The following is a 230,686-nucleotide window of genomic DNA, read 5'->3' on the forward strand; positions in this document are numbered from 1 at the left end:
AAACGGTCAAGCTGCATTCCTATTCTTATTAACATCGGCACTTGCCCCGTTAATTAGACTGTCTTACGGCCGCATGGTTATCATGGCTTTGCCATATACTATCGTACTGGCTCTTGTTGGCCTTGCTGGTATCGTGTTCTTCGTCGAGCCGATGACCGCTTGGTTCTACGATGCAGGTTGGATCATTCAGCGTACTGGTGAGGTTGTCGCTCCAGTGATTTCTGGTGGTCACTAATCCGATTTTGTGTTGCGAAACACAATAAGTGTATCTAACTAATCAAAAATATTAGTTGATTAGGAAACTTATCCAAGATAAAAAGCTCTGAGTATTCAGAGCTTTTTTATTTTATAGACGGGATTAAATTCGTGAACTTTTTTGCAATGCTCAAAGACTTCTCTAAGGGACGTTTATCTTGGCTTTTACTACTGGCTTTTATTGTCTTTTTTGAGGCATGCGCTCTCTTCTTTCAACACGTGATGATGCTTGGCCCTTGCGTGATGTGCATCTATGAGCGCGTTGCTATGCTTGCTATCGGTGTCGCTGCAATGATTGGTGCTATTGCTCCGAATAACCCGATATCACGTTGGTTAGGCCTTGCTGGTTGGGGATTTGGCGCCTACAAAGGTTTGACGTTGGCTTTAGAGCACGTCGATTACCAGTTTAATCCGTCTCCTTTCGCAACCTGTGATTTATTCGTTACTTTCCCTAGCTGGGCACCTTTAAACCAATGGGCTCCGTGGATGTTTGAAGCTTACGGTGACTGTAGCAAGGTGGTATGGCAGTTCTTAGAGCTTTCAATGCCTCAATGGCTAGTGATTATCTTTGCGGGTAACTTGGTTGCTTTCGGTTTTGTGGTTATATCTCAATTTGTAAAATCGAAAAACGATTAACACTAGATCATCCAAATTAGAACAACAAAAAAGTCGACCACAAGGTCGACTTTTTTATCGCTTAAGATTTTTATCACTTAAAGAAAGTCTGTTACTCAAGCTGATTTACTCAACAAGCCGTGATTAGCTGTTTTTGCCACAGCATTGTTTAAACTTTTTGCCGCTTTCACAAGGGCAAGGGTCGTTTCGACCGATATCTTTAAATGGGTTCACACTCTGTGACTTATTACCCAGCATCGCCTCATCAGCCGCCATTGCAACCTCTGAAATCATCAGATCTATCTGATCGATTAAATCGGCAAGCGCTGGTGGATTTTCGAGCCCGGCCGCAACCATTTGTTGCTGAGTTTGTTCTTCATCAATCCCAAGCATCAAGGTTGTTAGGAGTGCTTGCAGCATACGCAGAGTACCATCCGCGACAGTCACACTTTGCCACTGCTTTTCCACTGTTGGCCAAACCATCATAAAGCCTTCAGCGAAATCTGCGAATTGCTCGTTAAAGTTGCCTTCAACAAGTACGTCTGTCAGTAAGTATTCACTACGCTGAATCAGGTTGTGCTGGCGATTAATCTGTTCCGTCACGATTGTTACAAGCTCTTTACCTGTTTCAGGTGCAACGATAGCTAACCATTCTTCAGGATCGAGTGGTTTGGTCGCTAAGTTGGAAGCAAGGATTGAACCTTCAATGAACTGTGGAGTAATGTCAGTGATTGATTCCGGTAGGCTTAATAATTGATATGTCATGAAAGCTCTGAATATTGGGGCATTTTCGATATTATAACGCCATACTCCCAAAGATGTCGCCAACCACTTTCCTCTGTTTTCCCGTCAATAACCATACGCAAACCATTGCTATTCAAATATCGTCGATATTTCGCTTTGATAATCAGAATATTGGGTGTAAAACGCTCACTGAAACATTCAGTTACATATAGGCGTATTCATCATGAAATCAAGGTCCCAAGGTTTTACATTACTCGAGCTTATCGTGGTGGTCGTTATTTTAGGTGTATTAGCGGTAACCGCGGCGCCTCGTTTTCTTGGTGTTCAGCGAGACGCTCATGAAGCGTTAGCGCAAGGTGCGTTTTCAGCATTTAGAAACAGCATAGATATGTACCACTCGCAATGGCTTGTCGATGGTGAGCCTGCTTTTGATCAAGTGGTGAATTATGGTGAAGGTGATGTATATCCGTCGGAAACTGGTTTTCCAATTTCGGTTCGAGAACAACCGCCTACAGGAGGTCCGCAAGTAGAAGGTGACCAATGTGTGGCACTTTGGAACTCTTTAATTGATTCTGATTTAGTCGCTCGTTCTCAATATGACACTGGCTTTATCCTTCCTTCTGATGAAGCGATTGTTAGTTGGTATACAGGAACACCCGAGTGCTATTACTATTACACTCCAAGCTTTACAACTTCTGAACGTTTACCCATTCTCTATTATTCACCGATTACCGGAGAAGTGAGAGTAACCCGAGAAATGGCGAACACCGCTCCTTAGTGACAATCTAACTAACAAACCGTACAATCACGCCTCGAATTTTTCGGTTCACTTAGTTTCGGTAAAGCAGCATGCGAGTAATACTTGGCCCTATGGAGGGCGTACTAGACCACCTAATGCGTGAGATTCTTACAGAGATCAATGATTACGATCTCTGTGTGACAGAGTTTGTGCGCGTCGTTGATCAACTTCTTCCTCCGCATGTGTTCCACCGTATTTGCCCAGAGCTGCATCAAGGCTCTCAAACCATGGCTGGTGTGCCAATCCATCTGCAACTTCTAGGGCAACACCCGAACTGGATGGCCGAAAATGCTTTTCAAGCGGCAAACTTAGGCGCTAAAGGCATTGATCTTAATTTTGGGTGCCCGGCAAAAGCGGTAAACAAAAGTAATGGTGGGGCTTCACTGCTAAAAGAGCCAGAACTCATCTATCAAGTGGTGAACGCCTGTCGAGAAGCAGTCCCTGCGCATATTCCCGTGTCCGCAAAAATCCGATTGGGTTGGGAGCACCCGGAAGAGTGCTTTGAAATTGTCGACGCTATCGAGCAAGCAAAAGCTGACGAACTCACTGTGCATGCAAGAACCAAAGTTGGCGGCTATAAAGCCAGTGAAATCAAATGGGATTACATCAATCAAATAAGAGAGAAAACCTCTCTGCCGTTGATTGCCAATGGGGAAATCTGGAACTACCAAGATGGTCAAGATTGCATAGAAGCTACAGGCGTCGACTCATTAATGGTCTGCCGCGGCGCTTTTAATATTCCCAATCTTGGCAACGTTGTTAAGCACAACCACCAGAAAATGCCATGGGACAAAGTAATCGCACTTTTACTGCGCTATTCCGAGTTTCAAATTAAAGGGGATAAAGGCATGTACTACCCCAATAGAGTGAAACAATGGTTTGTCTATTTAAGTAAAGGCTACCCTGAAGCGAACGAACTGTTTAAAGAGATTCGTACTTTCAAAAAGGCGCCCCCCATTGTAGAGCGCCTTCAACGTTATCAAGAAGAATACCACCAACCCGTTTGAGTTAGTTCCCCCCTATCGCGATATTGAACCTCATAGCGTGGCTAAAATACGATCCGGTCTTTACCCGTCGTCTTAGCCACGTACAGTTTTTCATCGGCGTATTTAAATATCTCTTCAAAGTTAAGCTTGTTTTTCTCTGTTTCAACGATACAAACACCGCCAGATACCGTAAATCCATTAGGAACAATGTCGGCCGAGTTCGCGCAGACCGCATTTTTTACACGTTCTAGTGTCCTTATCAGCGTCTCACGATCATCGCCTTTCATATAAACGACAAACTCTTCTCCGCCAAACCGTGCTGCCACATCACTACTTCGAACACTGTTACTAATTTGACGTGACATATAACGAATCACATCATCACCTTTATCGTGGCCATGAGTATCATTAATTGACTTAAAATCGTCGATATCAAATACCGTTAAGGCAAACAGTTGATCGTGCTCTACGCTGCGCCAAAACGCTTCTAAGCCTCGTCGATTCAATAACCCGGTCATTGGGTCTTTAGCTGCTAGTTCTTTGAAGTAACCACGTTCAATATTGGAGTTAACATAAAAGAAAATCGTAACCGAGAACAGGTACACGATAATAGCGACGATTAGGCTGTCTTTTTCATAAACGAAAAAGTGCTCCACTTCGCTAGCAAGATCCAACTCGTAGTACATCGCATGATGAGACGCGACCCCTTCTAGCTTAATCTCGTGATAGAACGTGGCCGTATCAATCGGGTTAGCTAAAGTCGTATCAATAATATCGATCCGACCCGCTAGGTGCTCATTAGAGCTCGCGAGTAACCTGTCAGCATCAATATCTACTGAGAGCATCCCTTGGTGCACTCCTTGATGGAACACGGGAATCGTCATACTAATAATTCGATCAAGGGAGTCAAACCGATATGCAGGGCCAGATAAAGTCAGTAGATCTGGGTTGTTAGCGGTTCTTTGCCAATATGGACGGCTTTTGATGGTCGAAAGTAATTCCTTTCCTAACTCTTTAGCAAAATCTTCCGGTGACGAAATAACGTATCCGCGTTTATCAATAAAATGCACACCATTGTGGAATTCATCAAGTTGAGAGAGAAATGAAAGAATAGGTGCTAGGGCTATTTTCTCGGAAGCACTTTTATAGGTACCGCTGGTTTCTGTACACAAAGATTTTTCACCGACCAGCATATAATCAATATCAACGGAAGGAATGTCGGTAGTTTTGCCATCGGCAAGAAGCAGGCTATCGATAGGCCAAATACGGCAAAGACCATCAACCACTTGCTTGTTGTGGTCGAGGAAAAGAGGATTACCGGATTTGTAGTAATTTGAGAAACTGTAGTCTAAGGCGGTGACAACTTTAGTGGTTCCTTTGAACACATCTTCAATACGGTTGAATTCGCTGCTGATGTCTTTTTCTACCGCGTCAAAGTGGTTCTTTCCTATTAGGCCAAGTAGCATCGCGGCGATCACTGCGGGAAACCCGAAGACAAAGGTAAGGCTAAAGTGCCTGTTTACTTTCATATAATGTGCTCTTAGCGATCAGCTGTTTTCATTTACTTCATTAATATTATTACATTAATGGACATTTTCCTCGAGGTAAAAGAGTGTAAGTTGATATGAATCAGGCCGTATCATTGAACAATCGACTCCTTTAAAAAACTACCCCTGCATTAAGCAGGGTTAGCGGATACTGTCTTAGTCAGTTTAAATTCAACGATTTACCACGTCATAAATCTTAGCTTTCATCGCTGTGACCACAAGATCAACGACACCATTAACAATTGACTCGCCCTTCACTTTACCTTGTAACTCAACTAACTCATCTTGTAAGTCAATCAACTCACCTTGTAATTCAATCAACTTCCCTTGTTCTTGTCCAAGCATCCACACAGGTAAAGACAACACTTTTTCATCTTGAGATAGGTTGAGCACAACCAGTGTCTTTTCACCCCTAAGGCAACGAGTAAACACTAACGTCTCTGCATCACAATATAACTCTAGGTAAGCACCACTTCGTAAGCTGCGGCGTTCTGTTCTTAGTTTTATCAACGCTTGATGGAAAGGGAACCAATGTGAAGTATCTTCTTTATCCCACGGGAAGCATCTGCGATTGTCTGGGTCTTGACCACCTTCTAATCCCACTTCTGTCCCATAGTACAAACATGGAGTTCCGACATAAGTAAACAGTAACGTCAGCGCCAGTTTTTGCTTAGCTTGGTCACCATTTAGAAGCGTTAGCAGTCGAGCCGTATCATGACTGTCCAGTTGATTTAGCTGCGATAATTGATTCAACCAAGGAACTTTAGCTCTCGCTTCAGCTAACCAATCAGAAAAAGCCAACATATCAATATCAATCGGCTCGTACGCGATGTCTTGCTTGGCCAGTAGCGCACGAACTGGGTGAGCAAATCCATAATAGTTCATCGACCCGTCTTCTTGCTCTCCCTGTAACCATGATGTGGCCTCGAAGAAGTGCTCTCCCAAGATGTAGGCTTCGGGGTTCTCTGCTTTTGCTGAGTCACGGAATGCTTTCACATAATGTGCGTTGTTATAGGCTCCCTCCCCTTCACCTAACATATGAATCACATCGAAGCGCCAGCCATCGATGTTATAAGGTGCTTTTAACCAGTGCTTAATCACAGAGTCTTGTGACTGGTATATATGTTCTCGCACGGAAACATTGGAGAAGTTTAAGACTGGAAGTGAGCTAATATTTTTCCAACTAACATATTGCTGAGTGTTTTCGGAGTCGAAAAAATAATAGTCATGAAATGCCGAACCTGGGTTGTCATATGCACCGGAGTCAGTGGCTTTCAGTTTATCAAACCAAGGGTGCTCAACCGAAGTGTGATTAAATACCGCATCCAGAACGATTCTCATATCACGCGTGTGAATGTCTTTTGAAAGTGCAGAGAACTCATCATTGGTCCCGAAATGGGTGTCGACATTGTAGTAATCGGTTGTGTCGTATTTATGGTTGCTCGGTGACTGAAAAATGGGGTTGAGGTACAACGCGGTGATGCCTAGATCTTGCAGGTAATCTAACTTGCTATGAATACCCGCTAGGTCACCACCAAAGAACTCTGCAGCACCCGTTCCATTGTGTCCTTCGACAGACTCGCCCCATTCTTTCACTACAACATCTAAGGTATCTTCTTTTAAGCGATACTCGCCCGCTTTGACACTGATGCTCGGATTTCCGTTGCAAAATCGTTCAGGGAAGATTTGATAAAATACCTGCTCCGACACCCATGATGGTGGGCGATGTTGGGTATTAAACTTAAAGTGAAACTCACGACTCGCAACGCGGCTATGGACGCCCTTAGCATCAAGCCAATACTGTCCTTTTGAATCGACAAGCTTGAACGCATAGTGAGTAACGTTTCTGTCTGTATTCGCAGGGAAAGAGGCTTGCCACAGCGTCAACCGCCCTTCAGTACCAACTTGCACCATGTCGAGTAGATACTCTTCGTTATCTGGCTCATGCCTCAACTGAACCTTATTCCAGTCAGTGCGTTCAGACACTAATGTTACGGTTAGCACACCCTCTTTTTCGTGGAAGTAATCGGAGGTTTGAGCATGAAAGATAAAAGGTTTCATAGCGGTTCTCGAGCAATATTTAATTTGCTTAAGATATGAAAAATTTCTTTGACCACAACGAGAAAAATAACATCAGTCAAAGTAGATCACGTTTTGTAGATCCACTTTGTTTACAGTAAGTCGATTTCTCTCAAAATGATCAAATGAATCGACCATTTTTCAAGAGGAGGGCCAATTTTCAATTACTCCATCAACGGCTAACTATCGCACGATCAATCACAGACTGAGGCAATGTGACACCAAGCTCACGAGCAGCATCCAAATTCACAACCAGTTGCGAACTCTGTGCAGTTTTAACACTCAGCTTACTCGGTTTTTCTCCGTTCAGAATAGCAGCCACATAATCGGCGGTTTGCACCCCAACGTCATAATAATCTAGACCTAAGCCAGCTATCGCCCCCTTACCCACGTAAGACGTCGCTCCGGCAACCACTGGCGTTCCAGCCCGGTTCGCAGCTTCTATAAGCCCTTCGATACCACTTGCAACAGTGTTATCTGTCAATGCGTAAATAACATCCGACTTCTTAGCAATGGATTCGGTTTTTGATTCTACATCATCGATGGTTAGCGCTTTTTCAGTGTGCAGAGTAAAACCAAAATCTCGTGCCGACTTCTTTAATAGCCCAACTAACGCGACAGCATTTGCCTCGGCGGGGTTATAAACCACCCCGATTGAATCCGCATTAGGGAGTAATTCTTTAATAAGAGATACGTGTTGGGAAATAGGTGATAAGTCAGAAAGGCCCGTGACATTTCGTCCCGGTTTATCCAATTGCTTAACAAGCCTTGCACCGATAGGGTCCGTAACCGCGGTAAATACAATCGGTATTGAGCGAGTCGCAGAAACCAAAGCTTGCGAAGTCGGTGTCGCGATGCCCACTAAGACATGAGGGTTTTCGCTGACTAGTTCTCTGGCAATTTTTGCTGCCTGAGCGGGGTTACCATCAGCCATTTCATAGGAGAATTCTAAATTTTTTCCCGGTTCGTAACCTTTGGCTCTTAACCCTTCAAGAAGCCCTAGACGCGTCGCATTCAGATCTGGATGGTCGACAACTTGTGAAACCGACACTTTGGCGACGTTCGCCATTACATTGCCAGTCCATAGCAACAACAGACAGCTTAAAACCGCTGCCAATACCTTTCTTACAGAACTCATTATCGCTCCCTAAATCAAGCTCTACTCGTTATTACTCGCTCGAAGAGAACAACATCAAAAATCACTATTGACATTATTACCAGTAACCATTGATAACTTGAAGTGATATTTAACAAAAATACAACAAGGTTCGAATTATGCGGGGATAAGCGGGTTTGTTTAATTCAAAAGGTAAGAAACTCAATGAATACAAGATAAGCACGGCAAATAAAGGCAAGGCTATGTGGATCAAGGGAGGCTAAGCGAATAAAAGGCAAGTGAAGCGATTAGAAGAGAGGAGCAAATCTGAGAACGAGTTATCGATGATGTATGACTGTTCTCAGACTAGAGGGAGAGATAAGACGACCTGCTAGAACCAACGTTCCATTGAAGATTTGTCTAGCTGACGAAATGCGCGATTCAAAATGATCGCCAACTCTTTGTAACGAGGGCGTGGTTTCATTGGTTCCAATGCAAAACCTGTTTCGCTGATCTTCTCGTGCAACTCTCGATACCAAGAAACCAATGCTGGCGGTAATTGAGTGTTCGAACGGTTACCTAACCACCACATGCCTTGAAGCGGCAAGCTGATCGCAAACAACGCCATAACCACAGCTTGCGGCATCGCATGATAATTGTTGAAGACCATTTGTGTCAGAATACTAATAGCAGCTATCGCTGGCATCACTTTCACACCAAAACGCGTGGCTTTAATGATGCGCTGTTCAGGGAAGATAGCGTTTAACTCTTTTCGAACAGGCCAGAGATCCATGTACTTTTGGCCATCTTTTAAACTGCTCGCTAAACCAACTCTATTACTCATATGAGTCTCCCATTAAAAAAAAGTTGAAATCATCAACTAAAAACACAAAAATTTGACGAAAAATAATATTCTTTCAAATTTTTTTGTTATATTTGCACAATATCGCTATTATTTGCAGACCTCAATCTCATTGTTGCCCTTATTTACAATTTAAGCAACTTTGAGACGACTTCTGCAAGGAATGCAAAAGCCTCTTTTTCTGAAAAAGTGCGCTTTCACTTTAATACGGAAATTAACGTTTTTTTGACCAAGGTTAGTACGCAAGCCTATGTGCTTCGACTATTCTTGAGATTAATTTTCATCCTTAACTGATTTCGATCAGAAAAATAAACAGGTAGTCATTAATGTCTAAGCTAGTTTTAGTTTTAAACTGTGGTAGTTCTTCTCTTAAATTTGCTGTTGTTGATGCAGAAACAGGTGCTGAGCACCTAACTGGTCTTGCTGAGTGTCTTGGTCTTCCAGAAGCTCGTATGAAGTGGAAACTTGACGGCAAGCATGAAGCACAACTAGGCGCGGGCGCAGCTCACGTAGAAGCACTATCTTTCATGGTAGAAACTATTCTTGCTTCTAAGCCTGAGCTTAAAGCTAACCTTGGCGCTATCGGTCACCGTATCGTACACGGTGGCGAGCAGTTCACTTCTTCTGCACTTATCACTGATGAAGTTCTTAAGGGTATTCAAGACGCTGCGACTTTCGCACCTCTTCATAACCCAGCTCACCTTATCGGTATCGAAGCGGCTCAACAGAACTTCCCTGGTCTACAAAACGTTGCTGTATTTGACACTGCGTTCCACCAAACAATGCCTTCTGAGTCTTACCTATACGCTCTACCGTACAACCTGTACAAAGAGCACGGCATCCGTCGTTACGGCATGCACGGTACTTCTCACCTGTTCATTACTCGTGAAGTTGCTGGTCTACTAAACAAGCCAGTTGAAGAAGTTAACATCATCAACTGTCACCTAGGTAACGGCGCATCTGTATGTGCTATCAAGAACGGTCAATCTGTAGATACTTCTATGGGCCTTACTCCTCTTGAAGGTCTAGTAATGGGTACTCGTTGTGGTGACCTAGATCCTGCGATCATCTTCCACCTACACGACGCTCTTGGTTACTCTGTTGAAGAAATCAACAACATGCTAACTAAAGAATCTGGTCTTGCTGGTCTAACTGAAGTGACTTCTGACTGTCGTTTCGTTGAAGACAACTACGGTGAGAAAGAAGAAGCAACTCGTGCAATGGACGTGTTCTGTCACCGTCTAGCTAAGTACGTTGCTGGTTACACTGCAACTCTAGAAGGTCGTCTAGACGCAATCACTTTCACTGGCGGCATCGGCGAGAACTCTGGCCCAATCCGTGAAATGGTTCTTAACCGCCTAGGCATCTTCGGCATCGAAGTTGACAGCGAAGCTAACCTTAAAGCACGTTTCGGCGGCGAAGGTACTATCACTACAGCTAACAGCCGTATCCCTGCAATGGTTATCTCTACTAATGAAGAGCTAGTAATTGCTGAAGACACTGCGAAACTAGCAGGTCTTTAATTGATTTTCCTGACTAGCTTCACTCGAAGCTAGTCAGTTTTTCATATCAAGAAAATGGGGCTCAACTTCTATTCCTACCCCAATTTAAATATCGGTGGGAATAGCAGTTGAGCTTTTTTTATTTCCAATAGTCAAAGGTGTTCGTCAATGTCCCGTACTATTATGCTTATCCCTACAAGCGCTGGTGTTGGTCTTACTAGTGTTAGCATGGGTGTTCTTCGCGCTATGGAGCGTAAGGGCGTAAGTGTTTCTTTCTACAAGCCAATCGCTCAACCTCGCAGCGGTGGTAACCAACCTGATTTAACGTCTACTATCATCAGCGCAAACAGCGACATTAAGATTGGTGAGCCAATCGCAATGACTAAAGCTGAAGCTTTGATCGGTAGCGAAAAAATGGACGAGCTTCTAGAGTCTGTTGTTGAGCAATACAACAAGATCAACAAAGACGCAGAAGTAACGCTTATCGAAGGTCTAGTACCTACTCGTAAGCACCCATTTGCTAACCAAGTGAATGCGGAAATCGCTAAAACACTAGGCGCAGAGATCGTATTCGTTGCGACTCCGGGTACATACAACCCTATTCAGCTTAAAGAGCACATCGAAGTAGCATGTTCTAACTTCGGCGGCACTAAAAACAAGAACATCTCAGGCGTTATTATTAACAAACTGAATGCACCTGTTGATGAAGCTGGCCGTACTCGCCCTGACCTTTCTGAAATCTTCGATGATGCAGATAGCGCTCAACAAGCGAACCTTGAAGTAATGCAAATCTTCAACTCTAGCCCTATCCGTGTTCTTGGCTGTGTGCCATGGAGCATCGACCTAATCGCAACTCGCGCGGTTGATATGGCTAAGCACCTTAACGCTGAAATCGTTAACGAAGGTGAAATCTCAACTCGTCGTATTAAGAGCATCACTTTCTGTGCACGTTCTCTACCGCACATGATTGAGCACTTCAAACCAGGTTCACTGCTAGTAACTTCTGCAGACCGTCCTGACGTTATCGTTGCTGCGGCTCTTGCTGCGAAAAACGGTGTTGAGATTGGCGCAATCCTACTGACTGGCGGTTACGACATTCCAGAAAGCATTGCTAACCTTTGTGCACCAGCATTCGCGTCAGGTCTACCGATCTTCAAGGCTCAAGGTAACACTTGGCAGACGTCTCTAAACCTACAGAGCTTCAACCTAGAAGTGCCTGCAGACGATAAAGAGCGTATCGAGTTCGTTAACGATCACGTTGCAAGCCACATTGATGGCCCTTGGATTGATTCTCTATCTGAAGGTACTCAAGGCATCCGTCGTCTAAGCCCACCAGCATTCCGTTACCAGTTAACTGAATTCGCTCGTAAAGCGGCTAAGCGTATCGTTCTTCCTGAAGGTGATGAGCCACGTACTGTTAAAGCAGCTTCTATCTGTGCTGAACGCGGTATCGCAACTTGTGTGCTTCTTGGTAACCCAGACGAAATCCGTCGCGTTGCTGCACAACAAGGTGTTGAGCTAGGCGCTGGCGTTGAGATCATCGATTCTGCATCAGTTCGCGAAAACTACGTAGCTCGTCTAGTAGAACTTCGTGGCGCTAAAGGTATGACTGAAGTAGTCGCTCGTGAGAAGCTAGACGATTCAGTATTCCTTGGCACTATGATGCTTGAAGCTGGTGAAGTTGACGGCCTAGTTTCTGGTGCTGTTCACACAACGGCGAACACAATCGTTCCTCCGTTCCAGATCATCAAGACAGCTCCTGATGCTTCTATCGTATCTTCAATCTTCTTCATGCTTCTGCCTGATCAAGTGCTTGTATACGGTGACTGTGCGATCAACCCAGATCCAACAGCTGAACAGCTTGCTGAAATCGCTATCCAATCTGCAGATTCTGCTGCGGCATTTGGTATCGACCCACGCGTTGCTATGATCTCTTACTCTACTGGTGAATCTGGTAAAGGTGCAGACGTAGATAAAGTACGTGAAGCAACCAAACTTGCTCAAGCGAAACGTCCTGATCTAGTGATCGACGGTCCTCTTCAGTACGACGCAGCAATCATGGAAAACGTAGCCGCTTCTAAAGCGCCTAACTCTCCAGTTGCAGGTAAAGCTACAGTATTCGTATTCCCAGACCTAAACACGGGTAACACGACTTACAAAGCTGTACAGCGTTCAGCAGACCTAGTGTCTATCGGTCCAATGCTTCAAGGTATGCGCAAGCCAGTAAATGACTTGTCTCGTGGCGCTCTAGTAGACGATATCGTTTACACTGTAGCTCTAACGGCTATCCAAGCAGATCAAGCAGCTCAAGCTGAAGAAAAAGTAATTAACTAATTTTTCTTTTGTAGAAAGCAAAAACCCTAGATTCTTATCTAGGGTTTTTTTATGTCTAATGCTTAAGGTTATTTGATGATCTTAAGATTAATCTAACCTCGCCCGTGGGCTGATTCTAAATCTAGCGTTGGTCCTTTTGGCACAACTTGAGTTGGGTTGATACCTGTATGGCTGTAATAGTAGTGACGCTTGATGTGATAAAAGTCGGTCGTCTCTTTGATGCCTTCGATCTGGTAGAGCTCTTTTAAGTAACCCTGAATATGGACGTAGTCTGAAATTCGCTGCTTGTTACACTTAAAGTGACCAACATACACTGCATCGAATCGAACCAGAGTGGTAAACAACCTCCAGTCTGCTTCTGTGATGTCATTACCCGCTAGATAACGATGTTCACCAAGATGTGCATCTACTTTGTCTAACGCCTCAAATAACGCGTCATACGCTTCTTCATAAGCTTCTTGTGTCGTTGCAAAGCCAGTACGATAAACGCCGTTGTTGATGTTCGGATAGATATACTCGTTCCACTCATCAACCTTCTTGGCTAGCTCCCACGGATAGTAATCATCCGTGTTGCCTGTTAACTCATTAAATTCTGAGTTGAACATGCGAATAATTTCAGACGACTCGTTACTCACGATGGTATTGGTTTTCTTGTCCCATAGCACTGGAACCGTTACTCGGCCTGAGTAGTCAGGTTTGGCTTGAGTGTAAATTTGGTGCATACGAGTATGGCCGAATAGAGGTTCAGGTAGCCCCATTTGCCACCCTTCACTCATCATGTCTGGGCAGACGACCGTCACGTCAATATGATCGGTTAGCTCTTTAAGTTCACGGAAGATTAAAGTTCGGTGCGCCCAAGGGCAAGCCAATGATACGTATAAGTGATAACGACCGCTTTCTGGCTGAAATTGTGCACCGGCTTTGTTCTCTATCCAATGACGAAAGCCTGCATCTTCGCGAACAAACTTGCCACCGCTTTCTTTGGTGTCATACCAAACGTCATGCCAAACACCTTCAACTAACTTACCCATATCCAAACCTCTGTCATCCAAACTTTTCTCTAGTATAAAAAAAGCCAACTTTTTCAAAACTAGAAGAAGTTGGCTTAGTTGTTCAAATAATTTGATGAAGGTGAAGGTGCTCGAATACGTAAGCATAAAAAAAGCGCAACCTATAAAAAGTTGCGCTTAAGCCTGTCACAGGCTGAACCGTTTTAAATGGGTTCTAGACTTGTACGTGCAAGCAAGATACTGCGTGTACGTCATCGCCTTGAATGGTTGGCTTGGTTTGCGCGCAGGCCTCGGTTGCTTCAGGGCAACGAGTACGGAACACACAACCCGATGGTGGGTTGATTGGCGATGGTAAATCACCTTCCAACATCTGAATCGTTTTGCTGCGCTCTAAGCGAGGGTCTGGAATTGGAACTGCAGACATTAATGCTTTGGTATATGGGTGCTTAGGATCTGAGAACAAGGCATCTGATTCACCTAGTTCAACAGCATTACCTAAGTACATCACCAATACACGGTCAGAAATGTGTTTAACAACCGACAAATCGTGCGCGATGAATACCAAAGACAAACCTAACTCTTTCTGTAGTTCCATAAGAAGGTTTACTACTTGAGCTTGGATAGAGACATCCAGAGCAGAAACCGGCTCATCACAGATGATCATCTTAGGCTTCAAGATAAGTGCACGCGCGATACCGATACGTTGACACTGACCACCAGAGAATTCATGTGGGTAACGGTTGATTACGTTAGGTAGTAGACCAACCTTTGCCATCATCTCTTTAACTCTGTCCTTCACTTCCTGTTTAGAAAGCTCAGGATAGAAAGTTTGTAGAGGCTCAGCAATAATGTCTCCAACTGACATACGTGGGTTAAGCGATGCTAGTGGGTCTTGGAAGATCATCTGAATCTCTTTACGAGTCTCTCGACGCTTAACTTCCTGCATCTTAGTCAGGTCTTGACCTAACCACATAACTTCGCCTTCAGTTGCCTCAACTAAGCCAATAATTGCGCGTGCAAATGTTGACTTACCACAGCCAGACTCCCCTACTACACCCAGAGTCTCACCTTCGTAAAGGTGAACATCCACACCATCAACCGCTTTAAGGTTTGATGGTTTCGCCCAAGGCCAAGCAGACTTAGCCGCAATGCTAAAGTGAACCTTAAGGTTTTTAATATCTAATAGTAATTCTTTACTCATTTTGTCCAAGTCTCCCAGTCAGAAAAACAAGCACGCTGACGATCTTTCGCAAATGGCTGCAAAATTGGTGCTTCTTGCTTACAACGGTCCATTACACGGTGACAACGGTCTTGATAAGGACAACCGGTTGGTAGGCGAAGTAAGTTAGGTGGGTTACCTGGAATCGTCGGCAGAATTTCACCTTCGGTATCCAAACGAGGAATTGCTTTAAGCAGGCCTTCCGCATAAGGGTGGCTAGGCTCATAGAAGATTTCATCTACTGTGCCGTATTCCATGGTACGGCCAGCGTACATCACTAGAACTTTGTCACAAGAACCGGCAACTACACCCAAATCATGGGTGATCATGATGATTGCTGTATTGAACTCATCTTTAAGCTCGTTCAGCAATTCCATGATTTGCGCTTGAATGGTTACATCCAACGCCGTTGTTGGTTCATCAGCAATCAGTAGTTTTGGACGACATAGCAAAGCCATTGCAATCATCACACGTTGACGCATACCGCCAGAAAATTCGTGTGGATACATGGTAATACGCTTACGTGCCTCAGGAATTTTCACCGCTTCCAGCATACGTACTGATTCTTCGAACGCTTCCGCTTTGCCCATGCCTTTATGCAGCATAAGAACTTCCATCAACTGATCACATACTTTCATGTAAGGATTCAGTGACGTCATTGGATCTTGGAAGATCATCGCGATCTGTTCAGCGCGAACTTTGTTCAGTGCTTTCTCAGGTAGATTGAGAATCTCATTACCTTCAAACTTTGCACTGCCAGAGATGATGCCGTTCTTAGCCAGCAGTCCCATCAGTGCAAATACCGTTTGAGATTTACCCGAACCCGACTCACCAACAATACCCAGCGTTTCGCCTTGATTGAGTGAGAAGTTCAGGTCGTTTACTGCGGTTACGATACCATCTTGCGTGGTAAATTCGACGCGCAGATCTTTGACATCTAATAAGCTCATTATTGCTTCCTTAATCTTTTATAGCTTTTAATTGCTATTTCTTTATCTGTCTTTTGGATCAAGCGCGTCGCGCAGACCATCACCTACGTAGTTAAAGCAGAACAGCGTAACTACCATGAATGCCGCTGGGAATGCCAGTTGCCAAATAGCAACTTCCATTGTTTGCGAGCCTTCTTGTAACAGCGCGCCCCAACTTGTCATAGGCTCTTGAACACCAAGACCAAGGAAAGATAAGAATGATTCAGTAAGGATCATGCTTGGAATAAGTAGCGTTGAGTAAACCGCAACAATACCCAATACGTTCGGTACGATATGACGTGTAATGATTTTCCATTTGCTGACACCACATACGTGCGCAGCCTCAATGAATTCTTTACTACGTAAACTCAACGTTTGGCCACGTACGATTCGCGCCATATCGAGCCAAGCAATCGCGCCGATAGCAACAAAAATAAGTACGATATTACGACCAAAGAACGTCACCAGTACGATAACTAGGAACATGAATGGCACGGCGTATAGAATCTCCAGGATACGCATCATCACTCGGTCAGTGCGACCGCCAATGAAGCCTGAAGCTGCACCGTAAAGCGTACCTATCAGTACCGCTACGAATGCGCCCATCACACCAACCATAAGAGAAATACGGCCACCAATCATCGTACGAACGTATAGGTCACGGCCTAAACTGTCGGTACCAAACCAGTGATCAGCATTTGGGCCTACGTGCATTGCGTACCAGTCAGTATCATCGTAAGCATGCTGTGCCAACATAGGTAAGAAGATTACCGATAGCACCATAACAATTAGAATGAACAGACTGATCATTGCGGCTTTGTTGCGCATAAAACGAATACGCGCGTCCTGCCACAAGCTACGACCTTCAATTTCCAAACTCTCAGAGAATTTTTCGATCGCTTCTAAGTTTTCTTTTTTCTTCAACATAACCATGCGTCCCTGCTAGTAGCGAATTTTCGGGTCAATAAGCGCTAGTAAAATATCAACGATTGCGTTGAACAAGATGAATAGGAAACCAATCAAAATGGTTACACCCATTACTAACGAATAATCACGGTTAAACGCGGCATTAACAAACAGCTTACCAATACCCGGTAGGCCGAAGATGGTTTCAACAACAACTGAACCTGTAATGATACCTACAAACGCAGGCCCCATGTATGAAACAACAGGTAGCATTGCTGGCTTAAGTGCATGTTTAAGAACGATATAACGGTAACTTAGACCTTTAGCTCGAGCTGTACGGATAAAGTTACTGTTTAGGGTTTCAATCATGCTACCGCGAGTGATACGAGCAAAGGTTGCTACGTATAACAGAGACATCGCGATAACGGGTAGGACGATGTACATGTACGTACCACCGTGCCAACCACCTGCTGGAAATATATGCCAGTGTAGAGAGAATAGGTAGATAAGCGCTGGAGCCAACACGAAGGATGGCATGACCACCCCGAGCATGGCGGTCGACATTATGGTGTAGTCGATCCAGGTGTTGTGCTTCAAGGCGGCAATGGTTCCGACCGTTACCCCCATCAATAATGTGAAGATAAAGGCAACAAAACCTACCTTCGCAGATACTGGAAGCGCAACAGCAATCAGCTCATTTACTGTGTAATCTTGGTATTTAAAAGATGGACCAAAGTCACCCTGAAGGATGTTGGTCAAGTACGTGGTGTACTGTTCAAATACAGGTTTATCTAAGCCGTATTTAGCTTCGATGTTAGCCATAACTTCTGGCGGTAATGGACGTTCGCTTGAAAACGGGTTACCCGGTGCGAAACGCATGAGAAAGAAAGATATAGTGATCAACACCAACATGGTTGGAATCGCTTCAAATATCCTTTTCATAATGAATTTAAGCATAAACTCACTCTTTCAGTCTGTGACAATTAAAATTAGAAAGACGCTACATGCGCGCTCTGCGCATGTAGTGTCTGTATCGTTATAGTTATATTAACTTTTTAGAATCGAAGCTTATTATTGAGCTTTGATGTATAAGTCTTTCGAGAAGATCTTATCTTCCGCGTTGTTGATAGGGAAACCACCAACGTGCGGATTTAGTAGACGTGATTTCACGTATTGGTAGATAGGTGCGATAGGCATGTCTTTAGCCATTAACGCCTCAGCTTCTAGGTAAAGTGCTTCACGCTCTTCTGCTGATGTAGAGTTAAGTGCTTTATCAATGATTTGGTCGTACTCAGCGCTATCGTAGTGAACACCACCGGTAGTGTTGTTACTCTTCATTAGCGTTAGGAATGACGACGCTTCGTTGTAGTCACCACACCAACCAGCACGTGCTACTTCGAAATCACCTGAATCTTTAGAAGATAGGTAAGTTTTCCACTCTTGGTTTTCAAGCGTTACTTTAAGACCCAGTGTTTTCTTCCACATAGAACCTAGCGCTACAGCAATCTTCTTGTGGTTTTCAGAAGTATTGTAAAGTAGGTTGAAGTTTAGTGGGTTGTCTTTGCCGTAACCCGCTTCTTCAAGAAGGCGTGCAGCTTCTTCATTACGTTCTTTTTGAGACATCTTGCCGTAAGCAGGAAGTTCAGGGTTAAAGCCAGCTGTGATTTCAGGCGTTAGGAAGTAAGCTGGTTTTTGACCTTGTGCTAGGATTGCGTCACTTACGATATTACGGTCAATTGCGTAAGAGATTGCTTTACGTACACGAACATCATCAAATGGTGCTTTCTTAGTGTTAAAGATGTAGTAGTAAGTACATAGGTTACCCGCTACAGATACATCTTCCGCATACTCTTTCTTAAGGCGCTTGAAGTGCTCAGTTGGAAGTTCATTTGTAAAGTCGATTTCACCAGATAGGAAACGGTTCATTTCCGCAACTTGGTTTTCGATTGGTAGGAACGTTACTTTATTCAGAACAGTTTTATCATTGTTCCAGTATTGATCGTTACGCTTTAGTACTAGGCGTTCATTAACAACCCATTTATCGACAGAAAACGCGCCGTTACCTACAAAGTTACCCGGCTTAGTCCATTGGTCACCGAATTTTTCAACAGTCGCCTGATGTACTGGCTTCATTGTTGTGTGGCCCATCATCATTACGAAATATGGTACCGCTGTATCTAGTTCAACAACAAGCGTGTTTGCATCTACAGCTTTAACACCTAGCTCACTCTTGTCTTTCTTACCCGCTACGATGTCTTTCGCATTCACCATCTTGGTATATTCCATGTACCAAGCATATGGAGAAGCAGTGGCAGGATCGACTGCACGTTGCCAGCTGTAAACGAAATCTTCAGCAGTTACAGGATCGCCGTTAGACCATTTTGCATCTTTACGTAGGTGGAAAGTGAATGTTTTGTTGTCCGTCGTTTCCCAGCTTTCGGCTACACCTGGGATTGTATTACCTTCGCCATCTTGGTTCACTAGACCTTCTAGAAGATCACGAATTACGTGAGATTCTGGTACACCTTGAGATTTGTGTGGGTCGATAGTCGCAACTTCAGTACCGTTACCGCGAACAAGTTCCTGAACTTTTGCTAGTTCTGTGCCTGCTGGAACTTCAGCAGCGATAGAAAGAGTAGAAGTGGCAGCCACTGCCAAACCAGCACCTAGAAGAAGGGCCTGAGTGATTTTATTCTTGTACATTTAATAAACTCCAAGTTTTACGTATTGCATCCATGACTTCTTTGCTAAGTTCACTGAACGGCAGTGATTTAGATTTATTTAGCTCAAAATTTAAGCATAAAAATCTAAAACCTTACAAAGATTGAGGCACACACTATCAACCATTGAAGTAATTTGCCATAAACAAGTCGCAAAAAATCGGATAATTCTCCGAATTACTCAAGGTCACAGTGTAAATCTCTAATAAAAACCTAATGAATAGTTAATTACACATAGGAATTAATTAAAAAACAGCCTTTAGTGTTGATGTATCTGAATTGATACTTTTATTTAGCATCTTATGCTAGAACACTGTCGGCAAATTAACATTAATGCCACATGAAATCTAATTGCACATCACATATCCCCTAAATAGACTGCACTATTTGTGAGGATTATCACTTTATACAAAACAGCATAAAGCACTGCACCAAAACAGATTTGGAAATGCACCAAGACAGACTAAATCACGCGTTGAATTCATATGCAACTTGACTGCTTAACCATTTATTAAAGAACCTTTTATTTATAAATCACTTTGTAGCACGCACAAAAAAACCGACGTCAAACGTCGGCTTTCTTACTATCTACGTCCCAACCTGAAATACACTTTCACGTTAAGATCGAAACACGCTATGGAGTGGATTACTTCTTCCAACGCTCCGCTGCTTTCGCGTCGGAGTCTCGAGAGTCAACCCAACGAGTCGCCTCAGTAGTACGTTCTTTTTTCCAAAACGGCGCTTTGGTTTTCAGAAAATCCATAACAAACTCACACGCTTCGAAGGCAGCGCCACGATGTGCACTGGATACACCAACGTAAACAATCTGGTCACCGATATCTAGGTCACCAACGCGGTGAATCACTCGCATCTTCTGAATAGGCCAGCGCGCTTCAGCTTGATCACAGATCTCGCTCAACGACTTCTCTGTCATACCCGGATAATGCTCCAGAGACAAACCAATCACGTTATCGCCAAGGTTCATGTCGCGAACTTTACCAACAAACGTCACAACCGCTCCCGCAGCCGTACCTTGAGCTAGATAATCGTATTCGCCACCCACAGAAAAGTCTTCAGCAGTAACCAATACTCTTGGATCAATAACTCGAGAGTCATTCATGGTTAACCTCCAGTAACTGGTGGGAAGAAAGCCACTTCGTCGCCGTCTTTCACTTCAGTCGTCAAAGGTACGATTGATTGGTTGAGTGCTGCCAGCAGCTTGCCCTCTTCCAATGCGATATCCCATTTCCCTTCTTGTGTTACAAGGTGGCTGCGAATCGCTTCAATAGTATTGTATTGCGCATCGATCTCTAGGCTGTCAACACCGACAAGTTCACGAGTTTGAGCAAAGAAAAGTACAGTAATCATGATTCCACCTTAAAGTGTCCTGATTTACCACCTGTCTTCTCTAACAGGCGCACATTCTCGATAACAATGTCTTTCTGAACAGCTTTACACATATCGTAAATCGTTAGCGCGGCAACAGAAGCGGCCGTTAGCGCTTCCATTTCTACGCCTGTCTTACCTGCAAGCTTACATACCGATTCGATACGAACCTTGTTTTCAGACTCAATGGCTTCAAGTTGTACTTCTACTTTAGTGAGTAGCAAAGGGTGACACAGTGGAATCAAGTCCCACGTCTTCTTCGCTGCTTGGATACCAGCAATACGTGCCGTTGCGAAAACATCACCTTTATGGTGGCTGCCAGAAACAATCAGCTCTAGCGTTTCTGCTGACATTTGAACGAAAGCCTCTGCTCTCGCCTCACGTACTGTCTCTGCTTTAGCCGATACATCGACCATGTTCGCTTCGCCAGACGCGTTAATATGTGTAAATTGGCTCATGCTCAATCCACCTTATACAGAAAGATGTGGCATGAAGTTACAAGGACGGTGACTCGCATCCATCTGTTGCTTGATGATCTTAGTCCAACCTGTGCGGCAAGCACCTGTAGAACCTGGCATCGCAAAGATTACTGTGTGGTTAGCAAAACCCGCAATCGCACGAGATTGAATCGTCGATGTACCAATCTCTTCGTAAGACACTTGGCGGAAAAGCTCACCAAAGCCTTCTACTTCTTTGTCGAATAGTGGTTTAAGTGCTTCAGGTGTACTGTCACGAGATGTAAAACCCGTACCGCCAGTGATCATAATCGCTTGAACGCTTTCGTCAGCAATCCACTGAGATACGATCGCACGGATCTTGTACATGTCATCGATAACGATTTGCTTATCGACCACGTTGTGGCCTGCTTCTTTAGCATGCTCAGCTAGGTAACCACCTGACGTGTCATTTTCTTCTGTACGAGTATCTGAAACGGTTAGTACTGCGATGTTTGCTGCTTGAAATTTGCTTTCTGCGTGACCCATTTGTTCACCTATATAAATTTTTCAATGATTAGACTGATTCGCCCAGCTTAAAGAAGCTGAGCGATAAAATGCTTTAGAGTATATAGCGGGTTAACCGCCGATTGACGCCAAGTTTGGAGTCATGCCGCTGTTGCCATCATGCAAGAAGTGGCTAACGGACTTGGTTTGAAGCTGAGCCTGAATTCGATCAATGAGCTCTTGCTCTTGTTGATCTTCTTGAATTAGATCTCTCAGTTCAACACCATGGTCGCCAAACAGACATAAGTGAAGTTTACCGGTCGCAGAAACACGCAGTCGGTTACAACTCTCACAAAAGTCTTTCTCGTAAGGCATGATCAAACCGATTTCACCCTTGTAGTCTGGGTGGACAAACACTTGCGCGGGGCCATCATTAACGGCTTTGACTTTTAACAGCCAACCATTAGCAATAAGCTGGTTGCGGATCGCAACGCCAGACACATGGTGTTTATCGAACAACTCGTCCATCTCGCCGGTTTTCATCAGCTCGATAAAACGTAATTGAATGGGTTTGTCTTTGATCCAATTAAGGAAGGCTGGTAATTCCTGACTATTGAGGTCTTTCATCAATACGACGTTGACTTTGACTTGTTCAAAGCCAACCTCAAACGCTTTATCAATGCCTCGCATAACCTCTGTAAACTTATTCTCACCAGTGATCTGATGGAACATGCGCGAATCTAAGCTATCCACGCTCACGTTTATATGGGTTAAACCAGCATCACGCCATTGCCCTACTTGTTTCTCCATGCGGTAGCCATTCGTTGTCGTGGCTACTTTTTCGATGCCTGGAGTAGAAGCAACAGTATGTATGATTTCAGGAAAGTCTTTACGCAGGCTCGGCTCTCCGCCTGTAATGCGGATCTTTGAGGTACCACAATCTGCAAACGCTTTAACAATACGTTTGATCTCGGGAACACTTAAAAAAGACGAGTTTTTTTGCCCTGACGGTTTATAACCATCTGGCAAGCAGTAAGTACATTTAAAGTTACAGACGTCTGTAACCGACAAGCGCAAGTAATAAAACTTGCGATGGAATCTATCTTCGAATTGTTGCGCCACGGAACACCTTTCCAAACACGGGAGGCATAATCATTTCCAATTAAGCCCTTGTGACAACATGTCACTGGCTCTTGATGCGTATCGGTACAGCAAATACCACTGTGCGACTTAGCATGCGAGAGCTCGGAGTTATGGCAACTGCACGTTATATTCACACGCGCAGTAGCTGAGTAATAAAATACTTAATATTTGTACGTGAATCTAGCTCTGATGACAAAAAACGGGTCACATCGGCAAAAAAAACGTATCAAACCCTCAAAATAACTCTTGTTGAGTATCTGACGAGAAGCATTTAACCTAAATTATAGTTGGTAATAATCTAACAAGAACAAAAAATGAATATTTACTCTTCAAAAAAAGTCGTAGCAATCGGTGGGGGCCATGGCTTAGGTCGCATGCTAGCTGCATTAAAAGACTTTGGTAACAACGCAACTGGCATTGTTGCAACGACAGATAATGGTGGTTCCACCGGAAGAATTCGAGACTGCCAAGGTGGTATTGCTTGGGGAGATACTCGTAACTGTATCAACCAATTAATCACAGAACCTTCGATCAGTTCGATGATGTTTGAATATCGCTTTCGCGGTCAGGGTGAACTCGATGGTCACAACTTAGGTAACCTAATGCTAACGGCGCTAGACAACCTTTCCGTTCGCCCATTGGAAGCAATTAACCTAATTCGAAATATGCTCAAAGTCGATGTCAATATCGTCCCGATGACCGAGCACCCTTCTGATCTCACGGCGCTATCAATGGACGGTCGTTGGGTAACTGGCGAAACTAACGTTGATGACATGACAGAAAAGCTGCGCATGATGGACTTATCTCCAGAAGTACCGGCAACCAAAGAAGCTGTTGCTGCAGTTGAGCAAGCAGACTGCATTGTCCTTGGACCAGGAAGCTTTTTAACCAGTGTGATGCCCCCGCTGCTACTGCCAGAAATTGGCAAAGCAATCGCGGAAAATACCAAGGCAAAAGTTATCTTTGTTGAAAACCTTTCGCCAGAACACGGCCCTGCAGGAAAAATGACGCTTCAAGAACAATTGGAGTGGTGTGAACGTACCTGTAAGGCAAGAAAAATAGACATTGTACTGGGCAATGAACCACACCCTGAATTAGAAGGGCAATGGAATTGTGTGACCACTGATCTTGCCTCTCCTAACCGAGATTGGCGACACGACCGTTTAAAACTCCAACAAGCGATTAGGGATCAACTGGCTTAATGCTTGTAGCTTAGGCTAAACGACAGAGACCAGTAAAAACAAAAAAGGAGCATCATGCTCCTTTTTTAGTCTCTTTAATAACTCGCCGCTTTAGAGATCCGTCATCAACTGCTGATATTCAGTGTACGTTGATAACAGGAGCTCTTGCATATCTTGGAAATCAATATCGGTTACAGGCAATGCTTGCTTCACTTTTGCGTCTAAGCTAATCGCAAAACTACACAAAGAATCTGCGCCAAAACTCGCAGCGCTACTCTTAAGTGCATGGCTTATATCAGCCAAGTACTTAGATGTATCCGACGCTTTATTTATCTCTAGATGTTCGTAGTAGCCTTTCAACTCACCTAAGAAGATTTCCAGCAAAACTGGTACATTCTCTTGCCCTATTTCACCGGCAAGCTCATCAACTTTTTGCTGATTTAATACTTTCGTCATTATGATTTTCTTATTGTTTGGTGATTACTGCTTCGCATTCCACGTTTGCAACTTACGGTATATCGTCGATGGACTGACATCTAAGAAACCGGCCGCGCGGGGAATGTTGCCGTCACACGCTTTTATGGCCTGTTCGATAGCCGTCTTCTCAGTGATCCACAATGGGAAAATATCTTTTACCGTGATGTCTTCGTTCTGCTTCTCTTTCAAGCGCAAGCTGTTTTCAATCGGTTGGTTCAATGGTGGTGGAAGCATGTTGAGAGTAATCTCTTTGCCGTTATTCAATACCACCACGTTCCGTAATACGTTTTGTAGCTGACGAACGTTACCCGGCCACTCATATTGATTAAAGCGATCAAGCACTTCCTGAGCAAAACGCACAAACGCCTTACCTTCCTCAACCGACATGTAACCTAGTAACGAGTACGCAATCTCGATGACATCTTCACCGCGCTCGCGCAATGGCGGCAGGTGCAATGGAATCACGTATAAACGATAGTATAAATCTTCTCTAAAGCGACCTTCTTGTACTTCTTTCCAAGGGTCACGGTTGGTTGCACATACGAAACGAACATCGACACTCTTCATCTTCGAAGAGCCAACTTTTTGAAAAGTACCGGTTTGGATAAAGCGCAGCAGCTTGGTTTGCAGCTCTAAGTCCATTTCGCACAATTCATCAAGGAATAGTGTTCCGCCATCAGCAAGTTCAGCGGCACCTTGACGATCAGTTGCAGCACCGGTAAAGGCGCCTTTAACGTGGCCAAATAGCTCACTTTCAATTAGATCTTTAGGGATAGCCGCACAGTTAATCGCAATGAAAGGCTTGTCACCACGCTTGCTCGCCGCATGAATAGCTTCTGCACATACCTCTTTACCCGTACCACTTTCACCCGTGATGAAAATACTGGCTTTACTCGATGCTGCAGAGTCGATAGTTCGGTAAACCTGCTGCATGGTTTGGCTACTGCCAATGAAACCTTGATAGTTTTGGTTTCCCGGATGTTCCGAGCTGTTTTTAAGTTTGGTGGCTTTGCGGATCGCGTTGTTCACCGTAATACGGAGTCGGTCGGCTTCACACGGTTTGATAAGGAAATCTTGAGAACCATGACGCATAGCTTCTACGGCGGTATCGATAGAACCGTGAGCCGTCATGAAGATAACCGGAACTTCAGGGTACTTTTGTTTTACAGCAAATAGCACGTCCATACCGGTCATGTCAGGCAGACGTAGATCTAATAAAATAAGGTCTGGGATTCGATGATTCAAACTCTCGATTGCATCGCGGCCAGTGCCGACAATGTTGATATCAATTTCGAGCGGTGTAAGATACGAGCGATATAAAGCTGCTACCGAAGCGGTATCCTCTACCATCAACAAATACTTCGATTTGTTATCTAGCGTTTTTGATTGCATATCCTAGCCATTTATAATTTGCATTTCTTATTATAGTCGCATTCCGCTTTGCATTATGCAAATTAGCCACAATATTTGTAGTGTGTTTTTTTACTTACTTCAAACAATCAATGTTTTATCTATCTGGCACGAACGATGCAACGGTATAAATGACCTTCGGGTCACCTAGCCAACTGACGTTGTTAGTGGACCGAGTGTTCACAAACGTAAGCCAGTAGAACATTTACTACTGGCTGTTTTTTTGCCTGAAACACTCTCAATTCTTGTCTTGAGGGGATCAACTTCTTAAGTGAAAAGTGAGATTAGCTGTTGGTAATAAACTGCTTTCTTAGTTGCTCAATTTCATCACGCTTCTGTGCTGCCAATTCAAATTCTAGGTTCTGAGCATGCTGATACATCGCAGCTTCTAGCTTGCTGATCTCTTTATCAAGCTGTTGCGGTGTAAGTACTGCATAACTTTCAGAAGGCTCTGCAACCTTAGATAGAGGAACTTGCTTCGATTGGCGCTGCTGCTTCGACTTGGTTAGATCACCCAGCTCCATAATATCTTTGATATTACGTTTAAGCGCTTGTGGCGTGATACCTTGCTCTTCGTTATAGGCTTGCTGTTTCTCACGACGACGATCAGTTTCATCAATCGCTTTTCTCATTGATTTGGTAATCGAGTCACCATACAAGATAGCTCGACCTTCCAAGTTACGAGCTGCACGACCAATGGTTTGAATCAGAGAACGCTCAGAACGTAAGAAACCCTCTTTATCAGCATCAAGAATCGCCACCAGCGATACTTCCGGCATATCCAAACCTTCACGAAGTAAGTTAATACCCACTAACACGTCGAACTCGCCCAAACGTAGGTCTCGAATGATCTCTACACGCTCAACGGTATCGATATCTGAGTGCAAGTAACGAACCTTAACACCATGCTCACTAAGGTATTCGGTTAAGTCTTCTGCCATTCGTTTAGTCAACGTAGTGACCAATACGCGCTCTTCTTTCACTGAACGGATTCTGATTTCAGACAGCAAGTCATCCACCTGAGTCGCGACAGGTCTTACTTCGATGATTGGGTCTAACAGACCAGTAGGACGCACCACTTGATCAGCAATCTCACCATCTGATTTCTCAATCTCATAATTACCCGGCGTGGCCGACACAAAAATGGTTTGTGGCGCGATCGATTCGAACTCTTCAAATTTCATCGGACGGTTATCCAATGCAGAAGGCAGTCTAAAGCCAAACTCGACCAAGGTTTCTTTACGAGAACGGTCACCTTTATACATCGCACCAATTTGCGGCACGGTTACGTGTGACTCATCGATGATCAGCAAACCATCATCAGGCAGATAATCGAATAACGTTGGCGGCGCTTCCCCTTCCGCACGGCCGCTCAAGTATCGTGAATAGTTTTCGATACCGGAACAGAAACCCAGCTCAGTCATCATCTCGATATCAAACTGAGTTCTTTGAGAAATACGCTGTTCTTCTAACAGTTTGTTGTTGTCTTTTAAATATTGAGCCCTATCGCGCAACTCATCCTTAATCTTCTCAATCGCCTCAAGGATCTTCTCTCTTGGGGTGACATAGTGAGTTTTTGGATAAACGGTAAAACGCGGTAAGTCTCTTTGTTTCACCGCACCAGTCAGAGGATCAAAAATACTAATGCAGTCCACTTCGTCATCGAACATTTCAATTCGAACCGCATCTTGGTCAGATTCAGCGGGAAAGATATCAATAACTTCACCACGAACACGGAACTGCCCACGCTCAAACGCGACATCGTTTCTTGAATATTGCAGCTCAGCCAAGCGGCGTAGAATGTCTCGCTGATCCATCACCTCACCACGACTCAAATGAAGCATCATCTTCAAATAAGACTTAGGATCACCAAGACCGTAGATAGCCGATACAGACGCAACAATAATGGCATCTTTTCTTTCTAACAAAGCTTTGGTCGCTGAAAGTCTCATTTGCTCAATATGAGCATTTATCGACGCATCTTTCTCGATAAAGGTATCCGTGGTTGGAACGTAGGCTTCCGGTTGGTAATAATCGTAGTAAGAAACAAAGTACTCAACGGAGTTATTCGGAAAGAAAGATTTCATCTCGCCATAAAGTTGAGCTGCCAACGTTTTGTTAGGCGCTAACAAGATTGCTGGTCTTTGAGATTGAGAAATGACGTTGGCAAGAGTAAAGGTTTTACCAGAGCCCGTTACCCCTAATAGAGTTTGATGTGCCAAACCAGAATCTAATCCATCTAGTAATCTGGTTATCGCTGTCGGCTGGTCACCGGACGGGCTATAGTCCGATACCAAGTCAAAGAGTTTACTCATAGGTCGCCATTTCCATACTGTTTTTATAATCAGGTCATTGTCACTCTAGGAGGAGTGTAGTTGCAACTATTATCTAGAGAAATGCTTCTTAAGATTAGATATCAGTGATAGCTTTTACTTTTAGAACTTGGTATTATCCGTGCCCTTGCAAGATCTCTTCAGCTAAATCACTCAATTTTTAATCCACTACTTTTCCCCAAAAAATCTAAAAATAGCACTTGTTTTACTGTATATTTTATAATCGTCAAAAGTTATACAATCGTGATATTTTGATACAAATCTTTTAAATACATTACCTTACCTCAGATTTTTATATTCTCAGATTTATCCCAATTATTGTTGTTAAAGTTTCACACACACACTTATCCACAATTTTGGTGGATAACTAAAGAAAAGCTAAATCCGGTAAGGCGTCCAAGAAAGTAAAGTTTTTTATATTATTTTTTTCTGCTATTTTTTATTGACAGAAATTCGGACTATTATTAGAATTCGCGTCGCTAACAAGCAATTCCCCTTTAGTTCAGTTGGTAGAACGGCGGACTGTTAATCCGTATGTCGCAAGTTCAAGTCTTGCAAGGGGAGCCAAATTCAGAAAAAAGCTCAATCGAAAGATTGGGCTTTTTTCGTATATAACTGCGACTAACTTGTTCCAAGTTAATGTCACAAACCTAGCCGCCCGCGTTCAAGTCTCGACAAGGGGTGTCTCGTCCTAAAATACGTTGACGATTTTAGTAAGCCAGTAACGCAAGTTGCTGGCTTTTTTCATGCATCTTATTTGGCGTATTCATACCTAAGCTGAGATGCGGCCTCATTTCGTTGTACGTATATATCGACTCCTCAACAAGCGTTTTCAACTCACGAAGATCTTTGCACTGAGTAAGCAAGAATTCTTGCTTGAGGATACCATTGACACGCTCAGCTAACGCGTTTTGATAACAGTCATAACCATCCGTCATTGACGGTGTTATGCCATGCTTTTTAAGCTTCTCTTGATAAAGACTAGAACAATACTGAAGCCCTCTATCTGAGTGATGGATTGTCGCATGACGATAACATCGAGTTTTTACCGTCATATCTAGGGCCTTCACAACATCGCTCGCTTTCATTTCATTGCTGACTTCATAACCCATGATTTTACGACTGAAGGCATCGGTAACCAATGACAAGTAATGAACGCCCTCGTTCGATTGAACATAAGTGATGTCGCTCACCAGAACTTCTTCTGGTTTGGACGGAACGACTTCTTTTAGCAAGTTCGGATGTTTTTTCATCCAGTGCCTACTGTTCGTTGTTTTGGTGTAACTTCGTCTCGGCTTAACGAGTAAGCGCTCTTCTCTGAGGTAATTAAACAAAGCATCACGGCCAAGTTTTATTCCCTTAGCTATCAACTTCGGCTTCAGTAAGAAATAGAGCTTACGAGCTCCCAGCCGAGGCATGAACCGTCTTAGTTCAAGCACCATCTCTTTCACAGGAGCAAGCTCAGCCTGACGAGTGGTCTCACGCTTTTCTCTCTGATAGACACACTGACGAGATATATTGAGCAATGAGCAAGCTTTATTTAAGCTTACTTTTTTCTCTTTTTGAAGGCTTCTTGCTCCTTCGCTATATACTTTTTTCTTAGCGACATCCCGTGCTCAGCATCAAGAATATCAACAACCCTATTAAGAAGAAGGCATCTGAGACGTTCATCTTCGAGCTCTTGTTCAAGTCGTTTTATTTTTTGGGCAGGCGTTTCATTCGCTCTCGGTGATTTAGGCATCGTGCTCTTCCTTGGATTGGTAGTCCAATCCATTTTGCCATGCTTTCTTAACCAAGTAAGAACAGTCGAACGACCTTGTATGCCGTAAATTGATTGGGCTTGTTTATAGGTCATGTCGCCTTTTTCGATGGCGTCTACAACCTGCAATTTAAAGCCTAGTGTGTAATCACGCTGAGTGCGCTTAACGTAGTGTTTATTTGGAATGGTCATCATTAATCCTCAATGTGTAAACACATTTCAGGACGGGACAGGGGCCAAATTTAAAGAAGCCGCATCACTCGATGCGGCTTTTTGCGTTTTAGTGCTTTGGGCTCGTATTTTACTCGCCTCTTTCACGCCTCTTTTTGATAGTTCTGAGCACAAAAAGCCACAAATATGACCCTATTCGTAGGAAGCAGATCGAGTTCAATTCAAGAATGATCTTATGAAAGATCCAGTTTAACTACTCCTATAAACTGTCTCACGAAGTAAAAATTGGCCGTCTATACTTACGGTAACTTTAATAATCAATCGATTACCTGATGTTTTTTTCACCAAGCATCTAAATCCCTAGTGATCCTTGGTTGTTATTAGGTGAGCAAAGCAGGATAATATCGGGATCGGAATCTCAAGAATTAATCCATTATGACCGAATACCTTTTGTTGTTGGTTGGCACAGTGCTGGTCAATAACTTTGTGCTAGTGAAGTTTTTAGGACTATGTCCATTTATGGGAGTCTCCAAGAAACTGGAGACTGCGATTGGCATGGGCCTCGCGACGACTTTCGTTCTGACGTTAGCGTCGGTCTCTGCATACCTAGTAGAAACCTACATCCTTACCCCTCTGGGTATTGAATACCTGCGTACTATGAGTTTCATCTTGGTTATCGCAGTGGTTGTTCAATTTACGGAAATGGTCGTTCACAAAACCAGCCCAACGCTATATCGCCTATTGGGTATCTTTCTGCCTCTTATCACCACCAACTGTGCGGTATTAGGTGTGGCACTTCTGAACATCAATGAAAACCACAACTTCATTCAGTCGATCATCTATGGCTTCGGCGCTGCGGTTGGTTTCTCGCTTGTATTGATCCTATTTGCTGCAATGCGTGAGCGTATTGCGGTTGCTGATGTTCCAATGCCCTTCAAAGGCGCATCGATTGCGATGATCACAGCAGGCCTAATGTCTCTGGCATTTATGGGCTTTACTGGGTTGGTGAAGTAAGCATGAGTACCATCTTAATTGCAATCATTGCACTCGCCGTTTTAGCCGCCGTTTTTGGCGCTATCTTAGGCTTTGCTTCTATCCGCTTTAAAGTGGAAGCCGATCCGATCGTTGATCAAATCGACACCATATTGCCGCAAACTCAGTGTGGTCAGTGTGGCTACCCAGGTTGTCGTCCATACGCAGAGGCGATCGCTAACGGAGACAAGATCAACAAATGTCCTCCGGGCGGCCAAGCTACGATTGAGAAGCTTGCAGATTTAATGGGCGTAGAAGTTGAAGACTCCGCTCATGATTTAGATAACAAAGTAAAAACCGTTGCCTTCATTCATGAAGATATGTGTATTGGCTGTACCAAATGCATTCAAGCCTGCCCTGTCGACGCCATTGTTGGTGGCACCAAGGCACTTCACACAGTAATCAAAGATGAATGTACAGGTTGTGATCTATGTGTCGCACCGTGCCCTACTGACTGTATCGAAATGATTCCAGTGGCAACAACGACTGAAAATTGGAAATGGCAGATGAACATCATTCCTGTTACTGATATCACTAACCAAGCAACTGATGCGACCGCGTCAGAGCCTAAAGCATAGGGTTAGTATGATCTCTTTAATTGAACAAATTCGCACGGGCTCTATTTGGAACTTCCCAGGCGGTGTGCACCCTGCTGAAAACAAGAAACAGTCGAATACTACTGATATCGTGCATGCAAGGCTTCCTGAAGAAATCGTTCTTCCGGTGAAACAGCACATCGGTAAGCCTGGTAACTTGTTGGTTGCTGTCGGTGATGCCGTACTCAAAGGTCAACAACTGACGGCCTTAGAGACTGGTTTCACTTTGCCAGTACATGCACCAACATCGGGTGTGATTACCGCTATCGAACCACGAACCACCGCTCACCCTTCAGGCTTGAGCGAAATGTGCGTGGTTATTAAACCTGATGGCTTAGACACTTGGATTGAAAAAAACCCAGTTGCAGATTTCTCGACAAAGACTTCTGACGAACTGCTTGATGTGATTCGCCAAGCTGGCATTTCAGGCATGGGCGGCGCAGGCTTCCCTACGGCTAAGAAGCTTCAATCCGGCTTAGGTCGTACCGACATTTTGATCGTCAATGCTGCGGAATGTGAACCTTACATCACCTCTGATGACAAGTTGCTTCAAGAACATGCCGACGAAGTATTAAAAGGCATCGAAGTGGTTGAACACATTCTTCAACCAAAGCTGACGGTTATCGGCATTGAAGACAACAAACCAGACGCGATAAAAGCACTGGAGATTGCAGCAAAAGACAAAGATATCGTCATTCGTGTTATCCCAACTAAATACCCTTCTGGTGGTGAGAAGCAACTTATCAAGATCCTCACCAACAAAGAGGTTCCAGCTGGCGGCATCCCTGCAGACATTGGTGTTTTGGTTCAGAACGTCGGTTCTCTTTACTCGATTAAGCGAGCGGTAATTGACGGCGAACCTGTGGTTAACCGCGTTGTGACATTAACCGGTAAAACCTTTAAGCAACCTCGTAACGTTTGGGCGCTATTAGGCACACCAGTACATGAGTTACTTGAAGAGTTTGGCTACAAAGCAGATAAAAAACTCCCGCGTTTAATTTTGGGCGGCCCGATGATGGGTTTTACCTTGCCGCATGCCAATGTGCCAATCACCAAAACGTCGAACTGTATTTTAGCGCCAACGCGTCGTGAGATCTCACCAAGCACTTACGAGATGGAATGTATTCGTTGCAGCGCGTGTGCTGAAGCTTGTCCTGCGTCTCTACTTCCTCAACAACTGCAATGGCATGCGAAAGCCAACGAGTTGGATAAGTGTGAAGAGCTGAATATTAAAGACTGTATTGAATGTGGTGCTTGTGCGTTTGTCTGCCCAAGTGAAATCCCTCTTGTTCAGTACTATCGCCAAGCGAAAGCCGAAATCAAAACAAGAAAAGACGAAGCGACAGCTGCAGAGCGCGCCAAGATTCGTTTCGAAGAGAAAAACGCTCGTATGGAGCGTGACAAAGCTGAACGTGAAAATCGCTTCAAGAAAGCCGCTGATAACCGTCGTAAAGACATGAAATCAGCCGATGGTGATGATGCGATTGCAGCTGCGATTGCTCGCGTTAAAGCTCAAAAAACAGCAGCAGACCAAACACCTAATGCAGAACCAGCAGTGAAACCTGCGGTAGCCGCTGCGATTGCTAAGGCAAAAGCGAAACAAGCTGCAGCTCAAAAAGCAAACGACGCCGGACCTGATAACTCTGAAATGTCTAAGTTACGAGAAGAGCGTAAGAGACAAGCTAGAGAACGTAAGGCACAACAAGCTGCAACGGATAATCCAGCAGAGAACTCTGGCGATACTAAGAAAGATGCTGTCGCTGCGGCTATTGCTCGCGCTAAAGCCAAGAAAGCTCAACAAGCGGAATCAGCGTCTGAAGCTTCAGCTGAAAGCTCTGGCGACGCTAAGAAAGATGCAGTCGCTGCAGCCATTGCTCGTGCTAAAGCCAAGAAGGCTCAGCAGGCAGAATCTGCTTCTGAAGCTCCGGTTGAAAAATCAGGTGACGCTAAGAAAGATGCTGTCGCTGCGGCTATTGCTCGCGCTAAAGCCAAGAAAGCTCAACAAGCAGGTTCAGCTTCCGAGGCTCCGGCTGAAAGTACTGGTGATGCTAAAAAAGATGCTGTTGCTGCAGCTATCGCTCGCGCTAAAGCGAAGAAGGCTCAACAAGCAGAATCAGCTGCTCAAACCGAAAGTGAAGCTCCGGCTGAAAGCTCTGGCGACGCTAAGAAAGATGCTGTTGCTGCAGCTATCGCTCGAGCTAAAGCGAAGAAAGCTCAACAAGCAGAGTCAGCTACTCTAACCGAAAGTGAAGCTCCGGTTGAAAGCTCTGGCGACGCTAAGAAAGATGCTGTTGCTGCAGCTATCGCTCGTGCTAAAGCCAAGAAATCTCAACAAGCAGAATCAGCTGCTCTAACCGAAAGTGAAGCGCCGGTTAAAAGTTCTGGCGACGCTAAGAAAGACGCAGTCGCTGCAGCAATTGCTCGCGCTAAAGCCAAGAAAGCACAGCAAGCTAAGCAAGACCAAACAGCAGAAACTCCTGAGCCAGTGATTGAAGTTGAAGCTGAAATTCAATCAGAGCCCGTCGATCCAAAAAAAGCTGCCGTTGCCGCTGCAATAGCTCGTGCTAAAGCGAAGAAAGCACAGCAAGCTAAGCAGGTCGAAGCAGAAGCAACCGCTCCTGAAGCTGTAGTTGAAATTGAAGTGGAAGCTGAGATTCGATCAGAACCAGTCGACCCTAAAAAAGCAGCAGTTGCTGCAGCGATTGCTCGTGCTAAAGCAAGAAAGGCGCAGCAAGAGCAAGACAAAAAGAATAATGAGGAGAAAGAGTAGTGGCCTTCTTTATCGCCAGCTCACCGCACGCGCACAATCGTAGAAGCACCCCCGATCTCATGAAATGGGTCGCTATTTGTGCATTGCCAGGTCTACTAGCTCAAACCTACTTCTTTGGATGGGGCACGCTCATCCAGTTAGTATTTGCTATTGCACTTGCTGTTACCTTTGAAGCCGCTGTAATGCTGCTAAGAAAACGTCCGCCAGTGATGGCATTACGTGATTACAGCGCTGTTGTGACCGCTTGGCTACTCAGTGTCGCGATTCCCCCACACTCTCCGTGGTGGATTCTAGTGATAGGTATGTTCTTCGCTATTGTCATCGCTAAGCACCTATATGGCGGCCTTGGACAAAATCCATTTAATCCAGCGATGGTTGCTTACGTTGTTTTGCTGATCTCATTCCCAGTTCAAATGACGAGTTGGAATGCGCCGACCAGTTTAACGGCTGAAGCTACGAGCTTTGTTGACTCATTTTTGATGATCTTTACTGGCTTCAATAATGAAGGTTTATCTCTGCAACAAGCGCGTCTAGGTATTGATGGCACCACGATGGCAACGCCACTCGATGCCTTCAAAACCGCATTAACGGCAGGTAACACAGCGTCTGAAGCTCTGTCTCAACCGCAATTCAGCTGGCTAGCTGGCGTAGGTTGGGAATGGGTGAACCTTGCTTACCTAGTTGGTGGCTTGGTACTTATCAAGCAACGCGTGATTCAATGGCATATTCCGGTAGCTTTCATCGGCAGCCTTGCGCTGTTTAGCCTGGTATTCTTAATCTTAACGCCAGGTGAAACCGCTTCGCCAACCATTCACCTATTGTCTGGCGCGACTATGCTTGGTGCATTCTTCATTGCAACCGATCCGGTTTCCGCCTCGACGACAGTGAAAGGTCGCTTGGTATTTGGCGCTCTGATTGGCGGGTTAGTCTTTATTATCCGCAGTTGGGGTGGCTTCCCTGATGGTGTGGCGTTTGCTGTATTGTTAGCCAACATGTGTGTTCCACTGATTGACTACTACACCAAACCTCGTACATACGGCCACTAAGGAAGCAGATACTATGCTAAATGCAATTAAGAAAAACGGTCTTGTACTTGCGATTTTTGCCTGCGCTTCGACAGGTTTGGTGGCCGTTACTCACTACCTGACCAAAGATCAGATCAAACAGCAAGAACAGGCTCAGTTACTATCTGTGCTTAACCAAGTGATCCCGCACGATCTTCATGACAACGAGCTGTTTTCAGCTTGTACTTTGGTGGAAGCTGAGGAGCTTGGAACAGAACAAGCAATGCCGGCTTATATTGCTACACTCAACGGTGAACCTAGCGCGATTGCGATCGAAGCCATTGCTCCTGATGGCTACAATGGTGCAATAAAAGTAATTGTTGGGATGAAAATTGACGGTACCATTTTGGGTACACGTGTGCTTTCCCACAGGGAAACTCCAGGGTTAGGCGATAAGATTGACCTTCGAGTGAGTGATTGGATACTCTCTTTTGCAGGTAAACAAGTAACCGAGTCGAATCTTGATCGCTGGAAAGTTCGCAAAGATGGTGGTGACTTTGACCAGTTTACTGGCGCGACCATCACACCAAGAGCTGTCGTGAAGTCCGTCAAACAGGCGGTTCAATACGTTAACCAAAACAACCAAGCATTGCTTGCTCAACCTCTAAATTGTGGTGGTGAATAATGAGTGACCATAAAACACTGATTAAAAATGGCATGTGGGCCAACAACCCAGCTCTAGTTCAGCTTCTTGGGTTGTGTCCGTTGTTGGCTGTCTCTTCGACAGTGACGAACGCACTTGGCTTAGGTATTGCTACCTTGCTTGTATTGGTCGGTTCGAACGTTTCTGTCTCTATGGTTCGAAACCATGTGCCAAAAGAAGTGCGTATTCCAGTATTCGTGATGATCATTGCATCACTGGTAACCTGCGTTCAACTACTGATGAATGCCTACGCATACGGGCTTTACCTATCTTTGGGTATCTTCATCCCACTGATCGTAACCAACTGTATCATCATTGGCAGGGCTGAAGCCTTCGCTTCTAAAAACGAAGTTTTACCTGCTGCTCAAGATGGTTTCTGGATGGGCCTTGGCATGACATCGGTACTGGTTGTATTGGGTGCGATGCGTGAGGTTATTGGTAACGGAACCCTATTTGATGGCGCAGACTTGCTCCTTGGTGATTGGGCTTCGGTATTGCGCATCCAGATATTCCAATTTGATAACAGCTTCTTGTTAGCCCTGCTACCACCAGGTGCCTTTATTGGTGTTGGTTTCTTGATTGCTTTGAAAAATATCATCGACAACCAAGCTAAAGCTAGACAGCCCAAACAAGAAAAACCAGCTATTGAACGCGCTCGCGTTACCAATGCCTGATAAGTTACAGTAGCTTAAACCCTGCTGAGTAGCTCAACCGCTCAGCAGGTAAATAGATTGACCAAGTACACATAATAATGACGCTCATAAGAGCGCGTAACCGATGATAAAGCCTGAACCATTGCGGAACTTGTTATTTTAAAACGAGTAAGTTTGAAAGAACTTCGCCGGAACTCAAGCCCTAACTATTTGAAAGTAATGTCGCTATGAACAATGTAAAACGAGTAGAAATACTTGAGCGTTTAAGAGAAAACAATCCAAAGCCAGAAACTGAGCTTAACTGGAACAGCCCTTTCGAGTTGCTGATCGCCGTGCTCTTATCTGCGCAGGCAACCGATGTCAGCGTCAACAAAGCCACTGATAAGCTTTATCCAGTTGCTAATACACCACAGGCTATTTTTGACCTAGGTGTCGATGGCCTAAAAGAGTACATCAAGACCATCGGTCTGTTTAATTCGAAAGCAGAAAACACCATCAAGACGTGTCGTATGCTGCTTGACCTACACAATGGTGAAGTACCGGAAGATCGCGCTGCATTAGAAGCCCTTCCAGGCGTTGGTCGTAAAACAGCAAACGTAGTGTTAAATACTGCATTCGGTTGGCCAACCATTGCCGTTGATACTCACATCTATCGCGTATCAAACCGCACTAAGCTCGCCATGGGTAAAACCGTCGATGATGTCGAAGCAAAGCTGCTCAAAGTTATCCCAAAAGAATTCAAACTGGATGTCCACCATTGGCTCATTCTTCATGGACGTTACACCTGTGTTGCGCGTAAACCACGCTGTGGCAGCTGTATCATAGAAGATTTGTGCGAGTTCAAGGAAAAAACAGACGTCTAAGCCCAAAGCTCTAAGCTCTAAGCTAAGAAGCTAAGAAGCTAAGAAGCTAAGAAGTAAAAGCTAAACATCGCCGCGGTTTTTAAGCGGTATAAGACAAGAATTACAAAAACGTACACATAGTTAATGCTAGGAGCAAATCATGTCAAACGGTCGTCTTTTACACACCATGCTACGAGTTGGTGATCTAGATAAATCTATTGAGTTCTACACCAACGTAATGGGCATGCAGCTGTTACGTAAGAACGAAAATAAAGAGTACGAATACACACTGGCTTTCGTTGGCTTTGGTGACGAATCTCAAGGTGCAGTTATTGAGCTGACTTACAACTGGGGTACGACTGAATATGACCTTGGCTCAGCTTTTGGCCACGTCGCTATCGGCGTCGACGATATCTACACAACGTGTGACGCGATTAAAGCCGCTGGCGGTAACGTGACTCGTGAGGCTGGCCCAGTAAAAGGCGGTTCAACTCATATCGCATTCGTAAAAGACCCTGACGGCTACATGATTGAACTTATTCAGAACAAGCAAGCAAGTGCAGGACTAGAAGGTTAATTGCTAACCACTACAATGTTAGGCTTTTAAAGCAAAAGCCAAACCAATTAACAAAAGAAGCGAGCACTATGCTCGCTTCTTTTTTATGTTTCCACGCATGAACAATACTCCTCACCAATTATTATTAACAATCTCACCAATGAAACTTTACATGATAATGATTATCATTTAAATTAACCACCTATTGATTAGTGAGGTAATACAATGATTAGCGAATGGGAAAAACACACGTTACTTGCCGATACTGCATTGCAGCTCGACGATCCTGTACGAAGTATTCTTCACTATCAGCAAGCGTTGAACTTAAGCGAAGAAATTACTGAACGCACCGACATTCAGGCCGATGAACGCTTACTGATTTCGGTTATCTCTTGCCACAACCTTGCCCAATTCTGGCGATGGGCTGGTGATACAGACTACGAACTCAAGTACCTTCAGCTTGCTTCAGAAAAAGTACTGACACTGATTCCGCAATGCCCTAATACACAGTGCTCTAGCTTTATAGATTCTATTGGTTGCTGCAAGAAAGCGCTTATCGATTTCATGAAACGCCATCCCAATCCTAAAATTGCTTCTATGGTAGAAAAGATCGATACCGCGACCAACTGTGAAATGATCGCTCGTTTCCGCTTGAACTAAACGAGTTACGTTTAGACAATAGCTCCAAATTTTAAAGACAAAAAAGCCCGTCATTACGACGGGCTATCTGATTTCAAAACAAGCAATTATTCTGCTTAAACCTGTGTACGACCTAAAGAGATAACAACGCGTCGGTTCTTGTCTTTACCAATTGGCGAATTGTTGTCTGCAATCGGGCGACGTTTACCATAGCCCTGAACTTGGATACGATCTTCTGGCAAGCCTAAAGATTTGAAGTACTCTCTTAACGATTCCGCTCTGCGCTCTGAAAGGTTTTGGCTAATACCTTTGCTGTCGACAGAATCAGTGTACGTTGCCACCAGCACAAGATCGATGTCTTGGTTATAGCGAACGTAATCGGCGATCTGGCTCAGCCTTTTGCGCGACGACTTGTTCAGCTGATCACTATTACGGTCGTAGTGCAAAATAGTGAAAGAGATATCTTCAAAGCTGTAAGGCAACAGGTTAGCAACACAGTCACTGAACACATTGTATTTTTCTTGGAATAACACCGACGACAGCGACACTTCGATTCGCTGATCTCGGCTCTGCCACTCTTGGTAACTGAATGTCGGGTAGCGCCCTTTCTCCAACTCACTCAAGATTCCCCACGCCGTTTGACCGCCAACGTAGCCATCAAATTGTTGGAAGAACTTAATGGTTGTCATGCGATCAGCACTTTCACCCGGACGCCAAGGTGGCGGCATCGAAATCAAGCTGACATTACGCGTAGCACCCATTGGGCGGCGCATTTTAAGCTCAAAGTCCAAAATGATTTTTTTACTCGCGCGAGATGAGAACTCAGCGTCACCAAAATTTGGGATAGGGTGAACCAAGCGGCATTCGAGTGGCGTGTTAGCCACCATCTCCCACGTTGACTGTTGAGGAGATGCTCCGTAACGCTTTTCTTGTGCCATTACTGGTGACGACATAAGTAGCGAAAATAGCATTGAACCTGTTATGAGTTGTTTATTCATAAAGTGGAGTATCTCTTAAGCAATTCGTTTAACAATGCAGCCAATTGCCGCATTTTTCTCTCACGTTTAAATATGCAATTATCAAGCCGCAATGGATTAGGTAATTTATGATTTATTGCCCTTACCTAGTTTTTATCACTGCTATTATCTGCAATAATGCAGCCTTAATCACACTTATTTGGGCTAACATGACTGTAGAAAACGAAGCTCTGACCCTAAAAAAACGCTTTCGTGGCTATTTTCCAGTGGTCATCGACGTGGAAACCGCAGGGTTTAACGCTGAAACCGATGCATTATTAGAAATCTGTGCCATTACGTTAAAAATGGATGAGAACGGAGATCTTCACCCTGCATCAACGCTTCATTTTCACATTGAGCCTTTTGAAGGCGCAAATATAGAGCAGGCAGCATTAGACTTTAACGGAATTAAAGACCCATTTAGCCCATTACGTGGTGCTGTGTCGGAACAAGAAGCCCTTAAAGAAATCTACAAGCTAGTGAGAAAAGAACAAAAAGCTTCAGATTGCAGTCGCGCAATCATGGTTGCTCACAACGCTACATTCGATTTGAACTTCGTTAATGCAGCAAGTGAGCGCTGTAAGCTTAAACGCGTCCCTTTCCATCCATTTGCTACTTTTGACACTGCAGCTCTTAGTGGTCTTGCCTACGGTCAAACCGTTTTGGCTAAAGCTTGCCGCACTGCAGGGATGGAATTTGACAACAAAGAAGCACACTCTGCTTTGTATGATACGCAAAAAACCACAGAGTTATTTTGCGGCATTGTAAACAAATGGAAAGCCCTTGGTGGTTGGCCTCTTGTTGACGAAGAATAAAAAATAGAGTCGGTAAACGTTCACTCGTATTGCCTTCATAAAAAACACAACATCCCGAGAATAATATGAATCCTGTTGTAATTTCAGTTTGCATCATGCTTGTTTTAGCTTTGATGCGCGTAAACGTAGTCGTTGCTCTCACGTTCAGCGCAATTATCGGTGGCGTAGCCTCTGGTATGGGCTTGAACGACGCAGTCGCGGCTTTCGAAAGTGGATTAGGTGGCGGTGCAACTATCGCACTTAGCTACGCTATGCTTGGTACATTCGCTGTTGCTATCTCACGTTCTGGTATCACAGACCTGCTTGCTCAAAGCGTCATTAAGCGTATTCACGGTAAAGAGAACAGTGCAGCATCTAATGGTCTAAAATATGGCATCCTAGCGTCTTTGATCCTAGTGACAATGTCTTCGCAAAATGTAATCCCTGTACATATCGCCTTTATCCCAATCTTAATCCCACCTCTATTAGGCGTATTCGCAAAAATGAACCTAGACCGTCGTCTGGTTGCGTGTGTGCTGACTTTTGGTCTGATTACACCTTACATGGTGTTACCGATTGGTTTTGGTGGCATCTTCCTAAACAACATCCTGCTAAAAAACCTTCACGACAACGGTCTTGAAAACGTAGTAGCAAGCCAAGTACCAATGGCGATGTTGTTACCGGCTGCAGGCATGATCTTTGGCCTTCTTACGGCCGTGTTCTTTACTTACCGTAAGCCACGTCAATACAAAGAAACGTCTCATACTGTTGTTTCAACCGAAGTGAAAGAGATCAACAAGAAGCACATCCTAGTGGCTGCTGCTGGTATTGTTGCTGCGCTAACGGTTCAACTATCGACAGGTTCTATGATCATCGGTGCTTTGGCTGGTTTCATGGTATTCACCTTCGGTGGTGTAATCGCTTGGAAAGAGACACACGATGTCTTCACTAAAGGCGTTCACATGATGGCAATGATCGGTTTCATCATGATCGCAGCGGCAGGTTTTGCGGCAGTTATGAAGCAAACAGGTGGCGTTGAATCTCTGGTTGAAGCACTTTCAACCAGCATTGGTGACAACAAACCTCTAGCGGCACTGCTTATGCTAATCGTTGGCCTATTGGTAACAATGGGTATCGGCTCTTCGTTCTCTACGATTCCAATCCTTGCGACTATCTACGTTCCTCTAGCGGCAGCATTTGGTTTCTCACCAATGGCAACGATCGCTTTAGTAGGTACAGCTGCAGCGCTAGGTGATGCGGGCTCTCCTGCTTCTGACTCAACATTAGGTCCAACATCGGGTCTTAATGCTGATGGACAGCATGAGCACGTTTGGGAAACCGTTGTACCGACATTCTTACACTACAACATCCCACTGATCGTATTCGGTTGGGTTGCGGCTATGGTTCTGTAATTGGGTTCTTTAGCTAAGAATCAATACGCAATAAACCGTAAGTAGTAAGCTGTAAGCTGTAAGCTAAAGAAAGACATTATAAAGACCGCCTTGTGCGGTCTTTTTTGTTCCTGGGATTCATTCCACTCTTCCTTCCCCCTCACTCTCAATGAACCAGCGACGCCAAACAAAAAAAGCTTACTCTGATGAGTAAGCCTTGGACATAATTTACGTTAATACAGACAACTCTCGCAGAATTATGCCGCGGGAGCGTTATTCACCAATACTTCGCGAATAGACTTAAGCGTCGCTTCCGTTGAATGGTAATCTAACTCAACTTCACTAAAGATACCGTTCACTTCCAGCATTAAGGTCGGGTAAGAATGTACGCCCATCGCTTCTTTAAAGCCTAACTGATCATCTAGTTCGCTTTCCAATAACTTACTAGAAAGATCATTTTCAAACTGTTGTACATTCATCCCTAGCTCTTCAGCTAACTGCAAATGCGTTTCTTGGCTGTGTGGCAACATCGCACGAAGATAGTAAGCGTGTTGGATTGCTTCAAGCATCGCTTCGTAATGGTCTTGAAAACCAGCAGCGATCACGGCACGACAAGCAGGGTAAGTGCTGCGAACTGGTTGGCATTCAGTCCAAAATTCGTGGTTGAACTCAGTACCCAACTTAGCTTCAATCTGCTTCCAGATAGCTTGCAGCTTACCTTTCATCTCTTCTGACATTGGATCTTCAGAATCAGGGGCCAAACCACCGACTACGTAGTTAAACTCAATACTCGCAGGTAGCTGCTGTTTTAAGAGTTCTAATGTTGGCTTATAACCCCAGCACCAACTGCACATTGGGTCATGTACATAATGAAGTTTTACGTCCATTGTTCATTCCTTATCGAGTCTTTCAAACCATTCAAACCATTCAAACAAAAAAGGAGCCTCATTAAGGGCCCCTTCCATTCAATATTTAAGCGCAAAGGCTTAAAGCTTACTCAGCGTCGTCGCCAGCTACTTTAGCAGCCGCTTCTTTAACGATTGGCTGAAGTTCGCCTTTTTGGAACATCTCAAGAATGATGTCACAACCACCGATCAGCTCACCGTCAACCCAAAGTTGTGGGAACGTTGGCCATTGTGCGTAAGCTGGAAGCTCTGCACGGATGTCAGGGTTTTGTAGGATATCTACGTAAGCAAATTTTTCACCACATGCCATTAGAGCTTGAGATGCTTGAGAAGAAAAACCACAGCTTGGCAGCTTAGGAGAACCTTTCATGTAAAGTAGAATGGTGTTTTCTTCAATTTGCTGTTTGATTTTATCGATAGTTTCCATTGCTTCCTCGTTAATGGATTACGGCTTTTATTGCCTTTATTCTACCCCAAACCAAAAGAATAAAAACCATATAAAAAAAGCGGTTTACGAGCTAAGCTAACAATTCACACAAAAGTGATGAATTAAGCTTTTAATAAAGTAAAAACTTGCTAAACTATATCGCAAGTCAGCAAATTGACCATGGTTGGCTGTAAAGCGAACCATGAATAATAATATCACTGGAAGCAATCGAAAGAGTTAACTCTTTCATATCAATGGAGAATTGAGCAATGGCATTTGAACTACCGGCTCTTCCTTACGCGAAAGACGCGCTAGAACCACACATCTCAGCAGAAACGCTAGATTTCCACCACGGTAAGCACCACAACACTTACGTTGTTAAGCTAAACGGTCTTATCCCAGGTACTGAGTTTGAAGGCAAAACACTAGAAGAGATCGTTAAGACTTCTACTGGTGGTGTTTTCAATAACGCTGCTCAAATCTGGAACCACACGTTCTACTGGCACTGTCTTGCTCCTAAAGCAGGCGGCGAACCAACTGGCGCTGTTGCAGAAGCTATCAACGCTGCATTCGGTTCTTTCGAAGAATTCAAAGCGAAATTCACTGATTCAGCAATCAACAACTTCGGTTCTTCTTGGACTTGGTTAGTTAAGAAAGCTGACGGTTCTCTAGACATCGTTAACACTTCTAACGCTGCTACTCCTCTAACAGAAGAAGGTGTTACTCCACTTCTAACTGTTGACCTATGGGAACACGCTTACTACATCGATTTCCGCAATGTTCGCCCTGACTACATGGCTGCATTCTGGAACCTAGTAAACTGGTCTTTCGTAGAAGAGAACCTAGCTAAGTAATTATTACTTACGCTGCGCTATTTATAGCGAGTTATCTATTGAAAGCTCATGCCTCGGCGTGAGCTTTTTTGTATCTGTCGTATTCCACAAAATCTAGGCCTTTCTTAGCCTATTAACCTATTAACCAGTTAGCCAGTTAGCCAGTTAGCCAGTTAGCCAGTTAGCCAGTAGAGCTTACTTCTCGACCAATTCCTAGCACTCTTCCCCGCCCTGAATAAATTCTCTATTTGCCTGTAATTAAACACTAAAGTTTGCCGACTCCATGCCGTTAAAGGTGTATCCAATGAGAGGCAGCATGCAAATACATACTTTAGACAAAGCAGGAATCATCAACGAACTGAAGTTCGGCATCGGGATCAGCCAAGCGGTTGAGCAAGGTCGCCGTGCAGATTTCGCGTTGCTGTTGTCTATGTTTTCTAATGACGTTCGTGATTGCACGCCGATTGACACCATTGAAGTCACAGAGACAACTGAAGATCGCCTGCGTAAACACTTCGGCGTTGCAGAACCGCAGCAGCTGCGTTCGAACCAATCTTCGTATGAGATTTCAGCTCAGCAATCTAATCATTTTCATCAAGCTAGCCTTGCCAGCGCAAAACTCAGCCATTACTTGAAACCGGAAGCGCTTGCCTTCATGCCTGAAGATACAGCCGACTTACCCGAAGAGGTTTACCAAAACCTTTCTGGTCATGACCGACGTAAATTGGCAAACAAACAGGTTCCTGATTTGCCACTTGCTACGCTCTACAATGAACTATCAACTGCTCAGCGTCAGTACCAAATTCAAGCTCAAGTATAGCTGTCACTTACCTTTCCTCTTTTTCGTTCTCTATCCACTGCTATTCTTGATTAGTTCGCGCATTTCAAATCATTCACATGCGTGATATGAACCACCAGCCTTGGGTGAACATGAAATACGAGTTGTCGATTACTACTTGAAGTTACTGCGAAATGTGAGCTGCCACTAAGTTCATAAAAACTTATCAATTGGCACGCCTTAGTTTGAACCTCTTCACACCCATTGTATGAAATTTAACCCATCCTTATCCGACATGGACGATTTATTTAGGTGCTGGGATGGAAATAAAAAGCTCAATCATATTGGTGACATCTGCAGGCTCGCAACTCGGAGGGACGATTGCGAACCACTTTGTTAACCTTGGAGCCACAGTCATCCTTTGTGATAAAGACACGGAAGCACTTCAAGCGACCTATTTACAATGTGCTCGTTTTTCTGACTCGGTTTACCACTACACGCTCAAAAGTAATGACAACCAAGCAATTCTCAGCGTGTTTGATTTTATTCAAACCACCTTCAACACTACGCCCGATGTACTGGTCAATAATTGGATAAGCTCCCCGATGCCAAGCCTAATTGGCGATCAACCTGTCAGTAGCTTTATCAATGATCTTTCTTCTATGGCTACGACTCTTTTCGCATTTGGGCAAATCAGTGCCGAGAGATTACGAGAGGAGGATAAAGAAGGCGTTATTGTGAATGTGATCTCTCACGATGACTTCCATGACGTGTCCGGCTTAGAGAGTGCGAACTCAATGATTACTGGCTTTACCCATAGCTGGGCCAAAGAACTGACTCCATTTGGTATTCGAGTCGGCGGTGTTGTCCCGGCAATCCATAACTCCGATGGCAAGCTCAACCGATGCCACTGGGCTCAGCTGCAAGATGAGCTGACCAGAACAACGGAATACATCGTCTCTAATGATTACTTTAGTGGGCGAGTGGTCGCTGCTGAGGTTTAGTTCTTCCCCGATGCCAAGCACATTTGAGCCATTCATTTCTAATCGAGTGACATTTCTCTAGCCTTTCAAGCCGCGTAGATCAGGCAACAAACATAAAAAAAGCCCCAGTCTCTCGACTGGGGCTTTGATCTTTTCCCGATAGATAAGGTTCGTGCTAGCGAAAACTTATCTCAAAACTAATGCTTACTTATTACGCGTTAGCTTTTTCTTTTTTAGCTTTTGGCGCTTTCGCGTCAGCTGGCTTTTGGTCAGCTTTCTTAAGAATCACTGTAGTGCCTTCGAAAGTTTCACCTTCAACGTAAGGAGTACCGAAGTAAGACGTTGTTAGTACTTCTTTTAGCTCAGTGATTAGTGGGTAACGTGGGTTAGCACCGGTACACTGGTCATCGAACGCTTCAACAGCTAGCTCGTCTAGTTTAGCAATGAAGTCAGACTCGTTAACACCCGCAGCTTGGATTGATAGTGGGATGTCTAGGTCGTTCTTAAGCTCTTCTAACCAAGTTAGTAGACGTTCAATCTTCTGAGCAGTACGGTCACCAGCTTGGCTTAGGCCTAGGTGGTCAGCAACTTCAGCGTAACGACGACGTGCTTGTGGGCGGTCGTACTGAGAGAATGCAGTTTGCTTCGTTGGGTTATCGTTCGCGTTGTAACGTACAACGTTTGAGATAAGTAGTGCGTTAGCAAGACCGTGTGGTAGGTGGAACTCAGCACCAATTTTGTGAGCCATTGAGTGACACACACCTAGGAATGCGTTCGCAAAGGCAATACCAGCAATCGTTGCAGCGTTGTGTACTTTCTCACGAGCGATTGGGTCTGCTGAACCGTTTTTGTAGCTTGATGGTAGGTATTCTTTAAGCATCTTAAGAGCTTGTAGAGCTTGACCATCAGAGTATTCGTTCGCAAGAACTGATACGTAAGCTTCAAGAGCGTGAGTTACGGCATCGTAACCACCGAACGCTGTTAGAGACTTAGGCATGTTCATTACTAGGTTAGCATCAACAACAGCCATGTTTGGCGTGATTTCGTAATCCGCTAGTGGGTATTTAGCACCAGTCTTGTCGTCAGTAACAACGGCGAAAGGCGTAACTTCTGAACCCGTACCTGAAGTTGTAGTGATACATACAAGCTCAGCTTTTTTACCCATTTTAGGGAACTTGTAGATACGTTTACGGATATCCATAAAGCGCATTGCAAGTTCTTCGAAGTGAGTTTCTGGGTGCTCGTACATAACCCACATGATCTTAGCAGCATCCATTGGAGAACCGCCACCTAGAGCAAGGATTACGTCAGGCTGGAAGCTCTTCATTGCTTCAGCGCCTTTCTCAACAACAGACAATGTTGGATCCGCTTCTACATCGAAGAATACTTGAACTTCAATACCTTGCGCTTTCAGGATTTGTACTACGTCATCTGCGTAACCGTTGTTGAATAGGAAACGGTCAGTTACTAGGAATGCGCGTTTCTTACCTTCTAGGTCGCTCATTGCGATTGGAAGGCTACCACGACGGAAGTAGATAGACTTAGGTAGTTTGTGCCACAACATATTTTCAGCTCGCTTCGCTACAGTTTTCTTGTTGATAAGGTGCTTAGGACCTACGTTCTCAGAGATAGAGTTACCACCCCATGAACCACAACCAAGAGTTAGAGAAGGTGCAACGTTGAAGTTGTACAGGTCACCGATACCACCGTGAGTAGTAGGGATGTTGATTAGGATACGAGCCGTCTTCATCTTGTCACCGAAGTAACGAATACGATCTGCGTTTACGTCTTGGTTAGTGTAAAGACCAGACGTGTGACCGATACCACCGATTTCAACCATCGTTACCGCTTGAGCAACAGCGTCTTCGAAATCGTCTGCGCGGAATAGACCTAGAGTTGGAGACAGTTTCTCGTGAGCGAATTCGTCATCGTAAGAAACTTTACCAAGACCTTCACCTACAAGAACTTTAGTATCAGCAGGAACTTTAACACCCGCCATTTCAGCGATTGCTGGAGCAGGTTGACCTACGATTTTAGCGTTTAGGTTGCCGTCGATAAGAAGAACTTTACGTACTTTATCTGCGTCAGTTTTAGATAGAACGTGAGCTTTGTGAGAAGCAAAACGCTCTTTAACTTCGTCATATACTTCGCTAACTACGATTGCAGCTTGCTCAGAAGCACATACTACGCCGTTATCGAATGTTTTAGACATAAGAATAGATGCTACAGCACGTTTGATGTCAGCTGTTTCATCGATAACAACAGGAACGTTACCAGCGCCAACACCGATAGCAGGCTTACCAGAAGAGTATGCTGCTTTAACCATGCCTGGACCACCAGTAGCTAGGATAAGCGCGATACCGTCGTGCTTCATAAGCGCGTTAGAAAGCTCTACAGATGGTTGGTCGATCCAACCGATGATGTCTTTTGGTGCGCCCGCTTTAACAGCCGCATCTAAAACAAGTTTAGCAGCGTCGTTAGTAGAGTTCTTTGCACGTGGGTGTGGCGAGAAGATGATGCCGTTACGTGTCTTAAGAGAGATTAGAGATTTGAAGATTGCTGTAGAAGTTGGGTTCGTTGTTGGAACGATACCACAGATGATACCTACAGGCTCAGCGATAGTCATTGTGCCTAGGCTGTCATCTTCTTCTAAGATGCCACATGTTTTTTCGTCTTTGTATTTGTTGTAGATAAATTCAGATGCAAAGTGGTTTTTGATAACCTTATCTTCAACAATACCCATTCCAGATTCAGCAACTGCTTGTTGTGCAAGTGGGATACGAGCGTGGTTAGCAGCAAGAGAAGCTGCACGGAAGATTGCGTCTACTTTCTCTTGAGAGAATGTTGCAAATTCTTCTTGTGCTGCTTTAACGCGAGCTACTAGAGCATCAAGTTCCGCTAAGTTAGTTACAGGCATGGTGGATCTCCTAAAATAATAAATATTAAAAACTTTTTATTAAATTCGCTGCTTGCTTTTAACCTTAAACATCAGCGTTCTTAGTAAATTGCTTTCAGGACTGAGTATATTATTTCACTGTGTGAAAAAAATTGACCCAGATCAGTTACCCAAAAAGAATTAACCAGAAAGTAGTAAGGCAATCGCAAAAATCAACTTAAGAGCATGATTTACATAGATTAAAATCACACTTTTCGTTAGCGCAAAAAACAAGCAAACAGACAACTTTTTTCTACATAGCGTCATAAACTGTAAAAAAGTTTCATTTTTAGTCCGTTAAATTACATGTATACAGCTATATTCGTGCTACTGAGAGTATATCCATACCGTTGCAGCGGCTAGATTCTGACATAATTTTTATTAAATTCGTGCGATGGTTAACAGTTACTCAATAACAAGTTACAAAATGAAACACTAACAACTAGCTTTCAACAAGGCGAATACAAAAGTGAGATTCAATTAGTTTTTCTAAAAAAAATCCCCTATTTCAGGTTAGTTTTTTTCATTCGTGCAAAATCAGTTTGTCCCTTACATTACGCGTTCTGACTATTCACAGATCAACACTTCTACTTTAAGTACGCTAACTGGAGACCGCTCTCATGCAAGGCTTAGAACTCGCAATTTTTATGCAATTCTTCCTTGGGCTTGTTGCTGCCGTAAACCCTATCGGCATCATGCCTGTTTTTGTTTCTCTTACTGCTCATATGCCGCCAGAAGAGAGGAACAGGACAGCCTTACAAGCAAACATTGCTGTTGCCGTTATCCTGATTGTGTCGCTTGTTGCGGGGCAAATGCTGCTTGATATGTTCAGCATCTCGCTAGATTCATTTCGTGTTGCAGGTGGTTTGTTATTGCTGAGCATCGCATTTTCGATGATGAGCGGTAAGCTCGGTGAAGATAAACAGAACAAACAAGAGAAATCTGAATACATCAGCAAAGAGCAAATCGGAGTTGTTCCACTGGCTATGCCGCTAATGGCGGGTCCGGGTGCAATCAGCTCGACCATTGTTTATGGGTCTCGCTATCCAGCAGCCATTGATACCGTAGGCATCGGCATTAGTATCATCGCGTTTGCAACATGCTCTTGGCTTCTGTTCCGTTCAGCGCCGGTTATCGTTCGCTTTTTAGGTCAAACGGGTATCAACGTGATCACTCGTATCATGGGCTTGATTCTTGGTGCATTGGGCATCGAGTTCATCGCCAATGGTCTACGTAACCTGTTCCCAGGTTTGGCATAACATTTAACGGCATTTCAGTTGCTCTAAAAGGGCAACCACTACTGAACGGTAGATGAGGCGAGTAAAGCAATTGGGCTTTCACTCGCCTCGTTATTATGAAGCTTGTATAATGATTGTTAATGCATTTAACAGAAGATGAATCTTTCCTTATGTCACGCAAGCCACTAAAGCATCATTTGTACGTCATTATCTTTGGTACTCACACGCCAGCCGGACGCGCATTTGATATCTCTCTGATCGTTGCAATCTTGGCTTCGCTGTTGGTTCTGATCTTAGAGTCCATCCCTAATGTGATGAGCGAATGGTCACAGCAGCTGCGTTATATCGAATACACCTTTACAGCCCTCTTTACCCTCGAATATTTGCTGAGACTTTATTGCTCTCCAAAACCCAAATCCTACGCCACCAGCTTTTATGGTGTCGTTGACCTATTGGCGATTCTTCCAACCTACCTAGCGATCATCTTCCCTGGCGCTTCATTTATGGGGGTGGTGAGACTGCTGCGTGTCATGCGTATCTTCCGAATCCTAAAACTGGTTCGCTACCTGCAAGATTCCAATATCTTGTTGCGCTCACTATTGATGGCACGACGAAAGATACTGATCTTCTTCAGTACAGTGGGTATTTTGGTCGTTATCTTCGGCGCTCTGATCTTTGTTATTGAAGGACCAGAAAACGGCTTCACCAGTATTCCCCACAGTATTTATTGGGCAATCGTAACCATCACCACGGTTGGCTACGGTGACATGATCCCTCAAACCGCGTTAGGTAAAGCGATCGCTTCGCTTACCATGCTATTGGGTTACTCTATCCTAGCCGTCCCAACGGGTATCATTACCGCAGAACTCAGTAATGAAATGAACTCACACAAAGAGTTGGTTAAGTGCCCGAACTGCAACCGAGCCGGCCATGATTCGGATGCCATGTATTGCAAACACTGTGCGAGTGAATTGGCAGACCCAGACAAGCGTGTCGTCACCGACGAGGAATAAAAGCAGATGCGAGATGCGAAGAGATTTAAGGACAGTTTCGAGGGCCGAATAACGAGATATCAATAAACTAAAAAGGGTTGACGTTTATCGTCAACCCTTTCGGTTTATCAGCTAATAGAATTTAAGCAATCTTGCCTATTACGCTTTCTCAGCAAGGATAATGCGCAAAGTACGACGTAGTGGTTCTGCAGCACCCCAAAGTAATTGGTCACCGACAGTGAACGCGTTCAGGAAGTCGTTACCCATAGACATCTTACGCAGACGACCTACTGGTACAGACATAGTGCCTGTTACTTTCGCTGGTGTTAGCTCCTGTGCCGTGATGTCACGGTCATTAGGAACCACTTTAACCCAATCATTGTGCGTCGCGATGATCTCTTCGATCTCGTCCATTGGCACGTCTTGCTTAAGCTTGATTGTTAGTGCTTGAGCATGACAACGCATTGCACCGATTCGTACACAAGTACCATCAATCGGGATTGGCTGACCATCTAGGCCAAGAATCTTGTTCGCTTCAACACCTGCTTTCCATTCTTCTTTGCTTTGACCATTTTCACGCTTCACATCGATCCAAGGGATTAGTGAGCCCGCAAGCGGAGCACCAAATTGGTCTGTTGGGAATGAAGATGAACGAATGGTATCAGCGACTTTTTTATCAATATCAAGGATGGAACTTGAAGGGTTTGCTAGTTCTGAACTTACGCTATCGTTGATCACACCCATTTGTGAGATCAGTTCACGCATGTTCTTAGCACCTGCACCAGAAGCCGCTTGGTAAGTCATGGCACTCATCCACTCGACCATACCTTTCTCGTAAAGGCCACCCAAAGCCATAAGCATTAAGCTCACAGTACAGTTACCACCAACGAAAGTGTTAGTACCGCCGTGAATGCCTTGCTGGATTTGAGCCAAGTTAACAGGATCAAGAGTGATGATTGAATCAGCGTCCATACGTAAGGTAGAAGCCGCATCAATCCAGTAACCTTTCCAACCTGCTTGACGCAATGCTGGGTATACTTTTGATGTGTAATCGCCGCCTTGACAGGTAATCACAGCATCAAGCTGTTTTAGGCTATCAATATCAAAAGCGTCTTGAAGTAGACCCGCATCTTTACCACCTAGAACAGGGGCAGGAATACCAATCTGAGATGTGCTGTAATAAACAGGCTCAATCAAGTCGAAGTCTTTCTCTTCAACCATACGTTGCATTAGTACAGAACCAACCATACCGCGCCAACCAACTAGACCTACTCTCATCGCTCACTCTCCATGTATAAATTAAAAATTGCTCTCCCCCATCTATAAGTTTTTCAGAAACAGAACTCAAGCGCTTTTTGTCAAAAAGTGTAACTTTTTCGTTTCTTTTAAGTGAACGTAATGAATCGTGCAGTTATCTCTGTATCGACATTCAATGTCTACACCATTGTTAAAGCACCCATTATCGTCAAATTCAAACATTTACATCGCCAAAACCGCTTGAATTGACACCCATCACAAACAGTAAATACCTCTTTTAAACCAAGGTTAATCAGAATTATATTTTACAAAACGAAAACAACGTACGACAAACCTCAACATGTAACAATCATGAATTTAACAAAATTTCAGATTATGAAACCACAATTGATTGAGTTAATAGTCAAATATCACAACTTGGGCGTATTTTTTCGATATAATAAACTAATTACTGTAGTGTCCGTTTTGCACCACACACTATAACGAAGCACTATAAATGCTCGAATTAACAAGAGGCTTTTATGAAGCAGAGTAAAACTCGCCTACCGAACCTATTACAGGTATTCATCGCGTTAGGACTATTTCTATCCCTTGCTTTTTCCTTTACAGCAAAGCTTGACCTTCCAATTCAACTTGCCTTGTATATTGGTTGGTTCATTATCATGGTTCTTGGTATTCGTCTTGGCCACGAATACAAAGACTTAGAAAAAGCAGCACTCAAAGGAATATCCAATGGCTTAGGCGCGGTTTTAATACTTTTAGCCGTTGGCGCTCTTGTTGGTACTTGGATCTCAGGCGGGATCGTACCTACTATCATTTACTATGGTCTGAAAGCTATCCACCCTTCTATCTTCCTTTTAGCGACCATGATCATCTGTTCTCTAACCGCATTGGCGACCGGTACGTCTTGGGGTGCTGCGGGTACTGCAGGCATCGCGATGATGGGTATTGGCCAAGGCTTAGGTGTTCCAGCACCAATTACAGCGGGTGCGGTGCTATCAGGTTGTTACTTCGGTGACAAGATGTCTCCACTTTCTGATTCAGTGATTCTGGCTTCTTCAATGTCTGGTGTCGAAGTGGTTGAACACATCAAAGGCATGCTGCCTGTTGCGCTAATCAGCTACATTATTACTGGCATCATGTTTACTGCGTTTGGTTTCCACTACGCAGGTAATGTTGACATGAGCCAAGTAGATTCTGTCATCAAAGCAATGGAAGTTCAGTTCTACATCACGCCTTACTCATTCGTTCCAGTACTGATCGTGCTTGGCCTGTTGGCTTTCCGTATGCCTTCATTCCCAGTAATCAGCTTTGGTTCTCTGCTTGGTATTATCTGGGCAGTCATGATCCAAGAGATCGACTTCCTAACGGCATTCAACACTGCTTGGGCACCGTTCTCTATCTCATCTGGCGTAGAATTCATTGATTCAATTCTTAACCGTGGCGGCATGTCTTCAATGCTTGGTTCGGTTGCGGTTATCGTATTTGGTCTAGGTTTTGGTGGCTTACTGGATAAAGTGGGCGTACTAGAGACAATTGCTAAAGTGTTCGAGCGCCGTGTAAACAGCGCAGGTTCTCTAGCAACGAGCACAATTGGTACGGCTTTCATGGGTAACGTGTTCGGTTCTGCGATGTACGTATCGTTAATCCTTACGCCAAAAATCTGTGCGAAGAACTACGACCGTTTGGGCTACAAACGTAAGAACCTATCTCGTAATGCTGAGTTTGGTGGCACGTTAACGTCAGGTATGGTTCCTTGGAGTGATAACGGTATCTACATGGCGAGTATTCTAGGCGTTGCAACGCTATCTTACGCACCGTTCATGTGGCTAAGCTTCATCTGTATCATCGTGACTATCGTTACCTCTTACATGGGTTGGTTCGTTGATAAGTGTGAACCAACAGCACCAGCCGTTGAAACTGAAGAAGCGGCAGAGCTTACTAAACAGCAAGCATAAGTTAATGCCTCAGAGCTTTAGAAAGTAAGTACAAAAACGTTAATGATATAAATGCAAAAAGAGCGCCCTAGAGCGCTCTTTTTTTAATCTACTGGTTCATCTATTTACTATTTATCTATTTATCTATTTATCTATTTATCTATTTATGGTTCGCTTACCCAACCAGTAACCGATGCCTAACGGTGCAAAGAACACCACTAAAATAAACAGGATGAAGTAGATAATCACACTTTTGATTAACTCCATCAGCTTATCAATCGCCAGTACCACCACCTCTTGAGATACGCGGTCAAGGTCTTGTGTAAACAACTCCCTTTCTGAAGTCACGATACCTGCAATCTCAATGCGCTCTTTCGCAATCATCTCTACCAGAGCTTCTCTCTCACGTGTCACCATTTTTTCTAACGCCACACGCTCTTCAGTGAGCATCGCTAATTTCTGGTCTGTCTTGTCGCTAAGATCGTTGAGCAATGGCTGCATTTCTGTCGACATAATAGAAGCCAATGTTTGCATGTACTCAGGGTTATTCTCAATGAAGTCCTGCATACTTGCTGATGTTTGACGAAGGCTTTCCAGCGTCATCGATAAGTCTTCACCCGTTAGCGAGCTGTTTAACGCAACCAGCTCCGCCTTCCACGACATCAGTTTAGGCGTCTGGTCAGCCATCAAACTTAAACGATCGGATGCGTCACTCATAGCTTCTGGCATAGTGCCTAAGCTCTGGACAATTTGCGACTCGTCTTTACCTAGGTAACTCAGCCATTCACGGTAAGCGGGTGTGCTTCTGAATGTGAGGTCTTTAAATGGGTGGCTAGCAGCAAACTGCGCAACGAACACTTTGCTGTTCTTGAAATCACTGGAGCTCAATACACCCTTTGCCAGTTTTTCTGCTTCTTGATCAAGAAAACGAGCAGTCTCTACCGCATCATCCGTCGCGAACAGATCCGCGCCATCGCCTTGGCGATAAAACTGATTCATTTGGGCTGTGAACACCCACGAGTCGATTAAGGCAGACATCGGTGAAGTTTGATAAGCCGCTTGCTGTAAGCCCTGCTCCGCATGGATCTTCCAAAGCAAGACGTAAGATTGATGTAAGGTGTCATCAGCAGGATAAGATTGAGCAATGAGATCGGCTGAGTCTTCTACTCGCATAAAAAACATCTTGGCGTATTCACGCGTCATGATTCGAGCATTTAGCTCTTGTTGAGTGAGAGGCGTCGTCTGAGTATCTAACTTAACTTCTAATAGAGAACAACCACTTAGCACAATACTAAGCACCAACACCATCCAACGTCGACTCGAAAATCGTAACATGTAAACCTCTGACAAAGACTAAGGGCGCGGATTGTATGAGCACTTCGTCAGAGTATTGTCAAAATTCCTACAAAAGTTAACGCTGCTTATCTAAATATTCAAACGCAGCATCTATAGAGGCTTTTATTGCCGCCTCTAGTTCTTCTAAATCGTGTTCACTGATCGCTCTAGACTGTTTCATTGTCATTTCAATGGTAGCTGCAATGATCGCTAATCGAGATGCTTTGATACTGCCAGCCACACCTTTTAAGCTATGTACAATACGAGCAGCAGAGGTTTCATCTTTAGTGAGAAGAGATTTGAACTTCGTGTAATCATCAGCGTGATCTTGTACAAAAACACCAAGTAGCAATTCAACAGACTCAGCATCACCATCAAGCGTTTCTAGCATGTCTTCAATATCAATCGCAGGCTTTGAATCAGTGACACTTGCGATGTGTTTCTCTGCCACTGGAGCTTCCTCAGTGTTCTGCTGAACAATTTTCTGGCTTGTTATGTTAACGCCCTCTTGAGGTTGAAGGTCGGAATGTTTGCTCGTTGGCATAATCTCCAATACGGAAGAGTCATTAGTTGGTTGTTTCACCGCAGAGAGAGCGTTTTCCTTACTTGAATCGGTTACTGGTTCAGGGCTCAGTTCTTTGTCTGCTTGTTGAATCAATTTTCTCGCTCTAACGCCCCACAACACTAATGTGATCATCGTTACCAAGCTTAAACCTAGCATCACAAGCAATAGGTTAAACTGACGGTCATGGAACTCAGCTTCAAGTTTAATGATCTGTTCGTTCACCGAGTTTTTCTTGATTTTATCGACCAAATAATTGAGCTGAGCGTAATCACTCAACAACGCTGAGGCATCAGCTAATAACTGTTGCAGTGCGTCTTGCTCTTCAGTTTTTAATGAATATGATTTTTCTAGAATGGAATCAAACGCACGATAAGTCGCTGACGAGCTTTGATTGTCAGAATACATCGCTTCAAAGACAACAACGCCGAATTCATTGAGTAGCGGTTTTAGTTTAGGGGAAAGCTCTTTATCAGCGCGCAGTATTTTAATATTGTCAACGATGTCTTGAACCTGACTTTCTATCGGGATGAACTCATCAAACTTTTCTAGGAACTGATCGGCTACGTAAAGCAGTTGATTCACATCAGGGCGAAACAAGGCGTGTTGAAAATCAGATTCAATCTGCAGTCGGATCGAATAAACCAACTGAGCATCAAGTGCTAACTCATTGATACGAGAGACTCGCAGCGGCTCAGAGAAATAAAGCGATTGCCTCAATTCATTGACACGAATACCGAGTTCTTCAATTTGAGCAAGAGAATTGGTGTAAGAACGGCTTAGATTAAGGAGAGCCAATGAAGGAAGTAGCCACAGAGCCAAGAGCACAACCAAGAAAGTGGCCGGTTTTTTAAAGCGTTTGGGCTTTGCTACTGATTGTTCCATCTATATTCCTTGTGCGTGTTAACTTGAAGCCATGACACTTGCTAAAAGACTAAGCACAAAACAAGCGACAACATCTTGCTGCCGCTTTTACTCATTAACTTCGAACTATGACTTGTTGCGAGTCAGTTGGTCACGTAAGTTCGGTGGAGTGCCTTTAATCGTTAGCGTGTCTGTCTCCGGATCGTAAAAGATACGTTCGCCTAGAAGCAGACTATCAAAACTAACATTCAAACCGCCACCAGCACCAACAAATTTTGTTAGTTTACGCATAGTTGCGCGATCAGCAGGGAAACTGTCTTCTAACTCGTAGCCTTGCTCACTAGTATAGTCAAAGAAGCTTGTACCATCTGTGCTTGCTGGCAGTTCTCCAGAAAGTTCACGAACTTGAACTTCATCGCCCGCTTTTAGCTGTTCGTTACAGTAATCCGCAACCTGCTTTTTATAGCTGATCGCTTCTTCTTTTTCTAACTTAGAGTCTGAAACGAAATCTTCTACCGCTTGCATCAGTACTTGGTTTTGCTGTTTCGCATCCAAACCGACTTCAGCTTGTAAGAAATCTAAGAAGAAATCCGCGACTTTACGGCCAACACGTCCTTTAATGTAAGTTAAGTAACGATTTGACTCTTTGTCTGTGTCGTATGTTGAAAGATCAAGGCGCGCCACAATATCCATCTTTGAGATATCAAGGTAATCAGTCGCACTGATGTCTAGCCCTTCAGTCACTTTCAAACTTTGGTTCGAAGGCAGTAAACCAATGAAAAGGTAGTCTGTCGCCAGTGATTGGTATTCAGCGAGTACCAAAGTGCCTTCGTCAGCAAATGGGTACTTCGATAACTCATCTTTTAGACGTAGCGCACTTTTTTGAGAGAAATCATAGAAACTTTGCTCTCCCGCTCGAAATTCATGCAACGACTGCTGGAATTCGCTGTCGGATTTGAAAGAACCAAACCCTTTGCCTGCTTTTGAATTAAAAACACGGTGAAGTTCAGCAACTAGGCTTTCAGATGAAGCATCGTTCTCTAGAGATTCAGCACGATAGTTAACAATCAGTTCATCCTGATCGTTCTTGCTCAGCTGGTGTAAAATTACGTTGGAAAGGTGAAGGCTCATAGTGAAAATATTACCGTTCAGGTTTCAGTTGTCGTGCATAGTAGGTTATCATAAGCCGCTTTTACTATCATTATTAGAGTCCTTATGCCGATTATATCTAAATACACAGATGATCAAGTTGAAAAAATCCTAGCTGAAGTAGGTGCTGTACTCACTAAGCACAAAGCTTCACCAGAACTTTCACTGATGATCGCTGGAAATATCGCAACCAATGTCTTAAATCAGAATGTTGCTGCTTCACAACGCAAAGGAATTGCTGAAAAATTTGCCGAAGCTTTAATCTCTTCTCTTGAAGATAAAAAGTCTCACTAAATTTGATTGACGGATAAAAGAATTATAAATGGTAGACAGCGCAAACTCATATAGCGATCGCGTATCTCGACTTGTTGGTTGGGGTCACTGGTTTGCATTTTTCAACATCATTGCTGCGATGTTGATTGGTACTCGTTATATTACTCAATCTGCTTGGCCAGAAACCCTATTGGGTCAATTTTATTTGGCTGCATCTTGGGTTGGTCATTTCGGATTTTTAGTATTCGCGCTTTATCTATTAGTGCTGTTTCCGCTCACTTTTATTCTTCCGTCGAGGAAGTTATTACGTTTGGTTGCCGTTTGCTTTGCAACCATAGGTTTAACTGTCCTACTGATTGATACCCAAACGTATCAAAATATAAACCTCCACCTGACACCTGTCGTGTGGGAGGTTTTATTCAGTGGAGAGGAGTCTGCATTCACATCTGATTTGCAACACCTCTTCATTGTGATGCCACTTATCTTCTTATTACAGCTAGGTCTGTCTGAGTGGGTTTGGCGTAAGCAACGTAAACTGTCTCATAAACACATTGGCCGTCCGATTACTGCCGTCTTCTTCTTGTGTTTTATCAGCAGCCACTTGACCTACATGTGGGCTGATGCGTATTTCTACAACCCAATTACTAGCCAGAAAGCGAACTTCCCACTGTCATACCCAATGACAGCGAAAAGCTTTATGGAAAAACATGGTCTGTTAGACCGTGAAGAGTATCTACAGCGTTTAGAAGCAAACAAAGAGAACGTAAACTTAGTTAGCTACCCGCTCGAAAAAATTCAATACAACCGCCGCAGTGATGATCTTAATATCCTGATGGTGAGTGTAAACAACCTTCGCTCTGATGCACTCAATGCCACAGCGATGCCAAACAGCTACGCATACTCACAACAATCGATCAACTTCACCAATCACTACAGTTCAAGTAACGACATGTTTGGTATCTTCGGTTTGTTCTATGGCCTTCCAAGCAGCTATGCAAGCAGCATCGAAGCTCAAGGTTCAAGTGCAGTACTATTGGACGTTTTAGATAATCACAATTATAAGTTTGCGGCTTTCAGTGGCGACAACTTTGACGATGCACTTTACTCGGAAATCATCTTCCGAGGCCGTGATGTTATGCCAGAGCAAGCAACTTATGATGACAAAAGCGCGATACAAGCTTGGTCTAACTGGATTCAATCACCACAAGCTAAACGTCCTTGGTTTAACTTCATTGAGCTGACCACGCTGGATAACTTCTCTAGCTACGATTCAAGTTCAGAGTCAGACTCAACGTTAACGACAGCAGAACGTTTTGCTGCAGACTATCAAAAGTCTGCTCAAGCAGCCGATGCTCAGCTAGCAACAATCTACGCTGAACTGGAACGCTTAGAGCTAACCGACAACACGGTGGTTATCATTACTTCTAATCACGGTAGCGAGTTTAACGAAACTAAGACCAACAGCTGGGGCGCAAACTCCAACTACAGTCGTTATCAATTACAAGTGCCACTGTTTATCAGCTGGCCTGGTAAGTCTGCTTCTGAATACACTCACCGTTCTAGTCATTTAGACGTGTCCGTAACGTTGATGCAAGAGCTATTGGGCGTATCTTCAAACCCAACAGATTTCAGTAGCGGTCGCAGCCTGTTTAATGAGCGTAAAAGAAAGTGGATTCTCGCGGGTGACTCACGTGAACTTGCCCTTGTTACCGACCAGCAAACCACTGTGTTAGATAAATTTGGTAACTACAAATTGTACGATCAGAATTACAAGCGCCTGAAAAACGTAAGCCCTCGCTTACCGGTATTGATGCAAGGCCTGACTGAGCTACAGCGTTTCTACACAAAAAATGACTAAATAGTCATCAAACAGAAAAGGGAAGCTAATGGCTTCCCTTTTTTATTGCCGCTAATGACTAGAAAACAAGCAACCAAACAAGATTATGATAATTAAGGGTTTACAAGGCAGTCTCCCCCTTATATTATTCACGCCAATGGAGGGATGGCTGAGTGGTCGAAAGCACCGGTCTTGAAAACCGGCAACCGTTAATAGCGGTTCTAGGGTTCAAATCCCTATCCCTCCACCACTTTAAAGAAAGCCGCTGAGAAATCAGCGGCTTTTTTGCGTCTAGCGTAAAGTAAATCGAATCTAAAGTTTAAGATTCAACTATTCCCCAAAGACAGATTGTTTGGTTACTTGATTGAAATCATTCTGAACAGTTTAAAGCCCTGTTACGACTCTATAGCTGTTTGAATATCACTGGCTAGCTCAATTTATATTCTCTCCGTACTCCAGTCATCTATACATACCTTAGACCAAACTTATCTGCACAGCGCGTTCATTCAATATGACTAGACTGGTGGTGCATGCCAATTGGCTACAGTTATTCGCTAGAGAGTCAGAATTCACTGCAGGCTCGAATAGTGTTTAGGCTTGTTTCAGGCACTCATCATAAATCCATAAAAATAAAAAAATCCAGAGGCTTCATCTAAGTCTCTGGATTTCTAAATTTGGCTTGAGCGCTACTTTAATTAAGCGTTTTCTTGCTTAGTTTCTTGCTGCTCTGCTTGCTTCTTTTGTTCAGCTTCTTTTGCTTTTTCTTCGTGGTTTGAACCACCACATCCGCCACAACAGCTCATAATCATTCTCTCTTTGATTGTATTTAAGTCATTCACTGCAGACATAATATTAAAGATGCATTTTAAATGCAACTTTAAAGTCGTCAATATTGAACATTCGCAACTTGTAGTAATTTAAGCTTTTGGTTTTATTAAAATTGGTAAGTACAACACAACGAAACAACTGTACGCGACAACCCACAGAGCACTGGATAAGGTGATGATAGAGACAATATCATGGGTAAAGTATCCACCAAACACTCGAACAATAAAGGCAAAAACAATGGCGATTAACGCCGCAGTCATTATTTTACCAATCGCAATAGTTCGACCTGTATGTCCTAAAGACACACGTGAGATCATTGATAAGATCATCACTCCCATTCCACCAACGGTTAATGCATGAATCGCTTGTGATTGTGTGACCAATGACGAAATGATCGAAACGCCATACAAGACCAACCCTAACGAAATGGCCCAGTAGCTTAAGTGTAGAGACCACACAAGAGGAGTCTTAAAAGCAACCCATATTTTCCACCTTACCGCCCTAACCGCATTTGCCAAGCCACTGACAATGAACACGAAAGCAACGAGACTTTGTGGAACTGGAAGTATCTGAAAGCTCAACACAACGGCGAAAATCGTGCTCACAATGCTCAGCTTTTCAAGCCATGGTAATGCAGGGGTTCGTGGTGTCTGTGTGCCATTAGCGGTAAACATAGGAAAAACTCGTCCACCCATAATGCACATGACTAGGGTCACCAACAGCACCATGCTTGTGCTAGCTTGTGAAATTAAGACTGGCTGCTGAAATAAAACGCCATAGTGCATTGCGGCATTGGCAAAAGTCATTAGCAATAAAATGGGGACGAACAACAGGTTTCGCCAAAGCTTCACACTGACAATATTGTGAGCAAGATAAATTACAGCGATAGGTAAAAACAGTAAATCGAGTCCAGCCACCAGCCAAGGGCTTAGAACTTCAGGCAGGAACATGGCTATTCTTGCACACAACCAGATAGCCAGAAGTATCATTAACCCGCGTCCGTTAATACTGCGGACACCCGTCCAATTTTGTACGGCCGTCAGTAAAAAACCAACCACGACAGTGGCTGCAAAGCCAAACAACATTTCATGAATATGCCACCACATTGCACCGCCATAAACATTTAAGGTTGCGCTGCCATTCCAAAAAGCAGCCCAACCAACTAATGCTGCAATACTAAAAAGTGATGCAAACAAAAAAAATGGTCGAAACGCGAGTTCGAAAAATGCCGCCATTGAAACGCCATTGTTGGGGGTTTGATTTAAATCTTTCATCATCGTAAACCTAGTGAGTAGACAAAATTAAATAACTTCAACCGCCAAAAGTTGCCCTAACTTGTAGCTGTGCCCTTCGCCAAGGAGATCTTGCAAGCTATAAGCGTCTAAGCTTTTGTAAAAACACTCTTGAGCTTCAGCAAAGATAGTTTTCAATTGGCAATTTGGTGTAATGACACAGCTATTATCCTCGCCAAAACATTCAACCAAGTTACGTTTGTCTTCTAACTCTCGAACTAACGTACCTATATTGATCTGACTTGGATGGCAACTGAGTTTCAAACCACCATTTTTTCCTCTTGTGGCGATCAGATGTCCTTTGAGGTTGAGTTGCTGAACGATCTTCATTAAATGGTTTTTAGAAATACCATAACTGTTAGCAATGTCGCCGATGGTGCTAAGAGATTGGTTGTTGATCGCTAAATAGATCAGCACTCGTAGGGAATAATCAGTGTAACGTGTGATATGCATGGTGGGATATTTCACTCTATAAGATGCATTCATTATGAATCTTATAGACAGTAAAGGCAAGTTAACCCTAATGAGGAATGGTGGCTACACACCAAAAGCTAAGGCTTCAGTCCTAATTACGTTCCTCACATCAGTTGTATTCGATCCTTTCTCCATTTTCCTTCCTCAAACGATACCTAATCCCTTAAGTCGAAACGATCAGGAACATTTTTCGATGTATTTTCACTCTAACCATATAAAAATGCACAAACTTGTTCATAAAAAAAGCAGTCAGTTGATAAGGGTATTTACAAGCCAAAGCCACCCTTATATTATACGCGCCATTGGAGGGATGGCTGAGTGGTCGAAAGCACCGGTCTTGAAAACCGGCAACCGTTAATAGCGGTTCTAGGGTTCAAATCCCTATCCCTCCACCACATTAAAGAAAGCCGCTGAGAAATCAGCGGCTTTTTTGTATCTGGAGATCACACAAGCTCACCGCTCAACTGCTAACAGCAAATGCGGCCTTCAATAACTGCATGTGAATCGGTACCAGATCTTGATGTTGAGTGCGGTACCCGCCACCGACTACGCATGCCATCGGAATAGACTCTGATTTCGCTAATTCAATCATGAAACAGTCGCGTTCAAATATCCCTTTTGTCGAAACATTCAAGTAACCCAGTTCATCATCTTGATGGATATCGATCCCCGCATCATAAATAATCAGATCAGGTTGATGGTGAGCAATCGCTAACTTAGTGACTTGTTCAAAACAACGCAAAAACTCTTCATCCTCTGTTTCACGACTTAACGGCACATCTAAATCAGATAGCGGTTTTCGTGCAGGGAAGTTTTTGTCGCAGTGGAACGACAAAGTAATGATGTCGTCATTCTCTTGGCAAAGAGTCGCTGTGCCATCGCCATGATGAACATCGCTGTCGACGATAAGCACTTTATCGATATGTTCAAAGGTCAGCGCATGTTTTGCCGCTAACACCAGATCGTTCAACAAACAAAAGCCACTACCAAAATCATGATGCGCGTGATGATAACCACCACTCAAATGAATCGCTAAACCACTCTCTATTGCCATTTCAGCGGCCAAGCAGGTTCCACCACTTGAGTAGAATGTTCTCTCAATAAGTTGTTCACTCCACGGGAAACCGATGCGTCTCATTTTCGCCGCGGGCAAATTACCTGAAACAAGCAAATCCACATACTCACTATCGTGAACCTGTTTTACCTGTTCAACCGAAACCGGCGTTGGTTGGAAGATTTCAAACTGACTCTTCCATAGAGGATCGCTATCCATTAATGCTTCAACAGCACTGTGTAACAACTGATATTTGTTAATCGGGTAACGGTGACCTTCTGGTAAAGGTAACTGCGAATAGATTGGGTGGTAAATTAAAGGAATCATAATCAGGTTAATTGCGTATCTTTCTCAAAATCATAACAGTCTCAGCCTAGGCGACAACCTTAATTAATGATAATAGTTATCATTAACTTGATTTTCAAAAAGAGACAGCAATGAAAAACCTAATACTCATCTTTGGGGTGATCTGCGGCTCAATGGCAGCAGTAATGATTTTTATAGGAATGCTAATGGCCAGTTGGTGGAGCGTTGATTTTCTCGTGTTAAGCCATCAAACTTAACTAATTGAACTGAAAAGGAATCACCATGAGCGTAATTTTTATTACTGGAGCGAACCGCGGCATTGGCTTAAGCCTGACTCAGCAATACTTGAAAGGTAATCACAAGGTGTACGCGACTTATCGTGATGCCAATTCAGCAAAAGAACTGCTCTCGCTCGCAGGCCACAACACCAACCTAACCTGCATTCAATTAGAGATAACCGATTACCAAGCAGCGAACCAACTTCCTTCGAAAATAGAATCGATTGATATCTTGATCAACAACGCTGGTTACTATGGTCCTAAAGGCTATGGACTGGGTAATACCGATGTCGAAGAGTGGCGTCGTGTATTCGAAGTCAACACTATTGCTCCACTGAAGCTTGTCGAGACTCTATTACCTCTTATACAAAGTAGTGACGTCAAAAAGATAGCCTGTCTGTCTTCCAGAGTGGGGAGCATGTCCGAGAACACCTCAGGCGGAGGCTACATCTATCGCTCCTCCAAAGCCGCTCTAAACTCAGTAGTGAAGAGCCTAAGCAACGACTTAACCGAGAGTGGCTTTACGGTGTTAGCACTGCATCCAGGTTGGGTACAGACTGAAATGGGCGGCCCTAATGCTCTGATCGACACCGACACTTCAGCTTCCGGCCTTATTAAAGTCATCGAGTCCGCGAATACTGAAGTAAGTGGTCACTTCTTCAATTTCGATGGCAGTGAAATAGACTGGTAATCCTCAGATGAAAGTAGGCCCTCTCTCAAACCTAGTTAAGCACTCAACACTGTTTTGTCTGACGGTGATGCTAGCTGGCTGTTTCAGTGATGGCCCCGGAGACTTGTTCGACGACTACCAAACCAAGATAGCCAGAGTACAAGATGCTGACGAGATAAAAGAGGAATTGGAATTTGAAAGCCTACCGAGAAAAAGAGAACTGCTGCTTGACGTGCCCTCGCTTTCTATCGGTTTAATCGACAGTTACCAGCTTCGTCAGTGTGGATTGTTCAATCTGATTGCAGAAAGAAATTCGGTTCTTGGGAAAGTCGCGGATGAGTTTCGTAATTACGATTATCAAGTCGCCCTACTTGCAGGTGTCGGGAGATGCTTATCCGGTAGCGAATTAGACCCTGAGGTCGTAGAACTACTCAGAGAAATCGAGCAGCAGAAACTCACACAGTTTCCGCGGCACCAGTGGAATCTAATCTATGCCAGCGATGCGATGCAGTCTCAGATGCGTGGTAGCCAGTGGTTACACGCTGATATCGGCGATCAGATACGACAAACCAGTAATGCCTTAGAACATATCAATCAAACATTAAACGCGCCGCTCGTTTCCGGCAGGACCACTGAAGTTCAAGAAGTATTAGATAAAAGTTCAACCCTTGGGGACTTATACTACTCGCTCACGCGAGCTTCGGCCGAACTTGATACCATCACCAAACAGCTGACAACTTTTGATGACAATATCATCTGTGGTAAACAACGAGACACGACTAAGTTTCGCTATATCAACAATGTGTTCGAGCAGCAATATATAGGCAAAGTTCAGCCGTACATGGCGCAATTGGATGGCTACTATCAGCAGTTAGCCCCGCAACTTGGTATGTTTGACGCGCAACCTGACCTACACAGTTATTACTTTCCCATCAAAGATGCGCATCACGCCTTTCGATCATCGACTCGCCGCCATGTCGATTATTGGCAGCAGCTGTTTAAACGTTGTGGGCGCAAGGTCGGTCGTTAATATTGATTCCCAATATCAATAATGGGTGTTGTTAGCTTTCAGTTTCTAACTGATTAACTTTTAGCGCCTTTCTTCGCGTAAGTCTTCTTCCTTGTCCCACCACCTTTACGGCGCTTGAATGCTGGTCTTTCCACTTTAGGAAGATGACGCAGGGATTCAGGAACTTCGCCTGTTTTTACCTTACCCATTAAGCCATCGATCTTACTTTCTAGCGCTTGCATGAAGGGTTGATACGCTTGGTTTCGTTCAGCCATTCCTTGCAACTGATGTTCCCAGTGAGCGGTCATATCTGGAAAGGTTGAGTCCTCAGGTAAGGCGTTAATCAAACCTCTGCCTGCAGGGCTACTATGGATGCTTTTACCTTGTCGCGTTAACAGCTGTCTCTTGAACAAAGTATCTAGAATACCCGCTCGGGTTGCTTCCGTTCCAAGGCCATCGGTCTCTTTCAAAATGGCTTTAAGGTCTTTGTTCGCGACAAAGCGCGCGATACCTGTCATCGCTTGTAGCAAGGTAGCTTCCGTGAAGTGCTTTGGTGGTTCGGTTTTCTTATCACCAATAATGCCTTCACGACACGTCAACACGGTTCCTTTATCCAATGGAGGCACCGTATCCGTGCCATCACCTTTTTCTTCAGTGTCCGTTTTCCCCATCAACACTTTCCAACCCGGGTTGATAAGCTGACGCCCTTTTGCGATGAACACACCACCAGCAATATCAAAGACTAACTTGGCATCGGCAAAAATAGCAGGTGGGTAGAATTGCATTAGATACTGGCGAGCGATTTGCTGATAGATCTTCATCTCGTTGGCAGACAGGCCGTTCACCGATGACTTTTTCGGAGTAGGAATTATCGCGTGGTGAGCATCGACCTTACTGTCGTTCCATGCTTTGGATTTAAGAGAAAGATCCGCACCTTGAGCACCACTTTGCAGCTCTTTCGCATTGTTAGCGATAGCATCCACGACCGACTCTCTTTGCGAGTAATGATCTTTAGGTAGGTAGCGGCTATCAGAACGCGGGTAAGTGATGAGTTTGTGTTTCTCGTACAACGACTGACAAGTGTCGAGAACCTGCTGAGCACTCATACCAAAACGCTTCGACGCATCAATTTGCAAAGCTGACAGCGAGTAAGGCAGTGGCGCAGCTTGTTTACTTTGTTTTTGCTCTGATTCCGTTACCGTCGCGGGTTGATTCGCAATTCGGTTAGCCACGTTCTCAACCAGCTTTCGATTGAGCACTCGGCCTTCTTCATCTTGCCATGGGTTACATGCTTCGCTTGGTTTCCAACGCGCTCGAATATCAAAGCTCTGGCCGTTATTTTGATAAGGGATCAACGCATGCAGAGTAAAGTAATTTTTCGGAATGAAGTTTTCGATTTCTTCATCACGTCTCACCACCAAACCAAGTACAGGGGTTTGCACTCGCCCTACTGACAACACGCCTTGGTAACCGGCTTTTTGACCAAGCAAGGTGTAAGCACGAGTCATGTTCATACCATACAGCCAATCAGCTCTAGAGCGTGCTAAAGCGGAAATAGACAGTGGGATAAAATCGCGATTGCTGCGCATTTGAGAGAGCGCACGCTTCACGGCTGGTAAGTTCAAGTCACTGATCAGCAGCCTGTCCATCGACTCTTTCTTGGCCTTGGAAACCTTGCAGTAATCAATCACTTCGTCAACTAGCAACTGCCCTTCTCTATCCGGGTCACCCGCATGGACAATTTGTGTCGCGTCCTTCAATAGCTTTCGGATCACTGTGAGCTGTTTGCTTGACGTCTTACGAGGCCTTAGCTGCCATTGCTCTGGCACAATAGGAAGATCGGCTAAATTCCACTTCTTATAACGGTCGTCATAAGCGTCCGGCTCAACCTGCTCCAATAAGTGTCCAATACACCAAGTCACCACATCCCCATTGCCACATTTGATAAACCCTTGGTCTTTCTTTTGTGGATTCGGTAGTGCAGCGGCGATCGCGCGGCCGAGGCTTGGTTTTTCAGCAATGATAAGACGAGACATGTTTTTCCAGATGCTACAAACAATTAGGGCCACATTATCTAATGTGGCCCCTAGAAATCAAGGAAAACTGGTTGTTTATACAGTTAGCATTCCACTATTCAAGCTTCAGCTTTCTTTACAAGAACTCGACGAACTTTGAGAAGTCACGTTCTGGCGCTTTCATTGGCGTACAGCCCGGTGTACCCAAATATAGGAAACCAACGATTTCGTCGTCGCCTTCTAGGCCGAAAGCTTGGTGAACTTCAGGGTGGAACATCCACTTACCTGAGCGCCAAAAACCTTGGAAACCTTGAGCAACAGCAGCCATTTGCATCGCCTGTGCAGCGCAACCCGCAGATAGGTGTTGTTCGAACGCGGGCACTTTTTCGTGCTCAGTTACCTTTGCGATGATAGTGATCACCATCGGTGCTCGAAACGGCGCTTTTTTAACTTTCTCAATGACCGCTTCTTCGCTCTCGTCAGCTTGTGCCGCACGAACCAAAATATCAGAGAGCTTCTGTAACCCTGAGCCTTGTGCGATAACAAAGCGCCATGGTGTCAATGCGCCGTGGTCTGGAGCACGTAAGCCCGCTTTAATGATATTTTCTAACGCCACACCTTCAGGTGCCGGATCAGAGAGTTTTGCGATTGAGCGTCTGTTGAGCAATAGATCCAAAGCATCCATTTGAAGTCCTTACTAATTTTTATTGTTTGTATAATTGAACTGTAGCACAGAACACAAACGATAATAAATCTCAACGGCTGTCTATTTGAAGCAATATTTTAAACGACACTAGAAACAACAAAGGCCCCTAAATCTATGACTTAGGAGCCTTATTTATCTGTCTAGTCCAAGCTTAGTTACCCGTCTAGTTCAGCTTATTGAACTTTCTGATTCAAACTTATCAAACGAGAACATTCTGTTTGTTGTTAAAGCTTAATAGCTAACTCAACACCTTGGCGAATCGCACGCACGGCATCCAGTTCACCCGCGTAATCGGCACCGCCTATCACGTGTAGTTTGCCACCAAACTCTTGCCACATGTCTTCGAATGGACGAACTGAAACCTGACCCGCACACACGATAACGGAATCGGCATCGAGTACCTGATCTTTCTTACCAACGCTGATATGCAGACCTTGGTCGTCAATCTTGTTGTAGCTCACGCCACCAAGTAAGTTCACACCACGTTTTTCTAATGTGCGTTTATGAATCCAACCTGTAGTCTTACCCGGGCCTTTACCGACACGACCCGCTTTACGCTGCATCACCCAAACCGTTTTGTCACTGAACGAATCAGGGTAAGGATAAAGTCCACCTGGGTGTTCCATATTTTTATCAATGCCCCACTCATGCAGCCAGTCATCCAAGCTGTGAGAAGTCGGCTCTGTCAGCATAGTTGCCACATCAATACCAATACCACCGGCACCAACAATCGCGACTTTTTCGCCTACGGGTGTCTTTTCACGAATCAAGGTTTGATAATCGATTACGTTTTCTTGGTCAATCCCTTCAATATCAAGCTTTCTTGGCTCAACACCGGCAGCCATCACGACTTCATCGTACTTCAACAACATCTCAAACGTCGCTTCAGTATCCAGTTTTAAGTTCACGCCTGATGCATCTATTTGATTAGCAAAGTAACGAATGGTTTCTCTGAACTCTTCTTTACCAGGAATCTGCATTGCCAATCTAAATTGTCCACCGATACGGTCATTTTTCTCAATCAGATCAACATTATGACCACGCTGTGCCAACGTCGTCGCGCAGGCTAAACCAGCAGGCCCAGCCCCAACCACGGCAATAGTTTTGGTCGCTTCGGCAGGCTGAACAACAATTTCAGTCTCGTAACAAGCTCGAGGGTTAACCAAACAACTCGCTCTTTTGCCTTTGAATACGTTATCAAGACAAGCTTGGTTACAACCGATACAGGTGTTAATGAACTGCGCTTGGTCTTGAGCGGCTTTATTAACAAAGTCAGGGTCTGCCAAGAATGGACGAGCCATTGATACCATGTCGGCCTGTCCTGAACTGAGGATACGTTCAGCCTCTTCTGGCGTGTTGATACGGTTACATGTCACCACTGGGATCGACACGTATGGTTTCACTTTTTCCGTCACCCAAGAGAATGCTCCTCTTGGAACTTGTGTCGCGATAGTCGGAACACGAGCTTCATGCCAACCAATGCCGGTATTAATAATGGTCACGCCCGCTTCTTCTAGCTTCTGAGCCAGAAGTACAACATCTTCGAACGTGCTGCCTTGCTCAACCAAATCCAGCATCGATAAGCGGAAAATAATGATGAAATCTTTACCCACCGCTTCGCGAATCGATTTAACAATCTCTAATGGGAAACGCATGCGCTTCTCATAAGAACCGCCCCATTCGTCATAACGCATGTTGGTACGTTTACAGATGAATTGGTTAATCAAGTAGCCTTCAGAGCCCATAATCTCAATGCCGTCATAACCAGCAACCTGAGCTAGCTCTGCACTGTTGGCAAAGGCACCGATGGTCTTTTTAATTTGACGAGGGCTCATCTCACTCGGTGCAAACTTAGCGATTGGCGCTTTGATACCCGAAGCACTTTGCGCGAATGGGTGCATGGCATAGCGGCCAGCATGTAGCAATTGAAGGGCAATTTTACCGCCATGCTTATGCACGGCCTCGGTAACAACTTGGTGAGCTTTTGCGTGCTTAACTTTACTGAACTCAGCACTAAATGGGGTCAATCTGCCACGTAAATTAGGAGAGAAACCACCGGTAACAATAAGGCCAACGCCTCCTTTTGCTCGCTCTTCATAAAACGCGGCAAGCTTGTGGAGGCCTTCTTTATTTTCTTCTAAACCCGTGTGCATTGATCCCATCAATACACGGTTACGTAACTGAGTAAATCCAAGATCGAGTGGTTCGAGTAAATGTGGGTACATGGCAGACATCACTTCTATTATTATATCCTTGTGGTCTGACCACAATATAACTCAATCACCAAAAGTTCAAACAACCGTTTACATTTTTGTAACACTGATCATAATGCTGAAGGTATTAATCGTTCAGAAACCCTTAATTTGTCTACACTTAATGAGAATATATATCGATTAACAATTCTTGGTGTAGTTTGAGCTAGGGAATTATCGTAGGATACTAAGCAGTTCATATTATTGAGATTAATAGTACTGTTGCTTGTTAAAGCCACGTGATCTCACTGCGGAGACATAATGAAAAAGATATTCAAATTTATAGGTATGATCTTTAAAGGGATTTGGAAGCTCATCACGTTTGTGCGTCTTGCGCTCGTTAACCTCTTCTTTTTACTCAGTATCGCCATCATCTACTTTGTATACTTCCACTCAGACACAGCTCAGCCCACTGTTCCACAGGAGTCGGCTTTAGTGCTTAACCTGTCTGGTCCTATCGTGGAGCAAAGTCGCTATATCAATCCGATGGATTCAGTCACGGGTTCACTGCTTGGCAAAGACCTTCCAAAAGAGAACGTCCTGTTTGATATTGTTGAAACGATTCGCTACGCCAAAGACGATGACAACGTTACTGGTATCGTTTTAGCACTCAAAGAACTGCCAGAAACCAATCTGACCAAGCTTCGCTACATTGCTAAAGCACTCAACGAGTTCAAAGCAACAGGCAAACCAATTTATGCGGTGGGTGACTTTTACAACCAAAGCCAATACTACCTAGCCAGTTACGCAACTAAAGTCTTCCTATCACCAGATGGTGGGGTTCTTCTTAAAGGTTACAGCGCCTATTCGCTTTACTACAAAACGTTATTAGAGAAGCTAGACGTCAACACGCACGTGTTCCGTGTTGGTACCTATAAGTCAGCTATCGAGCCTTTCATTCGTGACGACATGTCAGATGCAGCGAAAGAATCTGCTTCTCGTTGGTTAGGCCAACTATGGGGCGCATACGTTGATGACGTAAGCAACAACCGTCAGATCGATGCTAAAACCTTGAACCCAAGCATGGACTCTTTCTTAAAAGACCTTGAATCGGTTGATGGCGACATCGCAAAACTGGCAGAGAAGCTTGGTTTAGTTGACGAACTGGCAACTCGCCAGCAAGTACGACTAGAGCTTGCTGACGTCTTCGGCAGTGATGGTCAAGACAGCTATAACGCGTTTGGGTACTACGAGTACCGTACAACCATGCTTCCAGACCTAACCAGTGAATCGCACGATGTTGCTGTGATTGTTGCTAGCGGCGCAATTATGGATGGTAAGCAGCCACGTGGCACCGTTGGTGGTGACACCACAGCAGCACTACTTCGCCAAGCGCGCAACGACGACAAAGTAAAAGCCGTTGTACTTCGTGTAGACAGCCCGGGCGGCAGTGCCTTTGCTTCAGAAGTGATTCGCAATGAAATTGAAGCGATCAAGCAAGCGGGCAAGCCGGTTGTTGTGTCGATGTCTAGTCTTGCCGCTTCAGGTGGTTACTGGATCTCGATGGGTGCGGACAAGATCTTGGCTCAACCAACGACCTTAACTGGTTCGATTGGTATCTTTAGTGTTATCACAACTTTCGAAAAAGGGTTGAACGATATTGGTGTTTACACTGATGGCGTTGGTACGTCACCTTTCTCTGGTCTTGGTATTACGACTGGGCTTAGCGACGGCGCGAAAGATGCGTTCCAAATGGGCATTGAAAACGGTTACCGCCGATTCATCAGCCTAGTTGGAGAGAATCGCGGCATGGAAGTCGATGCTGTCGACAAGATCGCTCAAGGCCGAGTATGGACAGGTCAAGATGCAATCCAAAAAGGTCTAGTCGATGAAATTGGTGATTTTGATGATGCGATTGCAGCAGCGGCTTCACTTGCAGAGCTTGAAACCTACAACATCTACTGGGTAGAAGAACCACTTTCAACGACTGAACAATTTATTCAAGAATTTATGAATCAAGTTCAGATGTCGATAGGCTTTGATATTCAATCAATGATTCCAAGCAGTTTACAGCCGGTTACTCAGCAGTTAGCTCAAGATAGCCAGCTGTTAGGCAACTTTAACGACCCACAAGGCCGATACGCTTTTTGCTTAAACTGCCAAGTTCAATAAGATAAGCTCAACGCTTTGTTATCAAGAGGCGCCTCTGTGTGAGGCGCCTCTTTTTATTGCATGATAATTCGCTATAATCGCCCCCCTGTTCCCTATATCACACTAAGTATTAATCGCCATGGAAAGAAAACACATCTATATCGCGTATACCGGCGGCACAATTGGCATGCAAAAGTCTTTGGACCACGGCTATGTCCCAGTCGCAGGTTTTATGGATAAGCAGCTAGCTGGCATGCCTGAATTCCATCGCCCAGAAATGCCTGAGTACACCATTCATGAATACTCTCCATTAATGGACTCTTCAGATATGACGCCACTTGATTGGCAGACTATCGCTGATGATATTCGCGCGAACTACGATAAGTACGATGGTTTCGTTATCCTACACGGTACAGACACAATGGCTTACACCGCCTCTGCTCTGTCTTTCATGCTGGAAAACCTCGGCAAACCTGTGATTGTTACGGGCTCTCAGATCCCATTGGCAGAGTTACGTTCAGACGGACAAGCAAACCTGCTGAACGCTCTGCACATTGCAGCGAACTACCCGATCAACGAAGTGACACTGTTCTTCAACAACAAGTTGATGCGCGGTAACCGCAGCACAAAATCACACGCAGATGGCTTCAATGCGTTTACCTCTCCAAACCTAACCCCATTGCTAGAAGCGGGTATCAATATCCAGATCAGCAATAACGTTAAGGTAAACGAGCAACCTGAAGGTGCTTTCAAGGTTCATAACATTACTCCGCAACCCATCGGTGTAATCACTATGTATCCAGGCATCTCACATGAGGTGATTCGCAACACGCTACTACAGCCTGTTAACGCAATGATTTTGCTTACTTTTGGTGTTGGTAACGCACCACAAAATCAAGAGTTACTTCAGCACTTAAAAGATGCATCAGAACGAGGTGTGATTGTAGTGAACCTAACTCAGTGTTTGGCCGGTAAAGTCAATATGGGTGGCTACGCGACGGGTTGTGCACTAGCAGAATCTGGAGTTATCAGTGGTTACGATATGACACCAGAAGCGGCACTGGCGAAGTTACATTACCTGTTGAGCCAAAACTTAAGCTACGAACAAGTGAAGGATCAAATGCAACAAGTGTTGCGCGGTGAGATGAGTTTATAAGCTTGTTCAGCTATAGGTTTAGAGGTTTAGAGCTATAGGTTCAGAGGTTTAGCTATGGGGTTAGCTATACGTTTAACCAAAACCTTCGCATTAACCCAGTCGTTTCATGGGTATCGCAGGCGTTTAACGTGAACTAAATCGTTTTATTGCTTATAAATAAACGGCTTAACAGCTAAAGGGGTGGCACAGTGCCACCCCTTTGTTGTAATTTAAGCCTAATGATTCGGATTAACCCTAACAATATCTTCTTGGTCTGACTTAAATTGCTTCTTAAGCTCAGATTTAGATTTAAAGCTAATATCACCACCAGCTGCAATTGTCATATGTTGAGCTTCGGAGTTATGTTTAGATTGATATAACATAACTGCTTGCATACACGAGTCGCGCTGTTCTTTAGAGAGCGCCGTACCTTCTGGCCATTTACCCGTCTCAACGGCGTAAGTTAAACGTTCGTAGACCTCGGGTGTCATTGCGCTAAGAAGTTGTTCTGCATCCATGATAAAGCCTTAGTTTTAACAATTTTCACCAGAAAATAACCCGTAACAGAATTGAGTCAAGAACCTGACCGATAATAAGTGCATTCGATCACAAGTGAAGGAATATGAAAATGATGAAACGGTTGGCGATTAGCCTATTACCTTTCACTCTGGTTGGGTGTCTTGAAGGAAATAAAAATACCGATCAACTCTGTCAAAGTAATCCGGGGCTGCAGTGTGAGGAATTGAACATGAACGATGGGCAATGTCGCGTCGCACGTACCGACCTCATCTGGCATCGATTTGAAGTTCAGAAGCAACCCTCCGAAGCCAATAAGATTAAAGAGTTCAAGTTAGTCACTGCGTACAAAAAGTGCCTAGAGCTTGCGGCGCAGATCGAGACGATTGACCAATCTAAGCTGCAAGAGCGTCGCTTTACCTCTTTAATGCACAGCATCGAAGAGTCTGAGCGTATTGTAGATGAACTATCGCAATCCAATACACCTGAAACGCTTTACTTCTTGTGGTCACAAACCGGGGACACCAACGCCAGACGCAGTTTCCTACAACTAGAAGGGAAAGAAGCGTTAAATACGGCAGAAATGCAATATGCCTTAGCCACCTTCTATACCACCCGCGATCATGCAAAAACGCTTAAACTACTCAATAATGCGTTAACGCTTTCAAATGGTTCGGTCGTCAACACTGAAATCTTCAAGTCGATGGCCAGTATCAACCACAGCCTTGGTCATATGGAAAAAGCGTATGTGTGGGCAATGGTTGCCAAAGACTTTGATGTGCCCATTGCTTCTGAAGCTGAGCTCACTGTGCTGTATCGTTTCGACAAACCTCAATACAAGCAATTCAATGATGATGCTGAAAAGATTGTCGAAGCCATTGAAGACGGCGTTTACACCGCGTCTATAGTGCCGAACTATTAGTTTTGATTTCTTCATGCACAAAAAAACAGCTACTTCATGGTAGCTGTTTTTATTTGTACTAGAGTTAATTCTGAAATCTTGGGTTGTTCAATAGTCCTTAATCGACAAGTACGACCTGTAAGGATTAAACAATTGTGACAAGTTATTTCGTACTTTTGTCATTTTTGTTGAAAATTAACGACACAGAATTAACACAGAATCGCTCACCTGTTGTCTGTGGGCCATCAGGAAAAACGTGACCTAAATGGCTATCACATGCAGTGCAACGGATCTCCACACGCTTCATTCCGTGACTTAGATCTTCTATATAGCGTACTGCTTCATCATTCACTGGGGCATCAAAGCTTGGCCAACCGCACCCAGAGTCATATTTGTTATCCGACAGAAACAAAGGGCTTTCACAGCACGTGCAGCTATAGACACCAGTGTTATGGTTGTGCAGTAACTTACCGCTATATGGGGCTTCAGTACCACGTTCACGGCATACAGCAAATTCGTCGTCCGTTAGGCGCTCACGCCAGTATTCATCAGGCTTTATCATATTTCCTCCCTTTTGAACCACGTTAATATCTCTCCACATTCTCTGTTATTATATTTACTTTTTTCTATAAAGGCTTGCATATCAGTCGTTTTGTAGCACATACTTTCTCACCAGGAAACATTGTACATATACACTCATAAGTGAATCATCATTTAGGGGTATTTTACCCAACTGGAAGGGTACAGAGCCACTTGCAATGGTCAATTTTCAACCACTTACGCCCAATTGTTAAGAAAAGCGTCGCTTTTTTTTGACATTAAACAAGTTAAGTCGGATTATCTATTGCAGATGTATACTGGATTCTGTAATTTTACTACCAGTTATCTTTAATCAGAAATTAAGTTGTGGAGCAACTACAATGACTATCAAAGTAGGTATTAACGGTTTTGGCCGTATCGGCCGTTTCGTATTCCGCGCAGCTCAAGAGCGTGCAGACATCGAAGTAGTAGGTATTAACGATCTAATCGACGTAGAGTACATGGCATACATGCTTAAGTACGACTCAACTCACGGCCGTTTCAACGGTACTGTTGAAGTTGAAGGCGGTAACCTAATCGTTAACGGTAAAACTGTACGTGTTACAGCTGAGCGTAACCCAGAAGATCTTAAGTGGGATGCTATCGAAGTAGACGTAGTTGCTGAAGCAACTGGTCTTTTCCTAACTGACGAGACTGCACGTAAGCACATCACTGCTGGCGCTAAGAAAGTAGTTCTTACTGGTCCTTCTAAAGATGCAACTCCAATGTTCGTAATGGGCGTTAACCAAGCATCTTACGCTGGTCAAGACATCGTTTCTAACGCTTCTTGTACTACTAACTGTCTTGCACCTATCGCTAAAGTACTTAACGATAAGTGGGGCATTGAGTCTGGTCTTATGACTACAGTTCACGCTACTACAGCAACTCAAAAAACTGTAGATGGCCCTTCTGCTAAAGACTGGCGCGGTGGCCGTGGTGCTTCTCAAAACATCATCCCATCTTCAACTGGTGCTGCTAAAGCTGTAGGCGTTGTTCTTCCAGAACTAAACGGCCTTCTAACTGGTATGGCTTTCCGTGTACCAACTGCTAACGTATCTGTAGTTGACCTAACTGTTAACCTAAAAGCATCTGCATCTTACGAAGAAATTTGTGCTGCAATGAAAGAAGCTTCTGAAGGCGAAATGGCTGGCGTTCTTGGTTACACTGAAGACCAAGTAGTATCACAAGATTTCATCGGTGAAGTTCAAACTTCAGTATTCGATGCTAAAGCTGGTGTTGCTCTAACTGACAAATTCGTTAAAGTTGTATCTTGGTACGACAACGAAATCGGTTACTCAAACAAAGTTCTTGACCTAATCGCTCACATCTCTAAGTAATTTCTTTTTAGAAATAGCTTTAGATAAGCATTAGCGAAGACTGTTTTGAGCAGACTTTGAAAAAGGCGACCTTAGTGTCGCCTTTTTAATACCTGCTATCTTTTAAACGGCTTCGCCCCCGATCGCCAAAATGCCTTGGCTAGTTACACACTAAAACTGAAGCCAAACCTAAAACTTAAGTCAAAACGCAAAATTTAATTCCAATACTGGCTCTGCTTGTCACTCATAAAATCACAAGCACTGTTCTAGCCAGCATTTGAATTCAATTTCCTTAGAAGGATCATGTAATGGATTTATCTACTCTACCTACACTGACAGTACTTTCTGACAACGTGACTATCGTTGAACACGAAGGTGTAAAATTGGTTCGCGTTATCCACGATAAAGCAAACGCAGCCATTTCATTGTTTGGAGGCCATGTGGTGTCATTCCAACCACAAGGTCAACAAGACCTTATTTGGATGAGCCAACAAGCTAAATTCGATGGAAAAACAGCCTTACGTGGTGGTATTCCAGTATGTTGGCCTTGGTTTGGTCGCATTGCAGCACCGGCACATGGCTTTGCACGTTCAAGCGAATGGCAATTAGTTGAGCACCGTGAAAGCGAAGCGGGTGTGATTGTAAGCCTAGGCCTAAAGCCGAATGAAGAAACTCTGGCAGTATGGCCGCATCAGTTCGATGCACGTTTAAATGTTGAGATTGGTGACCAACTAAAAGTAACTTTGGATGTGAAAAACACAGATTCACAACCATGGACTTTCTCTGGAGCACTGCACACTTACCTAAACGTTGGTGATATTCACAACACAACCACAACCGGTATGGGTGCTGAGTACATTGATAGCCTGCAAGGTGGCAAGATCTGCCAAGGTGGTTCTGAACTGGTACTAACCGACACGATTGACCGCGTTTACACGCAACCAGAAGCGCAAATCTTTGTTGCTGACAAAAAGCTGGATCGCACGCTAACGGTTGAGAACCACGGTCATAACTCTGCAGTATTGTGGAACCCGTGGGCTGAAGGCGCTGCTGGTATGGGCGACATGCAAGACGACGGTTACCTAACCATGATGTGTGTAGAATCAACACTGCACGCACCAAGCCTAGAAGCAGGCAAAACGCTACAGCCTGGCGAAAGCCACCAGCTGATTACGGTGATTTCTTCAAACTAGGCCTCTAGCGAGTTCAATTAGACAAAAAATGCAGCTCATAAAGCTGCATTTTTTATTGCCCCTAACCTTACACGTACCGTCCAGTAATCAACGTCTTAACACAAGCCAGTAGTCCATCGCCTCTTCGTTTAAATCCACGCCACATGGTTCTCATCACTCTAGTTTATAAATATAACTATCAATTCATTAATTATTATCAATTACTGCCGATAAATAAGTACCTATGATAGAAAGCTCAATAACAAACTTCCTTAAAACCACTTAACAACACCTCAATGAAGACAGGATAGTGAATTCATGTTCGAGAAATACAAAAATCAAAGTGTTGGCTTCCAACTTAAGTTGGTCATTTTGCTGTGCTTGCTTATCGCCTTTGGTTCCATTGCAACACTCGTGTACCGCAATGCCTCACAGGTATTATTAGACAACACGTTAAAAGAACACCAATCCAAAGTAGAAGCGATGGCCAAAACCATCTCTGGTCAGTTTGATGCTTACCTGCATACCGCTAAAGTTTTAGAATCCACTTTTCGTAACGGCTACCTAGCAGGTGTTTATGTTGAAAGTTATGACGTTGAGTTCAACGGTCATTCTATTCCCAACATGACTCAGTATGGTGAGAGCCTAATCAATGACACCAAACTCGTCGATAGCTTTACTCGCGACACCGGCGCCGTAGCGACCCTATTTGCCCCATTTGGCGACGACTTTATTCGTGTCTCTACGTCTCTTAAAAAACCTTCAGGCGAACGAGTCGTTGCGACCACGCTAGGGAAAAATCATCCAGGCTATAGCAAGCTCAAAAATGGCCAGCCTTATTACTCTCAAGTTAAGCTCTTCGGTCAACGTTACATCACCTACTATGCGCCTTTGACCAATGCTCAAGGCAAAGTAAACGGTGTCTCTTTCATTGGTCTGCCAGTAGAAGAGGCGACTCAAAGCCTGTTTGAATCTCTACGCTCTGTTTCTTGGGGGGATACGGGATACACCATCATTGTTGATAATGAGAAAGAGCATCAAGGCCAGTACTTACTGCACCCAACTAACGTGGGCGGTGGTAAATCGATTGTTGATGTTGCTGACTATGACGGCAACAAACCTTTCTATCAGATCTTTGAACAGCCATCAGGTCTAATTCTATATCCATACAAGGTTAAAGAAACCGTTGGTGAGAAGTACCTTGTCTACACTGAAGTTCCCGGGTGGGATTGGAAACTGCTTGGCGGTACTTTTATCAAGGAAGTGACCAAGGGCAGTGATGAATTACTCAAGCTCATCGCTATAATTGCTACCTTGATTGCTGCCGCTACCATCGTCGCGTTAACCTTCGTGTTAAACCGTACACTGACGCCACTAACGACGTTAAACGAGTACATGCTGCGTTTAGGAAAAGGCGAAGTGAGCCTGCATATTCCAAACAATGGCAAGCAGACGAAAAACGAGATCAGCAACCTAAATACCGGTGTTGCGAACATGGCAGCTCAATTGAATACACTCGTGGGCGAGATACGTACGACCAGTGACCAAGTACAGAACAGCTCAAGCAGTGTGTCACAAGATGCCAGCCACAACTTGAGTCAATCTGATCGCCAGCAAGCACAGGTTGAGCAAGTCGTTACGGCCATTGAAGAGATGGCCACCTCTGCAGAATCTGTAGCGCAGCAAGTGAACAGCATTGCTGAAAATGTTCGCCTTGCAAATGAAGACAGCCAGAAAGGTTTAGAAGTCGTTGAAGGTGTGTGTATTGATGTTGCCCAGCTGAATGATCAATTAGACAAGTCAGCATCGGCCATCGAGCAAGTGAGTTCTGATAGCGAAAGCATTCAAACCGTCACTAAGATGATTGATGACATCGCAGAACAAACCAACTTACTTGCGTTGAACGCTGCGATAGAAGCAGCACGTGCGGGTGATCAGGGTCGTGGTTTTGCCGTTGTCGCTGACGAAGTAAGAACATTGGCTCATCGTACACAAACGTCAGTGCAAGACGTAGTGAGCATCATCGAGAAGTTGAAATCTTCCACTAACAATGCCGTAAACCTGATGACACAAAGCCAATCGAATGCCAACCAAGTACTCGATAAAGCGCAAGAAGCCGGTACGGCTCTAGAGTCGATTGCCTCTCAAGTTGAATCTATTGCTTCTCAAGCTGAAACCATCGCTGCGACATCAGAAGAGCAAGCTCAGGTTTCTCAAGAAATAGCAGCCAACGCGCATGCGATCAGCGATCTGAACCAGCAGAGCCGTGAAACGAGCGCTAAGACCTCTCACAGTGCTGATGAACTTCAAAAACAAGCTGAGTCGTTAAAGAACCAAGTTAACTTCTTTAGCTAGAAGGCGAGTTCACTGTTTCTATCAGTGACTTGCTCATAACCAATAGAGCCAACCATACGTTGGCTCTATCTCTTCACTAACTGGCTCTACCTATTCACGGATTGCCGTTAGCCAAGACAGCTGCGTTTATTCTAGCACCCCACTATGCTTCCTGTTAAAATTTTGGACTTGAAATTTCTACCTCGAGTTCGCAATGACTTACCAATGCCCTTTGTGTCACCAACCTTTATCTCAAAACGATCGTACGTTTAAGTGTGAAAAGAACCATCAGTTCGACCTAGCGAAAGAAGGCTATGTCAATTTGATGCCAGCACACCACAAACGCTCAAAAGATCCAGGTGACAACAAAGAGATGATGCAGGCTCGTCGCCGCTTCCTTGAAGGCAACCACTACGATCCAATGCGCCAAGCCGTTGTTGGTTTATGCGCTAGCTATCTGCCAGAAACAGCCCCTAGCCTATTGGATATAGGTTGTGGTGAAGGTTATTACACCAATGAAATTGCGGTAAACCTTCAAGAAAAGAATGGCGCTACTTTTGGCCTAGATATATCTAAGATTGCTATCAAATACGCGGCTAAACGCTACCCTGCTGTCGACTTCTCTGTTGCTTCGAGTCATCGCTTACCCTTTGCTGAAAATAGCTTAGATGGCATTCTGCGCATTTATGCGCCATGTAAGGCTGAAGAGTTACAGCGCACCATCAAAGACAATGGCGTGGTGATCACCGTGACACCTGCTAGCCGACACCTTTATCAGCTGCGTGATGCGATTTATGATGGCGTTCGTTTGCACGATGAAGATCCAGAAGTGATCGAAGGTTTTACTCTTGAGCACCAAGAGCAACTAAACTATATGATGGAACTATCGGGGTCAGACGCATTCGACCTGCTACAGATGACGCCGTTTGCTTGGAAAGCGAGTGAAGAATTTAAACAACAACTCACCGATTCAGAGCAATTCAACTGTGAAGCTGACTTTATGCTACGAGTGTACCGCAAACAAATTTAATTGATATTGATTATCGTTTGCATTGAAATCTCATCTTGCCTCCTTTAGTATGCGTGTTCTTCAAGGAGGCATTTCATGCAACGTATTATTCTTATCGGATTAGCGACCCTGCTTACAGCTTGTGCTAATCAACCTTCAAACAGCACTTCTCAAAAAGTGGCTAACACGCAAACGCAAGCCGTTTCCACATTCTATGACTACCAATTCGCGTCTCCACAAGGTGAAGCGCTTTCTCTCAATGCATTACCTAAACAGCTGATTGACGCTGATGTGGTTCTTATTGGCGAATGGCACACTCACTCGGCAATCCATCGCTTTCAAACCGACTTCTTAAAAGCGCGCCGCAATGCCACATCAAACATTGCGCTTTCAATGGAACAATTCACTCGAGAGCATCAAAACACATTAAACCAATATCTAAATGATGAGATTGGCGAACAAGTTCTTATGTCTCAAGCGGCTGCTTGGCCAAATTACGAAAGTGATTACCGCGCGTTAGTGGAGTTCGCTAAAACCAACAACGTCGATATCATTGCGGCAAACGCACCAAAACCCTTTGTACAGTGTATCGGCCGTAAAGGATTATCCTATCTAGATCAGCTAACGACGGAACAACGTCAATGGATTGCTTCAGAAGTGGATACTGGCGATAGCCCTTATAAAGAAAAGTTCATGGCTTCGATGCATCACGGAACACCAGAGCAAACAGAAAAACAGTTTGCGGCTCAAGTCACATGGGACGAAACCATGGCAGAATCGATTGTTGATTACCTCGCATCGAACCCAGACCAACAAGTGATTCATGTGGCCGGTAAGTTCCACACCGAAGGTGGTTTAGGCACTGCAGCATCGATTCTACGTCGTAACCCTGATTTGAAAATTGCCATCATCAGCCCAGTTGAAGCGATCTCATCGGATAGCAGTGACTATCAGCTTGAAGTTCTCGCGCCACCGGCTCGCTTTGTAAAGAAAGAGAACCGAATGAAGGCATATAAGCACCTATCTAAGCGCGGATCCGATCTCAAGTGCGACTAAACTCGCTATCCAGACTTAATCTTATTCAAGTTTAGGTCTGGCAAACTAAAAGCTTGTTCAATGGCGCCCTAAGATAAATATTGATATCGGCATAGGAATTGCTTAATTACCAAGCAGTTTTGATTAAGCAGACGAAGATACATTGTGCGAATAAAAAAACATCACCACGGTGATTAAATGCACAAGTTTTTCACACCTCTGCCGATACTATATTTAAGGATAGGTAAGGAGAGCGATATGACGCCAGTAGGAACGAGTAACACTCAGCTGTATTCACCTTCGCAAATGAACGCACAAGCTAAAAGCATTGAAGCTGACAAGCCTGCACCTCTTAAGGTTGAGCAAAATACCGTTAAGCTTTCCGATGAGGGCAAAGCCCTATTATCTGCCCTTAAAGAAATCGATAAAGAAGCCAAGAAAGTCGAAGCTGAAAACGCGACCGTTACTGATAAGGTTGAGTCATTTGCTCACGGCGCATTAGGTATGGATCACCCAGATAAGATTGAAGAAGAGGAAGATAACTCTTATTCAGCAGGGCAATACTTATCCGCAGCGGCAACGGTTGGTGGCATTCTTCTCGCTCTTATATAACCTTACTTTCCTTTACGGCATTCCTTTCACTGCACCACGTCCATTGTTTGCACAGCACTGCTTACATTGTCCCTATTGCTCTGAGCCTCTTTCATTGCAAAAAATCGATTTGTCGTCACGACAACAGACCTGATTTGTCCTTAAAAACGAGTTCACGACATAATTCCGCTCTCATTTTAATGGAATAATACTCGTGAAAAACTCTTTTGCGCTTATTGATAAGCCAACCTTTTTTGGTGCGATAGCACTCCTACTCACGATCATCTTCCCGCTGATTATGTTCCCGACGCAAGGAGCAGACTGGATCGCGGTCGCTAAAACCTTTATGACAGACCAACTTGGTTTCTTGTACCTAGCGCTTGGACTCGCAGCTTGTGCCTTCATGGTTTACGTTGTGTTCAGTGATATGGGACAAATTAAACTGGGTGAAGCCGATGAAGAACCTGAATTTAAAACCGCTTCATGGGCAGCAATGCTTTTCTGTGGTGGTATCGGGGCAAGTATCTTGTACTGGGGCTGTATCGAGTGGGCTTACTACTACCAATCACCTCCTTTTCAACTAGAACCCGGCAGTGAAGAAGCCGTTCGTTGGGCTGCGACCTATGGTTTATTCCACTGGGGTCCAATTGCTTGGTCTATTTACCTAATCCCTGCTATTCCAATTGCCTACTTTTTCTATGTACGTAAACAACCTGTACTAAAAATTTCTAGTGCATTGATGCCAGTATTGGGTGAACACCATAGCCGCGGCGTTGCAGGTAAAGTTGTAGATATCCTATTCATCTTTGGTCTATTAGGTGGCGCAGCAACAACGTTAGGTTTAGCAGCACCTCTTATTACTGAAGGTCTTAACCACTTATTCGGCCTACCAAAAAATAACGTCACTCAAGTTATGGTGCTTCTGGTTTGTACTGCGATATTCGCGTACTCATCGTATGCGGGTTTGGAAAAAGGCATCAAGATCCTCAGTAACATCAACTTCTGGGGTGCAATGGGACTCTTGATATTCGTCCTAATCGCTGGCCCAACGATTTTCATGCTTGAAACGGGTCTAGACTCGATTGGTCGCCTATTGTCTAACTTCTTTGTGATGGCAACGTGGGCAGAACCATTCGGCGGCTACGGTACGTTCGAAAATACGCATTTCCCACAAGATTGGACCATTTTCTACTGGGCATGGTGGCTAGTTTTTGCACCAAGCATGGGCCTGTTTGTTGCGCGTATCTCTCGCGGCAGAACCATTAAACAAATGGTGTCAGGCTCTATCTTCTTTGGTTCATTAGGCTGTTTCTTATTCTTCATGATCTTAGGTAACTACGGTTTATCCCTACAGTTATCTGGTGAGCTAGATGTCGTTGCAATCTTAAACGAAGAAGGCGCAACCAAAGCTATCTTCTCGATGCTGGCACAACTGCCAATGAGCACGTTAGTGATCGCCGTATTTACACTGTTGTGTATTATTTTTACTGCGACAACCTTTGACTCTATCTCTTACATTTTGGCTTCTGTGGTTCAGAACAACGTGACCGAAGAGCCAATGCGTTGGAACCGCATGTTCTGGGCATTCACACTGTCGTTCTTACCAACGATTCTGATGTTCTTGGGCGGTCTAAGCACGCTTCAAACGGCTGCGATTGTTGGTGGCTTACCGCTACTGGCTATCTCTGTGATGTTGATGATCTCAGCCGTTCGTGCAACGAGCCTCGATTTACGTCACCAAGAGAGTTACATCGAGCCGACGATTAACATCGAAGAGCTGCCAGACATGGATCCATGGTCGGCAGAAGGGATGGCACTGGCACAGTTCGAGAAAGAGAAAGACGCAGCACAAGAAGCCGCAGAACTTGAACGTGAAGCTTATAAAGCCCTTGCTGATGTGAAGAAAGAAATCCGCGCTTATGTTCTTGAACAGGGTGCACAAATGGAAACACATGAGCTTCCTGAAAACCTACAACAAGCACTTGAGCAGGCTGAAAACAACCTAAGCACAGCTCAAGCGAAAAAAGTTGAGTTATCAGAGCAAGCTCAGAAAGCTCGAGTCGCGTTCAATCAGGTGGTTGCAGAACTGCCACTTGCTTGACATTAGCCATGACACAGTCCATTTATTTGGACTCTCCTAAATACGACAAAGGCTCACAGAAATGTGAGCCTTTTTTTATGCATTTCCAAAAACTTGAGTTATTGCTCAATTTCATATTGATGAAACAAATATGAAACGACTTTGACACAAATCGGTGTTCTAATCATCCCGCTTATATAAAAAGGGATAACTAATGAAGCACTTTATGAAACCAATTGTTACCGCAGTGGTAACCTCTACACTCTCATTCAACGTACTTTCAGCAGAAATCAAAAATGTCATTCTGATGATCGGTGACGGCATGGGACCTCAGCAAGTTGGCTTATTGGAAACCTACGCAAACCAAGCGCCAAATTCCATCTATAAAGGGAACAAAACGGCCATTTATCAACTTGCTCAAGAAGGGGTTATTGGTTCATCCCTAACGCATCCGGAAGACGCAATCGTAGTGGATTCAGCTTGCTCTGCGACCATGCTTGCAACGGGTATCTACAGCGGTTCAGAAGTGATCGGTATCGATTCCCAGGGTAACCATGTTGAGACAGTACTTGAGAAAGCCAAAAAAGCAGGCAAAGCGACCGGCTTAGTTTCCGACACGCGCTTAACTCACGCGACCCCTGCTTCTTTCGCCGCTCACCAACCTCACCGTTCTTTAGAGAATCAAATTGCATCTGACATGTTAGCAACGGGCGCTGATGTGATGCTCTCTGGAGGACTGCGTCATTGGATTCCTAAATCGACCAACGACAAAGGTGAAACCTATAAGCAACTTGAGAAACTGACTCAAGGTGATGTTTACCTAAAATCGAAGCGTAAAGACGACCGTAACCTGCTGACTGAAGCAGAGACAGACGGCTACCAACTGGCGTTTAATCGCAATATGCTAGACGATGCTAAGAGCGATAAACTACTTGGCCTATTCGCCTACTCTGGCATGGATGATGGCATCGCTTACAGCAACAAGAAAAAGAGTGGCGAACGAACTCAACCAAGCCTGAAAGAGATGACACAAAAAGCACTCAACATCCTATCCAAAGATGAAGATGGCTTTTTCCTAATGGTCGAAGGTGGCCAAATCGACTGGGCGGGACACAGTAACGATGCAGGTACCATGCTGCATGAACTGCTCAAGTTTGATGAAGCGATCCAAACGGTGTATGAATGGGCAAAAGATCGTGAAGACACGATCGTGATTGTGACCGCAGACCACGAAACAGGCTCTTTCGGTTTCAGCTACTCTTCTAACGACCTACCAAAACCACAGAAACGTTCTGGCGAAGCCTTCGCCGATCGCGACTATGCACCCAACTTTAACTTTGGCGCATTCGACATTCTTGATGGTTTATACAATCAGAAGCAAAGCTACTACGGCATGATCAGCGAATTTCAGAAGCTAGATAAATCGCTGCAAACACCTGAAAAACTGGCTGAGATCGTCAACAAAAACAGTGAGTTCCCGATCACTGCTGAACAAGCGAAAAACGTATTAGCCAGTAAGCCGAATCCATACCGATTGGCTCAGCACAAATACTTGTCGGCAGAAGAAGTGCCTGCTATCAACGATTTCGATGCTTTCTTCCCATATAACGACCGTGGCAACCTACTTGCTCGAGAACAAGCAACAGGCCAAAACATCGTTTGGGGTACAGGCACACACACTCATACACCAGTGAACGTGTTTGCTTGGGGCCCTGCTGAAAAGATACTGCCAGTTTCGAAAATCATGCACCACTCAGAACTGGGTGAGTACATTAAACAACAAGTAAACTAGTTCGGGTTTAGTCGAGACTCACCAAGCTAAATGAGAAATTATTTAACTGATAAATCGTGCACTAAATAGATTACGACGACCAAAAAACTCAATATTTAAGCGCCCATAGGGCGCTTTTTTACAAGTTATTCGTCAATCATTATATTGACGAATAAAATATTAATCGACAGTATACAAACTTACCTTTCAATCGATGACCCCAAACATGTGTGAAATATTCGCTAAGCAGCCCAAAGAAAATTATCAATTTGTCACCCGCTCAATTCGGATTGAAGGCCATGCGACCAGCGTCAAATTAGAGGCTAGTTTTTGGTCCATACTAGAAGAGATTGCCAATAATCAATGCCTTTCAGTTCCGAAGTTCATTAGTACCATTTATAAAGAAGCCTTACTGCATAATGGTGAAGTCACTAATTTTGCGTCGCTATTACGTTGTGCATGTTTAACTTATGCAAGCCAACCACTGCAAACAATGTCGCTCGCGAACAACCAACTCGCCGCACAATCTATGTAATCCACTCATTGTCGTACTCTAGTACTACCCATACTACTAAATCCATCAGTATTCTATCCGTATATAAAAAGGAAGAATAATGACAAAACTAATCCACAGTATGGTTCGAGTCAGTGATTTAGAGGCTTCAATTAATTTCTATTGCTCAGCTTTAGAATTAGAGATCAGCGACCAATATGTCTTCGACAACTTTACCCTCACCTATTTAGCAAACGCTAAAACAGCTTTTGAGCTAGAACTCACTTTCAATCATGATGCAACCGAGATATACACCCACGGTTCGGGTTACGGGCATTTAGCCGTGAGTGTTGAAGATATCGAACAGGCACATAAAAGAGTGACTCAATTAGGGATTACAGCCAGTGAAGTTAAAGCTTTTGGCCACAATCAGGCTCACCTTGCAACTTTCTTTTTCATTACCGACCCAGATGGTTACAAAATTGAATTTCTCCAACGCCAAGGCCGTTATCTTTAACCGAGATTAAAAATAACAAACAAGAGGGACTAACTATGATTCACTTAACCGCAGCTTTTACTGCGCAAAAAGGTCAAGAAGAAAATTTACGAAAGCTTCTAACTGACATGCTAGAGCCAACCAGAAACGAAAGTGGAAATATACGCTACAGCCTGTTCCAAGAAACTGAAGATAACACTAAGTTTCTATTTCAGGAGCAATTTTCAGACCAGCAAGCGCTCGATACACATTGCCAAGCGCCACACTTTGCTTCACTTTTGAAAAGCCTTGAATGGGTGCTAGCAGAAGAACCTAACATCACTTTTTATAACGCGGTTGAGTCGTAATTTAAAGCCCCAAAACAACAAAGGCACTCTAGTGAGTGCCTTTGTTGTTTGAATATATAATCTACGTACGATTTGGGTGGTTCAAGATGTGGTCTTCCCAATCGACAACATCGATTTCGTATACCACTTTGTTACGAACACTTTCACCTGCAGCATGCATCTCTGATTTAGAACCCGTAATCAACGGGTGCCACTCAGGAATCGGCTTAGATTCTGATAGAAGACGGTAAGCACAAGTGTCTGGTAGCCAATGGAATTCATGAATCTTGTCACGAGTCAGCTTCAAACACTCTTCACCTGAAGTGAAGCGGTTCGGGTAGTCTTTACAAGAACATGTTTTGTCATTTAACCAGCTGCACGCCACGTTGGTGTAGTAAACTTCATCGCTATCTTCATCCATTAGTTTATGCAGGCAACACTTACCACAACCGTCACACAGTGATTCCCACTCGTTCTCGGTCATTTGCTCTAGTGTCTTTTCTTGCCAAAATGGATTCGTCATAGGATTACTTCTTACTCTTTTACTGGGGTGCGTGTTATACCGCTAGCCCATAAAAAGTTCAAGGATAATAATTGTTCATTCTTTGATTCAATCAACAGCTGTCACTCTCATCATTTTTTGCTACTATCGCGCACCCTGTTATTTAGTGAGTTTAATTTGATGGAATGTCGCCTAGGTTGTGGAGCTTGTTGTATCGCTCCAAGTATTACATCTGCTATTCCTGGAATGCCTAATGGTAAGCCTGCTGGCGTACGCTGCATTCAATTAAATGAGCAAGATCTATGCAAATTATTTGGTCAACCTTCACGCCCGAAGGTATGTCACCAGTTCAAAGCCTGCCCTATCATCTGTGGTAAAACAGACCAAGAAGCGCTTGATAACCTTATTGAGCTCGAAGCAATAACCTAACAATACTTTTCTTCTTATATATGCCCAAGATTTCACAACTTTGATAGATCTAAACTATCTTATTGATACTGGTAAAGATTAATAAGGATAGTTATGAATAAGTATATCGCAGAAATGTTCGGTACGTTTTGGTTGGTGTTAGGCGGTTGTGGTAGTGCCGTCTTAGCCGCGGCTTTCCCTGATGTGGGAATTGGTCTACTCGGAGTTTCCCTTGCCTTTGGTTTAACCGTACTCACCATGGCTTTTGCTATTGGCCATATATCCGGTTGCCACCTTAACCCTGCTGTCACCATCGGTCTATGGAGTGGTGGTCGCTTTGATGGCAAGGATGTTGCGCCTTATGTTATTGCCCAAGTGATTGGCGGTATTATCGCGGGCGGCGTGCTATTTGTGATTGCTTCTGGTCAAGCAGGTTTTGACGTTGTCTCATCAGGCTTTGCTTCGAATGGTTACGGTGAACACTCACCGGGTGGCTATTCGCTAACAGCAGCACTCGTGTGTGAAGTGGTCATGACTATGGTGTTCCTATTCGTGATCATGGGGGCAACCGATTCGAAAGCACCGGCTGGATTTGCACCTATCGCGATTGGTCTTTGTTTAACCTTGATTCACCTTATCAGTATCCCTGTCACTAACACCTCTGTGAACCCTGCTCGAAGTACTGGTGTAGCCGTATTTGTTGGGGACTGGGCTGTTTCACAATTATGGCTATTCTGGATTGCACCGATTATTGGTGCCGTGATTGGCGCTGCGATTTACAAAGCCGTGCGTGGCTCTGATTAATTGTTTGAAAAGGTTTTAGAGTAGACGCGTTTCAGAATAGAGCTTTATAACAAAAAGAAAAAGCCGCTTAGTGATGATTCACCAAGCGGCTTTTTTAGATCTTATGACGACCGAGTAAGGAGTGCGAAAGCGTGGTGCCATCCACCAGCTCTAGCTCACCACCGACGGGAACACCATGGGCGATACGGCTAGCGTTCACTTCATGGGCATTACATAGCTCAGCAATGTAATGCGCTGTTGCTTCCCCTTCTACTGTCGGGTTAGTCGCTAGAATTACTTCAGTGATATCACCACGACGTAAACGGTAATCCAAAACATCGAGACCGATATCACTTGGACCGATACCATCAAGTGGTGAAAGATGCCCCATAAGCACAAAGTAACGACCTGAATATTGGCCAGTTGCTTCAATGGCTGCAATGTCTGCAGGGCTCTCTACTACACAAATTTGACCATTTTCCTGACGTTTAGGATTGGTACAAATGTGGCAAGTATCTTCTTCAGTAAAAGTACGGCACTCATTACAATGACCAATTTCGGTCATTGCTTGGCTAAGAGCTTCAGCCAACTGTAGGCCGCCTTTTCTATCGCGCTGTAACAAATGAAAGGCCATACGCTGCGCCGACTTGGGGCCAACCCCAGGTAGACAACGTAAGGCCTCCATCAAATGCTCCAGCATATGACTGGTACGCATATTTAACCGTTCTAACTTTAAATAACGGCTTATTCAAGAACAAGCCGTTGGAAGAGACAAGTCTCTTATAAATAAGTCGCTTAGAAAGGCATTTTCATACCTGGTGGAAGTTGCATCCCACCAGTTACGCCAGCCATTTTCTCTTTTTGAGTCTCTTCAACACGACGAGCTGCATCGTTGAAAGCGGCTGCGATAAGATCTTCAAGCATCTCTTTATCGTCTTCCATTAGGCTTTCATCGATATCAACGCGACGAACACTGTGACTACCAGTAATCGTAATTTTTACAAGGCCAGCACCTGACTCACCTGTAACTTCCATATTTGCGATTTCTTCTTGAAGCTTTTGCATGCGTTCTTGCATTTGCTGGGCTTGCTTCATCATGTTGCCCATACCGCCTTTACCAAACATGTTATTACTCTCTGGTCTAATTGGTTTATTAAAATCATTTAAGCTACTAAGGGCTTAAATGGGGGTTAAAACACTGTGATTCAACCCCACGAGTTCAGTTCTCTGATTTGCTTTCCAAGGATGATATGCTCATCACTAAATGAAAGGCATATCGATATTGGAGGAACACTATATTGGACGAACGCTGTCTCTATCCAACTCGGCAGCAAAACGTCTTTCGATAAACTGTACGTTGGCATCGTTTTCCAAACTGGTAAACGCGTCTTTCAACTTGCTTTGATACAATCTTTCTCGCAGTTCTAGCGGTGTTTCTCCACCATCACCAATTTCAACACTCAAATGACACTCTTCTCCAAGCACAGTATTGAGAGACTGTAATAGCTCACTCTGTGCACGGTCCGTATTCAAGTGAGCCTGGCTCGCTCTTAACGTTAAGGTGATTGATGTGTCAATCCTAGTAAATACTGAGTTCAATGCTAACTGTTCAACAAGCTTGGCTGTCTCTAGCTTTTGAATCGTGGCGGACCATTCATCTTGAACAATCGACTCTTGAAGCAATTTATCGACCATTTCTGGTGTCTTAATATGCTCTAACGCACGCTTGATCTGAGTAGGTGTAAGCTCTTTGCTCACCTCTTTCACTACAGGTTTAGACGGTTTCCAGCGATAAGGTTCATTATCGTTGGTCACATTTTCTGTCGAAGAGGCGGTTAAAGAAGCTGGCGACACCCGCTCAGAACCACCGTGTTGCTGAGCAACTCGGTCAAGAACTGAAGTTTTAGCTGGTGTCGCTTTAGCCTTTTTTGGCGCCGAACCTTTGTTTTCTGTTGCTGCACCACCTCTACGTTGAGAACGCAATTGGTGACGTAAACCACTCACAGGCGAAGTTGCACGCGCTGGTTGCTCTTGCGAAGCAGAAGTAACAGAAGGTGCAACGGGAGCAACATTTGGCTGCTCTTGATTCTGATAATTAGCTTGCTGAGTCATGGGACTCATCGGCTGCTCTGTACCGTAGCTTGGACGCTCATCATAAGCAGGTGGCGCGTCATACTGACTATGCGGGTAATCCTGTTCTGGATAACCTTGGTTGCCTGAATGATCAGCGTAACCTTGTGAATCTGAATATTGGTTCTGATTCTGCGGCGGTTGCTGTTGCACAGGCTGCTGCTGCACAGGAGCTTGTTGAGGCACTTGAGGCTGTGAAACCGCTGGAGCCTGAGCTGATTGTCTCGGAGCTGCCATTGGCGCAGCTTGACTCACTGGCTGAGCAACACTCTGAACCTGGTTCTGAACCGGATTCTGAGCTGCAGGAGCAGGCGCTGGGCTAGTCGACTCAGTCGAGATAGCCGTAGCAACAGTTTGCTCAGCAGGTCTGAATGCCAACATACGCAGAACCACCATCTCAATACCAACACGAGCGGTTGGCGATAATGGCAAGTCTTGACGACCTTTCAGCACTATCTGGTAGTAGAGTTGGATGTCTTGCGGGCTTAACGCTTTGCTCAGCAGTTCTAGCCTTTCAGCATCCGGCTGAGCCTTGTCTAAAGTAGACGGCAGAGCTTGATACATCGCCAAACGGTGTAATTGAGTCGCAAGTTGACTCAGCAATCCATCCCACTCAACGCCATTTTCAGCAAGAGCTTGAATGCAAGCCATCGCTAATTGTGGTTGTTTACTGCTAATCGCTTCAAGTAGATGAATCGCTTGGTCTGTATCCAGTGTTCCAAGCATGTGAGCAACAGTGTCTGTCACTACATTGCCATTACCTAATGCGATAGCTTGGTCTGTTAGGCTAAGAGCGTCACGCATACTGCCATCAGCGGCATGAGCAATCATTCCAAGCGCACGAGATTCAGACGTCACATTTTCTTGTTCAAGAATATGATCGAGTTGCTCGTGGATATTATCAACGCTAATCGGCTTAAGGTGGAATTGCAGACAACGCGACAATATAGTCACAGGAAGCTTTTGCGGATCCGTCGTTGCGAGCAAGAACTTCACATACTCAGGCGGCTCTTCTAAGGTCTTTAGAAGCGCGTTAAAGCTGTGCCTAGACAGCATGTGTACTTCATCGATTAGGTAAACCTTGAAGCGACCACGTGCAGGCTTGTACTGAACATTGTCCAGAAGCTCGCGGGTATCTTCTACCTTAGTACGTGAGGCAGCATCGATCTCGAGCAGGTCAACAAAACGACCTTCATCGATCTCTTTACAGGTTGCACACTCACCACAAGGGGTTGCAGTAATGCCTGTTTCACAGTTGAGTCCCTTCGCAAACAAACGGCCGATGGTCGTTTTACCGACACCTCGTGTACCGCTGAATAGGTAAGCGTGATGCAACCTATTTTGGCTAAGGGCATTCTCTAATGCTGTTAAAACATGGGCTTGACCAACCACTTCTTTGAATTTGGTTGGTCGCCATTTTCGCGCTAACGCAAGATAGCTCATGAATAATTCCGAAAAGGATTAATGACCGTCGAATTCGCAGATGCTAAACACTTCTAGACCTAAGCCTTGTAAGCGCTTGTCACCACCGATTTCTGGAAGGTTAATAACAAATGCAGCGTGTTCTACCACACCACCAAGCTGACGAATCAGCTTTGTTGTCGCTTCAATCGTACCGCCTGTTGCTAGCAAGTCATCAACCATCAGCACTTTATCGCCTTCAACGATAGCATCGGTATGGATTTCTAGCGTATCAGTGCCGTACTCAAGCTCATAAGATTGTGCCACAGTTTGACGAGGCAACTTGCCCGGTTTACGAACAGGGATGAAGCCGACACCTAGCTCAAGAGCAAGAGGCGCACCAAATAGGAAACCACGAGCTTCAGTACCAACGATCTTAGTAAAGCCCATGCCCTTGTATGTGTCTACTAACAGGTCGATTGTCGCTTTGTACGCGGCAGGATCTTCCATCAAGCTTGTTACGTCACGGAACAAAATACCCGCTTTAGGGTAATCAGGAATGCTTTTGATGCTTGCTTTGATCAGAGAGATTTTTTCTGTGTTCATAATCTTATGCACTTCATTAGGCCGCTTTCCAAACTCTCGTTAACGAATCAAACATCAACGCTCGGAATTAAGGAAAGGTACGATTGGTATTCATTGCAACGAGAGTCATAACTCTGATTGCTGAAATAATAAACGCCCGCTATACAAGCAGGCACACTGGCTTAATGGTAGTGATTTTCTTTGCTGTCAGCAACCAACTCATGGGTTGGAAGTCGCATAAACCATGTGAGAAGAATAACAAGTACACAAATTAGGAAAACCTTGACCCAAATGATCGGGGCAAAGTAGATCGATAACGCAAAACTCAACAAGATAAAGAACACGCCACGCGTTTTAACTTGTTTGGTCACAGCACCGTGTTGATACCAATTGTTCAATAACGGGCCGAGCGTTTTATGCTCATGCATCCATTTGTGAACTTTGGGGTTGCTTCGCATGAAACATGCACTGGCAAGAAGGAGAAAAGGCGTGGTTGGCAGAACGGGTAAAACGATCCCTAGAACTGCAAGAATGATACAAAGGCCACCAGCAATATTGAGGCTTAAAACTCGAACGCTAATTGTGGCCTCCTTGAGTTAGCTATCACCAATCGGCGACGATAGCTTAACTAGAATGTTGCGTAACCATTGAATACTCGGATCAACGTAAGAGTTGCTGGTAGTAATGGAATCGCTAAAAATGCGGCTAAAAATCCTAAAAAATAGAATACATTAAACGGGTCTTGAAAGTCTTTGTTATCTGCCATGATTGCTTCTTGTTTTTGTTAGTAAAGGTAAGTATCTGGCGAACCAAACCCGCTTTGCTAAATCGACATTTAACAAAAAAGGCATAGCCACACCATTTGCGCAACTATACCTTAATCAATTATTCACAAAAACCGAGGAAATATAGGGTTAATCAGTGGACCCTTGGTGTATGTCTAAACTAAAACTGGCCGATCCAAGCAGGCTCAATGATAGCTGGCAGCCTTGTTCAATCGGAAGATCCCGTGTAATGAAGTTCTTCTTACAGTTCTCACCCAAGCGCTCGCCCGCCGCAATATGTTGATTCAATTCGCCATTCGACCATTGTCCATCTAAACCCGCAGGTAGAATAGAGATAGTTCCCACAGCAAGATCAGCAACACCAAACAAAGCATTCACAGGGGTCGAACATTTAGAGCAACGAATCCCCTTCTCCAAAATTTCCGCAATATCTTTGAGATCAACGTTAAAATCTTTTCTATTTCTGATGTAATCGTGGAATAACGCTCTCACCAATAATGTGGCCGCTGAGCCGCCGTTATCAGAAGACGACGAATCGACGAGGTAGAAAGCAAACTGCCCGTTCATCATCCACGCATAATCAAACACAAGCGGCATCATTTCTGTTGATTGCAGTAAACGGTAACTGCAACGCCATGAGCCTTGTCGTGTATCTTTCTCTGGAAGCAGCGCGTGCAATAAGTCTCTTGCAGCACTCGGGTTATCTTGCAGGTAGTTGAGATGCCAATGCAGTTCTTGGTCTTCAGGGATCTCGCCACCGTCATCAACGCAGAACCATTGGCTTGAAAAATCTCGTTGATCTGAAATGTTATCGAACGAATCTGTCAATGTATTCGCAATCGCACTTCCTAAGTGACCGTGATCCTCTAGAGGTTTCGCTAAAAAGTCTTTGATACCAAATCGTAATGCTTTCGCCACATCAGACATATCATCGGTGCCAGACACGACGATCATAGGCAGTGACGGATACTCTAAACTGAGCTCCTCTACAAGCTCAATCCCATCCAGTATCGGCATTGATAAGTCACACACAATTAAATCTGGCGCTGAGTCTCTAAGTTTTTGCAGAGCATCCAGCCCATTTTCAGCCTCAACCACTTTATAACCAATCTTGTCTAAGTACGCGCTGGTTATCCGGCGAAAAATAGGATCATCATCAACCAACATAACGCATTTTTGATTGAGAACTTCCTGAGCCGAGGTCATAACTGGCTGACTGTGAGTTTTGTACATAATCTCTAACCTCACAAAACTAAGTCGAATTATTATTGTTATCTGTTCTAAGAACTAATATAAAACTTAGTAATAAAATACTAAATACACAAATGTTCACTCTTTACTGGTAATTCGTGACAAGGGTTGGAATACTGGTAAATAGTGCAACGAGTTGACGTAACGCAAACATTGATCTCAATATTACGTATAAATTAGATGAGATTGTAAACAAATGTGTCTGGATTTATGAAATTAGATGATTTAAACCTCTTTCGACTTGTCGTTGAAAATGGGAGCTACACCGCAACATCGCGCAAGACTATGATTCCGGTTGCGACCATTACACGACGCATCCAAGCCCTAGAAGACTCTTTGAACCTAAGGCTTCTCAATAGACACGCGCGTAAACTCTCTTTAACAGAGGCTGGCGAACGTTTTTTCAATGAATGCTCACCGTTACTACAACGTCTATCTTCTACTGCAGAAGAACTCACTGACGTGTGTAAGGGTGCTTCAGGGAAGATTCGCATTACCGCCCCCTCAAACCTGACCAAGCGCATGATGATGCCGATGTTCAGTGAATTCATGACTCAATACCCTGATATCAATATTGAGCTGATGATGAACAACCAAGCTGATCAGCTTGATCCAACTGAGTGGGATGTCATTTTCAGAGTCGGCCCGCAGCGTGATTCAAGCTTAATCGCAAGAAAGATCAGTGAAGTGAAGGATATTCTTATCGCGAGTCCTGACTACTTAGCGAAGAACCCGGCACCAAGTCATGCAGAAGAGCTCGCGAATCATTCGCTACTTAAAGGTTATCCGCTGATTAAGTGGCAGCTGAGTAATTCGAATGAAGAGACGGTCGTGAATAGCGAGAAAGGTCGTTTCAATGCGAATGCGCTTAATGTCGTAAGACAAGCCTGTTCAGAAGGCCTAGGTATCACCCTAATGCCTGACGTGATGATCCGTGAATACATTGAAGATGGTAGCTTAGTGCAAGTCTTAGAAGACTGGAGTGCTAACCCTCGTGATATTTACATGCTTTATAACCACAAAGACCACCTGCCAGAGAAGGTTAGATTGTTTATCGATTTTGTGATCGCATACCACATTCACTAAGATTCAATCCCCTCCCCCGCAAACAAAAAAACCAGAGCCGATGCTCTGGTTTTTTATTACTCATTTTTTATGAGTACGCTAAGCGCCTTCGTTATGTAACTCTAGGTTCGCGAGATCTTGTTGGATCTCACGCTCAACCTTTGAATCGTCATTACGTAAAGAGTCTAGGAAATCTAGGTACGCTTGGTCGATATCGCCCGTTACATACTCGCCGTTGAATACAGATGTATCAAAACGAGAGATGTCTTGATTACCCATACCTACTGCAGAGATTAAGTCTGGTAGCGTTTGGAAAATCAAAGCATCTGCGCCGATCTGCTTACAAATCGTTTCGTTGTCACGGCCATGAGCAATAAGCTCCGTCGCGCTCGGCATATCGATGCCGTAAACATTCGGGAAACGAACCTCAGGAGCAGCAGAAACCATGAAGACTTTGCTTGCGCCAGAATCACGAGCCATCTCAATGATCTGCTCTGATGTCGTGCCACGCACAATAGAATCATCAACCAATAGAACGTTCTTACCTTTAAACTCAGAACGAATTGCGTTGAGCTTACGGCGAACCGACTTCTTACGCTGTTGCTGACCAGGCATGATAAACGTGCGGCCAACATAGCGGTTTTTCACGAAACCTTGACGATATGGCTTATTGATCGCTTGAGCAATTCGTAGCGCAATATCATTCGATGTTTCAGGGATTGGAATTACCACGTCAATGTCTAGGTCTGCGTACTCTTCTTTAATACGCTTGCCTAACATCTCACCCATCTCAACGCGTGCGCTGTAAACCGAAATTTTATCGATGAATGAATCAGGACGAGCAAAATAAACAAACTCGAAAATACATGGGTTTAATTGTGGGTTATCTGCGCATTGTTTAGTGAAAAGCTCACCATTGAATGTTGCGTAGATAGCTTCACCTGGGGCAACATCGCGCATAAAATCAAAACCAACAGCGTCTAACGCTACCGATTCAGACGCAACCATGTACTCAGTTTTACCGTTAATTTCACGCTTACCAAGACACAGTGGACGAATACCATGTGGGTCACGGAATGCGATCATACCGTGGCCGATGATCATCGCTGTCACTGCGTAAGCACCACGAATAGTACGGTGCACGTTTGCAACGGCGCGGAACACATCTTCTGAAGTCACATTACCTTTAACAGTATCGATTTCATGAGCCAATACGTTCAGTAGAACTTCAGAATCAGAGGTTGTGTTGACATGACGACGGTCTTTTTCGAACAACTTCTCACGAACTTCACTTGCATTCGTTAGGTTGCCGTTGTGCGCCAACGTGATACCAAAAGGAGAGTTTACGTAGAAAGGCTGCGCTTCAGAAGCACTCGAGCTTCCCGCTGTAGGATAACGAACATGACCAATACCCACGTTACCTTGGAGGCGTTGCATGTGTTTTGCTTCAAAAACATCTTTAACTAAACCGTTCGCCTTACGCAGACGGAAACGATTGCTTTCTATGGTACAAATACCAGCGGCATCTTGGCCACGATGCTGCAATACCGTTAAAGCGTCATAAATAGACTGGTTTACAGGTGTTGAACCCACGATTCCAACAATACCACACATGTCCTAATCCTCGATTTTCGACATTAACTGGCGCTAAAGCGCGCCAGATAAGAAACTAGATGTTGCTTGTAAATGCTCAAAGAACGGCGCAATGATTCGGCTAAACTCCGGAACCAACTGCGAATTCTCCCACCACTCAGAACTTGGGAATGCAGTAAACGCATCCATGAAAAACAACACTGCTGAGACAATCAGAACACCACGTAAGCCGCCAAAGACGACACCGAGGATTCTGTCTGTACCCGACAGGCCTGTTTTCTGAACTAGCTGACCGATGACATAGTTAACTAAGGCACCGACAACTAACGTTGCAACAAATAATGCTGCTATCGCAGTTCCGTTTCGAAACATCTCATCTTCGATATTGGTGAAGTACATGGCTAATTTAGCGTAGTACTGGCTAGCAATAAAAAATGCTCCAAACCAAATAACAAGTGACAACGCTTCTTTAGCGAAACCGCGAACTAAACTGATCACGGCAGAGAAGCCGATCACGCCTAAAATGACAAAATCTAACCAATTCATGAATTCTTCATCTTAAGTTGGCGCGCATTTTAACAGAAAAAATGCTGACGCAAACGTTTTCTTATGGATTTAACGGTTTAAATTTGAGCAATTGGCCTTTTGAACCCGTAATTTTTTCTAATTCCTTAATTTGTCGCTCAAGTTTGGATTTAGAGACATCCGGGCCAATAATTACTCGCGTAAACGTTTTTTCTTGCTTGGTGTGAGCCTGGTAACCACGCTTTTGTAAATCCTTAACAACGTTTTTTGCGTTGTCAGCATTCTTCAAAGCCATCAATTGAATAATCCAAGCACTGTCTTGGTATTCATTTTTTTCCGGTACTGGCTTAACCACCACTGCCACTTTATCCGCTTCTTTACTATTTGAAGCCGACGCAGTTTGCTTATCTGAATTATCAACACCACTTTCAACCACTCGCTCAACCGGAGAGTCCGGCAGTGCAATCTGATCTTCAACAGGGTCGAGTACTTCAAAAACTTCTACATTACTATCAAGCTCTGGCTTAATCGGAATGCTTGCAAACTCTTCTTTATAGTGGAGCTTCTTACCATCCAGCACATCGGGCAATACAATCACACCAATGGCCACTAAAATGATGGTACCGACTAATCGGCTTTGGAATTTACTTGCCATTTAGTTTCCTTTTTTCTGCCAATGCTCCAATACTTCACCCACAGTATGGAAAGAACCGACCACCAGTACAACATCGTCACCTTTAACAGAAGCTAAAGCCGCTTCAAACGCTGCTACAGGGTTTGAATGCTGCTCTACGCCTTGAGGTAGGCTTTGACACAATTCAGCAGCTGTTGCGGCTCGTGGGCCGTTCAGCGAAGCTGGGTACCAATGTGTTGTGATTGGTGCTAATACTTCCAATGTCGCAGGGATATCTTTGTCATGAAGCATGGCGACTACAACGTGTAAATTTTTGCCTGCATACTTCTTCGTTACTTGCTGCGCAAAGTATTCAGCCGAATGCGGGTTGTGCGCAACATCAAGCACAATCACGGGTTGTTCGCTAATTTTCTGCATACGCCCAGGTAGCTGTGCGTTCTTCATACCATTAACAATGTTCACATCGCTAATGCTAAGTTCTGAAGTACCTAATGCCATCAATGCTGTTGCTGAGTTAGGTAGCGGCAGGCTTGGAATAGGCAATGATTCTAGTTGGAATGCACCACTGCGCCAGTTCCAAGTATCGCCGTCTACATCATAGGTGTATTGAATACCCACCTGATAGAACTCAGCCTTAATGTCATCAGCGTGAGCAGCAACCGTAGCTGGTGGTTTAGGTTGACCACAGATAGCTGGCTTACCGCTACGATAAATACCGGCTTTCTCAAAACCAATCACATTGATGTCATCACCTAGCCAATCAACATGGTCGACAGCCAAACTGGTAATCACAGAAACATCATGCTCAACGATATTCGTCGCATCTAGGCGTCCACCTAGACCCACTTCTAATAACACAACATCAACCGCTTCAGTTTGAAACGCACGTAACGCCGCTAAAGTCCCATATTCGAAAAAACTAAGGCTGATCTCGCCGCGCTCTTTCTCAATGAAATTGAAAGACTGAACCATCTTTTCATCGGATAGATCTTGGCCGTTAATACGAACACGTTCGTTATAGCGAATTAAGTGAGGAGAACTGTAGACACCAACTGAGTAACCAGCATCCAACAGAATAGCTTCCATTAGTGCACACGTTGAGCCTTTGCCATTGGTTCCGGCAACAGTAATAACGTGTTGAGCAGGTTTGGTGAGGTTTGCCTTAGAGGCGACGGCCTGAACTCGGTCTAATCCAAGATCAATAGCGCTTGTGTGGATGTTTGATAAATAATCAAGCCACATCTCCAAAGAGGATGTGGCTTGAGGAATAGGTTGTTGACTCATCTAACTCATAACCATGATTAAGTAGGTTTGTTAGAAGGTACTTTACCCTTTTTCTGGCGCTTCTGGTACTTCATAAGTAGCTTCATTCGGTGAATCGTTCACAGAAACTACTAATGGTGAAGGCTGGTTGGTCATTTTAGCAACAAGGCTTGCAACGCGCTGACGCATCTCACGACGGTCAACGATCATGTCGATAGCGCCGTGGTCGAGTAGGAACTCACTGCGTTGGAAACCTTCAGGAAGGTCTTCGCGTACAGTTTGTTCGATTACACGACGTCCAGCAAAACCGATAAGCGCTTTTGGCTCACCGATGTTGATATCGCCAAGCATTGCCAAACTCGCAGAAACACCACCCATTGTTGGATCAGTCATTACTGAAACAAACGGTAGGCCTTTCGCAGATAAACGCTCTAGAGCAGCACTGGTTTTTGCCATTTGCATTAGAGACATCAATGCCTCTTGCATACGAGCACCACCACTTGCAGAGAAACAAACTAAACCACAGTTGTTCTCAATAGCCGCATCTACCGCTTTCACAAAACGAGCACCAACAACAGAGCCCATTGAACCACCCATAAATGAGAATTCAAAAGCACACGCTACGATTGGTAAACCTAGTAGTTCACCTTTCATTGCGATCAGCGCGTCAGTTTCACCACTGTTCTTTTGAGCAGTAGAGATACGTTCTTTGTAACGCTTAGAATCTTTAAACTTCAGTTTGTCTTGTGGCTCAAGATCAGCACCTAGTTCAACGCGCTCACCTTTATCTAGGAATGTATCCAGACGGCGACGTGCCTTCATGCGCATGTGATGGTCACATTTTGGACACACTTCTAGGTTACGCTCTAGTTCAGCATGGTAAAGAACCTGCTCACAAGAAGTACATTTAGTCCAAACACCCTCAGGGATAGACGCTTTACGAGATGTTACGATGTTGCTTTTTTCTAAAATCTTTTCAAGCCAACTCATGGAAGACCTTTTTGTTTCGATTCTTACGCTTGATTGCGAAAGAAATAAATTTGGGAATTATGCGTGGGAATTAAAGCACATAAAACAGCGACTGTAGATAAAAAACTGGTTGTACCTATTTTCTGGCACTATTTTACGCACGAAACCGTAATATTTTTTGAACCTAAGTCTCACATTTAGTTCAAATTATCCGGTAAAAACAGAGGTCCAATTGGCTCTCGTGGTAACTCAAAATGTTCAGGATAATCAACATCTACCAGATACAAGCCTTCCGCTTTGGCGGTTGCGCCAGCCACTTTTCGATCTTTAGCCTCTAAAAGCCACTGGATCCACTCTGGTTTTTGCTCACCTTTACCTACTGCAATTAGGCTACCCGTAATATTCCTCACCATATGGTGAACAAACGCATTCGCTTTAATATCGATCACTATGTAGTGCCCATGACGAGTCACGTTTAAGTGAATCATGTTTCTCCATGGACTACGAGATTGACAATGTGTCGCTCTGAATGAAGTGAAGTCGTTCTCGCCTAACAAGTACTGACCCGCTTCATGCATCTTTTTCTCATCAAGGTGACCATGGTAATGGCTCACGCCTGAATTCAGAATGCCAGGACGTAGTGCATGATTAAAGATAATGTAGCGATAACGGCGTGCAGTTGCAGAAAAACGAGCGTGGAAATCCTCATTCACCTCTGTCGCCCAACGGACCGCAATATCTTTTGGCATGTTGGCATTCGCGCCCATTGTCCAAGCAACCATTTTACGATCAACATTAGTTTCAAAGTGAACGACTTGTCCCGTACCGTGAACACCGGCATCTGTACGACCTGCGCACATAACCTCTACAGGATGATTCGCGACAACTGAAAGAGCCTTTTCCAATTCTTCTTGGACACTTTTCACGTCTCGTTGGCGCTGCCAACCAAAGTAGTGGGTACCGTTATATTCAATACCTAAAGCAATTTTCATGTTCTTGTTCTCTTTGAAAATGGGCAAGAAGTATATACGGAAATGAGTGCTAGCCCAAATAGGATGGGGCTAAAACTGCAATAAACAATCACTACCGCCCTAGACGGTGGTTTTAAGAAGCCAAATAAAACAAAGGCGCTTGGGCTCATCTAAAAATAAAGGGTAGCCAACGCTACCCTTTATGATTTTTTTTAAATTTATCGACCGTTTAAGGTATCGATAAGATTCTTTGCCTCTCGGCGAATATCATCGCTGCCGTCAACTATCGCCTCTTCTAGAAGCTTAATTGCACCTTGCGAATCACTCATCTCGATATAGATTTTAGCCAAATCGAGCTTGCCAGCAGCTTCTGCATTGTTGTCGACATCATAGTTGCCGATATCACCGATAACATCAGGGAATTCATTGAGACCAACATCCAGCTTCAACTCTTCATCATCTGGATTAATGGCTTCTTCGCCCTCTTGCTCTACTTGAGCCATCAATTCGTCAATCGTCATGTATTGCTTATCACGACGGTTACCTGACTCTGTTAGATTATCTTGTTGACCCCAATTCTCTTCTTTAATTTTAGGTTCAGCTTGTTTTTCAGCCGATGCCCAAATCTCTTGTTGATCGTCAGGAACACTATTGTGCATGCTTGATTGCTGCTCTGGAGCTAAGTTAAAGCCTTTCCAATCTTCACCGCCAACTTCAAGCATCGCATCAATATCGAGCCCTGCACTGTCAATCGACGTCGCATCTAATGGCTTCTCAAACATATTGTCGACTGAGTCTTGTACATCTTCTGAAAGCAACTCGGCCAATGCTGTTTCATCAAAATCGTCAAAGCCTTCTAGTGGTTCGTCTTGAACCGCTGTAGGTGCTGAGTTTGATTCTAAAGGCGTTGAATTTAATCCTGAAGATGAACTCGGTGAATCATCTGGTTGTGCGAACGCTGCCAGTTCAGGTTCTTCTGCATCTGAGAACCCTGCTTCGTCCGAGAAACCCTCTGTATCGGAGAAGTCGTCAGCGTGACTAAAGCTTTGCGGATTTGAGAACAAATCATGCAGCGCATCTTGCTCTTCACCTTGCGGACTAAAAGAAGTCAGTGGTGTCGGCTTCTCTGCAAACGCATCTGAGATGGCTTCGTCTTCACCGTATTCAGGCAAATCAAGCTCATCGAACTCGACGCCTTCTTCTTCCGCTACTGGCTCTGCGCTGCTTTGTTCAATATCATCTAAAACAGAGTCTGCTTTTGCGCTTTCTTCGTCATATTCAGGAAGATCAAGATCATCGAACTCAAACTTTTCTGCCTCAGGAGCGAGATCTTGCTCTAATTGAGCTTCATCAGGCTCACTAACGACTTCCGCCAACGCGTCTTCTTCACCAAACTCTGGCAGTTCGAAATCATCAAACGAGAACTCGTCTTCGCCTTCTTGTCCTAGAACCTCAGCTTGTTCCGGAGCTTCAATTTTCGGTGCCGTTTCTGCTTGAGGTTCAGAATCAACAGCAGGAGTAACTGGTTCTGGTATTACTTCAACATCGGCTTCTGCCAATGCGTCTTCGTCATTAAACTCAGGAAGTTCGAAGTCATCAAACGAGAACTCTTCTTCGCTGTCTTGTCCTGGAACTTCAGCTTGTTCCGTAGCGTCAACTTGCGGTACCGTTTCTGCTTGAGGCTCAGCGTCTAGTTGAGAATCAACAGTAGGAGCAACTGGTTCTGGTATTACTTCAACATCAGCATCGGCTTCAACATCAGCATCAGCATCAGCTTCCGCTAGTGCATCTTCTTCATTAAACTCAGGAAGTTCGAAGTCATCAAACGAGAACTCTTCTTCGCTGTCTTGTCCTGGAACTTCAGCTTGTTCCGTAGCGTCAACTTGCGGTTCCGTTTCTGCTTGAGGCTCAGCGTCTAGTTGAGAATCAACAGCAGGAGCAACTGGTTCTGGTATTACTTCAACATCAGCTTCAGCGTCCGCTTCCGCCAACGCATCTTTTTTAGCTGTATCGTCTCCAATCAGCCAATCATTGTCTTCTGGTACACCGAACTCATTTGGAATGATTTCTGGCATATGTGCAGCACGGACTGGCTCTGGCTCTGGCTCTGGCTCTGGCTCTGGCTCTGGCTCTGGCTCTGGCAAGAATTCAACGATATTTTCAAGTTCATCGCTACCTTGAATTTTCGGTTCAAAGTCAAAATCAGAGTCTATATTCGCAGGAGATTCAACATCATCAATGGCTTCGGCTAACCAATCTTCTACCGTTTCTTCATCGTCTTCAGAGATTTCATTTAAAGACGACGGCGAAGCTTGATCTTCAGTACTCGCAGCGATGTCTTCACGCTGATGTTGTACGTCGGCTTCTTTCGGTTCTAATTCTTGTTGCTCAGTATCTTCTTGAGTCGGCTCTTCAAAAACTGGTTTGTCAAAGTCAGAATTCTCAGAGAGCAACGAGTCAATATCCAGTTCATCATCTTTAACAGACGACACCGCTTCTTCTGGTGATAATTCATGACTATCAGAAAGGTCCGTTTTTTCTGGCTCCAAAGCACTTTCGATTGATGCTTCAGCTGGCTCTTCAGTAGCTTGCAACGAATCGCTGTCATCAGAAGTCATCAACTCATCAATCAATGCTTCATCTGTTGTTTCTAGTGCGTCATCAAGCAACGCATCCGTTGCAGGCGCTACACCAAACAAGTCATCGATAAAGTCATCACGATTAAAGGCTTCATCATTTTCTGGCTTAACATCAGCACCGTCTTGAATCAGTTCTGAATCTAATGAAGCATCACCAACAAGTTCAGGTTGTGGTGTTTCAGTAATGTCCGTTATTTGCTCAGGCTCGACTTCAGAAGGCTCTGACGTTAATTGAGTATGTTCAACCTCTGAATCCTTGATAAGGTCGTCGCTGGCTTTATCAGAACCAAAGGCAGCATCTAGCTCTTTATCAAACGTCTGTTCTTCTGATTCAAGCTCGTCTTCAATACCACTTGTCAGTAAATCATCAAACGGGTCTAAAGATTCAGATTTTGGTGAATCGGCTTGGTCCGCTGAAAGCGCATCATCCGATAGCTCACTATCAAGGAAATCATCCAGTAAGTCTGTGCTCTCTGCGTCGAGTTCGAAGTCATCATCAGAATCTCCGATTAATTCATCCAGAGTTTCCGTGCTGTCTTCTGCAATGTTTAGCTCATCATCAGTCGATAAACCAGAAAGCTCTTCAAGTTCAGATAAGGCATCAAAACCTAAAGGCTCACTTTCAGGCTCATCATCCGATTCATCGCCCAGCATTTCATCAAGGAGTTCGGTCGAGTTGCTTAGGTCAACGTCATCCCCTTCCAACTGCTCATCAAGTAGATCAACGCTGTCTTGAGTCTCTTCATCAACGATTGGCTTATCAAACTGAGACAGGATGTTTTCGATATCATCATCAGACGCCAAACCATTGTTTAGGTTCGTTGCTATCTCATCGTCGCTATCGAGGTTGAAAGGATCATTCGCTTGCTCGTTCTGAGCGGCAACCTGAGCAAAGATGTCATCAATATCATCCTCTACACTAGGAGCTGCAGATTGAGTGGTCTGTTGTTCAGAGATCAGAGCATCAATATCAAAGTCGTCATTGCTTATGTCCGAAGGCGTAGCATCGCTTTGTTGTTCTGAGATAAGCGCATCGATATCAAAATCATCGGTTATTGATGTGTCGGCACTAGAAGTAGAATCATTTTGCTCTTCCGAAATCAAAGCATCGATGTCGAAGCTATCATCATCTTCGTCATCAAGAGAAAACAGGTCATCTAATAGTGACTGGTCTAATTCGTTAGAGCCTAAATCTTCAGTCTCGGATTCTTTAGATAGCAGTGCTTCAATGTCATCAGCAGACATTGCGTTATCATCTGAGAGGTCAAAATCGACTTCATCGGTATCAAGTGCGCTTTCTGCGCTTTTATCGAGCGCGCGCTCCATCTCTTCAAGACCAAGCGCTTTCTCTTCACCATTAACACTAATGCCGTTGCTGCTGTCCAAGTCCAGATCATCAAAGTTAGTGTCTAAATCACCATTTTCGCCAATGCTCGCAAATGGGTCATCATCTTCACCGTCGAGATTGAAATCGAGATCAGATTCATCCAATCCTGCAAATACATCATCTTCTTCAGCAAGAGCTTGGTCGTCAAACAACTTATTGGCGTCATCTTCAGTGCCAAACAAGTCATCGTCTAAAGACAGCTCGTTAAGGTCGTCCATCTCGTCGCCCAATGTAATAGGCGCGACGCTGCTTGGTTCAGGCTGAATCGGTTGTTCTTGAGTGTTTTGCTGTTGTTCTTCATTTTTAGAACGACGACCTATCAGCATCACGATGATCAAACCAAGTAGAAGACCCGGAATAATCGCAAGAGCCGCAACTAACCAACCATTAGATAACAGTTCATCCATGGCACTTGGTGCCATTTTTTCAATTTCGGCGTTCTTTCTACGCTCTTCATCAAGCAGCTTTTCCACTTCGCTACGAATGCGGTCTTCATCACTGAGCTCTGTTTTTAGCTCATCCACTTCCAATTGAACATTCGACAGCATCAAACGAAGTTGATGGTTTTTTTCTTCGAGTGACAGTAACTCAGTTTCTGAAAGCTCTAACTGCTTCTCAAGGTGGTTCATTTCCTTGGCACCGGTTAGCGGCTTGTTATTCACTATCTCTTGATTACCAATTATCGATTTATCGACAACTTTAGGTTCGCTAACCTTAGCTTTGGATTGTGCATTTTTAGGTGCTACATCTGGTCGACTTGACGCTTGCGCTACTTTAGGTTTTGAAGCGGTAGGCTTTGTCGCAGGAGCATCAAGCTTAGCAAGGTGCGAGTTCATGATGTTGATAGCTTGCTGCGTCGAACTTGCACGTGCTTGCTCTAAAGAAGGCACACGTAAATTACTGGCAGGCAGCAGGCTATGGATATTCTGATTTTCAAACGCTTGTGGGTTTAAGCGATAAATCGCCAACAATGTTTGTTGGACTGAAACGGAGTTATCAGGGCGTAACCTTGAAGCAATAGACCATAGCGTTTCTGAGCCACGAGTTGGACCATAGAAACGTGAAGGCTCAGCGCTATTCAATTGCGCTCTTTGAAGAGGTTCTGAAAACGTAGGCGCTGATTGTATCTGGCCATTAGGCCCTACAACTCGAATGGAATCTGCACGAACAACGGAAATCTGAGTCGCAATGATAAAGGCAAAAGGCATTAACCACGGCTTGAAAAATTGAAACATAAAAGGCTCAGCTAGGTGCTTAAATTCGGAAAAGTGATGATCTATTAAATATATCGGATAAATGACGTAAAACTATAGAGATGAAAACAAAAAATGTGTTGCAGCAACAATATTCGCAGCAATTTCACACAATTTGACTAACAATATTTTCAATCGATTAAAAAAGCCCCACTAAAGAGTGAGGCTTGATAATCAAAGCAATGAAGCTTAGAAGTAATCGCGAATCAGAACTTCAGCGATTTGAACTGCGTTCGTTGCTGCGCCTTTACGTACGTTATCAGCTACTACCCACATGTTCACGCCGCTGTGATGGCTGATGTCGCTACGAATACGACCAACCATTACGTGGTCTTTACCACCCGCATCACGAACCTGAGTTGGGAAGTCTAAAGCTTGGAATACTTCAACGCCTTCCGTGTTCTCTAGAAGCTGAATAACTTGCTCTGCACCGATTGGCGCGCGAGTTTCAACGTGTAGGGATTCAGCGTGACCGTAGAACACAGGAACACGAACACAAGTCGGGTTCACCGTGATTGACGAATCAGCAAAGATTTTCTGAGTTTCCCAAACCATCTTCATTTCTTCACGTGTGTAGCCGTTCTCTGTAAATTCATCAATCTGAGGAATACAGTTGAACGCGATCTGCTGTGAGAATGCTGACTTGTCAGCTGGCATGCCGTTAAGAAGCTTAGCCGTTTGACCTGCTAGCTCATCGATACCCGGCTTACCTGCACCAGACACAGATTGGTAAGTTGAAACGTTAATACGCTCAAGACCCACTTCATCGTGAATTGGTTTAAGTGCTACTACCATCTGAATAGTAGAGCAGTTAGGGTTCGCGATGATGTTGCGGTTACGGAACTCAGCAATCGCTTCAGGGTTCACTTCTGGCACAACCAGAGGAACATCATATTCGTAACGGAAACGTGATGTGTTATCGATAACCACCACACCTTCGTCAGCCGCGATTGGAGCCCAACGTTCTGAAAGCTCGCTACCTGCAGAGAAAAACGCAATATGTACTTGAGACCAATCGAAGTCTTCTACGTTTTGTACTTGTATTGTTTTGCCGTTAAAACGGGAAGTTTTGCCTTCACTACGTTCACTTGCTAGTAAGTGCATTTCACCGACAGGGAATTTACGCTCTTTAAGTACTTCAAGAATGGTTTCACCAACCGCACCAGTCGCACCTAAAATAGCAATATTAAATTCTTGGCTCATTGTTTCTCTCTTTTATAAAGTTGGCTTTACCATAAAACCGAGTTTAGATAACGGCGTTAAATTACAAGATTCGTCGCCCGTTAACTCGACTGCACTGTACTCTCTGCGGTCCCAATATTCTTTACGCATCTTGTCAAAAGAACCCGGCGTAGAGATATTGCGACGGAATAAGGCGTCGTCTTTGCGCACATCATAGATCAACTGAGTCAAATTGTGCAGTGTTGCTTCATCCCAAGCTCTATCTAATTTCATTTGAGGCACTGGGGCTGTCGGCAGAAGATCGCTTGCATAAGCTCGTAGCTCTGTACCCAAGAACTCACAATAACTGTTGAAGATCATCGTAGTACCACGTGCTTTACCCTCTAAACCGTAGCCCGCTACGTGAGGAGTTGCAAAAGCAAGCAGTGGAAGTAGCTCAAAATCGACTTCAGGTTCAAACTCAAACACATCAAGAACGGCAGTAAAACCATCGGCTTTTTGCAAGCGAGCTTTTAACGCTTGGTTATCAACAACTGGGCCACGAGCTGCATTAATCAAAATTTGATCAGCACGTAAGTTGTTCAGCACTTGCTTATTGATCAAGTGATGCGTTGGGAACTCACCCGTTTTAGTAATTGGTGTATGTAGAGTGATCACGTCCGATTGCTCAAGCAGTGTCTCTAATTCAGTAAACTCACGAGTATCACCCTCTTGTTGTTTTAGAGGATCGTTCAGCAGAACTTTGATACCAATACCTTCAAGGCACTTCGCTAAGTAGCTACCTACCTGACCACAACCGATAATACCGACCGTTTTATCGAATACAGAGAAGCCTTGTTGCTGCGCAAGTACCATCATTGCGCTGAAGGCATACTCAGCGACACCCACCTTGTTACAGCCAGGCGCTGCAGTAAAGAAAATGCCACGCTCTTTCATCAATGCTTGGTCGACATGGTCCATACCTGCCGTCGCAGTGCCGACAAACTTCAGCTTATTGGCTTTGCTAATCAATGACTCATTCACCTTGGTGACAGAGCGAATCATCAATGCGTCTACGTCAACTAGGTCGTCAGCCGTTAATGTGCGACCAGACTTCATTGTCACTTCCCCTAGCTGGCTAAATAGCGCTTCAGCATAAGGCATATTTTCGTCGATTAAGATTTTCATTTGGCGAGTACTTTAGTTGGGGTCTATCGACCTAAATGTGAATTGAAATGATTGTGCAAAATTCCACACTCGGTGTCGAGTAGCAAATGGAATACATTATATATAAAGGGCTACGTTGGCATTTATCACACCATATCCCAAAACCGAATCAACACTGAAGATTGTGTAGCCCAGAAACGAAAAATGCCCGATTGAATAAACAATCGGGCAAACATCCAGAACAAAAGGATCCTATCTCGCTCTCCAGGAGACAGAGTCTTGCGTCTGTTCAACCAGTACTAACCAAAGTCACTACTGGTCAAGCTCTGGAAACCTTTTAATTTCTAAACCCAGATTTAAAAAGTCATGTTCAAAAAAACACGTATAAAACCTACATTTAAAAAGCTTTGTTCTGTTGGTCATAGTTAGTGGGCAACCTATGCGTTTTGAGTCTGCACTCACGTCACCCATTAACGATTAACCTTTATTAATTTAACCTTAGCTTCAATTAGCCTTGGTATTTTTTGATTACTAGCGTTGCGTTCGTACCGCCGAAACCAAAGCTGTTAGACATAACCGTTGTTAGCTCTTGTTCACGAGCTTCCGTTACGATGTCTAGGCCTGCGCCCGCTTCGTCTAGGTTTGCAACGTTAATGCTTGGTGCGATGAAGCCGTTATCAAGCATTAGCGTTGAGTAAATTGCTTCGTGTACACCAGCCGCACCTAGAGCGTGACCTGTCATCGCTTTAGTTGCTGAGATTGCTGGGCTGTTTCCGCCAAAGACTTCTTGGATTGCGCCAAGTTCTTTAACGTCACCAACAGGAGTTGAAGTACCGTGAGTGTTCACGTAGTCAACGCCATCAACGTTTTGCATTGCCATCTTCATACAACGAACCGCGCCTTCACCAGAAGGAGCAACCATGTCGTAGCCATCTGAAGTTGCGCCGTAACCCACGATCTCGCCGTAGATTTTTGCGCCACGAGCAACAGCGTGCTCAAGCTCTTCGATAACTAGCATGCCGCCGCCACCAGAGATAACGAAACCGTCACGGTCAGCATCGTAGGTACGAGAAGCAAGTTCAGGAGTGTCGTTGTATTTAGTAGAAAGTGCGCCCATTGCGTCGAACATCATAGTCAGAGACCAATCCAGTTCTTCACCGCCACCAGCGAATACAACGTCTTGTTTACCCAGTTGGATAAGCTCCATTGCGTGACCAATACAGTGTGCAGATGTCGCACATGCAGAACTCATAGAGTAGTTCACGCCACGGATTTTGAATGGTGTAGCAAGACAAGCAGAAACCGTAGAAGCCATTGTACGTGGCACCATGTATGGACCAACGCGCTTCACGCCTTTCTCACGAATGATGTCTACTGCGTTTACTTGGTTTAGAGATGAAGCACCACCTGAACCCGCTACGATACCCGTGCGGTCATTAGATACTTGATCTTCAGTTAAACCAGAATCAGCAATTGCTTGCTCCATTGAAAGATAAGCGAATGCCGCTGCATCACCCATAAAGCGCATTTTTTTGCGATCGATATGGTCAGCAGGGTTCATTTTTAGGTTACCCCAAACTTGAGAGCGCAAGCCATTTTCCTTGAACTGCTCTGAAGCGGTAATACCAGATTTACCCTCTTTCAGTGATGCTAAAACTTCTTCGACGTTGTTACCGATACTTGAAACAATACCCATACCGGTGATTACGACTCGTTTCATGTGACATTCCTATAATTCTAAATTCAGCTAGATGATAACTAAGAAGCCTAACAAAAGTGGTCAGCTTTCCTAGAAATTCGTACAATCCCTACCAACATATCGCTTCAAATCACAAAATGATAGATTTTATGACTTCAATTACTAATGCAGAACTGGAATGGAATGAGTCTGGCACGCCAGTTTCAGACCAATTTGACGACGTTTACTTCTCTAATGTTAACGGTTTAGAAGAAACTCGCTACGTCTTTTTAAAACAAAACCACCTTCCAGAGCGTTGGCTTGAACATCAACAACGCCGTTTTGTGATAGCTGAAACTGGTTTTGGTACAGGTTTGAACTTTCTCGCAGTCTGGCAATGGTTCGATGCTTTTATTAAAGATAACCCACAAGCGATGACCAAAGAGTTACATTTCATCAGTTTTGAAAAATATCCTCTCAATAAAGAGGATCTCATCAAAGCGCACCAATCGTGGCCAGAATTAGCGGAGTATGCGACACAACTCCAAGAACACTACCCTATCGCCCTGCCTGAATGTCACCGTATTGTGCTCGGTGATGGTGCGATCACGCTTGATTTGTGGTTTGGTGATATTAAAGATTGTATGCCAAACGTGCCGACCCCGCATGAAGGTTTGGTTGACGCTTGGTTCTTAGATGGCTTTGCGCCAAGTAAGAACCCAGAAATGTGGAATCAAAACCTATTCAACGGCATGGCCAAATTAGCAAAACAAGATTGCAGTTGTGCAACGTTTACTGCTGCCGGTTTTGTTCGCCGCGGTTTAATCGAAGCTGGCTTTGCAATGAAAAAAGTTAAAGGCTTTGGTACTAAGCGGGAAATGATTGCAGGCCGCCTTAACGAAAAGCACGCTCACACCAACATCAAACCTTGGTATGGCCTAGCTCAACACAGTGATTCACAAGATATCGCCATTATCGGTGGTGGTGTTGCCAGCGCTTCGCTTGCAAAAACCTTAAGCCGACGTGGTAAAAACATCACCCTTTATTGTGAACACCAACAAGCTGCGGGCAATGCCTCTGGCAATAATCAAGGTGCGATTTACCCGTTATTGAGTGAAGCGACATCTAATGTTTCAAGAATATTTGGCCCGGGTTTATTGTTTGCCCGCCAATTTATCAATCAAGCAGCGCAATCGGTGAACTTTGATCACAGCTGGTGTGGCGTGAATATCTTGATGTGGGATCAAGGCTCAACTAAAAAGCTCAACCGCATGTTGGAAGGCAATTTCCACACAGACTTGATCCAGCGCTTAACGCCTGAACAAGCGAACGAAAAGATTGGCTTACCGGTCGATAAAGAGAGTGTTTACTTCCCACTGGGTGGGTGGTTAAGCCCTCTTCAGTTGACTCAAGGTTTGATAGGTAAGTTAGAAGAGACCAACCAAGTAAGCGCACACTATCAACATCAAGTAACGCAACTTGAGTGGCTCGAAGCTGAACAACAATGGTTACTGACGATTGAGACACCTCAAGGCGAGATTCAAACCAAGCACGACCAAGTGGTTATTGCTAATGGGCACAAATTTACTCAGTTTGAACAAACTCGACCCGTACCTCTGACGCCAGTTAAAGGGCAAGTGAGTCATATCCCGACCACAGAAAATCTCAGCCAGTTAAAAACGGTATTGTGCTTTGATGGCTACCTGACGCCACAAAACCCAAATAATGGTCACCACTGTATTGGCGCGAATTACGATAAAACCAATATCGACCAAGAATTTGATATTGAGGTGCAACAACATAATGGCGAGCGCTTACACGGGTCGCTACCAGAACAAGCGTGGACCAAAGATGTCGATACCAGTGGCAACTTAGCGCGCCAAGGTATCCGAAGCGTGAGTCGAGATCACCTACCATTCGTCGGTAATGTTGGTGATTTTGAATCCATCAAAGAGCAATATCAGAATTTGCACAACTTTAATCCGCAGCGTGATGCTATCGACAGTATCGAACCTGTTATCAGCTATCCGAACTTGTTCTGCTTTATCGGTTTAGGTTCGCGTGGTTTGAGCTCGACCCCTCTTTTAGCTGAAGTTTTAGCCTCACAAATTTGTGGCGATCCTCTACCTCTTCCGGTTGATGTGCTCGAAGCCATTCATCCAAGTCGAATGTGGATTAGAAGATTACGCAAAGGCAAAGCGTTAACAGAAGGTTGGGTCTCAACAAAACAAACCAGTGCGGAATAGTCGATTCTAGACTAGGTCTAAATATTCAAATAAGTGTTAGGCAGTGTTGATCTTACGAGCTGATTTTTGCAGCGAAAGGTCAACACGCCCTAGTACGACTCAAACAAAAGCCCGAGCATCTCTCAATGCTCAGGCTTTGTTTTTCTAATCTTGTCTACGTCGCTGCTTCTTATTCTAGAGCAGTTCTTTACTTTCCGCTTTTACAGCTTAGCAATCGCGTCTTTTATTTGAGCGGCAATCTCTTCGTTGCTAATTGAACCCGACTCAAAATCAAAGTTATCGTAGAAGCTAGGTACTGAAAGCGATGCTTTAACGTTACCGCCAAAGTATGGCGCTGAGCCTGTTGCTGCGCCAAGTACCGTCTGTGCGCCACCTGGGCCCGGAGATGTCGCTAAGTAAACCGCAGGTTTCTCACCAAATACTGAACGCTCAATGCGTGTCGCCCAGTCAAATAGGTTTTTGTACGCTGCTGGATAATGACCGTTGTGTTCTGCAAAAGAGATAACAAATGCGTCCGCTTCTGCTAAGTCACGCAAGAATGCTTGAGCGCCTTCCGCTTGGCCAATCTCTTTTTCAGTGTCTTCACTGAACATAGGAACGTTGTAATCGTTGATGTTTAGAACTTTGACTTCAGCACCTTCAATCAAGTTAGCTGCGTAAGTTGCTAGAGTTTTGTTGATAGAGGTAGAGCTTGTGCTTGCGCCGAATGCGATAACTTTCATGATGTGACCTTTTCTGTGATTCCGTTAAGTGGGATTAGAATAACGTAGTCAGAAAATGGAACCATCACAAGAAATGAACGGACTCATTCAAAAATTTCGAATGAGTCTCAAATTATTGGTTCGCTCAAAAATGAGGAGGAAGAGTAATGAGCGAATTACGGTAGACGAATAATGCTAGACGAATAAAATTAAGCTTGGTTTTGCAGCTCAACCCAAAGGTCATTAACGATCGTACGATCGGCTGGCGTCAATTCAGAACGCGCGTCTTCTAGGCTCTTCTCAATACGCAATTTAACTTCGGCTACGTCTTCAATGCCGTCTTCTTCACATGAAGCCACTGAAAGAGAAATATGACCACGTAAGTAACCACCAGCAAACAGTTCATCGTCTGATGCGTTTTCAATGCGAGCATCAATTACTTCAAGTAGTTTTTCTTCAAATTCGATAATCATAATATTCTCTTATTTCACAATAAATTGGCTAGTACATAAAGGTGCAACATCATAGAAACTGCGTAATGCTTCAGAGAGCATTTTCACGCGAGGCGGAAGACCAGCTTCAAAGATACCCATGACTTCGCTGTGTACTTTATTCATAAAGGCCAAACGATCTGGCTCAAAATCGCCGTGTAGATTGTCACAGCTGACATTAAAAGGAAAGCCTGCACTGGTCGCAATGATCCATTCATACGCTTGTGGGCGAATTTCTACTTTTTCAAACTCAGCTTGAACCGACTCAGTTCGGCCATCAGGCTCATACCAGTAACCAAAATCTTCCAATAAACGACGCTCAGGACCAGCCACACACCAGTGTGCTATCTCGTGAAGTGCTGACGCGTAAAAGCCGCGAGCAAATACGATACGGTGATGAGAAACCTCCCCATCGGCTGGCAGGTAAATAGGCTCGTCCGCTCCCAGTTCTAGCTTGGTATTAAAGCTCTCGAAAAAGGTTTGATTGAAAATGTCGATGATATCTGGGTATTGGTGTGTCATAAGATCAAATTTAAATAAAAAGAACTGGGGCATTTTGCGTTTTTTTAAGCGCTCGGTAAAGCCCTATCACTGGCAATGACATTAGGTTCATCATAATACTTTACGATGACAATCGATTGCTGATCCCAGATTACACCATTTTGAGGTGAATGATTAGTTTAGCTAATCTGAAATGCCTATTCACGGTACAAATATTCATTCGTCAATCAGCGTTTTTACTACTACACTCGCGCTTCATTTTTATATCCCTATGGCCTATAAGACTCCAATTTATAGACCTAAATTATAGAGCTACAGCAATGCTACTAAGTGTTTTGTATATCATTGGCATCACGGCAGAAGCCATGACCGGCGCTCTCAGTGCTGGCAAACAAAAAATGGATTGGTTTGGTGTAATGTTGGTTGCAAGTGCAACGGCAATTGGCGGCGGTACAGTACGAGATATCTTACTCGGCCATTACCCTTTAGGTTGGGTTGAAAACCCACAATATCTGGCGATCACCTGTATCGCGGGTGTTATCACAACAGGACTGGCTAAATGGGTAATCAAGCTAAAAGGCTTGTTCATTCGTTTAGATGCTCTAGGTCTTATCGTGTTCAGTATCATTGGCACTAAAGTCGCGATGACCATGGGTCTGCACCCAATGATCTGTATGGTGTCTGCCTTGGTAACTGGCGTGTTCGGTGGCCTGTTGCGCGATCTTATCTGCCGTCAAACACCATTGGTTCTGCATGAAGAGCTGTATGCATCTGTCGCACTTGTCGCTTCAGGTTTATACCTAGGTTTGCTTGAGCTTGGCATTAACGACGTAACCGCAACGATTGTTACGCTTGTGGTTGGTTACTTGCTGCGTATGGCGGCCGTACGATTCAAATGGCGCTTGCCTTCATTCCAGCTTGATCCGGAAAGCTCTGTACATTAGATATTTTCAATGACGCAGAATATAAAAAGGGTTGCTTCAGTACGAAGCAACCCTTTTTTTGTATCTATCAAATCAGTTTCAATTCTGTTTTGAATAAAACGAAGCAGAACTAGATTTTTGGCGTTTCTGTTGTCACACCAAAGTTTTGACCACGGTGACGTAGCAAGTGATCAAGCAGCACGATAGCCAGCATCGCTTCAGCAATAGGCACCGCACGGATACCCACACATGGATCGTGACGACCTTTAGTGATTAACTGCGTTGCTTCACCGTCTTTAGTGATCGTGTCACCAGGAACAGTAATGCTTGATGTTGGTTTAAGCGCAATGCTTGCCACAATATCTTGGCCAGTAGAAATACCGCCTAAGATACCGCCAGCATGGTTGCTACTGAAGCCTTCTGGAGTTAATGGATCACGATGTTCGCTACCACGTTGATTAACGACATCAAAGCCATCACCAATCTCAACACCTTTCACCGCATTAATGCTCATTAGAGCGTGAGCAATGTCAGCATCTAAACGATCAAAGATTGGCTCACCAAGACCTACAGGCACTTTAGTCGCAACCACTTGAATCTTCGCACCGATCGAGTTGCCTTCTTTTAGCAAGTCACGAATCAGTTGGTCAAACTCAGGCACTTTGTCGGCGTCTGGACAGAAGAACGCGTTGTTTTCGATCTCATTCCAATCCACTTTATCAATTGAGATATCACCCATTTGAGAAAGGTAAGCTTGGATCTCAACACCAAATTCTTGTTTCAGGTATTTCTTCGCAATTGCACCTGCCGCAACACGCATTGCAGTTTCACGAGCTGAAGAACGACCACCACCACGGTAATCACGCACACCGTACTTTTGATGGTACGTATAGTCAGCGTGTCCAGGGCGGAACTTGTCTTTAATTTCGGAATAGTCTTTAGAGCGTTGGTCTGTATTTTCAATCAATAGACCAATAGAAGTGCCCGTAGTTTGGCCTTCAAATACACCTGATAAGATTTTCACTTCATCCGCTTCACGGCGAGCCGTTGTATAACGAGAAGTACCAGGGCGACGACGATCCAAATCTCTTTGAAGGTCTGCTTCTGTAATTTCTAATCCTGGTGGGCACCCATCTACGATACATCCTAGTGCGATACCGTGACTTTCTCCGAACGTAGTCACGCGGAAATGTTGTCCGATACTGTTTCCTGCCATTACTTCCTCTAAATCAGCCATCACTCAGAAGGTTTGATTCCTAAACCGACTGGCTAATAGCTTTACTTGTCTATTCTTCGTGAATTCATAGTGGCTTTATTACTAAATGATGTAAACCCCAAAAAACGAACAATTTTAACTTTCTATTACATAAGCCGAATGAAATGAATAACAAGGGAAAATGAGTGGCGCTTTAAAGTGGTGATTTTGAATAGTTTCATGGCCAGTTAACAAAGGTTAATGAACTCGGTTTGAATACTCTCTATGTTGTAGCCCAAAATAATAAGGAGAAAAGTGATGATCGAGTGGAGAGTTAAAAAATTTGCGGAGCTGTCTGTTCAAGAGCTCTATGATTTCTTACAGCAAAGAGTTGATATTTTTATCGTGGATATGAACACACCCTATAGTGATCTAGACGGCAAAGATAATCATCCAGAGACCTATCACATCATGGGTTATGAGAACGGACACCTAGTGGCTTACAGTCGAATTATGGCTCAGAAGCTTGGGTATCCAACCGATGTTCTTCCCCTGCTCGATTCAGACGCCAACGATGTTTGTATTGGACGAGTGATTGTCGCAAAGGACTATCGCGGTAAACAGATAGGTAACCAGCTCATGCAAGTGAGTTTTGATACCACTCGGAAGATTTACCCTGATTGCTCAATTTTCATTTCGGCACAAGCTCACCTTAAAGACTATTATGGTAAGTTCGGTTTCGACGTAGTGACCGATCGTTACTTGGAAGATGGATGCAGTATGCTAGGCCTTAGATATACCCCACAGCTCGTTGCCGTTTAGCAAAAACTGAAATACAAAGGCATCTAAAGACACAACATGGTATTGAAATATTAAGTCGTTCTGAAATGCAAAAAACCCGACAGCTCAGGGAGTTATCGGGTTTCTTTAAATAGTGGTACGCCCTGAAGGATTCGAACCTTCGACCACCTCCTTAGAAGGGAGGTGCTCTATCCAGCTGAGCTAAGGGCGCGCTACAGGAAAGGATTATACGAATTCGAATCAGTAAAGCAACGGCTTTATCTAACATTCTGATCCAAGTGAGTAAAAAAAGGGCAATAAGATTATAAGTGTTGGAAAATAGAACAAAGCAAACGTTTGCTTGATGGTAATCAAAAAGATTTTCTGGAATAATGCGCCAAAACATCAGCCACTAACTTGAATATCAATACTAAGGAAATTCATGACTGCTCAAAATATTGATGGAAAGCTAATTTCTCAAACGGTTCGCTCTGAAGTAGCTGCACGTGTAAAAGCTCGTACTCAAGCTGGATTACGTGCCCCGGGCCTAGCGGTTGTTTTAGTGGGTGAAGACCCAGCATCTCAGGTTTACGTTGGCAGTAAACGCAAAGCGTGTGAAGAAGTTGGTTTCGTCTCGAAATCTTTTGATTTACCAGCAACTGCCACCGAACATGAATTGCTAACGCTAGTCGATCAACTCAACGAAGACCCAGAGATTGATGGCATTCTAGTTCAACTGCCTTTGCCTGCTGGTATCGATACTACTCACGTTCTTGAGCGTATCACACCTGAAAAAGACGTTGATGGCTTCCACCCATACAACGTAGGCCGTTTGGCTCAGCGCATGCCTAAGCTGCGCTCTTGCACGCCTAAAGGCATCATCACGCTGCTTGACCGTTACAACATCGATTTACGCGGCAAGCACGCGGTTGTTGTAGGCGCATCAAACATTGTTGGTCGCCCAATGACTCTAGAACTGCTTCTAGCAGGTTGTACGACAACAACATGCCACCGCTTCACCAAAGACCTTGAAGGTCACGTACGTCAAGCAGACGTTGTTGTGGTTGCCGTTGGTAAGCCTAACTTCATTCCTGGTGCTTGGATTAAGAAAGGTGCTGTTGTGGTCGATGTTGGTATCAACCGTTTGGAATCTGGCAAGCTCGTTGGCGACGTTGAATACGATGTGGCTAAAGAGAGCGCAAGCTTCATCACACCAGTACCGGGTGGTGTAGGTCCAATGACAGTGGCGAGCCTAATCGAGAATACAATGATCGCTTGTGAGCAATTTCACTCGAAATAGTCGGCAATGAGATCTTAGGTAGTAATACCGGTGGCATGAATTGCCTCGCCCTAGAGCAAAATTAGAAAGCCGCAGCGTGAAAACGTTGCGGCTTTTTCGATACTGAGCTATTCGTTTTTGATACAAAGCGACTCGCTTTAAATACAGAGCACTCGCTACTTATCTGGAGTATCGATACCTTCAATCTCTTCCGAAGGCGGCAATAAACTAATAACCTGACACTCCGTTGATATGAGTTTTTCCAAGTCAGAACCTTGTGTCACTAAGCGGAAATCACCGTCATTAATCACACCCAATGGAATCGCTTTAGGGTACAGGGCATTAAACTCATTAAGGTCAAACGCCTCGGTCAAACCCGTGCTCTTAATTTGGCTACCTTGAGCCATCAAGGAGTTAAGTTTGGAATAGGTAACCCCTTCTGAAAACAGGCTTCTATTACCATCGCGGCTCACCTGATGCCTTTCATGTTTATTTTCTGATGATTCAAGTTCAAACACCTTATTCTCACCAAACTCATCTTGATAGTGCATACTGACTAATGGGTTGGTTTGACGGTAAGGCGAAACGATCATGGCACGCCCTATCCCGTCCAATTCCAGATTATTTTCAGCATGGTTCGAAGCTGGATTACCGAAATAGACATTCAAGTTGTCCATGCGCGCTAAGCGAATGCTCTCCCAGTTGGTATCAGCAAGCACACTGTTGATGTTGTGTGTCGCCAGCACTTTGGCAAACTGACGTGAAAAATGAGTCGCACCAAAGAAAATAACCCCTTGTGTCTTCTCTTGAGTCACACCCAGCCTTCTCGCCCACCAACTCGCGGTTAGGCTCTGAATCACTACCGTACCAATAATGACCAAGAACACCATTGGCACCAGTAAATCTGCCCCTTCGATTAATTGCTTCTCTTGAAGCTTGATTGCAAACAGAGAAGAAACTGCGGCAGCAACGATCCCACGAGGCGCCATCCAGCTCAAAAACCATTTATCTGCTGAAGTAAGATCCGTGCCGATCCCGCTGATCCACACACTCAGAGGACGAGCCACCAGCATGACGACCGCTAATAAGCCAATACCACCCCAACCTATCGAGAGGAAAGTCCCAGAATCGAGTCGACTCGCCAATAAGATAAACAAGGCGGAAATGAGTAACACGGTTAGGGTCTCTTTGAACTCAATAATGTCTTCGAGATCCAAGCCTTTCACATTGGCGAGCCAGATACCCATGATGGTCACGGTTAATAAACCGGACTCTTCACTCAGATCATTTGAGAAAGAGAACGCCGCCAGCATTAATGTCAGGACCGCCACGTTACGCAAATAGTGTGGAATCCAATGCCCTTGCAGCATCTTGGCAATCAAATAGCCACCGATGATCCCTAAGCCCAAACCAATGGCTAAAGTCAGCCCCAACGCCGACAAAACATGACTTGTAGGATCGACTGAAGAGACAATGTATTCGTAAACGAGAACGGCAAACAGAGCGCCAATCGGGTCAATCACTATCCCTTCCCAGCGCAAGATACTGCCTAACGAAGATTTGGGTTGAATGCTGCGCAGCATGGGAACAATCACTGTTGGGCCAGTCACCACGACTAATGCAGCAAACAGCGCCGCCAATGGCCAACTGAAATCGACAAAATAATAAGCCCCCACCACGATGCACGCCCACGTAATCAACATGCCGAAACTCACTAAGTGAGTCACCATGCGGCCATGGCCTCTGATTTCTTTGAAATTAAGAGTCAATGCACCTTCAAACAGAATGATGGCGACCCCTAATGAAATCAACGGGAACAGTACATCACCAAAAATGGCATCAGGATTAAGGATCTTTAGACCGGGGCCTAATAGCAGGCCAACGATAAGCAAAGGAAGAATAGCGGGAAGACGCAAACGCCAACCAAGTAGCTGGCAAGCTAGGGACAAGAGTCCAATTAACGCCAAAGAAGAAGTGATCGACAAATCCATTTGTGCCCCTAAACATTTGTACCACACCCTGTGGTACAAACTTATTCACTGAAATAAGAAAGCCTACGTTCTTACACTATAGGCTCTCTTTATCATACTAAGCGAATATTATTGTGGTTAATCAGTCACTTTACTATAGGGAGAGCAAAGCCACGATTAGCTAACTGGGTGGTTATGGCCCAGTTAGAAAGTGCTTATAAGTCACCAATGATTACTTATAGAGAAAGCACCACGCCCGCAATCGCTGCGCTCATTAGGTTGGCAAGCACACCCGCACAAATTGCTTTAAAGCCGTATTGTGAGATGAAAGAACGACGCTCTGGAACTAAGCTGCCCAAACCGCCAATCAGAATTGCCATCGTAGAGATGTTTGCAAAACCACATAGCGCGAAAGTAACGATCGCTTTTGAGTGCTCACTCAGTGCGTCTTTTACGTCCATTAACTGGATGAAAGCCACAAACTCGTTCACAACGATCTTGTTACCGATCAGCGAACCTGCAACCACAGCCTCAGACCACGGCACACCGATCAACCATGCAACGGGTGCGAATACATAACCTAGGATAAGTTCGAAGCTTAGGTTTACGCCAAACCAACCACCAACAATACCTAGTAAGCCATTCAGCATTGCAATCACACTGATAAAGGCCAGAAGTGTCGCACCCACTGCAACGGCAATACGAAGTCCAGACATAGCCCCATCAGCCATAGCCTCAACGACGTTTGTTGCTCGAGGAATTTCAACATCAGACTCAATATTTTCTTGAGCCTCATCTGCATTACCTGGTACCAAGATCTTGGCCATCAATAGACCAGCAGGAGCAGACATGAATGCCGCAGCGATCAGGTAGTTCAAATCAACACCCAGCGATGCATAACCCACTAACGTGCCACCAGCTACAGACGCCAAACCACACACCATCACGGCAAACAGTTGTGAATCCGTCATGTGCTTCAAGTAAGGCTTAACCACCAATGGCGCTTCAATCATGCCAACAAAGATGTTCGCCGTTGCAGATAGAGACTCCGCACGACCTGTACCTAAAAACTTTTGCAAAGCACCACCGATAAGGTTGATCACCTTTGGCATAAAGCCGATGTGGTACAAACCTGAAATCAGTGCAGAGAAAAAGATAATGATGCCGAGAACGTTAATAGCGAATACAAATCCGTTATTCGTTAGGCCACCAAATAGGAAGTTAATCCCCTCTTGACCGTAGTTGATCAAGCTAGACACTGCACCAGTGGCTGCATTCAGCACTTCTTTACCCATTGGCACATACAGAACCAGTAGGGCGAATGAGATTTGCAGTAAGAAAGCCAAAGAGACGGTTCTTAGCGGGATATTTTTTCTGTCCGTAGATAGTAACCAAGCGGTTACTAAAATAGTGATAATTCCAAGTAGGGAAGCCATGTGCGTCAACCTAAAAGTTGTAGGTAGGAAAGGCGACGCATTCTATAGAGGAAATCGTTTGCGGCAAGTTGAGGTTGTTAATGTGATGTTGGTTGAATCACTCTTCAATAGCGATTTTCACTAAGCCATTGAATTTTAATAATTAACTTTGATTAAAAAACAAACTTTTTCCATATGGAAATTATATTTATAGATTGGGAAACAGTTAGCGGTGCAGTTCAACGCAGGTTTTGAGGTTTTTGTCCCAATAAGTCGGCGATCCGATATGATCTTTGATGAACTCAATCACTGCTGAAAGCTTCTTCGGCATGTTCTTTCTACTCGGATACACGGCATAGAATGGCATCAGCTGACTCGCTCGCCATTCCGGTAAAACTTGGATGAGCTTGCCCGTTCTAAACTCTTCTTTGACTAAGTAAGTCGCTAGGTAAGCAACGCCCCAACCTGATACTGCCGCGTCTCGTACCGCTTCAGCCAAATCCACCGAGTAATCGCCCGCCACTTTAACACTGAGATTTTCTTGGCCGTTATCAAATGCCCATGACGTGTAATCACGTTCACGGCTGCGGTAGATAAGGCAGTTATGGTCAATCAGATCAGATGGCGCGTGTGGAGTCCCTGCCTTAATCAGATAATCCGGTGATGCGGCTACCACAAACTGGCTATCTGCTAAACGCTGCGCAATGTAACCTTCAGGCAAGTCTTCATTGTTAGTGATCCAGAGATCCAAGCGCTCCTCAATCATGTCCACTTTGTAATCGAACAAATGCACTTCAATTCTCAGCTGAGGGTAAAGCTGTCTAAGCTGGTCAATCGCTGGAATGATATGCAGTGTGCCAAATGACTGAGACAAGCCTATACGGAATATTCCAGAAATGTCGTCACGCTGGCTATCCATGTCCATTTGAGCCGCTTTCACCGTATTGAACAGCTGCTCACAATGCTGATAGAACACTTCTCCAGCTTCGGTTAACGTAAGGCTGCGTGTGGTTCTTTGCACTAACTTGATACCTATCGAATCCTCGAGCAAAGCAATTTGTTTACTGATGTGAGATACCGACACATTCAAGCTTTTTGCTGCACTGGTAAAGCCTTCATGCTTGATTAACGCATGGAATATCACCATCTGTGCGGCTCTATCTGTTAGCACAAAACCACCTTCTTAAATCTCTGAAATATAAAATAAAAAGGACTCCGAAGAGTCCTTTAATCTGTTCTGCCTATAGTAGGCTAAATGCTATTCAAAGCGACCTAGTTCTATTAATCAGATTGAGTCTATTAATCAAATTAGGTCGATTAATCAAACTTAATTCTATCGGCTAGGTGGCTGACAGCCAAAGCAAAGTAGTAAGAACGATTCCACTTCATTAACACATTGTAGTTGTTGTAAATGAGGTACGAACGACCCGTTTCATCGTCCGGCATTATCAACCAAGCTTTGATGTCTTCATCAAGTGTAGGCAGTGGGCGATCGTCATAACGCTTAATACCGAGTTCAGACCACTCTTTTAGGTATTTCGCTTTGTCTTCGTCTCGACCTTGCATCTCAATAGACACGGTTGATGGAACGTGAACCTGACGCCCCCAAGTATATTTGTCATCCCAACCCGATTGGCTGAGATAATTAGCCGCCGAAGCAAACACGTCTTCTTCGGTACCCCAAATATCTTTCTTGCCATCACCACTGCCATCAGCGGCGTAAGCTAAGAATGAGCTTGGCATAAACTGAGGTTGCCCCATCGCGCCAGCCCAAGAGCCTTTCATCTCTTTTGGTGCAATATGGCCTTGATCAAGTATCTTCAATGCCGCCATCGCTTCGCTACGGAAAAAGGCTTCTCTGCGACCTTCATAAGCCATGGTTGTTAGAGCATCGATAACACTGTAATTCCCCGTGAACTTACCAAAATTACTCTCTACACCCCACAGAGCGACAATGAATCTTGGTTGAACACCATATTCATCACCAATACGCTTTAACGCTGTGTAGTGTTTCTTATAGAGTGATCTCGCCTGCTTCACTTTCCAGTCAGGAACCGCACGTGGAATGTATTCATCCAGAGTCAGTTTCTTTTCAGGTTGGTTTTTGTCAGCTTTTACCGCTCTTGGCTTAAACGTCACACCATCAAAAGCTTCATCAATGATCGCTTCCGAAATACCTTCTTCACGACCTTGTTGCTTTAGTTTTTCAACATATTGCTCAAAGCTAAGCTCTTCAGCTTGAACTGAGCCAATGGTCAGGCTATTACCCAATAGTAATGCCGACACAGCCAATATGGTTTTCGAAAATTTACTCAACGATCACTCCTCCTTGAATTGAGGTGGCTATCACTCTTCGTCTTGACCTTTATTTTGAGCTTTACGCTCTTTATGAAGCTCAAGCTCGTTAACTGGTGGTGGCGGAACCTGCAAAAAGAAACCATCGGTGTTCAGTGATTCTCTCACTTTATCGATGTTCACTTGAGCCAGTTTACGACCGTCCATTTTAATTACCATTACAAAACTAGGTTTACCAAACATTTGCATCAATGCGTCAGGAACTTGTGAAAAATCATCCTTCTTAGGGATATAAAGGTATGTTCCTTCTTTCTTTGAACTTTTATATATAGAACACAGCATGACAAACCTTTTTTAAATGTTTATGACTACAAAACTCTCACTTGCGAGATCAATAGTTTATGTTAGGGAAATATTGGGAACAAAACGTTCATTTGACAACAAGATTACTTGCTGTGCTTGGTTTGGGAATATAACATGATAAACCTAGTTTCAGGCAATGCCCTTTATTTTATTGATAAAGAAATTGTACCAATCCGCTATTGAGGTCCTGTAGTTTTTCGATGTCTAGTAACCCAGATCTAAAAGGTAGCAGTTTCACGCTATCTGTTTTGCACTTATCCGATGATCAAGTCGAAAATGCAGTGTCTTTTCTTCAAGAGAAGGTAGACCAGGCACCCACTTTTTTCGCAGCTGCGCCGGTTGTTATCAACATTAGCAAAGTCGCGGGCGATATAGATTTCGTGCAACTGAAAAGTGGTATATCTCAAGCGGGCATGATCCCGGTTGGTGTGGCTGGCTGTTCAGATAAACGGATGCAAAACCTAGCCAGAGATGCAGGTTTTGCCGTGATGACAGCAAGTAAATCTCCTTCTCAAGCTCCGGCGAAGATGGCCCCGATAAAGGTGGTGAGAACCCCGATACGTTCTGGTCAGCAAGTGTATGCCAAAGACGGTGATTTGCTGATTCTTAGCCACGTAAGCGCGGGCGCAGAAGTGATTGCCGATGGCAGCATCCATATTCATGGCACGCTACGCGGTCGTGCAATTGCTGGTGCAAGTGGTCAAACTGAAGCAAAAATAATTTGTAATGATTTACAAGCCGAGCTGGTTTCCATTGCAGGAAATTACTGGCTCAGCGATCAAATTGAAAGCGAGTACTGGCAGAAGAAAACCATGTTCAGTATGGCAAACGATGTATTACACGTTGATGTCCTCGCAATATAAGAGAAATAAAAGGAAAACAGAATGGCACGCATTATCGTTGTAACGTCGGGTAAAGGCGGGGTAGGCAAAACGACCTCCAGTGCAGCTATTGCCTCGGGTCTGGCTTTAAAAGGGAAGAAAACCGCAGTCATCGACTTTGATATTGGTCTGCGTAACCTAGATTTAATCATGGGTTGTGAGCGTCGTGTTGTGTACGACTTCGTTAATGTTATCAATGGTGAAGCGACGCTGAACCAAGCGATGATCAAAGACAAGCGTACAGAGAACCTGTTCATTCTTCCTGCTTCTCAAACTCGTGATAAAGACGCACTAACAAAAGATGGCGTTCGTCGTGTGTTTGATGAATTGGATGAAATGGGCTTTGATTTCATCATCTGTGATTCTCCTGCGGGTATCGAGCAAGGCGCTCTGATGGCGTTGTATTTCGCTGATGAAGCGATTGTGACGACTAACCCTGAAGTCTCTTCTGTACGCGACTCAGACCGTATTCTAGGTATTCTTGACTCTAAATCTCGTCGTTCAGAAGACGGCTTAGAGCCAGTGAAAACACACCTTCTACTGACTCGCTACAATCCAGCACGCGTAACTCAAGGTGAGATGCTCAGTGTGGAAGATGTTGAAGAAATCCTGCACATCTCTCTACTGGGCGTGATTCCAGAGAGCCAGGCAGTACTGAACGCATCGAACAAGGGTGTGCCAGTTATCTTTGACGAAGCAACCGACGCAGGTATGGCTTACAATGATACTGTAGAGCGACTACTGGGTAGCCAAGTGGACTTCCGTTTCTTAACGGAACAGAAGAAAGGCATCTTCAAAAGACTGTTCGGGGGCTAATACGCAATGTCATTATTAGAGTTTTTTAGACCACAGAAAAAGACAACCGCAAACCTAGCCAAAGAGCGTTTGCAGATCATTGTTGCTGAGCGACGCAGCCATGACGACCCTGCACCATCATACTTACCGCAACTGAAAGAAGACATCTTGAAGTGTATTGCGAAGTATGTGGAAGTCGATCCATCAATGGTTGATCTGACTTTCGAACACAAAGATGACGACATCTCCGTATTAGAGCTGAACGTTAAGCTTCCAGAAGAAGATCGATAACTAGAGCCTGAGCTGTGCTTATCAATATTCAATAAAAAAGAGAGCCTAGGCTCTCTTTTTTGTGTCTGAAACTTTTATCTCTAAAGCATTCGTTGCTTACTGCAGATATAGATATACAGTTACTTGATTGCTTTGTTTAACTTCTCGCCAACCACGTCTAAGCGCCAACCTTGCATTACATCAGGCAGCTTCTCTGGGTTACGATCGTACTTCCAAATCCAGCTTAACACTTGGTTAAGTTGCTTCTTCGATGCCAAAAACTCAGTCGCTAAGCCACTGTGCTGTGATGCTGTTTTCACTTCGTCTTTCAACACTTTGAAGAGTTGCTTGTAACCTGGGTAGTCCATTAGACGTTCTACTGGCGCTGGGTACTCTTCTTCTGGCGTATGCTCAGCCAATTTCACGATTGAGCTGATCTTCGCACCATGGCGACGTACAGAGCGGTAATCAAAACCTTCTTGCTCCATATGTTTAGGATCTTTCATCGCGAAACGCGCTACTGCCCATAAGTCTTGTTCTTTAAAGACAAAGTTCAACGCTAAATCACGCTTAATCGCTTCTTTTAAACGCCAAGTTGCTAGCGGTCTTAAAATAGCTAGCTGTTGAGGTTTTAGCTGCCACGCGCCTTTAATATCAAGGTAAGCGTTGTCTGGATTTGCTTTACGGATGCGCTTAGCCACTTGTAAATCAGACTCTTGTTGCGCCGCTTCCCACCAGCCAGCTTCCATCACTTTTTCGAGAAGCTTGTTGTACATTGGCATCAAGTAGTGAACGTCTGCCGCTGCATAGTCGAGTTGCTTTTGAGAAAGCGGACGCGCTAGCCAGTCGGTGCGAGATTCACTCTTATCTAGGTCAACACCTACAAACTCAGAAACTAGAGCCGCAAAGCCAGTTGAAAGACCATGACCTAAGAAGGCTGCCATGATCTGCGTATCAACCATTGGTGTTGGCGTACAGCCAAATGCATTCTGGAATACTTCTAGATCTTCGCCACACGCGTGCAACACTTTCAGTACTGACGTGTCTTTCAACAGCCCAACAAACGGGGTCATTTCATCAAGAGCAATAGGATCAATCAGTGACAGCGTTTCACCATCAAATAACTGAATTAAGCCTAATTGAGGGTAATAGGTTCTTGTACGAACGAACTCTGTATCAAGCATAACAACATCGGCTTCACGTGCTTGTTGGCAAACTCGCTCAAGGTCTTTTACTTGGGTAATGATTTGATAATCCACAAAAACTCTCACTGATTTTACTTTGATCGCCGGATACAAAAATGCCGACATTAACTGTCGGCATTCTAACACCATTTTTCAGCGCTCGCTTAGATTAAGCGCTGCTATGGCTTATGGTGCATCATCTTCTCGTAAATGAGCTCGTTACTCGCTTGCGCGTTTAGCAAGCTCTGCGTCGTTTTCTTCACGAAGCACTCGGCGCAAGATTTTGCCTACATTGGTTTTTGGTAGTTCTTCACGGAACTCAATCAATTTAGGGATCTTGTAGCCAGTTAGGTGTTCACGACAGTGCGCGATAATGTCTTCTTTGGTTAGGCTAGGATCACGTTTTACAACGTAAATCTTAACCAGCTCACCAGACACCTCATGAGGTTGGCCGATAGCCGCAACTTCTAACACTTTGCCATGCAGAGCCACTACGTCTTCAATCTCGTTCGGGTAAACGTTGAAGCCCGACACTAGAATCATGTCTTTCTTACGGTCTACGATGTACAACAAGCCTTCGTCATCAAACTTAACGATATCACCAGTCGATAACCAACCGTCTTGGTCGATCACTTCTTTGGTCGCTTCTGGACGTTGCCAGTAGCCTTGCATCACTTGAGGACCACGAACCTGCAATTCACCCACTTGGTCATTGCCAACCACTTTACCTTCATCATCAACAATACGAACTTCTGTCGATGGTACTGGTAGGCCGATTGCACCTGTGTAATCTTTCAGATCATATGGGTTACCCGTGACCAAAGGAGCACACTCGGTTAAACCATAGCCTTCCAGTAGGTGGACACCTGTCGCTTTCTTCCATTGCTCAGCAACAGCGCGTTGAACCGCCATACCACCGCCAACAGATAAACGCATATTACTGAAATCCAACTCGTGGAAATCTTCGTTATTGACTAGAGCATTGAACAAGGTGTTTACGCCAGTAATCGCGGTAAACGGAACCTTTTGCAGCTCTTTAATAAAGCCAGGAATGTCACGAGGGTTAGTAATCAGAAGGTTACGGCCACCCATCTCAACAAACAATAAGCAGTTCACGGTAAGAGCAAATACATGGTAAAGCGGCAATGCCGTTACCACCAATTCACGGCCTTCTTGCAGAACAGGGCTATATGCCCCTTTCGCTTGCAGTACGTTCGCAATCATATTGCGGTGCGTTAGGATTGCGCCTTTCGCTACGCCCGTTGTGCCACCCGTGTACTGTAGGAATGCGATGTCATCGCCAGCCATAAATGGCTTCACATACTGTAGGCGACGGCCTTTATGCAGTGCTTTTCGAAATGAGATAGCACCCGGCAGATCGTACTTAGGCACCATGCCTTTTACGTATTTCACTACGAAGTCGACAATCGTACCTTTTGCTCTTGGCAGCATTTGCCCAAGGCTGGTTAGTACAACGTGTTTAACCGGTGTTTTATCAACGACTTTTTCTAGCGTGCTCGCAAAGTTAGAAACGATAACAATCGCCTTTGCGCCAGAGTCATTCAATTGATGTTCAAGTTCACGAGGCGTGTACAGTGGGTTGACGTTCACTGCAATCATACCTGCACGCAGTACACCAAAGAGTGCAATTGGGTATTGCAGCAGGTTTGGCATCATCAGCGCGACACGATCGCCTTTCTTCAGTTTTAGATCATTCTGCAGGTAAGCAGCAAAAGCACGACTGCGCTCTTCAAGCTTACGGAATGTCATGATAGACCCCATGTTCTCGAATGCTGGTTGGTCTGCGTACTTCTGTACTGACTGTTCGAACATTTCAATAAGAGATGGGTACTGATCTGGGTTGATCGTCTCTGGTACGTCACTTGGATAACGTGAAAGCCAAGGTTTGTCCACTATGTTACTCCTCGTTTATCAGCTGACGACTGCTTCGCCGCTTTTTATCATTGCGGTATTACAGCACAGCTTTAGTGCATGAGCACTAAAAGGCTCAAACACTTGTTTAAATTTTGTTAACTACACCAAGAATTAGCTCTGAAACTAGCTCTGGGCTCTCTAAATGGCAATGATGTCCGCCAGGAACAGTCTCTATATTCAGAGAACTATGGGCTGATTTGTAGCGATTATGCTGCAAATGTCGGAATCCATCATTTCCTAAAACTATTAATTGAGGGCATTCAATAGCCGCCATGATCGCTTCAGCATGCGCTTGTGACATTCGATATAACGAGTCACATTTTAGGTTAGGGTCGCATCGCCATTGCCAAGAGCTATCAAACTCGGCACTACCTTGAGCTACAGTTGCTTGATCAAAAGCAGCTTGATCTACTGTCGCTTCCTCAAAAACAGCTTTAGCAACAGTTCGATCAACATTACTTAGCTCAACGATTCCTCGTTCAACAATAGGAGCAATGAGTTCTGCTTTGATTTGATTGGCGTGAGCTCTCAGCTTAATAGCATCCTCAAGACTTGCCAGAGGACGTGAAGGCTTTCTTCGCTGTCGAAGACGACTGAGTACCCCATCTCTCAAACGAGAGACTGTTTCGTGGGGAGCTTCTGAAAGAGGTCCGTGACCTTCAATTTGGATTAATCCTGACACCTTTTCAGGAAAGGCGGCACTATAGCAACTTGCGATCAATGCACCAAGTGAATGTCCTACCAGTACCAGTCTGTTTGGCGATAATTTAGTCACCAACTGATGCAAATCATCAATATAGTCGTGAAATGGGTAATAACTCCCCGGTTTATGCGACGAGAAACCGTGTCCGAAGAGATCAATAGCAACGAGGTGAGTATCCGGAGAAAGCTTGGCTATTTGCGGCATAACCTGAGTGAAACTTGCAGAATTATCTAGCCAACCATGAATAAAAACGACCGTCGTTGCGGTCGTTTTCGGGTTGCCAATCTGTTGTGTTGCAAGCGTCCCGCTCGCAAGGGAATATGACTTTTCAATCATTGATTGTATGGTGTCCCTATCGTTTAGTGTGTCGATTTCAGGTTCAACTATTCCACATCTTGAATCACACGGCCTGACTTAGGCATGGTTTGAAAGCTGCGACAATGCAAACTGCGGCAAGAGTAATAGGTTGGCGCAAAATCGTTGATGACCACTCGCTCGGTGATCTGCCATAAACGTTGGTTGTAGACATTCATTACTGGGAAGGTATAAGGGTAATCACCAACGGTGCCATCTTCAGTACCACTTGATGTTCCAACCAAGGTGATTAAACGGCCTTCAGCAAAGCTCAAAGGTTCTACATAGCCATCAATGTAACCAACAAAACGCCCTTTTGGCTCGGCATCAATATCTGGCTTACCGTTACTTGAGATAGGTAAGTTAACCACTTCAACACGAGTCTTATCTTGTAAGTTAGTGACTTTAGCTATCACACCACCTAAACGAACATCACCAGCGTCTGGCACTGTGTTTACCCACTCTTGGTAGTCAGTTACCACCTGTTCAGAATTTGCATTAAGTTCTTCAGGTAAAGAGGAGCAGCCCATCACCATCGAAGAGAAGGCGACAAGGAAAAATAAGCGAGATTTAGAAATGAGAGAAAACATAATGCTGGTCCTTAGAACAGGATAAATAAAAGCACAAAGCTAGATATAAATATCGACCCCAATAAGCTTCGCAAGTTCCTCTTTTTTAGCTTGATTCATCACATCCATATACTCCTCCATCGCACGGCGTCCACGCCCTTCTGGAAGATCATATTGAACCTGAGCTTTGTGAATCTCAGATTCTTTGACTTGGCGAATGGAATGCGATACAGCATTCGCGACCTTAGTTGGCTGACCAACTGAGGTTTTTGCATCGCCTTTTTTTACCTCGTTCTTTTTGTTGGTTCGATTGGTTTTGGATGTATTGCCTATCGAAGAAGGAGGTAAGCCGTTTAGTGAAACCATGCTTAAAGAGTTTATTACCTGATGTTAATGATTGTGTATCTGTCTTTATTTTGGCTCTGCAAAGTGAATGCAAAGCCAAAATAATACGTATTTACTCTCGACCTGGCAGTTTTTTCCACGTCACTTTATCTCGAAGATAAACAGGCTCAGACTCTTCTGCTGCAACCGCTTTACCTTCTGCGTAAGCAAATTGAGCAAGGAACGCCATGTCTTGAGCTTCTGGAAACAGGACTTCACACGCTTTGGTGTTAATCGCTAGTGTGTCCATGTGCTCTGCATACGCTTCCCAACCGGTGCCGACTTTTGCCCATGTCTCAGAATCCGCTTCAAGCTGCGCAGCTAATTCGCTTGGAGGCGTGACACATTCAGCATCAACCGCAGTCCAACGACCATCATCTTCACGGCTGTAACGAGCCCAGTACACTTCACTCATGCGAGCATCAATCGCTGTAGCTACGTGAGTTTCACCAAATTTACGGTAGCTGCCTTGCGCCATCGCTGCCAGTGTAGACACACCGATCATCGGTAAATCAGCACCAAAAGCCAAGCCTTGAGCAATACCGATACCAATACGCACACCCGTGAAACTGCCTGGGCCTTGGCCAAACGCGATTGCGTCAATATCGGTTAAAGCGACATTCGCTTCTTTCAGTACTTCATCAACCATAGGTAGAATTTTTTTCGTATGGTCTCGAGGAGCCTCTTCGCTACGTGCGAACACCTGGTCACCCATTACTAGTGCAACTGAACAGTTTTCAGTTGCGGTATCTACTGCAAGAATTTTCGCGCTCATTCGTGTCTCAAATATTCGTTATCTAATCTAAAAATAATGGCTAAGCTCAACAATGCCAATTACTCAGCAGCGGTTGAATGGTCTTTAGCTAAGAATTCTTTAATGATCCCTAAGTCACGGGTACGTGGGATAGGCGGTAAACTCGCCAAAAACACACCACCGTAATCGCGGGTCACCAAGCGGTTATCGCAAATAATTAAAGCGCCATTATCACGTTTATCACGTATTAATCGGCCAACACCTTGTTTCAAGGTAATCACTGCGTCTGGTAACTGTACTTGTGCAAAAGGATCACCCCCTTTTAGCTTACAGTCCTCGATTCGAGCCTTAAGTAACGGGTCGTCTGGGGCGGTAAAGGGCAATTTATCGATGATAACACAGCTTAATGCGTCGCCCCTAACATCTATACCTTCCCAGAAGGCGCCAGTGGCCACCAGCAATGCGTTACCTAATTCCATGAATTCGGCTAAGGTTTTTTGCTTACTTGTCTCACCTTGTAGCAGAACTGGAACCGAGAGCGTTTCACGGAATCGCTCCCCCAACTCTTTCATCATGCTGTGTGAGGTGCACAAGAAGAAACAGCGACCTTGGTTTTGCTCAATCACAGGGGTCAACATTCTTACTAGCTTATCCGCTAAGCCTGGGCTATTTGGTTCGGGAAGATAGCGAGGCACACACAAACGCGCCTGATTTGGATAGTCAAACGGGCTTGGCAGTGAAAACTGTGCTGACGGTTTTAACCCGAGTCGAGAGGTGAAATGGTCGAAATCATCCGACACCGCTAGCGTTGCTGAAGTAAACACCCAAGCACCCGGTTTAAGCTCGATTTGTTCGTGGAATTTATCGGCGACGGAAAGCGGTGTGATGTGCAAAGCAAAGTGGCGCGGTGTAGTGTCATACCAATAGGAATAACCGGTAATCGACACATCACACACACGTTCGATACGCGACTTAATCATGGTTGCACGCTCAAAAGCCGTGTCTAATAACTGGCTTCGACCCAATGCTAATTTCAATACATCGACTGCAAGCTGCAACGCATCTTGTAAACGCACGAGCTCTCTCGCAATCGACTCTGACTTCAACGCCTCACGCCAGTTACCGCGAAATCCGGTGTCGCCGAGCACAATACGTAGGTCAGCAGCGGATTGAATTAGCCTCTCGCCAACCTTTTGCAACTGACGCATGTCTTTGGCTTCAGTGCGGTAAGCGATTTCAATGTCTTTGGCTAGCTCTTGGATCTGTCGGCTTGATACTGATTGTCCGAAATACTGGCTGGCGATATCTGGAAGTTGATGCGCTTCATCGAAGATAAACACATCGGCTTCAGGTATCAGCTCACCAAACCCGGTTTCTTTGATCGCTAAATCCGCGAGGAACAAGTGGTGGTTCACTACAACAACATCAGAATCCATCGCTTTTTTACGCGCCTTAAGCACAAAGCAATCAGTGTAGCTTGGGCATTCTTTGCCTAAGCAGTTGTCGTTAGTCGAGGTAATGGTTGGAATAACTGGGCTATCTTCAGCAATATCATCGCAATCACCTAAGTCACCAGTTTGAGTCGCTGACGACCAGCTGCGCACTTTCACCAACTGCGCTAACAATGTTGGATCGGTATGAGTGCCATGACTTTCGATCATCTGGCGACTCAAGCGGTCTAAACACAAATAGTTTGAACGGCCTTTCAGCAGAGCAACCTGACCATAAAAGCCAAGCGCATCAACCATTAGCGGTAAATCACGATGAAACAACTGCTCTTGAAGGTTTTTAGACCCCGTACTGATAATAGTTTTCTTGCCACTTAGCAGCGCTGGCACGAGGTAAGCAAACGTCTTACCGGTACCCGTCCCTGCCTCAACAACCAATTGGCTTTGTTGCTCAATGGCCTGTGAGACCGCCTCAGCCATGTCCAACTGAGCTTGTCGTGGTTGAAACCCAGGGATCGCTTTACCCAGAGCACCATCAGCAGAAAACGTTTTAGATATCATAGAGTACGTGGTTTAGAAAAATAGAAGGCGAATTATGGCAGGTTTAGTGAGCCGGTGCGAATCAGAAATGACTGCACACCGGAGGTGTCTATCGAATAGAACATAGCAGGCTAAGTCTTGTTAACCAACCTAGCCCAAAACAAATGAAGGGGTTGTTTAACTACTTGCGATTCAAGTAACGAGATAACCAAGACGCCCCAGAAAAACCGGAATCACTTGGTTGCATAGCTTTAGCAGCATCAGTCGGAGAAGCTTTGCTTTCCCACATTTCATCAAGAACGTTGTCGTCCACCTGAATATCACCAACTAATGAATTTACACGCTTACAATACAACTTTTTCACTAGTAACTCTTTATCCATAAATGATCACCTATGCATGGCTGAAATGTTGGCTCGCTCTAGTGGAACTTGACCGAGAATGTCGGTTAAAACCGTCAGAAATCTAACCTCTACCTGAATTTATTAAGCCTCTCAATTTATTAATCCCCTAAATGAACGGTAGATTTTGTTGAAACCAAATTGATAATAGATTAATTATAACGGTGATATTGCGGCTCAGTTCACCGTTCGACGGCCTGCATTAAATTTTGAAGAATCCCGATTTCATATAATAAGTGCAACATTCATGGAAGTAAGATGCAAATGGAAAGAAAAACTTTATTAACACATTGTACTGACGCCCCAGGCCTCATCTCAAAGATCACCAACATTTGTTATAAGCACCAACTCAATATTATTCACAACAATGAGTTCGTCGATAACACTAGTGGCCACTTCTTTATGCGTACCGAGCTAGAGGGTTACTTCAATGACGAAACCTTGCTTGCCGATTTAGACCAAGCGCTGCCAGAAAAGACAAAACGTAAGCTTGTTGATTCATCTCGTAAGCGTGTCGTGATACTCGTGACTAAAGAAGCGCATTGCCTTGGCGATATTCTGATGAAGAACTTCGATGGCAGTCTGGATGTAGAAATTGCCGCTGTTGTTGGCAACTACGATACCCTACAAAGCTTAACCGAGCGTTTTGATATTCCTTACCATCATGTTTCTCACGAAGGATTAAACCGTGAAGAACATGAGAAGAAGATGCTTGAAGTGATTGACCAGTATGAGGCGGACTATCTGGTTCTTGCTAAATACATGCGAGTGCTGACTCCGGGGTTTGTTGAGAAGTACAACCACAAAATTATCAACATTCACCACAGCTTCTTGCCAGCATTCATTGGTGCTAAACCATACCAACAAGCATATGAGCGCGGCGTAAAAATCATTGGCGCAACCGCGCACTTCGTGACAAACGATCTCGATGAAGGCCCAATCATCAAGCAAGACGTGATCCCAGTGGATCACAACTTCAGCGCGAAAGACATGGCTCAAGCGGGTCGTGACGTAGAGAAGAACGTGTTGAGTAAGGCTTTAAACAAAGTGATCAATGATCATGTGTTTGTTTACGGCAACAAGACTGTAATTCTGTAAGTCGGGGATTCGATTTACAGTAATACTTTCAGTTAGAACCCAATAAAAAACGCGCAACAGGGTTAACCCATTGCGCGTTTTTTGTATCTGGTTATTAGACTAGCTTTTAGAGACTCCCAACTACGCTCCTTCGTCGCTATCGGGAATGACGAATTCAGCCATGAATCTTCTAACTGTAGACTCTGACATACGCCCTCGAACGCTCAGTCAGCCTCTAAAACTCGACTCTGGCAAACACCATCAAACACCCCGTCATTCCGACGAGCCTCGGAAAGATCAGGAATCTATCCCAGCAATTCTCTGCTCAAATTAAGCTTGTTCAGACTCAACAATTTTCTTCAAAGAGTGTGGATGCAGCTTAATACAAATGCCTTGATGTTTAAAAGCTACCGTTGGATTATTCAAACGCTCACCCTCGCCTTTCGGGCTAGAGAGCTTGATCTTAATACCTTGCTCAGCCAAGGTTTCAAACTTAGCGGCAAACTGTGGGTAGGTTTCTTTAAGATCCGCTAGATACTCATCGGCCGTTTGCGCGTGAGAAGGAATCACAAACTCGACATGTTCCCAATCTTGGCTTGGATAAATTTTACCTTCTGCTGGATATGGCAACTCTAAGCACTCAATCTTCCAACCAAGGCTTTGCAATGGCTCATCGAAAGCCAACACCACAATTGGACGGCCATTGATCATCGCTTCTGAAATTGTAGAGCCATATTCAGACCAAGCCAGATGTGCTGATTTAGCAAGCTCAGTTTCATTGATTCTTAATGCAATATGATCCGCTTGAGCAAAGCTTAAATCTAAACCCAGTGCATTTCCTAGGTTCTCAATTTTCTCCATAAACGTATCAAGGCGCGCAATCATTTGTTGTGGTTCTAGTTCGGCTTGCTTCAGGCTCATCGTCATTGTCTTTGTTCTCCAAATAATGGCTGCATGGTATCAGTTTTACTTTCAGCAACAAGCGTTGCTTTTACAAAAAAACGTTCAAAAAGTACGGTGTATTACTTTCCTAAATAGACAAACCTCGCTTGGTCAAAGTCGATTGTCAAAAACCCCTCAGGAAATGTTAATTTTCTATCAATTCGACCTATAAGAAACCCCACAAAATTGGTATGATTAACGCCATTTTTGTGAACTTAAACAGAGTCTGTTGTTCATTTCGGCATTAAATCGTTAACTCGAAGCATAATTAACCAAATTTAATACCCACGAAATAACGGCCACTCTTATTCATCCTTGAATTGAAGGAAACGCGTGTGAATATCCAAGCACTGATTAATGACAAAGTATCTCAGGCTCTAGAAGCCGCTGGCGCACCTGCAGGCTCTCCTGCGGCTGTTCGCCAATCTGCAAAACCACAATTTGGTGACTACCAAGCAAACGGCGTTATGGGTGTTGCTAAACGACTAGGCACTAACCCACGAGAATTTGCTCAAAAAGTATTGGACGTTCTAAACCTAGACGGTATCGCTTCTAAAGTTGAAATCGCAGGTCCAGGTTTCCTAAACATCTTCCTAGATGAAGCATTCCTAGCACAACAAGCAGACGCAGCACTAGCTGACTCTCGCCTTGGTGTTACAGCGGCTGAAGCGCAAACAATTGTTGCTGACTACTCAGCACCAAACGTTGCAAAAGAAATGCACGTTGGTCACCTACGTTCAACGATCATCGGTGATGCTGTTGTTCGTACACTAGAGTTCTTAGGCCACAAAGTTATCCGTGCTAACCACATTGGTGACTGGGGTACTCAATTCGGTATGCTTATCGCAAACCTTGAGCGCATCCAAGCTGAAACTGGCGAAGTTTCAATGGAACTTTCAGATCTTGAGCAGTTCTACCGTGAATCTAAAAAGCTTTACGACGAAGACGAAGAATTCGCAGTGAAAGCACGTGGCTACGTAGTGAAACTGCAAAGCGGCGACGAATACTGCGCTGAAATGTGGAAAAAGCTGGTTGACGTAACCATGGTTCAAAACCAACGTAACTACGATCGCCTGAACGTATCACTGACACGTGATGATGTAATGGGTGAAAGTATGTACAACCATATGCTTTCAAACATCGTTTCTGACCTACAAACACAAGGTCTAGCAAAAAAGTCTGACGGCGCACAAGTTGTATTCCTAGACGAATACAAAAACAAAGATGGCGACCCGATGGGCGTTATCGTGCAAAAACGTGACGGTGGCTTCCTATACACCACCACCGATATTGCCTGTGCTAAATACCGTTTTGAAGAATTGGGCGCAGACCGCGTACTTTACTTCATTGACTCTCGTCAGCACCAACACCTAATGCAAGCTTGGACTATCGTTCGTAAAGCGGGTTATGTTCCTGAGTCTGTCTCTCTTGAGCACCACGCGTTCGGCATGATGCTAGGTAAAGATGGTAAGCCATTTAAAACTCGTGCAGGCGGTACAGTACGTCTTGCTGATCTTCTGGACGAAGCAGAAGTGCGTGCAACTCAGCTGATTGAATCTAAAAACCCTGAGCTAGCAGAAGACGAGAAGAAAACCATCGCGAACACAGTTGCAATGGCGGCTGTTAAATACGCAGACCTTTCTAAGCACCGTACCACTGATTACGTGTTCGACTGGGAAAACATGCTGGCATTTGAAGGTAACACAGCACCGTACATGCAGTACGCGTACACTCGTGTCGCTTCAATCTTTGCTAAAGCAGGCATTTCTATGGACTCTCTTGAAGGTGAAATCAAAATCACTGAAGAGAAAGAGAAAGCCCTTATCGCGAAACTTCTGCAATTTGAAGAAGCGGTACAGTCTGTTGCTCGTGAAGGTCAACCGCACATCATGTGTAGCTACTTGTTCGAACTTGCTGGTCAATTCTCTAGCTTCTACGAAGCGTGCCCTATCCTTGTGGCTGAAGATGAAACCGTTAAACAGAGCCGCCTGAAGCTTGCTGCACTGACAGCTAAGACTATCAAGCAAGGTCTGTCGCTTCTAGGTATCGAAACTCTAGAGCGCATGTAATTCCCTTCGGGTTACAATGAATAAATACAAAGGTTGATGTGAGAGCATCAACCTTTTGTTTTATCTAACGTATACTGATACCAATCGTAGTAAATAACTAATCATCCTAGCTGGTTAAAACGCTCGATAACTGCGTTAGAATTTTTGATTGTAGAGTAACTACTTATCAAAAGAATCTGCCTTGTTCTCAAACCTTTTTCCTGCGCTATTTCTGATCATTTACTTACTGTGATTGGTATGACTTCAAGAAATCGAAATGGATAATAATAATGAGCTTTGAACTTCACCCACAGTTAGCAAAAGACACCACGCTTATCGGCGAATTTCCACTAAGCTTGGCACTGCTAAGCAAAGACAGTGCTGTGCCTTGGGTTATCTTGGTACCAAAACGTGCCAACCTAAAAGAGTTGCACCATCTGCCAATGAAAGAACAACAGCAGTTCTTGCTTGAATCTCAAGCGGTAAGCCAAGCATTAGAAGCGACGTTCCAACCAGACAAGTTAAACCTAGGCGCGCTGGGTAACATGGTGCCACAACTGCACATTCATCATATTGCACGTTTCAAAGACGACATCGCGTGGCCAGGTCCAGTATGGGGCAACACCAAAGGCGAACAGCGCAGTGAAGAAGAACAAGCCGCAATCCATACTCGCATTCAAAACGTTTTATCGCTGAGCTCTATCTTCAAGAAAGCGTAATTCGAGTTCATCTCATTACGCTTTAAAGCAAGGCTGTTCAGAATAGACACATGACAAAAAGCCGCTCATCTAAAATAGGTGAGCGGCTTTTTATTGTCTAATCTCGTCGTTTTCAACGAGAGTATGAAGCTCTGAACTACATCATCACATTCAGTGACAGACCATCTTGTTTGCTGATGGTGTAACGAATACGAGTTGTATGTCCATGCTTGTTGGTGTCAACCAAGCGAGATATCTTGCCTTTCTTGACCCACACACTCAGCATCGCATCGACACCGTCTTCGCTCATTCCAAACTTAGACGCAAGTTCACTACGAGCAGCAACACCTTCGTTATCAATGTATTGATGAAGTTCAGTTAAAATCATACTACTTGCACCTCTAGCGCTTTTTGCTTACTGCCGATTTTCTTGAAGACGCGATACGTCACCACAAAGCCACCAGCAATTGCCACCATCCACACAGCACTACTCACTGGATGTGCTGCGAAGTTTGCTGCTTGGTAGTAGAAGGTTGCACCGAAGTAACCAAGAGCCATTGTCCATACCGCTATGAAGCGGGCAAACGTCTGACCAAACTCACGAACATAAGCGCCCATCGCAGCAACACAAGGTGTGTAAAGCAGGATAAGAATCAAGTAAGCAAACGCAGCGTGGCCTGATACAAACTTGTCTTTCAAGTTACCAAAGATCGAAGTATCAACCTCTTGATCTGCAGCCACAGAGCTTGAGTCAGACAAGTCGCCCACTTCAATGCCTAATGGATCTGAATAGCTCAAACCAGCTAGGTTTTCAGGGATGGTCATGACGGCTTCTTGCAAGCTTGCTGCTAAATCGAATTCAGCCGCTTCTTCATCTGATGGCGTGGTGTACAAGCTGTTTAATGTACCAACAACGGCTTCTTTCGCAAAAATACCCGTAATAATACCAACCGTTGCAGGCCAGTTCTCTTCAGTAATACCAATAGGTTGGAACACTGGAGTCACAACTTGAGCCGCTTTAGATAGCACTGAGCTTTCGCTGTCTTCGTTACCAAAACTGCCGTCCATACCTAATGAGTTCAGGAAGCTAAGAATAGCCACAACCATTACGATGGTTTTACCTGCGCCAAGCACGAAACGCTTCAGCTTCTGCCAAGTTTTCAGCATCACGTTTTGCACGGTTGGCAATTCGTAATCTGGCATCTCCATAACCAAGCTATCACTGCTACCAGGATAGATAGTATTTTTAAGGAATAAGCCCGTAAATACAGAAGCTACAATACCCATGATGTACAGAGCGAATACGACATTTTGTCCGGCACCAGGGAAAAACGCAGCTGCGAATAGTGCGTATACTGGCAAACGAGCTCCACATGACATAAAGGGCGCCATTGATGCTGCCAGTTTACGTTCACGCTCTTGGTCAAGAGTACGGGTTGCCATGATTGAAGGTACGTTACAACCAAAACCAAGTACTAACGGAACAAACGCTTTGCCCGGTAAGCCAATCTTCTGCATCACTTTATCAAGTACAAATGCAGCACGAGCCATGTAACCCGAGCTTTCTAATACCGCTAAGAACAAGTAAAGCGCGGCAATAACCGGAATAAAGGTCGCAACCGTTTGAATACCACCGCCGATGCCATCGGCAAGAATGGTGACTAGCCAAACCGGTAAATGGCCATCTAATAAGTGGTGTCCACCATCAACTAATATTGCGCCAACACCAATATCAAAGAAGTCGATAAACGCACTACCGATATTGATAGAGAACATGAACATTAGGTACATGATGACGAAGAAGAAAGGAATACCGACCCATTTATTCAAAATGAATTGGTCTGCTTTCTCAGTAAAGTTACGGCTTAGTTTCCCTTCACTGCGACGAACACGTTTACAAAGGTCATGTAAGAAAGTGTATTTAGCGTCAGCAACAGCAAGGTCAATATCGAAATCGGCACCTAGGCGCACACTGTCGATTTGAGTACGAGTTTGAGGAGCCAATCCGTTCAATACTAAGTAATCGTTTTCTAAAGCACGAATAGCCAGAGCTCGGTGAGATACATCAGCATCATCAAATTGTGACTCAACAGAAGGGATAAGAGCTTCTAACGCGGCATCGTAATCAATAGAGATAGGATCAAGACTCACACCTTGAACAAGCAGTTTATGCAGACGCTCTTTAAAACGTGCAACTTGGCCTTTGTCGTTTGCAGACAAGCTTAAAACTGGACAGCCAAGCTCTTTCTCTAGCGCTTTAAGGTTAATCACCTGACGCTCACGCTTTAATACATCCATCTTGTTCAATACAACGATCATTGGGCGACCCAACTCTCGTAATTGTAATGTCATGTATAAGCTTCGTTCTAAGCAGCTTGCATCTACAACATTGATGATCACATCTGCAGGGTGAGTTAGCACAGCACGAGACGCGATAGATTCATCGATACTGTTCGCATCATTACCACTGTCTAGTGCGTAGATACCCGGTAAATCCGTTAGCTGAAACTGATCACCAGCATGCGAATACAAACCCGTCTTCTTTTCTACGGTTACACCAACCCAGTTACCAACGTGCTGCTTAGCACCAGTTAAGGCGTTAAATAATGTTGTTTTACCACTATTTGGGTTACCAACGGTAAGAACTTGATAATCCATTTAGATAACCTCGATTTGTTCTGCAATGCTTTCACGAATGGCGATAGAAACACCTCTCACCTCCACTTGAAGTGGATCACCCATCGGCGCACGACGGATTAGCGTCACCTCAGTTTTTGGCAACATGCCCATAACCATAAGTTTTTTTCTAACGTCTGGTGTTAAGCCTGTTAGTGCAACAATAGAAGCCGCTTTTCCTTGCTCGAGTTGTGAGAGTTTCATAAATGCCCAATTCGTGACTGATAATGAGAAAGATTGTTATTACCGCCATGATACACATACATGACCACAATTCTATTGTGTGAAATCAATGTTTTCGAAAATACATACTCGTAAATTTCGTTAAAAACGTTTACGTCAAAAACGTTACTTTCAACAAACAACGAGAACTACCTCACTAGTACCAATCAATAAAAACCAACACAAACCATTAATTATCAACAACTTAAAATAATGTCGGTTTTCTCATGGCCATCTGTCGTTAATTTTATAAGTAAAATAAGTGGGCAGACGTATAGTTACTCCAACGAAGAGAAACTACTTCTCTTTAATTTTATTCCAGAGGTGATGTGGCTTGCCATATCACTCCGGCAGCAAGCGAAGGTGTCCTTGGCACCCGTGGTATAGTCCCCCCGGCTATACCACGATATTTTTTTTCTTCCTTTTGTTTTATCCCAACAGCCTTTTAAACTCCCCACTGCTCTCTATCTCTATCTCTATCTCTATCTCTATCTCTATCTCTATCTCTATCTCTATCTCTATCTCTATCTCTATCTCTATCTCTATCTCTATCTCTATCTCTATCTCTATCTCTATCTCTATCTCTATCTCTATCTCGTAGAAGCATAAAAAAGCCCCAAAACGAATGTCGAGGCTTAGAGTATCTTTATCTATGTGGAAGTAGAGTAAATCCGCAGCTCACTACTCTTCGCTGTTTTCAGCAAACTTAGATGGCGACATACCAAAATGGTGCTTAAACCTCTGACTGAAATAGGAGGGGTCATTAAAACCAGAATCAAACGCGACGTCTGAGATCTTCTCTCCCGCAAGTAACCGCTCGCACGCATGCTCTAAACGCACTTCATTCAAGTGCTCTTTAAAGGTTTTGTTATAAGCCGATTTAAAGCGTCTCTGTAAGCTTCTCTCTGACATGAACAAGTACTTAGCAGCAGTTGCAGTACTGAACTCTGCATCGGCGTAGTTCTCGCTCACAAGCTGCGACACTCTGTTTTTCCACTCTTGTTCAGCACTCAACCTTTGTTGCTCTGGCGTTGAAGCGGCAAGCTTAATGGTTTCTATCTGCTCAATTGTGCTGGCTTCCAGGTTATCCAGTACTTGATATTCAATCGGCCACGAAAGCTGAACCTTATTTTGATAGTCAGAAACAAACGCGTTCAGCTCACCACCACTCTGATTCATCAATAGAGGTAATTTTTCGATATTTAGATCAGTCGATTTTCCGGTGTTATCACCCATGCTTGATGCCAATTTAGGGAAAGGCATCCCATGATCTCGAATCGTAACGACAAGATGCTCCTTCACTTCTTCAACCAGAACCACCATGCTTTGTGACTTAAAGTTTCTCTTGATGATGCTCGCAACCAAGTTGTTGAAAATAATATCGAGATTAAAATACAGCAAGGATACGTATCGTTGTTTGGTATCAACTCTAATATCCAGTTCAATACCGGCTTTGGCTAAATCATCTTGCCAAGCTTTGAGTACCGCTTCTAAGATCAAAATTATATCGTAACTGACCTTCCCTTCTCCTTGAGGTGTATTGCTCAATTGAGCCAAGCCATTTTTCAGCGTTAAGATTGGCGACTTGCCTTTCTCATCATTCCAATTCGGGAGCATCGCAGCAATATGATTAACTTCAGATGAGAGTTCATTTGCTGTGTGCGATACAAGCGCACTCTTAACTGATAGTTGCTTTTTAAGCTGTTGATTGGTCGTCAACAGAATGCGACTTTGGTGCCTCAGTTGATCGGTTTTTAATGCAACTTGCGCTTTTAGGTGTCTATTGGCAAAAGTGACATAACGCGAACGCCAAAAGACCAAGATAGTCACGACACCAATCAACAGCACCAGAGAGCTTGCGGCAGCCCAATTAGTCAGATACCAAGGCTCAGCGATTGAGAAGCTTTGATTCGTTGACACAAAGCGATAATGCGAGTCCTTAACGGGTTTAACTTCCAGTGTATAGTCCCCCGGAAGAAGATGGTCGAGCGTTAACAAGCCTCCTTCAAATTCACTCCAAGGTTCATCGTCGCTCAGGCGATACTCCATCGCGGGGGCAAACGTCGCAGGTAGGATACCCAACTTAAAACTCATGGATGAACCATAAGGGATTTCATCCAAATCAGCTGTCTTGCCACCAAGTGATACGGTTTGCTGATCAACACTGATCTTACTCAGTAATGCTCGACTATGAGGTGTTGTTGATACCAATAACTCATCAGATAACGCACTGACTACGCCATACTTTGATCCAAAAATAAGCCTCGTAGATTGGCTGCCTTCGCTGTCAAACAAGGCACATGCCCCTGCCGCTAGTTCATTGGTGATCAAGCCAAATGGTGAACCGATATGTTTATGCAGTTGCCCATCTAATCCGTAATAGCTGATACCTTTAGAAGAACCTAACCACACACCATTGTCATCGCTTATTAAGCAATTTGGGCTAATATTGTCTTCAACAAGCGTGACCTCTTGAATAATAGAGCTGTTATAAGGGATTCGATACACACCATAACTACTCGCAAACCATTGAGCCCCATCCTTCGCTTTTTCAATATCGACCACTTTGCCAAATCGTTCGCTTGAGCGACTAAAGCTAATCCGTTTATCAATAAAAGAGTAGAAGCCGTGGTCAGTGCCTATATATATACGACCTTGTAACCCTATATTGAGAGCCGTGATTTTTGCTGGCAAAAACTTATCAACTAACCAGTCAGTACCGTACCCCGTCAGCTTCATGGTTTCGATAGATAACGAATAAAGGTCTTGCCCCGATGTTATCCAAAGTACGTTATCAGCTTGAAGCGCAAAGTTCTCAACGTGTACCCCTTTGATAGACCTTGGTAAACCGAGCACTTCAGGCTCTAACGTATTGGTATTAAAACTAATAATGCCTTCTTCTGTAGCCAACCAAATGGAAGAACCAAAGACCTCAAAGTCCTGTACCGAGTTGGAGTAAACACGAATTGGACTAGCTTTGCTTTGAGCATCGACCAAATAGAGGCCCATTGAGGAAGCAACCCAAGATAATTGTTCACTAACCGGCTGTACTTTGTTTATCACGACACTACTTGAGTGCATTCCCATACCCGTTAATGGCGTTCTTGAGAATGTCTTACTGAACAGTGAGAAATATCGGATGCCGTTATTTGTCGCAACCCACATCCCACCAGCATGGTCGTTGATTAACGAATATATTTTCTCTCCCGGTAACGAGAAATCTTGATTAGCGGCTTGTTCGAATCGTGTAATTTGACCCGTAATGAAGTTATAACTAATGAGTCCATGCTCAGTGCCAATCCAATATTGGTCTGAAGTTTCAGCAAGCGAGAGAACGTGCGACCCTTTTATTTTGTTCTCTTTATCTGGATTCGCGAGATCAACAATCACCGCCCCATTTAAAGTGCCAATCACTAACTCTCGTCTAGCATTAGAAAAATAAACCGTCTCAATATGGTGCTTATCTGATGCAGTGATGTGAGTAAACTCTTGCGCCTCGGAAAGGTAAGCACCAGAACTGGTCGCGAGTACCCATTTTGACAACACCCACTCCGCATCGTTAATCGCAATATCACTGCTATTGTTGTATCGATACAGTTTGAGTAGTGAGTAGGTGGTAAATTCTAAAGATTGAGTGTTGTAAGTATAAAAATTACTGCCATCTGTGACCCAAATATAATCACCTGATGAGCCGATATTCGCGATCTCAGCGCCGGGGCTTAAACTAAACGCAAGTTCATTGCCAATACCAGGGCTATGTCGGTACACCTCATTATCAAAAAATGTCCAAAACTCATCGTTAAGAAACGCAACTCTTTCTGAAGAAAATTGCAGAAGGCTGCCCTTTCGCGGGAATAGGGTTCGGCCATCATAAAAGAGTACTTTTCCATGGACATCATGAACCCATAGCCCGCCACCGGCACCTAAGTACAGGTTTTTAGCCGCAAGAAAGTTCCCTTGCGCTTGAACGGGCAAAGGATAGAAAACGGAGGGTGATGTATTTACCGCGAGAACGCTAAATGAAATGCTCATTAACATGAACATTCTGAAGATAATTCGATACAACTTTTCATCCTGAACAGCAATAACACATGAAATTATGGTGTCCACAACGTCTTGTCGCTGCTTAATCAAAAATTCAGTTTTTTTGTGCTTATTATTATCTTTCTATTTTAGCGGAAATTAACAAAGGAGAAAGGAGGTTTGCTATTTGTTGAGAGGTTTTATCTTAGCGGTCACGAAAATGCCGCAAAAAGCGGCATGATTCATAAATTAACGAGAGCAAAGTGTCGTTAGGATTATTGATTACTTAGCACTCAAGCAGCTGGTGTAGCTGTCTGTAAGTTGCTGAAGAAAATCGAAATAACTTCCACTCTTCACTTCAACCTGTGAACCAACAGGATCAAGTTGCCCTTGCTTAGCATTGCTTCCGCGAGTCACCGATTCGATCACAGCCGGTGTAAATTGAGGCTCTGCAAATACACATTGAACATTTTCACGCACCAAGGTTTTCTTGATAGCTATCAAGCTTTTTGCACCCGGTTTGCGCTCTGGGCTCACGGTAAAGTGACCTAAGTTATTTAACTCAAACTCCTGTTCGAAGTAGCCATACGCATCATGGAATACGTAGTAACCTTTGTCTTTCACTGGCGCAAGTTGTTCATTAATTGACTGTTTCTTCTCTTTCAAAGCAATCAAGAATGAGTCTAGGTTCTCTTGATACACCATTGCGTTATCAGGGTCAGATTCAATCAACTTAGCTGAGATATATTTTGCCGCGACTTCAACTTGGTCGATGCCCAACCAAAAATGCGGGTCATGGCTACCATGATGGTGTCCTTCATGAGCATCGTGATCTTCATGCCCAAACTCTCTCAAGTTGATTCCAGGAATCTCACTGATCTTGATAACATTTTCTTTTGAACCAATCACCTTAGTCAAAAAGGCTTCTAGGTCAGGGCCGAACCAGATAACCATATCGGCACTATGAACTTTTTTGACATCCGATGGCTTAAGCGCATAATCATGCGGCGAAGCATTGCTGTTCATCAACACATCCGGCTCACTAACGCCTTGCGTTAATTCTGTCACAATCATTTGAATCGGTTTAAAGCTTGTTAGAATAGTATTGGCACTTGCGACACTTGGCGCTAAAAGCAAAGTAGCAAGTATAAAAGATGAACGTGACATAATCCCTCGATAATAGAAAAGTAGCTTAGGCTTGAGGTAAATGTTACATTATAACATTAGCGAATTGCAAATGAGTTCTATTCATGGATAACTTAATCCAACTAGATTCTGTGAGCGTCGAATTTGACGGTCGAAAAGTTCTAGACAACATCTCTCTAAATATAGAGCGCGGCAGAATCACCACCCTCATTGGGCCAAACGGTGCAGGAAAGTCGACATTAGTCAAAGTGGTACTGGGTTTACAAAGAAAATTTTCAGGCACAATAACAAAAGCTAAAAAACTGAAAATTGGCTATGTACCGCAAAAATTAAAGCTCAATGATTCACTACCGCTCAATGTAGAACGTTTTCTAAAGCTCACTGGTAAGTTCAGTCAGCAGGAGATCCTTGAAGCATTGAAGCTCGTTGGCGCCGAACATCTGCAAAAGAGTAACATGCACCAGCTATCTGGCGGCGAAAACCAACGTGTGCTGATTGCTCGTTCATTGCTAAGAAGACCAGACCTACTGGTTCTTGATGAACCGGCTCAAGGCGTTGATGTACAAGGGCAAATCGACCTGTATGATTTAATTGACACCATTCGTCACCGCTTTGGTTGTGCCGTATTTATGGTTTCACACGATCTGCATTTAGTGATGGCCAAAACAGACGATGTTATCTGCTTGCACCACCACATCTGCTGTTCAGGCGCACCTGCAGACATCAAACACCACCCTTCGTATATTGCGCTCTTTGGCACCGCGACCCAAGAAACACTAGCGTTTTATCATCACCAACACGAACATCACCATCATGATCTTGCAGGCCAGCCTGTCGAAGGCGACGTGCATGAATGTTCAAACCATAAACACGGACATCACTAATGCTTGAGTTTCTTCTTCCCTCTATTTTGGCGGGTTTGGGTATTGCGCTAATTGCAGGCCCATTAGGGTCGTTCGTGGTATGGCGCAAGATGGCTTACTTTGGTGACACGCTTGCTCACGCTTCTTTGATGGGCTTAGCACTTGGCTTTCTGTTCAACATTAACTTGTATTTCGCGCTGCTGATTTGTTGTTTGATGCTGGCCGTGTTGCTAGTGACTTTACAAAAACAAAAGCTAGTCGCGACCGATACTTTACTGGGTATATTGGCGCACAGTGCACTCTCTTTAGGCCTTGTTGCTGTCAGCTTCTTAGACAATGTTCGTGTCGATCTAATGAGTTACCTATTTGGTGACTTACTTGCGGTGTCTCCAACAGATTTGGTGTTCATCTACGCGGGTGCTGCAGTGATTGGTTTAGTGCTTGCGATATTTTGGCGACCACTGCTTTCAACGACAGTAAATGAAGATCTTGCAGCAGTAGACGGCATCAACATTGACTTAATGCGCCTAATCCTGATGTTGCTGGTTGGTATCGTGATTGCAGTCGGTATGAAGTTTGTGGGTGCATTGATCATGACGTCATTGCTGATAATCCCAGCGGCAACGGCAAGAAAATTCGCCAATACACCCGAACAAATGGCATTCCTCGCCTCAGTTATTGGTTCTATCGCTGTGTTCGGAGGGTTGAGCTTGTCTTGGTTCTATGACACGCCAGCCGGCCCTTCTGTTGTTATCAGTGCTGCAGCAATGTTTATGCTGTCTCAAATGTACAGAACCCGCGCCTAAAGTGAAAAGTCGAGATTCATTCTGGCTTTTAACAACACAACAATTGATGCGGTTGATGCGATAGTCGATCAAAAAAAATCGGTCACAAAAGAAAAAGGCTTGGTCAATGACCAAGCCTTTCTTATATCGTTCAGTTAGCTTCTATCTCGTTAGATAAAAGCTAGCTGATTACCAACCCGTGATTTCACGTAGGCCTTTACCGATGTCAGCAAGAGACTTAACAGTCTTAACGCCTGCTGCTTCTAGCGCTGCGAATTTATCTTCAGCAGTACCTTTACCGCCAGAGATGATTGCGCCAGCGTGGCCCATACGTTTACCCGGAGGAGCAGTAACACCAGCGATGTAAGATACAACTGGCTTAGTTACGTTTGCTTTGATGAACTCAGCAGCTTCTTCTTCCGCAGTACCACCGATCTCACCAATCATTACGATTGCTTCAGTCTCTGGGTCTTCTTGGAAAAGTTTTAGGATATCAATGAAGTTTGAACCTGGAATAGGGTCACCACCGATACCAACACATGTAGACTGACCAAAGCCTTCATCTGTTGTTTGCTTAACTGCTTCGTACGTCAGAGTACCTGAACGAGATACGATACCTACTTTACCCTTCTTATGGATATGACCAGGCATGATACCAATCTTACACTCGTCTGGAGTGATAAGACCTGGACAGTTAGGACCGATCATGCGAACGCCAGTTTCTTCTAGCTTCACTTTAACGTCGATCATATCTGTTGTAGGGATACCTTCAGTGATCGTTACGATCAGTTCGATACCTGCATCAATCGCTTCTAGGATTGCATCTTTACAGAAAGGAGCTGGTACGTAGATAACTGTTGCTGTTGCGCCAGTTACTTCTACTGCTTCACGTACTGTGTTGAATACTGGAAGGCCTAGGTGAGTTTGACCACCTTTACCAGGTGAAACACCACCAACCATTTGCGTACCGTATGCGATAGCTTGGTCTGAGTGGAATGTACCTTGACCGCCAGTGAAACCCTGACAGATTACTTTAGTGTCTTTGTTAATTAATACAGACATTATTTAGCCTCCGCAGCAGCAACAACTTTCTGAGCAGCATCTGTTAGAGATACAGCAGCAATGATATCAACATCAGAATTAGCAAGTACTTCGCGACCTAGGTCTGCGTTTGTACCTTCTAGACGAACAACGACAGGAACTGTTACGCCAACTTCTTTAACTGCACCAATAATACCTTCAGCGATCATGTCACAACGAACGATGCCACCGAAGATGTTTACGAGTACTGCTTTAACATTGTCATCAGAAAGGATGATCTTGAATGCTTCAGCTACACGCTCTTTTGTTGCGCCGCCGCCTACATCAAGGAAGTTTGCTGGCTTGCCGCCGTGTAGGTTTACGATATCCATCGTACCCATAGCAAGGCCTGCACCGTTAACCATACAGCCAACGTTGCCATCAAGTGCTACGTAGTTCAGTTCCCACTGAGCTGCGTGCGCTTCGCGCTCGTCTTCTTGTGAAGGATCGTGCATTTCACGAAGCTTTGGCTGACGGTACATTGCGTTTGAGTCAATGTTGATCTTGCCGTCTAGACAAAGAAGGTTACCTTCATTTGTAATAACAAGCGGGTTAATTTCTAGTAGAGCTAGGTCGTACTGAGCGAACATTTCACCAAGACCCATGAAGATCTTAACGAACTGTTTAATTTGATCGCCAGCTAGGCCAAGTTTGAATACCAATTCACGGCCTTGGTAAGCTTGAGGGCCAACTAGAGGATCGATCGCAGATTGGTGAATTAACTCTGGAGTTTCTTCAGCGATTTTCTCAATGTCCACGCCGCCTTCAGTTGACGCCATGAATACAATTTTACGAGTTGCACGGTCTACAACAGCACCTAGGTAAAGCTCGTTAGCAATGTTCGATGCTTCTTCAACTAGGATCTTTGTTACAGGCTGACCATTAGCGTCTGTTTGGTAAGTCACTAGGTTTTTACCTAGCCACTTTTGTGCAAACTCTTTAACGCCTTCTTTAGTGTCATGTAGCTCTACGCCGCCCGCTTTACCGCGACCACCAGCGTGTACTTGACACTTAACGACTTTCTTGGCTGTACTGATACGACCTGCAGCTTCGAAAGCTTCTTGTGCTGTATCACATGCGAAACCTTCTGGTACAGGCAAACCGAATTCTGCAAACAGCTGTTTGGCTTGGTATTCATGCAAATTCATTTTGATATTCCGTTTATTTTCCCTTAAGGGATTATTATTTCCATAACGACACAGTTTCCTGTGGTACGTCTGTAGGGTCTTCTCAAATCAACTGCTGTCCATTTTCTAATGGCTTTACAGTTCAAGTGAAGGCCAGACGTTGAGCAGCCTAGCCTTTGAAACTTTTCACGTCTAGCTAACGAGGTCAACTAGACGTTTTAGCGATACTAAACGTCTAATAACAGACGTGCAGGATCTTCTAGAAGCTCTTTGATAGTCACTAGGAAGCCAACTGATTCACGGCCATCGATTAGACGGTGATCGTAAGAAAGCGCTAGGTACATCATTGGTAGAATTTCCACCTTGCCATCAACAGCCATTGGACGATCTTGGATTTTATGCATACCCAAAATTGCAGCTTGAGGCGGGTTGATGATTGGCGTAGACATTAGAGAACCAAATACACCACCGTTTGTGATAGTGAAGTTACCGCCCATCAGCTCATCAACAGTTAGCTTGCCGTCACGGCCTTTGATTGCTAGCTCTTTGATGCCTTTTTCGATGTCAGCAAAACCTAGTGTGTCACAGTCTTTCAGTACTGGAGTCACTAGACCGCGTGGCGTAGATACCGCCATGCTGATATCGAAGTAGTTGTGGTAAATGATATCTGTACCATCAATCGAAGCGTTAACTTCTGGGAAACGCTTCAGCGCTTCTGTTACTGCTTTCACATAGAAAGACATGAAACCAAGACGCGTATCGTGACGCTTCTCGAATTGGTCTTTGTACTGCTTACGAAGGTCCATGATTGGTTTCATGTTCACTTCGTTGAAAGTAGTCAGCATCGCTGTGCTGTTCTTCGCTTCTAGAAGACGGTTTGCAACTGTCTTACGTAGGCGAGTCATAGGCACGCGTTTTTGGCTACGAGCCGCTGCTGGCGCTTCAACTGCTGGTGCAGATGCTGCTACCGGAGCCGCTTTCGCTGCTGCTAGGTGCGCGTCGATGTCTTCACGAGTAATACGACCACCAACACCAGTGCCTTTGACGTCAGCTGGTTGTAGGTTGTGTTCTGCAAGAAGACGACGTACAGCAGGGCTTAGTGCGTCGTTGCTTTCTTCTGTCAGTGCCGCTTTGTGGCGCTTATCAGGAGAAGCTTCTGTATCTTCAGTGGTATCTTTCGTTGGTTCACCAGCGACAGCACCAGGTTTGATCTTTGCAAGAAGCTGCTTAGAAAGTACCGTAGCACCCTCTTCTTCTAGGATAGCTTCCAGAACACCCGCTTCAGGAGCAGGTACTTCTAGAACTACTTTATCTGTTTCGATGTCTACAATGACTTCATCACGTGCAACGGCTTCGCCTGGTTTTTTGTGCCAAGTCGCCACTGTTGCATCAGCCACAGATTCAGGTAAATCTGGAACCAGAATTTCAATTGTCATGTGCGTATTTTCCTTTTACTTCTAGTTCTTAAGTAGGGTCAAAGCGTCGTCAACTAACGCTTTTTGTTGTTTCAAGTGTACCGACATATAGCCAACAGCTGGTGATGCTGATGCAGGACGACCTGCATATTGAATATCAGCACCCACTGGGATAGCAGCTCGGAAATTATGTTGGCTACTGTACCAAGCACCTTGGTTTTGTGGCTCTTCTTGACACCAAACGTAATCGACTACATTTGTGTACTGTGCGATTGCAGCTCTCACGTCCTCGTAAGGGAACGGGTAAAGTTGCTCAATACGTACAATAGCGACATCGTCTTGCTCGTTCTTACGTCTTTGATCAAGCAGGTCAAAGTAAACCTTACCTGAACAGAACACGACGCGTTTTACGTTCTCAGGAGCCAGATCATCAATTTCTGCGATAGCTGGTTGGAACGTACCTTCTGCTAGATCTTCCATAGAAGACGTACATAGAGGGTGACGAAGCAATGACTTAGGTGACATTACGATCAGTGGACGACGCATTGGTCGAACAACCTGACGGCGAATCATGTGATAAACCTGTGCCGGCGTTGAAGGAACAACAACCTGCATGTTTTGTTCAGCACATAATTGAAGGTAACGTTCAAGACGAGCAGATGAGTGCTCTGGGCCTTGGCCTTCATAGCCGTGAGGAAGCAGCATAGTTAGACCACATAAACGTGCCCACTTTTGCTCACCTGACGAAATGAATTGGTCGATTACAACTTGTGCACCGTTTGCGAAGTCACCAAATTGTGCTTCCCAAAGGGTTAGACCGCTTGGTTCTGCCGTTGCATAACCATACTCAAATGCGAGTACCGCTTCTTCAGATAACACAGAGTCAAATACTTGGAATGGCCCTTGTTTATCATGAATGTTCGCAAGAGGAACATACGTGCTTGCATCTGATTGATTGTGCAGTACTGAGTGACGGTGGAAGAACGTACCACGACCTGAATCTTGGCCTGAGATACGAATACGCTTACCGTCATCAACAAGTGTTGCGTAAGCCAGAGTCTCGGCCATACCCCAATCGACTTGTTTCTCACCATTCACCATGGCAGTACGATCGTTGTACAGTTTGTTTACTCGGCTTTGCAGCTTGTGGCTGTCTGGGTATTGGCAAAGTTTGCTACCAAGCTCTTTCAGGCGCTCGATGTCAATCTTGTTGTCCCATTCGATGTTCCAGTCATGACCTAGGTAAGGTGACCAGTCCACTGAGTGAAGTGCCATTGGGCGCCACTCTTTAACCACAACTTCACCGTGATCAAGTGCATCACGATATTCGTTAACGAGTTGTGTTGCCGTATCAATACCAAACTCACCGCGTTCCATTAGCACGTCAGCATAAAGCTTACGTGGCGTTGGATGCTTCTTGATTTTTTGGTACATCAAAGGCTGCGTTGCATTCGGCTCATCGGCTTCATTGTGACCGTGGCGACGGTAACAAACCAAATCAATAACAACATCACGCTTAAACGTATTACGGTAATCTAATGCAAGACGCGCTACGAAAGCGACAGCTTCTGGATCATCAGAGTTAACGTGGAAAATCGGAGCCTGAACCATCTTCGCGATATCGGTACAGTACATCGTAGAACGTGTATCGCGAGGGTTAGACGTTGTAAAACCAACTTGGTTATTTACAACGATACGAACCGTACCACCAACACAGAAACCACGAGCTTGAGACATGTTGAACGTCTCTTGTACTACACCCTGGCCAGCGATAGCTGAATCACCATGGATAGTAATTGGAAGTACGCGGCTGCCATCTTTATCGTCTAGACGATCTTGGCGAGCACGTACCGAACCGATAACTACCGGGTTTACGATTTCTAAGTGAGATGGGTTAAATGCAAGTGCTAAGTGAACGTTGCCGCCTGGTGTTGCGAAATCCGCAGAGAAACCTTGGTGGTATTTCACATCACCAGTGCCCCACGAGTCATCGCTGTGCTTGCCCGCAAACTCGTCAAACAGGTCTTGTGGCTTTTTACCAAGCACATTGACCAGCATGTTTAGACGACCACGGTGAGCCATACCAACAACAACTTCACGCATGCCTTGTCCACCTGCATGACGAATAATTTCCTTCGTCATTGGGATCAACGCATCACCACCTTCCAACGAGAAGCGTTTTGCGCCTGGGAATTTAGCACCAAGATAGCGCTCAAGACCTTCAGCAGCAGTTAGCTCTTCTAGGAAAGCTTGCTTTTCTTCTTTATCGAAAGAGGGTTGACCAGAAACAGACTCTAAACGTTGTTGGATCCAACGCTTTTGCTCTGTGTTAGTCATGTGCATGTATTCAGCACCAATCGAACCACAATAAGTTTGCTTTAAAGATTTGTACAAATCTCGAAGCACCATCGTCTCTTGGCCAATGGCGTAAGAGCCGACGTTAAACGTCTCATTGAGGTCATCTTCGGTAAGAGTGTGAAAAGAAGGATCCAGTTCAGCGACTGTATCTCTTTCCCATAAACCTAGGGGGTCTAGATTTGCTGATTGATGCCCTCGGAATCGATAGGCATTAATAAGTTGCAGAACCTTTACTTGTTTCGCATCGACATCTGGATCACTAACTTGGACACTGTAATGCTTTGTTTCTTGAGCGAGTCGACGGAAGTATTCACGAACACGAGAGTGTGGTTGTTCCACTGCTTCTGAAGCTTGCACAGGCAATTCTTCAAAAACACTTCTCCATTCGTCACTTACCGAATCGGGGTCACTTAGATACAGTTCATAGAGTTCTTCTACGTACGTTGCATTGGCGCCAGCCAAGTGTGAAGACTCGAGCCATGCCTTCATCACGCCGTTGTGCATATTTTCCCTTAACCAGTAGTTTTCACGTTTGCTGCGGTCTATGCCGAGCTATTAAAAGGCCGCCCCAAAACCTCTAGGGCGGCAATTTTTATATAACTTAAACCGAACGATTCACAAGCATGGTCTTGATGTGACCAATCGCTTTCGTCGGATTTAATCCCTTAGGACAAACACTTACACAATTCATGATGCCATGGCAACGAAAAACGCTAAATGCATCATCAAGATCGGACAGACGTTCGTCTGTCGCCGTATCTCGGCTATCTATTAGCCAACGGTATGCTGCAAGCAGGCCAGCTGGTCCGATGAACTTATCTGGATTCCACCAGAATGATGGGCACGAAGTCGTACAACATGCACACATGATACATTCATACAAACCATCTAAATGAGCACGCTCATCAGGGCTTTGTAGGTTTTCACGAGCCGGTGGCACATTGCCATCAGACACTAAGAACGGCTTAACTTTTTCGTAGTTATCGTAGAACTGAGTCATGTCTACGATTAAATCACGTACCACAGGCAAACCTGGAAGTGGGCGAATTACGATTTTATCTTGGCCAGTAAGAGCAGACAGAGGTGTAATACACGCCAATCCATTTTTACCATTCATGTTCAAGCCATCAGAACCACATACTCCTTCACGGCATGAACGACGGAATGAAATCGTTGGATCTTGCTCTTTCAAAAGAATAAGCGCATCCAAAAGCATCATGTCAGAGCCTTCTTCCACCTCTAGGGTGTACTCTTTCATGTAAGGCTTCTGGTCCACATCTGGGTTGTAACGGTATAAAGAGAAATTCAGTTTCATGGTCATATCTCCTTAGTACGTACGTGCTTTCGGCGGGAATGCTTCACGATGGATAGGTTCCATGTTCACGCCACGCTTAGTCATACTTTCTGATTCTGGGTTGTAAAGTGAGTGGCATAGCCATTGCTCATCATCACGGTCTGGGAAGTCAAAACGAGCATGCGCTCCACGACTCTCTGTACGGAAGTTTGCTGCAACCGCAGTTGCGAATGCCGTTTCCATTAAGTTTTCAAGCTCTAAACACTCAATACGTTGCGTGTTGAACTCTGTCGACTTGTCTGAAAGGTGTGCATTCTTAAGACGCTCACGAATCACTTTAAGCTCTTCTAAGCCATCAGCCATCGCTTTACCTTCACGGAATACAGAGAAGTTGTTCTGCATACATTGCTGAAGATCTTTACGAATTACCGCAGGGTCTTCACCGTCTGTACTGTTTTCCCAACGATTGTATCGCTCTAGTGAACGTTCAATGTCGGCTTCAGTTGCAGGTTTTGCTTCAGCTTGCTTATTCAGAGTCTCACCAAGGTGAAGACCTGTCGCACGACCGAACACAACCAAATCAAGTAGCGAGTTGCCACCTAGACGGTTTGCACCATGTACAGATACTGAAGCGATTTCGCCACAAGCGAATAGACCTTGAATTTCAACGTCTGAACCATCTTCAGTTTGTTTAATTGCTTGACCAGAAACCTGAGTTGGAACACCACCCATCATGTAGTGACACGTTGGGATTACAGGAATTGGTTCTTTAACTGGATCAACGTGAGCAAACGTACGAGAAAGCTCACATACACCCGGTAGACGAGACTCAAGCGTCTCTTTACCTAGGTGATCAAGTTTCAGCTTAATATGAGGACCCCATGGGCCATCGCAACCACGACCTTCACGAATCTCAACCATCATCGAACGGGCTACCACATCACGACCTGCTAAATCTTTAGCATTCGGAGCATAACGTTCCATGAAGCGCTCGCCATCTTTATTGAGAAGGTAACCACCTTCACCACGACAACCTTCTGTTACCAAAACACCTGCACCAGCGATACCCGTTGGGTGGAACTGCCACATTTCGATGTCTTGCATTGGAACGCCAGCACGAATTGCCATGCCAACACCGTCACCAGTGTTAATGTGTGCATTCGTTGTTGATGCATAGATACGACCAGCACCGCCGGTAGCAAGGATTGTTGCCTTCGCTTTGAAGTAGCAAACCTCGCCCGTTTCCATACAAAGCGCGGTAGTACCTAAGATTGCACCATCTTCGTTTTTAACAAGATCCAGTGCATACCACTCAGAGAAAACCGTCGTTTTGTGTTTAATGTTTTGTTGGTAAAGCGTGTGTAGCAGTGCGTGACCAGTACGGTCGGCTGCAGCTGCGGTACGAGCCGCTTGCTCACCACCAAAATTCTTAGATTGGCCACCAAACGGACGTTGGTAAATACTGCCGTTATCAAAACGAGAAAATGGAAGACCCATTTTTTCTAATTCGATAACCGACTCAGGGCCATTTTTACACATGTATTCGATAGCATCTTGGTCGCCGATGTAATCGGAACCTTTAACCGTATCGTACATGTGTTGTTCCCAGTGATCTTCATGCGCATTACCAAGAGCAACGGTGATACCACCTTGCGCAGATACAGTATGAGAACGAGTTGGAAAAACTTTAGAAAGCAACGCACAAGATAGGCCTTGCTCAGAAATTTGTAGCGCGGCGCGCATACCAGCACCACCAGCGCCAATTACTACAGCATCAAACTCACGAACAGGAATAGTCACTTACGCACCCCACAAAATAAACAGACCAGAGAAGAAATATCCTAGAAGAACAGCAACAACACCGACTTGAAGACCAACGCGCAATTTTGCACATTTGATGTAGTCAGTTAGTACTTGCCACAAGCCGATCCACGCGTGAACCAAAATTGAAGTAAGTGCTAACATGGTGAAGACTTTAGTGAAGGTACCACCAAAGAATTGCGTCCAAGATGCGTAAGAAATATCACCTGAGAAAGCACAGAAGCTCACTAGGTAGATAGTGTAAAGCGTCATAATGATGGCTGTTGCACGAATCAATAGATAATCATGCACACCATTACGACCAAAAGTAGAAACGTTGTTTACCATACTAAGATCCCCGCTAGTAGAGACAATACCGCTGTTGCTGCGAATGCAACCTTCGCGCTCTTAGCGCCAGATTCCAGCTCTTCAAAGTGACCAAGGTCCATAAGAAGGTGACGAATACCACCAGCAATGTGGTAAGCCAAAGCGGTTAAAATGCCCCACAGAATAAACTTCACGAAGAAACCGTCGACAATGTCGCTAGCTTCCATAAAGCCTACAGGGGAAGAGAGGGAAATGGATAGTAACCAAAGCAGAATTCCGATCGCAACAAAAGTAATCACCCCAGACACACGGTGTAGGATGGAAGCTATTGCTGTGATAGGAAAGTGGATGGTCTGTAAATCTAAATTAACAGGTCTTGTCTTTCTTTCTTTCACGGGCTCGCTCACTCAGCTCCATTGAGCATGATGGTCATTAAATAACCTTATGTATTGTTATGGACAAAATTTGATTGCAAACCTTTAAGATTTAACATTAACTTAACAAATAACGTAAGTTGAGCCTTAGATAATTGTAAAATAATTGTTAACAGCTAGGTTTCTGAAGACACCTCACATTTCTTCTTAGCCTTGCATTTATAAGGTTTTAACCAAACTTTTCAGCGCCACTATACGGCTGGCAACATTCTAATACAATTGATGCAACAAATAATGCTACACAGAACAGATTTTTAACGAATTTAATGTAAAAAACACTAACAAGTGCACACAAAGCTGCAGAAAAATTGACTTTTTCACGTAAGACCAGTAAAAAAATGGCACATAAACATCCTGGACGGATTAATAATAACAAAGGAGATTGTTATGGCGGATAAGAAAGCTACCCTTCATATTGAAGGTCAAGCACCGATCGAATTGCCGATTACAGAAGGTGTACTTGGTACTCCAGTCATCGACGTTCGTACACTGGGTTCTAATGGTTTTTTCACTTTTGATCCTGGTTTTCTTGCCACTGCATCTTGTGAATCGCAAATAACTTATATTGACGGTGGAAAAGGTATCCTTCTACACCGTGGTTATCCAATTGATCAACTGGCCAATAACGCTGATTACTTAGAAGTTTGTTACATTCTTTTATACGGCGAAGCTCCTTCTCGAGCTCAATACGAAGAGTTCAAGACGACAGTCACACGTCACACCATGGTTCACGAGCAAATTGCTAGTTTCTTCCACGGCTTCCGTCGTGACGCTCACCCAATGGCTGTTATGTGTGGTGTGGTAGGTGCGCTTGCTGCGTTCTATCATGATTCATTAGATGTTAATAACGACACACACCGTGAAATTGCGGCATATCGCCTAATTTCTAAGATGCCGACACTGGCTGCAATGTGTTACAAATATTCTATCGGTCAACCGTTTATCTACCCGCGCAATGACCTAGGCTACGCAGAAAACTTCCTACACATGATGTATGCAAACCCATGTGAAGAATATGAAGTAAACCCTGTTGTCGCTCGCGCAATGGACAAGATCTTTACGTTACATGCTGATCACGAACAGAATGCTTCAACGTCAACGGTTCGTTTAGCAGGTTCTTCTGGTGCAAACCCATTTGCTTGTATTGCTGCTGGTATCGCTTCTTTGTGGGGTCCTGCTCACGGTGGTGCTAACGAAGCTTGTCTAATGATGCTTGAAGAGATCGGCAGCGTAGACAACATTGAAGAATATGTAGCAAAAGCAAAAGACAAAGATGACCCATTCCGCCTAATGGGCTTCGGTCACCGTGTTTACAAGAACTACGATCCACGTGCAACAGTAATGCGTGAAGCGTGTCACGAAGTACTTAAAGAGCTAAACATTCAAGATCCACTACTAGACGTAGCAATGGAACTTGAGCGCATCGCTCTTTCTGACGAGTACTTTGTTTCTAAGAAGCTATACCCGAACGTAGATTTCTACTCAGGTATCATTCTGAAAGCGATCGGCATTCCTGTATCAATGTTCACAGTAATCTTCGCGATGTCTCGTACTATCGGTTGGATTGCTCACTGGAACGAAATGCACAGCGATCCGACGAACCGTATCGGTCGTCCTCGTCAGTTGTATACTGGTGAAGAACAGCGTGATTTCCAAGCTCTACACGAGCGCGAATAGTAAAGTTTAGACTTTTCTAATCGATTGAAATCAAAAAGGGTTGATGTATTAACATCAACCCTTTTTTGTCTCTCAGTATTTCGTATCACTTCAATGAAGGTACAAATATCCAGAGAGTCATAACCTCTAAACGTGGCTAGACTGGATTATCAATATCAATAAACTCAACATCTAAGCCATGTTCTTTCGTTAGCCATTCACCTAGCGCTTTCACCCCATAGCGTTCTGTTGCATGGTGGCCAGCGGCAAAGTAATGAATATCTTGCTCACGCGCTGAGTACGTAGTGCGCTCTGAAATTTCACCAGAGATAAACGCATCAATACCTTGATACGCAGCTAACTCAATGTAATCTTGACCACCACCAGTGCACCAACCGACAGTCGTAATCATTTTATCTTGGTTTTCTGGAGCGATATGTAATGGCTTGCGGTTCAAAGCTTGGCCAATCTTTTCTGCGAACTCCGCACCAGTTATTGGTGAACTCAACTTACCAAACATCGCAACTGATTGTGGGTGCCCTTCTAAACCGCCTTCAACTTCGATACCAAGCAACTCAGCAAGCTTGGCGTTGTTGCCTAACTCAGGGTGAATATCAAGAGGCAAGTGGTAACCCAAAAGGTTAATGTCATTTTTAATCAAGGTACGAATGCGCTTACCCTTCATACCACGAATGGCTTCTGACTCACCTTTCCAAAAGAAACCGTGATGGACCAATAAAGCGTCTGCGTTCAGTTCTACCGCTTTATCAATTAATGCTTGAGAAGCTGTCACACCAGTAACAATGCGCTTTACTTGAGAGGTACCTTCCACTTGAAGACCATTAGGACAGTAATCTTTAATCTGCTGTGGCTGAAGTTTTTCGTTAAGTAGCTTTTCTAATTGTAAGTTATTCATTTTTCTTTCCAGCTTAACTTTATAATAACGTCGTTATATCAATTTACGGGTAGAATGTCGAAAGTCCCACGATGAGTTCATGAGGAACCGATGACAGCACTGCAACGTTTTTACCAATGGGTCATCGACTCACCGCCGTTACTGAAAATTAAGCCACCGATTTCCGATCTTGGTGCATTCTTAAGCCCCCATGCCATCGACTCATCACACACTTATAATGGAAACCCAAGGTTAGGTTTCCTCTACCAGCATCTATGTGAACAAGTCATTGAAGCCTCACCTGATTATTCGGTCAAGTACGATGAGATTCAGATTAATGTGGATGGCAGAACACTCGGTGCTATCGACTTTATTCTTGAAAAAGAGAACAACCAAAAGCTGCAACACTGGGAAGTCGCGATCAAGTTTTACCTGCTCCATGAACAGACATGGTTTGGTCCTAACTCTCATGACCAATTGGATAAGAAGTTAGGCAGGATGCTCACCCATCAACTTGGCATGTCCTCTTCAGCGGCGTTTGTGGAGCAATATCCAGAGATCGATGTCGACTCAAAACATCTCCTCATGCAGGGCCGTCTCTATACCAACCCCTTCTTAGTTCAAAAAGTACCTACTGAATGTTTGGGCTATGACATTAATTCAAGCCAAGTAAACGGCTTTTGGTGCTATCAAAACCAAGCTCATTTAATCACTGAAGCGCTCTACCCTCTCACCAAAGAGCAGTGGGCAGCTGGAACTGATGACTTCAGCTGTGAACCTCTTTCTGAGTTTGGTGATCGCTTCATCCATGGGCAAACAAAGTCGGGGCAATTCTGGTTTGTGATGCCACAAAGTTGGCCACACGGATAGGATAATCTACTCAGTTGTACAGTAATTCAACCACCTAGCCTTAGCCGCTTTACCTGCTTTACCCACGAGCTGATATAAAAAAGGGCTGATGCTTTCACATCAACCCTTTCACTATTTACTTGATGACTCTACTAATCAGTATTCGATTATAGGCCAGCGGCTGCAAATACTTGATTAACAATCTCTTGAGCTTCTGCTTCGATTGCTTTCAGGTGCTCTTCACCTTTAAAGCTTTCACAATAGATCTTGTAGATGTCTTCTGTACCTGATGGACGAGCAGCAAACCAACCGTTTTCAGTCGTCACTTTTAGGCCACCAATCGCAGCGCCATTACCCGGAGCGTGCGTTAGGCGTGCAGTAATTGGGTCACCAGCCAGCGTCTCAGCAGAAACCATCTCTGGAGACAGCTTCTTAAGTACGTCTTTTTGTGCACCGTTTGCTACCGCTTGAATACGGTTATACTTAGATTCGCCGTGTTTAGCAGCAAGCTCTTCGTAGTATTCTTGTGGATTCTTACCCGTTACTGCTGTGATCTCAGCCGCAAGCAGGCAAAGAATTAGGCCATCTTTATCTGTTGACCAAGGCGTTCCGTCTTTACGTAAGAAAGATGCGCCAGCACTCTCTTCACCACCGAAACCAAACTGACCGTTGTATAAGCCATCAACGAACCATTTGAAACCAACTGGCACTTCACAAAGTTCACGGCCTAAGTCAGCAACAACACGGTCGATTAGTGCACTTGATACGAGTGTTTTACCCACTGCAACGTCTTTGCCCCAACCTTCACGGTTACGGTATAGGTAGTCAATACAAACCGCTAGGAAGTGGTTTGGATTCATCAAGCCTTTTGGCGTAACGATGCCGTGGCGATCGTAATCAGGGTCGTTACCAAACGCTAGTTGATAGTCATCTTTAAGCGCCAGTAAGCCTGCCATTGCGTACGGAGAAGAACAATCCATACGAACCACACCATCTTTGTCTAGAGACATAAATTGGAACGAAGGATCAACCGCTTCACTGACCAGAGTAAGATCTAGGTTGTACGCTTTGCCAATTTGACGCCAGTAATCAATACCGCTGCCACCCAGTGGATCAACACCAATCTTGATGTTTGCTTTCTTGATCGCTTCCATATCAACCACGTTAACCAAGTCAGCAACGTAAGGAGCAACTAAATCAACTTCTTTCACTAGCTCAGACTGTTTAGCCTGTGCGATAGGAGTACGCTTTACACCTTGCATTTGCTCAGCAATGATGACGTTCGCACGATCTTCAATCGCTTGAGTTAGCTCAGCCTCAGCAGGGCCACCGTGTGGCGGATTGTATTTAATACCACCGTCTTGCGGTGGGTTATGCGAAGGCGTGATAACAATGCCGTCTGCTTTTTTGTCATTCACTAGGTTATGCGTAAGAATCGCGTGCGAGATACCTGGTGTTGGAGTAAAGCCATTGTTTTCTTGAATAATAACTTCAACACCGTTGGCTACAAGCACTTCGATTACAGTAGAAAACGCAGGCTCAGAGAGAGCGTGAGTATCTTTACCTAGGAAAAGAGGCCCTGTTGTACCTTGCTCAGCACGAACTTCAGCCACCGCTTGTGCGATTGCTAGAATGTGGTTTTCATTAAATGTTGATTTGTCTGCTGTACCACGGTGACCTGAAGTACCGAACAGTACTTTGTGGTCTGGGTTAGTAGCATCCGGTTGCTGTAAGAAATAGTTAGCAACTAAAGCCGGAATATTATGAAGATCTTCCTGCTGAGCTTTCTGCCCAGCACGAGGGTGCATAGCCATTTGTCGACATCCTTATATATAAAATTTAAAAACAAAAAAACCTCATAATATCTTCTTATCCATGGATATTATGAGGTTTAAATCAGATTTCGTTAAATTGAACCTGTTACTTTTTCTATCAATTCTGCTTGGAAACTCATGCGGCTCATAAGCTGTTCAACCATTTGTCTTTTACGGCTAGTGTTATTATTAGTTATAACCCAAAAAGGACTTTGTGGAATGGCTTTAGGCTTCGTTGTGTTGCCGTTTGCTAGCAGGGTCTCTTCGTTGTCTGCAAAGTAAACACGCTTGCGGCCTTTTACTTGAGTTGCTTCTGAAAAGCTTAAAGGGTCGATTTTATGCAGTGTCGATAACACAAGCATGAAACGATCAATGGCTTTCTTCAGTGATGCAAACTCATCTGATATTAGTAGTGAGCGCATTTCTTTAACACCATCGAACTTCTCTGGAGTAAAGCCTACCTCTTTGCTAACAACGATACCTTTTGGCTCAACGATCTCTTCGATCGGAACCATGCCTTGGCTATCAACCTGTAATAAGCGGCGCAGAATATCTGAAGCGCTTTCGCCAATACGTTCTGTCTGACCCGCAATAAAACGGTATAGGTCCTCATCAACCTCAATTGTTTTCATTCGCTTTTCACAATCTCAATGTTTAAACTCAGGGGGATTATAGCGAGATCCGCGCGGATACTCTACGTCAAACCCACCATGAATAAGATAAAAATGTCAGTACAGCTCAACTATAAATTAGAAGGTGCGGGTCACACCATTGTTTTGATCCATGGATTATTCGGTAATCTGGACAACCTTGGCTTGCTCGCTAGGGATCTAAAAGCCGATCACCAGGTACTTAGTATCGATCTACGCAACCACGGCCAATCCTTCCATAGTGACACTCACAGCTATAAAACAATGGCACAAGATGTGGCTCAACTACTGAATGATCTTGAGTTAAATGATGTCACTGTGATTGGTCATTCCATGGGTGGCAAGGTAGCGATGGCGCTGACACAACATCTTACGCTGCATAAATTGATTGTCTTGGATATGGCACCAGTCGCGTACACCCAAAGTCGTCACGACAACGTATTCGCCGGCCTACAAGCCGTGATAGAAGAAAAACCGATCTCACGCTCAGACGCGCTTAAGATCCTCGCAAAACATATCGAAATTGATGGGGTTCGCCAGTTCTTGACCAAATCTTTGTTCAAAACGGAACAAGGCATCATGGAATGGCGCTTCAACGTTGCTTCGTTATTGAGCAACTATCCACAAATTATTGGTTGGGAACCGATCGAGAGAACCTCGGTCAAAACCTTGTTAATAAAAGGTGGGGATTCTGATTACCTCACAGCTGAGCATCAAACCGCCGTTCAACAGCAGTTTTCCAACGCAAAGGCTCATGTTATCGCTAACACGGGACACTGGTTACACGCGGAAAAGCCAGCTGAAGTACTCCGTGCAATAAGAAAATTCATCGCTTAGATAGGTTGATTAGTCGATATAAATGAGAGCTGTGTAATCACAGCAGATTAACTTTATCTCACAACAGTGATATAGTGCGCCCAAGCAAATTTGGTATATAAGGTTCCCATGCTTTACGACTACATGAACATCATCGAATCTATTGGTTTAGATCTTCTGTTTGCCGCGATTTTCTTTCTAATCGGAATGGCAATTAAAGACGTTCTAAAGGAAGGAAATGTTCCTGCATTTGGTCGTCGCATCGTATGGTTAGTACTTTTCCTTGGCTGCGCAGGTTTTATCGCAAAAGGGATAATCCAACTAAGCTGGGAAGGAACTGGAATCTAACGATTTCCTCCGAACTTTATTACACCGACAACAGACAAAATGAAAGGTAATGATTCTATGGCAAGTGTAGGTCTCTTCTTTGGTAGCGATACAGGTAACACTGAAGCTGTTGCTAAGATGATTCAAAAGCAATTGGGCAAGCAGCTCGTTCAAGTTCAAGACATTGCAAAAAGCAGCAAAGAAGATATCGATAACTTCGATCTACTGCTGCTTGGTATCCCTACGTGGTACTACGGCGAAGCACAATGTGATTGGGACGACTTTTTCCCTGAGCTAGAAGCTATTGATTTTTCAACTAAGCTTGTTGCTATCTTTGGTTGTGGCGACCAAGAAGATTACGCAGAATACTTCTGTGATGCTATGGGTACTATCCGTGACATCGTTGAAGCGAAAGGCGGTACTATCCTAGGTCACACATCAACTGAAAGCTACGAATTCGAAGCATCGAAAGGCTTAGTTGAAGGCGATGACAGCCAATTCGTTGGTCTATGTATCGATGAAGACCGTCAACCTGAGCTAACTGATGAGCGTGTATCTAACTGGGTTAAACAAATCCACGAAGAAATGTGCCTAGCAGAGCTAGAAGACTAATTCTCTAGCGATTGTTAATTGTTACAATTAATGACCGATATGTAGATATGAAAAAACCTCCTTATAGGAGGTTTTTTGCTATTTAATGTTCACCAATCAACACTCAGCTTCTAATGCTTCGTCATCATCTCTAAATTGTGGCTTCTTTCTCACATACAGGGTTCGCTGAATTTCTGACACTACATTCCCCTGCTTATCTTTAACGTGGATAATAAATTCGGGGAAACACTTCTCACCAAGCTGTGTCTGACGATAGATATCATCCAGTTGCCCTTGGCTTATCTCAAAATCTGCATACAAGTCGGATTGACCCGGCTTGATAAAGTTAATACTCGCCTCTTTATCCCAAACATAATATCGCTCACCTAAAATTCCCATTAACATCAAAGAGTAAACTGGATCGGTAAGAGAAAAGATACTGCCGCCATATTGAGTACGATTGGCGTTCTTATTCCACCAGCGCAGCTTTAGTATCGTCTTAACAACCCTAAAGTCAGGGCTAATGTGAGCGATTCGAATTCCCGATCCCCAAAAAGGAGGCCAAATATTGAGAGCAAATTTTACAATGTTGGGTTTATATATTTTTGCGAGTTGCTTATTCATAACAACATTCCATGTTCATATCAGAAACACCGTCAGCTTGACTGGTCGTACCTCTACTATAAGTGAGATACTTCCAATTTACAAAACAGATTGTGATGTCAGTAAGTAACCCTTTGAAGTTCGTGGTTTATTGTTATGCCTGACTAAACTATAATGGTATTAATATTGAATTCTGTTAATTGCTGCAGATCATCAACAGGAAAGTATATGTCAGACAATAATCAAGCGCTAAAAGATGCTGGTCTTAAAGTGACCCTCCCACGGCTCAAAATTTTAGAAGTATTACAACAACCAGACTGCCAACATATTAGTGCTGAAGATTTATATAAAAAGCTGATCGACTTAGGTGAAGAGATAGGTCTTGCGACCGTTTATCGCGTACTGAACCAATTCGATGATGCTGGCATTGTAACTCGCCACCACTTCGAAGGCGGCAAGTCTGTATTTGAACTTTCAACACAGCATCACCACGATCACCTAGTATGTTTAGACTGCGGTGAAGTTATCGAATTCTCTGATGATCTTATCGAAGAAAGACAAAAAGAAATCGCTCAGCGCTACAACGTACAGTTAACTAACCACAGTTTATATCTGTATGGTAAAAGCATCACTGGGGATTGCAAAGGCAACCCAGACGCGCATAAAGCGAAGAAATAACACAGAACGCTGGCTTAGGCCGGCGTTTTTATTTGGGCTGATACCGTATTAAGAATCACAGTAGCTTGGCCCACAATTTGGTTATTTCCCAGACACAAAAAACCGGCTCTAAGCCGGTTTTTTATTGGGTCGTTTTTAACAAACTAAGCACTCAAGCATTAAGCTTCAGTTTTACCCCAAGTGTCACGTAGACCAACCGTGCGGTTGAATACTAGCGCGTCTGCTTTAGAGTCTTTCGAATCTACGCAGAAGTAGCCTGTACGTTCAAACTGGTACGCTTGCTCTGCCACACCTTCCGCTAAGCTAGGTTCAACAAACCCGTTTAGCGTAACAAGTGACTCAGGGTTAAGCGTTGCAGCGAAATCATCAGCAGCGGCTGGGTTTGCCACTGTGAATAGACGATCGTACAAACGAATCTCAGCAGGTAGCGCTTTATCAGCTGATACCCAGTGGATAACACCTTTCACTTTACGGCCATCTGCTGGGTTCTTACCGAGTGTTTCGCTATCGTAAGAACAGAAGATAGTCGTAATGTTGCCTTCTGCATCTTTTTCGATACGCTCAGCTTTGATCACGTAAGCACCACGTAGACGAACTTCTTTACCTAGAACCAAACGCTTGTACTTTTTGTTTGCTTCTTCACGGAAGTCGTCACGCTCAATCCAAACTTCGCGTGTAAATGGAACTTCACGAGTACCCATTTCTGGCTTGTTAGGGTGGTTTGCCACTGTCAGTGTTTCTACTGTATCAGCGTCGTAGTTTTCAATCACGACCTTGATAGGGTCAAGAACAGCCATTGCACGAGGTGCATTTTCGTTCAGATCATCACGGATACAAGATTCAAGTGAGCCGAACTCAATCATGTTCTCTTGCTTAGTCACACCAATACGTTTACAGAATTCGCGAATCGAGCTTGAAGTGAAGCCACGACGACGCAAACCAGAGATTGTTGGCATACGTGGATCGTCCCAACCTTCAACTAGGTTTTCAACCACAAGTTGGTTCAGCTTACGCTTCGACATTACCGTGTATTCAAGATTCAGACGGCTAAACTCGTACTGACGAGGTTGGCAATCAATCGTGATGTTGTCTAGAACCCAGTCATACAAACGACGGTTATCTTGGAATTCAAGCGTACAGATAGAGTGCGTAATGCCCTCTAGCGCATCAGAGATACAGTGAGTGAAGTCGTACATTGGGTAAATGCACCACTTGTCAGCAGTCTGATGGTGGTGAGCAAAACGAACACGGTAGATAACTGGATCGCGCATAACCATGAATGAAGAGCTCATGTCGATCTTAGCACGTAGACATGCTTTGCCTTCTTCGAAGCCACCGTCACGCATTTTTTCAAACAACGCTAGGTTTTCTTCAGGGCTGCGATCACGATATGGGCTCGCTTTACCAGGCTCTTTTAACGTACCACGGTATTCACGGATCTGCTCAGGACTTAGCTCGTCAACATACGCTAAGCCTTTATTAATTAATTCCACAGCATAAGCGTAAAGCGTATCGAAGTAGTTTGATGAGTAACAAATGTCACCAGACCATTCGAAGCCTAACCAGCTTACATCATTCTTAATTGACTCAACGTATTCAACGTCTTCTTTTTCAGGGTTTGTATCATCGAAACGAAGATTACATTGTCCCTGGTAGTCCTGAGCAATACCAAAGTTCAAGCAAATAGATTTAGCGTGACCAATGTGCAGGTAGCCATTTGGCTCCGGCGGGAAACGAGTATGCACGCTACTGTGTGTACCATCCGCTAAATCTTTATCGATAATTTGGCGAATGAAATTCGATGGACGAGCCTCAGCTTCACTCATCTATAGCACCTCTATGTATTTAGTATTGTCAGAGAAAGTTATCTTTCATATCCGAGACAAAGGCCGCTTTTGCTGCCAGTCAAAGATAGAAAGATCATTGTTGCTAATCATCCACAATTCTTCGCCTTTGCACAATAAGAACCATCAGTTAATTGTGATTATTTCCGCTATTCGATGAAGAATAGAACGAACCTTGCTCACTGGCTGTAAATGACAAGTACAAAAAAGCCTCCAGTGTGGGAGGCTTTCAATTTGAAACTTACTTAAGAGCCGTTGTTACGTCTTAATAAGTACTTCCCTTACTATGGAAGTTTTACATCAGATAGGTCTTCACCTGCACCGATAGCTTTCATTTCGCCAGCGACGATTTCAGCTAGTGGGCCTAGGATAACCTGTAGGTTGTTCTCACCTAGTTTAACCACACCTTTAGCGCCAAGTTTCTTAAGAACAACTTCATCAGCGATAGAGCGGTCTTTAAGAGTTAGACGTAGACGAGTGATACAAGCATCGATTGAAGTCAGGTTTTCGTGACCACCTAGAGCTTTCAGGTATTGACGAGCAACGTCACCTTTTGGCGCGTCACCAGCAGGAGCTGCTGCAGCTTCGTCATCATCTTCACGACCTGGCGATTTCAAGTTGAAAGCGCGGATTGCGAAAGAGAAAGTGAAGAAGTATAGAGCACCGAATGCTAAGCCAATCAATAGTAGAGTGAATGGTTTAGTTGCTAGACCCCAGTTCAGTACGAAGTCGATTAGACCAGCAGAGAAACCGAAACCGTGCAGAGTACCAAACATGTTTGCCACTACTAGAGACAGACCTGTAAATACCGCGTGCATTGCGTATAGAGCAGGAGCTAGGAATACGAACATGAATTCTAGCGGCTCTGTGATACCTGTTAGGAATGAACAGAATGCAACTGAGAACAATGCGCCACCAACTTGGCTACGTTTTTCAGCAGGAGCAGCTAGGTACATTGCAAGTGCAGCACCTGGTAGACCGAACATCATTACTGGGAAGAAGCCGTTCATGAATACGCCAGCGCCTTTATCGCCACCGAAGAAACGGTGTAGGTCGCCAGATTTAACTGTTTCAGTCACTTCTTTAACAACAGTAGTAATCTCTGGAGTTACTGAGTTAGCGAATGTGAATGTATGCTCTTGACCAACAACTAGAGTTTTAGCCAGTGCAGGGTCAACACAAAGTTGAGTGATGTTAGCGAATGCGCCTTGACCAGCAACGATGATTTCTTGACACGTACCCATACCGAACCAGAAGTATGAGTTCAATACGTGGTGTAGACCTACAGGGATTAGTGCACGGTTAAGAGTACCGTAAACGAATTGGCCAACAGCACCAGACGTTGATACCGCGTGAGCTAGTGCATCTAGACCAGATTGAATACCAGGCCAAACCACACCAGACACAGCACCTGCAACAAGTGCAAATAGACCGGCCATGATAGGTACTAAACGTTTACCCGCGAAGAAAGCCAGCCACTCAGGAAGGCGTGTTGCATGGAAAGCGTTGTAAGAGTGACCTGCGATGATACCTGCGAAGATACCGCCGAAGAATGACATGTTAACGTCTGCGTTAATTGTCGTTGCTGTTGCTGTTAGTACGAAGTAAGCAACTGCACCAGCAAGACCCGCTGCGCCGTTACCGTCTTTAGAAAGACCAATCGCGATACCTAGACCAAATAGCAATGGTAGGTTACCGAAGATAGCACCACCAGCTTCTGCCATGAATGGAATATCAAGTAGATCGCCTTGACCTAAACGTAAAAGAAGCGCCGCAATCGGAAGCGTTGCGATTGGTAGCATTAACGCCTTACCAAGCTTCTGTGCATATCCTAGAATATTCACCAGTTGTTTCCCCCTATAGGATTTTTTAGAATTCGTTTGAGAAACTTATTTTAGTCGCTCAATTTAGTCCTATTCAGTGTATTCAATTAATTTTGCTCCGCAAATTAAAACCTTACCATTTGTGATCGTAATCACCAGTTTTTACCAAATCCAGAGGTTTTTGCTAGCGAGATCATAAAACTTATTTTATCATTCAAAAAAATGAACGTTTATAGATAAAATCTAAACCTAACCATTAGGTAAAATGATGGTATCCCTAGGTTTACGCTGTCCAATAAATAATCATTAAAAGTGAACCTGAATGTATATCGATAATTAATTGTTCATATATTTTTCAACAACTTAAATCGCTTCCCATTTTGAAGCCGTTTGCCCATAAAAGATAAATCGTTACGTAAATGATGCTCGCAAACTAAGTTCACATTTAGGTAACGAACAAATTTTAAAGATCTCACGAAATAAGGATTAGCTGACTATGTACGCGCTAAGTAACTGTAAAATTTACACTGGTAGTGATGTTCTAACCGATCATGCTGTTGTAATCGAAAACGAACTGATCAAAAAAGTCTGTCCTATCTCTGAATTACCAGAAGGAATCGAAGTTCGCGACCTAAACGGAGCAAACCTAAGCCCAGGCTTCATTGACCTACAATTGAATGGTTGTGGCGGTGTAATGCTTAACGATGAGATCACTGCAGACACAATGCAGATCATGCACAAAGCAAACCTTAAATCTGGCTGTACTAGCTTCCTGCCTACGCTAATCACTTCTTCTGACGAAGACATGCGCGCGGTTATTACCGCAGCTCGTGAATATCACAACCAATACCAAAACCAATCTCTTGGCCTACACCTTGAAGGTCCGTATTTAAACGTTGCGAAAAAAGGCATTCACAGCGTCGATCACATTCGTAAATCAGACAGCGAAATGATTGAGCTTATCTGTGAGAACAATGACCTTGTTGCAAAAGTAACATTGGCTCCAGAACTCAACGATCCAGAACATATTGAGCGTCTGCGCAAAGCTGGTGTGGTTGTTTCGATTGGTCACACGAATGCAACGTACGCAGAAGCGCGTCAAGGTTTTGAGTCAGGCATTACATTTGCCACTCACCTGTTCAACGCGATGACACCAATGGTTGGTCGTGAACCTGGCGTTGTTGGCGCGATTTACGATACACCTGAGGTTTATGCTGGCATTATTGCCGATGGCTTCCACGTTGATTACGCAAACATCAGAATTGCGCATAAAATCAAGGGAGAAAAGTTGGTATTAGTGACGGATGCCACAGCTCCTGCAGGTGCTGACATGGAATACTTTATTTTTGTCGGTAAGAAAGTATATTACCGTGATGGTAAGTGTGTTGATGAAAACGGCACACTGGGCGGCTCAGCTCTGACTATGATTGAAGCAGTTCAGAATACAGTTGAGCACGCCGGTATCGCTTTAGACGAAGCTCTTCGCATGGCTACGCTATACCCAGCTACGGCTATCGGTGTAGAAAGCAAGCTAGGTCGAATCAAAAAAGGCATGGTTGCAAACCTAGCTGTATTTGACCGAGACTTTAACGTTAAAGCGACTGTTGTTAACGGACAATACGAGCACAATTAAGTATGAATGGCGGACAAATAGGTAACGTAGACTTAGTTAAACAACTAAACAGTGCGGCGGTATACCGACTAATAGACCAACAAGGGCCTATCAGTCGTATACAAGTGGCTGATGTAAGCCAACTCGCACCGGCAAGTGTTACAAAAATTACCCGCCAACTTTTAGAGCGCGGCCTAATTAAAGAGGTTGCGCAGCAAGCGTCTACTGGCGGTAGACGCGCTATCTCCCTAACCACAGAAGTAGAGCCTTTTCACTCTGTCGCTGTGCGCTTGGGTCGAGACTACATTCAAATAAGCCTGCATGACCTTGGCGGTCGTGAGCTGGCTTTCCAACAGCAAGACCTGAATTACTCAGACCAATCAGACCTCACCCAAGGCTTGGTCAATAACTTGAAGGCTTTCATTGCTGAACACCAACCAAAGATCGACCAACTGATTGCCATTGGTGTCACTCTTCCAGGCTTGGTTAACCCAACGACAGGTGTCGTTGAGTACATGCCAAATACAGACATCGATAACCTTGCGTTAAGCGACATTATTCGCGACACATTCCATGTTGCTTGTTTTGTTGGTAATGACGTTCGAGGAATGGCGCTTGCTGAGCACTACTTCGGTGCAAGTAAAGACAGCCAAGATTCTATTTTGGTTAGCGTTCACCGTGGTACTGGTGCTGGTATTATTGTTAATGGTCAGGTTTTCCTTGGCCATAACCGCAACGTGGGTGAAATTGGTCATATCCAAATTGATCCTCTTGGCGAGCAATGCCAATGCGGTAATTTCGGTTGTCTTGAAACCGTAGCGGCAAACCCTGCCATAGTTGAACGTGTCCAAAAGCTAATTAAGCAAGGTTATGAGTCCTCGCTAACAGAGATTGAGCACATTACCATTCAAGATGTATGTGACCATGCTATCAATGGCGACGAACTGGCTAAGCAAAGTTTGGTTCGAGTAGGTAATCAACTGGGTAAAGCTATCGCAATGACGATTAACTTGTTTAATCCTCAGAAAGTTATCATTGCTGGTGATATTACAAAGGCACAAGAGATTGTTTTCCCTGCAATTAAGCGCAATGTAGAGAATCAGTCGTTAACGGCTTTCCATAGCGGCCTGCCTATTGTAGCATCACAGATCGATAAACATCCTACGATGGGAGCTTTTGCCATGATTAAGCGCGCCATGCTCAACGGTGTGTTACTTCAAAAGCTTCTTGAAGACTAAAGAAAAACAACTCTGATTTTCCGCGGGCCGTGTTTGTATAAACACGGCCCGTTTTTTTAAGCTAGGGAACTACTACTACAAGTTATGGAACTTATATTAATATCCACTGCGTTTATTGCAGGATTTATTGCTTTAAAGTGTCACCTTCCCCCATTGGTCGGCTTTTTGGTCGCTGGTTTTGGGCTCTTTGCTCTGGGTTTTGAAACCAATGACACCATCATTACCTTGGCTGACCTTGGTGTCACCCTGCTTCTATTTACGATTGGCTTAAAGCTCGATATCAAAACCCTACTCTCTAAAGAGATCTGGGCTGGCGCAACAATCCACAACCTTTTATCCACTCTGTTTTTTGCGGTCGCCCTGTTTGGTTTTAAATTCCTAGGTATTTCCTCGTTGGCAGCCATGTCAATAGAACAGATTGTTCTACTCGGTTTTGCCCTTTCATTCTCTAGTACCGTATTCGCAGTTAAGTCTCTGCAAGAGAAAGGGGAAATGAATGCGACCTATGGAACATTAGCGATCGGTATTCTGGTCATGCAGGATATCTTTGCCGTGGTCTTCTTAACGGCATCGACAGGCAAAATTCCAGAGTGGTATGCCATCGCACTGTTCGCTTTGCCATTCTGTCGTCCATTGTTCTACAAAGTCCTCGACTGGGTTGGTCACGGCGAAATGTTGGTGCTGTTCGGCATTTTCTTCGCATTGGTCGTCGGTGCAGGCTTGTTCCAGTTTGTAGGGGTTAAACCAGATCTAGGTGCTCTGATCTTAGGTATGTTGTTAGCCGGTCACCCAAAAGCTTCAGAGCTGTCGAAATCGCTGTTTAACCTCAAAGAGCTTTTCCTTGTCTGCTTCTTCTTGAATATTGGATTATCCGAGCAACCTACCATTCAAGGCTTTATGCTCGCCATCTTATTCTTGCTGTTGCTGCCAGTGAAAGGCGTGCTTTACTTCTTGGTACTCAACCGCTTCAAATTCCGTGTTCGAACCTCTCTACTCGCCTCTCTATCATTGTTTAACTACAGTGAATTTGGTCTTATCGTCGGTGGTCTTGCCTTTAAGATGGGGTGGATGTCTGGCGATATATTAGTAGCGGTGGCAATTGCGGTTTCGTTATCGTTCTTAATCGCTGCTCCTTTAAACAAAGCGGGTCATAAGCTTTATCAACAGTCAGGTAAGTGGCTCAAAGAGCACGCTGCTGAAAAGCTTCACCAACGTGATAAACGAATTGATCCTGGTCGCGCACAAGTGCTTATTCTTGGTATGGGGCGCATTGGTACCGGCGCCTACGATGAATTGCGTTCTCGCTATGGCAAGGTTAGCTTAGGTGTCGAAGTTCGTGAAGAAGCCGCACACAACCATAGAAGCCTTGGAAGAAACGTTATTTCTGGCGATGCAACTGACCCAGATTTCTGGGAGCGTATCTTAGATACAGCAAACGTGAAGCTAGTGATCTTGGCGATGCCTCATCACCAAGGTAATCAAACAGCCTTAGAACAGCTAAAATCACGTAATTTTAAAGGTCAAATCGCAGCTATTGCTGAATACTCCGACCAGCTAGAAACATTGAAAGAGAATGGTGTCGATGCAGCATTCAACATCTACAGTGAAGCTGGTAGTGGTTTTGCTCGACACGTATGTGAGCAATTAAACCCTAACATCAATAAGATCTAATCCTAAACATTGTCTAGTTAACCTCTCAAAATTGCTGTTCTTTTGCACTTTTGAGAGGTTTTTGTTTAAAAAACCAACCGCAATTAGACGCCACTCACCAAAGCCACCTTAAAATTAGATAATTTCTAACATAAACCCCTTTATATTATTTTTTTGCTCACATTCAGTTGCTTTTTTTAGCCAGAATGGCAAATTGAATACAGTTGATTTAGAAATTATTTAAAAGGAAGTTCTATGTGTTCAGTATTTGGCATTCTCGACATTAAAAGTGATGCCGCAGCACTTCGCCCTATTGCTTTAGAAATGTCTAAAAAGCTTCGTCACCGTGGCCCAGACTGGTCTGGTATCTATGCTGGTGAAAAAGCAATTCTTGCGCACGAGCGTTTGGCTATCGTTGGTCTTAACAGTGGTGCACAACCACTATACAGCCAAGATAAAAAACACATTCTTGCAGTGAATGGCGAAATTTATAACCACAAAGAACTTCGTGCACGCTATGAAGATAAGTACCAGTTCCAGACTGACTCTGACTGTGAAGTTATCCTAGCGTTATACCAAGAAATGGGCGCGGACCTTTTAGAAGAACTTAACGGTATTTTCGCATTCGTTTTATACGACGAAGAGAAAGACGAATACCTAGTCGGCCGTGACCATATTGGTATCATCCCGCTTTACCAAGGCTACGACGAGCACGGCAACTACTACGTTGCTTCAGAGATGAAAGCACTCGTTGAAGTATGCAAGACGATCAGTGAGTTCCCTCCTGGTAGCTTCTATTCTTCGAAAGATGCAGAGCCTCAACGCTACTACATCCGCGATTGGAATGAATACGCTGCGGTACAAGGTAACAGCACAAGTAAAGAAGAACTGACTGAAGCGCTAGAAGCTGCAGTTAAACGTCAACTAATGACAGATGTACCTTATGGTGTACTTCTATCTGGTGGTCTTGATTCTTCAATCACTTCAGCAGTCGCTAAACGTTTTGCTGCAATGCGTATCGAAGACGATGAGCAATCAGAAGCTTGGTGGCCACAACTACACTCATTCGCAGTAGGTCTAGAAAACGCGCCTGACCTTATCGCTGCTCGTGAAGTTGCTGATAAGATTGGTACCGTACACCACGAGATGACTTACACCATTCAGGAAGGCTTAGATGCAATCCGTGATGTTATCTACCACATTGAAACTTACGATGTAACGACGATTCGTGCTTCAACGCCGATGTACTTGCTTGCTCGTAAGATCAAGGCAATGGGTATCAAAATGGTACTGTCTGGTGAAGGTGCTGATGAGATCTTTGGTGGCTACCTGTACTTCCATAAAGCGCCAAACGCAAAAGAGTTCCACGAAGAAACTGTGCGTAAACTTCTTGCTCTAAGCATGTTTGACTGTGCTCGCGCCAACAAATCTCTTGCGGCATGGGGTGTTGAAGGTCGTGTTCCATTCTTGGACAAAGAGTTCATCGATGTAGCAATGCGTTTGAACCCTGAAGATAAGATGTGTGGTAACGGTAAAATGGAGAAACACATTCTACGTGAGTGTTTTGAAGACTACCTACCAGATTCAATTGCATGGCGTCAAAAAGAGCAGTTCTCTGATGGTGTTGGCTACGATTGGATTGACACATTAAAAGCAACGGCTGAAGAAAAAGTAACGGATCAACAAATGGAAGCTGCGAAGTTCCGTTTCCCTTACAACACGCCAACAACCAAAGAAGGTTATGCTTACCGTGAAATTTTTGAGGAGCTATTCCCTCTAGAATCAGCGGCAGAATGTGTCCCTGGTGGTCCTTCAGTTGCTTGTTCATCAGCGAAAGCGATTGAGTGGGATGAGTCATTCAAAAACTGTGTCGACCCATCAGGTCGTGCAGTACAAGCCGTTCACAACGATGCTTACAACGCTTAGCGCGTTTTGAACAAACCCTAAAGACTAAAAAAGGCGCATTATGCGCCTTTTTGTTTTAAGCCTATTTTTTGCTTTGTATTACTGCACTTATGCGTGAGCTTGTAGTGCTTCGTTCTCAATACTGATCGGAACCACTTTGCTGATCATTTTTACCAGCATAATAGATCGAGCTTCACCATCTTTCTGATGGAAAATAGCTTCAACCCCAGCAAACTGACCACTATTGATCTTGACCACTTGCCCTGATTCAAACTCAACACAGCACTCTTCAGGTTCATCTTCGCAACACTTCTCAAACTCTTTCAGTTCATACACTAAGTCGCCTTGGACTTCGTGTGGCCTTGCGCCAAACTTAATAAAGTCGACGACACCACGCGTTGAACGAACAGTAGTAAAACTTGGACCCTGTTCGTAGTCAAAACGTACAAAGATGTAAGATGGGAATAGCGGTTCTTTGACCTGCTTCTCTTTCCCTCTCACGACCTTCTTGACATCGATTTGAGGATAAAAGCACTCTACCTCCTGGTTTTCTAGGTGCTGTTGAGCGCGTTTTTGATCACCACGCTTACAGTAAAGTAAATACCAACGTTTCATTTTACTAGCCATTTTCTATTTTGGGACATATTACCACAAGCCTAAAACCGTTAATCACCGTTAATAAAATGAATCCTGATAAGCAATAAATTATGCGTAACAGACCAACTTATCAACAAAAAGCCATAGGGGCAAAAAGTGGTTAAGCATTGTACAAGGAACATTTACAGATAAAAAGATGCATTATTGTAAGGCTATGTATGCCACATACAAAAGGAACGCGATACCATTTAAACCCAGAAACCATCCAACAAACCAATCAATTCGACGATTAGCATTCGATATTTCTTTTAAAAAGAACACTATGCGCTCAACTCAAAACTGGAAAATTAGTTTGCAGCACGCATTATCTGGGCAACATTATCAATAAAACCCATTATTTTCATAAACTTATAAAAAACTAGTTATCGTGACCATAAAAGACGCCTATTGCAGATGGTTATTCCACTCTGTATACATAAGGAACTATAAAATCTTTTAATACCTAAAATTAGTAAAACTTATGCCAAGCAATCACTGTAGTGGCATAGTTAATTTGGCCACCTGATTAAGAGGTGATGTATGATCATCTCGATACTAAAACAGGTGACATTATGACTAAGCGTGAAAGACGCACTTTTAACCCAGAATTTAAACTTGAATGCGCTCAGCTAGTGCTTGACCAGGGACGTTCCTATAAAGAAACCTGCGAAGCAATGGGGATTGGAAAAACTACGTTAGAAAGCTGGGTAAGGCAACTCAAAGCTGAAAGAGCTGGTAAGACACCAAATTCATCACCACTCACTCCAGAGCAAAGAGAAATTCGTGACCTTAAAAAGAAAATCAAACGCATTGAAGAAGAAAAGGAAATTCTAAAAAAGGCTACGGCTCTCTTGATGTCAGACTCCCTGAACGGTTCTCGATGATCGAGAAACTCAAGAAGAGTTATGCTGTGAAACGGCTTTGCGAAGTGTTCGGGGTTCATCGCAGTAGTTATCGTTATTGGGCAAATAGAGATAAATCTCTGTCGTCAGAGCATGTGCTTGTTCGTGCCGAAGTTCGCCGATCTTATGAGCTGAGCAATGGTTCCGCTGGAGCGAGAACCATTGCTGACATAGTCACAGCAAGAGGTATTCGACTTAGCCGTTACCGAGCAAGTAAGTTCATGAAAGAACTAGACTTAGTCAGTTGCCAGCTAGCAAAACATACGTACAAAAAAACACAGCAGGAACATGTTCATATACCTAACCGGTTAAATCGTCAGTTCGCGGTGACTGAGCCGAATCAAGTCTGGTGTGGCGATGTGACTTATATCTGGACGGGGGAGAGATGGTCTTATCTAGCCGTTGTTATTGACTTGTTCGCACGAAAAGTCATCGGTTGGGCAATGTCTAACTCACCAGATAGTGTATTGACTGGCAAGGCGCTGACCATGGCCAATGAGAGCCGCGGAAGGCCGTCTGGTGTAATGTTCCACTCGGATCAAGGTTGCCACTATACGAGTAAAAAATATCGTCAGTTGCTATGGAGATATCGAATCACTCAAAGTATGAGTCGTCGAGGGAACTGTTGGGATAATAGTCCTATGGAGCGAGTGTTCAGAAGTTTAAAAACGGAATGGGTACCAAAGAATGGCTATAGAAGTTTTACAGAGGCACAGAAAGCAATAACGGATTATTTGGTTGGTTATTACAACCAGCATCGTCCACATCAATACAATGGTGGATTAACACCAAATGAGTCGGAACGACAGTTTTGGTTCCCTTATAAAACTGTGGCCAGTTTTACTTGACCACTACACACAACATCTTTGGCCACCCTAGAGGCCTATTTCTACTTTTTAGCACAGAGCTATGGGAACGTTTCTCCTACTATGCGATGCGTGCGATCCTTGTTTTATTTCTTACCGATACCACTATCAATGGTGGTCTTGGTTGGTCAACAAAAGATGCCCTCGATCTTTATGGTATCTATACTGGTTTAGTCTATATCACGCCATTAATCGGCGGCTGGCTTGCCGATAACTACTTAGGACAACGTAAATCGATCCTAGTGGGCGGTGTATTAATGGCATTAGGCCAATTTACGCTTGCTCTTCCTAACGGCGCTATTGGCTTAGACCAAGTAAATGCTCTTTATCTAGGTTTAGCACTGCTTATCAGTGGTAACGGTATGTTTAAACCAAACATCTCGACCATGGTTGGCGACCTATACCAAGAAGGCGATAACCGACGTGACGGCGCTTTCACCATTTTCTATATGGGCATCAACTTAGGCGCGCTACTGGGTGGCTTAATTTCAGGTGCTGCAGTCGATTCATTCGGCTGGAAAGCTGGCTTCCTAGCCGCTGGTATCGGTATGGTTATTAGCTTAGTTATGCAATTGACGATGGCTCAGTCATGGTTAGGCAACATTGGCTCAGTACCTGCAGCTGCACGAGCGAAAGCGCTGAACAAATCGAAAGAGAAAACACCACTGACCAAAGAAGAGTTCGACAGACTAAAAGTTATTCTTGTTATGGGTCTGTTCGTAATCGTTTTCTGGGCTGGCTTTGAACAAGCTGGCGGTTTGATGAACATCTACACTCAACAATATACGGACCGTATGATTGGTGGCTTTGAAGTTCCTGCAGCTTGGTTCCAATCTCTGAACCCATTCTTCATCATTACACTTGCACCAATCATTGCTGCATTTTGGGTCAAGCTTGGTAAGCGTGAACCAAACTCGCCAGTGAAATTTGCGATGGCGTTGTTTTTCTTAGCACTAGGCTTTGTGTGCATGATGGGTGCAGTAATGGAGCAAGGTGGCGACCTAACAGTGAAAACATCAATGCTGTGGCTAGTCGGTGCTTTCTTCTTCCATACTCTTGGTGAGCTTTGTCTATCTCCTATTGGCCTGTCGTTGGTCACTAAGTTAGCTCCACTTCGTCTAGCATCGTTAATGATGGGTGCATGGTTTGGCTTCAATGCTGTCGCAAACTACGTCGCTGGCCTTGTGGGTTCTCACGTTGGTGAGCTTGGCGCAATGTCTATCTTCGGTGGTATCGCAATTACAGCGACAATAAGTGGCGTCTTACTGCTTCTTTGTGCAGGTAAACTTGTATCATGGATGCATGGTGTAGAAACCAACATGACGCTTGAAGCAGAACCAAAAGCAGAAACTTCGGTTGCTTAATATCTAGATCTATTTCAAGAAGAAACATCAAGATCAAAAAGGGCTGCTCAATGAGCAGCCCTTTTGTTATTGATTCTATTGGCATATCAGTTAGCGATGAAGCGCCACTAGCTCAGCCATCATATCGATGTGTGAGTCTCTGTCGTTAAGACACATAATATAGCTAAAGTCTGAGCCACCAGCATCAATGAACGTCTCTTTACACTGGTCAGAAATCTCTTCCAACGTTTCCAAACAGTCAACCGAGAACGCAGGAGCCATGATATCAATCTTCTTGATGCCCTTGCTCGGCAGTGATTCAAGTGTCTCGTCAGTATAAGGCTTCAACCACTCTTCTCGACCAAATCGAGATTGGTATGTCATGGTGATATCGTCCGCTGATAAGCCTAACTCAGCAGCAAGTAATTTTGTCGTCGCTTCACAATGCTGAGGGTAGATGTCACCTTCATCAGCGAGTCGCTTCGGAATACCGTGGAAAGAACACACTAAATGATCACCTCTGCCATTTTTATCCCAATGACTACGAACACTTTCAGCCAATGCTTTTGCGTAGCTTGGGTGAGCGTAGTAGTCACGAATAAAGCGATAGCTCGGAATCACTGGCATCTGCTTAAAGGCTTTGGTTAAACCATCAGAAACGGCCGCTGTGGTTGTACCTGAGTACTGAGGATATAAAGGCAGGACGATAATGTCTTCAACACCCTGCTCCATCAGTTGCTCGACCCCCGCCTTAAGGCTTGGGTTGCCATAGGTCATACCCAGCGCTACGGGCATCTCTAATTTTTTCTGGAGCTTGTCGGCTTGTCTTTGAGAATATACAAGCAGTGGTGAGCCTTCATCCATCCAAACAGACTGATACAGCTTAGCCACTTTCGGCGCTCTAATCGGTAAGATCACCCCATGTAAAATAGGACACCAAAGCCAACGCGTTAGGTTTACGACTCGCTTGTCGTGTAAGAATTCACTCAAAAATCGACGAACGCCAGCCGGGGTCGCCGAATCTGGTGTTCCTAAGTTCACCAGTAAAACGCCCTGCTTTTTATTATTTTCCATAGATACCTGAGACCAATGTGTGATTTTCTGGAACGTAATATACTAATCGGCATAAGTTTAAGATCATTGTTGTGCCACTAAATTTAAGAATAATCGTTCTTAACCTGGGTTATCACAACATCACCTTGAGCGTTAGCCTCGCGAATCTAAGCCGTACCGCGGAAACAGCACACAATCGATTTATCTAGATTGGTATATTACTAAAAATTGAAACAAAAAAAGCGACCTTAACGGTCGCTTCCAATATATCAAATTCTAAAACTGGCTGTTAGCCAATTATGCTAGTGCTTTCTCAAGTTCTGCACTAACTTCAGCAACTTGCTTAGTACCATCAAATTTAAGGTACTTAGTGTTACCTGCTTCTGCTTCCTTACCGTAGTAAGAAATAAGCGGAGCCGTTTGATCGTGGTATACGCCTAGACGTGCACGAACTGTTTCTTCTTTATCGTCATCACGAACCACTAGCTCTTCGCCAGTGATGTCATCTTTACCTTCTTCTTTAGGCGGGTTGTACACACTGTGGTATGTACGACCAGAAGGAAGGTGAGCACGACGACCAGCCATACGCTCAACAATCACATCGTCAGCTACGTCGAATTCAACAACGTAATCAACAGCAATGCCCATTTCTTTTAGGCCATCCGCTTGTGGGATTGTGCGTGGGAAACCGTCTAGTAAGAAACCTTTCTCACAGTCATCTTGAGCTATACGCTCTTTGATTAGACCAAGGATAATTTCATCAGAAACTAGCTGACCAGCGTCGATTACTGATTTTGCTTGCTTACCAAGCTCAGTACCCGCTTTGATAGCAGCACGTAGCATGTCACCAGTTGAAATTTGAGGGATACCAAATTTGTTCATGATGAAGTTAGCTTGAGTACCTTTACCCGCGCCAGGAGCACCTAGAAGAATGATGCGCATGTTTAATCCTCTTATAAAAATTATGATTTATACCGAAGCTCACTATCCCGCCTTTCTGGTTTAATTTAGGTCAAACAAGAGAGGTTAGGTAACAACTGAGGCTAAGCTCAACTGTAAACAGAAGCAAAACGGTAAGTTTCGGTATAACGTTTAAAAATCATACAACTGGAGACGATAGGTTCATAGTACCAGCTGATTAGGTCGAGCATTCTATCACATTAATATTCAATTTGGCTGAAATTAAGACTAAAGAATGTATCGACAGCGTTTGCGTTCGTCTTGTTAGCGACTTTAGCTACATTTCGATGAATTTAAGCGACGTTCATAAAAAAAGCCCGCATTAGCGAGCTTTTATTTATAATTATAGGCTTAGCCCAAAGTCGAAAGACTAACGTTTTGTTAGTAGCTCGTTGATTGCACCTAAGAATTGTGATGGATCTTCCATTGAGCCTTTTTCAGCCAGCATAGCTTGGCCAAGTAGTAACTCAACCCAACGGCCGAATGCCTGTTCGTCCGCTTCATCTGCCATCTGCTTAACTAGCGCATGCTCAGGGTTAATCTCAAAGATGTACTTCACCTCAGGAGCAGCTTGACCCGCAGCTTCTAGAAGTTTAGCCATTTGAGTTCCCATCTCGAAATCATCGGTAACAACAACAGCAGGCGTAGTTGCTAGCTTGAATGTCGTGCGAACCTCTTTAACACGATCACCAAGATAAGCTTGAGTGCGGTCTACAACAGACTTGAACTCTTCTTCTGCCTCTTTTTGCTTCTCTTTCTCTTCTTCGCCTTCGAACTTGCTTAGGTCTAAGCCCGCTTTGGTGATCGATTGGAACTGCTTACCATCAAAATCAGTCAGGTAGTTCATTACGTACTCATCAATACGATCGTACATTAGAACCACTTCGATACCTTTTGCTTTGAACTGCTCCAAATGCGGGCTGTTCTTAGCGGCAGCGTAGTTATCTGCTGTTAGGTAATAAATCTTGTCTTGGCCTTCCTTCATACGTTCAACGTAAGACACTAGGCTGATAGCTTGGTCAGCAGAATCCACTTCCGTTGATGAGAAGCGAAGTAAACCAGCGATTTTTTCTTTGTTCGCCATGTCTTCCGCAGGGCCTTCTTTCAATACTAGGCCAAACTCTTTCCAAAACTCTAGGTACTTATCATTGTCATTCTTCGCCATGCGCTCAAGCATCGTCAGGACACGCTTAGTACATGCGCCACGAAGAGACTGAGTTACCTTATTATCTTGCAATATTTCACGAGACACGTTCAGTGGTAGATCGTTTGAGTCAATTAAGCCGCGAACGAAACGCATGTAAGATGGCATGAACTGCTCTGCATCATCCATGATGAATACTCGCTGTACATAAAGCTTAAGGCCGCTCTTATGGTCACGATTCATCATATCCCAAGGTGCTTTAGCTGGGATGTAAAGTAGGCTTGTGTAGTCGTTCTTACCTTCAACTTTGTTATGGCTCCACGTTAGTGGATCAGCAAAGTCGTGAGATACGTGCTTGTAAAACTCTTGGTACTCTTCTTTCTCGATATCAGACTTGTTACGAGTCCAAAGTGCTTGAGCCTTGTTAATCTGTTCCCAATGTTTCTCTTCGGTATCTTTACCTTCGTCATCTTTAACCGCAGTTAAGATAGAGACGGGGATACCGATGTGATCAGAGTATTTACCAATGACTTCACGCAGACGCCATTCATTTAGGAATTCTTTACCGTCTTCGCGCATATGAAGAATGATATCAGTACCACGAGACTCTTTAGTGATGTCTTCGATAGTGTAATCACCTTCCCCCGCAGAGTGCCACTGAACAGCTTCATTACTCGCTAGACCTGCTGCACGTGTGCGAACCGTTACCGCGTCTGCAACGATGAATGCAGAATAGAAACCAACACCAAATTGACCAATCAATTGAGAGTCTTTGCTTTGGTCTTCAGACAGCTTTGAGAAAAAGTCTGCAGTACCCGATTTAGCAATCGTACCTAAATGCTCAATAACGTTGTCGCGGCTCATGCCGATGCCGTTATCAGAAATCGTTAAAGTATTCGTTTCAGCGCTAAAAGATAATTTTACACCCAGATCTGCATCACCTTGGTAAAGGTCACCGTTTGACAAGGCTTGGAAACGAAGCTTATCAGCTGCGTCAGATGCGTTAGAGATCAGCTCACGTAGGAAGATTTCTTTATTTGAATACAGTGAGTGAATCATTAGGTGAAGTAGTTGTTTTACTTCAGATTGAAAGCCACGAGTCTCTTTATTTTGCGTTGCTGTTTCGCTCATTTTTACTCCAAAACATCTATACTTTATGTTGAATAACCATAGGGGCGTAACACTTGATGCCACTCTTATGTTCATTAACATGAGGATGACAAATGTAAATTCAAGGTCAAAAATCATAAAAACACTGTTTTTTTGATCTGTTTTTATTATCCTTGAGTCTGATAAATATAAAAGAACATAAAAGAAGCCATGATTTGGTGAAGAATTAACGGAACTTCACCTGAGATTTGTCTATTTCGCACTCAAAATCATCCAAAATAGAAGAATTCAATGAGCAATATCGGCACAAAGTTTATTCTCGCACAGCGGTTCGTATTCGATCCAAATAGCAATTCACTTGTTGATCAAATGAGCGACGGCGAAGTCGTGCGCCTTGGCAGCAATGAAAGCCGCATTCTCCTGATGCTGTCAGAAAGACCCAATGAAGTTATCACTCGTAATGAATTGCACGAGTATGTTTGGCGAGATCAAGGCTTTGAGGTTGATGACTCAAGCTTAACGCAAGCAGTTTCTACCCTGAGAAAGATGCTCAAGGACTCGACCAAATCTCCAGAATTCGTAAAAACGGTACCTAAACGCGGTTACCAATTTATTGCAACCGTTGAACGCTCTGCACCACTTTCATCCAATGATCAGCCAGCAGCGGCTGAAATTGCAGAAAATGACGTAGAACCCATCTTAACGTTTGCAACGCCTACAATGACCGAAGAAGCAATGACTGAAGCTGTCGAGCCCGAGTCAATTACAAAGTTTCAAGAAACCAAAGTTGAAGTGGAACCAGCAACAACACCAACTGCTACCCCGGTTAAAAGCACCAATAAGTGGTTAGCGTTTTCGTTATTGCTTGCGGCTTTCATCATGCCAATTCTGGTTTTAACGTTTACTAACCCCGCAGAATCCGAGTTCAGAACATTGACTGAAGTGGATGGTGTAAAGATTCAAACCCCAATCAATCATCCTGATCTCAGTAGTTGGCTCCCTGCGATAGAGAAGTGTGTATTGCGCTACAACACTAATCACACTGGCATGCTGAAACCGACTGAGGTGATTGCAACAGGTGGACAAACCAACAACCTTGCCCTCAACTACATTCACCCGCAAGATTACTCTAGCGAAAATGTAACCCTAAGAATTTACGCAAACCAGTCGGATGTAAACGACATTTGTAACGGTGGTCAGTAACATGAAATTAAAAGTATCGATTATTTTACTGGTTCTATCTGCATTCTTAAGTGGTTGGTTATATTGGGGCAGCGACGCAAAAGTAGAGCGCTTGCTCACTCAGCATGAGTGGCAATCGAAAATGGTGACTCTGATTAGCGACAACAAGCAAGCTGATGCAATCGGCCCGCTGCGTAGAGTTGAACTATCATCGAATGCGAAATACCTACCAAATGGTACGTACCTGAGAATGTCAGTGGTTAGGCTGTACAGTACTCAAACTGCACCTGCGAATGTGATCAACATATCAGAAACAGGTCAGTGGGATATTAACGATAACTATTTACTGATTTCGCCAACGGAGTTTAAAGATGTAACTTCGGCTGAGCGCCAAGACTTTTCGGAAGAACAACTAGAGCTGATCACTCAAGTGATTAAGATGGATGCAGAGCAAAGCCGACGCATTGATATTATTAATCAGAAAGCACTGCTGCTCACTAGCTTAAATCACGGTTCTACCGTTTTGTTCTCAAACTAAAACTCTGCAGTTATTTATGTATATCAATAACTGAATACCATTAAACGGTAAACCAATAGAAAAGGGGCATGATGCCCCTTTTTTGTTAGCCGTTGGTATCAAATAACGGATGTAGCATTTTAAGGATTAACTATGAATACGGATCAACCAAATCTGACGCCAGCTAAAGAGACAGTAACAAAAGCGACAATCGCAATACACTATTGCCGTCAGTGTAATTGGATGCTTCGTTCTAGTTGGTTATGCCAAGAGCTGCTGCATACCTTTAGCGAAGAAATTGAACAAGTGAGCTTGCATCCAGACACCGGAGGCAGGTTCGAAATCTTTTGTAATGGTGTGCAGATTTGGGAAAGAAAAGCAGATCAAGGTTTTCCAGAAGCGAAAGTTCTGAAGCAAAGAGTGCGAAACATCATTGCTCCAGACAGAGACCTCGGCCACGTAGACTCAAAGTGAGCCTTTTCTAACGCCGCCGATTGAGTTTATTTAAAGCTCGCCACTCACAATTACTTCACCTTCAAGGCTAATGACTTTAAAGGTATTATTTTCATAGATGCCATGGCTCGCTGCGTGACCATCTCGTGGGAATGTCACCGAACTAGGGTTAAAGATAAAGATATCATCTTGGTATTCGGCAACTGGAATATGGGTATGCCCATGGGCAATAATATCACCCGCTTTTAGTGCTGGTCGTTTAGTGGTGTTATACAAATGACCATGGGTTAGAAAGATACGCTGACCTGATTCCAATAACACCCATGAGTAATCCATCATCATTGGAAAAGACAACAGCATTTGATCCACTTCACTGTCGCAGTTACCACGAACGGCGATGATCTCTTGAGAAAACGCATTCAACTTCTCTGCAACCGCCGGTGGATTGTATCCTTCTGGAATCGGATTTCTTGGCCCATGATTCAGAATGTCACCCAATAGCACTAAATATTGCGCACCAGACGCTTGGTAGAGTTCTAATACCTTTTCTGTTGCTGGCAGCGAACCGTGTAGGTCTGAAGCAAAAAATAATTTCACACGTACTTCTCCATAAAATTTATGAGCCTATTGTACGTATCTAAATGCTACACGTCATCTCTCGCCATACCGTTGATCACGATATTATTGTAACTAACCATACCGACTATCTTGTTATCACGAACTACTGGCGCGCGACTGATACCAAAGCGTTCAAACAGGCGAGCGCAATACTTTACGTTCATCTCAGCAGACACGCTTAGCGCTGGCTTGGTCATGATTTCATAAACATTGGTTCGCTTCGGAGATCGATTTTTAGCCAACACTTTCTTTGCTATATCATTCATCAACACGATACCGTACTCGTCATCCTCGTGGCGTTTATCGACAATGATTGCTTTCACTTTGTGCTTCTTAGCCATCTCTATCGCTTCTAACACCGTAGTTAGCCCATCGATAATCACATACGTATTGGCCATGACATCGCCTACTCGGATCTTTTCACTGGTACTCATAGCTCATCCTCCACAACCTTTGTTAACGTCTCAACTTGATGCGCAACGCCGACTGCATCTTCCACATCTATCTGTACTGCAATACCCTGCCCCGATTCTTGGTCAAACTCCCCCACTTCACTAATTCTTTCAAGAATATGCCTTGCTAGATGCTCCTCAACGACAAACAGCAGCACATCTTTTTGCACCTCTAATGTTAATCCGAAGAAGGTGCGCTTTTGGTTTAAGCCCTGCCCTCTGGCATTATTAATCACGGTTGCTCCGGTTGCGCCCGCATCACGCGCGGCATCGAGCACAATGTCGGTTTTGCTCTCTTCTACAAACGCTAGGATAAGTTTAAAGCGCATCTTTGCTCTCCTTAGAGGTGTGTAAACGGTTTAACCATTGGGTTATTTGGGCATAGCTCATCACCGAAATGATGGGGAACAAACTCGCAAAGGCGATTAAGCCGAAACCGTCTATTACTGGATTTCGTCCCGGTACAGTTGAAGCAAGCCCTAATCCAAGAGCCGTCACTAAAGGCACAGTCACGGTAGATGTCGTAACCCCGCCTGAATCGTAGGCCAATGGAATGATCAATTTGGGGGCGTAAAAGGTTTGAATCACCACAATGACATAGCCACAAATAATGTAGTAATGGATAGGATCGCCCGCAACGATACGGTAGCTACCTAATGAGATACCGATGGCAACGCCTAATGCCACGGCGATTCTCAGTCCGTTAACACTGATACTGCCACCGGATACTTGGTTTGCCTTAATCGCTACAGCAATCAAAGAAGGCTCGGCTATCGTGGTACTAAAACCAATACAAAACGCAAACAGGTAAACCCAGTAATAATCAAACCAAGCCAATGAAAGACCAGAACTGATCTTAAATTCAGTCAAAAAGCTTGGTTCGGTGAGTTGCATTGCCATCGTCTCCCCTAGAGGGAATAACGCGAGCTCCAACCCCATCAAAAAGAGTGATAAGCCAAGAATGACGTAAAAGAAACCGATGAGCACTTTGGCAAGGTTATTGACAGGCTTACGCAGTACCACTAACTGAAAACCGAAGATGATCACCGCAATCGGAATCACATCCATCACAGTGCCTAGAAAGGTGTCGATAAATTGCTGCACACTGATCATGTCACCACCATCCCGTACACCATGACAAACATCATCGGCAGAAGTGAAGCAAACGCGATCAATCCAAAGCCATCAAACATAGGATTTCGTCCTTTAATCGCCGAGGCTAAACCCACCCCTAATGCGGTCACTAACGGAACGGTGATCGTTGATGTTGTGACACCGCCAGAGTCGTACGCAATCCCAATAATGTTTTCCGGGGCAAATGCAGTGAGCACCACGACTCCAATATAACCACCGATGATCATGTACTGAATTGGCCAACCTTTTAAGATCCGAAGTACTCCTAATAGAATGGCAATACCGACCGATAACGCCACGGTGAAGCGCAGGCCATCGGCATATTGTTCCCTTTCATCTAAAGAGTTGGGAATAACACCACCTTCAGCTGCAACTTCTGCTGCTTCAGCAGCCACTGCGGTTAATGCGGGTTCGGCAATGGTGGTACCAAAGCCTAAACAGAAAGCGAAGGTCAATAACCAAAACACGCTCCCCTTACGAGCAAAAGCTTGTGCCATCGACTCGCCGATTGGGAACAGACCCATTTCAAGGCCAAAGATAAAAAAAGTCAGTCCAAAAACCACCAGCACTAAGCCAGTTAGAATAGACAACAGATGAGGGAGTGGTTCTTGCAAAACAGCAAGCTGGAAGAAAGCAATCACCGCCACGATCGGCAAGAGATCCCTTAGGCTACCTAACATGGCTCGAAACAAAGCAAGCACTGCCGTCATCGCAACTCCTTGTGACTGAAATTGTGTCTGGTTATTAATTACTAATAATCATGGCAAATCCTTATCATTCCTTATGTGACAAATATTACGCAGTTGGTAACATATCCGAGTAAAGTCCATAAGTGTGATAGCGGTATACATCCTAACTTGATGAATTTAATTTCATTCTTTCGTAAATTGATACGGCGTAATTTGGGTATCACACGATTGAAACCAACTGATCGTTATAGTGATTTTTTCGTATTGATTGGCGTTCAAAAACAAGCCATGTCTATAATTATGTTTAATAGGGAGATTGGTATGAAGATATTGTTAACGGGTGGTACGGGATTTATTGGTTCTGAATTGGTCAAAAGTTGGAACACTGACGACGTGACATTGTTGACGCGGAGTCCTGAAAAAGCGAAGCAAAACCTAAATCACCTCAACCAGAACAACCTTCATTACATTCAATCTCTTGATGGACTGAGTGATCTCAATGACTTCGATGTAGTGGTCAATCTTGCTGGCGAACCTATCGCTGACAAGCGTTGGAGTGCGGAGCAAAAAGAGAGAATCTGTAACAGCCGCTGGCACATTACTGAAAAACTGGTCGAGTTAATTCATGCCAGCAGCAACCCGCCGAAGGCTTTTATTAGCGGCTCAGCCGTGGGTTACTATGGTGATCAACAGCAACATCCGTTTGACGAATCACTACAAGTAGAAGATGAAAGCTTCCCTCACAAAGTTTGCGCTCATTGGGAAGAGATAGCCAAGAGAGCACAATCAGAAAGCACACGCGTGATACTACTACGAACAGGTATTGTACTTGGTGAAAATGGCGGTGCGCTCAAAAAGATGCTTATGCCGTACAAACTCGGAGTTGGTGGGCCGCTAGGTTCAGGCGAGCAATATATGCCTTGGATTCACATGCTGGATATGGTGAGAGCCATCAATCACTTATTGTCGATGCCTCACGCTCAAGGGGAATTTAATATGTGTGCCCCACACCCTGTCACCAACAAGCTGTTCAGCAGCACACTCGCTAAACAACTACGCCGACCTCATTTATTGTTCACGCCTAAATGGGCAATGTCGCTTCTGATGGGTGAATCTTCTTGTCTGCTCTTTGACAGCATTCGTTCCAAACCAAAGAAGCTCACTGAAATGGGATTTATCTTTAGTTACTCAAGAATCGAACCGGCACTAAAAAACTTGTTACAACATCAAGACTAATTCTTTACTCTAAAGCGATAGAGACTCTAATAAAGGATTAAGTGTGAACAAGTCGATTCTTATCACTGGTTGCTCAACAGGCATTGGCTATACATGTGCTCATGCACTTCAAAAACGTGGCTTTCATGTCATTGCATCTTGCCGTGACCCACAAGATGTTCAACGCCTTCAAGATGAAGGCCTCACTTGTATTCAATTAGATCTTTCCAACCAAGAGAGTATCGAGAATGGCGCCAAGCTTGCGATTGCACTCGCACCTAACGGATTGTATGGGTTATTCAATAACGGCGCTTACGGTCAAGCAGGCGCGCTAGAAGACTTACCGACCCAGGGGCTCAGAGAGCAATTCGAAACCAACTTCTTTGGTTGGCATCATCTTGTTTGTCAGATCCTCCCGCACATGCGCGAACGTGGTGAAGGCCGAATCGTGCAAAACAGTTCCGTATTAGGTTTTGCCGCAATGAAATATCGTGGCGCTTATAATGCGTCAAAGTTCGCGATTGAAGGCTGGACGGATACCTTGCGTTTAGAGCTGCATGGCAGCGGTATACACATCTCGCTACTGCAGCCAGGTCCAATAGAAACTCAATTCCGACCTAATGCCCTGAAAGCATTCAATAAATGGATTGTCATCTCTGGTAGCGCTCATAAAACAGCTTATCAACAACAAAAAGACCGACTTGAAAAGGAGTCATCGAACAACGCTTTTGTTCTGCCACCTGAGAGTTGTATCGAACCTGTTTTTCACGCACTTACGGCCAATAAACCCAAGTTAAGATATCGAGTTACGACCCCGACTAAAGTGTTCGCGGTATTGAAAAGGATTCTGCCGAGTCGCTGGCTAGACCCTATTTTGAGAAAAGCTGCATAATTGTCTAACTTTGAATGCACAGTCGCAAACTTTAATGTAACGATGTAATTTTTCCGTAACAATAAGATGTCATGATTTATCCTATCTCATCAATTACTCCCAATTGGTGAATCTAATCTGGATATTTCATGACTTTAAACCGCCTTAATTGGGTAGGTGTGAGTGTGGCGATTACGTTGTTTATTCTGTTTTGAGTATCTCACGCAATACCTCACTGACCACCTCAATGATTACGCTATGCCTTCTATGTAGAGATAAACATCCTACCAACATCGAAGCATAGCGTTTTTCTATTTTTGTCTCTTTTTATCTGAGATACCCCAGTTAGATCTTGAAGTTACCGACTTATCCCCCCATATTTGCAACGTATCCATAAACAAACCTCAAGGAACGTAAATGCAATCTCCGCATATTGTTGAACTTAATGAGCAGAACTTTCGTCAAGTATTAGAAGGTTCGATGCAGACCCCTGTACTCATCCAATTTTGGGCACCAATGAGCCAAGAGAGCGCCCAAGTCATTCCTGAACTGCAAACATTAACTCAGCAATACAATGGCGCTTTCACCCTAGCTTTATTGAACTGCGAGCAAGAGCAAGCCATTGCTAGCCAATTTGGGGTTCAAGCACTACCGACTATTGCACTGTTTGTTAACGGTCAGCCTGTCGATGGCCTTGGTGGCCCTCAGAGCTTAGAAGCCATTGTTGAAATGCTAAACAAGCACCTTCCTAGCCAAGATGAACTTGCATTACGTCAAGCTCTAGAGCAAATGCAAGCAGGTGAGCACACACAAGCACTGGCAGCAATGCAACAACTTCCAGCTGCGCTAACAAGCAAAGGCGAAGTAAAACTGGCGATTGCAGAGTGTTTGTTAGAAACGCAACAGTTTGATCTTGCTGAAACTCAACTAGCCACCATTCCTCTAGAGTACCAAGACAACTACTACAAAGGCTTAGTCGCGAAACTTGAACTTCACAAGCAAGCAGCAGACAGCCCTGAAATACAGGCATTAGAAACCGCTCTGCAGCAAGACCCGAATGATGCTAAGACTGCCTCAGAGTTAGCATTGCAATATCACCAGGTGAACCGCAACGAAGAAGCGATGGAGCTGTTGTGGTCTTTCCTAGCAAAAGATCTAAATGCTTGCGATGGCGATATGAAAAAAGAGTTCATGGACATCTTAAGTGCGCTTGGGCAAGGAAACCCAGTTGCCAGTAAGTACCGTCGACAACTGTACTCTCTGCTTTACTAACAAAACCCTAAAATCGTTAGATTAAACATCGAAAACTGACAATTCAATCAATTAGCTTATCGAATGAAACAATATAAAATGGGCCATAAAATCAATATTTTATGGCCCATTTCTCGTTTATAAATTTGCTCAGAATTTAAATATGAGCCAGTATCAATAGTGAACTATCAAAAACTTAAACTTGCAAAGGATTTTGTATGGCTATTGATACATTGATTACTATTGGCGTCTTTACTGTCGTCGCACTACTGTTCATTTTCGCTGGTGTCAAAACCGTTCCACAGGGCAATAACTGGACCGTAGAACGCTTTGGCCGCTATACACAGACCCTCAAACCAGGCCTAAACCTGATCATTCCATTTATCGATAAAGTCGGACAACGCATCAGTATGATGGAACGAGTTCTCGATATCCCAGCTCAAGAAGTCATCTCCAAAGATAATGCTAATGTCATGATTGATGCAGTTTGCTTCGTACAAGTTATCGATGCACCGAAAGCGGCTTATGAAGTAAATGACCTTGAGCATGCGATCCGTAATTTAACCCTCACCAATATTCGTACTGTACTTGGCTCTATGGAGCTGGATGAAATGCTTAGCCAGCGTGACATGATCAATACCAAGCTGCTAAATATCGTGGATGAAGCAACCAACCCATGGGGCGTAAAAGTTACTCGTATCGAAATCAAAGATGTACAGCCACCAGCAGATCTAACCGCCGCGATGAATGCCCAGATGAAAGCTGAGCGAAACAAACGTGCCGACATTTTATCGGCTGAAGGTGTAAGACAAGCTGAGATCCTAAAAGCGGAAGGTCATAAGCAATCTGAAATCTTAAAAGCGGAAGGTCAAAAGCAAGCAGCCATCCTGCAAGCAGAAGCTCGTGAGCGTGCAGCAGAAGCAGAAGCTAAAGCGACAGAAATGGTCTCGACGGCCATCGCTCAAGGTGACATGCAAGCGGTCAATTACTTTATTGCACAAGGTTACACCGACGCATTGAAGTCTATTGGCCAAGCTGAAAACGGCAAGATAATCATGCTACCACTCGAAGCGACTGGCCTAATGGGTTCTGTTGCAGGTATCGCAGAGATGTTTGCACAAAGCAACGACAAGGGTAGTAAGGACTAACTTATGTTCGAGTTACTAGAGCAAGTAAACCACTGGCATTGGTTAGCATTTGGTCTAGCGCTGCTAGCCCTAGAGCTGGTTGGTACTGCTGGTTACTTTTTGTGGATAGGCATATCTGCCATGTTGGTCGGAGCGCTATTAGGCGCGCTACCAATCGGTTGGCAGATGCAATGGTTGTCCTTTGCGAGTTTTTCACTTATCACCACTTGGTTGTGGTGGAGAAGACAACTATCTAATGACAAGCAGTCAGACGCAGGGCGAGAGCTAAATCAAAGAGAAAAACAACTTGTAGGGCAAACTGTTTTTCTTACCGAAGAGGTCAAAAGAGGTAACTGCCGAATTAAGGTAGGAGACTCTTCTTGGTCAGCAAGAGCTAGCCAAGATATTCCATCAGGCACAGAAATTAAGATTGTGGCATTAGACGGAATAATTCTAATAATCCAGCCTTTATAGCTAATTGGCATATTAGGCCTACATTATCGATAAATGTAGGCTTTAATAACTTTAGAGAGCAAAGAACATTCTAATTATCATTGTGATAGATTGAATTGAAAAAAAAATAAGTTCTTATTTCGTAAAGCTAAAAAGTTTGATTGAGCTAAAAAGATATAAGAAAGACAGTTTTCTTATCCAAAATATATATGAATAGTTAACCTTACTCACCCTTAATTATAATTATTAAAAATGTTAAGTCCGTCCAATTTTTGAAATTTTATTTTCCTTGTCCATACTTTCAATTATCTCAACTAGAGATAAACCTAATGGAGTTTGTATGAGACATCTTTTAATAATTCTAACGGCTATTTTCAGCTTAACATTCGGAAGCGCTCTGGCGAGCAGTCAGTCTCCAGGTAACGGAAACATGGGGCCTATTGTTAAGTGTTCAGATGGAAACGCAGTCACTCATGTGCCATTGCTGATCTGCAAACACTATGGCGGAAAGGTGCTTTGATAGGTAACGAACGTCAGGCTAGTAATGTTCTTTGCTGCCTGACACACTGTTTGATTGCTAGGCGAGCTTTAAAAAAATATGTTATTTTCGGCCTGACAAATTGTTCAAAATTGGGCATTCGTTTGAAGCATCTCCCGGGCAATCATGCACCCAAGACTGTAACTGAGCCTTCATTTTATTTAACTCAGCAAGTTTCAATTCAATTTCATCTAACTTCTGAGTTGCCTTCTTCTTTACTTCGTAGCTTTGTCTGTTCGGATTCATTGCCAACTCGACAAGCGCCTTACACTCATCAAGCGTAAATCCAACCATTTTAGCTCTCAGTACAAATTCTAACTGTTCGATGTGAATCTCGCCGTATTGCCTATAGCCATTGTCGGAACGATGCGGGGGACTCATCATGCCTTTACTTTCGTAAAAACGAATGGATTTCGCTGTTGTACCAACACGTTTAGCTACTTCACCAATATTCACTCTATTACCTATAATTCAAACGTTGCCTAAAACAAAGAGCGCGCTCTAAAACGAAAAACCGCAGTACTGCTGTTATACAATACTGCGGTTAAAAAACATAGTTAGAGACTTACGTTAGAGGCTTACTCTTGCTCTAACAGCCAAATCATAGTTTGAGATTTTTCTTCACTGTCTAGCTTATTGAACCAATATGAAACCATTTCGATTTCTTTTGAGCCTTCAATTGATGCTGGAGAAGCGTTCTTACGATTTTTGAATGCCCAATCTGTCACTGTAGATTGCTCTTCTTTTGTTGCTTGTCCATACCAGTAGTTAACCATCTCTTGAGCTTGAGAAACTCTTGGTTCTTCAGCAACAACCGCTGCTACAGGTACCGCGACTGGAGCAACCGCGATCGCAGTATGATTATTTGCGCCGTTGTAGATCGTGTCGATATACGCTTTCGGCACAATGAAAGTTGTACTCATTACTGAGTTTTGTCCATCAAGCGTAAACTCTAAGTTCTTTTCTCTTGCCTGCTGAATATCAGCTTCGCTTAATGGAAATTTAATATATTGAGTCTTTGTACAGTGCTCGCTGCAACTTTCTCTTGGAACCTGTCTCTCTTCTAGCTCTATCGTCTTGCCGAAAAAGCTTACAGTTTCATATTCTTTATAGCTCTGGAAGTAGCTCACATCCATTATAATTGAAGATTCTGGAGCCGAATTCTGTGTTACTTCTTTGTTGTACGTAAAGTAGAGTGACGATTTCAAGATGTCTGCTCCAACATTCGCTTTACTTTCCGCAACGTAAGATTGCCCAGTTACCTGAATATAACCACCTTTAGGCTGTACATCCGCAACTGAATCTGAAAAATTACTTTTTGAATCGAGTGAACTACAAGCTCCCAAAAATAATGATAATACAACTACACTAACTTTATTCATTATGACTAATTCCTTATGTTCACTATGGAAAAACGCTGGCAAAATAATTTACCAGCGTTTTGATTCTCTTTAACTATTTTAAGCTGATAACTTTAGCTTAGAAACCGTACTCAAGACCAACGCGAGTTACGATATCTGTATCAGCGTCGCCAACAGTACGACCCGCTACACGTAGGTAAGGTACGAAACCGTTGTGAACTGCCATTAGCTGACCAGAGATAGTGTTGCTATCTGAGTTAGCTTCTTTATTACCGTTAAGTTCAGATTCTAGGTTCGCTGCATAACCCAGTTTGAAACCAATTGGACCGTTCCAGTATTGACCAATAACAGAATAAGAATCTTGTGTTTGCTTGCGAATACCGTTGTCTAGCTCTTCGCCTTTAAATGCTGCCGCGATACCGAAGCCAGCAGGTAAGCTTGCTTCGAAACCAACGATATATGCGAACGTATCATCATCGTAGCCAGCAACTTCCGGAGCTTGCTCTGCATTACCATTTTCATCAAATGACCAGTCACCACCTGAAGCCGCGACTACACGAGTACCCGATTCAACAGCACCCATGAATGTCACTTTTTCGAAGCTGTACTTAGCGCTTGCACCAACGAAGTTTGCGTCACGAGTCGCGGCACCACCACCGTTGTCGTTATCATCACGACCAACAGAAGCTGCAAAAGAGAAACCACCAAATTTAGCTGAATCGTAACGTACTTGGTTAGATTGACGATCGTAGTGACCATTGATGCCGCCCCAATCGAATACAGAACCTAGACCAGGGTTAGAGAATGGCCAATCGACGATTTCGTATAGTGGTGTAAGAACACGACCCACACGTAGGTTACCCCAAGAGCCAGAAGCACCAACGAAAGTATCACGGAAACCTAGAACACCGCCTGAAACGCCACCGTGAGACCAGTCTGTGCTATCTACGTAACCAGATTCGATCTGCATTGTGATAGTAACGTCTTCAAACATATCTTTGTGAGCACGGAAGCCGATACGAGATTCATTCTCAACAGCATAACCAGAGCTAGAGTCATTGTTGTCAGTTGTGTTGTAGTTAACTAAAGAGATAGCTGCAACACCGTATACGTCAACGTTGAAGTCAGAGTTGATACCAACTTCTTTCGCCATTACACCTGTCGATAAAAGTGCAACCGTTGCACCTAGTAGAGTACGTTTGAAAATTTTGTTTTCCATGGAATAAAACTCCTAAAAATGGATATAGCTGTTTGAATATTTCCCGCCTAAAGTTGGCCGCCGTAGAGAGAAATACCTTTTCTTGTTTGAGAACCCTAAACTCTGAATTCTCTATTTCCTTTCTGGTTATACACATCGTGTGCATCCATGGCATTAAGACTAACTTCGCCCTCAAAAAGATCAATGAGAACTTAATTTTCATCTAAAAAAATATGAGTTGGTGCAAATTTAGTAGGTACTTAGTGATCCAGATCGATAAATTGTAAAGCTCACAACCAAAAACAACAAAAACAATAAATATCAATAACTTAAATAAACTTCACCCTTATAAACATAGAAGTGACTCGCATTTTCAATACAACCTCCATGGTATTTCATTAATGTTGAGCAGCGTCACTGTCCTGATTTTAGAGTTCGTATAGGAACAAAATTCTCAACAATTAAAAAGACATCTAATTTGTAGCAGGCACAAAAAAAGCACTCCCTTTAAAGGAGTGCTTTTGAGCTTTTTTTACCTTGGTTTACTTACGAAATAAGTGCAATTAGATCTTCTTCTGTTCTTATTTCGATACCTAAATCTTGTGCTTTAGTCAGTTTAGAACCAGCGGCTTCACCAGCGAATAAGATATCCGTTTTCTTAGACACGCTACCAGTCACTTTTGCGCCTAAAGCCTGCAAAGCGGCTTTCGCTTCACTGCGTCCTAATTTAGACAGTGAGCCCGTCAACACGACCACTTTGCCTTCTAACGGTAGCTCTTGGTCATCCGCAACAGCTTCGATTGCAGGCCAGTTAACACCCAGTTCTAGCAACTGATCGACTACGGCTCTGTTTTTCTCCTGCAAGAAGAAGCTCGTGAGGTGACTTGCTACGATGTCACCAATATCTGACACTTCAACTAACTGCTCATGGGTTGCTGCTTGAACCAACTCTAGCGTCTTAAAGTGCTGAGCTAAGTTCATAGCCGTCGCTTCGCCCACTTCTCGAATCCCTAAAGAATAAAGAAAACGGGCTAATGTCGTGTCTTTGGCTTTATTAAGCGCACTCACTACATTCTGTGCCGATTTAGGCCCCATACGGTCAAGAACCGTAATAACGCCAGCGCTGAGCTTAAAGAGATCGGCTGGAGTTTCTACCATTTCACGGTCGACAAGCTGCTCTATCACTTTTACGCCAAGACCATCAACATCCAGAGCCTTTCTAGACACAAAGTGCTTAAGCGCTTCTTTACGCTGTGCCTGACAGACCAAGCCACCTGTACAACGCGCTACAGCCTCGCCTTCAACGCGTTCTACTGCAGAGTTACATACAGGGCAAGCATCAGGGAAAACAATGTCTCTAGCCGTTTCAGGGCGACGATCTAGTACCACAGCCACAATTTGCGGAATAACGTCACCGGCACGACGGATAATCACGCTATCGCCTACCTTCACACCTAAACGAGCGATCTCATCGGCATTGTGTAAAGTGGCATTACTAACCGTCACGCCGCCTACGAAGATAGGTTCCAGTTTAGCAACCGGCGTAATAGCGCCAGTACGGCCCACCTGAAACTCAACGTCATTGAGCAGGGTAATCTCTTCTTGAGCTGGGAACTTATAAGCAATTGCCCAACGTGGTGCTCGCGCAACAAAGCCTAGAGTCACTTGTGCGGCAATGTCATCAACCTTAATCACCACACCGTCAATCTCATAAGCCAGAGCGTCACGACGATTCATAATATCTTGATAGTACGCTTTTACGTCCTCAAGCGAGCTTAGTTGCTTAGTCTCAGGGCACATAGGTAAGCCCCAACCTTTAAGCTGTAAAAAGCGTTGATAGTGACTATTTGATAGCTCAGCGCCTTGTACAACACCGACACTGTATGCGTAGAAAGCCAGTGGACGTTTCGCTGTAATGCGAGAGTCAAGCTGACGCAGGCTACCTGCAGCGGCATTGCGTGGGTTAACAAAAACTTTGTCGCCCTTCTTCAATGCCATCTCATTCAGTTTATCGAAGCCTGCTTTTGGCATAAACACTTCACCACGAACCTCAATCCGTTCTGGCCAACCTTCGCCTTGCAACTTAAGCGGAATAGAGCTGATCGTTCGTACGTTTTCTGTGATGTTTTCGCCAGTAGCGCCATCACCACGCGTTGCTGCCTGAACTAAGGTGCCATTTACATAGAGTAGGCTTACCGCTAAGCCATCAAGCTTAGGCTCACAACAGAAAGTCTTAAGATTGGCCATTGGCGCTCTATCAGACATACGCTTATTAAACGCATCCAAATCTTCATCAGAGAATGCATTGTCCAGAGAAAGCATCGGGATCTCATGAGTCACTTGAGTGAAACCATCGAGAGGCTGACCACCGACACGTTGGCTCGGAGAATCCACCGTCACAAGCTCTGGATTCTCTTCCTCGATCTTTAGCAACTGTTGCATTAATCGATCGTACTCGACATCAGGGATCTCAGGGCTATCTTCTACGTAATAACGAACGGCATGATAGTGCAGAGTTTCTCTTAACTGCTCTAAGGTAACTTGAATCGATTCTTTCATATCATTCTCTGTCGTGATTGAAATATCAAAAAGGGCTCCCTTAGGAGCCCTTTTCTATAAATATAGATTATTTACAAGGCTAAACAATACGGTTAGGCATTCGTAGCCGTCATAAAGTCTCTGATTTGCTTGCGGTAGTCTGACAAACGATTGGGCGTCATTAAGTTACGTGACTCGTCCAAAACGTTTCCGCCCATATCATCAGCAATTTTCTGAGCTGCACTCAGCATTACATTGAAGTTCTGATCAGCTTGACCGTAACAAGGCAGCGTCATGAAGAACGAAATACCTTTCGTTGTAAAGTCAGCGGGATCATCATGTTCTAGAGTTCCGGGCTGCATCATGTTCGCAACACTGAAAATAACTTTTGGCTCATCGCTAGATTGTGCAAAGCAATGGTAGATAGACATCTCACCATAAGTTAGGCCGTTATTCTCCATACTACGGAAAAGTTCAGTCCCTACGAATGGGATTTCTCCTGCACAGTGAACATTAAGAACAATCACTTCTAAGCCAAGTTCTTCATCTGGCTTAGCTTCTTCAACAGGCGCGGCGCTTTGTGGAGCAACGACCTCTTTCGAAACAAGCGGTTCACTTGGCGTTAATGATTCACTAGGAACGAGTGGCTCGGTAACCGAATCCGAAGCTTCTTCGAACGAACCGTACTGCTCTTGAAAACCAGCATGACTTTCTTTTTGCTCATCAGTCAATTCAAAGCTTGGAACCTCTGGTTCAGCGGCCTCTTGTATGTCTTCAGGTTCACTCTCGATCTGAGCTGGTTCTTCTTTAACACTGAAAGAAGGAAGATCATTCAATTCGATGTCGTCTTCGATAACTTCTTTCGTTTGTGGCGCTGTAAGTGGATCTGAGTCAATCAGCGGATCAGTCTCAGATGGTGAGACTGCAAAGTCCGGCTCTTTACGCTCTTTTCGGATTATCTCAAAATCATCTTCTGGGGCGAATGAACGGTTTGGGATCGTTTCTGCTTCATCTAAGCTGTCGTTATCAAGCTTACCAAGCGGCTTATCTCCAAACTTTGCTTTCCCTTCTTTTTTACTCGTCCATAGACCATGGAACAATAATGCGGCGATAGCTAATGCGCCAACAATAATGAGTACAAATCGCAATTCCTGCATTTTTCGCTCTCAGCTTTCTTAGTCGACTAGCTATAAACACGCTGTCACTAAGTTGGGTTAATTTGGCTAATCTCACTACTCTATCAAAAGTAGCCACTGTTTTAGAACAACTTAATACAATTAGTTCCTTACATGGTGTGATTTTCACCACGCTTTTTTTCTTAATTTCGGTCTAGTACACTAGGGATGTTTGCTATTTAACCAAATTCACATGTGACCTAATTTAAATATGACTATTGAATCTGTTCCCCGCTCAGGCTTTGGCTATTTTATTTTCGGAATAAAAATCGCTTTGTCGCCGAGCATTCGTAAGTTTGTACTAATGCCACTTATTGCTAACGTGTTACTCGTTGGTGGTGCCTTGTTTTATATTTTCTCCAACCTAAACACTTGGATTGAGGGCTGGATTGGCGCATTACCAAGCTTTTTGTCGTGGTTGTCATACATTCTATGGCCACTACTTGTGTTAACCGTCTTGGCCACGTTTTCGTATTTCTTTAGTACGCTCGCTAACTTCATTGCCGCACCTTTCAATGGGTTGCTCGCAGAAAAGGTAGAAGAGCTGCTCAGTGGCAAAAAAGTGAATGACGATGGTTTGCTGGATGCACTCAAAGATACTCCACGTATTTTAGCGAGAGAATGGCGCAAGCTTGTCTATATTCTGCCAAAAGCGATAGGTTTATTCCTACTTTTGTTAATTCCAGCACTAGGACAAACCGTTGCACCGTTTTTATGGTTCATTTTCACAGCATGGATGTTAGCGATCCAGTACGCCGACTATCCATTTGATAACCACAAAATCAAATTTGATGATATGAGAAACAATTTGAAACAAAAACAAGGTAAGAGCTACAGCTTCGGTGCACTTGTGTCTGTTTTCACAACGATTCCAATTTTAAATCTGATCGTCATGCCAGTTGCCGTCTGCGGCGCTACTGCCATGTGGGTTGCTGAGTTTAAAAACCAAGCTCTGCGTTCTCGTCTATAACCTTCATTCTCTCTTTAACAACGCCTATCTTTTTGAAGTTCTGAACACAATAAAGATAGGCGTGAACTCTGCTACATATCTATATGATATAACTTTTTAATCCTTTTACCTTTTTTTCAACTTGTTTAATCTAAATTCAAGCTAAACAAACATCGAAAGACACTAGACGGTAAAGTGATTGATATACTACGTTTAGTTCTGTCATTAAATGAAGGAATATCGCATGAGCAAGATCTACGAAGACAACACCCTAACGATTGGTAACACACCGCTAGTCCGCCTTAACAAAGTAAGCAAAGGCAACGTTCTAGCTAAGATTGAAGCTCGTAACCCAAGCTTCAGCGTTAAGTGTCGTATCGGTTCAAACATGATCTGGGAAGCAGAAAAAGCAGGAACTTTAAAACCAGGTATCGAGCTTGTTGAACCTACCAGTGGTAATACAGGTGTTGCTCTTGCATTCGTAGCAGCCGCTCGCGGTTACAAGCTAACGCTAACGATGCCTGAGTCAATGAGCCTAGAGCGTCGTAAGTTGCTTAAAGCACTAGGTGCAAACTTAGTACTGACTGAAGCACCAAAAGGCATGAACGGCGCGATAGCTAAAGCAGAAGAAATTGTCGCTTCAGACCCAGAAAAGTATCTGCTGCTTCAGCAATTCAACAACCCAGCTAACCCACAAATTCACGAGAAGACAACTGGCCCTGAAATTTGGGAAGCAACAGATGGCGAAATCGATGTATTTGTCGCTGGCGTAGGTACCGGCGGTACGCTTACTGGTACAAGCCGTTACATTAAAGGCGAGAAAGGTAAAGCGATCACTTCAGTAGCGGTTGAACCAGCAGAATCTCCAGTGATTGCACAAGCGCTTGCTGGCGAAGAAATCAAACCAGCTCCACACAAAATCCAAGGTATTGGTGCAGGCTTTATCCCTGGAAACCTAGATTTAGACCTTATCGACCGTGTAGAGCCAGTAACTTCTGAAGAAGCGATTGAGATGGCTCAACGCCTAATGAAAGAGGAAGGTATTCTTGCGGGCATCTCATCTGGCGCAGCGGTAGTAGCGGCGAACAGAATCGCGGAACTACCTGAATTTGCAGGAAAAACCATTGTCACCGTGCTGCCAAGCTCTGGCGAACGTTACCTAAGTACAGCCCTATTTGCAGGCATCTTTACGGAGAAAGAGAACCAACAATAATATGTGGTCAAATCAATTTTTCGTCCAAAAAAGCCCCGTTTAGGGGCTTTTTTGTTGATCCCTGCCCCACCTTTGGTAATATCGGGTCTGTTTTATTTTTCGCTTCAAAATAAAAGAAGCAATAAACAAATTCTGAAAGTCATGAGTACTCAACAAAAGACGACCATGGCTGGATAAAAATTTATAACCAGTCTAAGTTCTAACACGAACATGGCGTACTAGCCTCTAGCGCATTTGGGCTAAAGCAGTTAAGCTAATCTGGTTACAAACTTACAAAAAATAAATTAATTGGGGTATATAAAATGTACGAGAAGCAAGTAGAAATCACAGCAGAAAACGGCCTTCACACACGTCCAGCTGCACAGTTCGTTAAAGAAGCAAAATCTTTCGATGCTGACATCACAGTGACTTCTAACGGCAAAAGCGCTAGCGCGAAAAGCCTGTTCAAACTACAAACTTTAGGCCTAGTAAAAGGTACTAACGTTACTATTTCAGCTGAAGGCCCTCAAGCTCAGCAAGCTGTAGACCACCTAGTTGCTCTTATGGATCAACTACACTAATACGGTCTCCTTCTTTCAAAGCCATTTTGCACAGCAAAGTGGCTTTGTTCGAAATAGATAGCAATTCGAAATAGATAGCGATAAGCGCGACATTAGTCGACGACTTAAAGTCACACATTCTCCCGTTTACAGTTGAACAACTAAGGTAAGGCTATGATTTCAGGCATCCTAGCATCTCCTGGTATTGCTTTCGGTAAAGCACTACTACTTCAAGAAGATGAAATTGTCCTAAACACTCAATCTATCTCAGACGATCAAGTTGAAGCAGAAGTTCAGCGTTTTTTTGACGCTCGTAACAAATCTTCTCAACAACTTGAAGTTGTAAAGCAAAAAGCACTTGAAACTTTTGGCGAAGAAAAAGAAGCAATCTTTGAAGGCCATATCATGCTGCTTGAAGATGAAGAGCTAGAAGAAGAGATTTTAGCACTCATCAAGAAAGACAAAATGCACGCAGACAACGCGATCTACACAGTGATCGAAGAGCAAGCTGTTGCACTTGAGTCACTTGATGATGAGTACCTAAAAGAACGTGCGACTGATATCCGTGATATCGGTACTCGCTTCGTTAAAAATGCACTAGGCATTAACATTGTGTCTCTAGCAGATATCAATGAACAAGTTATCCTAGTTGCTTACGACCTAACGCCATCTGAAACTGCACAAATCAACCTAGATTACGTTCTTGGTTTCGCTTGTGACATCGGCGGTCGTACATCTCATACTTCAATCATGGCACGTTCACTTGAGCTTCCAGCTATCGTTGGTACTAACGATATCACTAAGCAAGTTAAGAACGGCGACATGCTTGTGCTAGACGCGATGAACAATAAGATCATCATCAACCCTTCTGACGCTGAATTAGCAGAAGCTAAGAAAATCAAATCTGATTTTGAAGCAGAAGCGGCTGAACTAGCAAAACTTAAAGACCTACCAGCTATCACACTTGATAACCATCAAGTAGAAGTTTGCGGCAACATCGGTACAGTTAAAGACTGTGACGGTATCCTGCGCAACGGTGGCGAAGGTGTTGGTCTGTACCGTACTGAATTCCTATTCATGGACCGTACTGCACTTCCTACTGAAGAAGAGCAATACGTTGCTTACAAAGAAGTAGCTGAAGCAATGCACGGTGAGTCAGTGATTATCCGTACTATGGATATCGGTGGCGATAAAGATCTACCATACATGGATCTTCCACAAGAGATGAACCCTTTCCTAGGCTGGCGTGCAGTACGTATCAGTTTGGATCGTCGTGAAATCTTACGTGACCAACTACGCGGCATTCTTCGTGCATCTGCACACGGTAAGCTACGTATCATGTTCCCAATGATCATTTCTATTGAAGAGATCCGTGAACTGAAAAAAGCAATCGAAGAGTACAAAGTTGAACTTCGCGCTGAAGGTCATGCTTTCGATGAAGACATCGAAATTGGCGTAATGGTTGAGACTCCAGCAGCTGCTGCAATCGCACACCACCTTGCTAAAGAAGTGGCTTTCTTCTCTATCGGTACTAACGATCTAACGCAATACACTCTTGCAGTTGACCGTGGTAACGAGATGATTTCTCACCTTTACAACCCACTGTCTCCAGCGGTTCTTCTTGTAATCAAGCAAGTAATCGATGCTTCTCATAAAGAAGGCAAATGGACAGGTATGTGTGGCGAGCTAGCAGGCGATGAGCGTGCAACTCTACTTCTTCTTGGTATGGGTCTAGATGAGTTCTCTATGAGCGGTATCTCTATCCCTAAAGTTAAGAAAGTAATCCGTAACTCTAACTTCGCAGAAGTTAAAGCTATGGCTGACGAAGCGCTATCTCTACCTACAGCTGCAGAAATTGAAGCTTGCGTAGAAAAATTCATCGCTGAGAAAACTCAGTAATCACCAAGAGCTTAATAAAGTTAGACGGCTAAAAATAGTCGTCTAATTTGTTAGATTGGTATAGTATATTCTACAGAATAAAACTAAACGTTAGGAGCATGACACAATGGGTCTGTTTGACAAACTGAAAAAGCTTGTATCTGATGACAGCGCTGATGCTGGTGCAATCGAAATCATCGCACCTCTTTCTGGTGAAATCGTAAACATCGAAGACGTGCCAGATGTAGTTTTCGCTGAAAAAATCGTTGGTGACGGCATCGCTATCAAACCAGCTGGCGATAAAATGGTAGCTCCAGTTAACGGTACTATCGGTAAGATCTTCGAAACTAACCACGCATTCTCTATCGAGTCTGACGACGGTGTTGAGCTTTTCGTTCACTTCGGTATCGATACTGTTGAACTTAAAGGCGAAGGCTTCACTCGTGTTGCTGAAGAAGGTCAATCTGTTAAAGCTGGTGACACTATCATCACTTTCGACCTAGCGCTTCTAGAAGAGAAAGCGAAATCTACGCTTACTCCAGTTGTTATCTCTAACATGGACGAAATCAAGGAGCTGAACAAGCTTTCTGGTTCTGTAACTGTTGGCGAAACTCCAGTTCTTAAAGTAACTAAGTAATCTCGATTACTTAACTGCTTTAATTAAAACGCTACCTAAGGGTGGCGTTTTTTGTGCCTGCTATATTTGTTCAATACCTCAGATAGGTATTACTGACTATCACACCGAAACCCTTCTCCTAGTTCTCTCAACCAATGACAACTACACTGACCGTTTATCCCCTGCTATCCGACCTAGTTTTTTACTAAACGTTGTTAAGCGCTATTCAAGGCATTTCGCCTATACATCAAATTACACTTGTGAATTTTAACAAACAGAGATCTCTGATATCTCGTTCTACTCGATTCTGAGATGACGACTAAAGACTTCGATTCAGGTAAACAATGGATCAATACCGCCTATAGTCGTCATTCCCTACAGTGAGGAACGAGCGTGATAGGGAATCTCGCTTTTGCGTCTGCTTACCAGCACTGCACTTTTCCAGATACACCTTCGCCAAATTACAGGCAATAAAAAACCCAGCCGAAGCTGGGTCTGTTTAGCGCTCATCTCTCACCACGAGCTAATTTGTGGAAGCCTAACGTTAACGCTTATGAGCAACAAAGCTTATAGTCAACGTGGCCTTTCAATCGATTAACCTAGTAGGCTAAGTGCCGAGTTCGGTGCTTGCTTCGCTTGAGCAAGAATCGAGCTTGAAGCTTGAGAAAGGATCTGAGACTTAGTCATCTGAGTCGTTTCTTTCGCGAAATCGGTATCTTTAATACGGCTCTTAGATGCGTTAACGTTCTCGTTAATGTTGTCTAAGTTGCTGATAGCGTGGTCGAAACGGTTTTGGAAAGCACCCAGTTCAGCACGGTGGCTATCTACATACTTAAGTGCCGCATCGATTACTGCTACAGACTCTTGTGCGCCGCCAACTGATGTTACGTCGATAGTATCAACCGTTACATCTTTGCCAGGTTGCATGCCTAGTTCGCCAGCAAGGCTGCCAGAGAATGCTACTTCGCCTTCAACTTTGTTGTTACCAGTAAACATTTGTAGCTTACCGTCTTCAGTTACAGACGCTTTAACAGAGTCTTGTTGACCGTTGATGTACGTTGCTAGCTCTTCGATGTCGTCGCCCGCTTTCGCAGACACATCGATTTCTTGTGCTTGGCCGAAGTTATCAGTGAACGACATTTTTAGGTCGTTTGCGCCAGCTTGAACGTTCCAGTCTTTGTCTTTCGCGTTCTCAGTTTGGTAGCTCTTACCACCCATCTGAGCGTTATCAGAGCGCATGTCTTTCAGTTGAAGCATTACCGCTTCACCGTTATCCGCACCGATTTGGAATGATTTAGTACCGTGAGTACCGTTAAGCAGCTTGTTGCCACCAAAAGACGTGGTTTCCGCAATACGGTTTAGTTCGTCGTTCAGTGCTGTTACTTCTTCTTGAATCGCTACACGCTCAGATTTTGAGTTTGAGCCGTTTGAAGATTGTAGAGACAAATCACGCATACGTTGCAGGATGTTGGTTGTCTCGTTCATTGCACCTTCAGCAGTTTGTGCAATTGAGATACCGTCGTTCGCGTTACGAACAGCAACATCAAGACCACGACTCTGAACGTTCAAACGGTTCGAGATTTGTAGGCCCGCAGCGTCATCTTTCGCGCTGTTGATTTTAGAGCCTGAAGCTAGACGCTCCATTGATGTTTGTTGTGCGCTGTTTGCGTTGTTTAGGTAACGTTGCGCTGTCATCGCTGAAACGTTGGTATTTACATTCACTGCCATGGTGACTTCTCCAATTGATTTTCCGGTATAGCGGTTTCCGACGTCTCGGAAAACCAAGTAGTTATCTCTAAGTTACTATTAATAACGGCGTGAATACTGAAACCTTTAGGAAAAAAACAATAAAATTAAATAAATAGCGAGAAAGGGGAAGAAAGCGTGACTAGCCGTGAAATTATCAAAAAAAGATGAGAAAAACGCTAAAGTTGTCGAGATGTCAGTCGAGCGAAAAGTTGTATTTTTATTAACCAAAGGGCTTTAGTTAAGCTGAATTACCTTTATAAGATTCGAGACGATTTATTAACCCAGTAAGGTTAAAGCAAGATTCGGCGCTTGCTTTGCTTGAGCCAATATTGTGGTACTCACTTGCTGCAGTATTTGCTGCTTGAGCATTTGAGTGGTTTCTTTGGCGTAATCGGTATCTTTGATTCGACTGTTGGATGTCGCCAAGTTCTCATGAACGTTTTCGAGATTGTTTATTGCATGGTCAAAGCGGTTTTGCATCGCGCCGAGTTCAGAGCGGTGACTATCCACATACTTCATCGCTGTATCCAAGATAGAGACAGCACGCTGCGCGCCACCCACATCAGTTACATTGATGTCATCGACTGATTCGTAAGAACCCGCCGACATCGAAAGCTCACTGGCTAACGAACCTGAGAAAGAGATCGTGCCTGCCGTGTCTTCACCAGACATATAGATCTGAAGCTGCCCTTCATCATTAACTGAAGCCGAGACCTGATCCGTTTGACCATTAATGTAAGTCGCCAACTCTTCGATATCATCGCCCGCTTTCGCGTTAATGGTGATCTCTTGTGGCTGACCAAAACGGTCGGTAAACGACATCGTCATATCATTCTGGTTGGATTTGACTTCCCACGAGTCACTTGCCATACCATTGGCGACATAGCTAAAACCACCCATATTGATGTCATCGGTGCGCATGTTTTTCAAACCTATCTGCACCGCTTCACCAGAACTGCCACCGATTTGAAATGAAGAACTACCAAAGCTACCGTTAAGGAGTTTTTTACCACCAAACGAGGTGGTTTCAGCAATTCGATTCAACTCATCATTTAGAGCTGTCACTTCTTCTTGAATAGCCGTCCTTTCCGACTGGCTATTCGAACCATTACTCGCTTGCAGCGACAAATCTCGCATGCGCTGCATGATATTAGTGGTTTCATTCATCGCTCCTTCTGCTGTCTGCATAATGGAGATACCGTCGTTAGCATTTCGAACCGCAACATCAATGCCACTCATCTGTGCTTCTAATCGATTCGAGATTTGTAAGCCAGCCGCATCGTCTTTTGCACTATTAATACGGCTCCCTGAAGCTAAGCGCTCCAAAGATTGATTCAGCATGTTATTAGCATTAGAGAGGTTTCTCTGAGCCACTAGCGCTGAGACATTTGTATTAACAGTTATAGCCATAGACCTTCACTTACAAAAAGATGAATAAAACTCACGATTGCTCTTATATCGACCAGTTCATATAAAACTTTAATAAAAAAGGAGCCCTGAGGCTCCCGTTCTTTACTGCATACGAGGTGATTTACTTAATCGTTAATGCACTCAACATGTCAGTCGAAGGCGCAAAGTAGTAAGCGCCTGTCACTGCTTTAGTAAAGCGAAGCAGTTGGTCTGTTTTACCATCTGTTACGCCGTACATGCTCTCTAACATCGCATCGAAGTTATGACGAACATTACAGTAAGCAATGAACAGTAAGCCGTGATCGCCCGTAGCGGTACCGTAAGGTAGGCTGTGACGAACAATCTTAAGACCCTTTCCTTCTTCTTTGATATCCACGCGACCAACGTGAGACGCCGCTGGCACATCATCTAGCTCGATAGAGTCAGGTTTAGTGCGGCCAACCACTTTCTCTTGTGCTGAGACATTCAATCGATTCCAAGCTGGCAGGTTGTGCACAAAACGCTGCACCATCACATAACTACCACCAGCGAATTCACCTTCAGGAACAATCGCTACTTCAGCGCGCTGTGCGTCTTTTGGGTTTTCAGTGCCATCAACGAAATCAGTCATGTCACGAGAATCTAGGAAGCGGTAACCGTAGGTTTCATCAACTACTTCAACGTCCACAGCTACTTCAGATAGCAATTTACGTAAGATAAAGAAGTGCAGGTCGTGTCTATTTGAATGACAGTGAATCAGAACATCAGACAATGTGCTCGGTGCAGCGACATCACCTTCACCAAGCGCAGGAAAATCAATCAAATCAGAGGGAGCAGCTTGCTCGAACTTATCCCAAAAAGCTTTTGAAAACGCAACCGATGCCGTTAAGTTCGCATCTGGTTGAGTTTGGTTTAGTTCGTCGATTAAACTCGGTAGCTTTTGAAGTTCCGCTAATACGCTAGCAGCGTTCTCATTCACTTTTAGTTGAACATAAAGAGCGAAAGGCCCGGCTTCTGGCAAGATAGCACTTTGAATTTTAGGCTGCTCATTTGAGGTGTTAAGCATAGATTAATCCTTTCATTTTTAGCTTCTAAGTATAATTGTGAATGGGACAAATGTTTTGATGAAAATCAGTCTTCGTGCTCAACCACTTTAAAGCAATCCCTGGCAGCATGGCTATTGGTTAGATAAAGCGCTAACCATAGGAGCAACAATAGGGTGATAGCATTAGACCAACGGAACCATCCGTTATCTAAATAGATTAAATAAAGTGTATGGGTTCCTTGTGCCAAGATAGCCATCATGGAGACCCAACGTCCCCATGAAACCACTTTATTAAGGCGCTTTCTATCTGGTGATCTGAGTCCAAACAACCACATGAGTAACAAGCTCGGAATACTCAATGCAATCCCAACATAAAACATTTGATGATCTGGATAGATGATTTCGAGGATATCAGTGCCCGACTCTCGGCTTGCACCTGCAACAATGAAAACGACCAAAGCTTTCGCCAGAAATAGCCAACCTAACCATAATAGGATTGGGGCTTTTAAAAAGCCGTGCTTGTCGTATTGTTCTATGGAGTACCGCACAAATCTCACTTTCACTTATTTTCAAACCAACACTTTAACGCAAATCATTCATACTTAACTAGGTTTGCGTTATCTTATTGGTTAATCCGTTTTAATTATCGAACTCAGTATGAAAAAGAAAACTAATACACCATCTGTTGAATCTCAACAAGAAGCACTGAAGATAGCCAAAGCGACGCAAAAGCCAGCTCAAACCAAAGAACAAACCAAGTTGATTGCTCAAGGTATCGAGAAAGGCATCGCACTCTATAAAAAGCAGCAGAAAGAACGTGGCCGCCAAGCCGATAAAGCTAAAAAGCGCGTACAGAAAGAGAAGCAGACTCTACAAGCGAACCAAGACCAAGAACAGAATGTCGACTCGGATAATGAAACAACATCAAATCACGCCAGTAAATTGCCGTGGTTATTATTGTTCGCTAGCTGGATAGGCTTCGCAATTTATTTGATGAAATAACAGGATAAGCGTATGAAAAAGGAATTAATCGCTTTGGCTATGAGTAGCGTGTTACTCGGTTGCACGACACCGACATCAACGCCGCATAGCGAAGCTGCCAACGTGCGAATGGATTACCATGGCGTGATTAATATCGATAAATGTCAGTATAAAGGGGAAGTCACTGGCAGCGAGGGCCATTGGTATAGTTACCTGTTTTACCCAAATGACACCTTGATTCAGGGCGCGATGAATGAGCTCAAGTCAAATACGATTGAGTTAGGTGCAGATACCGTGATATTTACACTTCCCCAAGACTTTTCCACTTCCGTGACTATGTTGGGCACTGCCTATCTGTGTAAGTAGGCAGAAACTGTATAAGTAGGTAGAAACATAGTTAGACAGCTCAGCGCTCAAATGAGCGAGATGCTACCTCTTCGATTTCTACTTCTACTTCTACTTCTACTGCAAAAAAGAAAGCCAGCTTTCGCTGGCTTATGCACTAAATCCAAGGCTTGTTGCTATATCGCCTTTACGCTGGATAACCCATTGACTGTCAAATGGACCCCAGTCGGATAACTGGTAATAGCCATCATTATGACGTCGCCCATCTTGAACAAACATAAGTTCGATACCGATCCCCGGTAACGCCTTGAGTACATCTTGAATAGTACGACGAGGCCAACCCGTTTTTTCGATGAGTTTAGGCACATTTGGCCTATCAAGGCTTTCCACTAACAATGCTAAATATAGCCGCCTTGCAAAAACAGGACTCAACTCCATTGACACCTCCTATATATGTGCAACTCAATTATTTCTTTTTTCGCTGACAACATGTTGAGGTTGATCAATAAGTCTCCAATAGTGACATTTTCTTACTGTTTTTTTTCACTCTATGAAATATTCCTCACTCTATTTTGTCTGAATTGCAGCTTCCTGATAGGATTCAACTCATAACAACGAAATAAAATCACCCAAAGGAAGAACAATGACTATCACTATGTTTGGCATTCCGAACTGCGACACCATTAAAAAAGCAAAGAAATGGCTCGAAGCTGAAGGGATCATGTTCGAATTTCACGATTATCGCAAACAAGGCATCACTGAAGAGTTGGTTACGACCTTCTGTTCAGAACTTGGCTGGGAACTTGTATTGAACAAACGTGGTACGACTTATCGCCAACTTTCACAAGAACAGAAAGATACATTAACGGAAGACAAAGCCGTGACTCTGCTTGTTGAACAACCAGCAATGATTAAGCGACCAATACTAAAAGTAGACGGTAAGCTTCATATCGGATTTAAAGCCGACCAATACGCCGCTATTTTTGCTTAGAGCACTGTATTTAGATAGACAGACTACTGGACGTTGATCATTAAATCAGCGCCCTAAAAATTAATGACTAGACGTTTTATTTAAACAAGGAATTCAAGGATGACAGATAGCCCAACTTTGGCTCTGGCAAAAGACCTCATTAGCCGCCAATCAGTAACCCCTGAAGATGCAGGCTGCCAAGATTTAATGATTGAACGCTTAAAAGCACTCGGCTTCGAAATCGAAGTGATGGTATTTGAAGATACGACGAACTTTTGGGCTCGCCGTGGTACAGAGGCGCCTCTATTTGCCTTTGCAGGCCACACCGATGTTGTACCTGCAGGCCCGATTGAACAGTGGCACACCAAGCCATTCGAACCGACTATCGTAGATGGTTTCCTACACGGTCGCGGCGCGGCAGACATGAAAGGCTCTTTGGCTTCAATGATCGTTGCTGTAGAGCAGTTCATAGCTAAACACCCAGACCACACAGGTTCAATCGGTTTCCTAATCACGTCAGATGAAGAAGGCCCTTTCATCAACGGTACAGTCCGTGTTGTTGAAGCACTAATGGCCCGTGGTGAAAACATCGATATGTGTATTGTTGGTGAACCATCAAGTACTGAGTATGTTGGTGACGTTGTGAAGAACGGCCGTCGTGGTTCTATCACTGGCGATCTCACGATTAAAGGCACACAAGGTCATGTTGCCTACCCTCATCTAGCGAACAATCCAGTACACAGCTCTCTGCTTGCGATCAACGAACTGGCAACGACTGAGTGGGATAAAGGGAATGATTACTTCCCACCAACCAGTTTCCAAATCCCAAATGTAAGCGCAGGTACGGGCGCGTCAAACGTTATTCCTGGTGAATTTAATGTTCAGTTTAATCTTCGCTTTAGCACTGAGTTAAACAACGACATCATCGTTGAACGAATCACAAATACACTCGACAAGTACGATTTCGAATACGATTTGAAATGGACATTCAATGGCGACCCGTTCTTAACAGACGCAGGCTCACTGCTTGATGCTATTGTTGATGCCGTTGGTCACGTTAATGACGTAAAACCAGCACTACTGACTACAGGTGGTACATCAGACGGACGCTTTATTGCGCGCATGAAAGGGCAAGTGGTAGAACTAGGTCCGGTTAATGCGACCATTCACAAGGTTAACGAATGCGTGAAAGTGGCTGACTTAGAGAAGCTAACCGACATGTATGAGAGAACACTAGTGAACCTGTTCGCTAAATAGTTCTTTCATCAGCGATTGATAGCTTCTAATTATTGAGAGACGCGTTATGACACCAGAGCAGCTTACCGGGCAATCAGATTCTCATCTGGAACCTAACCTGATTGGCACCAAGACATTCTTGGTTCACAGTAATGTCAAAGATGACCTAAACAGTTTGATTGAAGCTGCTCAACTCGCTGGCTTTAAAATGGAGATTGCCAGTGGCTTTCGCGACTATGAAAGACAATCTCTGATTTGGAACCGTAAGTTTTCTGGTGAAGCGCCAATATTAGACTCAGAAAGCCAACCACTTGATGCATCAACACTTAGTGAACATCAAAAGTTGTCAGCGATACTGAGGTGGTCTGCACTGCCTGGGGCGAGTCGTCACCATTGGGGATGTGACTTTGATGTCTTTGCTCGTAATCACTTGCCTGAAGGCACACAGCTGCAACTGGAACCATGGGAATACCTTACTGGCCACCAGCAAGCGTTTTACCAATGGCTTTATGCCAATGCATCTCAATTTGGGTTCTTCTTTCCGTACAGCCAAGACCTCGGCGGTGTGGCGATAGAACCATGGCATATCAGCCATCGAAAAGTATCGGAGTTGTGTTTATCACAGTTATCTCCCTCTTTACTTGGCAAGCAACTCCAATCTAAGCCAATATTAGGGTATGAGATTATTATGGAGCAGCTAGACGAGATCTATGCGCGCTTCGTGGCGAATATCAGTCATTAGGAGCGCATATGTTGGAGTGGCTTACAAACCCTTGGGTGATCATCATCATCGTGGTTAGTGTTGTAGTGGGTAATATTGCTGCGCTCAAACAGACCGCCCATATGGATCTGACTGGTCGTAACAAAACAGAGAAAGACTTAGACAAGCTCAATCAATTGGATAAACAGAACCAAGAGAAAGCTCAAAAAGATGAGTCTACGGACAACAAAGACGCGTAATTTTGTAGCTCTAAGGAGCTAATCTAATTTGCTAATAATCCGCTGACGACTAATCAACGAATACAAAAAAGAGGACACAATGTGTCCTCTTTTTTATTGGCTTTAGCTAACCACAGGGCTTATATGACTTACTCTGTGGTTTTTCAGCTATGCTCACTCAGCTTACTTACTCTGCATCAGCTTCTTTGTCATCTTTGGTTTGGTCAGCAACATGTGCTAATACCGGTACCATTGACTTCAGTAGCTCTTCTTCTACTGGCTTACCTGATGCATCCGTTACGTTAATTGACGTACGGTTACCAAGATCACCAAACAAGAAGGTGTAAGTGCCTGGAGCCAAATCAATGGGTTGTAGGCCAATTGTTTCCCAGAATTCATCATCTGGCGCAGCATACTTAGCTTTTACAGTACCTTGAGACTGGTTACGCTCTTCAAGCTCAAAGCCCATCGTCGGTAGCAAGGTAGGCAAACGCTGCCACAATACATTGTATGGAGTACGAGCAATGATCACAGGGAAGCCACTGCGGTCAGCACCCATTGAGATTGGAATGCGTTTAACCAACTCTTGCGCTTTCAACGCTGCTTCAGCACGAAGGTTTTCATCGTACTTAGCCATCACTAGGTTCGTTAAGAACGCGTTGTAACGCTCCTTATTGGTTGCCGATACCGGCTTCTCTTCAGAGCCTTCACGCCAATCGATAAGGTTGATCTTGAAGCCATGGCGGTTGTTCGCTTGGAAACGAGAGATAGAGTAGCGACTGCCGATCTCTACTTCTTCATCTTCAGAAACCCAAGTAACCCAATCGGTCTCAATATCGTTTTCTGACTGTTCACGAATACCAATGCCACGTTGTGCCAGCATATCTACAGCCGTTTGCCACACGCGGTCTGCCTCTTCAGCACGAAGAAGCCATAGTGTCACTTCACCATTTTGACGTTCAGCTCGAGCACCTGGGATCAGCTCAAGAACCTGTTGCGGCGGACGAATATCCACTTCACGGCCTGTACCACCACTGAACTCACCACTTGGGATGTCAAAATTTGGATAGAACTGAGGTTGAGCATCTTCAGGCAGCTGCCATTGTGAAAACTCAGGTGTTTCTAAGTATTCGAAATCATCTTTGGCTTGGCGACGTTGAGTCGGGCTGCCAGAACATGCTGTAAGAACGAAAACAGCCAGTGATCCAATCACTAGCTGGTGAGAATACTTCATTTATACTCCTAAATGCCGAAGGTTCACTTCGGCATCACTTCATACGTTTTTAGTAAATGCACGCTTCAGTCATTGCTTGAGCAACAACGGGTTGAGCTGGCTTTGACAATTCAGTCAACGGTAGACGTAAGCCACCTTCAGCAATCAGACCCATTTTATGAACCGCCCATTTTACGGGAATAGGGTTGGACTCAACGAACAAATTCTTATGTAGAGGCATCAAACGCTCATTGATCGCTTCTGCTTCTTCAAACTTGCCTTCTTTCGCTAACTTGAACATGGTTGCCATATCAGCGGCTGCAACATTGTTTGTTACAGAGATCACGCCATCGCCACCACGCTTAACAAATTCTAGACCTGTTAAGTCATCACCACTTAGTAAGATAAAATCTTCGCCACAAAGTTCACGGTGAATTGCAATTCTGTCGAGATCACCCGTCGCATCTTTAAGTGCAACGATGTTTTCGATCTCAGCAAGGCGAGCAACCGTTTCAGGTAACAAGTCTACAGCAGTACGACCTGGTACATTGTATAGGATTTGTGGAACGTCACTGACTTCAGCAATCGCTTTGTAGTGTTGGTACAAACCTTCTTGAGTCGGTTTGTTGTAGTAAGGCGTTACGCTCAGGCAACCAGCAATACCAGAACCATTCAGCAAACGGCTGAATAGAACAGATTCGTGAGTTGCATTTGCACCTGTACCAGCGATAACGGGAATACGACCATCAGCAAATTCAACGATCTTATTGACGACTTTGACATGCTCTTCAATAGTGAGTGTTGAAGACTCACCTGTTGTGCCAACCGCAACCAGACCATCACTACCTGCAGCAACATGGTGCTCAACTAACTTTTTAAGGCTGTCGAAATCCACTTCACCATCTGTATTAAATGGCGTAACTAGCGCAACGATACTTCCTGAAAACATGTCTATCTCCCTTAATTTATTCTTTTTGCATGTTACTGTAAGCCAATCAATAAACACAAGACATTAAAGTGGCTTACCGGCAACATCTGCATTAAATATTGTCGTATGTTTGAGGTAAAACGACTTCTAACGGCGTTCTACCGAGAATTTGGGTAACCTGCGCTCAATCTAGCGGATAGCACAGCACTGGATGTCAGTAACAAGTAAGCTGTGCTCTCACCACTCAATCTCATTTTTTAACGCTCTCGATATTCTTATCATTGGTTGCATGTTAGAAGCAAGGTGCCTCATAAAAAGCCCCGTACGCACGCTTATTCCACGAGCTAACTGTGCTAACATGCATGAATCAATGGAATATAAAGAGACGTGATTTTATGACTCAACATCTAGTAATCACAGCTGTGGGCACAGATCGCCCTGGTGTATGCAACCAAGTGGTTCATTTAGTCACCCAATCAGGCTGTAACATTATTGATAGCCGTATCGCTCTATTTGGCGAAGAATTTACGCTTATCATGCTGCTGTCTGGAAAGGCAAACAACATCACCCGCGTTGAAACCACCCTGCCCTTGCTTGGACAAGAGCACGACTTGATTACGATTATGAAGCGAACCTCAACTCATGATGTTATTGAGAACTCTTACACAGTAGAGGTGTTCGTTGAGTCAGACGATAAAATCGGCCTTACCGAGCAGTTTACCCAGTTCTTCGCAGACCGAAACATCGGCCTCGATTCGTTAAGTGCGCGAACCATCAATAAATCTAAAGTTCAGCTCGATAACGACCAATTCCATATCTCTATTACCGCTTCTGTGCAATCAGAATGTAATTTGATGCAGCTACAAGAAGAATTTGACGCGCTGTGTCAGAGCCTATCCGTACAAGGCTCGCTCAACTTTATCAAAAACAGTTTTTAAAAAGGAAATATCATGAATACGCTAACGGCTGGTGTTCCAGCACCTGCTTTTTCTCTTCCAGATCAAGATGGCAATATCGTATCTCTTGGTGACTTCAAAGGTAAAAAAGTCCTGTTCTATTTTTACCCAAAAGCAATGACTCCAGGTTGTATTGTGCAAGCTGAAGGTCTGCGTGATATCAAAGCACAACTTGATGACCTAAATGTGGTTGTTCTAGGTGTGAGTGTTGATCCAGTCAAACGCCTACCAAATTTCGTCGAGAAGAAATCTCTAAACTTCACACTGCTATCAGATGAAGACCACAGCGTTGCTGAGCAGTTTGGTGTTTGGGGAGAGAAGAAATTCATGGGCAAAGTGTACGACGGTCTGCACCGTATTAGCTTCCTAATTGATGAAGAAGGTCAGATTGAACACGTCTTCAACAAGTTCAAGACTAAGACTCACCACGAAGTGGTTCTAGGCTACTTCAATCCAGAAGCTTAATGCTGTTTCTAGTGAATTGATGACCTAATTTCATACCTAGATGATCTAAGTTCACAATTGACTAATCCAAATACAAAAAGGCCGAATATCATGGATATTCGGCCTTTTTAATACTTACTCAACTGTATTGATCTTCAATTACGATTGATGCTCAGGGTCATCGTCGAGAGCATGACTCGGTAAAGCATTCCAAACCGCTTTCACCAGCGTAGCAAGCGGGATAGCAAAGAATACGCCCCAGAATCCCCACAGTCCGCCAAACACCAACACCGCTACAATAATCGCTACTGGGTGTAGGTTCACGGCTTCAGAGAACAGAACAGGAACGAGCACGTTGCCATCTAGCGCTTGGATAATACCGTAAGCCAATAACAGCCAGTAGAACTGAGGCTCTAATCCCCACTGGAACAGGCCAACAATCGCAACTGGAACGGTCACAGCTGCCGCACCGATATAAGGAATCAGTACCGAGAAGCCAACCGCGACAGCCAGCAGAGCTGAATAACGTAAATCTAGAATCGCAAAGGTCACGTAGCTGACACCACCGACGATCAAGATCTCAAGTACCTTGCCGCGAATATAATTCGAGATTTGTTGGTTCATCTCAACCCAAACCTTGGTCGCTAGACGACGGTTTTTAGGCAACACACCACTCGCCATGCTGATCATCTCTTCTTTATCTTTTAGTAAGAAGAAGATAAGCAGCGGCACAAGAATCAAGTAAACCGCAAGCGTAGCCAAGCTCACAAGAGAAGCTAAAGAACCTTTAACAACGCTTTCGCCAAAGCCTAATGCTTTGTTTTTCGCATTAGACACAATCGATTCTACGATCTGCAGGTTTGCTAGTTCAGGGTAACGCTCAGGAATGGTTGCGATGAACTTCTGTAAGCCACCATACATGCTTGGAATATCATTGATAAGGTTACCTACCTGTTCCCAAATCGTTGGTACTAGACCAAACAGCGCAAGTAACATCACGCTAAAGAACATTAAAATCACCAACATCACTGATGGGGTTCTTGGAACACCGAGTCTTTGAAGCTGAGTAACCGGCCACTCAAGCAGATAAGCCAAAACAATAGCCACCAACAATGGCGCGATGAGATGACCAAAGAAGTAGATCGTAATAAAGCCGAAGAGAATGATGGCAACCAAACTGACAGCATGGGGATCAGAGAAACGTCGTTTATACCAACGATTGACCATTTCAAGCATCTGACTGCAATTCCTTTTTAGTGACGAGGAGATGATAGTAATTAGAACAAACCTCAGTGATGACGTCATAGGCTTGCTTAGACAAAAAAGTAACAATATCTTTCATTGAGCTGTTATCAGAGACATAAATTGACAATGATTGCCCTACTTCTAACTTTACACTGTGACGCTTGGCTAATAATAGTGCCATTGGACAGCGCTCTTGGCGTAAATCTAGAATATTAGGTGTCATTCTTGAGCTCGATGCTTATTATAAGGGTCGTATTGTAATCTGTTTTTGAAAACGCGCCATCATTCATTCATCTTCCTTCATGATAGCGCACGCACTCGGCAAAGGTTACATCAGATAAAGAACCAATTTGCATTGCACTTGTCTTACTGTCAGAAGAAACGGAGTATTACTGACTAATATGTTTAAACGCGCTCGCTCAATTACTTGCTTATGCATCGCAGCTACATTAAGCACCCCAACGTTGGCGAATACCAACAGTTTGGAGCTACCCGATATCGGCACCGCTGCTGGCGGCACCCTCACTATCGACCAAGAACTTATCTATGGTGATGCCTACATGCGCATCATCAGAAGCAGCCAGCCTATCGTAAACGACCCGGTTCTCAACCAGTACATTGATACGCTTGGCCATCGTCTTGTCGCAAGCGCGAATGATGTAAAGACACCTTTCCAGTTCTTTATGATCCGAGACCGCAACATCAACGCCTTTGCATTCTTTGGTGGTTATGTTGCTTTGCACTCAGGTCTGTTCCTGCATGCACAATCTGAAAGTGAGTTGGCTTCAGTATTGGCGCACGAAATCGCGCACGTTACCCAACGTCACTTAGCGCGTAGTATGGAAGATCAAGCGCGTCGTTCTCCAGCAACCATCGCAGCGCTAGCAGCCTCTGTATTATTGGCCATTGCAGCACCTGAAGCAGGTATCGCAGCTCTAACTGCCACAACCGCTGGTAACATGCAAAGCCAGATCAACTACACCCGTAGTAATGAAAAAGAAGCTGACCGCTTTGGTATCAATACACTGGCGAAAGCAGGGTTCGATGTGAATGCGATGCCGCGTTTCTTCGGTCGTTTGGCTGATGAATACCGTTATGCCAGCACACCACCCCCAATGCTGCTGACTCACCCATTACCAGAAGATCGAATCACCGATTCACGCGCCCGCGCTCGCAGCTATCCGCCACTAAAACTGGCCCCATCACTGGACTACCATCTAGCAAGAGCTCGCATTGTCGCGCGCTATGCGGGCATTAATAATGATGCAGCTCTAGATTGGTTTGAACGTAAGCTGAAGAAAGCACCTAAAGCCTTGGTTCCATCATTAGAGTATGGCCAAGCACTGGTTTACTTAGATTCTAAAAAATTAGATAAAGCTGAGCCGATTCTGACCAAGCTCATCAACAGCGATCCAACCAACCTGTTTTATCTAGATGCCATTTCAGACCTCCATATTGAACAGAAAAAGCCTGAGATTGCGATTAAAGAACTCGAATCAGCACTGGTTCGCCAACCAAACAACCCTGTTCTAACCATTAACTATGCCAATGCGCTGATTGAAAATGAAGACCTACAGGAAGCCGTTCGCGTGTTGCAACGTTACACGCACGATAACCCGAACGACACCAACGGCTGGCACCTACTTTCAAAAGTAAATACAAGCCTGGGTAATAGCGACGAAGAACTGGCTGCTCGTGCAGAGATCTTGGCACTGCAAGCCAACTGGAACAAAGCGATTCAGTACTATACGCAGGCTAGCCAAATCGCAGAGCTCGGCAGCCTAAAACAAGCACGTTACGACGCCCGAATTGATCAACTAATGATTCAGCGTGAACGCTTCTTGTCGTTACAGTAAGTGTATTTATTGGCAGCGGTTCGTTGTCAGAAGAAAAAGAAAGCTCAACGTTACATAGTAAAGAAGCCACTCAAGTGGCTTCAACTGAACAATTAAATCAAAAATAATAATGAGGAAGAACCATGTCCGTCGTGATTTATCATAACCCACGCTGCTCAAAGAGCCGTCAAACTCTCGAACTGCTTGAAGCAAACGGCGTACAGCCAGAAGTTATCAAATACCTAGATACGCCTTTAACTATCGAGCAACTTAAAGTGCTTTTCACGCAGCTTGGTTTTGACAGTGTTCGCGAAATGATGCGCACCAAAGAAGCGAATTACAAAGAGGCTAATCTTGGCGATGAATCTGTTACCGATGAAGATCTATTCTCAGCAATGGCGACAAATCCAAAACTGTTTGAACGCCCTGTTGTTGTTGCGAACAACAAAGCAAAGATTGGTCGTCCACCAGAGCAAGTGCTAGAGATTCTGTAAGCCGATATGAGCATCAACATTCTTGTTCTCTACTACAGCCGCCACGGCAACACACGAGCGCTAGCAAGGCAAATTGCACGAGGGGTTGAATCTATCCCGAACTGCGAAGCCATGTTAAGAACAGTGAACGACGTATACACAGGAGAAGAGCAGCCTGATTCGCGTTATCAGCCGGCCGATCCTATCGCGACATTGCACGAGCTCCGTTCTTGCGATGGTTTAGCACTAGGCAGTCCGGTTTGGTTTGGCAACATGGCTGGACCTATGAAGCACTTTTGGGACAGCACAACATCACTGTGGATTAATGGCGATCTGATCGATAAGCCAGCTTGCGTGTTTACCTCTTCTTCATCACTGCATGGCGGGCAAGAGACCACACAACAAAGCATGATGTTGCCACTGCTTCACCATGGCATGTTAGTGGTAGGTATCCCCTACTCAGAACCTGCGCTGCACACCACTCAAACCGGTGGCACACCCTATGGTGCGAGTAGTACCGGAGAGAGCGCTTCATTAAGCAAAGATGAAATTGAGTTGGCGCAAAACCTAGGCAAACGCCTAGCGCGCATCGCAATAAACCAGAAGGGAATTTCTCAATGATGTATATGCCAGAGAAGGCGATGTCTCCCACAACCAAGCTATTCCGCTACCTTGCTTTAGCGGGCAACTTGTCGCTTTTATTCTGGGTGATTGCTTGGCAGATGACACTTTCGCCGCACCCTCATCTAAGTAATGTAACGCTTGCGATCGCTTGGGCTATACCGCTGTTACTGCCATTACCGGGCATTCTTGCAGGTAAACCTTATACGCATGCTTGGGCGAACTTTGTCTTAATGCTCTACTTCCTACACGCATTAACTATTTTGTATGTAGACGGTGGCGAGCGCTTATTAGCGGCTGTAGAACTGCTTCTAACGACTCTAGGCTTCGCGGGCAATATCTTATTTACTCGCTTTCGAGCCAAAGAATTAGGCATCAAACTTAAGCGCCTTTCTGAAGTAGAAAAGACAGAGAAAGCTAAGTTCGAGCAGTAACCTGGATTAGGTTGTCCTGATCTAGTATCAATAGAAAAAAGTGACAACAAACAAAAAGCCCTGCGAGATTTCTCTTGCAGGGCTTTTTTCATGAATTCATTTCAATCGGTCATGTCAGAAGACAATCACTAGCGAACCCATTCGTATACTAGGCTTGGCTTAGCATGTACTGGCGCAACAACTGTTAGCTCTTCCGAGCCAGACGTATTCGTTAGCTCAGCATCCGCTTCAGTTGATAACTCACCACCTTTGATGACTTGAACACTTGGGTCTGCTTCGTTAGCCGTCGCTTCTGCGCCATCTTTCAGGGTCGTATCAGTAACAGATGCTGAATCATCGCCTACAGACATGGTGTTGTCTTGCGTTTCAAATTCAGGGCTCACTTCAGGTTCAATATAAGATTCTTCAACCTTTGCGACTTGGCGAATGCTTTCCACTTCTTGCTCAAACTCTTGTTGAGTCGACAATAAGTGAATTCGGAAAGTTACTTCGTTATTCTGAATTTTCAGAATATCTAAGCTTGCCACCGAGTTTAAACGCTTCAGTGCATTCTCCAATTGGAAGAAATCTTGTGCGTTATTCAGGCTAATAAATTGCGTTAAAATCGACTCTGATGATTCACTTGCTACTGTAACCGCACTTTTACCTGCGTAGTAGTTACTGATTTGGTCGACAAGTTTCTTAGAAGTCGTCGCGCTGTTGCCCGATAGCGAACCACTGACTGGCGATTTTGGTGCGCTCGTCAATTGGTTTGGCTTTTGATCGTATAGCGTCCAACGTAAACCTGAAGATTGAGCTTTTATCACCAGAACAGCATCAACCGGGTAACGCTGACTCGCTTTACTGATCGGTGTAACAAAGCTACCCCAAAGATCAGAGGTCGCAATACCCGTAATGTCATCAAAATCACCCACTGGTAGCGTTAGAGGCAAACCGCGCTCTTTTGCGTTGGCTTGTAAACCTGCCGCTAATTGTGAGTTGGAGTGTTCCCAGACAATATTCTTGTCGTAGTTCTGTTCTTCCACCAGCCAAACAAGGATATTTGAGCGAGTATCAGGCCAATACGGCAATTGTGCTTGAGTCAGTAGCGAACGGATTTGAGCGCCGTTAAAACGCATGCGCAATGTTGATTGGTCATTGCTTTCACCAAAACTCATTTGAGACATGTACTGCGAACTCTTACGCATCGCCTTTTGAATCGTCTCATTCGAAGCGACATCAGTTTGGCCAGTCGCACGTATCAAAACCTGCTCCATGCCGGTATTTCTTGCCACTTGTTCTGGCTGTTTGTTTTCAGCGTTAATCGCAACTTCAGCACTAAAGATATCTACTTGAGTTAATGCATAACTCGGAGAGGCTAATAGTCCCATCAACAACAATGCTATGTAGCGCATACTGATCCTAATATTCAAATCTTGTGCCTAGATGATAAGCAACTATGGATTGAGGGGCAAGGTCGATAGCGCCCACTGTGTTTAATAACCACAAAATATCACCTGGCCATGATAAATCGCTCACTTATAAACTGAATTTTTCGAGCTTTGACGAATATAAAATATCACTAAGATAAATAAATTTGATCTATTTGGTGTGGCAATCGATTGCTAAGTGATAGAATCCCGCGAATTTTATTTTTCACTTTTCATATAACGACCATTTTTAAGGACATAACATGAAGAATGCTCTGCAAGGTGCACAAATGCTGTTTGTAGCTTTTGGTGCGCTTGTATTAGTGCCGCTACTGACTGGACTCGATCCCAACGTTGCACTCTTTGGCGCGGGTATCGGTACCCTTTTATTCCAACTTATTACACGCCGTTCAGTGCCAATCTTCTTAGCGTCTTCTTTTGCATTCATCGCGCCTATCATGTTTGGTATTCAAACTTGGGGTGTCGGTGCAACCATGGGCGGCCTAATGGCAGCAGGTGTTGTGTATGTCTTAATGGGCGCGTTGATTAAAGTGCGTGGCGTAGCCTTCATCCATAAACTGCTTCCACCCGTCGTGGTTGGCCCTGTGATCATGGTTATCGGCTTAGGTCTTGCGCCTGTTGCAGTAAACATGGCGCTAGGTAAAACCGGCGATGGTGCGGTTCAACTTATCGATGCAGACGCCGCGTTATGGATCTCGTCTATTTCATTGCTAGTGACGATTGTCATCAGTGTTTTCTCGAAAGGCTTCCTTAAATTATTGCCTATCTTTGGTGGCATTGTTGCGGGTTACGTAACGAGCTTGGTATACGGTGTCGTTGATTTTACCCCCGTAGCTCAAGCAGCTTGGTTAGCGCTACCAAACTTCACTGCACCAGAGTTCAACATCAACGCTATCTTCTTTATGGTGTTTGTGGCAATTGCACCTGCTGTTGAGCACGTGGGCGACATGCTTGCTATCTCGAACGTAACCGGTAAAGACTACCTTAAGAAGCCAGGCTTACACCGCACTATTACTGGTGATGGTGTGGCAACGATTGCCGCTTCTATGCTGGGCGCGCCACCCAATACAACCTACAGTGAAGTAACGGGTGCTGTAATGCTGACTAAAGCATTCAACCCAGTGATCATGACTTGGGCAGCAGTAACAGCGATTGTTCTGGCTCTAGTAGGTAAGCTAGGCGCTCTTCTGCAAACGATCCCAGTTCC

Annotated in this window: 210 protein-coding genes, 4 tRNA genes and 1 riboswitch (2 of these 215 cut by a window edge); of the genes, 99 read left to right on the plus strand and 115 right to left on the minus strand. The window is 44.2% G+C overall.

Annotated elements, in window-relative coordinates:
- Positions 1 to 235: the 3' portion of a Na(+)/H(+) antiporter NhaB gene (nhaB, locus tag M4S28_RS12370; protein WP_004734008.1), read on the plus strand. The gene continues 1,358 nt to the left of window position 1, outside the view; 235 of the gene's 1,593 nt are visible here — the last part of the coding sequence; the start codon falls outside the window, past its left edge; the stop codon is at positions 233 to 235.
- A 146-nt stretch (positions 236 to 381) separates the two neighbouring features.
- A complete protein-coding gene (gene dsbB, locus M4S28_RS12375) occupies positions 382 to 891 on the plus strand; it encodes a disulfide bond formation protein DsbB (RefSeq protein WP_032545975.1) in 510 nt (169 codons plus the stop codon).
- 123 nt (positions 892 to 1,014) lie between these two features.
- Here dsbB and M4S28_RS12380 read toward each other — a convergent pair whose 3' ends face one another.
- Complete coding sequence (locus M4S28_RS12380) at positions 1,015 to 1,635, minus strand: YecA family protein (protein ID WP_249631897.1); 621 nt, start codon at positions 1,633 to 1,635, stop codon at positions 1,015 to 1,017.
- Positions 1,636 to 1,837: 202 nt separating this feature from the next.
- Here M4S28_RS12380 and M4S28_RS12385 point away from each other — a divergent pair, with 202 nt between their 5' ends.
- Both M4S28_RS12385 and dusC read left to right on the plus strand, forming a co-directional pair.
- Positions 1,838 to 2,392 carry a prepilin-type N-terminal cleavage/methylation domain-containing protein gene (locus M4S28_RS12385; RefSeq protein ID WP_017095952.1) on the plus strand — a complete coding sequence of 185 codons (555 nt, stop codon included), beginning with the start codon at positions 1,838 to 1,840 and terminating at the stop codon, positions 2,390 to 2,392.
- A gap of 71 nt (positions 2,393 to 2,463) precedes the next feature.
- The gene (dusC, locus tag M4S28_RS12390; protein ID WP_017084026.1) at positions 2,464 to 3,420 is read left to right on the plus strand and encodes a tRNA dihydrouridine(16) synthase DusC; all 957 of its coding nucleotides are present in this window, start codon (positions 2,464 to 2,466) and stop codon (positions 3,418 to 3,420) included.
- 41 nt (positions 3,421 to 3,461) lie between these two features.
- Here the strand turns inward: dusC and M4S28_RS12395 are convergent, their stop codons facing one another.
- The 4 genes from M4S28_RS12395 to yfbV all read right to left on the minus strand — a co-directional run bounded on the left by M4S28_RS12395 (position 3,462) and on the right by yfbV (position 8,965).
- Positions 3,462 to 4,928, minus strand: a complete 1,467-nt coding sequence (locus M4S28_RS12395) for a GGDEF domain-containing protein (RefSeq protein ID WP_249631898.1) — start codon at positions 4,926 to 4,928, stop codon at positions 3,462 to 3,464.
- A gap of 189 nt (positions 4,929 to 5,117) precedes the next feature.
- Positions 5,118 to 7,007, minus strand: coding sequence for a maltodextrin glucosidase (gene malZ / locus M4S28_RS12400; protein WP_249631899.1), 1,890 nt, complete (start codon positions 7,005 to 7,007; stop codon positions 5,118 to 5,120).
- Between the two features lie 190 nt (positions 7,008 to 7,197).
- Positions 7,198 to 8,163, minus strand: coding sequence for an ABC transporter substrate-binding protein (locus tag M4S28_RS12405; RefSeq protein WP_249631900.1), 966 nt, complete (start codon positions 8,161 to 8,163; stop codon positions 7,198 to 7,200).
- A 349-nt stretch (positions 8,164 to 8,512) separates the two neighbouring features.
- Positions 8,513 to 8,965: a terminus macrodomain insulation protein YfbV gene (gene yfbV, locus M4S28_RS12410; protein ID WP_017084030.1), complete on the minus strand. Its 453-nt coding sequence runs from the start codon at positions 8,963 to 8,965 to the stop codon at positions 8,513 to 8,515.
- Positions 8,966 to 9,309: 344 nt separating this feature from the next.
- Here yfbV and M4S28_RS12415 point away from each other — a divergent pair, with 344 nt between their 5' ends.
- Both M4S28_RS12415 and pta read left to right on the plus strand, forming a co-directional pair.
- Positions 9,310 to 10,506 (plus strand): acetate kinase, encoded by a 1,197-nt coding sequence (locus tag M4S28_RS12415; protein ID WP_004734016.1) that lies wholly within the window; start codon positions 9,310 to 9,312, stop codon positions 10,504 to 10,506.
- A 147-nt stretch (positions 10,507 to 10,653) separates the two neighbouring features.
- Complete coding sequence (gene pta / locus M4S28_RS12420; RefSeq protein WP_004734017.1) at positions 10,654 to 12,819, plus strand: phosphate acetyltransferase; 2,166 nt, start codon at positions 10,654 to 10,656, stop codon at positions 12,817 to 12,819.
- 92 nt (positions 12,820 to 12,911) lie between these two features.
- Here the strand turns inward: pta and M4S28_RS12425 are convergent, their stop codons facing one another.
- The 11 genes from M4S28_RS12425 to moaA all read right to left on the minus strand — a co-directional run bounded on the left by M4S28_RS12425 (position 12,912) and on the right by moaA (position 23,091).
- Entirely contained in the window at positions 12,912 to 13,850 is a 939-nt protein-coding gene (locus M4S28_RS12425) for a glutathione S-transferase family protein (protein ID WP_249631901.1), read from the minus strand.
- A 193-nt stretch (positions 13,851 to 14,043) separates the two neighbouring features.
- Positions 14,044 to 15,030: a murein tripeptide/oligopeptide ABC transporter ATP binding protein OppF gene (gene oppF / locus M4S28_RS12430; RefSeq protein ID WP_004734019.1), complete on the minus strand. Its 987-nt coding sequence runs from the start codon at positions 15,028 to 15,030 to the stop codon at positions 14,044 to 14,046.
- On the minus strand, positions 15,027 to 15,998 hold the full coding sequence (locus M4S28_RS12435) for an ABC transporter ATP-binding protein (protein WP_017078105.1): 972 nt from the start codon (positions 15,996 to 15,998) through the stop codon (positions 15,027 to 15,029). The genes oppF and M4S28_RS12435 overlap by 4 nt, the downstream gene beginning before the upstream one ends.
- Before the next feature lie 42 nt (positions 15,999 to 16,040).
- Positions 16,041 to 16,943: an oligopeptide ABC transporter permease OppC gene (gene oppC, locus M4S28_RS12440; RefSeq protein ID WP_004734021.1), complete on the minus strand. Its 903-nt coding sequence runs from the start codon at positions 16,941 to 16,943 to the stop codon at positions 16,041 to 16,043.
- A 15-nt stretch (positions 16,944 to 16,958) separates the two neighbouring features.
- Positions 16,959 to 17,879, minus strand: coding sequence for an oligopeptide ABC transporter permease OppB (oppB, locus tag M4S28_RS12445; RefSeq protein WP_004734022.1), 921 nt, complete (start codon positions 17,877 to 17,879; stop codon positions 16,959 to 16,961).
- A gap of 114 nt (positions 17,880 to 17,993) precedes the next feature.
- Entirely contained in the window at positions 17,994 to 19,625 is a 1,632-nt protein-coding gene (locus M4S28_RS12450; protein WP_102456671.1) for an ABC transporter substrate-binding protein, read from the minus strand.
- Positions 19,626 to 20,288: 663 nt separating this feature from the next.
- Positions 20,289 to 20,762, minus strand: coding sequence for a molybdopterin synthase catalytic subunit MoaE (gene moaE / locus M4S28_RS12455; RefSeq protein ID WP_004734024.1), 474 nt, complete (start codon positions 20,760 to 20,762; stop codon positions 20,289 to 20,291).
- A gap of 2 nt (positions 20,763 to 20,764) precedes the next feature.
- Entirely contained in the window at positions 20,765 to 21,010 is a 246-nt protein-coding gene (moaD, locus tag M4S28_RS12460) for a molybdopterin synthase sulfur carrier subunit (protein WP_004734025.1), read from the minus strand.
- On the minus strand, positions 21,007 to 21,486 hold the full coding sequence (moaC, locus tag M4S28_RS12465; protein ID WP_004734026.1) for a cyclic pyranopterin monophosphate synthase MoaC: 480 nt from the start codon (positions 21,484 to 21,486) through the stop codon (positions 21,007 to 21,009). The genes moaD and moaC overlap by 4 nt, the downstream gene beginning before the upstream one ends.
- 12 nt (positions 21,487 to 21,498) lie before the next feature.
- Complete coding sequence (moaB, locus tag M4S28_RS12470) at positions 21,499 to 22,011, minus strand: molybdenum cofactor biosynthesis protein B (protein ID WP_017084034.1); 513 nt, start codon at positions 22,009 to 22,011, stop codon at positions 21,499 to 21,501.
- A 90-nt stretch (positions 22,012 to 22,101) separates the two neighbouring features.
- Entirely contained in the window at positions 22,102 to 23,091 is a 990-nt protein-coding gene (moaA, locus tag M4S28_RS12475; RefSeq protein WP_026012219.1) for a GTP 3',8-cyclase MoaA, read from the minus strand.
- Positions 23,080 to 23,232: riboswitch (molybdenum cofactor riboswitch) on the minus strand. Its footprint overlaps the gene before it by 12 nt.
- 194 nt (positions 23,233 to 23,426) lie before the next feature.
- Between moaA and M4S28_RS12480 the strand changes: the two genes are divergently transcribed.
- Positions 23,427 to 24,314: a YvcK family protein gene (locus M4S28_RS12480; RefSeq protein ID WP_017063463.1), complete on the plus strand. Its 888-nt coding sequence runs from the start codon at positions 23,427 to 23,429 to the stop codon at positions 24,312 to 24,314.
- Positions 24,315 to 24,404: 90 nt separating this feature from the next.
- Here M4S28_RS12480 and luxU read toward each other — a convergent pair whose 3' ends face one another.
- The 3 genes from luxU to uvrB form a co-directional block, all read right to left on the minus strand.
- Complete coding sequence (gene luxU, locus M4S28_RS12485) at positions 24,405 to 24,749, minus strand: quorum-sensing phosphorelay protein LuxU (protein WP_004734030.1); 345 nt, start codon at positions 24,747 to 24,749, stop codon at positions 24,405 to 24,407.
- Positions 24,750 to 24,773: 24 nt separating this feature from the next.
- Positions 24,774 to 26,162, minus strand: a complete 1,389-nt coding sequence (gene luxO / locus M4S28_RS12490) for a quorum-sensing sigma-54 dependent transcriptional regulator LuxO (RefSeq protein ID WP_004734031.1) — start codon at positions 26,160 to 26,162, stop codon at positions 24,774 to 24,776.
- Between the two features lie 302 nt (positions 26,163 to 26,464).
- Positions 26,465 to 28,495: an excinuclease ABC subunit UvrB gene (gene uvrB / locus M4S28_RS12495; protein ID WP_017084035.1), complete on the minus strand. Its 2,031-nt coding sequence runs from the start codon at positions 28,493 to 28,495 to the stop codon at positions 26,465 to 26,467.
- 509 nt (positions 28,496 to 29,004) lie between these two features.
- Here uvrB and M4S28_RS12500 point away from each other — a divergent pair.
- Positions 29,005 to 29,080 (plus strand) — tRNA-Asn (locus M4S28_RS12500).
- A gap of 143 nt (positions 29,081 to 29,223) precedes the next feature.
- On the opposite strand, the gene M4S28_RS12505 is transcribed toward M4S28_RS12500, so the two are convergent.
- Positions 29,224 to 30,464, minus strand: a protein-coding gene (locus tag M4S28_RS12505; protein ID WP_445329536.1) for an IS3 family transposase whose coding sequence is annotated in 2 segments (ribosomal slippage) — positions 29,224 to 30,092 and positions 30,092 to 30,464 — 1,242 coding nt in all. Because the reading frame shifts where the segments join, the coding sequence is not laid out codon by codon here.
- A gap of 414 nt (positions 30,465 to 30,878) precedes the next feature.
- Here M4S28_RS12505 and rsxA point away from each other — a divergent pair.
- From rsxA to M4S28_RS12550, 9 genes are all read left to right on the plus strand, one after another.
- Positions 30,879 to 31,457, plus strand: coding sequence for an electron transport complex subunit RsxA (gene rsxA / locus M4S28_RS12510; protein ID WP_004734039.1), 579 nt, complete (start codon positions 30,879 to 30,881; stop codon positions 31,455 to 31,457).
- A 2-nt stretch (positions 31,458 to 31,459) separates the two neighbouring features.
- Positions 31,460 to 32,053, plus strand: coding sequence for an electron transport complex subunit RsxB (rsxB, locus tag M4S28_RS12515; RefSeq protein ID WP_004734040.1), 594 nt, complete (start codon positions 31,460 to 31,462; stop codon positions 32,051 to 32,053).
- Positions 32,054 to 32,060: 7 nt separating this feature from the next.
- Positions 32,061 to 34,841 (plus strand): electron transport complex subunit RsxC, encoded by a 2,781-nt coding sequence (gene rsxC / locus M4S28_RS12520; RefSeq protein WP_249631902.1) that lies wholly within the window; start codon positions 32,061 to 32,063, stop codon positions 34,839 to 34,841.
- The gene (gene rsxD / locus M4S28_RS12525; protein ID WP_004734042.1) at positions 34,841 to 35,887 is read left to right on the plus strand and encodes an electron transport complex subunit RsxD; all 1,047 of its coding nucleotides are present in this window, start codon (positions 34,841 to 34,843) and stop codon (positions 35,885 to 35,887) included. Before rsxC ends, rsxD begins: the two co-directional genes overlap by 1 nt.
- A gap of 13 nt (positions 35,888 to 35,900) precedes the next feature.
- Positions 35,901 to 36,530: an electron transport complex subunit RsxG gene (gene rsxG / locus M4S28_RS12530; protein ID WP_004734043.1), complete on the plus strand. Its 630-nt coding sequence runs from the start codon at positions 35,901 to 35,903 to the stop codon at positions 36,528 to 36,530.
- Positions 36,530 to 37,222: an electron transport complex subunit E gene (locus M4S28_RS12535; RefSeq protein ID WP_017084037.1), complete on the plus strand. Its 693-nt coding sequence runs from the start codon at positions 36,530 to 36,532 to the stop codon at positions 37,220 to 37,222. Before rsxG ends, M4S28_RS12535 begins: the two co-directional genes overlap by 1 nt.
- Before the next feature lie 206 nt (positions 37,223 to 37,428).
- A complete protein-coding gene (nth, locus tag M4S28_RS12540; protein ID WP_010437137.1) occupies positions 37,429 to 38,064 on the plus strand; it encodes an endonuclease III in 636 nt (211 codons plus the stop codon).
- Positions 38,065 to 38,203: 139 nt separating this feature from the next.
- Positions 38,204 to 38,620: a lactoylglutathione lyase gene (gloA, locus tag M4S28_RS12545; RefSeq protein WP_017076182.1), complete on the plus strand. Its 417-nt coding sequence runs from the start codon at positions 38,204 to 38,206 to the stop codon at positions 38,618 to 38,620.
- 204 nt (positions 38,621 to 38,824) lie between these two features.
- Complete coding sequence (locus M4S28_RS12550; protein WP_017076183.1) at positions 38,825 to 39,259, plus strand: DUF2753 domain-containing protein; 435 nt, start codon at positions 38,825 to 38,827, stop codon at positions 39,257 to 39,259.
- Positions 39,260 to 39,354: 95 nt separating this feature from the next.
- Here M4S28_RS12550 and motY read toward each other — a convergent pair whose 3' ends face one another.
- Complete coding sequence (gene motY / locus M4S28_RS12555) at positions 39,355 to 40,236, minus strand: flagellar protein MotY (protein ID WP_249631903.1); 882 nt, start codon at positions 40,234 to 40,236, stop codon at positions 39,355 to 39,357.
- A gap of 188 nt (positions 40,237 to 40,424) precedes the next feature.
- Between motY and rnt the strand changes: the two genes are divergently transcribed.
- Positions 40,425 to 41,069, plus strand: a complete 645-nt coding sequence (gene rnt, locus M4S28_RS12560) for a ribonuclease T (protein ID WP_017061178.1) — start codon at positions 40,425 to 40,427, stop codon at positions 41,067 to 41,069.
- 65 nt (positions 41,070 to 41,134) lie between these two features.
- A complete protein-coding gene (locus tag M4S28_RS12565; protein WP_017079305.1) occupies positions 41,135 to 42,460 on the plus strand; it encodes a Na+/H+ antiporter family protein in 1,326 nt (441 codons plus the stop codon).
- Between the two features lie 236 nt (positions 42,461 to 42,696).
- Here M4S28_RS12565 and M4S28_RS12570 read toward each other — a convergent pair whose 3' ends face one another.
- Together M4S28_RS12570 and M4S28_RS12575 are read right to left on the minus strand one after the other, a co-directional pair.
- The gene (locus M4S28_RS12570; protein ID WP_249631904.1) at positions 42,697 to 43,326 is read right to left on the minus strand and encodes a DsbA family protein; all 630 of its coding nucleotides are present in this window, start codon (positions 43,324 to 43,326) and stop codon (positions 42,697 to 42,699) included.
- Positions 43,327 to 43,432: 106 nt separating this feature from the next.
- Positions 43,433 to 43,771, minus strand: a complete 339-nt coding sequence (locus M4S28_RS12575; RefSeq protein WP_017076187.1) for a Grx4 family monothiol glutaredoxin — start codon at positions 43,769 to 43,771, stop codon at positions 43,433 to 43,435.
- 269 nt (positions 43,772 to 44,040) lie between these two features.
- Between M4S28_RS12575 and sodB the strand changes: the two genes are divergently transcribed.
- The 3 genes from sodB (at position 44,041) to M4S28_RS12590 (ending at position 46,386) form a co-directional block, all read left to right on the plus strand.
- Positions 44,041 to 44,625, plus strand: coding sequence for a superoxide dismutase [Fe] (sodB, locus tag M4S28_RS12580; RefSeq protein ID WP_004734050.1), 585 nt, complete (start codon positions 44,041 to 44,043; stop codon positions 44,623 to 44,625).
- 295 nt (positions 44,626 to 44,920) lie between these two features.
- Positions 44,921 to 45,424 carry a VC2046/SO_2500 family protein gene (locus M4S28_RS12585; protein ID WP_004734051.1) on the plus strand — a complete coding sequence of 168 codons (504 nt, stop codon included), beginning with the start codon at positions 44,921 to 44,923 and terminating at the stop codon, positions 45,422 to 45,424.
- 278 nt (positions 45,425 to 45,702) lie between these two features.
- Positions 45,703 to 46,386, plus strand: a complete 684-nt coding sequence (locus M4S28_RS12590; protein WP_004734052.1) for an SDR family oxidoreductase — start codon at positions 45,703 to 45,705, stop codon at positions 46,384 to 46,386.
- A gap of 190 nt (positions 46,387 to 46,576) precedes the next feature.
- Here M4S28_RS12590 and adhE read toward each other — a convergent pair whose 3' ends face one another.
- Positions 46,577 to 49,282 carry a bifunctional acetaldehyde-CoA/alcohol dehydrogenase gene (adhE, locus tag M4S28_RS12595; RefSeq protein WP_249631905.1) on the minus strand — a complete coding sequence of 902 codons (2,706 nt, stop codon included), beginning with the start codon at positions 49,280 to 49,282 and terminating at the stop codon, positions 46,577 to 46,579.
- 638 nt (positions 49,283 to 49,920) lie between these two features.
- Here adhE and M4S28_RS12600 point away from each other — a divergent pair.
- Together M4S28_RS12600 and M4S28_RS12605 are read left to right on the plus strand one after the other, a co-directional pair.
- Positions 49,921 to 50,559, plus strand: a complete 639-nt coding sequence (locus M4S28_RS12600; RefSeq protein WP_004734056.1) for a YchE family NAAT transporter — start codon at positions 49,921 to 49,923, stop codon at positions 50,557 to 50,559.
- A gap of 149 nt (positions 50,560 to 50,708) precedes the next feature.
- Positions 50,709 to 51,551 (plus strand): ion transporter, encoded by an 843-nt coding sequence (locus M4S28_RS12605; RefSeq protein ID WP_108100578.1) that lies wholly within the window; start codon positions 50,709 to 50,711, stop codon positions 51,549 to 51,551.
- A 138-nt stretch (positions 51,552 to 51,689) separates the two neighbouring features.
- On the opposite strand, the gene asd is transcribed toward M4S28_RS12605, so the two are convergent.
- Positions 51,690 to 52,808, minus strand: a complete 1,119-nt coding sequence (gene asd / locus M4S28_RS12610) for an aspartate-semialdehyde dehydrogenase (protein ID WP_017079532.1) — start codon at positions 52,806 to 52,808, stop codon at positions 51,690 to 51,692.
- Between the two features lie 500 nt (positions 52,809 to 53,308).
- On the opposite strand from asd, the gene nhaC reads away from it, so the two are divergent.
- Positions 53,309 to 54,745, plus strand: coding sequence for a Na+/H+ antiporter NhaC (nhaC, locus tag M4S28_RS12615; protein ID WP_017079531.1), 1,437 nt, complete (start codon positions 53,309 to 53,311; stop codon positions 54,743 to 54,745).
- 135 nt (positions 54,746 to 54,880) lie between these two features.
- On the opposite strand, the gene M4S28_RS12620 is transcribed toward nhaC, so the two are convergent.
- The 3 genes from M4S28_RS12620 to yejK all read right to left on the minus strand — a co-directional run bounded on the left by M4S28_RS12620 (position 54,881) and on the right by yejK (position 58,616).
- On the minus strand, positions 54,881 to 56,059 hold the full coding sequence (locus M4S28_RS12620; RefSeq protein WP_108185176.1) for a chemotaxis protein: 1,179 nt from the start codon (positions 56,057 to 56,059) through the stop codon (positions 54,881 to 54,883).
- 76 nt (positions 56,060 to 56,135) lie between these two features.
- Positions 56,136 to 57,506, minus strand: coding sequence for an Hpt domain-containing protein (locus tag M4S28_RS12625; protein WP_249631906.1), 1,371 nt, complete (start codon positions 57,504 to 57,506; stop codon positions 56,136 to 56,138).
- 105 nt (positions 57,507 to 57,611) lie between these two features.
- Entirely contained in the window at positions 57,612 to 58,616 is a 1,005-nt protein-coding gene (gene yejK, locus M4S28_RS12630; RefSeq protein WP_017079528.1) for a nucleoid-associated protein YejK, read from the minus strand.
- Positions 58,617 to 58,700: 84 nt separating this feature from the next.
- Between yejK and M4S28_RS12635 the strand changes: the two genes are divergently transcribed.
- The 3 genes from M4S28_RS12635 (at position 58,701) to M4S28_RS12645 (ending at position 60,994) form a co-directional block, all read left to right on the plus strand.
- Complete coding sequence (locus M4S28_RS12635) at positions 58,701 to 58,928, plus strand: YejL family protein (RefSeq protein WP_004734063.1); 228 nt, start codon at positions 58,701 to 58,703, stop codon at positions 58,926 to 58,928.
- Positions 58,929 to 58,956: 28 nt separating this feature from the next.
- The gene (locus M4S28_RS12640) at positions 58,957 to 60,765 is read left to right on the plus strand and encodes a DUF3413 domain-containing protein (protein ID WP_004734064.1); all 1,809 of its coding nucleotides are present in this window, start codon (positions 58,957 to 58,959) and stop codon (positions 60,763 to 60,765) included.
- Positions 60,766 to 60,903: 138 nt separating this feature from the next.
- Positions 60,904 to 60,994: transfer RNA gene (locus M4S28_RS12645), tRNA-Ser, on the plus strand.
- A 667-nt stretch (positions 60,995 to 61,661) separates the two neighbouring features.
- Here M4S28_RS12645 and M4S28_RS12650 read toward each other — a convergent pair.
- Positions 61,662 to 62,846, minus strand: a complete 1,185-nt coding sequence (locus tag M4S28_RS12650; protein WP_339385618.1) for an NnrS family protein — start codon at positions 62,844 to 62,846, stop codon at positions 61,662 to 61,664.
- A 27-nt stretch (positions 62,847 to 62,873) separates the two neighbouring features.
- Positions 62,874 to 63,317 (minus strand): RrF2 family transcriptional regulator, encoded by a 444-nt coding sequence (locus M4S28_RS12655; RefSeq protein ID WP_004734067.1) that lies wholly within the window; start codon positions 63,315 to 63,317, stop codon positions 62,874 to 62,876.
- Between the two features lie 325 nt (positions 63,318 to 63,642).
- On the opposite strand from M4S28_RS12655, the gene M4S28_RS12660 reads away from it, so the two are divergent.
- Positions 63,643 to 63,733 (plus strand) — tRNA-Ser (locus M4S28_RS12660).
- Positions 63,734 to 63,798: 65 nt separating this feature from the next.
- Here M4S28_RS12660 and M4S28_RS12665 read toward each other — a convergent pair.
- On the minus strand, positions 63,799 to 64,719 hold the full coding sequence (locus M4S28_RS12665; RefSeq protein WP_249631908.1) for a histone deacetylase family protein: 921 nt from the start codon (positions 64,717 to 64,719) through the stop codon (positions 63,799 to 63,801).
- Positions 64,720 to 64,980: 261 nt separating this feature from the next.
- Here M4S28_RS12665 and M4S28_RS12670 point away from each other — a divergent pair, with 261 nt between their 5' ends.
- A complete protein-coding gene (locus M4S28_RS12670) occupies positions 64,981 to 65,667 on the plus strand; it encodes an SDR family oxidoreductase (protein WP_249631909.1) in 687 nt (228 codons plus the stop codon).
- A 7-nt stretch (positions 65,668 to 65,674) separates the two neighbouring features.
- Positions 65,675 to 66,676 carry a DUF3080 domain-containing protein gene (locus M4S28_RS12675; RefSeq protein ID WP_249631910.1) on the plus strand — a complete coding sequence of 334 codons (1,002 nt, stop codon included), beginning with the start codon at positions 65,675 to 65,677 and terminating at the stop codon, positions 66,674 to 66,676.
- Between the two features lie 53 nt (positions 66,677 to 66,729).
- On the opposite strand, the gene M4S28_RS12680 is transcribed toward M4S28_RS12675, so the two are convergent.
- From M4S28_RS12680 to M4S28_RS12690, 3 genes are all read right to left on the minus strand, one after another.
- Positions 66,730 to 68,691: a DNA topoisomerase III gene (locus M4S28_RS12680; RefSeq protein WP_249631911.1), complete on the minus strand. Its 1,962-nt coding sequence runs from the start codon at positions 68,689 to 68,691 to the stop codon at positions 66,730 to 66,732.
- A gap of 115 nt (positions 68,692 to 68,806) precedes the next feature.
- A complete protein-coding gene (locus tag M4S28_RS12685; RefSeq protein WP_004734087.1) occupies positions 68,807 to 69,355 on the minus strand; it encodes an NAD(P)H nitroreductase in 549 nt (182 codons plus the stop codon).
- Between the two features lie 245 nt (positions 69,356 to 69,600).
- Positions 69,601 to 71,610 carry an NADPH-dependent 2,4-dienoyl-CoA reductase gene (locus M4S28_RS12690; RefSeq protein WP_029224607.1) on the minus strand — a complete coding sequence of 670 codons (2,010 nt, stop codon included), beginning with the start codon at positions 71,608 to 71,610 and terminating at the stop codon, positions 69,601 to 69,603.
- A gap of 279 nt (positions 71,611 to 71,889) precedes the next feature.
- Between M4S28_RS12690 and sppA the strand changes: the two genes are divergently transcribed.
- Both sppA and ansA read left to right on the plus strand, forming a co-directional pair.
- Positions 71,890 to 73,740 carry a signal peptide peptidase SppA gene (gene sppA / locus M4S28_RS12695; protein ID WP_017079514.1) on the plus strand — a complete coding sequence of 617 codons (1,851 nt, stop codon included), beginning with the start codon at positions 71,890 to 71,892 and terminating at the stop codon, positions 73,738 to 73,740.
- Between the two features lie 118 nt (positions 73,741 to 73,858).
- Positions 73,859 to 74,875, plus strand: coding sequence for an asparaginase (gene ansA, locus M4S28_RS12700; protein ID WP_017084059.1), 1,017 nt, complete (start codon positions 73,859 to 73,861; stop codon positions 74,873 to 74,875).
- 215 nt (positions 74,876 to 75,090) lie between these two features.
- On the opposite strand, the gene M4S28_RS12705 is transcribed toward ansA, so the two are convergent.
- Positions 75,091 to 75,372: a YeaC family protein gene (locus M4S28_RS12705; protein WP_004734093.1), complete on the minus strand. Its 282-nt coding sequence runs from the start codon at positions 75,370 to 75,372 to the stop codon at positions 75,091 to 75,093.
- A gap of 113 nt (positions 75,373 to 75,485) precedes the next feature.
- Here M4S28_RS12705 and M4S28_RS12710 point away from each other — a divergent pair, with 113 nt between their 5' ends.
- A complete protein-coding gene (locus tag M4S28_RS12710) occupies positions 75,486 to 76,292 on the plus strand; it encodes a DUF2989 domain-containing protein (protein ID WP_029222678.1) in 807 nt (268 codons plus the stop codon).
- Positions 76,293 to 76,434: 142 nt separating this feature from the next.
- Here the strand turns inward: M4S28_RS12710 and msrB are convergent, their stop codons facing one another.
- Positions 76,435 to 76,872, minus strand: coding sequence for a peptide-methionine (R)-S-oxide reductase MsrB (gene msrB / locus M4S28_RS12715; protein WP_017079511.1), 438 nt, complete (start codon positions 76,870 to 76,872; stop codon positions 76,435 to 76,437).
- Between the two features lie 319 nt (positions 76,873 to 77,191).
- On the opposite strand from msrB, the gene gap reads away from it, so the two are divergent.
- The 11 genes from gap (at position 77,192) to M4S28_RS12770 (ending at position 89,494) form a co-directional block, all read left to right on the plus strand.
- Positions 77,192 to 78,187 (plus strand): type I glyceraldehyde-3-phosphate dehydrogenase, encoded by a 996-nt coding sequence (gene gap / locus M4S28_RS12720; protein WP_026012234.1) that lies wholly within the window; start codon positions 77,192 to 77,194, stop codon positions 78,185 to 78,187.
- A gap of 287 nt (positions 78,188 to 78,474) precedes the next feature.
- The gene (locus M4S28_RS12725; protein ID WP_017085074.1) at positions 78,475 to 79,359 is read left to right on the plus strand and encodes a D-hexose-6-phosphate mutarotase; all 885 of its coding nucleotides are present in this window, start codon (positions 78,475 to 78,477) and stop codon (positions 79,357 to 79,359) included.
- A 297-nt stretch (positions 79,360 to 79,656) separates the two neighbouring features.
- Positions 79,657 to 81,693, plus strand: coding sequence for a methyl-accepting chemotaxis protein (locus tag M4S28_RS12730; protein WP_004734098.1), 2,037 nt, complete (start codon positions 79,657 to 79,659; stop codon positions 81,691 to 81,693).
- Positions 81,694 to 81,886: 193 nt separating this feature from the next.
- Positions 81,887 to 82,702, plus strand: a complete 816-nt coding sequence (gene rlmA, locus M4S28_RS12735; protein WP_249631912.1) for a 23S rRNA (guanine(745)-N(1))-methyltransferase — start codon at positions 81,887 to 81,889, stop codon at positions 82,700 to 82,702.
- A gap of 75 nt (positions 82,703 to 82,777) precedes the next feature.
- Positions 82,778 to 83,737, plus strand: coding sequence for a ChaN family lipoprotein (locus tag M4S28_RS12740; protein WP_017092492.1), 960 nt, complete (start codon positions 82,778 to 82,780; stop codon positions 83,735 to 83,737).
- A gap of 237 nt (positions 83,738 to 83,974) precedes the next feature.
- Positions 83,975 to 84,328 (plus strand): hypothetical protein, encoded by a 354-nt coding sequence (locus M4S28_RS12745; protein WP_029406343.1) that lies wholly within the window; start codon positions 83,975 to 83,977, stop codon positions 84,326 to 84,328.
- A gap of 193 nt (positions 84,329 to 84,521) precedes the next feature.
- Complete coding sequence (locus M4S28_RS12750) at positions 84,522 to 86,408, plus strand: BCCT family transporter (RefSeq protein ID WP_017079506.1); 1,887 nt, start codon at positions 84,522 to 84,524, stop codon at positions 86,406 to 86,408.
- Between the two features lie 193 nt (positions 86,409 to 86,601).
- Positions 86,602 to 88,179, plus strand: a complete 1,578-nt coding sequence (locus tag M4S28_RS12755) for an alkaline phosphatase (RefSeq protein WP_249631913.1) — start codon at positions 86,602 to 86,604, stop codon at positions 88,177 to 88,179.
- Positions 88,180 to 88,384: 205 nt separating this feature from the next.
- Entirely contained in the window at positions 88,385 to 88,693 is a 309-nt protein-coding gene (locus M4S28_RS12760; RefSeq protein ID WP_017072526.1) for a ribbon-helix-helix domain-containing protein, read from the plus strand.
- Positions 88,694 to 88,772: 79 nt separating this feature from the next.
- Positions 88,773 to 89,168, plus strand: coding sequence for a VOC family protein (locus M4S28_RS12765; protein ID WP_249631914.1), 396 nt, complete (start codon positions 88,773 to 88,775; stop codon positions 89,166 to 89,168).
- A 35-nt stretch (positions 89,169 to 89,203) separates the two neighbouring features.
- Positions 89,204 to 89,494 (plus strand): putative quinol monooxygenase, encoded by a 291-nt coding sequence (locus tag M4S28_RS12770; RefSeq protein WP_249631915.1) that lies wholly within the window; start codon positions 89,204 to 89,206, stop codon positions 89,492 to 89,494.
- Positions 89,495 to 89,555: 61 nt separating this feature from the next.
- Here the strand turns inward: M4S28_RS12770 and M4S28_RS12775 are convergent, their stop codons facing one another.
- Positions 89,556 to 89,996 (minus strand): YcgN family cysteine cluster protein, encoded by a 441-nt coding sequence (locus tag M4S28_RS12775; protein ID WP_017072529.1) that lies wholly within the window; start codon positions 89,994 to 89,996, stop codon positions 89,556 to 89,558.
- A 159-nt stretch (positions 89,997 to 90,155) separates the two neighbouring features.
- On the opposite strand from M4S28_RS12775, the gene M4S28_RS12780 reads away from it, so the two are divergent.
- Together M4S28_RS12780 and aqpZ are read left to right on the plus strand one after the other, a co-directional pair.
- On the plus strand, positions 90,156 to 90,404 hold the full coding sequence (locus M4S28_RS12780) for a YkgJ family cysteine cluster protein (protein ID WP_004734153.1): 249 nt from the start codon (positions 90,156 to 90,158) through the stop codon (positions 90,402 to 90,404).
- Between the two features lie 93 nt (positions 90,405 to 90,497).
- Entirely contained in the window at positions 90,498 to 91,187 is a 690-nt protein-coding gene (gene aqpZ, locus M4S28_RS12785; protein ID WP_249631916.1) for an aquaporin Z, read from the plus strand.
- 94 nt (positions 91,188 to 91,281) lie between these two features.
- Here aqpZ and recR read toward each other — a convergent pair whose 3' ends face one another.
- The 6 genes from recR to M4S28_RS12815 form a co-directional block, all read right to left on the minus strand.
- Positions 91,282 to 91,881, minus strand: coding sequence for a recombination mediator RecR (recR, locus tag M4S28_RS12790; protein WP_017079504.1), 600 nt, complete (start codon positions 91,879 to 91,881; stop codon positions 91,282 to 91,284).
- Between the two features lie 80 nt (positions 91,882 to 91,961).
- Positions 91,962 to 92,291, minus strand: a complete 330-nt coding sequence (locus M4S28_RS12795) for a YbaB/EbfC family nucleoid-associated protein (protein ID WP_004734156.1) — start codon at positions 92,289 to 92,291, stop codon at positions 91,962 to 91,964.
- Positions 92,292 to 92,459: 168 nt separating this feature from the next.
- Positions 92,460 to 94,739 (minus strand): DNA polymerase III subunit gamma/tau, encoded by a 2,280-nt coding sequence (dnaX, locus tag M4S28_RS12800; protein WP_249631917.1) that lies wholly within the window; start codon positions 94,737 to 94,739, stop codon positions 92,460 to 92,462.
- Between the two features lie 18 nt (positions 94,740 to 94,757).
- Entirely contained in the window at positions 94,758 to 95,303 is a 546-nt protein-coding gene (apt, locus tag M4S28_RS12805) for an adenine phosphoribosyltransferase (protein ID WP_004734171.1), read from the minus strand.
- A gap of 161 nt (positions 95,304 to 95,464) precedes the next feature.
- Complete coding sequence (locus M4S28_RS12810; RefSeq protein ID WP_029222189.1) at positions 95,465 to 95,836, minus strand: YbaN family protein; 372 nt, start codon at positions 95,834 to 95,836, stop codon at positions 95,465 to 95,467.
- A 360-nt stretch (positions 95,837 to 96,196) separates the two neighbouring features.
- Complete coding sequence (locus M4S28_RS12815; protein WP_004734168.1) at positions 96,197 to 97,300, minus strand: response regulator; 1,104 nt, start codon at positions 97,298 to 97,300, stop codon at positions 96,197 to 96,199.
- A 228-nt stretch (positions 97,301 to 97,528) separates the two neighbouring features.
- Between M4S28_RS12815 and M4S28_RS12820 the strand changes: the two genes are divergently transcribed.
- Positions 97,529 to 98,404 carry a LysR family transcriptional regulator gene (locus M4S28_RS12820; protein ID WP_004734167.1) on the plus strand — a complete coding sequence of 292 codons (876 nt, stop codon included), beginning with the start codon at positions 97,529 to 97,531 and terminating at the stop codon, positions 98,402 to 98,404.
- Positions 98,405 to 98,482: 78 nt separating this feature from the next.
- Here M4S28_RS12820 and purF read toward each other — a convergent pair whose 3' ends face one another.
- The 10 genes from purF to fabB all read right to left on the minus strand — a co-directional run bounded on the left by purF (position 98,483) and on the right by fabB (position 113,665).
- Complete coding sequence (gene purF, locus M4S28_RS12825) at positions 98,483 to 99,997, minus strand: amidophosphoribosyltransferase (protein ID WP_004734166.1); 1,515 nt, start codon at positions 99,995 to 99,997, stop codon at positions 98,483 to 98,485.
- A 33-nt stretch (positions 99,998 to 100,030) separates the two neighbouring features.
- A complete protein-coding gene (locus tag M4S28_RS12830) occupies positions 100,031 to 100,522 on the minus strand; it encodes a CvpA family protein (protein WP_004734165.1) in 492 nt (163 codons plus the stop codon).
- Positions 100,523 to 100,583: 61 nt separating this feature from the next.
- Positions 100,584 to 101,156 carry an SPOR domain-containing protein gene (locus M4S28_RS12835; RefSeq protein WP_004734164.1) on the minus strand — a complete coding sequence of 191 codons (573 nt, stop codon included), beginning with the start codon at positions 101,154 to 101,156 and terminating at the stop codon, positions 100,584 to 100,586.
- Positions 101,157 to 102,419 (minus strand): bifunctional tetrahydrofolate synthase/dihydrofolate synthase, encoded by a 1,263-nt coding sequence (gene folC, locus M4S28_RS12840; RefSeq protein WP_249631918.1) that lies wholly within the window; start codon positions 102,417 to 102,419, stop codon positions 101,157 to 101,159.
- Between the two features lie 42 nt (positions 102,420 to 102,461).
- Complete coding sequence (gene accD, locus M4S28_RS12845; protein WP_004734162.1) at positions 102,462 to 103,388, minus strand: acetyl-CoA carboxylase, carboxyltransferase subunit beta; 927 nt, start codon at positions 103,386 to 103,388, stop codon at positions 102,462 to 102,464.
- Between the two features lie 176 nt (positions 103,389 to 103,564).
- Positions 103,565 to 104,359 carry a tRNA pseudouridine(38-40) synthase TruA gene (gene truA / locus M4S28_RS12850; protein ID WP_004734161.1) on the minus strand — a complete coding sequence of 265 codons (795 nt, stop codon included), beginning with the start codon at positions 104,357 to 104,359 and terminating at the stop codon, positions 103,565 to 103,567.
- Positions 104,360 to 104,556: 197 nt separating this feature from the next.
- Positions 104,557 to 109,599 carry a FimV/HubP family polar landmark protein gene (locus M4S28_RS12855; RefSeq protein WP_249631919.1) on the minus strand — a complete coding sequence of 1,681 codons (5,043 nt, stop codon included), beginning with the start codon at positions 109,597 to 109,599 and terminating at the stop codon, positions 104,557 to 104,559.
- Between the two features lie 207 nt (positions 109,600 to 109,806).
- Positions 109,807 to 110,820, minus strand: a complete 1,014-nt coding sequence (locus tag M4S28_RS12860) for an aspartate-semialdehyde dehydrogenase (RefSeq protein ID WP_004734159.1) — start codon at positions 110,818 to 110,820, stop codon at positions 109,807 to 109,809.
- Between the two features lie 12 nt (positions 110,821 to 110,832).
- Complete coding sequence (locus tag M4S28_RS12865; RefSeq protein WP_249631920.1) at positions 110,833 to 111,966, minus strand: 4-phosphoerythronate dehydrogenase; 1,134 nt, start codon at positions 111,964 to 111,966, stop codon at positions 110,833 to 110,835.
- A 487-nt stretch (positions 111,967 to 112,453) separates the two neighbouring features.
- Positions 112,454 to 113,665: a beta-ketoacyl-ACP synthase I gene (fabB, locus tag M4S28_RS12870; protein WP_010436883.1), complete on the minus strand. Its 1,212-nt coding sequence runs from the start codon at positions 113,663 to 113,665 to the stop codon at positions 112,454 to 112,456.
- A gap of 56 nt (positions 113,666 to 113,721) precedes the next feature.
- Between fabB and mnmC the strand changes: the two genes are divergently transcribed.
- On the plus strand, positions 113,722 to 115,869 hold the full coding sequence (mnmC, locus tag M4S28_RS12875; protein ID WP_249631921.1) for a bifunctional tRNA (5-methylaminomethyl-2-thiouridine)(34)-methyltransferase MnmC2/FAD-dependent 5-carboxymethylaminomethyl-2-thiouridine(34) oxidoreductase MnmC1: 2,148 nt from the start codon (positions 113,722 to 113,724) through the stop codon (positions 115,867 to 115,869).
- Between the two features lie 200 nt (positions 115,870 to 116,069).
- Here the strand turns inward: mnmC and M4S28_RS12880 are convergent, their stop codons facing one another.
- The 3 genes from M4S28_RS12880 to M4S28_RS12890 form a co-directional block, all read right to left on the minus strand.
- Complete coding sequence (locus M4S28_RS12880) at positions 116,070 to 116,591, minus strand: NADPH-dependent FMN reductase (protein WP_017111158.1); 522 nt, start codon at positions 116,589 to 116,591, stop codon at positions 116,070 to 116,072.
- Positions 116,592 to 116,779: 188 nt separating this feature from the next.
- Entirely contained in the window at positions 116,780 to 117,043 is a 264-nt protein-coding gene (locus tag M4S28_RS12885; protein ID WP_004734185.1) for a YfcL family protein, read from the minus strand.
- A 9-nt stretch (positions 117,044 to 117,052) separates the two neighbouring features.
- A complete protein-coding gene (locus M4S28_RS12890; protein ID WP_017079495.1) occupies positions 117,053 to 117,583 on the minus strand; it encodes an elongation factor P hydroxylase in 531 nt (176 codons plus the stop codon).
- A 299-nt stretch (positions 117,584 to 117,882) separates the two neighbouring features.
- On the opposite strand from M4S28_RS12890, the gene M4S28_RS12895 reads away from it, so the two are divergent.
- Positions 117,883 to 118,506, plus strand: coding sequence for a trimeric intracellular cation channel family protein (locus tag M4S28_RS12895; protein ID WP_004734183.1), 624 nt, complete (start codon positions 117,883 to 117,885; stop codon positions 118,504 to 118,506).
- Between the two features lie 109 nt (positions 118,507 to 118,615).
- Here M4S28_RS12895 and aroC read toward each other — a convergent pair whose 3' ends face one another.
- Positions 118,616 to 119,701 carry a chorismate synthase gene (aroC, locus tag M4S28_RS12900; protein ID WP_004734182.1) on the minus strand — a complete coding sequence of 362 codons (1,086 nt, stop codon included), beginning with the start codon at positions 119,699 to 119,701 and terminating at the stop codon, positions 118,616 to 118,618.
- Between the two features lie 297 nt (positions 119,702 to 119,998).
- Between aroC and M4S28_RS12905 the strand changes: the two genes are divergently transcribed.
- Positions 119,999 to 120,502 carry a GNAT family N-acetyltransferase gene (locus M4S28_RS12905; protein ID WP_249631922.1) on the plus strand — a complete coding sequence of 168 codons (504 nt, stop codon included), beginning with the start codon at positions 119,999 to 120,001 and terminating at the stop codon, positions 120,500 to 120,502.
- Positions 120,503 to 120,615: 113 nt separating this feature from the next.
- On the opposite strand, the gene M4S28_RS12910 is transcribed toward M4S28_RS12905, so the two are convergent.
- Positions 120,616 to 120,692, minus strand: a tRNA-Arg gene (locus M4S28_RS12910).
- Between the two features lie 210 nt (positions 120,693 to 120,902).
- Here M4S28_RS12910 and folD point away from each other — a divergent pair.
- Positions 120,903 to 121,760, plus strand: coding sequence for a bifunctional methylenetetrahydrofolate dehydrogenase/methenyltetrahydrofolate cyclohydrolase FolD (gene folD, locus M4S28_RS12915; RefSeq protein WP_004734180.1), 858 nt, complete (start codon positions 120,903 to 120,905; stop codon positions 121,758 to 121,760).
- A gap of 155 nt (positions 121,761 to 121,915) precedes the next feature.
- On the opposite strand, the gene M4S28_RS12920 is transcribed toward folD, so the two are convergent.
- From M4S28_RS12920 to M4S28_RS12940, 5 genes are all read right to left on the minus strand, one after another.
- Positions 121,916 to 123,730: a cation:proton antiporter gene (locus tag M4S28_RS12920; protein ID WP_249631923.1), complete on the minus strand. Its 1,815-nt coding sequence runs from the start codon at positions 123,728 to 123,730 to the stop codon at positions 121,916 to 121,918.
- Positions 123,731 to 123,945: 215 nt separating this feature from the next.
- A complete protein-coding gene (locus M4S28_RS12925; RefSeq protein ID WP_102445067.1) occupies positions 123,946 to 125,145 on the minus strand; it encodes a NupC/NupG family nucleoside CNT transporter in 1,200 nt (399 codons plus the stop codon).
- A gap of 205 nt (positions 125,146 to 125,350) precedes the next feature.
- Complete coding sequence (locus M4S28_RS12930) at positions 125,351 to 126,271, minus strand: LysR family transcriptional regulator (protein ID WP_249632736.1); 921 nt, start codon at positions 126,269 to 126,271, stop codon at positions 125,351 to 125,353.
- A 170-nt stretch (positions 126,272 to 126,441) separates the two neighbouring features.
- Entirely contained in the window at positions 126,442 to 127,440 is a 999-nt protein-coding gene (locus M4S28_RS12935; RefSeq protein ID WP_017079489.1) for a lytic murein transglycosylase, read from the minus strand.
- A 30-nt stretch (positions 127,441 to 127,470) separates the two neighbouring features.
- Positions 127,471 to 127,761, minus strand: a complete 291-nt coding sequence (locus M4S28_RS12940; protein ID WP_017079488.1) for a YcgL domain-containing protein — start codon at positions 127,759 to 127,761, stop codon at positions 127,471 to 127,473.
- Positions 127,762 to 127,982: 221 nt separating this feature from the next.
- Between M4S28_RS12940 and minC the strand changes: the two genes are divergently transcribed.
- The 3 genes from minC to minE are packed head-to-tail and all read left to right on the plus strand — an operon-like array spanning position 127,983 to position 129,749.
- A complete protein-coding gene (minC, locus tag M4S28_RS12945) occupies positions 127,983 to 128,645 on the plus strand; it encodes a septum site-determining protein MinC (RefSeq protein ID WP_017079487.1) in 663 nt (220 codons plus the stop codon).
- A 21-nt stretch (positions 128,646 to 128,666) separates the two neighbouring features.
- Positions 128,667 to 129,479: a septum site-determining protein MinD gene (gene minD / locus M4S28_RS12950; protein ID WP_009848498.1), complete on the plus strand. Its 813-nt coding sequence runs from the start codon at positions 128,667 to 128,669 to the stop codon at positions 129,477 to 129,479.
- Positions 129,480 to 129,485: 6 nt separating this feature from the next.
- A complete protein-coding gene (gene minE / locus M4S28_RS12955) occupies positions 129,486 to 129,749 on the plus strand; it encodes a cell division topological specificity factor MinE (RefSeq protein WP_010436847.1) in 264 nt (87 codons plus the stop codon).
- A 119-nt stretch (positions 129,750 to 129,868) separates the two neighbouring features.
- On the opposite strand, the gene rnd is transcribed toward minE, so the two are convergent.
- The 8 genes from rnd to M4S28_RS12995 all read right to left on the minus strand — a co-directional run bounded on the left by rnd (position 129,869) and on the right by M4S28_RS12995 (position 137,981).
- Positions 129,869 to 130,987, minus strand: a complete 1,119-nt coding sequence (rnd, locus tag M4S28_RS12960) for a ribonuclease D (RefSeq protein ID WP_032500282.1) — start codon at positions 130,985 to 130,987, stop codon at positions 129,869 to 129,871.
- Between the two features lie 144 nt (positions 130,988 to 131,131).
- A complete protein-coding gene (gene fadD, locus M4S28_RS12965; RefSeq protein WP_004734190.1) occupies positions 131,132 to 132,826 on the minus strand; it encodes a long-chain-fatty-acid--CoA ligase FadD in 1,695 nt (564 codons plus the stop codon).
- A gap of 106 nt (positions 132,827 to 132,932) precedes the next feature.
- Complete coding sequence (locus M4S28_RS12970) at positions 132,933 to 133,886, minus strand: alpha/beta hydrolase (protein ID WP_249631924.1); 954 nt, start codon at positions 133,884 to 133,886, stop codon at positions 132,933 to 132,935.
- 47 nt (positions 133,887 to 133,933) lie between these two features.
- Entirely contained in the window at positions 133,934 to 134,494 is a 561-nt protein-coding gene (locus M4S28_RS12975; protein ID WP_004734192.1) for a Slp family lipoprotein, read from the minus strand.
- A 39-nt stretch (positions 134,495 to 134,533) separates the two neighbouring features.
- Complete coding sequence (locus tag M4S28_RS12980) at positions 134,534 to 134,839, minus strand: hypothetical protein (RefSeq protein WP_004734193.1); 306 nt, start codon at positions 134,837 to 134,839, stop codon at positions 134,534 to 134,536.
- 91 nt (positions 134,840 to 134,930) lie between these two features.
- Positions 134,931 to 135,632: a tRNA (adenosine(37)-N6)-threonylcarbamoyltransferase complex dimerization subunit type 1 TsaB gene (tsaB, locus tag M4S28_RS12985; protein ID WP_004734194.1), complete on the minus strand. Its 702-nt coding sequence runs from the start codon at positions 135,630 to 135,632 to the stop codon at positions 134,931 to 134,933.
- A 59-nt stretch (positions 135,633 to 135,691) separates the two neighbouring features.
- Positions 135,692 to 137,620 carry a DNA repair helicase YoaA gene (gene yoaA, locus M4S28_RS12990; protein ID WP_017079482.1) on the minus strand — a complete coding sequence of 643 codons (1,929 nt, stop codon included), beginning with the start codon at positions 137,618 to 137,620 and terminating at the stop codon, positions 135,692 to 135,694.
- A 160-nt stretch (positions 137,621 to 137,780) separates the two neighbouring features.
- The gene (locus M4S28_RS12995; protein ID WP_249631925.1) at positions 137,781 to 137,981 is read right to left on the minus strand and encodes a hypothetical protein; all 201 of its coding nucleotides are present in this window, start codon (positions 137,979 to 137,981) and stop codon (positions 137,781 to 137,783) included.
- A 282-nt stretch (positions 137,982 to 138,263) separates the two neighbouring features.
- On the opposite strand from M4S28_RS12995, the gene purU reads away from it, so the two are divergent.
- Positions 138,264 to 139,097, plus strand: coding sequence for a formyltetrahydrofolate deformylase (gene purU / locus M4S28_RS13000; protein ID WP_026012229.1), 834 nt, complete (start codon positions 138,264 to 138,266; stop codon positions 139,095 to 139,097).
- Positions 139,098 to 139,406: 309 nt separating this feature from the next.
- Here the strand turns inward: purU and M4S28_RS13005 are convergent, their stop codons facing one another.
- Entirely contained in the window at positions 139,407 to 140,003 is a 597-nt protein-coding gene (locus M4S28_RS13005) for a VOC family protein (protein WP_102448543.1), read from the minus strand.
- A gap of 350 nt (positions 140,004 to 140,353) precedes the next feature.
- Between M4S28_RS13005 and argS the strand changes: the two genes are divergently transcribed.
- Together argS and M4S28_RS13015 are read left to right on the plus strand one after the other, a co-directional pair.
- A complete protein-coding gene (gene argS / locus M4S28_RS13010) occupies positions 140,354 to 142,087 on the plus strand; it encodes an arginine--tRNA ligase (protein ID WP_249631926.1) in 1,734 nt (577 codons plus the stop codon).
- Between the two features lie 269 nt (positions 142,088 to 142,356).
- Complete coding sequence (locus M4S28_RS13015; protein ID WP_004734200.1) at positions 142,357 to 142,785, plus strand: HIT family protein; 429 nt, start codon at positions 142,357 to 142,359, stop codon at positions 142,783 to 142,785.
- Positions 142,786 to 142,921: 136 nt separating this feature from the next.
- On the opposite strand, the gene M4S28_RS13020 is transcribed toward M4S28_RS13015, so the two are convergent.
- The 3 genes from M4S28_RS13020 to M4S28_RS13030 are packed head-to-tail and all read right to left on the minus strand — an operon-like array spanning position 142,922 to position 145,644.
- The gene (locus tag M4S28_RS13020; protein ID WP_086049824.1) at positions 142,922 to 143,152 is read right to left on the minus strand and encodes a FeoC-like transcriptional regulator; all 231 of its coding nucleotides are present in this window, start codon (positions 143,150 to 143,152) and stop codon (positions 142,922 to 142,924) included.
- Positions 143,149 to 145,422: a Fe(2+) transporter permease subunit FeoB gene (gene feoB, locus M4S28_RS13025; protein ID WP_017079476.1), complete on the minus strand. Its 2,274-nt coding sequence runs from the start codon at positions 145,420 to 145,422 to the stop codon at positions 143,149 to 143,151. The genes M4S28_RS13020 and feoB overlap by 4 nt, the downstream gene beginning before the upstream one ends.
- A complete protein-coding gene (locus tag M4S28_RS13030; RefSeq protein ID WP_004734203.1) occupies positions 145,423 to 145,644 on the minus strand; it encodes a FeoA family protein in 222 nt (73 codons plus the stop codon).
- 352 nt (positions 145,645 to 145,996) lie between these two features.
- On the opposite strand from M4S28_RS13030, the gene M4S28_RS13035 reads away from it, so the two are divergent.
- Positions 145,997 to 146,263 carry a hypothetical protein gene (locus M4S28_RS13035; RefSeq protein WP_249631927.1) on the plus strand — a complete coding sequence of 89 codons (267 nt, stop codon included), beginning with the start codon at positions 145,997 to 145,999 and terminating at the stop codon, positions 146,261 to 146,263.
- An 80-nt stretch (positions 146,264 to 146,343) separates the two neighbouring features.
- Here M4S28_RS13035 and M4S28_RS13040 read toward each other — a convergent pair whose 3' ends face one another.
- On the minus strand, positions 146,344 to 149,727 hold the full coding sequence (locus M4S28_RS13040; protein WP_249632737.1) for a helix-turn-helix domain-containing protein: 3,384 nt from the start codon (positions 149,725 to 149,727) through the stop codon (positions 146,344 to 146,346).
- 240 nt (positions 149,728 to 149,967) lie between these two features.
- Positions 149,968 to 150,852 (minus strand): zinc ABC transporter substrate-binding protein ZnuA, encoded by an 885-nt coding sequence (gene znuA, locus M4S28_RS13045; protein ID WP_249631928.1) that lies wholly within the window; start codon positions 150,850 to 150,852, stop codon positions 149,968 to 149,970.
- Positions 150,853 to 150,935: 83 nt separating this feature from the next.
- Between znuA and znuC the strand changes: the two genes are divergently transcribed.
- A complete protein-coding gene (gene znuC, locus M4S28_RS13050; protein ID WP_061024448.1) occupies positions 150,936 to 151,715 on the plus strand; it encodes a zinc ABC transporter ATP-binding protein ZnuC in 780 nt (259 codons plus the stop codon).
- The gene (gene znuB, locus M4S28_RS13055; RefSeq protein WP_004734208.1) at positions 151,715 to 152,500 is read left to right on the plus strand and encodes a zinc ABC transporter permease subunit ZnuB; all 786 of its coding nucleotides are present in this window, start codon (positions 151,715 to 151,717) and stop codon (positions 152,498 to 152,500) included. Before znuC ends, znuB begins: the two co-directional genes overlap by 1 nt.
- A gap of 168 nt (positions 152,501 to 152,668) precedes the next feature.
- Here the strand turns inward: znuB and sucD are convergent, their stop codons facing one another.
- The 8 genes from sucD to sdhC form a co-directional block, all read right to left on the minus strand.
- Entirely contained in the window at positions 152,669 to 153,541 is an 873-nt protein-coding gene (gene sucD / locus M4S28_RS13060) for a succinate--CoA ligase subunit alpha (RefSeq protein ID WP_004734209.1), read from the minus strand.
- Positions 153,541 to 154,707: an ADP-forming succinate--CoA ligase subunit beta gene (sucC, locus tag M4S28_RS13065; protein ID WP_249631929.1), complete on the minus strand. Its 1,167-nt coding sequence runs from the start codon at positions 154,705 to 154,707 to the stop codon at positions 153,541 to 153,543. The genes sucD and sucC overlap by 1 nt, the downstream gene beginning before the upstream one ends.
- Positions 154,708 to 154,913: 206 nt before the next feature.
- On the minus strand, positions 154,914 to 156,122 hold the full coding sequence (odhB, locus tag M4S28_RS13070) for a 2-oxoglutarate dehydrogenase complex dihydrolipoyllysine-residue succinyltransferase (protein WP_004734211.1): 1,209 nt from the start codon (positions 156,120 to 156,122) through the stop codon (positions 154,914 to 154,916).
- 21 nt (positions 156,123 to 156,143) lie between these two features.
- Positions 156,144 to 158,963: a 2-oxoglutarate dehydrogenase E1 component gene (gene sucA / locus M4S28_RS13075; RefSeq protein ID WP_017079473.1), complete on the minus strand. Its 2,820-nt coding sequence runs from the start codon at positions 158,961 to 158,963 to the stop codon at positions 156,144 to 156,146.
- A 97-nt stretch (positions 158,964 to 159,060) separates the two neighbouring features.
- Positions 159,061 to 159,774: a succinate dehydrogenase iron-sulfur subunit gene (locus tag M4S28_RS13080; RefSeq protein ID WP_004734213.1), complete on the minus strand. Its 714-nt coding sequence runs from the start codon at positions 159,772 to 159,774 to the stop codon at positions 159,061 to 159,063.
- Between the two features lie 12 nt (positions 159,775 to 159,786).
- Positions 159,787 to 161,553, minus strand: a complete 1,767-nt coding sequence (gene sdhA / locus M4S28_RS13085; RefSeq protein WP_004734214.1) for a succinate dehydrogenase flavoprotein subunit — start codon at positions 161,551 to 161,553, stop codon at positions 159,787 to 159,789.
- On the minus strand, positions 161,554 to 161,901 hold the full coding sequence (gene sdhD / locus M4S28_RS13090; RefSeq protein WP_004734215.1) for a succinate dehydrogenase, hydrophobic membrane anchor protein: 348 nt from the start codon (positions 161,899 to 161,901) through the stop codon (positions 161,554 to 161,556).
- Positions 161,895 to 162,287, minus strand: a complete 393-nt coding sequence (gene sdhC, locus M4S28_RS13095) for a succinate dehydrogenase cytochrome b556 subunit (RefSeq protein WP_012604532.1) — start codon at positions 162,285 to 162,287, stop codon at positions 161,895 to 161,897. Before sdhC ends, sdhD begins: the two co-directional genes overlap by 7 nt.
- 414 nt (positions 162,288 to 162,701) lie before the next feature.
- Between sdhC and M4S28_RS13100 the strand changes: the two genes are divergently transcribed.
- Positions 162,702 to 163,991, plus strand: coding sequence for a citrate synthase (locus tag M4S28_RS13100; RefSeq protein WP_004734217.1), 1,290 nt, complete (start codon positions 162,702 to 162,704; stop codon positions 163,989 to 163,991).
- A gap of 136 nt (positions 163,992 to 164,127) precedes the next feature.
- On the opposite strand, the gene M4S28_RS13105 is transcribed toward M4S28_RS13100, so the two are convergent.
- Complete coding sequence (locus tag M4S28_RS13105; RefSeq protein ID WP_249631930.1) at positions 164,128 to 164,886, minus strand: Nif3-like dinuclear metal center hexameric protein; 759 nt, start codon at positions 164,884 to 164,886, stop codon at positions 164,128 to 164,130.
- Between the two features lie 90 nt (positions 164,887 to 164,976).
- Here M4S28_RS13105 and M4S28_RS13110 point away from each other — a divergent pair, with 90 nt between their 5' ends.
- On the plus strand, positions 164,977 to 165,735 hold the full coding sequence (locus M4S28_RS13110) for a DUF1853 family protein (protein ID WP_249631931.1): 759 nt from the start codon (positions 164,977 to 164,979) through the stop codon (positions 165,733 to 165,735).
- Positions 165,736 to 165,881: 146 nt separating this feature from the next.
- Here M4S28_RS13110 and pgm read toward each other — a convergent pair whose 3' ends face one another.
- Both pgm and seqA read right to left on the minus strand, forming a co-directional pair.
- On the minus strand, positions 165,882 to 167,528 hold the full coding sequence (gene pgm, locus M4S28_RS13115) for a phosphoglucomutase (alpha-D-glucose-1,6-bisphosphate-dependent) (protein ID WP_249631932.1): 1,647 nt from the start codon (positions 167,526 to 167,528) through the stop codon (positions 165,882 to 165,884).
- A 92-nt stretch (positions 167,529 to 167,620) separates the two neighbouring features.
- The gene (seqA, locus tag M4S28_RS13120; RefSeq protein WP_004734221.1) at positions 167,621 to 168,160 is read right to left on the minus strand and encodes a replication initiation negative regulator SeqA; all 540 of its coding nucleotides are present in this window, start codon (positions 168,158 to 168,160) and stop codon (positions 167,621 to 167,623) included.
- Between the two features lie 93 nt (positions 168,161 to 168,253).
- On the opposite strand from seqA, the gene M4S28_RS13125 reads away from it, so the two are divergent.
- The 3 genes from M4S28_RS13125 (at position 168,254) to fldA (ending at position 169,933) form a co-directional block, all read left to right on the plus strand.
- Complete coding sequence (locus M4S28_RS13125; RefSeq protein ID WP_249632738.1) at positions 168,254 to 169,015, plus strand: alpha/beta fold hydrolase; 762 nt, start codon at positions 168,254 to 168,256, stop codon at positions 169,013 to 169,015.
- Positions 169,016 to 169,123: 108 nt separating this feature from the next.
- The gene (locus M4S28_RS13130; RefSeq protein ID WP_004734223.1) at positions 169,124 to 169,342 is read left to right on the plus strand and encodes a DUF2788 domain-containing protein; all 219 of its coding nucleotides are present in this window, start codon (positions 169,124 to 169,126) and stop codon (positions 169,340 to 169,342) included.
- Between the two features lie 57 nt (positions 169,343 to 169,399).
- Entirely contained in the window at positions 169,400 to 169,933 is a 534-nt protein-coding gene (gene fldA / locus M4S28_RS13135; RefSeq protein ID WP_004734224.1) for a flavodoxin FldA, read from the plus strand.
- Positions 169,934 to 170,029: 96 nt separating this feature from the next.
- Here fldA and M4S28_RS13140 read toward each other — a convergent pair whose 3' ends face one another.
- A complete protein-coding gene (locus M4S28_RS13140; RefSeq protein ID WP_017092672.1) occupies positions 170,030 to 170,536 on the minus strand; it encodes a DUF4442 domain-containing protein in 507 nt (168 codons plus the stop codon).
- Between the two features lie 207 nt (positions 170,537 to 170,743).
- Here M4S28_RS13140 and fcrX point away from each other — a divergent pair, with 207 nt between their 5' ends.
- Entirely contained in the window at positions 170,744 to 171,193 is a 450-nt protein-coding gene (gene fcrX / locus M4S28_RS13145; RefSeq protein WP_004734226.1) for a ferric iron uptake transcriptional regulator FcrX, read from the plus strand.
- Positions 171,194 to 171,351: 158 nt separating this feature from the next.
- Here the strand turns inward: fcrX and glnS are convergent, their stop codons facing one another.
- Both glnS and nagE read right to left on the minus strand, forming a co-directional pair.
- A complete protein-coding gene (gene glnS / locus M4S28_RS13150) occupies positions 171,352 to 173,019 on the minus strand; it encodes a glutamine--tRNA ligase (protein ID WP_249631933.1) in 1,668 nt (555 codons plus the stop codon).
- Positions 173,020 to 173,321: 302 nt separating this feature from the next.
- Positions 173,322 to 174,839: an N-acetylglucosamine-specific PTS transporter subunit IIBC gene (gene nagE, locus M4S28_RS13155; RefSeq protein ID WP_029222048.1), complete on the minus strand. Its 1,518-nt coding sequence runs from the start codon at positions 174,837 to 174,839 to the stop codon at positions 173,322 to 173,324.
- Positions 174,840 to 175,356: 517 nt separating this feature from the next.
- Between nagE and nagA the strand changes: the two genes are divergently transcribed.
- The 4 genes from nagA to asnB all read left to right on the plus strand — a co-directional run bounded on the left by nagA (position 175,357) and on the right by asnB (position 181,286).
- Complete coding sequence (gene nagA, locus M4S28_RS13160; RefSeq protein ID WP_017079464.1) at positions 175,357 to 176,493, plus strand: N-acetylglucosamine-6-phosphate deacetylase; 1,137 nt, start codon at positions 175,357 to 175,359, stop codon at positions 176,491 to 176,493.
- Positions 176,494 to 176,495: 2 nt separating this feature from the next.
- A complete protein-coding gene (gene nagC, locus M4S28_RS13165; RefSeq protein WP_004734232.1) occupies positions 176,496 to 177,710 on the plus strand; it encodes a DNA-binding transcriptional regulator NagC in 1,215 nt (404 codons plus the stop codon).
- An 84-nt stretch (positions 177,711 to 177,794) separates the two neighbouring features.
- Positions 177,795 to 179,381 (plus strand): cation:proton antiporter domain-containing protein, encoded by a 1,587-nt coding sequence (locus tag M4S28_RS13170; protein ID WP_017079462.1) that lies wholly within the window; start codon positions 177,795 to 177,797, stop codon positions 179,379 to 179,381.
- A 234-nt stretch (positions 179,382 to 179,615) separates the two neighbouring features.
- On the plus strand, positions 179,616 to 181,286 hold the full coding sequence (asnB, locus tag M4S28_RS13175) for an asparagine synthase B (RefSeq protein WP_017079461.1): 1,671 nt from the start codon (positions 179,616 to 179,618) through the stop codon (positions 181,284 to 181,286).
- 87 nt (positions 181,287 to 181,373) lie between these two features.
- On the opposite strand, the gene rfaH is transcribed toward asnB, so the two are convergent.
- Entirely contained in the window at positions 181,374 to 181,880 is a 507-nt protein-coding gene (gene rfaH, locus M4S28_RS13180; protein WP_249631934.1) for a transcription/translation regulatory transformer protein RfaH, read from the minus strand.
- 593 nt (positions 181,881 to 182,473) lie between these two features.
- Between rfaH and M4S28_RS13185 the strand changes: the two genes are divergently transcribed.
- Both M4S28_RS13185 and M4S28_RS13190 read left to right on the plus strand, forming a co-directional pair.
- Positions 182,474 to 183,651 (plus strand): IS3 family transposase gene (locus tag M4S28_RS13185; protein ID WP_249631935.1). Its coding sequence is split into 2 segments (ribosomal slippage): positions 182,474 to 182,732 and positions 182,732 to 183,651, totalling 1,179 coding nucleotides; the frame shifts between segments, so codons are not numbered across the junction.
- The gene (locus M4S28_RS13190; protein ID WP_249631936.1) at positions 183,648 to 185,033 is read left to right on the plus strand and encodes a peptide MFS transporter; all 1,386 of its coding nucleotides are present in this window, start codon (positions 183,648 to 183,650) and stop codon (positions 185,031 to 185,033) included. Before M4S28_RS13185 ends, M4S28_RS13190 begins: the two co-directional genes overlap by 4 nt.
- A 90-nt stretch (positions 185,034 to 185,123) precedes the next feature.
- Here M4S28_RS13190 and hemH read toward each other — a convergent pair whose 3' ends face one another.
- The 3 genes from hemH to htpG all read right to left on the minus strand — a co-directional run bounded on the left by hemH (position 185,124) and on the right by htpG (position 189,300).
- Positions 185,124 to 186,086 (minus strand): ferrochelatase, encoded by a 963-nt coding sequence (gene hemH / locus M4S28_RS13195; protein ID WP_004734237.1) that lies wholly within the window; start codon positions 186,084 to 186,086, stop codon positions 185,124 to 185,126.
- A 276-nt stretch (positions 186,087 to 186,362) separates the two neighbouring features.
- On the minus strand, positions 186,363 to 187,007 hold the full coding sequence (adk, locus tag M4S28_RS13200; RefSeq protein ID WP_004734238.1) for an adenylate kinase: 645 nt from the start codon (positions 187,005 to 187,007) through the stop codon (positions 186,363 to 186,365).
- A 388-nt stretch (positions 187,008 to 187,395) separates the two neighbouring features.
- Positions 187,396 to 189,300, minus strand: coding sequence for a molecular chaperone HtpG (htpG, locus tag M4S28_RS13205; RefSeq protein WP_249631937.1), 1,905 nt, complete (start codon positions 189,298 to 189,300; stop codon positions 187,396 to 187,398).
- Between the two features lie 270 nt (positions 189,301 to 189,570).
- On the opposite strand from htpG, the gene M4S28_RS13210 reads away from it, so the two are divergent.
- The 3 genes from M4S28_RS13210 (at position 189,571) to M4S28_RS13220 (ending at position 191,452) form a co-directional block, all read left to right on the plus strand.
- Complete coding sequence (locus tag M4S28_RS13210) at positions 189,571 to 190,482, plus strand: transcriptional regulator (RefSeq protein ID WP_054547641.1); 912 nt, start codon at positions 189,571 to 189,573, stop codon at positions 190,480 to 190,482.
- A gap of 1 nt (position 190,483) precedes the next feature.
- Positions 190,484 to 190,999 carry a regulatory protein ToxS gene (locus tag M4S28_RS13215; RefSeq protein WP_004734241.1) on the plus strand — a complete coding sequence of 172 codons (516 nt, stop codon included), beginning with the start codon at positions 190,484 to 190,486 and terminating at the stop codon, positions 190,997 to 190,999.
- A gap of 132 nt (positions 191,000 to 191,131) precedes the next feature.
- Positions 191,132 to 191,452: an Rdx family protein gene (locus M4S28_RS13220; RefSeq protein ID WP_249631938.1), complete on the plus strand. Its 321-nt coding sequence runs from the start codon at positions 191,132 to 191,134 to the stop codon at positions 191,450 to 191,452.
- Positions 191,453 to 191,482: 30 nt separating this feature from the next.
- Here M4S28_RS13220 and yfcE read toward each other — a convergent pair whose 3' ends face one another.
- The 5 genes from yfcE to M4S28_RS13245 are packed head-to-tail and all read right to left on the minus strand — an operon-like array spanning position 191,483 to position 194,345.
- Positions 191,483 to 192,028: a phosphodiesterase gene (gene yfcE, locus M4S28_RS13225; protein WP_102445788.1), complete on the minus strand. Its 546-nt coding sequence runs from the start codon at positions 192,026 to 192,028 to the stop codon at positions 191,483 to 191,485.
- A 47-nt stretch (positions 192,029 to 192,075) separates the two neighbouring features.
- A complete protein-coding gene (locus M4S28_RS13230) occupies positions 192,076 to 192,483 on the minus strand; it encodes a CBS domain-containing protein (RefSeq protein ID WP_017062206.1) in 408 nt (135 codons plus the stop codon).
- Entirely contained in the window at positions 192,480 to 192,830 is a 351-nt protein-coding gene (locus tag M4S28_RS13235) for a P-II family nitrogen regulator (protein WP_004734245.1), read from the minus strand. Before M4S28_RS13235 ends, M4S28_RS13230 begins: the two co-directional genes overlap by 4 nt.
- Positions 192,820 to 193,614 carry a DUF1538 domain-containing protein gene (locus M4S28_RS13240; RefSeq protein ID WP_108117863.1) on the minus strand — a complete coding sequence of 265 codons (795 nt, stop codon included), beginning with the start codon at positions 193,612 to 193,614 and terminating at the stop codon, positions 192,820 to 192,822. The genes M4S28_RS13235 and M4S28_RS13240 overlap by 11 nt, the downstream gene beginning before the upstream one ends.
- A complete protein-coding gene (locus M4S28_RS13245; protein ID WP_249631939.1) occupies positions 193,611 to 194,345 on the minus strand; it encodes a DUF1538 domain-containing protein in 735 nt (244 codons plus the stop codon). Before M4S28_RS13245 ends, M4S28_RS13240 begins: the two co-directional genes overlap by 4 nt.
- 300 nt (positions 194,346 to 194,645) lie before the next feature.
- Here M4S28_RS13245 and M4S28_RS13250 point away from each other — a divergent pair, with 300 nt between their 5' ends.
- The 5 genes from M4S28_RS13250 to M4S28_RS13270 all read left to right on the plus strand — a co-directional run bounded on the left by M4S28_RS13250 (position 194,646) and on the right by M4S28_RS13270 (position 199,262).
- Positions 194,646 to 195,560 (plus strand): TIGR01777 family oxidoreductase, encoded by a 915-nt coding sequence (locus M4S28_RS13250; protein WP_017092667.1) that lies wholly within the window; start codon positions 194,646 to 194,648, stop codon positions 195,558 to 195,560.
- A 43-nt stretch (positions 195,561 to 195,603) separates the two neighbouring features.
- On the plus strand, positions 195,604 to 196,431 hold the full coding sequence (locus tag M4S28_RS13255; RefSeq protein ID WP_102540684.1) for an SDR family oxidoreductase: 828 nt from the start codon (positions 195,604 to 195,606) through the stop codon (positions 196,429 to 196,431).
- A gap of 396 nt (positions 196,432 to 196,827) precedes the next feature.
- Positions 196,828 to 197,682, plus strand: a complete 855-nt coding sequence (locus M4S28_RS13260; protein ID WP_017084098.1) for a thioredoxin family protein — start codon at positions 196,828 to 196,830, stop codon at positions 197,680 to 197,682.
- Positions 197,683 to 197,879: 197 nt separating this feature from the next.
- Complete coding sequence (locus M4S28_RS13265; RefSeq protein WP_004734251.1) at positions 197,880 to 198,809, plus strand: SPFH domain-containing protein; 930 nt, start codon at positions 197,880 to 197,882, stop codon at positions 198,807 to 198,809.
- Between the two features lie 3 nt (positions 198,810 to 198,812).
- Positions 198,813 to 199,262: an NfeD family protein gene (locus tag M4S28_RS13270; protein ID WP_017079451.1), complete on the plus strand. Its 450-nt coding sequence runs from the start codon at positions 198,813 to 198,815 to the stop codon at positions 199,260 to 199,262.
- Between the two features lie 580 nt (positions 199,263 to 199,842).
- Here the strand turns inward: M4S28_RS13270 and cueR are convergent.
- The 5 genes from cueR to zipA form a co-directional block, all read right to left on the minus strand.
- Positions 199,843 to 200,235: a Cu(I)-responsive transcriptional regulator gene (gene cueR / locus M4S28_RS13275; protein ID WP_249631940.1), complete on the minus strand. Its 393-nt coding sequence runs from the start codon at positions 200,233 to 200,235 to the stop codon at positions 199,843 to 199,845.
- A gap of 122 nt (positions 200,236 to 200,357) precedes the next feature.
- Positions 200,358 to 201,161: a DUF2057 domain-containing protein gene (locus tag M4S28_RS13280; RefSeq protein ID WP_249631941.1), complete on the minus strand. Its 804-nt coding sequence runs from the start codon at positions 201,159 to 201,161 to the stop codon at positions 200,358 to 200,360.
- Between the two features lie 97 nt (positions 201,162 to 201,258).
- The gene (locus M4S28_RS13285) at positions 201,259 to 202,359 is read right to left on the minus strand and encodes a porin (protein ID WP_061024481.1); all 1,101 of its coding nucleotides are present in this window, start codon (positions 202,357 to 202,359) and stop codon (positions 201,259 to 201,261) included.
- Between the two features lie 525 nt (positions 202,360 to 202,884).
- Positions 202,885 to 204,897 carry an NAD-dependent DNA ligase LigA gene (ligA, locus tag M4S28_RS13290; RefSeq protein ID WP_249631942.1) on the minus strand — a complete coding sequence of 671 codons (2,013 nt, stop codon included), beginning with the start codon at positions 204,895 to 204,897 and terminating at the stop codon, positions 202,885 to 202,887.
- Between the two features lie 92 nt (positions 204,898 to 204,989).
- Entirely contained in the window at positions 204,990 to 206,033 is a 1,044-nt protein-coding gene (zipA, locus tag M4S28_RS13295) for a cell division protein ZipA (protein ID WP_249631943.1), read from the minus strand.
- A gap of 229 nt (positions 206,034 to 206,262) precedes the next feature.
- On the opposite strand from zipA, the gene cysZ reads away from it, so the two are divergent.
- The 5 genes from cysZ to crr all read left to right on the plus strand — a co-directional run bounded on the left by cysZ (position 206,263) and on the right by crr (position 211,267).
- On the plus strand, positions 206,263 to 207,021 hold the full coding sequence (gene cysZ / locus M4S28_RS13300) for a sulfate transporter CysZ (protein WP_249631944.1): 759 nt from the start codon (positions 206,263 to 206,265) through the stop codon (positions 207,019 to 207,021).
- Positions 207,022 to 207,244: 223 nt separating this feature from the next.
- A complete protein-coding gene (cysK, locus tag M4S28_RS13305; RefSeq protein ID WP_017079444.1) occupies positions 207,245 to 208,213 on the plus strand; it encodes a cysteine synthase A in 969 nt (322 codons plus the stop codon).
- 302 nt (positions 208,214 to 208,515) lie between these two features.
- Complete coding sequence (locus M4S28_RS13310) at positions 208,516 to 208,773, plus strand: HPr family phosphocarrier protein (protein WP_004734263.1); 258 nt, start codon at positions 208,516 to 208,518, stop codon at positions 208,771 to 208,773.
- 153 nt (positions 208,774 to 208,926) lie between these two features.
- Positions 208,927 to 210,651 (plus strand): phosphoenolpyruvate-protein phosphotransferase PtsI, encoded by a 1,725-nt coding sequence (gene ptsI, locus M4S28_RS13315; RefSeq protein WP_017079443.1) that lies wholly within the window; start codon positions 208,927 to 208,929, stop codon positions 210,649 to 210,651.
- A 106-nt stretch (positions 210,652 to 210,757) separates the two neighbouring features.
- Entirely contained in the window at positions 210,758 to 211,267 is a 510-nt protein-coding gene (gene crr / locus M4S28_RS13320) for a PTS glucose transporter subunit IIA (protein WP_004737851.1), read from the plus strand.
- A 573-nt stretch (positions 211,268 to 211,840) separates the two neighbouring features.
- Here the strand turns inward: crr and M4S28_RS13325 are convergent.
- The 4 genes from M4S28_RS13325 to M4S28_RS13340 form a co-directional block, all read right to left on the minus strand.
- Positions 211,841 to 212,974 carry a flagellin gene (locus tag M4S28_RS13325; RefSeq protein ID WP_004736189.1) on the minus strand — a complete coding sequence of 378 codons (1,134 nt, stop codon included), beginning with the start codon at positions 212,972 to 212,974 and terminating at the stop codon, positions 211,841 to 211,843.
- A gap of 297 nt (positions 212,975 to 213,271) precedes the next feature.
- The gene (locus M4S28_RS13330; RefSeq protein ID WP_249631945.1) at positions 213,272 to 214,405 is read right to left on the minus strand and encodes a flagellin; all 1,134 of its coding nucleotides are present in this window, start codon (positions 214,403 to 214,405) and stop codon (positions 213,272 to 213,274) included.
- Between the two features lie 121 nt (positions 214,406 to 214,526).
- A complete protein-coding gene (locus tag M4S28_RS13335) occupies positions 214,527 to 215,450 on the minus strand; it encodes a Dyp-type peroxidase (RefSeq protein ID WP_249631946.1) in 924 nt (307 codons plus the stop codon).
- A gap of 65 nt (positions 215,451 to 215,515) precedes the next feature.
- The gene (locus tag M4S28_RS13340) at positions 215,516 to 215,977 is read right to left on the minus strand and encodes a DUF2919 domain-containing protein (RefSeq protein WP_029222110.1); all 462 of its coding nucleotides are present in this window, start codon (positions 215,975 to 215,977) and stop codon (positions 215,516 to 215,518) included.
- A 109-nt stretch (positions 215,978 to 216,086) separates the two neighbouring features.
- On the opposite strand from M4S28_RS13340, the gene M4S28_RS13345 reads away from it, so the two are divergent.
- Both M4S28_RS13345 and M4S28_RS13350 read left to right on the plus strand, forming a co-directional pair.
- On the plus strand, positions 216,087 to 216,431 hold the full coding sequence (locus tag M4S28_RS13345) for a DUF2956 domain-containing protein (RefSeq protein ID WP_017084123.1): 345 nt from the start codon (positions 216,087 to 216,089) through the stop codon (positions 216,429 to 216,431).
- A gap of 12 nt (positions 216,432 to 216,443) precedes the next feature.
- Entirely contained in the window at positions 216,444 to 216,776 is a 333-nt protein-coding gene (locus tag M4S28_RS13350) for a DUF4156 domain-containing protein (RefSeq protein WP_249631947.1), read from the plus strand.
- Between the two features lie 129 nt (positions 216,777 to 216,905).
- Here M4S28_RS13350 and M4S28_RS13355 read toward each other — a convergent pair whose 3' ends face one another.
- Complete coding sequence (locus tag M4S28_RS13355) at positions 216,906 to 217,193, minus strand: winged helix-turn-helix domain-containing protein (protein ID WP_004734273.1); 288 nt, start codon at positions 217,191 to 217,193, stop codon at positions 216,906 to 216,908.
- 205 nt (positions 217,194 to 217,398) lie between these two features.
- On the opposite strand from M4S28_RS13355, the gene M4S28_RS13360 reads away from it, so the two are divergent.
- The 4 genes from M4S28_RS13360 to M4S28_RS13375 all read left to right on the plus strand — a co-directional run bounded on the left by M4S28_RS13360 (position 217,399) and on the right by M4S28_RS13375 (position 219,921).
- A complete protein-coding gene (locus M4S28_RS13360) occupies positions 217,399 to 217,746 on the plus strand; it encodes an ArsC family reductase (RefSeq protein WP_249631948.1) in 348 nt (115 codons plus the stop codon).
- A gap of 99 nt (positions 217,747 to 217,845) precedes the next feature.
- On the plus strand, positions 217,846 to 218,982 hold the full coding sequence (dapE, locus tag M4S28_RS13365) for a succinyl-diaminopimelate desuccinylase (protein ID WP_017090166.1): 1,137 nt from the start codon (positions 217,846 to 217,848) through the stop codon (positions 218,980 to 218,982).
- Positions 218,983 to 219,028: 46 nt separating this feature from the next.
- On the plus strand, positions 219,029 to 219,703 hold the full coding sequence (locus M4S28_RS13370) for a M15 family metallopeptidase (RefSeq protein WP_249631949.1): 675 nt from the start codon (positions 219,029 to 219,031) through the stop codon (positions 219,701 to 219,703).
- A gap of 8 nt (positions 219,704 to 219,711) precedes the next feature.
- Complete coding sequence (locus M4S28_RS13375) at positions 219,712 to 219,921, plus strand: DUF2897 family protein (protein WP_102444467.1); 210 nt, start codon at positions 219,712 to 219,714, stop codon at positions 219,919 to 219,921.
- 166 nt (positions 219,922 to 220,087) lie between these two features.
- Here M4S28_RS13375 and bamC read toward each other — a convergent pair whose 3' ends face one another.
- Both bamC and dapA read right to left on the minus strand, forming a co-directional pair.
- Positions 220,088 to 221,134 (minus strand): outer membrane protein assembly factor BamC, encoded by a 1,047-nt coding sequence (gene bamC / locus M4S28_RS13380; RefSeq protein ID WP_017084128.1) that lies wholly within the window; start codon positions 221,132 to 221,134, stop codon positions 220,088 to 220,090.
- A 49-nt stretch (positions 221,135 to 221,183) separates the two neighbouring features.
- Entirely contained in the window at positions 221,184 to 222,062 is an 879-nt protein-coding gene (gene dapA / locus M4S28_RS13385) for a 4-hydroxy-tetrahydrodipicolinate synthase (RefSeq protein WP_004734279.1), read from the minus strand.
- Positions 222,063 to 222,436: 374 nt separating this feature from the next.
- On the opposite strand from dapA, the gene M4S28_RS13390 reads away from it, so the two are divergent.
- On the plus strand, positions 222,437 to 222,979 hold the full coding sequence (locus tag M4S28_RS13390) for a glycine cleavage system transcriptional repressor (RefSeq protein WP_017079431.1): 543 nt from the start codon (positions 222,437 to 222,439) through the stop codon (positions 222,977 to 222,979).
- A 12-nt stretch (positions 222,980 to 222,991) separates the two neighbouring features.
- A complete protein-coding gene (gene bcp, locus M4S28_RS13395; protein ID WP_065681342.1) occupies positions 222,992 to 223,462 on the plus strand; it encodes a thioredoxin-dependent thiol peroxidase in 471 nt (156 codons plus the stop codon).
- Between the two features lie 138 nt (positions 223,463 to 223,600).
- Here bcp and M4S28_RS13400 read toward each other — a convergent pair whose 3' ends face one another.
- The gene (locus M4S28_RS13400; protein WP_009847379.1) at positions 223,601 to 224,677 is read right to left on the minus strand and encodes an AI-2E family transporter; all 1,077 of its coding nucleotides are present in this window, start codon (positions 224,675 to 224,677) and stop codon (positions 223,601 to 223,603) included.
- Positions 224,670 to 224,909 (minus strand): sulfurtransferase TusA family protein, encoded by a 240-nt coding sequence (locus tag M4S28_RS13405; protein ID WP_004734311.1) that lies wholly within the window; start codon positions 224,907 to 224,909, stop codon positions 224,670 to 224,672. Before M4S28_RS13405 ends, M4S28_RS13400 begins: the two co-directional genes overlap by 8 nt.
- Positions 224,910 to 225,087: 178 nt before the next feature.
- Between M4S28_RS13405 and bepA the strand changes: the two genes are divergently transcribed.
- The 4 genes from bepA to M4S28_RS13425 all read left to right on the plus strand — a co-directional run bounded on the left by bepA (position 225,088) and on the right by M4S28_RS13425 (position 228,049).
- Positions 225,088 to 226,542, plus strand: a complete 1,455-nt coding sequence (gene bepA / locus M4S28_RS13410; protein WP_249631950.1) for a beta-barrel assembly-enhancing protease — start codon at positions 225,088 to 225,090, stop codon at positions 226,540 to 226,542.
- Positions 226,543 to 226,664: 122 nt separating this feature from the next.
- Positions 226,665 to 227,015, plus strand: a complete 351-nt coding sequence (gene arsC, locus M4S28_RS13415) for an arsenate reductase (glutaredoxin) (protein WP_249631951.1) — start codon at positions 226,665 to 226,667, stop codon at positions 227,013 to 227,015.
- Between the two features lie 6 nt (positions 227,016 to 227,021).
- Entirely contained in the window at positions 227,022 to 227,615 is a 594-nt protein-coding gene (gene wrbA, locus M4S28_RS13420) for an NAD(P)H:quinone oxidoreductase (RefSeq protein WP_249631952.1), read from the plus strand.
- The gene (locus tag M4S28_RS13425) at positions 227,612 to 228,049 is read left to right on the plus strand and encodes a DUF2069 domain-containing protein (protein ID WP_004734315.1); all 438 of its coding nucleotides are present in this window, start codon (positions 227,612 to 227,614) and stop codon (positions 228,047 to 228,049) included. The genes wrbA and M4S28_RS13425 overlap by 4 nt, the downstream gene beginning before the upstream one ends.
- 128 nt (positions 228,050 to 228,177) lie before the next feature.
- Here M4S28_RS13425 and M4S28_RS13430 read toward each other — a convergent pair whose 3' ends face one another.
- Positions 228,178 to 229,443 carry a DUF2066 domain-containing protein gene (locus M4S28_RS13430; RefSeq protein ID WP_249631953.1) on the minus strand — a complete coding sequence of 422 codons (1,266 nt, stop codon included), beginning with the start codon at positions 229,441 to 229,443 and terminating at the stop codon, positions 228,178 to 228,180.
- A 278-nt stretch (positions 229,444 to 229,721) separates the two neighbouring features.
- On the opposite strand from M4S28_RS13430, the gene M4S28_RS13435 reads away from it, so the two are divergent.
- On the plus strand, positions 229,722 to 230,686 hold the 5' portion of the coding sequence (locus tag M4S28_RS13435) for a uracil-xanthine permease family protein (protein WP_004734317.1). Its footprint extends 274 nt past the window's final position; only the first 965 of its 1,239 coding nucleotides appear in the window; the start codon lies at positions 229,722 to 229,724; the stop codon falls past the right edge of the window.

The organism is Vibrio sp. J383, from assembly GCF_023503985.1.
GTDB classification, from domain to species: Bacteria; Pseudomonadota; Gammaproteobacteria; order Enterobacterales; family Vibrionaceae; genus Vibrio; species Vibrio splendidus.

Bases quoted from the DNA above. Each gene is read 5' to 3' on its own strand.
- dsbB (WP_032545975.1), top strand. From the start codon at position 382: ATGCTCAAAGACTTCTCTAAGGGACGTTTATCTTGGCTTTTACTACTG.
- M4S28_RS12380 (WP_249631897.1), bottom strand. From the start codon at position 1,635: ATGACATATCAATTATTAAGCCTACCGGAATCAATCACTGACATTACT.
- M4S28_RS12385 (WP_017095952.1), top strand. From the start codon at position 1,838: ATGAAATCAAGGTCCCAAGGTTTTACATTACTCGAGCTTATCGTGGTG.
- dusC (WP_017084026.1), top strand. From the start codon at position 2,464: ATGCGAGTAATACTTGGCCCTATGGAGGGCGTACTAGACCACCTAATG.
- M4S28_RS12395 (WP_249631898.1), bottom strand. From the start codon at position 4,928: ATGAAAGTAAACAGGCACTTTAGCCTTACCTTTGTCTTCGGGTTTCCC.
- malZ (WP_249631899.1), bottom strand. From the start codon at position 7,007: ATGAAACCTTTTATCTTTCATGCTCAAACCTCCGATTACTTCCACGAA.
- M4S28_RS12405 (WP_249631900.1), bottom strand. From the start codon at position 8,163: ATGAGTTCTGTAAGAAAGGTATTGGCAGCGGTTTTAAGCTGTCTGTTG.
- yfbV (WP_017084030.1), bottom strand. From the start codon at position 8,965: ATGAGTAATAGAGTTGGTTTAGCGAGCAGTTTAAAAGATGGCCAAAAG.
- M4S28_RS12415 (WP_004734016.1), top strand. From the start codon at position 9,310: ATGTCTAAGCTAGTTTTAGTTTTAAACTGTGGTAGTTCTTCTCTTAAA.
- pta (WP_004734017.1), top strand. From the start codon at position 10,654: ATGTCCCGTACTATTATGCTTATCCCTACAAGCGCTGGTGTTGGTCTT.
- M4S28_RS12425 (WP_249631901.1), bottom strand. From the start codon at position 13,850: ATGGGTAAGTTAGTTGAAGGTGTTTGGCATGACGTTTGGTATGACACC.
- oppF (WP_004734019.1), bottom strand. From the start codon at position 15,030: ATGAGTAAAGAATTACTATTAGATATTAAAAACCTTAAGGTTCACTTT.
- M4S28_RS12435 (WP_017078105.1), bottom strand. From the start codon at position 15,998: ATGAGCTTATTAGATGTCAAAGATCTGCGCGTCGAATTTACCACGCAA.
- oppC (WP_004734021.1), bottom strand. From the start codon at position 16,943: ATGTTGAAGAAAAAAGAAAACTTAGAAGCGATCGAAAAATTCTCTGAG.
- oppB (WP_004734022.1), bottom strand. From the start codon at position 17,879: ATGCTTAAATTCATTATGAAAAGGATATTTGAAGCGATTCCAACCATG.
- M4S28_RS12450 (WP_102456671.1), bottom strand. From the start codon at position 19,625: ATGTACAAGAATAAAATCACTCAGGCCCTTCTTCTAGGTGCTGGTTTG.
- moaE (WP_004734024.1), bottom strand. From the start codon at position 20,762: ATGAATGACTCTCGAGTTATTGATCCAAGAGTATTGGTTACTGCTGAA.
- moaD (WP_004734025.1), bottom strand. From the start codon at position 21,010: ATGATTACTGTACTTTTCTTTGCTCAAACTCGTGAACTTGTCGGTGTT.
- moaC (WP_004734026.1), bottom strand. From the start codon at position 21,486: ATGAGCCAATTTACACATATTAACGCGTCTGGCGAAGCGAACATGGTC.
- moaB (WP_017084034.1), bottom strand. From the start codon at position 22,011: ATGGGTCACGCAGAAAGCAAATTTCAAGCAGCAAACATCGCAGTACTA.
- M4S28_RS12480 (WP_017063463.1), top strand. From the start codon at position 23,427: ATGAATATTTACTCTTCAAAAAAAGTCGTAGCAATCGGTGGGGGCCAT.
- luxU (WP_004734030.1), bottom strand. From the start codon at position 24,749: ATGACGAAAGTATTAAATCAGCAAAAAGTTGATGAGCTTGCCGGTGAA.
- luxO (WP_004734031.1), bottom strand. From the start codon at position 26,162: ATGCAATCAAAAACGCTAGATAACAAATCGAAGTATTTGTTGATGGTA.
- uvrB (WP_017084035.1), bottom strand. From the start codon at position 28,495: ATGAGTAAACTCTTTGACTTGGTATCGGACTATAGCCCGTCCGGTGAC.
- rsxA (WP_004734039.1), top strand. From the start codon at position 30,879: ATGACCGAATACCTTTTGTTGTTGGTTGGCACAGTGCTGGTCAATAAC.
- rsxB (WP_004734040.1), top strand. From the start codon at position 31,460: ATGAGTACCATCTTAATTGCAATCATTGCACTCGCCGTTTTAGCCGCC.
- rsxC (WP_249631902.1), top strand. From the start codon at position 32,061: ATGATCTCTTTAATTGAACAAATTCGCACGGGCTCTATTTGGAACTTC.
- rsxG (WP_004734043.1), top strand. From the start codon at position 35,901: ATGCTAAATGCAATTAAGAAAAACGGTCTTGTACTTGCGATTTTTGCC.
- M4S28_RS12535 (WP_017084037.1), top strand. From the start codon at position 36,530: ATGAGTGACCATAAAACACTGATTAAAAATGGCATGTGGGCCAACAAC.
- nth (WP_010437137.1), top strand. From the start codon at position 37,429: ATGAACAATGTAAAACGAGTAGAAATACTTGAGCGTTTAAGAGAAAAC.
- gloA (WP_017076182.1), top strand. From the start codon at position 38,204: ATGTCAAACGGTCGTCTTTTACACACCATGCTACGAGTTGGTGATCTA.
- M4S28_RS12550 (WP_017076183.1), top strand. From the start codon at position 38,825: ATGATTAGCGAATGGGAAAAACACACGTTACTTGCCGATACTGCATTG.
- motY (WP_249631903.1), bottom strand. From the start codon at position 40,236: ATGAATAAACAACTCATAACAGGTTCAATGCTATTTTCGCTACTTATG.
- rnt (WP_017061178.1), top strand. From the start codon at position 40,425: ATGACTGTAGAAAACGAAGCTCTGACCCTAAAAAAACGCTTTCGTGGC.
- M4S28_RS12565 (WP_017079305.1), top strand. From the start codon at position 41,135: ATGAATCCTGTTGTAATTTCAGTTTGCATCATGCTTGTTTTAGCTTTG.
- M4S28_RS12570 (WP_249631904.1), bottom strand. From the start codon at position 43,326: ATGGACGTAAAACTTCATTATGTACATGACCCAATGTGCAGTTGGTGC.
- M4S28_RS12575 (WP_017076187.1), bottom strand. From the start codon at position 43,771: ATGGAAACTATCGATAAAATCAAACAGCAAATTGAAGAAAACACCATT.
- sodB (WP_004734050.1), top strand. From the start codon at position 44,041: ATGGCATTTGAACTACCGGCTCTTCCTTACGCGAAAGACGCGCTAGAA.
- M4S28_RS12585 (WP_004734051.1), top strand. From the start codon at position 44,921: ATGCAAATACATACTTTAGACAAAGCAGGAATCATCAACGAACTGAAG.
- M4S28_RS12590 (WP_004734052.1), top strand. From the start codon at position 45,703: ATGGAAATAAAAAGCTCAATCATATTGGTGACATCTGCAGGCTCGCAA.
- adhE (WP_249631905.1), bottom strand. From the start codon at position 49,282: ATGCCTGTAACTAACTTAGCGGAACTTGATGCTCTAGTAGCTCGCGTT.
- M4S28_RS12600 (WP_004734056.1), top strand. From the start codon at position 49,921: ATGCAAGGCTTAGAACTCGCAATTTTTATGCAATTCTTCCTTGGGCTT.
- M4S28_RS12605 (WP_108100578.1), top strand. From the start codon at position 50,709: ATGTCACGCAAGCCACTAAAGCATCATTTGTACGTCATTATCTTTGGT.
- asd (WP_017079532.1), bottom strand. From the start codon at position 52,808: ATGAGAGTAGGTCTAGTTGGTTGGCGCGGTATGGTTGGTTCTGTACTA.
- nhaC (WP_017079531.1), top strand. From the start codon at position 53,309: ATGAAGCAGAGTAAAACTCGCCTACCGAACCTATTACAGGTATTCATC.
- M4S28_RS12620 (WP_108185176.1), bottom strand. From the start codon at position 56,059: ATGTTACGATTTTCGAGTCGACGTTGGATGGTGTTGGTGCTTAGTATT.
- M4S28_RS12625 (WP_249631906.1), bottom strand. From the start codon at position 57,506: ATGGAACAATCAGTAGCAAAGCCCAAACGCTTTAAAAAACCGGCCACT.
- yejK (WP_017079528.1), bottom strand. From the start codon at position 58,616: ATGAGCCTTCACCTTTCCAACGTAATTTTACACCAGCTGAGCAAGAAC.
- M4S28_RS12635 (WP_004734063.1), top strand. From the start codon at position 58,701: ATGCCGATTATATCTAAATACACAGATGATCAAGTTGAAAAAATCCTA.
- M4S28_RS12640 (WP_004734064.1), top strand. From the start codon at position 58,957: ATGGTAGACAGCGCAAACTCATATAGCGATCGCGTATCTCGACTTGTT.
- M4S28_RS12650 (WP_339385618.1), bottom strand. From the start codon at position 62,846: ATGAAAGATTTAAATCAAACCCCCAACAATGGCGTTTCAATGGCGGCA.
- M4S28_RS12655 (WP_004734067.1), bottom strand. From the start codon at position 63,317: ATGCATATCACACGTTACACTGATTATTCCCTACGAGTGCTGATCTAT.
- M4S28_RS12665 (WP_249631908.1), bottom strand. From the start codon at position 64,719: ATGATTCCTTTAATTTACCACCCAATCTATTCGCAGTTACCTTTACCA.
- M4S28_RS12670 (WP_249631909.1), top strand. From the start codon at position 64,981: ATGAGCGTAATTTTTATTACTGGAGCGAACCGCGGCATTGGCTTAAGC.
- M4S28_RS12675 (WP_249631910.1), top strand. From the start codon at position 65,675: ATGAAAGTAGGCCCTCTCTCAAACCTAGTTAAGCACTCAACACTGTTT.
- M4S28_RS12680 (WP_249631911.1), bottom strand. From the start codon at position 68,691: ATGTCTCGTCTTATCATTGCTGAAAAACCAAGCCTCGGCCGCGCGATC.
- M4S28_RS12685 (WP_004734087.1), bottom strand. From the start codon at position 69,355: ATGGATGCTTTGGATCTATTGCTCAACAGACGCTCAATCGCAAAACTC.
- M4S28_RS12690 (WP_029224607.1), bottom strand. From the start codon at position 71,610: ATGTCTGCCATGTACCCACATTTACTCGAACCACTCGATCTTGGATTT.
- sppA (WP_017079514.1), top strand. From the start codon at position 71,890: ATGAAAAAGATATTCAAATTTATAGGTATGATCTTTAAAGGGATTTGG.
- ansA (WP_017084059.1), top strand. From the start codon at position 73,859: ATGGAAAGAAAACACATCTATATCGCGTATACCGGCGGCACAATTGGC.
- M4S28_RS12705 (WP_004734093.1), bottom strand. From the start codon at position 75,372: ATGGATGCAGAACAACTTCTTAGCGCAATGACACCCGAGGTCTACGAA.
- M4S28_RS12710 (WP_029222678.1), top strand. From the start codon at position 75,486: ATGAAACGGTTGGCGATTAGCCTATTACCTTTCACTCTGGTTGGGTGT.
- msrB (WP_017079511.1), bottom strand. From the start codon at position 76,872: ATGTGGAGAGATATTAACGTGGTTCAAAAGGGAGGAAATATGATAAAG.
- gap (WP_026012234.1), top strand. From the start codon at position 77,192: ATGACTATCAAAGTAGGTATTAACGGTTTTGGCCGTATCGGCCGTTTC.
- M4S28_RS12725 (WP_017085074.1), top strand. From the start codon at position 78,475: ATGGATTTATCTACTCTACCTACACTGACAGTACTTTCTGACAACGTG.
- M4S28_RS12730 (WP_004734098.1), top strand. From the start codon at position 79,657: ATGTTCGAGAAATACAAAAATCAAAGTGTTGGCTTCCAACTTAAGTTG.
- rlmA (WP_249631912.1), top strand. From the start codon at position 81,887: ATGACTTACCAATGCCCTTTGTGTCACCAACCTTTATCTCAAAACGAT.
- M4S28_RS12740 (WP_017092492.1), top strand. From the start codon at position 82,778: ATGCAACGTATTATTCTTATCGGATTAGCGACCCTGCTTACAGCTTGT.
- M4S28_RS12745 (WP_029406343.1), top strand. From the start codon at position 83,975: ATGACGCCAGTAGGAACGAGTAACACTCAGCTGTATTCACCTTCGCAA.
- M4S28_RS12755 (WP_249631913.1), top strand. From the start codon at position 86,602: ATGAAGCACTTTATGAAACCAATTGTTACCGCAGTGGTAACCTCTACA.
- M4S28_RS12760 (WP_017072526.1), top strand. From the start codon at position 88,385: ATGTGTGAAATATTCGCTAAGCAGCCCAAAGAAAATTATCAATTTGTC.
- M4S28_RS12765 (WP_249631914.1), top strand. From the start codon at position 88,773: ATGACAAAACTAATCCACAGTATGGTTCGAGTCAGTGATTTAGAGGCT.
- M4S28_RS12770 (WP_249631915.1), top strand. From the start codon at position 89,204: ATGATTCACTTAACCGCAGCTTTTACTGCGCAAAAAGGTCAAGAAGAA.
- M4S28_RS12775 (WP_017072529.1), bottom strand. From the start codon at position 89,996: ATGACGAATCCATTTTGGCAAGAAAAGACACTAGAGCAAATGACCGAG.
- M4S28_RS12780 (WP_004734153.1), top strand. From the start codon at position 90,156: ATGGAATGTCGCCTAGGTTGTGGAGCTTGTTGTATCGCTCCAAGTATT.
- aqpZ (WP_249631916.1), top strand. From the start codon at position 90,498: ATGAATAAGTATATCGCAGAAATGTTCGGTACGTTTTGGTTGGTGTTA.
- recR (WP_017079504.1), bottom strand. From the start codon at position 91,881: ATGCGTACCAGTCATATGCTGGAGCATTTGATGGAGGCCTTACGTTGT.
- M4S28_RS12795 (WP_004734156.1), bottom strand. From the start codon at position 92,291: ATGTTTGGTAAAGGCGGTATGGGCAACATGATGAAGCAAGCCCAGCAA.
- dnaX (WP_249631917.1), bottom strand. From the start codon at position 94,739: ATGAGCTATCTTGCGTTAGCGCGAAAATGGCGACCAACCAAATTCAAA.
- apt (WP_004734171.1), bottom strand. From the start codon at position 95,303: ATGAACACAGAAAAAATCTCTCTGATCAAAGCAAGCATCAAAAGCATT.
- M4S28_RS12815 (WP_004734168.1), bottom strand. From the start codon at position 97,300: ATGTACAAAACTCACAGTCAGCCAGTTATGACCTCGGCTCAGGAAGTT.
- M4S28_RS12820 (WP_004734167.1), top strand. From the start codon at position 97,529: ATGAAATTAGATGATTTAAACCTCTTTCGACTTGTCGTTGAAAATGGG.
- purF (WP_004734166.1), bottom strand. From the start codon at position 99,997: ATGTGTGGTATTGTTGGAATCGTGGGTTCAACACCTGTAAACCAGTCT.
- M4S28_RS12830 (WP_004734165.1), bottom strand. From the start codon at position 100,522: ATGAATTGGTTAGATTTTGTCATTTTAGGCGTGATCGGCTTCTCTGCC.
- M4S28_RS12835 (WP_004734164.1), bottom strand. From the start codon at position 101,156: ATGGCAAGTAAATTCCAAAGCCGATTAGTCGGTACCATCATTTTAGTG.
- folC (WP_249631918.1), bottom strand. From the start codon at position 102,419: ATGAGTCAACAACCTATTCCTCAAGCCACATCCTCTTTGGAGATGTGG.
- accD (WP_004734162.1), bottom strand. From the start codon at position 103,388: ATGAGTTGGCTTGAAAAGATTTTAGAAAAAAGCAACATCGTAACATCT.
- truA (WP_004734161.1), bottom strand. From the start codon at position 104,359: ATGAAAATTGCTTTAGGTATTGAATATAACGGTACCCACTACTTTGGT.
- M4S28_RS12855 (WP_249631919.1), bottom strand. From the start codon at position 109,599: ATGTTTCAATTTTTCAAGCCGTGGTTAATGCCTTTTGCCTTTATCATT.
- M4S28_RS12860 (WP_004734159.1), bottom strand. From the start codon at position 110,820: ATGAGCCAAGAATTTAATATTGCTATTTTAGGTGCGACTGGTGCGGTT.
- M4S28_RS12865 (WP_249631920.1), bottom strand. From the start codon at position 111,966: ATGAAAATCTTAATCGACGAAAATATGCCTTATGCTGAAGCGCTATTT.
- fabB (WP_010436883.1), bottom strand. From the start codon at position 113,665: ATGAAACGAGTCGTAATCACCGGTATGGGTATTGTTTCAAGTATCGGT.
- M4S28_RS12880 (WP_017111158.1), bottom strand. From the start codon at position 116,591: ATGAAAGTTATCGCATTCGGCGCAAGCACAAGCTCTACCTCTATCAAC.
- M4S28_RS12885 (WP_004734185.1), bottom strand. From the start codon at position 117,043: ATGATTATCGAATTTGAAGAAAAACTACTTGAAGTAATTGATGCTCGC.
- M4S28_RS12890 (WP_017079495.1), bottom strand. From the start codon at position 117,583: ATGACACACCAATACCCAGATATCATCGACATTTTCAATCAAACCTTT.
- M4S28_RS12895 (WP_004734183.1), top strand. From the start codon at position 117,883: ATGCTACTAAGTGTTTTGTATATCATTGGCATCACGGCAGAAGCCATG.
- aroC (WP_004734182.1), bottom strand. From the start codon at position 119,701: ATGGCAGGAAACAGTATCGGACAACATTTCCGCGTGACTACGTTCGGA.
- M4S28_RS12905 (WP_249631922.1), top strand. From the start codon at position 119,999: ATGATCGAGTGGAGAGTTAAAAAATTTGCGGAGCTGTCTGTTCAAGAG.
- folD (WP_004734180.1), top strand. From the start codon at position 120,903: ATGACTGCTCAAAATATTGATGGAAAGCTAATTTCTCAAACGGTTCGC.
- M4S28_RS12920 (WP_249631923.1), bottom strand. From the start codon at position 123,730: ATGGATTTGTCGATCACTTCTTCTTTGGCGTTAATTGGACTCTTGTCC.
- M4S28_RS12925 (WP_102445067.1), bottom strand. From the start codon at position 125,145: ATGGCTTCCCTACTTGGAATTATCACTATTTTAGTAACCGCTTGGTTA.
- M4S28_RS12930 (WP_249632736.1), bottom strand. From the start codon at position 126,271: ATGGTGATATTCCATGCGTTAATCAAGCATGAAGGCTTTACCAGTGCA.
- M4S28_RS12940 (WP_017079488.1), bottom strand. From the start codon at position 127,761: ATGCTGTGTTCTATATATAAAAGTTCAAAGAAAGAAGGAACATACCTT.
- minC (WP_017079487.1), top strand. From the start codon at position 127,983: ATGTCTAGTAACCCAGATCTAAAAGGTAGCAGTTTCACGCTATCTGTT.
- minD (WP_009848498.1), top strand. From the start codon at position 128,667: ATGGCACGCATTATCGTTGTAACGTCGGGTAAAGGCGGGGTAGGCAAA.
- minE (WP_010436847.1), top strand. From the start codon at position 129,486: ATGTCATTATTAGAGTTTTTTAGACCACAGAAAAAGACAACCGCAAAC.
- M4S28_RS12970 (WP_249631924.1), bottom strand. From the start codon at position 133,886: ATGATTGAAAAGTCATATTCCCTTGCGAGCGGGACGCTTGCAACACAA.
- M4S28_RS12975 (WP_004734192.1), bottom strand. From the start codon at position 134,494: ATGTTTTCTCTCATTTCTAAATCTCGCTTATTTTTCCTTGTCGCCTTC.
- M4S28_RS12980 (WP_004734193.1), bottom strand. From the start codon at position 134,839: ATGGTTTCACTAAACGGCTTACCTCCTTCTTCGATAGGCAATACATCC.
- tsaB (WP_004734194.1), bottom strand. From the start codon at position 135,632: ATGAGCGCGAAAATTCTTGCAGTAGATACCGCAACTGAAAACTGTTCA.
- yoaA (WP_017079482.1), bottom strand. From the start codon at position 137,620: ATGATATCTAAAACGTTTTCTGCTGATGGTGCTCTGGGTAAAGCGATC.
- M4S28_RS12995 (WP_249631925.1), bottom strand. From the start codon at position 137,981: ATGGATAAAGAGTTACTAGTGAAAAAGTTGTATTGTAAGCGTGTAAAT.
- purU (WP_026012229.1), top strand. From the start codon at position 138,264: ATGGAAAGAAAAACTTTATTAACACATTGTACTGACGCCCCAGGCCTC.
- M4S28_RS13005 (WP_102448543.1), bottom strand. From the start codon at position 140,003: ATGACGATGAGCCTGAAGCAAGCCGAACTAGAACCACAACAAATGATT.
- M4S28_RS13015 (WP_004734200.1), top strand. From the start codon at position 142,357: ATGAGCTTTGAACTTCACCCACAGTTAGCAAAAGACACCACGCTTATC.
- M4S28_RS13020 (WP_086049824.1), bottom strand. From the start codon at position 143,152: ATGATTTTAACTGAACTTCATCAATACATTGATAACGAAGGTGTTGCT.
- feoB (WP_017079476.1), bottom strand. From the start codon at position 145,422: ATGGATTATCAAGTTCTTACCGTTGGTAACCCAAATAGTGGTAAAACA.
- M4S28_RS13030 (WP_004734203.1), bottom strand. From the start codon at position 145,644: ATGAAACTCTCACAACTCGAGCAAGGAAAAGCGGCTTCTATTGTTGCA.
- znuA (WP_249631928.1), bottom strand. From the start codon at position 150,852: ATGTCACGTTCATCTTTTATACTTGCTACTTTGCTTTTAGCGCCAAGT.
- znuC (WP_061024448.1), top strand. From the start codon at position 150,936: ATGGATAACTTAATCCAACTAGATTCTGTGAGCGTCGAATTTGACGGT.
- znuB (WP_004734208.1), top strand. From the start codon at position 151,715: ATGCTTGAGTTTCTTCTTCCCTCTATTTTGGCGGGTTTGGGTATTGCG.
- sucD (WP_004734209.1), bottom strand. From the start codon at position 153,541: ATGTCTGTATTAATTAACAAAGACACTAAAGTAATCTGTCAGGGTTTC.
- sucC (WP_249631929.1), bottom strand. From the start codon at position 154,707: ATGAATTTGCATGAATACCAAGCCAAACAGCTGTTTGCAGAATTCGGT.
- odhB (WP_004734211.1), bottom strand. From the start codon at position 156,122: ATGACAATTGAAATTCTGGTTCCAGATTTACCTGAATCTGTGGCTGAT.
- sucA (WP_017079473.1), bottom strand. From the start codon at position 158,963: ATGCACAACGGCGTGATGAAGGCATGGCTCGAGTCTTCACACTTGGCT.
- M4S28_RS13080 (WP_004734213.1), bottom strand. From the start codon at position 159,774: ATGAAACTGAATTTCTCTTTATACCGTTACAACCCAGATGTGGACCAG.
- sdhD (WP_004734215.1), bottom strand. From the start codon at position 161,901: ATGGTAAACAACGTTTCTACTTTTGGTCGTAATGGTGTGCATGATTAT.
- M4S28_RS13100 (WP_004734217.1), top strand. From the start codon at position 162,702: ATGGCGGATAAGAAAGCTACCCTTCATATTGAAGGTCAAGCACCGATC.
- M4S28_RS13105 (WP_249631930.1), bottom strand. From the start codon at position 164,886: ATGAATAACTTACAATTAGAAAAGCTACTTAACGAAAAACTTCAGCCA.
- M4S28_RS13110 (WP_249631931.1), top strand. From the start codon at position 164,977: ATGACAGCACTGCAACGTTTTTACCAATGGGTCATCGACTCACCGCCG.
- pgm (WP_249631932.1), bottom strand. From the start codon at position 167,528: ATGGCTATGCACCCTCGTGCTGGGCAGAAAGCTCAGCAGGAAGATCTT.
- seqA (WP_004734221.1), bottom strand. From the start codon at position 168,160: ATGAAAACAATTGAGGTTGATGAGGACCTATACCGTTTTATTGCGGGT.
- M4S28_RS13125 (WP_249632738.1), top strand. From the start codon at position 168,254: ATGTCAGTACAGCTCAACTATAAATTAGAAGGTGCGGGTCACACCATT.
- M4S28_RS13130 (WP_004734223.1), top strand. From the start codon at position 169,124: ATGCTTTACGACTACATGAACATCATCGAATCTATTGGTTTAGATCTT.
- fldA (WP_004734224.1), top strand. From the start codon at position 169,400: ATGGCAAGTGTAGGTCTCTTCTTTGGTAGCGATACAGGTAACACTGAA.
- M4S28_RS13140 (WP_017092672.1), bottom strand. From the start codon at position 170,536: ATGAATAAGCAACTCGCAAAAATATATAAACCCAACATTGTAAAATTT.
- fcrX (WP_004734226.1), top strand. From the start codon at position 170,744: ATGTCAGACAATAATCAAGCGCTAAAAGATGCTGGTCTTAAAGTGACC.
- glnS (WP_249631933.1), bottom strand. From the start codon at position 173,019: ATGAGTGAAGCTGAGGCTCGTCCATCGAATTTCATTCGCCAAATTATC.
- nagE (WP_029222048.1), bottom strand. From the start codon at position 174,839: ATGCTACCAATCGCAACGCTTCCGATTGCGGCGCTTCTTTTACGTTTA.
- nagA (WP_017079464.1), top strand. From the start codon at position 175,357: ATGTACGCGCTAAGTAACTGTAAAATTTACACTGGTAGTGATGTTCTA.
- nagC (WP_004734232.1), top strand. From the start codon at position 176,496: ATGAATGGCGGACAAATAGGTAACGTAGACTTAGTTAAACAACTAAAC.
- M4S28_RS13170 (WP_017079462.1), top strand. From the start codon at position 177,795: ATGGAACTTATATTAATATCCACTGCGTTTATTGCAGGATTTATTGCT.
- asnB (WP_017079461.1), top strand. From the start codon at position 179,616: ATGTGTTCAGTATTTGGCATTCTCGACATTAAAAGTGATGCCGCAGCA.
- rfaH (WP_249631934.1), bottom strand. From the start codon at position 181,880: ATGAAACGTTGGTATTTACTTTACTGTAAGCGTGGTGATCAAAAACGC.
- hemH (WP_004734237.1), bottom strand. From the start codon at position 186,086: ATGGAAAATAATAAAAAGCAGGGCGTTTTACTGGTGAACTTAGGAACA.
- adk (WP_004734238.1), bottom strand. From the start codon at position 187,007: ATGCGCATCATTCTTCTAGGTGCTCCTGGCGCGGGTAAAGGTACTCAA.
- htpG (WP_249631937.1), bottom strand. From the start codon at position 189,300: ATGAGCGAAACAGCAACGCAAAATAAAGAGACTCGTGGCTTTCAATCT.
- M4S28_RS13210 (WP_054547641.1), top strand. From the start codon at position 189,571: ATGAGCAATATCGGCACAAAGTTTATTCTCGCACAGCGGTTCGTATTC.
- M4S28_RS13215 (WP_004734241.1), top strand. From the start codon at position 190,484: ATGAAATTAAAAGTATCGATTATTTTACTGGTTCTATCTGCATTCTTA.
- M4S28_RS13220 (WP_249631938.1), top strand. From the start codon at position 191,132: ATGAATACGGATCAACCAAATCTGACGCCAGCTAAAGAGACAGTAACA.
- M4S28_RS13230 (WP_017062206.1), bottom strand. From the start codon at position 192,483: ATGAGTACCAGTGAAAAGATCCGAGTAGGCGATGTCATGGCCAATACG.
- M4S28_RS13235 (WP_004734245.1), bottom strand. From the start codon at position 192,830: ATGCGCTTTAAACTTATCCTAGCGTTTGTAGAAGAGAGCAAAACCGAC.
- M4S28_RS13240 (WP_108117863.1), bottom strand. From the start codon at position 193,614: ATGATCAGTGTGCAGCAATTTATCGACACCTTTCTAGGCACTGTGATG.
- M4S28_RS13245 (WP_249631939.1), bottom strand. From the start codon at position 194,345: ATGACGGCAGTGCTTGCTTTGTTTCGAGCCATGTTAGGTAGCCTAAGG.
- M4S28_RS13250 (WP_017092667.1), top strand. From the start codon at position 194,646: ATGAAGATATTGTTAACGGGTGGTACGGGATTTATTGGTTCTGAATTG.
- M4S28_RS13260 (WP_017084098.1), top strand. From the start codon at position 196,828: ATGCAATCTCCGCATATTGTTGAACTTAATGAGCAGAACTTTCGTCAA.
- M4S28_RS13265 (WP_004734251.1), top strand. From the start codon at position 197,880: ATGGCTATTGATACATTGATTACTATTGGCGTCTTTACTGTCGTCGCA.
- M4S28_RS13270 (WP_017079451.1), top strand. From the start codon at position 198,813: ATGTTCGAGTTACTAGAGCAAGTAAACCACTGGCATTGGTTAGCATTT.
- M4S28_RS13280 (WP_249631941.1), bottom strand. From the start codon at position 201,161: ATGAATAAAGTTAGTGTAGTTGTATTATCATTATTTTTGGGAGCTTGT.
- M4S28_RS13285 (WP_061024481.1), bottom strand. From the start codon at position 202,359: ATGGAAAACAAAATTTTCAAACGTACTCTACTAGGTGCAACGGTTGCA.
- ligA (WP_249631942.1), bottom strand. From the start codon at position 204,897: ATGAAAGAATCGATTCAAGTTACCTTAGAGCAGTTAAGAGAAACTCTG.
- zipA (WP_249631943.1), bottom strand. From the start codon at position 206,033: ATGCAGGAATTGCGATTTGTACTCATTATTGTTGGCGCATTAGCTATC.
- cysZ (WP_249631944.1), top strand. From the start codon at position 206,263: ATGACTATTGAATCTGTTCCCCGCTCAGGCTTTGGCTATTTTATTTTC.
- cysK (WP_017079444.1), top strand. From the start codon at position 207,245: ATGAGCAAGATCTACGAAGACAACACCCTAACGATTGGTAACACACCG.
- M4S28_RS13310 (WP_004734263.1), top strand. From the start codon at position 208,516: ATGTACGAGAAGCAAGTAGAAATCACAGCAGAAAACGGCCTTCACACA.
- ptsI (WP_017079443.1), top strand. From the start codon at position 208,927: ATGATTTCAGGCATCCTAGCATCTCCTGGTATTGCTTTCGGTAAAGCA.
- crr (WP_004737851.1), top strand. From the start codon at position 210,758: ATGGGTCTGTTTGACAAACTGAAAAAGCTTGTATCTGATGACAGCGCT.
- M4S28_RS13325 (WP_004736189.1), bottom strand. From the start codon at position 212,974: ATGGCAGTGAATGTAAATACCAACGTTTCAGCGATGACAGCGCAACGT.
- M4S28_RS13330 (WP_249631945.1), bottom strand. From the start codon at position 214,405: ATGGCTATAACTGTTAATACAAATGTCTCAGCGCTAGTGGCTCAGAGA.
- M4S28_RS13335 (WP_249631946.1), bottom strand. From the start codon at position 215,450: ATGCTTAACACCTCAAATGAGCAGCCTAAAATTCAAAGTGCTATCTTG.
- M4S28_RS13345 (WP_017084123.1), top strand. From the start codon at position 216,087: ATGAAAAAGAAAACTAATACACCATCTGTTGAATCTCAACAAGAAGCA.
- M4S28_RS13350 (WP_249631947.1), top strand. From the start codon at position 216,444: ATGAAAAAGGAATTAATCGCTTTGGCTATGAGTAGCGTGTTACTCGGT.
- M4S28_RS13355 (WP_004734273.1), bottom strand. From the start codon at position 217,193: ATGGAGTTGAGTCCTGTTTTTGCAAGGCGGCTATATTTAGCATTGTTA.
- M4S28_RS13360 (WP_249631948.1), top strand. From the start codon at position 217,399: ATGACTATCACTATGTTTGGCATTCCGAACTGCGACACCATTAAAAAA.
- dapE (WP_017090166.1), top strand. From the start codon at position 217,846: ATGACAGATAGCCCAACTTTGGCTCTGGCAAAAGACCTCATTAGCCGC.
- M4S28_RS13370 (WP_249631949.1), top strand. From the start codon at position 219,029: ATGACACCAGAGCAGCTTACCGGGCAATCAGATTCTCATCTGGAACCT.
- M4S28_RS13375 (WP_102444467.1), top strand. From the start codon at position 219,712: ATGTTGGAGTGGCTTACAAACCCTTGGGTGATCATCATCATCGTGGTT.
- bamC (WP_017084128.1), bottom strand. From the start codon at position 221,134: ATGAAGTATTCTCACCAGCTAGTGATTGGATCACTGGCTGTTTTCGTT.
- dapA (WP_004734279.1), bottom strand. From the start codon at position 222,062: ATGTTTTCAGGAAGTATCGTTGCGCTAGTTACGCCATTTAATACAGAT.
- M4S28_RS13390 (WP_017079431.1), top strand. From the start codon at position 222,437: ATGACTCAACATCTAGTAATCACAGCTGTGGGCACAGATCGCCCTGGT.
- bcp (WP_065681342.1), top strand. From the start codon at position 222,992: ATGAATACGCTAACGGCTGGTGTTCCAGCACCTGCTTTTTCTCTTCCA.
- M4S28_RS13400 (WP_009847379.1), bottom strand. From the start codon at position 224,677: ATGCTTGAAATGGTCAATCGTTGGTATAAACGACGTTTCTCTGATCCC.
- M4S28_RS13405 (WP_004734311.1), bottom strand. From the start codon at position 224,909: ATGACACCTAATATTCTAGATTTACGCCAAGAGCGCTGTCCAATGGCA.
- bepA (WP_249631950.1), top strand. From the start codon at position 225,088: ATGTTTAAACGCGCTCGCTCAATTACTTGCTTATGCATCGCAGCTACA.
- arsC (WP_249631951.1), top strand. From the start codon at position 226,665: ATGTCCGTCGTGATTTATCATAACCCACGCTGCTCAAAGAGCCGTCAA.
- wrbA (WP_249631952.1), top strand. From the start codon at position 227,022: ATGAGCATCAACATTCTTGTTCTCTACTACAGCCGCCACGGCAACACA.
- M4S28_RS13425 (WP_004734315.1), top strand. From the start codon at position 227,612: ATGATGTATATGCCAGAGAAGGCGATGTCTCCCACAACCAAGCTATTC.
- M4S28_RS13430 (WP_249631953.1), bottom strand. From the start codon at position 229,443: ATGCGCTACATAGCATTGTTGTTGATGGGACTATTAGCCTCTCCGAGT.